The sequence below is a fragment of the Pseudoclavibacter sp. AY1H1 genome (assembly GCF_002931055.1).
Taxonomy (GTDB): Bacteria; Actinomycetota; Actinomycetes; order Actinomycetales; family Microbacteriaceae; genus Pseudoclavibacter.
Genome location: NZ_PSXX01000008.1, coordinates 1 through 191,149 on the forward strand (window position 1 = coordinate 1; position 191,149 = coordinate 191,149).

A 191,149-nucleotide genomic window follows, 5' to 3' on the forward strand; every position below is an offset into this window, starting at 1 on the left:
GGTCACGTCGGCTGCCTGACCGCCGCCCGCAGCCTGCAACCCGCAGCACCGCCGCGCCGCCGGATAGGTCAGCTTCGCCCCATTTCGACGCCGAGAACGGGGTGAAAGCGACCTATTGGCGGCGCGGCGGTGCTGCGGGTTGCAGGCTGCGGGCGGCGGTCAGGCAGCCGACGTGACCGACTTCAGGAAGTCGATCGTCGAGGCGAGCGCGCTCTGCGCATCCGCCCCCTCGAGCTTGAACTGGTACTCGTGCTGCAGCGCCGGCTGGTGGTCGTCCGGATAGAAGACAGTAGTGACCGGTACGCCGAGCCCCTGCAGCTTCGCCGCGAACGGCTGCGACTGGTTCGAGGTGAGCGGGTCGGCGTTGCCGCCGGAGATCCACGTCTGCGGGAAATCGGCGGTCACGGAGTCGAGGGTCGACATCTCGAGGCCACCAGGCGTCTGCGACCAGTCCTTCTCACCCAGGTAGGCCCACAGCGCGACGCGGAAGCCGTAGCCGCCGAGGCCAGGCGCGTCCGGGATGCCGCTCACGTCGTAGATGCCGCAGTTCAGCACCATCCCGGCGATCTGCTCGCCGGCGAGCGCTGGCGTCAGACCGACGAGCTCGGCGTAGTCGGGGTTCGTGGCGAGCGTCGCGAGCTGGCTCGCGAGCTGCGCGCCCGCGGAGTCGCCGGCGAGGACGATACGGTTCGGGTCGATGTTGTACTCGGCTGCGTGCTCGATGAGGTGCGCGAGCGCGTCGTTCAGCTGCGTGAGCGCCGTCGGGTACGTGGCCTCGGGGGCCACCGTGTAGTTCAGGGCGACCGTCGTGAACCCCTCGGCGGCGAGGATCTGCACGTACGGGTCGACGTTCTGCTTGCCGCCGGAGATCCACGCGCCCCCGTGGATCCACACGACCGTCGGCAGTGCCTCGCTCGTGCCAGCGGGGGAGTACAGGTCGAAGCTCGTGTCCGATCCGTCGTCGCCGTAGGGGACGTCGAGCTGCGCCTGCAGGGTGTCGGCGGTCGGCGCGAACGCCTCCATCTCGGTGATGGTGCGCTTCGCGTCGAGCTCGAACAGGGCGCGGATGAGCATGGCAGCTGGCCAGGGGGTCGACACCCAGATGATCGCGCCCACGAGCCCGGCCGAGAGCACGCCGAGGGGCACCGTCCTGCTCTTCCGGCGGTACCAGGGCTTCTTCGGCGTGACACTCGGGTGGATGCTCACCCGGCCATTCTTTCAGTACCGCGGTCCATGTAAACGCACGTCGCCGTGTTGTCGGCGGTACTCGGCATGCAATAGCGTGCAGATCACCCCTCCCTCGATGCAGCGATGCAGCACTGACCGCTCAGATCGGCAGTGGTGCTGCGGGCATCCCGACGCCGATCGGACCATGCATGTACGCCCTCCTCGTGATCCTCCAGACAGTGGTGCTGCCGCTGATCTTCGGCGGCGTCCACCTGGGCGTCGCGGGCGGGAACCCGGCCATCGTGTTCGGGATCTGGTTCGCGTTCTGGGGTGTGGGGATACGCCTCATCGTCGCCGGCATCAGCCAGCTCACGAACCCGCGGCGCACCACGCAGACGATTCTCGGGGCGGCGCACGACGACGCGGAAGACGCTCCTGACGACGACGACGCCGCCGTGCGGGACGAGACGGGAACCGGAACCGGAACCGGAACCGGAACCGGTGCCGCGACCGACACGATGATGAAGACCGGAGCGGCGACCGCGCAGGTCGTCCAAGAGCTCGGCCTCGCCAACCTCAGCCTCGGCGTGGTCGCACTCGTCTCGTCGCTCGTCCCCGGCTGGGGGCTCATCGGCGCGCTCCCTGGGGCGATCTACCTCGGCCTCGCGGGCCTGCGCCACCTCGCGAAGCGCGGCAAGAGCACGAACGAGCTCGTCGCCACCTGGACGGACCTGCTGGTCTTCCTGCTCGTCGTCGGGGGCGTCGTCGCCGCGGGTCTGCGCGGCTGGTGAGCATCCACCCGACCGGCCTGTCGCTCCCTCGCCTGCGATAGCGTCGGGCACACCATGATGCTTCGCCTGGCCCGCGCACTGCTCGTGCGCAGCGCTGTGCGCGACGTGCGGACGGGGCTGCTCTCGATCGCCGTCACGGGCACGCCCCCGGCGGGCGGGGCGGTGCTCGCCGCGAACCACGGCTCCTGGTGGGACGCCTATCTCATCGGCCTCTTCGCCAGGAACGTCGGCTCCGACGTCGCCGTCATGATGGGCGACGAGCAGCTGCAGCGCTTCCCGTTCCTGCGGCTGGTCGGGGCCGTGCCTCCGCGCGCGCTCCGCACCCTCGTCGCCCGCGCCCGTGCGGGCGACTGGGCGCTGATCTTCCCCGAGGGCGAGCTGCGCGCCGGACGCGGCCTGTCCGCCCTGCACCCTGGTGCCGAGTGGGTCGCGGAGCGAGCTGGGGTGCCGCTTGTGCCCGTCGCGATCCGCGTCGTCCTGCGGGGCGCCGCGAAGCCGGAGGCGTTCATCCGCTTCGGCGCACCGGTGCGCCCGGAGCAGCTCCGGGCGGCGCTCGCGTCGATGCTCGACGAGCTCGACCGGGCGCTCGACGCCGCCGATCCCGCCCGCCCGCTCCCCGGGTACCGGGTCGTGTTCGACGCGCAGCGCTTCCGCCGAGACCGGGTCGGGATCGCCGGGCGAATGCTCGCCTACCTGACGAGGCCCGAGGGCTTCGGGATGCGCCGCGGCGGGGCGCGCGGTAGGGGCCGCGGGTGAACCGGGGGCTCGCGAGCCGCGCCGTCGCAGGAATCGCGCTCGCCTACCTCGGTGCACGGTCCGTCGTGCTGCTCGCGAACCTGCTGACGCAGCCGAGCCTGCGGGCCGGCGCACCAGCTCGGGAGCCTGCTCCTCGCGTTTCGCTTTTGATCCCCGCCCGCGACGAGGAGGCGACCCTGCGGGAGACGCTGCCAGGGTTCCTCGGGCAGGGCGCCGATGAGGTCGTCGTGCTCGACGACGAGTCGAGCGACGCGACGAGGGCCCTCAGCGAGTCGGCTGGTGCTCGGGTGCTCGGCGGCGCGCCCCGCCCCGACGGCTGGACGGGCAAGAACTGGTCGTGCGCGCAGCTCGCCGAGGCAGTTGCTCCCGCTCCCGCTCCCGCTCCTTTTCCCGGTCGTGCCGCTCCCGGTCCCGCTGGTCGCGCAAGCCAGTGTCCAACTTCGGTGCAGAATCCGCCCGCAACGCCCGCTGCGGGCCGAGAACACTCGGAATCGCACCGATGTTGGTCAGGAGATCCTGAAGCAGCCGAGGCAGACGCAGACGCAGACGCCGTCGCGAGGCACCCGAGCGACGTGCTGGTGTTCACCGACGCCGACGTGCGCTGGAGACCCGGCGCGCTCGATGCGCTGCTGGCCACCATGCGCGAGTCCCGCGCCGATCTGCTCACGGTGTTCCCGCGCCAGGAGACGCGAACGCTCGGCGAGCGGCTCATCACCCCGTTGAACGACGCCGTCGTGCTCGGCTCGGTGCCCGTGGCCTTGCAGCACCGGCGCGCGCCGGTCGTCGCGAACGGCCAGGTCATGGCGTTCACCCGCGCCGCCTACGACCGCATCGGCGGCCACACCGCCGTGAGCGGGGAGCTCGTCGAGGACATGCGCCTCGCCGAGCGGATGCGCGCCGCTGGGGGGCGGGTTGTCGTCGCGCGCGGCGGAACCGCCATCGCCGTGCGCATGTACGACGGCTACGGCAGCTCCGTGCGCGGCTTCGCGAAGTCGCTCCTCGGCCTCCACCACGGCTCGCGAGCGCTCATGGCGGCGACGAGCCTCCTCACGGTCTGCGTCTACACGCTGCCCTGGGTGCTGCGCGTGTGGCCGGGTGCCCAAGCCAGCGCGGGCAGGGGCGCGACCGACCGCATCCTGCACCTCGTGCGCATCGCCGGGCTGCTCGATCGCACCCTCGTGAGCGTCATCACAGTGCGACGCCGGCCGCTCGACTTGGCGGAGGGCATCCTGGGCCCGATCAGTCCGCTGCTCGTGCTGCCCGTCTACGCGCTGGCCGGGCGACGCCGCGTCGCGTGGAAGGGCCGCGTCTACGAGGCGTAGAAGAGCCGCCTAGACTTGAGGGGTGACCTCGACCGGCCTCCTGACACCCGCCATGGGTGAAGTGGAGCTGCGAGGCACCGATCTCGATCTCGACACAGATCTCGACTTCGGCACCGATCTCGACGTCGAGGCCAGCCTGGCCGCGCCCGTCGATCAGCGCCCGCGCGATGCCGCCCGGGTCCGCCGCGTGCAGCTCGCGTTCGTCGCCGCCTCCGTCTCCACGTTCATCGCGCTTGCCTCGCACATCCTCGCGGGTGGCGGGATGCCGGGCCTCCTCGGCGTCGCCTTCCCGTTCGGCCTTGCCGTGCTCGCGTGCCTGCTGCTCGCGCGCATCCGCACCGACTCGCTGCGGCTGGCCCTGTCGGTCGGGGCCAGCCAGTTCCTCTTCCACACGCTCTTCGTGCTCGGCACGCCGTCCGCGACCGTCGGCGCGGGGTCGGCGGCGGATGCGCACGCCGGCCACGGCCAGCTCGCCGCAGCCTCCGCCATGGCTGACTTCGCGTCGAGCGCGGGCAGCGCGGCTCCTTCTGGCGCGGCGCTGCACCTGGCCCACGACGGCGCGCTCATGTGGGCGATGCACGCCGTGGCCGCGGTGCTGACGGCCCTCGCCCTCTTCTTCGGCGAGACGCTCGTCGCGAGCCTCGCCAAGGCGAAGGACGCGGCAGTCGAACTGCTGCTGCCGTTGCTGCGCACGATCTTCCTCCTCCTCGCCCGAGGCGCGCGCCCCATGGCGACCGTCGACTCGGCGCCACTCGACCTGCCCTGGGTGCCGTCGCTGACGGTTCGCGCCGGGCGCACGCAGCCGCGACGCGGCCCGCCCGCGCCCCAGCGACCCTCAACGTTCGCGACCCCGAGCTAGCACCGCATTCCCTCACCTCCTCTTCCACGGGGGAGGCACTCCGGTGCGGGTCGGCGTCGAACTTTTTCCGTCCGCGGCAGCCGCGCGCCCACTGCGCGCTCGGTTCGCGTGCGGTCGGACAGACCCGAGGAATTCTCGAGATGTCAATCGACTCAACTTCCCTTTCCACGACCCAAGCACTCCTCCCACCGACCACCGAACCGAAGCGCGCCCTCCGCGCGGCCGCCGCAGTGCTCGCGCTGCTCGTGGCCTGCCTCCTGGGCTTCGCCGGCGCGGCCCCCGCGCAGGCGCACGACCAGCTCATCGAGAGCGCACCAGCGCCGGGGGCGGCGCTCGACGCGGCACCCGCCGACGTCACGCTCCGCTACTCCGCCGACATCATGGACATCGGGCCGATGATCGTCCTCGAGGACGCCGACGGCACCGCCTGGGCGACCGGCGAACCGGTCATCGACGGCTCCGCGGTCACGAGCACCATCGACGACGCGCTGCCGGACGGCTCCTACACCATCAACTGGCGCGTCGTCTCGTCAGACGGGCACCCGATCACTGGCACGATCCCGTTCACGGTCGGCGATGTGAGTGCAGCGGATGCGCTCGCCGCAGAGGCCGCCACACCGGCGCCAAGCGAGGCGGCCGTGTCTGACGCCGACTCGGCCCCTGCCTCGGAGTCCGACTCCGGCGCGACGACCGAGCCCACGGCCGAGGTCACCTCCCGGTCGGCGTTCGACGTGCCGCGGCTGCTTCTCATCGGCGGGCTGGGCGCGGTCGTCGCGCTCGGCGTCGCCTGGGTGATCGTCCGCTCCCGCAAGGGCGCTCAGCAGGACGGCGATGCCGATGCGCGCTGACTCCGCCGCCCAACACCTTCACTTCTCCTCCCGAAAAGGAACCGCACTCATGGCCAGCATGACCAGCATGACCGCGACCACCATCCGCCCCCTCGCAGCAGCGGCCTTCCTCGCGGCCGCCGCCCTCGCCCTCACGGGGTGCGCGACGGCAAGCACCGCGACCGGGGCTGATGCCGATTCGGCGACGCCCGCCGCCGAGTCCGTCACCGTCGAGAACACCTGGGTCAAGGCCGAGGACTCCGGCATGTCCGCCGCATTCGGCGAGATCGAGAACACGGGGGCGGGGGACGTGACGATCGTGTCGGTCGCGAGCCCGGCATCCACCGCCCTCGAGCTGCACGAGACCGTCGCGAACGAGACCGGTGAGATGACGATGCGCGAGAAGGGCGGCGGATTCACGATCGCCGCCGGTGAGGCGCTCACCCTCGAGCCCGGTGGCAACCACATCATGCTCATGGACCTGCCGGAGCCCATCGTCGCGGGCGACGAGGTCACCTTCACCCTCACGTTCTCGGACGACTCGACGCTCGACTTCACCGCCCCTGCCAAGGACTACGCGGGCGCCAACGAGACCTACGAAGACGGCGACATGGATGACATGGGCGGCAACATGGAGACGGACAACAGCGACCACGCCGACCACAGCGACCACGCGGACAACAGCGACCACGCGGACAACAGCTGATGCACGGCGACCAGAGCCCTGGTCGCACCCGCCCGACTCGGCGGCAGCTCCTCTTCGGAGGAGCTGTCGCCGGGTTCGGCGCGGCCGCGGCCATCGGCGCAGACCAGGCGCTCCGCCTCGCGGCACCCGTTGCGAGCCAGGACGACAGCGTTCCCGTTCCCCTGCCGGGGGACGACACCGTCCCGTTCTACGGCCAGCATCAGGCCGGCATCGCGACGCCGCCACAGGCGCACGCGACACTCGTGGCCCTCGACCTGCGCGACGGCACCGACCGCGACGCGCTGCGCCGCCTCATGCAGCTCCTCACCGACGACGCGGCGAGGCTCGCACGCGGCGAACCGGCGCTCGCCGACTCGGAACCCGAGCTCGCGCAGGTTCCCGCGAACCTCACGGTCACGTTCGGGTTCGGGCCGGAGTTCGTCCGCCGCGCCTCCACCTCCTCGACGCAGGCCCCCGCCTGGCTGCGGCCACTCCCCGCCTTCGGGATCGACCGCCTCGAGGACGCGTGGAACGACGGCGACCTGCTCCTGCAGGTCGCCGCCGACGACCCGTTCACCGTCGCCCACGCGCTGCGGATGCTGCTGAAGGACACCCGCAGCTTCGCGACCGTGCGGTGGACGCAGCCCGGATTCCGCCGGGCACGCGGCTCCGAGGCATCCGGCACGACGATGCGGAACCTGTTCGGGCAGGTCGACGGCACCGTCAACCCCGCGCCGCCGACCGTCGACTTCGAGCAGCTCGTGTGGATCACGGAGGGCGCGTTCGCGGGAGGGACGGGCATGGTGGTGCGGCGCATCAGCATGGACCTCGACAAGTGGGACAGGCTCGACCGCAGCGGCCGCGAGCAGTCGGTCGGGCGCACCCTCGCGAACGGGGCCCCGCTCACCGGAACCCAGGAGCACGACGAGCCCGACTTCACCGCCAAGAACGCCGCGGGATTCCCCGTCATCGCCGAGTTCTCGCACCTGCGGCGGGCGCGGTCGGAGAACACGGCGGAGCGGTTCTTCCGCCGCGGCTACAACTACGACGACGCCCCGAGCGGCGAGCAGATCTCGAACTCCGGCCTGCTCTTCATCTCCTTCCAGGCGGACGTGGATGCGCAGTTCGTGCCCGTGCAGCGGCGCCTCGACGAGCTTGATCTGCTCAACGAGTGGACGACGCCGATCGGCTCCGCGGTATTCGCCATCCCACCTGGATGCGCGGAAGGCGGCTACATCGGAGAGGGGATCCTCGCGTGAGCTCTGCGCGTCCGACTCCACGGCGAGGCTGGTTCGCTCAGCTGCTGATGCGCCTCCACTTCTTCGCCGGCGTGTTCGTCGGCCCGTTCATCCTCATCGCGGCGCTGAGCGGCGCACTGTACGCGCTGACACCGCAGATCGAGCAGCTCGTGTACGACCGCGAGCTGCACGCGCCGACGGTGGACGAGGTCCTGCCGCTCGCCGAGCAGATCGAGGCGGCCGACGCCTACATCGGGGACGGTGCGGACGGTGCGGACGGTGCAGCCCCGGCGATCGTCGCGGTGCGGCCGGCCCCGGAACCCGGCGACACGACGCGGGTCATGTACGCGGATGCCGGGCTGGGGGAGAGCACGACCAGAGCCGTCTTCGTCGATCCCGCGACCGCCGAGGTGCGCGGGGACCTGCCCGTGTATGGCACCTCGGGCTCCCTGCCGTTCCGAACCTGGGTCTCCGACCTGCACCGCAGCCTCCACCTCGGCGATGCCGGCCGGCTCTATAGCGAGCTCGCGGCGTCTTGGCTCGGGGTCGTCGCACTCGCCGGAGCTGGCCTCTGGGCGACCAGGTATCTGCGGGCTCGCAGTGCGAAGCGGGCGTCGCAGCAGCGCGAGCTGCTGCGGCCGAACCTCGCTGCGACAGGGTTCGTTCGCACGCGCAGCCTGCACGCATCCACCGGCATCTGGGTGCTCGCCGGGGCGCTCTTCCTGTCGGTCACGGGCATCACCTGGTCGCAGTACGGCGGGGCGAACTTCAGTGAGCTGCGCGCCGCCGTGGGCTGGACGACGCCGTCGGTCAGTACGAGCCTCGACGGCGTGGGCGGCCCAGCTGCCGACGAGCACGACGAGCACACCGGGCACGGGCACAGTCACGGTGCGCCGACGCCGAGTGCCGACGTCGCAGCGCTGAGCCCGCGCGCCTACGACTCGGTGCTCTCGGTCGCGCGCGAGGTGAACGTCAACACGGGGCTCGTCGAGATCAGGCCGCCGGCCGAGCCGGGCACCGCGTGGGTCGTGCAGGAGATCCAGCGCAGCTTCCCGACCGAGGTGGATGCGGTGGCCATCGATGGCGCGACGATGCAGGTCGTCGACCGGGTCGACTTCGCCGAGTTCGGGCCGGTCGCGAAGCTCAGTCGGTGGGGCATCGACCTGCACATGGGCTCCATGTTCGGCCTCGCCAACCAGCTCGTGCTGTTCGCCGTCGCCGTCGGCATCGCGGCGATGGTCGTATGGGGCTACGTCATGTGGTGGCAGCGGCGGCCGAAGCACGACCCGTCGCGTCGTGTCGGCGCGTCTCCGCCGCGGGGAGCGTTCCGGCGCGCGCCGTGGTGGGGCGTCCTGCTCGTGCTGGCGGGTGCGGCAGCGGTCGGAGTGTTCCTGCCGCTCATGGGAGCCAGCCTCGCCGCGTTCCTGCTGGTCGACCTCGCCGTTGGCGTGGTCGGGCGTCGGCGTCGGGGTCGGGGAAGGGAGCGCAGCAGAACTCCTCATCTTCAGCGGTGAGTTTCGAGCGTGTCGTCGGACCGGGCCAAGAATGTCGGTGGTCCGGGGGAAGCTGGTCGCATGATCGATGAAGCGCTCGCAACGAGGATCCCGGAAGGGTGGATGCCACCTGCCCAGATGGTCGAGCGCGTGCGCAACCTCGAGCGCTTCCTGCTGGTCTCCCTGATCGCCGAGGCGAACGCCGACGTGGCCCGCGCGCAGGCAGAGCAGGCGCGCGTCTACGCGCTGGCGGCACGAACCGGGGTCGCTGAAGATGAGCGAGCGGGCACCCTCGAGCAGGAGTGGGCGCTGCGGTCGTGGAAGGCGGAGATCGCGGCGGTCACGAACACCTCGAGGCAGGCCGTCGCGAGCATCATGGGCCGCTCGGCGGTTCTCACGGAGGACTTCCCGCTTGTGCACGCGGCGCTCGCGGCCGGTGAGGTGTCGATGGCGCACGCGCGCATCGTGTGCGAGGCGGGCACGATCGTCGTGCACGAAGACCCAGCGGAACAGGCCGCGCGGCGTGAGCTGCTCGTGCAGGTTGCGCTCGAGAAGGCCCGGTCGACGTCGCCGGGCAGATTGAAGGACTTCGCGATCAAGCAGGCTGAGCGACTGACGGCCTCGTCGCTGGAGGAACGCTACGACCAGGCGATGGGGTCGCGGGCTGTGCTCGTCACGCGCGAGGCGGACGGCATGGCGTCACTTGGCGCGCGGCACTCGCTGCCGGTGCTCACGGCGATCGACGGGCGCTTGTCCGAAATGGCGAAGTCCATCATCGCGGCGAGGGGCGGTGAATCCGACGACCCGCGAACCTTCCACCAGGTGCGGGCCGACGTGTTCGCCGAGCTGCTCCTCACCGGCGAGCTGACGTCCTGCCCGGCCGCGGCAGGCATCACCGCGAAGGCATCGGTCACGATGCCGGTGCTGACGATGCTCGACGCCAGGGCAGGCGACGGCAGCTCGCTCGAGACGACTCCCGCGCTCCTGGACGGCGTGACGCCGATCCCGATGAGCGTCGCCAAGGCCCTCGCCGCCAACGCACCGAGCTTCGAGCGCATCCTGACCCACCCGATCACGGGAACGGTCGTCGAGGTCGACCGCTATCGGCCGACCGAGGAGATGCGTGCGTGGCTGCGCGCTCGAGACGTGCACTGCCGGTTCCCGGGGTGCCGCCTCCCCGCCGACAAATGCGACCTCGACCACACGATCCCGGCGTCCGAGGGTGGACCGACGAGCCTCGTCAACCTCGCCGGGCTGTGTCGCTGGAACCACACGGTGAAAGGCAACACGGCCTGGCGGGTCCGCCAGCTGCCGGGCGGGGTCCTCGAGTGGACCTCGCCCAGCGGCATCGTCCTGGTCGACGCTCCTGAACCGCGCGGCGTCACCTTCGGGCCCTCGCCGGGCGGTGCGCCCGGCATCGAGATCCGCGGGAGCACCTACCGGGTGCAACCGCCGGGATCTGCGCCTGGCCCGTTCTCCGGCCTGTTCTCTGGCCCGGCTTCTGGTCCAGTCGCTGGCCCAGACGCTGACTCGGCGACCGGCCCGGCTTCTGACTCGGCGACCGGCCCGGCTCCTGGCCCGTCGGCTGGCCCGGCTTCTGGCCCGTCGGCTGGCCCGGCGCCCGGCCCGTCCGCTGGCCCGGCGACCGGCCCGGCTTCTGGCCCGGCGACCGGCCCGTCGCCTGGCCCAGCCTCTGGCGTCGACCCTCCGCCGTTCTGACCGGGGCCGGTCGCGGACCGGGGCCGGTCGCGCTGCCCTGTCTTCGCTCTACTTAGTTGTCGGCCCGTAGAACCCGTTGACCTCCGACAGCTCGAGCTCGGCCGTCGCCTGGATGAGGGCGAGCAGCTCGGCGTCGAGCCCCGGCGCGAACTCCTCGAGACGCTCGTCGGCCATGAACGACGGGGCGCCTGCCGGCGCCTGCTCGGAGGCGTCCAGCGTCGTCCCGTCCTTCGAGGGCGACGCTCCCTGGAAGATCTTGCCCGCCTCCGACTTGCCGTCGAGGTCGAACGAGTACTGCTTGCTCTGCAACCCCAGGTCGAGGAGCTCCTTCACCTCGGGGAACGCCTCGGCGTTCGTCTTGGGGATGGGCAGCAGCGACTTCCAGCTCACGCCGAGCGTCTCCAGCGCCCGCGCGTAGGCGTTCTCGTGCGCCTGATCGCGCACGATGAGGTAGGCGATCGTGCCGCGCGCCGTCGGGTTGTCGGTCATCTCGTAGATGCGGCACTTCTGCAGGCGCCCCGTCGACTCGAGCATGAGGTTGTACAGCAGGTCGAGGGGCAGGTTGCCGGAGTTGTACACGTAACTGCCGCTCCACGGGTTGCCGGCCGCGTCCACCGGCAGCGCACCCTGCGCACCCACGAGATAGTGGTGGATGTTGCTCGTGTCGAGCGCGATCTTCAGTGGCGTCGCACCGCCGGCGCCCGGCTTGTCGACGGGGTCGGTGAGCTTGCCCGTGTACTCGGGGGAGCCGTCGAGGAGGCGCGAGATCGTCGTCCCGATGAGCTCGACGTGGCTGATCTCCTCCGTGCCGATGCCCTGGATGAGGTCGCGGTAGGGCTTCGCGGTGGGGCCCCGGAAGTTCATCGCCTGGAAGAGGTACTGCATCATGGTGCGCATCTCGCCGAACTGCCCACCGAGCCCCTCCTGGAGCGCGTTCGCCGCTGCGGGGTCTGGCTCGCCGTCGGCGATGTCATTGATCCAGGTCTGTGCGTGGAAGTACATGGGTGTCTCCTCGTCATCGAGCGCGACGCCAAGAAGACGCCGCTGTCGCAACCAGACCAGGCCGCCCTGTGTTTCCCCGTGGGGGTATCGCGAATGGCCGCGGGGGTGTAGAACCTCAGTCCCTCGTCCGTGTTCGCCGCGCGAAGCGCAGCACGACGTACGTGACGAGCCCGACCGCGACGATGATCCCGCCGCGCAGCCACACCTCGCCGCTCTGCTGCGTGAGCAGGACGATGCAGGAGAGGATCGCGAGCACGGGCAGCGCCGTCCAGGCTCGGAAGTGGGCGTGCTCGACCTTGTCGCGACGCAGCACGAGCACGGCGAGGTTGGTGCTGATGAACACGATGAGCAGCAGGATGACGACGGTCTCGGCGAGCACGGCGATGCCGCCGGTTGCGGTGAGCACGATGGCGCAGACGGTGGTGACGATGATGGCGACCCACGGGGTGCGCCTCCGGGGGAGCACGCGCCCGAGCATCCGGGGCAGCAGGCCCTGCCCCGCCATGCCGTAGGTGAGGCGGCTCGCCATGATCATGGTCAGCAGCGCTCCGTTGGCGACCGCGATGAGGGCGATCGCGCTGAACAGCCAAGCCGGAACCGGCACTCCGGTCGCCTCGATGACGTCGAGCAGCGGGCCGGTGGACTCGGCGAGCTCGCCAGCGGGCACGGCGATGGATGCCGCCGTGCCGACGAGCATGTACATGAAGCCGGCCGTGAGCAGCGAGAAGAAGAGGGCCTTCGGGTACACCTTGGACGGCTCGCGCACCTCCTCGATGAGGTTCGCCGACGTCTCGAATCCGACGTAGGAGTAGTAGGCGAGCAGGGCCGCGCCGAGCACGGCCGGGAGCGGGCTGATGCCGTCGCCGAATGACACTGCCCGGCCGATGTCGCCACCGCCGTTGCCGACGAGCACTCCCACGAGGACCACGACCAAGACGAGACCGGTGAGCTCGATGCAGGTCATGACGATGTTCGAGCGCAGCGATTCCTTGATGCCGCGGAGGTTGACGAGGGCGATGAGCACGAGCAGCAGGGATGCGCCGACCACGGGCGGCAGATCGACGAACGTGGCCAGGTAGTCGCCGCTGAACGCGAGTGCGAGGCTCGCCGCGCTCACGACGCCGGCCGCGAGCATGCAGAAGCCCACCATGAAGGACACGAACTCCGAACGGTAGGCGCGCTGCGCGAACACCGCGGAGCCGCCCGCCTTCGGGTACTTCGTGACGAGCTCCGCGTACGACGCCGCTGTGAGCAAGGCCAGGCCGAGGGCGACGAGCAGCGGCAGCCAGGTGACGCCGCCGACCTCGCCTGAGATGGTGCCGACGAGGGCGTAGATCCCGGCCCCGAGCACGTCGCCGAGGATGAACACGAAGAGCAGCAGCCCCGTGACGTCGCGTTTGAGTGCCGGAGTCTGCGGTGGGGGCTGCGTGGGGGACATGCTCAGAGTCTGTGCCGCGTGGGGATGAAGGTCCCCACCCCTTGTCACGTGTGCCGTGGTGTGCATCCGACGGGTGTGGATGGGCAGCCCCTGTGCATCCGCAGCGACCGCGCCTCAGACCTGGCCAATGGTCCTGGCTGTTGCTACCGTTGGATGTTGAAGCCCCGGAATCGGGCTTGCGGACGAGGGAGCAGTACCCGCACCACGACAAGACTGACTCAGAAGGAGCCGTCGTGGCTTGGTTCGTGTTGATTCTGTCTGGAATGCTGGAGGCCGTCTGGGCCTCAGCGCTCTCCGCCTCGAAGGGCTTCAAGAAGCCCATCCCCGTCGTCGTGTTCCTCGTGTCGCTCACGATCAGCATGGCCGGCCTCGCCTGGGCCATGACGCAGCTGCCCACCGGCACCGCCTACGCGGTCTGGGTCGGAATCGGCGCGACCCTCACCGTCGTCTGGGCCATGGTCACGAAGCAGGAACGCGTCTCGGTCGCCCGAGTCCTCCTGCTCCTGCTGCTCGTCGGCTCCGTCATCGGCCTCAAGGTGGTGAGCTGACCATGGCGTGGATCGCGCTTGTCATCAGCGGCATCCTCGAAGCCGTCTGGGCCACCGCCCTCGGCCAGTCGGACGGGTTTACGCAGCCCGGCCCGACGATCGTCTTCTTCGTCGGGGTCGTGCTCAGCATGCTGGGCCTCGGGTGGGCCGCGGCTCGCATCCCGATCGGCACCGCCTACGCCGTGTGGGTCGGCATCGGGGCGGCGCTCACCGTCATCTACGCGATGGCGACGGGCGACGAAGCGTTCTCTCCGTGGAAGGCCGTGTTCATCTCCGGCATCATCCTGGCCGTCATCGGGCTGAAGCTCGTGCCGGAGAAGAAGGCTGGGCTGGCCGAAGAAGCCGAACGCGCCTGAGCGCGTTCGGCGCGCATCCAGTCGGGTGTCCGTGGTCGCACGTACGCTGAGCCTTTCGGCCCCAGCCCGCCGCCGACACCCAGGGTCATGAGCAGACGGGTGCGAGCGGGGGTGCTGGCAGACGAGGCGATGATGCTGGCCCTTCCTGGGGTCGGCGTCGCGTCCGCTTCGCTGCTGACGGGATGCGCCGGGTCCTTCTTCTCACCCGCCTACGGCGAGGACGAGGTCGGCAGCGGGGAGGCTCAGGTGCAGACGGAGCCGGAACTCGACCCCGCGGCCGAGGGCTACCCGGCGGCGCCTGCGCAGGCCCTGCCCGAGTCGGCGGGGTACGGGATCTGGGATGTGCCGCTCGCCGAGCTCGCAGCTCCGGCCTGGGTGCAGGCGACCTCGGAGGCGACGGGCATCCCGACCAGGGCGCTCTCGGCGTACGCGGGAGCCGCGATCCGCGTCTCGGAGACACGTCCGGAGTGCGGCATCGGCTGGAACACCCTCGCGGGCATCGGGGCCGTCGAGTCCCGACACGGCACGTACGGCGGGTCTCAGGTACTGGATTCTGGCCAGGTCGAGCCGCGCATCATCGGCGTGCCGCTCGATGGCAGCGCAGGGTTCCTCGCCATCCCGGACACCGACGGCGGTGCCCTCGACGAGGACACGGAATGGGACCGCGCCGTCGGCCCCATGCAGTTCATCCCGGAGACGTGGGCGAAGTTTGGGCAGGACGCGAACTTCGACGGTGTCGCCGACCCGCACCACATCGACGACGCCGTGCAGACGGCGGCCGCCTACCTCTGCGAGCGGGGTGGCGAGCTCACGAGCGATGACGGCTGGAACACCGCGATCTCCGCCTACAACCTCCCGGCCGAGTACGCACGCGAGGTCGCCGGCTACGCCGTGCTCTACGCCCCGTAGGGGTTTCAGAGCAACCGCGGAGGGACGCGAGAATGCGTCGAACGGGGAGCGGAATGCGGGCTCAGTTGCCGGGGAGTGAGATCTTGACCTGATCGCCTTGTGTCGTGCATTTCAGGGAGAACGCTTCTGCGCCTGAGTAGGAGACCACCCAATTCATTCCGTCCTGGTGCACCTGAGGCGCGAGGTGTCCGAAGATCGCCTCGTAGGAAGACACCTCCGGGTCGCTACCGAAGATCGGCCCGGCGTACTTGTCTTTGATCGCGGTCACGCACTTGCTGATCGCCTCTTCGCGAGTCAGCTCAAGCGCGGGCTCGATCGTGTACTCCGCGACGAGCGTCGCGGTCGGGCTGGGCTCTGCCTCCTGTGCAGTATCGAGCGCCGTGCAACCGCTGAGCGCTAGTGGGGCGATTGCGAGCCCAGCGACGAGGGATGCCAGACGGAAGAAGTCGACGCGCATTGATGCTCCCCGTCTGCCGGCTCTCTGCCAGCTGTCGCTCACCACCGTATGGGGAGCGAGCAGATGCGCGGCGACGTTTGCGATAACGGTTCGGCACGATCAAGCGCGTACCTGTCACAGCCCGGTCACGAGCCCTGGGGCACCTCGACGCAGGGGATCGCCATGGTCGCGACGAAGGCGCCATCCGAGTGCATCACCGGGGGGACGGTCTCGTCGAAGATCGCCGCCTCGCCCTCGGCAAGATCGGTGTCGGCGACGCGGAGGCGTCCGCTGATGAGGTAGATGGCGCGCACGTCCGGGTCGAACTCGACGGGGTCGCTCACGAACACGCGGCCGAGGATGATGGGCTGCATCTCCGACTTGCGGGTCACCCGCAGCAGCCGGGTGCTCTTCGCGCGTCCGATGGAGCTGCGCAGCAGGAGGAGCGGCGTCGTCGACTCGACCACGATCTGGTGGTCGGCACGCACCTTCTCCTGACGTGTCCCATCCACGAGTCGCAGCTGCGGCCCGCTGATGCCGAGCCAGTGGTCGACCGTTCCCTCGGGCCGGTGCAGCGACTTCACGTTTCGCTTCACGTCGACGAGGGAGAGGCTCCACCTGGGGTCGACCTCGTCGTCCGGGTCGCGCCAGATCTCGTGCACGCTTCCCGAGCGGAGGTCGGTGCCGAGTCGTTCCCGGGGCAGCGACTGCGGCGTGACGATCTTCATCGAACGGCGTCCAATCTGCGTGTAGCTCAGTTGGGGTTGGCGCTGCCCTGGTGGGGGAAGGCCAGAAGGTGGCGGCCAGTCTGTGAACTGTGCCGCCACCTTCGAGGTCGGTGAACGGGGCGACGCTAGACGCGCGTGTCCTCGAGCACGTAGCCAGCCTCACCGTGCGAGACGGTGTCGAGGCCGGCAATCTCGTCCTCGTCCTTCACACGGAAGCCGATGGTCTTGTGGATGATGAATCCGATGACCAGGGCTCCGACGAAGGAGTACGCCATGATGGCGAAGGCCGCGATGGCCTGCACGAGGAGCTGCGTGCCGTCTCCACCGAGGAACAGGCCGGTGCCGTTGGCGAAGAAGCCAAGGTAGAGGGTTCCGATGAGGCCGCCGACGAGGTGGATGCCCACGACGTCGAGCGAGTCGTCGAGCCCCAGCTTGAACTTCAGGTCGATCGCGATGGCGCAGACGGCTCCGGCGATGACGCCGAGGACGATCGCCCACACGGGGTCGAGGGATGCGCAGGCGGGGGTGATGGCGACCAGACCCGCGACGGCACCGGATGCTGCGCCGACCGAGGTGGGCTTGCCGTCGCGGATCTTCTCGACGACCAGCCAGGCGAGGAGCGCGGCCGCGGGGGCTGCGATCGTGTTGACGACGGCGAGGGCTGCGACGCCGTCAGCGGCGAGCTCGGACCCGGCGTTGAAGCCGAACCAGCCGAACCAGAGGAGGCCGGCGCCGAGGAGCACGAACGGCGGGTTGTGGGGGACGTGAGCTCCCTTGCCGAAGCCGACGCGGCGGCCGAGGACAAGTGCGAGGGCGAGGGCTGCCGCGCCGGCCGTGATGTGCACTGCCGTGCCGCCGGCGAAGTCGATGACGCCGAGGCCGAACGTCTCCTGCAGGCCGTAGGTCGTCCATCCGCCGTAGGCGAAGGAGCCGTCATCGGCGAGGCCGAAGTTGAAGACCCAGCTCGCGACGGGGAAGTAGACGACGGTCGCCCAGATGCCGGCGAAGATCATCCACGAGCCGAACTTCGCGCGGTCGGCGATGGCTCCGGAGACGAGGGCGACGGTGATGATCGCGAAGGTCGCCTGGAAGGCGGCGAACGCGAGCGGTGGGTAGGCGGCGTCTTCCGGCACCTCGAGGAGGCTGGAGAGCCCCATCGCGGACGGGTCGATCGCGAAGAGCGGGCTCAGGCCCTCAGCCGCCGGGAAGGCGATCGAGTAGCCGAAGAGCACCCAGAGCACGCCGATCAGGCCGATCGCTCCGAAGCTCATCATCATCATGCTGATCACGCTCTTCGCCTTGACCAGGCCTCCGTAGAAGAACGCCAGTCCTGGTGTCATCAGCAGCACGAGCGCCGCCGCGAAGAGGATGAATGCGGTATTTCCTTGATCCATCGTTGTAGACCTCTCTGCAAGGGACGCACGTGGGGCGTCGGGGTGCACTCATGGTGCGCTCGTGCTGTTTCGCCTGCGCGGCGGTGGTGTTACGCGAACGAACGAAGTGTGTTGCAGTCGTGTTTCCGGTGTGTCCCCTGAAACGCACCGCCCGCCTTGCACAATGTGACGCCCTGAGTAGTCCGGCGCAGCCCCCGTCTTACGGTTCCAGGCGGCGTCTGCCTACCATCCCGGCATGAGCATCTCGGCTTCCCCGTCCCTTGTCCGCGACGTCGACCGCGCCCAGTTCAACCGCGACTGGGAGGCGTGGCACGTCGAGCACGAGAAGCGGCGCACCGATGGCCACGGGTTCCTAGCCGTGACCAGCCTGAACTTCCTGTCGGAGGATCCGCAGGCCATCGACGGCATCCCCGGTTCCTGGTCGCTCGAGGACGGGCAGGCGATCGTCGATCTTGCCGACGGCGAGACCCTCGAGGCTGACGGCCTCCTGCTGCAGGGGCCCCGGCTGCACCGGTTCCCGTGCATCGCCGAGCGCGACGGGGTCACCGCCCGCGCCGGCAGGGTGCTCATCGAGATCGCCAAGCGGGGAGGCTTCACGATCGTGCGCCCCCGCGACCCCGACTACGACTACCTGGCCGCCTACTCGGGCACCCCCACCTACCTCCCCAACCCGCGCTGGCGCGCGCAGGGCACATTCGAGGCGTTCGACGAGCCGCGCGATGTCACCGTCGGTGCGGCGGTCGAGGGGCTCGAGCACGTCTACTCCTCGCCGGGCAGGGCCACCTTCGAGCTTCGCGGCGAGCAGTTCTCGCTCACCGCGTTCAATGGGCACGAGGCTGGATCGCTGCTCGTCCTGTTCACGGATGCGACGAGCGGCCTCACGACGTACGCCGCGAACCGTGCCCTGTCGGTCTCGGCGCCGGATGCGGATGGCCGCGTCACGGTCGACTTCAACCGCGCCGTGAACCTGCCATGCGCGTACACGGTCTTCGCGACCTGCCCGCTGCCTCCCGCCGAGAACCGACTCCCCGTCGGCATCGAGGCCGGGGAGAAAACGCCGCTCGCGAAGGCCGGCGAGCACGCAGAGGGCGCCTCAGCGTGAAGTTCCAGGTCCTCGACATCGTCCCGTACGTCGCCAACCCGGTCACGGGCGAGCAGCTGACGCCGTCCGAGCGGCTCCACGAGACCCTCGAGTTCGCGCTGCGCGCTGAGGAGCTCGGCTTCGACGCCTTCTCGGTGGGGGAGCGCCACGCTGGCCGCTTCCTGTCGTCCTCGCCGAGCGTGCTCCTCGGGGCCATCGCGGCGCAGACGTCGACGATCCGCCTCCAGACGGGCGTGACCGTGCTGTCGATCCTCGACCCCGTTCGAGTCGCCGAGGACTTTGCGACGATCGACCAGCTCTCGCGTGGCCGCCTCGAGATCACCATCGGCAAAGGAAACGAGGTCGCCCAGTTCCCGCTGTTCGGTCTCGAGATCGACGACCAGTGGGAGCTGCTCGCAGAGAAGTACGCGCTGCTTCGGCAGCTGTGGCGGGAGACCGAGCTCGACTGGCCAGGCAGCGAGTTCACGCGTCCCCTCACGAAGGTCACGACTCTGCCACGGCCGTACGCCGGACCGCCTCGCGTGTGGCACGGCTCGGCGACGACGCTCGCCTCGGCCGCCCTCGCGGCGAAGTGGGGCGACCCGCTCTTCTCGGCGAACGCCATCCAGCCCCTGCGCAACTACGAGGTGCTCGTGCGCCACTACCGGGACGAGTTCGAGCGCCACGGCCATGACCCCCGCACCGCGTTCGTCGGCGCGGGCGCGGGCTCGCTCTTCATCGCCGAGACCTCCCAGGAGGCGAAGGAGCAGTACGGGCCCGTCTACGAGGCCCTCGTCGCCGCCACCAACGTGCCAGGCAACAACTCCGTGTTCCGAGACATCGACCACGCCATCGCCGAGGGGCCGGCGCTCGTCGGCAGCCCGCAGCAGGTGATCGACAAGATCGGCCGCTTCCACGGCGCCTTCGACCACGACCTGCAGTCGATCAGCCTCCCCACCACGCTCCCGCACGAGCAGCAGCTCGACCAGCTCGAGTACTTCGCCACTGCCGTCATCCCAGCGCTCCGCGAGGAGTTCCCCACGACGCTCTGGAGCGACGAGCTGATCGGGGCATCCGCCGCATGACGCAGACCGCACCCGTGCCGACGCAGGGGGCATCGGCCGGGCCAGAGCCCGCAAGGCGCGCTGGACCCCCTACGGTCCACGTCCGCGAGGCGGTGCCCGCCGACTGGCCCGAGGTCATCCGGGTCAGCGAGGCCGCGTTCGCCGCTGGGCCATACGGGCACCTGCAGGTCGGCGAGGAGCGCCGACGCTTCGTGCGCGACGTCGAGGGACGAGCCGCAGCCGGTGCTGTGCTCGTCGCCGAACGCGACGGTTCCGGCGGCCGCGACGGCGCCGAGGTCGTGGGCACGCTCAGCATCGCGCGCGCCGGCACGGGCCCATCGCGCCTCGCCACGGGGGAGGAAGCGGAGGTGCGCCTCCTCGCCGTCTCACCTACCGCGCAGCGGCTCGGCGTCGCGAAGCGCCTCATGCAGGCGGCGAGCGAGACGGCGCTCGGGTGGGGCGCATCCGCGCTCGTGCTCGACACGGGCGGCAAGAACCTCGCCGCGCAGGCGCTCTACGAGGGCCTGGGGTATCGGCGCACCAACGGGGCCGACGACGCGAGCGACACGGAGGCGGTCGCCGACGCGTCCCGCGTCCCGCACATCGACTACCGGCTGCCGTTGCAGCTCGACCCCGGCGTCGTGGTGCGGCTCGTGCGGCCGAACGAGATCGACGCCGTCTCAGCCCTCTCGCTGCGCGCCTACGAACTCGAGTACACGATCTCGGGCCACTACCGCGACGACATCGTCTCCGTCGCCGAGCGCGCCGAAGCCAACCAGGTGTGGGTCGCCGTGGATGCGGGGGACGGGGAGCTGCTCGGATCCGTCGTGACGCCGAAGCCGGGGGAGCACCTCACGACGCTGCCCGAGAGCGACGAGGAGCTCGACTTCCGGCTGCTCGCCGTCGATCCCGGCGCTCGCGGGCGCGGGGTCGGCGCGATCCTCACCAGGCTCGTCATCGAGCTCGCGCGACAGCGCGGGCTGCGGCGCGTGGTCATGAACAGCGGACCGCAGATGGTGCGAGCGCACCGCCTCTACGAGCGGCTCGGCTTCTCCATCCTCGAGTCGCGCGTGCGCACCGTCGACCCCGGCGACGGGCGGCCGCCGTTCCAGCTCCTCGCCTTCACGATCGACGTCTGAGCGTTGCCTCCGAACCTCCGAGCCACCGATCCGATGCGAAGCCCGGCTCCGAATGATTCCCGATGCGTCGCAAGTCGCGGCGCGGGAAGGCACCGCAATGACTGAGATCACCGCACACCACGGCCTGCTCGCGGAAACGAAGCTCCACGTCGACGACACGGGCGGAACCGGTCGCCCCGTTGTCCTCATCCACGGTTGGCCGCTCTCGGGTGAAGCCTGGAACCACCAGGTGCCGGCCTTCGAGGCCGCCGGCCACCGCGTCGTGACCTACGACCGCCGCGGCTTCGGCCGCAGCGACAAGCCCCTCACGGGGTACAGCTACGACAGCTTCGCCGACGACCTGCAGTCGGTGCTCGAAGCCCTCGACCTGCGCGAGGTCACCCTCGTCGGCTTCTCCATGGGCGGCGGCGAAGTGGCCCGCTACCTCGCGAAGTTCGGCGACGAGCGCGTGCACAGCGTCGTCTTCGCATCCGCTGTCCCGCCGTACCTGCTGAAGACCGCCGGCAACCCGGACGGCCCCCTCGAAGCTGCAGAGGCCGCCAAGATGACGGCCGCGCTCACCGCCAACCAGGAGTCGTTCTACGACGGCTTCATCACCACGTTCTACTCGGTCGACGACAAGCTCGTCGTCTCCGAGCAGGAGCGCCAGGCGGCCATCGAGCTGACCAAGCAGGCGTTCAAGCCCGCCGCCCTGCAGGCCATGGCGGCGTTCGCGAGCACCGACTTCCGTGACGACCTGCAGGCCGTGAAGGTGCCGACGCTCGTCATCCACGGTGACAGCGACGCGACCGTGCCCTTCGAGGGCTCCGGAGCTCGCACGAACGAGGCCGTCGCCGGCTCCGAGCTGTACGTCGTGGCGGATGCGCCCCACGGCGTCAACGTGAGTCACATCGACGAGTGGAACCGGGTCGTGCTGGAGTTCCTCAGCCGCTGATTCCGCGCGAAGGGCGACAACTCCGCCGAACGCCGGGACCCGGCCACCGTCGTTTCGGTGGCCGGGTCTCGGCGTCTCGGTGATCTCACAGCGTGCGCGCGCTCGGCGGCCTTGAAGGCGCTGGGATCGCCGCCGTCGCAGGATCCGCAGAGTTCACTGGGAGTCGCGGAGACGGGCGAGTTCAGGCCATCGACGGCACTGGCCGCTTGACAGCGGGCCGAGGGGATTGATGGGCTGGCGGCAGCTCGACGCGCAGGACCGGAAGCATCCCGAGACAACGAAGGCCAGCGAGGCGCTGGCCGGAGGAGGCGTGATGAAGACGAACACCGTGACGAAGACCAGCGAACTCGACCCGACCACGTCGTCCGGGGCAGGCGACCACCGGCCCGCGTCCTCCGGTGGCGGCGGTATGACCGCGAGCCGCGACGAACACGGGCTGCCGACGGGCGCCGCCCTGCGGGAGTGGCGTCGCGCGCATCCGCGGGCCACGATCGCCGACGCCATCGCAGCGGACTCGCTCTCAGCGCGCTGACCGGCCCCTCGGGCGATTAGGCTTGAGGACCGTGACGACAGACCGCGACGCCCTCATCGAACTCATCCGCGACGAAGCCGTGTTCCACGGCGACTTCACCCTCACGAGCGGGAAGAAGGCGACGTACTACATCGACCTCCGCAAGCTGAGCCTCGACCACCGCGCTTCGCCGCTCATCGGCCGCGTGCTGCTCGAGGTCATCGAAGAGTTCGAGACCCTCACGGGCGCGCCGGTGGATGCAGTCGGCGGCCTCACGATGGGTGCAGACCCGCTCGCGAGCGCCGTCATGCACCAGGGGCTCGCGCAGGGCAAGATCGTCGACGCGTTCGTCGTGCGCAAGGAGCCGAAGGACCACGGCCGCGGCCGCCAGGTGGAAGGGCCGGACCTGGAAGGCAAGCGGGTCGTCGTGCTCGAGGACACGTCCACCACGGGCGGCTCGCCGCTCAAGGCCATCGAAGCCCTCGAGAAGGTCGGCGCGAAGGTCGTCGGCGTCGCCGTCATCGTCGACCGCGCCACGGAAGCGCAGGGCGTCATCGAAGCCGCGGGCTACCCGTACCGCGCCGCGATCGGCCTCGAAGACCTGGGCCTCGCCTAGGCACTCCCCATGGCAGCGACCCCCACGCCTGAGGCGCGCGAGCAGCCTCAAGCACGCGAGCAGCAGGTGGAGCGCGCCGCGAAGCGCCGCAACCGCGGCGTCCTCGCAGCGCTGATCGGGGTCCTCCTCCTCGGTGGGGCCGCGCTCGGAGTCTGGCTCCAGCCGTTCGGCGACGGTCAGGTCCCGCCAGAGGATACGGCCGGGCCCGCGCTCACCGAGGTGCCGCTCGCGGGCGCCGACGCGTCGCTGCTCGAGCCGGGCCAGTGCATCCGCGACTACGTCTCGCCCTGGGAGCCCAGGTTCGATGTCGTCGACTGCGACGCCGAGCACTCGGGGCAGCTGCTCGCCGACGTCGAGGCGACGACGCTGTCCGCAGACGCCGAGTATCCGGGCGAGGAAGCGCTCAGGGACCGCGCCCAGATCACGTGCCAGGCGAGCGACGTCCTCGACACCGCCGCGGCCGCGGCCGTGCCCGGGCTCGTCATCGAGGCCAGCTACCCCCTGAACCAGGCGGACTGGGACGCGGGGCTGCGCGGCTACCGCTGCTTCGCCTCCACGCCGGGGGCGTCCACGACCGGCTCGCTCGCGGCGAACCGGTAGCGTGCGACGGCTACGCTCATCGCATGACCTTCGTGAGTGAATCCATCGACATCGATGTGCCCGTCGACGTGCTCTTCAACCTCTACGCCGAGCCGGAGTCGCTCCCGAGCGTCCTCAGCATCGTGAAGCACGTCGAGGTGCTCGGCCCTGACCTCATCCGGTGGGACGTCGAGCTCGTCGGGCAGCGACGCTCGATCGACGCGAAGGTCGTCGTCAACGAGCCGGGCAAGCGCCTTCGCTGGGAATCGGTCGAGGGCCGTGCGTCCTTCGCCGCCGAGGTGCGCACCGAGGCGATCACCCCAGCCAGCACCCGCGTGACGGTGGATGCGGAGTTCGACGCCGGCGGCATCGCCGAGCGCCTCGGCCTCGCGAAGCCCATCGCAGCAGCCGCGATCTCCAGCGAGCTCCGCAGCGCGAAGAAGACCGCGGAGGCGCAGGCCGCCGCCGGATAGCCGTGTCTCGAGATGGCTTTCGCGCCTCGGGATGTGTTGCAAGCCATCCGCGTGCGCGCAGACCATCCCGAGAGAACGGTGACAAGGGCGACGGCGCTGCTGTCCAGGCATTCCCTGGAGCTGTTCGCTCGTCGCGGAGCGTCACGATGTCGCGCATCACGGGGGCGTGTCGTATTCTGGCGACAGAGTCCACGTGCTCCGGGGTCGGTGTAATTCCGAGCCGGCGGTTATAGTCCGCGACCTGCTCCCGCAAGGGAGTGGCTGATCTGGTGAAATTCCGGAACCGACGGTGAAAGTCCGGAAGGGAGGCGCACGTGACGGCACGCCTCGGCGTACCGTCAGCTCGTGGAATCCGCCGACCAGTTCGGCGACCTCCACGCGCCTCGTCATCCCCGGAGCTTTCCACGAAAGCCGGGTAGATGAACACGACGTCAGCACGCTTCCTCGCACCGATCACGGTGGCGATCGGTGTGCTCGCCGTGTGGTGGCTCGTCACAGCGGCGGGGCTCATCTCGCCGCAGTTCCTCCCTGCTCCCGGCCAGCTCGCCGAGCGCTTCTGGCTCGACGTGACGAAGGGACCGATGCTGGGCCACGCGTGGGTGACGCTCTCGGCGGCCCTGCTCGGCAGTCTCCTTGCGATCCTCGTGGCCGTGCCGCTCGGCTACCTCATCGCGCGCCTCCCGTGGGTCGATGTCGCGATCACCCCGTACGTCGCCGCGTCGCAGGCCGTCCCGGCCATCGCCCTCGCACCCCTGCTCGTGCTGTGGATCGGCTACGGCCTCGCCCCGACGGTCGTGCTCTGCGCGATCATGTCCTTCTTCCCGATGATCGTCACGACCGTGCTCGGCGTGCGGCAGCTCCCGCAGGACGTCATCGAGGCGGGGCGCATCGACGGCGCCAACTGGTACCAGCTGCTGTGGTGGGTCGAGGGGCCGCTCGCCCTGCCGAGCGTGCTCGCCGGCATCCGCGCCGGTGTGACGCTGTCCATCACGGGTGCCGTCGTCGGCGAGTTCACGATGGGCGGGCGGGGGCTCGGCATGCTCCTCACCCTCAACCGCGACGCCAACGACATCCCCGGCATCTTCTCCACGCTGCTCATGCTCGTGCTCCTCGCCGTCGCCCTGTACATCCTCATGCGGCTGTTCCAGAACGCCGTGACCTGGAACGACGACGAACCCAAGTCGAGGCGGCGCGCCCGCGTGCTCGCCGACGAACCGCTCCCCGCCTGACCTCACACCCGCCTGACCTCACACCCGCCTGACCTCGCACCCCGCCTGACCTCGCACCCCGCCTGACCTCGCACCGACCTCTCTCGATCTGGAGACGCCCATGAACACTCGCCCAACCACCGCGGGCTTCCGCTCGCGGGCCGTGCGCTCCGTCATCGCGGCCGGCGCCGTGGCAGCCGTGGCCGTGCTCGCCGGATGCTCCCCCTCGGCAGGTGGCGACGGCGCGGAGGCGCCCGCCGCGGCCGCGGGCGACGTGACCATCGGCCTCACCTACACCCCGAACATCCAGTTCGTGCCGTTCTATGTGGCCGAGGCGAAGGGCTACTTCGACGACAAGGGCGTCAACGTGGAGCTGCGCCACCACGGCGAGGGCGAGGACCTCTTCGGTGCGCTCGCGAACGGCACGGAGGACTTCGTGTACGCGGGCGGCGACGAGATCACGCAGGCGCGGGCGGCCGACATCCCCGTCACCTCGGTGGCGACGCTCTACAACACGTACCCGGCGACGCTCATCGTGCCGGAGGACTCCGACATCACGACGGCCGAGGATGCGCGCGGCAAGACCATCGGCACGCCCGGCCCCTACGGGCAGACGTACTTCGCGCTGCTGTCGCTGCTGCAGAGCAACGGGCTGACGGCGGACGACGTGAAGATCGAGTACATCGGCTACACGCAGCAGGCGGCGCTCACGACGGGCGCGGTCGATGGGGTCATGGGCTACATCAACAACGACGCCGTGCAGTTCGAGAAGGCGGGCTTCCCGGTTCGCACGATCGAGATCGCGCCGGCGGATGCGCCGACCCTCGTCGGCCCGTCCCTGGGGGTCGCCGACTCGATCATCGAGGGCGACGATGCGTCGATCACCCCCGTGCTCGAGGCCCTCGCCCTGGCCACGCAGGACGTGATCGACAACCCGGAGGAGTCGATCGACATCGCCGCCGAGTACATCCCGACCCTCTACACGGACGAGGCGAAGAGCGACGCGCTCGCGACGCTCGAGGCGACCATCCCGTTCCTGTCCGCGCAGGAGGGGCAGCCGCTCTTCACGAACGACGCCGACGTGTGGGCCACGATGGCGACGTTCATGAGCGATCAGGACCTGCTCGAGAAGCCGCTGGACGGCGACGCGTTCACGAACGCGTACGTGCCAAAGGGCTAGACGTCTGAGACCAGGACGTTGTTGACGCGGCGCCGGCAATAACGCCCAGTTCAGTGCTGCGACGAGGACGGCGGCGTTGGAGACGACGAATACCAGTCGTGGCCAGTGGCCAGTGAGTGGGGCGGACGAAGTTGAGGACCAGGCTGACGGGCAGGACTCCCGTGTAGGTGATGACGGCCTGTCGCCAGGTTCCGGGCCGGAATGCTGGCCTCACAGAGTGCTGAAACCTTCGCGCCAGCTTGGGTGCTGCAGAACGAGACCGGTGTCATGGGCGCGCGCGTTCGAGACGGGGCGACCGATATTGCCGGAGTCCGGGGTGTTCGGCTCGGGTGCGCCGACTGCGGCCGCGAAGAGTGGTGCCCACTCGTACCCGGCCGCGGGCTCGTCGTCGACGATGTTCCAGATCCCGCTCGGCCACCCCAGCGCGAGGAGGGCCGCGTGGGCAGCATCGGCGGTGTGGATGAAGGACGCCACTGTCTCGGTGGTCTGCAAGCGACCGGCTCGTGCGTCCTGTCCGTAGCGTCCGTCGCGGGAGTACCAGGTGTCTGGTCCATAGAGCTGACCAAACCGCAACACAACATGCTCCGGGATCTCGCTGACCGCAGACTCGAGCGCCCTCACCGCGGAGATCGTCGTACGCCTGGGTTCGGCGGGGTCGGGATCGAGCGGCTCGGCCTCTCCGGCGAGTTCGGCTCCAGAGGAGTAGACCCAGGAGATGCTCTCTGCGATCATCCGAGACGTACCAGCCTGCCGGGCTGCGTCGACGAGATTGCGGGTGCCCACGATGCGCAAGCGCGCGTTGCTTGCAGAGCTTCCCGTGCCGAGATCCGTCAGGAGATGCACGATCACCTCTGGTCTTGCCTGGCCCACCGCCTGCAACACGGCGTCTCTGTCGAGCGCATCAACGACGATCGGGGCCGCGCCGAGCCGGCTCAAGAGGGCCGCCCTGACCTCGGAGCGGGTTGTGGCTGCCACCTCATGCCCGGCCGCGTTGAGCAGCGGAATGAGTGCACGCCCGAGCACGCCGGAACCACCAGCAATGAAGATGCGCAACAGGAACCCCTCTCGTCAGGAACGCTCACGAGGCTAAACCAGCCCTGGACCATCTGAAAGTTCCAGATGACGAGCAGTATCTTGGTCCAATGGATGATCTCTTCCGTCTGGACAGGTCATTGCCGAAAGCGCGTGCGGTCGAGCACACCATCCGCAATGCGATCGCACGAGGTGCCCTCGCTCAAGGGGCCAGGTTGCCTGCCACGCGCGAACTCGCTGTGGAGTTCGGCATCGCCCGCAACACCGTCGTGGCCGCGATCGACGACCTCGTCGCCGAAGGCGTCCTGGAAGCCCGGCCGCGGGCCGGGATTTTCGTCGCTCGCAACACCTCCCCGGCACACCGCACGGAGAAGACTGCCCCCGGGATGCGGTCTGGGTTTGATCTGCGACCAGGGCAGCCTGAGCGTGGCTCCTTCCCGACCGCACGATGGCTCGCTGCCACCCGGCGCGCCGCGTCATCCGCGGGAGCCTTCGAAACGGATGGAGCGGGCGTCTTGGAGTTGCGCAGCGAGCTCGCGGCCTATCTCAGTCGAGCCCGCGGGGTAGAGACCACTGCCGAGGCGATCGTGATCTGTGCTGGTTTCCGCACCGCCTGCACGCTTCTTGCCGCCGCACTCGCATCTCAGGGCGCGACAACGATCGAGATCGAAGACCCATCGCTGCCCGGGATCGACCGGCCCTGGCGCACGGCCGGGCTCACCGTGAACGATCTTCCCGTAGACAACGACGGTGCCGATGTCAGTCAGCTACGCAATGAGACCGACGCAGTCCTGCTGACCCCGGCGCATCAGTTCCCGCTCGGCGGCGCGCTCGCCCCCACCCGACGTCAACTCGTCGCTGATTGGGCCACAACAAACGACAGCTACATCATCGAGGACGACTACGACGGCGAATTCCGCTTCGATCGTCGCCCGATCGCGGCACTGCAACGATCCGTGCCCGAACACGTCGTCTACGCGGGTAGCGCCAGCAAGACCCTCGATCCCGGGCTTCGGCTCGGCTGGCTCGTCCTTCCGCACGATCTCGTACAGCCCGTCACTGAGGTCTCCGAGGCCCTCACTGGCGGCGCCCCGGTACTCAACCAGCTCGCTCTCGCGTACCTGATCCGCAGCGGGGACTACGAACGCCACATCCGCCGCCAGCGCCGCGAATACGCTCGACGCCGCGCCTATCTTCAACGCGCGCTCCACAGTGCGGGGTACGACGTCCCCGGTATCCCGGCCGGACTCCACGCCCTGATCCCGGTGAGTGAGGATCAGGTGACCTTGGCGAGCGACCATGACGGCCTCTCCTCAGACGCTGTCGCAGTGCACACGCTTTCCCGCTACACCCGAAGCCATCCGCAACCCCGAGCGCTCGTCACCGGATTCGCTACACCCTCGCGCCCTCAATTCGAACCAGCGATCAACGCCCTCATCGCGCTACTGAACACGCCTTGACGTCTACAACCTCACGGCGAGCAACGGCTAGGCGTCCTCCGGCTCCTCGCCGTCGCGCGCGGCCATCCGCTTCTGGATGGCCGACGAGACGGGGCCCGTGAGGAGCAGCAGCAGCCAGGTGTAGCGCGCAGGGTCCGGGCCGAGGAGGAACGCGACCGGGATCGACAGGGCGAACACGGCCGGCACGACGAACGTGAACGCCGACCGGCGGCGCGCCGCCCGCGACGGCTCCGTGAGCCCGCGGTGCACAGCCACGACCCAGATGACGTGCTGCGCGAGCGACGCGCAGATGATGTTGACGGCGTAGAGCACGACCGGCAGGGGCTGCGAGTCGAGGCTCGCCTCGCTCATCGACGCGGTGCTGAACGGCAGCAGCACGATGAAGAACATCGCCACGATGTTGGTGTTGAGCAGCGGGCCGTCGAGCGCCGACACCTCGCCCATGAGGCGGTGGTTGACCTTCCAGAAGTTCGCGATGACGAAGAAGCTGATCGCGAAGGCGAGGAGCTGGTCGAGCACGCCGGAGCCGGCGAGCGCATCCCAGCTCGCCCAATGGTCTGCCGTTGGCGGCACGATGTCGACGACAAGCAGGGTGATGGCGACCGCGTAGACCGCGTCGAAGAACGTCAGCCCACGGTCGAACTCCGTGGTGCCGCGTGCGTAGCTGCGTGAAGCCATGATGGATGCTCCGTCTCCGTGAGGTCTGGTCAGTTGAGGGAGCGGATGACGCGTGCCGGGTTGCCCACGGCGACGACATTCGCGGGCAGGTCCTTCGTGACGACGGCGCCAGCGCCCACGACCGTGTTCTCGCCGATCGTGACGCCGGGGCAGACGATGACGCCGCCGCCAAGCCACACGTTGTCGCCGAGCGTGATGGGCGCGCCCGCCTCGTAGCCGGCGCGACGGGGCTCGGGGTCGAGTGGATGCGTCGGCGTCAGCAGCTGCACGTTCGGCCCGATCTGGCAGCTCGCACCGATCGTGATGGGAGTGACGTCGAGCGCCACGAGACCCACGTTGACGAAGGTGCCGTCGCCGATCGTGATGTTGGAGCCGTAGTCGACGTACAGGGGCGCCTTCACGGTGACGTTCGCGCCCAGACTGCCGAGGAGCTCGGCGAGGATCCCGGATGCGCGCTCCGTGTCGACGGGGAACGCCGCGTTGTACTCGGCCTGCAGCCGAACCGCGCGCTCCGCCCCCGCCAGCAGCTCCGGGTCGTCCGCGTGGTACAGCTCGCCGGCCAGCATCCGCTGCTTCATGGTGCGACCGTCGTCGAAGTTCACCGTCATGGCAGAACCCTAGCCTGCGCCCGGATACGGCCGAGTATGCACATTCCGACGCGCTCGGCGCGTTAATCTCGACGGGTGACCTCGTTGTGGAACGCCGCAGGACCCGACCTCGTCGTGCACGGCGACAACCTCGACGCCATGAGCCGCCTCCCAGACTGTGCCTTCCAGGTGATCTACCTCGACCCGCCCTTCAACACCGGCAAGCAGCAGAAGCGGCAGTCGGTGAAGGTGAAACGGCAGTCGCCAGTGGAGGAGTCCGTCGAAGCCGCGGAGCTCGGGGAGGCGCTCGCGCACGACGCCGCGCCCGCCGAATCGGAGGCCGCGGCCCCAGCATCCACGCCGCTCACCCGCACGGGGTTCCAGGGTCGCAGCTACGAGCACACCCTCGGGGAGCTCTCGGCGTTCAACGACGAGTTCGCCGACTACTGGGGCTTCCTCGAGCCACGCCTCGTGGAGGCCTGGCGGCTGCTCGACGAGACGGGCACCCTGTACCTGCACCTCGACTACCGGGAATCGCACTACGCGAAGGTGGTCCTCGACGCGCTCGTGGGGCGCGACAAGTTCCTCAACGAGATCATCTGGGCGTACGACTACGGGGCGCGCACGTCGAAGCGGTGGCCGGCGAAGCACGACACGATCCTCGTTTACGTGAAGGACCCGAAGAAGTACCACTTCGATGCCGCCGAGGTCGACCGTGAGCCGTACATGGCACCCGGCCTGGTCACCGAGGCGAAGCGGGAGCGGGGCAAGCTGCCGACGGACGTCTGGTGGCATACGATCGTCTCCCCGACCGGCAAGGAGCGCACCGGCTACGCGACGCAGAAGCCGGCGGGGCTGCTGCGGCGCATGATCCGCGCATCCAGCCGGGAGGGCGACTGGGTCGCCGACTTCTTCGGCGGCTCCGGCACGACGGCGGCGGTGGCGCGCGAGTGCGGGCGCAGGGTCGTGACGGTCGACGCGTCGGTGGATGCGCTGCGCACCATGCGGAGGCGTCTCGGCCCTGAGGGGGTCGAGTACCGGAAGCTCACGAAGGACGGCTCGAGGCTCCTCTCGGGCGCCCCGAAGCGCAGGCGCTAGCCCCTCGAGACCCGCGCGACCGACTCGAGGAGGGCGTCCGCGACCCCACCGAGCTCCTCTGCGGTCGTGGACGCTCCCCACGTGAACCGCAGGGCGGTCCGCGCGTCGTCCTCCGCGATGCCGAGGGCGAGCAGCACGTGCGACGGCTCGTCGTGGCCTGCGGCGCAGGCCGCGCCAGCCGAGGCGAGCACGCCGTGCTGCTCGAGCTCGAGCAGCACCGTCTCGCCGTTGATGCCGGGGATGACGAGCGACGCGTGCCGGGGGAGGCGAGCGGATGCGTGGCCCGTGAGCCGCGCGCCCGGGACCGACCCCAGCACCGCGGCGACGAAGGCGTCCCTGGCGCCGACGGCGTCGAGCTGGCCCGCGCGCCGCTCCTCGTCGGCGAGCCGCAGCGCGACCGCGAACGCCACCGCGAAGGCCACGTTCTCCGTGCCCGAGCGACGCCCTCGTTCCTGGCCGCCACCGTGCATGAGCGGCTCCAGCGGCAGCCTCGACCGCACCGCGAGCACCCCGACCCCCTTCGGTGCCCCGAGCTTGTGGCCGGACACGCTGAGTGCATCCACGCCGGTCGACGACATCGAGATGTCGAGGGAGCCCGCCGCCTGGATGGCGTCCGTGTGGAACGGCACACCGCGCGCATGGGCAACGTCGGTGAGAGCGGCGATGTCCTGCACCGTGCCGACCTCGTTGTTCGCCGTCGAGAGCGAGACGAGCGTCGTGTCGTCGCGGAGGGCAGCGGCGAGCGACTCCGCGCTGACCGTGCCGCGGGCATCCACGTCGACGAACGACACCTCGAAGCCGTGGAGCCGCACCAGTGCGTCGACGGAGGCGAGCACCGATTCGTGCTCGAGGCGACTCGTCACGACGTGCCGTCCGCGCGGGTCGCCGAGCGCGAGGCCCTTGACCGCCAGATTGTTCGCCTCGGTGCCGCCCGAGGTGAAGACGACCTCGGTGGCGCGGCAGCCGAGCACGGCCGCGATGCTCTTCCTGGCGTCGGCCAGCGCTGCAGCCGCCTCCTCGCCGAGCCCATGCGTGCTCGACGGGTTGCCGAACGACGCCGTCAGGAACGGCCAGGCGGCGGCGAGCGCCTCCTCGCGAACCGGCGAGGTCGCCGCGGCGTCGAGGTGCAGCACGTCAGCCATCGGCGTCTGACACGGGCCCGACCTCGAGCGACATATCGAGACCCAGGTCGATGGCCCGCGCGCTGTGGGTGAGCGCGCCGACGGAGATGACGTCGACACCGGTCTCCGCGATCGCCGCGACCGTCTCGAGGCTCACCCCGCCGCTCGCCTCCACGACCGCCCGACCGGCGATGAGGGCGACACCCTCGCGCAGCTCGGCAAGCGAGAAGTTGTCGAGCATGATCGTGTCCACGCCCGCGTCGAGCACCGCCGGGATCTGGTCGAGCCGATCGACCTCCACCTCGACGTGCGTCGTGTGGCCCAGCTTCGCGCGCGCCGCGAGGAGCGCATCCGTGACCCCGAGACCGGACTGCTGGAGCAGCACCGCCAGGTGGTTGTCCTTCGCCATGACCGCATCGGACAGCGAGAAGCGGTGGTTCCGGCCGCCCCCGCTCGCGACGGCGTGCCGCTCGAAGGCCCTGAGCCCTGGCGTCGTCTTGCGGGTGTCCGTGATGCGAGCCGAGGTGTGGGCGACGGCCTCGACGTAGCTCCGAGTGAGGCTCGCGATGCCGCTCATCCGCTGCGTGAAGTTCAACGCGACCCGCTCGGCCGTCAGCACCGACCCGGCGGGGCCCGTCACGGTCGCCAGCACATCCCCGGCCGCGAACGCCTCGCCATCCTCGGCGTGCATATCGACGAGGACCTCGGCATCCGTCAGCCGGAACGCCGCCGCGAACACGTCGATGCCCGAGAGCACCCCCGCCTCGCGGGCGACGAGCGTCGCGCTCGCGGTCGCCTCGACGGGAATGAGCGCATGAACCGTGATGTCACCCCACGGGGCGTCTTCGGCGAGCCCCGCGCTCACGGCGGTCGCGATGTGGGCAGGAGTCAGCATCAGTGCGCCATCGCCTTCTGTCGGAGGGGGAGCGAGCGGGGGAGTGCGCGCGGCGACGCGGGCGGGGACGCCGCCTCTGCCGCCCCCGCCGCCGGATGCTCGTCGGATCGGAAGTGCGCGCCCACCGACTCGGTGCGGGCAAGAGCTGCGGCCACCGTGAGGCGGGCGAGGAGGAGCAGGTTCGTGTCCTCGCGGTCGGAGACGGAGGAGGAAGCCCCCTCTGTTGGCCGTGCTTCGGCCCACGCGTCGAGCGTGAGCTTGGCGTCTTCGAGCGCCGGACCGCTGCGGTGCAGCCCCGCCTGCGCCCACATGAGCCCCTGCAGCGCCCCGCGCGAGAAGGCTGGCGTCGCCTGCGCCCCCGCCACCCCCGCGGTTGCCGCCGCCGCCGTCTGACCAACTTGCGGGATGAGACCGGCATCCGCGCAGCCATCCGCTTGCCTGGCCCCATCTGGTCCCGGAAGTTGGTCAGCGGCGGCGAGGGATCGCGCTGCGGCGTCGTGGTGGATCGCCTCCGCGACGCGACGCCCGAACACGGCACCCTCGAGGAGCGAGTTCGACGCGAGCCGGTTGGCGCCGTGCACGCCGGTGCGGGCGGTCTCCCCGGCGGCGAACAATCCGCGGATGCTCGTGCGCCCGGAGAGGTCGGTCACGACCCCGCCCATGAGGTAGTGGGCGGCCGGCGTCACGGGCACGGTCTCGCGCGACCAGTCGAGCCCGCTCTCGTCGATGTGCGCGGTGATGCTGGGGAACCGGCGCTCGAGGAACTCCCGCCCGAGGTGCCTCGCATCGAGGCGGACAGGGCGGCCGACCTGCCTCGCCATCTCGTCGGCGATGCCCCGCGCCACGACGTCGCGTGGGGCGAGCTCCGCGTCGGGATGCACGCCGAGGAGGAACCGCTCGCCCGCTTCGTTCAGCAGCACGGCTCCCTCCCCGCGCACGGCTTCCGAGATGAGCGCGCCGCCGGAGCCGGCGAGCACTGTCGGGTGGAACTGCACGAACTCCAGGTCGGCGAGCTGCGCGCCGGCCCTGGCTGCGGCGGCGATGCCGTCGCCGGTCGCGACGGCGGGGTTGCTCGTGTGGGCGAAGAGCTGGCCGGTGCCGCCCGTCGCGAGGACGACGGCGTCGGCGGAGTGGAAGCGGGGCGTCGGCGCCTCGGGGCTGAGCAGCCACGCGCCGACGGCACGCTCGCAGCGCACCGCGACGTCGGCGAGGAACGTGTGCTCGAGCAGCCGGAGCTCGCCCTTCGCGGCCGCCGATCGGACTGCTGCGCTGAGCGCGCGCTGGATCTCGCGCCCCGTGGCATCCCCGAACGCGTGCAGGATGCGGGCGTGCGAATGCGCGGCCTCCAGGCCCCGGCTGAGCGCGCCGGCGGGTTCCCGGTCGAAGCGGGTGCCGAGCGCGATCAGCTCGAGGATGCGCGCCTCCGCGGAACGGCAGAGCTCCTCGATGGCGCGCCGGTCGCCGAGGCCGGCACCGGCCGCGACGGTGTCGCGGACGTGCGACTCGACGCTGTCGTCGGCGTCGCCGATGCCGATGCCGATGCCGGTGCGAGTGCCGAGCACCGCCGCGATGCCGCCCTGGGCGTGGGACGTGGCGGTGTCGTCAATTGTCGTTTTCGTGACGACGCTCACGTCGTGGCCTTCTGCGCAGGCGGAGAGGGCGGCGGTCAGGCCGGCGATGCCGCTCCCGATGACGAGGACCCGCAGGGGCCCGGCCTCCCGGGCCATGTCAGGAGGCCATCGTGGTGTCCGGCCTTGCCGCGAGCATCCGCTCGACGGCGACCCTGGCGGGCTCGGCGATGTGGGCGGGCACGCTGATCTGGTTGCGCACCTCGCCCGCGACGAGCCCTTCGAGCACCCAGGCGATGTAGCTGGGGTGGATGCGGTACATCGTCGAGCAGGGGCACACGACGGGGTCGAGGCAGAAGATGGTGTGCTGGGGGTACTCGGCGGCGAGGCGCTGCACGAGGTTGATCTCGGTGCCGATCGCGAACACCGACCCGGCTGGGGCGGCCGCGATGGCCTTCGTGATGTAGTCGGTGGAGCCGTACTCGTCGGCGGCGTCGACGATCGCCATGGGGCACTCGGGGTGCACGATGACGCGCACGTCGGGGTACTCGGCGCGGGCCTTCTCGATCTGCGCGACGGTGAAGCGCTTGTGGACGGAGCAGAAGCCGTTCCAGAGGATCACCTTGGCGGCGTCGAGCGACTCCGGGGTCTGCCCGCCGAGGGGGCGGCGCGAGTTCCACAGCGGCATCTCCGTGGTGGGCACGCCCATGGCCTTCGCGGTGTTCCGGCCGAGGTGCTGGTCGGGGAAGAAGAGCACCCGCCGGCCGCGCTCGAAAGCCCACGTCAGCACCGTCTCGGCGTTGGAGGAGGTGCAGACGATGCCGCCGTTGCGGCCGCAGAACGCCTTGAGCTCGGCGGACGAGTTCATGTAGGTGACGGGGATGACGGGCACGCGGCCGCTGGCGTCCGGCTCCGTGCCGTAGAGCTCGGTGAGCTGCTCCCAGCACTCTTCGACCGAGTCGCTGTCGGCCATGTCTGCCATGGAGCATCCGGCCGCGAGGTTCGGGAGGATGACGGCCTGCTCCGGTGCCGACACGATGTCGGCGGTCTCCGCCATGAAGTGCACGCCGCAGAACACGATGGCTTCTGCCTCCGGCTTGGCCTTGGCGGCGTTCGCGAGCTGGAAGGAGTCGCCGATGAAGTCGGCGTACTGCACGACCTCGTCTCGCTGGTAGAAGTGGCCGAGGGTCACGACTCGGTCGCCGAGCGTGGCCTTGGCGGCGAGGATGCGGTCGTGGATCTCCTCGTCACTCGCGGTCCGGTACTCCTCCGGCAGGAGCTCCTGCCTGGGCGCCGCGGGCGGAAGCCGGTCGGCCATTGACGCCCCAGGCCCGTAGGACGGCACTTGCAGGTCGAACACCCACGGGGACTTCACGAGCTCCGGCGAGCAGCTCTCGCCCGCCTGCTTGCCGTTCTGGATGCGCGTGATCGTGGTGTGCACTGAGGCGGTCGTGGTCATGGCTTGCGTCTTTCTGGGGGAGGTACCGGTAGAGCTTCGGGGGTCGGTGCCGGGTGCCGGCGAGGGTCTCTCCGGTCTCGGTGAGGGACTTCGAGGCGAGCATGTCGCGGCGGAAGTTGGCGGCGTCGAGCGGCCTGCCGAGCACTGCCTCGTAGACCTCCCGCAGCTGGGCGAGGGTGAAGGAGTCGCCGAGGAAGCTGTGCGCGATCGAGCTGTACTCGACCTTGTTCCTGAGCCGCCAGAGGGCGTAGTCGATGATGCGCCGGTGGTCGAAGGCGAGGGGTGGCAGGTCGTCGACGGGGTGCCAGCGCACGTTGTCTCCGAGGCGAGCGGAGCTGGCCTCCTCGCCGCCCACGAGCGCCCAGTAGACGACCGAGACGACGCGGGGGTCGTTGCCGAAGACGCGGTCGGCGTCGCCGAAGGCGTAGAGCTGCTCGAGGTACTTGGGCGCGAGGCGCATCGTCTCGAAGAGGGTGCGCGAGGCGGCGGCGCCGAGGTCTTCGTCGCCGAGCGGTCCGCCTGGGAGGGCGAGGAGGTCGATGAACGGCTGGCGCTGACGGCGCACGAGCGGCACCCAGATCGTGGGCGCTGGCGCCCGGTGCGACGAGGGCGGGGATGGGCGCAGCGCGAAGATCACCGTGGAGACGGCGAGGGTCGCGTTGGTGGCGGTCATCCGCTGCTCTCTTCTCTGCTGGTGGTGTCGCCGTGGCGGCGGATACTTAAGGTCAGTTCGACTCTAAGTGGAGTGTACGCCACGCTCGCGGCCCGGCGCGCCTAGGCTGTGGCGGTGAGTGAACAGCAGCAGTTCGGCAGCGAAGACGACGCCCCGCACGGGGTCGGCCCCTGGCCCGGTGGTCGCGAGGACTGGCCAGAGGGGCCCTGGTTCGATGCGGAGCTGCTCGAGCACGGCGACCGCAGGAACGTGATCGACCGCTATCGGTACTGGTCGATGGATGCGATCGTCGCCGACCTCGACACGAAGCGTCACGCGTTCCACGTCGCGATCGAGAACTGGCAGCACGACATGAACATCGGCTCGATCGTGCGCAGCGCGAACGCGTTCGCCGCCGACACGGTGCATATCGTCGGCAAGCGCCGCTGGAACAAGCGGGGTGCCATGGTCACCGATCGGTACCAGCACGTCGTGCACCACGAGACGGTCGAGGCGTTCATCGCCTGGGCGAGAAGCGAGGGCATGCCCGTGCTCGCCATCGACAACGTGCCCGGCTGCGTGCCCATCGAGACCTACGAGCTGCCGGAGCGGTGCGTGCTGCTGTTCGGGCAGGAGGGCCCAGGGGTGTCGGCGGAGGCCGTCGAGGTGTCGGATGCTGTGCTGGAGATCTCGCAGTTCGGCTCGACTCGCTCGATCAACGCGTCAGCGGCGGCGGCCGTCGCGATGCACACGTGGGTGCTGCAGCACGTCGACTTCGCCTAGGGGGCGGTGCTCGTCTCGTCCTTCGCGAGCGTCGCGGCTCCCGCGAGGATCAGGTCGAGGCCAGCCGTGAAGCGCTCGGTGGGGTCCTGCGGCTCGAGTGGGTCCTGGGCGTGGGCCTGGAGGGCGCCGACCTCCGCGGCGTGAGTCTGCTGCTGTTCGTGGAAGGCCTGCCCGATCGTGTAGTGCACGACCGCCTCGGCGCACGTGCGACCGCCCCAGCCATCGAGGGCGAAGTCGCTGCGGGCCGCGCCTGAGGTCATCCGCACCAGATCGACGGTCAGCAGGCCGAGGGCGAACGAGCTCGAGACGAGCTCGGCGCCGTCCCTGCGGGAGCGGAGCGCGGTGTGAAGCTGCAGCGCGAGGGTGCGGGTCTGCTGTGTTCCGGGCTCGGTCCCTGCACCCGGGAGGAGCCAGGTCTCGGCGGTGAGGGGGCGCAGGATGCGGTCGCTCACGGCCGCCAGCAGCGACTGCTTGTTGGGGAAGTGCCAGTAGAGCGCGCTCGGCTGCACCTCGAGGTAGTCGCTGATGCGCCGCATCGAGAGGTTCGGCAGGCCGTGCTCGTCCAGCACCTCGAGCGCTGTGGTGACGATCTCGGTGCGGCTGAGCTTCTCGTGGCTGCTCGCAGGTGTGCGTGCGGCGTCACGCGAGGCGCCTTCGGCTGGACCACGGGGTGTCATGGCGCTAATCTACTGAACACCGTTCACTGAACACCGTTCAGGAGATTCGAGAGAAAGGTCCAACTCCCTATGAGCACCGAATCGATCGACGCCGCCAGGCGTCCCGCCAATGGCGCCGTGCCCCGCGTTCTCGCCGATCTCGTGGCCGGGGCCGGTTCACGCACCGGAGTTCAGCTCCTCAACGTCGCGCTCGTGCTCGGCGGCACGCTGTTCCTCATCGCGGCCGGCTTCATCGTCATCCCGCTGCCGTTCACGCCCGTGCCCGTCTCGCTCGCGACCTTCGCCGTGCTGCTGACCGGCGCATCCCTCGGGCCCGCTCGGGCCGCGGCGAGCGCCGGCCTGTACCTCGCGCTCGGAGCTCTCGGCGCGCCGATCTTCGCCGACGGGGCCTCCGGTGTGCTGTTCCCGTCGTTCGGCTACATCATCGGCTACGTGCTGGCCGCGGTCGCCGTCGGTGCGCTCGCCCGTCGCCGCGCCGACCGCCACGTCGCGTCCACAGTGGGCGCCACGGTGCTCGGCACGCTCCTCGTCTACGCGGCCGGCGTGCCGTGGCTCGCGGTCTCGCTCGGCGTCGACCTCGGCACTGCCCTCGCGCTCGGGGTCGTGCCCTTCCTCATCGGCGACGCCATCAAGATCGCGGCTGTCAGCGCGCTCCTGCCGTCGACGTGGAAGCTGCTCAGGCGGTAGCGGCAGCCGCGGCCCAGGACGGGTCGCCGGGGAGCCGCCCCATCGGGTCTCGCTGCGACGCGGGGACGGTGGGGTCGGGCTGCGCGACGGAGCGACGAAGCGCCTCGTCGATGGACAGCGGGCGCTCGGCGTCCTCCGGGAGGAGCTCGGCGATCCACGTGTCGTCGTCGGCGACCATGTCCTCGCGCAGGCTCTCCATGAGCGACGTCACGGTCGAGGACGGCACGTCGGTGATCAGGGTGGCGAGCCTCGCGACCAGGGGCTCCGGCAGTCCAGGCAGGATGACCTGCGGTCGGCGCTTCTCGACGGTGTCGGCGTAGCGGTCGATGAGTCTCGGGTAGGGGAGTCGCTCGCCGCCGCCGACGGAGAAGGCGCGCGTCGAGACGTCGGCGGTCAGCGCGCCGCTCACGGCCCTGGCGAGGTCGACCACCGCGATGGGCTCGACGTCGCTCTGCATCCACGCAGGCACCACGGTCACGGGCAGCCGCGCGGCGAGCTGCGACATGAGCTCGAAGCTCGTGGAGCTCGCGCCGAGGACCATGGCGGCTCGCAGGGTGACGACCACCGCGTCCGCCTCGTGGAGCTCGCGCTCGACCTCGAGGCGCGAAGTGAGGTGCTCCGAGAGCTCCTCCTCCGCAACGGGCGGGATGATGCCGGAGACGTACACGATGCGTCGCACCCCAGAGCGGTCAGCGGCCGCGCGCACGAGCCGCGCCGCCTCGAGATCCGCCTCGCGGAAGTCGTCGCTCGCCATGCCGTGCACGAGGTAGAGGATGGCGTCGACGTCGGCCGTCACCGCTGCCGCGACGGAAGCTTCATCGAGCACGTCGAGCTCGACCCGGCGCACCCGCTCGGCCCACCAGAACGCGTCGAGGTCGCCCGGCTTGCGGGCGCCGGCCGTGACCTCCATGCCCGCGTCGAGCAGGACCGGTATCACTCGGCTGCCGATGTATCCCGTCGCGCCCATCACCAGTACGTTCATCGGTCGAAGCCCTGCCTCCTCGGCACCGCGTCGGGTGCCGACCCTCATCATGGCGGTGCAAGCTGCGAGGCGGCATCGGCGTTCTGTAAGGAAGGGCATCCACCTCGTATGGGTTCCGTTAGGACGACCCTCCTGGCGCTCTGAGAGGAGTTGTATCGAGCACTGCGCCTCACGGCGTGCAGCCCAGCCGCCTCGGCTCGGCCGCTGACCTCCGAACGGAGCCCAAGTGCTTGACGTCGTCTTCGTCGCGGGCGTGCTCGCCCTCTTCGCCACCATCGGCCTGCTCGGCAAGGCGATGGAGAAGCTGTGATCGTCTTCGACATCGTCGCGGTCGCTCTCGGCATCGCCGCCATCGTCTACCTCGTCGTGGCACTCCTGAAACCGGAGCGCTTCTGATGGATGGATCTCCTGTGCTCATGGCATCCCTCGCGTTCCTGACGCTCGCGCTCATCCTCGCGGCACTCCACCGCCCCCTCGGCGACTACCTCGCCTGGGTCTACACCTCAGAGAAGGACTGGCGTCTCGAGCGGGCCGCGTACCGGCTCGTGGGCGTCGACCCCGCCTCCCCGCAGACCTGGCAGTCGTACCTCCGCGGAGTGCTCATCTTCTCCGCGGTCGGCGTGCTCCTCGTCTACCTGCTGCAGCGCACCCAGCAGTGGCTGCCGTACTCGCTTGGGCTGCCGGCGCCGTCCGAGCCCCTCTCCTTCAACACGGCAGTCTCGTTCGTCACGAACACGAACTGGCAGTCGTACTCGCCGGAGCTCACGCTCGGCTACACCGTCCAGCTGTCGGCGCTCACCGTGCAGAACTTCGTCTCCGCCGCGGTCGGCCTGGCCGTCGCGATCGCCCTCGTGCGCGGTCTCGCCGCCACGCGCAGCGGAACGCTCGGCAACTTCTGGGTCGACCTCGTGCGGGGCACCGTCCGAGTCCTGCTGCCCATGTCGACGATCGCCGCGCTCGCGCTGCTCGCGGGCGGCGTCATCCAGAACTTCAACGGGTTCACCGACGTCGCGACGCTCGCCGGGGCAACGCAGTCCATCCCGGGCGGCCCCGTCGCGTCCCAGGAGGCGATCAAGCTCGTCGGCACCAACGGCGGCGGCTTCTTCAACGCGAACTCGGCGCATCCGTTCGAGAACCCGAGCGCTGTGACGAACCTGCTGCAGATCGTCCTCATGCTCGCGATCCCGTTCTCGCTGCCTCGGACGTTCGGCCGGATGGTCGGCGACCGCCGCCAGGGGCTCGCCGTGCTCGCCGTCATGGCCACGCTCTTCACCGTGTCGTTCGCCGTGCTCACCGCCGTCGAGAGTGCGGGCTTCGGTGCCGCGCCCGGGGCCGCAGGGGGAGCGATGGAGGGCAAGGAGCAGCGCTTCGGCGTCATCGGCTCGACGCTCTTCGCCACCACGAGCACTGGCACGTCGACCGGTGCCGTCAACTCCATGCACGACTCCTACACGGCCTTCGGCGGCCTCCTCCCGATGCTGAACATGATGCTCGGCGAGATCGCGCCAGGCGGCGTCGGCTCCGGCCTGTACGCCATGCTCGTGCTGGCGATCATCGCGGTGTTCATCGCCGGCCTCCTCATCGGGCGCACCCCGGAGTACCTCGGCAAGCGGATCGGGCCGCGAGAGATCAAGCTCGCGAGCCTCTACATCCTGGTCACGCCCGTCCTCGTGCTCACGGGAGTCGCCCTGAGCCTCGCCATCCCGGGCATCCGCGAAGACGTGCAGTCGACGTCCATCTGGAACCCGGGCGTGCACGGCCTCTCCGAGGTGCTCTACGCCTTCACCTCCGCCGCCAACAACAACGGATCGGCGTTCGCCGGCCTGACCGCGAACACGCCATGGCTCAACACGGCCCTCGGCACCGTCATGCTGCTCGGCCGCTTCGTCCCAATCGTGTTCGTGCTGGCGCTCGCCGGCTCGCTCGCCGCGCAGGACAAGGTGCCGGCCACCGTCGGCACCCTGCCGACGCACCGCCCGCAGTTCATCGGGCTGCTCACCGGCGTGAGCGTCCTCATCACGGCCCTCACCTACTTCCCAGTGCTCGCGCTGGGCCCCCTCGCAGAAGGACTCTCCTGACCATGCAGAGCATCCCAATCATGGCGTCGCTGCCCGGCGCGTTCCGCAAGCTCGACCCTCGAGCGCAGTGGCGCAACCCGGTCATGTTCATCGTGTGGGTCGGAGCGGCGTTCACGACGGCGCTCGCCATCGCCGAGCCCTTCCTGGGCGGTCCGGCCGACTCCGGCGGCACGCAGATCCCCGCCTCGTTCACCATTGCCATCGCCGTCTGGCTGTGGCTGACGGTGCTCTTCGCGAACCTCGCCGAGTCGGTGGCCGAGGGGCGGGGCAAGGCGCAGGCCGAGACCCTCCGGCAGACCAGGACCAGCACCGCGGCTCACCGGGTGGGCGGCTACGACCCCGCAAGCGACCCGGGGGCGGAGCGCGGGAGCACCGTCGAGGTCTCCTCGGCCGACCTCACCCTCGGCGACGTCGTCGTCGTCTCCGCGGGCGAGCTGATCCCGGGCGACGGCGACGTCATCTGGGGGATCGCCTCCGTGGACGAGTCGGCCATCACGGGCGAGTCGGCCCCCGTCATCCGCGAGTCCGGCGGCGACCGCAGCGCCGTGACCGGGGGCACCCGCGTGCTCTCCGACCGCATCGTGGTTCGCATCACCTCGAAGCCGGGCGAGACGTTCGTCGACCGGATGATCGCCCTCGTCGAGGGAGCCTCCCGGCAGAAGACGCCCAACGAGATCGCGCTCTCCATCCTCCTCGCGTCCCTCTCGATCGTGTTCGTGGTCGTCGCGCTGACGCTCAACCCGATCGCCTCGTACGCGGCGAAGCCCGTCAGCATCACGGTCCTCATCGCCCTGCTCGTGTGCCTCATCCCGACGACCATCGGAGCGCTGCTCTCGGCGATCGGCATCGCGGGGATGGACCGGCTCGTGCAGCGCAACGTGCTCGCGATGTCCGGGCGGGCCGTCGAGGCCGCCGGCGACGTGACGACGCTGCTGCTCGACAAGACCGGCACCATCACCTACGGCAACCGGCGCGCGTCCGAGTTCGTGCGGATGCCCGCCGCGGGCGAGCAGGAACTGGTCCGCGCCGCTGCCCTGTCTTCGCTCGCCGACCCGACCCCCGAGGGGGTCTCCATCGTCGAGCTCGCCCGCCAGGAGGGCGTCGATCTCGCCGCCCAACCGGGTGCGGCGCAGGGCGAGGTCGTCGCGTTCACGGCGCAGACCCGCATGTCGGGACTCGACCTGCCCGACGGCGCGCGCATCCGCAAGGGCGCCGGGTCCGCGGTGACCGCCTGGCTCGCCGACGAGGGCGCGCCACTCGAGGCCTCACGGCTCGAGGAGCTCCAGGACGCCACGAACCGCATCTCGCAGAGCGGAGGCACCCCGCTCGTCGTCGCCGTGATGGATGCGCCCGGCCCCGGTTCGGTTACAGGCACCGGCGCGGCCGCCGGGCGCGTGCTCGGCGTCGTCCACCTCAAGGACATCGTCAAGGAGGGCCTCAGCGAGCGCTTCGCGGAGCTGCGGTCGATGGGCATCCGCACCGTCATGGTGACGGGCGACAACCCGCTCACGGCGGCCGCCATCGCCAAGGAGGCCGGAGTCGACGACTTCCTGGCCGAGGCGACACCGGAGCAGAAGCTCGCCTACATCCGCCGCGAGCAGGACGGCGGCAACCTCGTCGCGATGACGGGGGACGGCACGAACGATGCGCCGGCGCTCGCGCAGGCCGATGTGGGCGTCGCGATGAACACGGGCACGTCGGCGGCGAAGGAGGCTGGCAACATGGTCGACCTCGACTCCGACCCGACGAAGCTCATCGACGTGGTGCGCATCGGCAAGCAGCTGCTCATCACGCGCGGCGCGCTCACCACGTTCTCCATCTCGAACGACATCGCCAAGTACTTCGCGATCATCCCGGCCATGTTCATGGGCGTGTACCCCGGTCTCGGGGTCCTCAACATCATGGGTCTCCACTCGCCTGCTTCGGCCGTGCTCTCCGCCATCGTCTTCAACGCCATCGTGATCGTGGCGCTCGTGCCGCTCGCGCTCCGGGGCGTGAAGTACCGGCCAGCGAACGCCGCGAGCACGCTCGGCCGGAACCTGCTCGTGTACGGGGCTGGCGGCATCGTCGCACCGTTCGTCGGGATCTGGCTCATCGACCTCGTCGTGCGCCTCATCCCCGGCTTCTGACCCCGCCACCACCGCCCCGACTGATCTGACAGGACTCCACCTTGAACTCCTCAACTCGCGCCACGGCGCGCACCACCTGGGTCGCCGTGCGGGCGATGCTCCTCTTCACGCTCGTGCTCGGCGTCGGCTACACCCTGGTCATCACGGGCGTCGGGCAGCTCGCGTTCGGAGCCCAGGCGAACGGCTCCCAGCTGCACGACGACGGCACGAGCATCGGGTCCAGCCTCATCGGGCAGTCCTTCACGGACGCCGAAGGCAATCCGCTTCCCGAGTTCTTCCAGTCGCGCCCATCGGCCGCGGGCGACGGCTACGACTCGGGCGCCTCCTCCGGCTCGAACCGGGGGCCCGAGAACCCGGAGCTCGTCGCAGCCATCGACGAGCGGCGCCGCGAAGTCGCGGAGCTCAACGGCGTCTCGCTCGCGGAGGTGCCCGCGGATGCCGTCACGGCGTCCGCATCCGGCCTCGATCCGCACATCAGCCCCGAGTACGCCGCCCTGCAGGTGGCACGCGTCGCCGAGGCTCGCGGGCTCGCGGAGGCGGACGTCCGTACTCTGGTCGCAGCGCACACGACCAGCCCCTTCCTCGGCTTCCTCGGGGAGGCGAGCGTCAACGTGCTCGAACTCAACCAGGCCCTGGTCGAGCAGCAGGCCCCGACCACGGATACGAAGGAGCGCTGAGTCATGGCGAAGCGCGGACGGCTGCGGGTGCTGCTCGGCGCCGCCCCTGGCGTGGGCAAGACGTTCGCGATGCTCAACGAGGGCAGGCGGATGCGCGAAGCGGGACAGGATGTCGTCGTCGCGGTCGTCGAGACCCACGGCCGGGCCGCGACGGCTGCCGCAGCAGACGGGCTCGAGGTGCTGCAGCGTGCGGAGTCCCTCCACCGCGGCGTGACGCTCTCGGAGATGGACGTGGACGCCGTGCTCGAGCGCAGCCCCGAGATCGCCCTCGTCGACGAGCTCGCCCACACGAACGCCCCCGGCTCGCGCAACGCCAAGCGCTGGGAGGACGTCGAGGAGCTCCTCGAGGCCGGCATCGACGTGCTCTCGACGGTGAACATCCAGCACGTCGAGTCGCTGGGCGACGTGGTCGAGCAGATCACGGGCGCACCGCAGCGGGAGACGATCCCCGACCAGGTGCTGCGTCGCGCCGACCAGGTGCAGGTGGTGGACCTCTCGCCCCAGGCGCTGCGCGATCGGCTGGCGGGTGGCCTCGTCTACCCGGCGGAGCGTGTCGACGCCGCGCTCTCCAACTACTTCCGCCTCGGCAACCTGACAGCGCTGCGGGAGCTGGCGCTGCTGTGGCTCGCCGATGAGGTCGACCAGTCCCTGCAGAGCTACCGCGCCGAGCAGGGCATCGACACCACGTGGGAGGCGCGCGAGCGAGTCGTCGTGACGATCACCGGTGGCGCGGAGGGCGAGACGCTGCTGCGCCGCGGCGCCCGCATCGCCGCGAGGTCGGGCAGCGGGGAGCTGCTTGCGCTGCATGTCACGAGCCAGGACGGTCTTCGCGCCGGTGACCCAGCGCACCTCGCGCGCCAGCGGGCGCTCGTCGAAGAGCTCGGCGGAACGTACCACCAGGTCGTCGGCGAGGATGTCCCGGCGGCGCTCATCGAGTTCGCGCGCTCGGTCAACGCGACCCAGCTGGTCATCGGCGTGAGTCGGCGGAATCGCCTGGCTGCGCTGCTCACGGGGCCGAGCGTCGGGAGCGCGGTGACCCGCGAGGCGGGCAGCATCGACGTGCACATCGTGAACCACGCGCGAGCCGGCGGCGGCGTGAGGCTGCCCCGGCTCGGCGGTGCGCTCACGATGCGTCGCCGCATCGCGGGGCTGGCGCTCGCCCTGGTCGCTGGACCACTGCTCACCTGGCTCCTGGCATCGCTCGGCAGCGTCGACTCGTTCACGACGCACGCGCTCAGCTACCAGCTCCTCGTCGTCACGGTCGCCCTCATCGGCGGGCTGTGGCCCGCGCTCTTCGCCGCCGTGCTCTCGGGGGTCACGCTCGACTTCTTCTTCGTCGCCCCGTTCGGCACGGTCCTCATCACCGAGCCGAGCCACCTCGTCGCGATCGTCCTCTACGTGGTCATCGCGACGCTCGTGAGCCTCGTCGTCGACCGGGCGGCCAGGAGGGCGCGCGAGGCGAGGAGGGCCGCCGCGGAGTCGCAGCTGCTGCAGACGGTTGCCGGCAGCGTGCTGCGCGGGCAGAGCGCCCTGCAGGCGCTGGTCGAGCGGACACGGGAGGCGTTCGGGCTCGCGGGTGTGCGACTCGTGGATGCGCGAGGCGACGCCAGTGGGGCTGACCCGCTTGTGCTCGCGAGCTGCGGAGAGCCGGTGCGCGGGAACCGCCACGCGGTCATCCCGGTGAGCGCGGGGACGTCAGACGGGGCTGGCGCGCGACTCGAGCTGCACGGGCGCGAGCTCGATGCCTCTGAGCGTCGCCTCCTGACGGTCATCGTCGCCCAGCTCGGCGCGGCCCTGGAGCACAGCGACCTGCGGGTCGCGGCAGACGAGGTGGCCCCGCTCGCCGCCTCCGACAAGGTCAGACGGGCGCTCCTGTCCGCCCTCAGCCACGACCTGAGGCGGCCCCTCGCCTCGGCGACGGCGGCCGTCAGCGGCCTGCGTTCGGCGGGCGAGGAACTCGCGGCAGCCGACCGCGACGAGCTCCTCGAGACCGCGGACGAGAGCCTCGGAACGCTCGCCGCTCTCGTCACCGACCTCCTCGACGTGAGTCGACTGCAGTCCGGGGGACTCGCCGTTTCGATCATGCCGACCGACCCCGCCGACGTGATCGTGCCCGCGCTCGACGAGCTGCAGCTCGGCCCGGACGACGTGGAGCTGGCGCTCGACTCGAGCGCCGCATCCGTCGCCGCCGACCCGGCCCTCCTGCAGCGGGTGCTCGTGAACCTCCTCGCCAACGCGGTCCGGCACTCGCCACCGAACCGCCGCGTGCGGCTCGCGACGAGCGAGTTCGGCGGGAGCGTGCAGATCAGGATCATCGACCGGGGGCCCGGAATCCCCGCCGAACGCCGGGACGACGTGTTCGTGCCCTTCCAGCGCCTCGGCGACACCGACAACTCGACGGGCCTCGGGCTGGGCCTCGCCATCTCGAAGGGATTCGTGGAGGGGATGCACGGCACACTGGTGCCGGAGGACACCCCGGGCGGAGGGCTCACGATGGTCGTGACGCTGCCGGTCGCCGGCAACCCGCCCGAGCAGATCCAGGGAGATCGCGCATGAAGATCCTGATCGCCGACGACGACCCGCAGCTGCTGCGTGCGCTGCGCATCACCCTCACCGCCAAGGGGTACGAGGTGCTCGTCGCCCGCAACGGAACGGAGGCCGTCTCGATCGCGGCCGAGCGCCGCCCGGACCTGTACCTCCTCGACCTCGGGATGCCCGAGCTCGACGGGATCGAAGTGATCCAAGCCATCCGCGGCTGGTCGGACGCGCCGATCCTCGTCGTCTCCGGGCGCAGCGGGGCCGGCGACAAGGTGGATGCGCTCGATGCCGGCGCCGACGACTACGTCACGAAGCCGTTCTCCGTCGACGAGCTGCTCGCGCGCATCCGTGCCCTGTCTCGTCGGGTGCCGCAGGGCGACGCGGAACCCGTCGTCGCGTTCGGCGACGTGTCCGTCGACCTCGCCGCGAAGAGCGTCGTGCGCACGGGAGGGGGAGAGGCGGCGCACGTGCGCCTCACCCCGACGGAGTGGCAGGTGCTCGAGCTGCTCGTGCGCAACGCGGGGAGGCTCGTGACGAGGCAGATGCTGCTCACGAGCATCTGGGGCTCCGAGCATGTCACCGACACCGGATACCTCCGGCTGTACATGTCGCAGCTGCGCAAGAAGCTCGAGCCGGTGCCGTCCGAGCCTCGCCACCTCCTCACGGAGGCCGGCATGGGCTACCGGCTGGTGTTGAGGTCGGACGGCCCCGCCTCGGCCTCGCTGGCCGAGAAGGGCTAGCTGTCCGAGGGGGCCGCTCGGCTCGCCTCCTCCGCGCTGGGGAATTCAATGCCTTCCGCGTCGATATCGCCGACGTCGTCTGGCCCGCCCGTGCCAGGCCGCACGTTCACCTTGTCGGTGTCGATGTCGCCGTCGAGGCGCCCGTCGACCTCGTCGACCCGTGCGGTGCCGGTCTCCTGCTTCGCCTGCGTCTCGGTCTCGCTTCCGGGGGAGTAGGCGGTGTCCTTCTCGAGCTGCTCGTCCGTGGAGAGGCTGTCTTCGTGATCGTGCATCTGGTGGCTCATCCCGCGAGCCTGTGGGCTCGTCCTGGGAAGCCGCGGGGGTCCGGATGCGTGGAGCCCGTGAGTCTCGACGCAGATGGCCCGCGTCGCCGGAGCGTCGCGGGCCACAGCATCAACCGGCTGGGTGGCCGGTGTCAGTCCTCTTCGGGCTCGAAGGTGGAGGCGTCAGGGTCGTAGCCGACCGCGACTCCATCGTCGGAGTCGGGAATCGTCCCGTCTTCGCCGAGGCCGTTCGGCTTCTCTTCGCCGTCGGCGTCGTGGGAAATCTTCTGGTCGCTCATCGTTGGCCTTCCGGTCGGGATCTTCCTTGACTGGGCCGACGATAGCGCTCGCGGCTGGGGAGTTTGCGGGACGTGACGCGGTGGGGTGACGTCGGGGAGCGGTGGCTGCTACTCGGAGTCCCAGATCGCCGTCAGCGCGTTCATGATCTCCGTCTGCGACGTGCCTGAGCGCCGTGCTTCCTCGACGGCGGCCCGCAGCTTCGCGGTGACGGCACCGGGCAGTGTCGAGGGCTGGTCCGCGACCCGGGTGCCCGCGGCTCCGCGTGTGACGATCGTGCCCTCCGCCTCGAGCAGCCGGTAGGCCCGCGCCGCGGTGCCGAGGGCAACGCCGAAGTCCCTGGCGGTCTGGCGAACGGTCGGCAGTCGTTCACCCGCGCCGATCCGTCCCGCCAGGATCAGCCCCCGGAAGTGGGCCGCGACCTGCTCCGACGTGCCCTCGCTCATCGTCGTCCCCGACCGGTCCGATGCGTGAAGCCGACGAGCAGGAGCAGCGTGAGGCCGATGCCGCGGAGCAGGCGGCCGCCCCATGTGAGCACCGGCTCGAAGGCGGCCATGCTCGTGCCCCAGGAGTAGTCGGGCGCGGTCAGCTGCGCACCGGCCGCGCCTCCCATCCGGAGCGCGCAGCTGCCGAGCACGAAGACGAGGATCCCGATCGAGAACCAGAGGACGCGTGTTGCGAGCGCCCGACGTGCTTGGCTCTCCCACTCGACGCTCTTCGGCTCGAGGAAGGTGCGCGTCGCATTGGCGTGCAGTGCGAACGCGGTTGCCGCGACGAGGGCGACCGCCGCGATCGCTGCCGGAACGCCATACGCCCACCCGTAGAAGCGCCCCGATGCAGCCGAGAACTGCCCACCGGTCTCGATGACGAACAGGGTGTGGCGGCCGTCCTCATCCGCGCTCGAGATCGAGCCAGCAAACACGGTCAGGAGGAGAAGCGCAGCGAGAGCCGCGGCGAGGGTCGCGAGCCCGCGACCCGGGGCGTAGGTCCGCAAACCTCGCGGCCCGGAAGGTGGAACCGCGGCGCGAGGCGTGCTGCGGAACAGGGCGAGGATCAGAGCGACCACGATGAGGGCGAGGCTGCCGACGATGAGCTCTCGAGAGAAGTCGTGCCAGCGGAAGTCGAACGGGTCCGAGTTGAGCGTGAGCCAGCCGGGCAGCATGCCCTCGACGAAGGGTGCAAACGCGACGAGGGCGGCCAGCAGGGCGGCGACGCCGAGGGTCAGGCTGGCCAGTGCATCCGGGCGTGAGCGCAGCAGACCCGGGCTCGCTGCCGGGACGCGCACTCGAGAGCGCACCCACGGGGCGAAGCTCAGTCCGAGGGCGAGCACTGCCGCCGGCACGAATGTGACCAGGTCGAACATCAGGATCAAGAACAGCGGGCTCATCTGCGCCTCCTTTGGCAGTCGTCAACCTCTTGTTACTCTTCGAGGGTACAAGATTTTGTACCTGCTCGGCGGTACAAGTGCTGAGGTTGGAGGCGTCGGCGGTTTGCTTGGGTCAGAGTCCGAGCAGCAAGGAGGTGGCGATGCCAGCCATCACGACAGCGATGATGGCGTCGAGGATGCGCCACGCGGCGGGGCGCGCGAAGATCGGCTGCAGGAGCCTGGCCCCGTATCCCAGGGCTGTGAACCAGACGATGCTGCCGAGTGCCGCCCCCGCGCCGAAGAGCCAGCGCGCATCGCCGTGGGTGTTCGCGACGGACCCGAGCAGGACCACCGTGTCCAGGTAGACGTGCGGGTTCAGCCAGGTGAGTGCGAGCGCCGTGAGCAGCGTCGGGACCAGGCCGGCCGAGGCGCGTGGTTCGTCCGCGTCCAGTGCCTTCGGCCTGAGGGCGCGGCGGGCCGCGAGCACGGCGTAGCCGAGGAGGAACGCGGCGCCCCCGATGCGGACCACGGTCGTCAGCCAGGGGAGCGCCGTGAAGACGATGCCGGCACCCCCGATGCCGAGCAGGATGAGGATCGCGTCGGAGAGGGCGCACACGGCGACCACGGCGAGGACATGTGTGCGGAGCAGTCCCTGGCGCAGCACGAACGCGTTCTGCGCGCCGATCGCGACGATGAGCGACAGGCCGAAGCCGAAGCCAGCGAGCAGGGGGAGCAGATCCGGGGTCATGGTGTGACCGTATTCGTGCCCGTGGTGATGGTCCAGCTCATGTTTCTTGTGAATCATTAGCATTGCTTCATGCCTGATTCCCCGAACGCGTTCGACCCTCAGCGCCTCGCAGCGCTTCGATCCGCCGTCGAGACGGGCACGTTCGAGGCGGCCGCCCGGGAGCTGCGCGTCACGCCCTCGGCGATCAGCCAGCGCATCAAGTCCCTGGAGAGCGAGACCGGGCGCGTGCTGCTTCAACGCAGCAAGCCGGTCGTGCCGACCGAATCGGGCGAGGTCCTCCTCCGCCTCGCACGGCAGGTGGATGCGCTCGGCAGGGAGGCGTCGAACGTCCTCGGGCGAGTGGGCGGAGCCTCCGGCGCCACTCCTGGAGCAGCCCAGGCGCCGCCCTCGCTCGAGCGGCTGCCGATCGCCGTCAACGCGGACTCACTGGCGACTTGGCTGCTCCCCGCCCTCGCGCCGTTGGCCGGAGAGATCGCCTTCGACCTACACCGAGCCGACGAGGCGCACACCACGGACCTCCTCAGGCGGGGCGCCGTGACCGCCGCGATCACCGCCGACCCGGTCCCCGTGCAGGGCTGCACCTCCGCGCTGCTCGGAGAGATGCGCTACACGCCGATGGCATCGCCGGACTTCGTGGAACGCTGGTTCACGGGGGGCGCTCGGAACTCGGGAGGGGTGCTCGCGCACGCGCCCGTTGTGGTCTTCGACCGAGCAGACAGGCTCCAGGAGCGCTACCTGCGCGGGGTCGGCGTCGACCCGGCGGGCCCGCCCTGCCATTTCGTGCCGTCCTCCGCGGACTTCGTGCGGGCCATTCGCCTCGGCTTCGGCTGGGGCCTGGTGCCGGACCTCCAGGGAGGCGACGATGCCTCGCTCGTCGAGATCGACCCCGGCGCGTCGATCTCGGTGCCCCTGTTCTGGCAGCAATGGCAGCTGCATACGGAGGCCCTCGGCAGGACCGCGTCGGCGGTCTTCGCCGCCGCCGCTCGCAGCCTCTGAGCTGGAATGGCTACCAACAGTGCGCTTTTGCCGAGCAGAGTGCAACCCCCAATAAGTTTCCCGGAGTTCATCTAGTCTCAGCCGGGCTCGCATTCTCGCGCGCGCCCGCATCCGCGGCACCAGGAAGGTCCCCATGGGAAGCACATCCGTTCGCACCACTCCTCCCCTCAGATTTCGACGCAAGCAGCTCCTCCTCCTTGCGGGTTCGACGGTCGCCGTCGCGGGCCTCTTCCCAGTCCTGCTCGGCTCCCAGTCGGCCCAGGCCATCGGCACGGCGCCCGACCTCGGCACCGCCGCCAGCTACTCGGTGCTCGGCGGGCAGTCGGTGACGAACACGGGCCCAAGCGTGCTCGATGGCGACCTCGGAGTGAACCCCGGGACGGCGATCAGCGGGTTCCCGCCCGGCATCGTGCTCGGCGACGTGCACGCCACGGACGCCAACTCCCTGCAGGCCCAGGCGGATGTGACCACCGCGTACAACGCGCTCGAAGGTCAGGCCGCCGATGCGCCCATCAGCGCCGACCTCGGCGGGCAGACGCTCACGGCCGGCGTGTACGAGGCTTCGAGCACCGCGGGCATCACCGGGACGCTCTCCCTCGACGCGGAAGGCGATCCCGACGCGGTCTTCATCTTCCAGATCGGCTCCGCGCTGACCACCGCACCCGACAGCACCGTGGCGCTCCTCAACGGCGCACAGGCGTGCAACGTGTTCTGGCAGATCGGCAGCTCCGCCACGCTGGACACCGACACGACCTTCGTCGGCTCGATCCTCGCCCTCACCTCGATCACCGTGAACGAGGGATCGACCGTCGACGGACGTGCGCTCGCCAGGAACGGCTCGGTCACCCTCGACACGAACACCTTCACGACCAGTGAATGCGTCACTGTCACGCCGACGGAGACGACGACGCCGACGGAGACGACGACGCCGACCGTGACGGTCACGCCGACGGAGACGACGACGCCGACGGAGACGACGACGCCGACGGAGACGACGACGCCGACGGAGACGACGACGCCGACCGTGACGGTCACGCCGACGGAGACGACGACGCCGACCGTGACGGTCACGCCGACGGAGACGACGACGCCGACCGAGACGACGACGCCGACGGAGACGACCACGCCGACCACGACCGTGACGCCGACGCCGACGGCGACGGCGACGGCGACGCCGACCGTGACCGTGACGCCGACAGCGTCAGTCACCCCGACGACGACAGCGTCAGTCACCCCGACGACGACAGCGTCGGTCACGCCGACGACGACGGCGTCGGTCACGCCGACGACGACGGCCCCCGCAGTCGTTCCCGTGAAGCCCGGAGCCACCGGCTCGCCTGACCTGGCGACCACCGGTGCTCAGGATGCGGGTCCCTGGCTCATCGGAGGGCTCGCCGTGCTCATCGCCGGCGGCGCGCTGCTGATCGCCAGCCTGCGTCGACGCAACTCGCACGAGGTCTGAGCCCGCGCGGCTGCGACTGAACTGAACTGAGCAGGCCTCGGCAGGTGCCAAACGCACCGGCCGGGGCCTTCTCGGCGTCCGCCTCCCGTCACCGTGCATTCACCGCACGTTCTTCTGAGGCCGCAGCAAGGTACCGCCTAGGCAAAGCACAGGTTCTCCCATCCCGAACCCCGCCGGCATCCCGCTCTCACTCCAAAACGAACTGCTCCAGGACGATCTTGATCGCCTCCGCGTCCACGCCGACGCTGAGGTGCAGAGAAGGCCGGTCGAGGATCCTTTTGAACGCGACCCGGACTCTGCCGGCCTCTTTACTGGTGACGTTCTCCCCGACCTGGTCACCTCGGGTGACGAGGGAGGCGAGGATCGACAGGTCGTTGAGGTGGCGTTCTTCCTTAGTGCCCTCGCCGATCAGCATTGCGGACGCCTTCGCGATGATGGCCCCCTGAAGCGTGGGTCGGCGGACGGTGCCAGTGACGCCCGCGACGGCGACCTCAATCACCTCGGAGTGATCCAAAGCGCCTTGGCCACCAGGTGCGGCGATGGTGCGGCCGCCCGTGACGCCGGTTCGATTGTCGGCGTGCTCCCCCAAGAATCGCGGAATGAGGACATCGATCTGCGCCTCACCCTTCACCCAGCGATGCTGCACACCTTTCATGCCTTCGAGGATCGACGGCGACTCGCCTGCGGACTTGTAGCCAAGGTCGGTGAGAGTCTTGGTGAAGTCGAAGAGCATGGTCGGATGGGCCCGGATGTCGAGGATGGCGTCCGCGTCTTGCGTGGGCCGAGGCGGGTCCGCCTCGCGCTCCCAGCAGAGCGAGTGGACCATCTGCCCGCCGACGAGCGCCCAGCCCTTTGGGTGCGCCTTGTAGACCTCGAAGAGCGCGTGCCACGCCTCGGCCTGGGCGGGAGTCATGGCTGGGGCGGTGAAGGTCAATCGTCGACCTTTCGGAGGAGTTCGGCGACGCGGGATCGCTCGCGGACGCCGTCATGGTGTGCGAGGTCTACGAGGAGCAGCCCGAGAGGCAGGGGTGACGGCGGTTTCTCGTCGGTGAGGTGCAAGAGAACATTGGGCCTCTCGGATGGCCGGAGCAGGTACTCGCGGCGGATCGCGGCGGCATCATCCTTGGCGACCCGGGCTTCGAGCTGGCCCGCGGCGGCGATCTCGGCGCGCGGATCGCTGAACCCGGACTTGACGATGCGCTCGTCGGCGGCGAGGTCGGCGAGGTCACTGGCAGCCACCTGGAGCTTCAGGGGTGCCTCTTCGCGGATCCAAGCGCCGAGGATGCGGTCCGGATCGGGGCTGTGCATGAGTTCGTTGCGGTAGCGGCGGAGTCGTGCGCGTTCGGATGTCGAGAGCCCCTCAGGGGCATCTCCGGAGAGGATCGCGAGGAGGTTCGCGCGCATCCGGTTGGCCAGCGGGCGAGAGGCTGCGGGGCGGTGTGCGGAGGACTGATCGATGAGCCACTGCCTACCCACCTGGCGGGCCGGGATGGTGCCTTGCTCGATGAGTGCGCGCACGCGGCGAGGGGACACCCCCTCACGTTTGGCAAACTCGGCAACGCTCTCTTCTGGCATGTACACAAGCGTACCGGCAGCGGTAGGGATGTGTATATGGGTGCGGCTGCTGGGCGTGCCTAAGCCGCCGCGGCGACCGCGGCGAGCACGACGGGGTCTTCGCATCCGCGTGCGAATCCGCGGATGCGGCGGTCGATGTCGCGCTGCAGCACGAACTTCCCGATGCGCTCCGCGACCGGGGCGAGCCACTTCGGCTTGCAGGCGAAGTTGTAGCGCCATACCGCGAGTGTGCGGGCCTCACCGTCGCCCTCGGCGTCCGGGGCGGGTGTGAACCGCCAGCCCCCGCCGAGGCGCTCGAAGAACCAGGAGCCCTTCGTCATCTTCATGCCAACATTCGTCGGCGGGGCGTAGGAGACGTACTCGCTGATCATCCGGAAGCCGAGCCGCTGCACGGTGGCGGTGCGCACCCCCTTCGCGGGGAGCGTCGCCCCGTCGAGGAAGTGCTGGCGCCGGATGAACGGGTCCCAGCGCATCCGCACCTCGCCGGTGGTCTGGGATACGGCGAACGCCGTCGCAGGATCGACGTGGACGATGCAGCGGGACTCGACGACGGGCATGCCCCATCGTGACACGCGCGTTCCCGAGAGGCGTCCGCGAGGTTCGACATGATGGGGTGATGGACAGCGCATTCGAGGAACTCATCGCCGAGGCCGAGGCCGAGGCCGCCAGCGTCGACGCCTATCGGACCCGCCTGCGAGAGCTGCACGAGCTCATCCAGCGTGAGGGGGCGTTCGTCGCGCACTCCACTCGACACCTCATCGAAGCCAAGCGGCCCGACTGAAGATCCCGGCTGCGCCCCTGAACCCCGCTCCCCAGGTTCGCGGAGGATCGCGTGCTTGCCTGAGACGCGAGAACTCCGCAAGCGAATTGGCGGGAGCCCCCATGGAAGACAAGCGACACCGCGACGCGCGCCCCGGAAGCTCAGGCGCCGGTGACCCCGTTGGGGACCCGGGCGAGCGGAGCGGGCGTGAAGAGAAATCCGGTGCCGAGACGGCTGGCGAGAAGGGCGACCTGCTCGGCGCGGTCGGCAAGCTCGCCAACGTGTTCGCGTTCGGGAAGCTCCCGGACGCGTCAGCCGCCGCCTCGACCGCCGACGGGACGCCGTCGGCGGACACCGACGATGACGGGACCGGCGGCACGGGTGGAGCGCGGCGCGCCCCGTAGCCGCCCCTCGGGCCGACGATCAGTCGATGACGAAGAGCTTGGCGCCGGTCGCCGTGCTGGAGCGGTGCGCTTCCATGCCGGTGCCGACCTGGTAGCTCTGGCCCGCCTCCAGCGTGACGCGGCGGCCGTCGTCCAGCTCGGTCTCGAGGCTCCCCTCGAGCACGAGGAGCACGTGCCCGCGGGAGCACCAGTGATCGGCGAGATAGCCCGGCGAGTACTCGACCTGACGGATGCGCGTGTCACCGATCTGCTGCGTCCGCCAGGTGGCGCCGCCGGTCTCGCCGGAGTGCTGCGTCGGCGCTACTGCCGCCCAGTCGGTGGTCGTGAAGGCGTGCCCGATGAGGTCCATCCCCCGACGATAGCTCCCCGGCGAATGCCGGCGAGACCGCCGCGGCTCACACGGAACCGCTGAGCTCCCGGGTGCGCATCGCCTCTGCCGTGATCTCCAGCGAACTGACCCGATCGGCGCTCTCCAGCGAGCCGTGCCCGATGATGAGCTCGTCGGCGCCGGTCGCCTCCGCGAACTCGGTGAGGTAGTCGCGCACCTCCTGGCCGGTTCCCACCGCCGTGTACCGCATCATGTTCGCGATCTGCTGCCCCTGCGGGCTCGCGATGATCTGGTCCATCTGCTCATCGCTGAAGTCGGAGTTCGGCCCGCGGAGCAGGATGCTGCGGAGCCTGGAGCGCCGGGAGCGGGTGAACTGCTCCTGCGCATCCGCCGATTCGAGGGCCGCGACGACGTTGACGCCCACGATGAGGTGGGGCGCGGCGAGCTGCTCGGAGGGCTGGAACTGCTCGCGGTACAGGGCGACGGCCTGGAACAGCTGGTCCGGGGCGAAGTGCGACGCGAACGCGTATGGCAGGCCGAGCTGTGCGGCGAGCTGCGCGCCGAAGAGGCTCGAGCCGAGGATGTAGAGGGGCACCTCGGTGCCACCGCCCGGCACCGCCTGCACGCCGGGGATGGTCGACTGGCCGCGCAGGAACGCCTGCAGCTCCAGAACATCCTGCGGGAACTCATTGGCGGAGGCCGGGGAACGCCGCAGCGCTCGGAACGTCGCCTGGTCGCTCCCTGGCGCGCGCCCGAGGCCCAGGTCGATGCGGTCCGGGTAGAGCGTCGCGAGGGTGCCGAACTGCTCCGCGATGACCAGCGGGGAGTGGTTCGGGAGCATGACGCCACCCGCGCCCAGCCGGATCGTGGAGGTCTGCGAGGCGATGTGCCCGATGAGCACGCTCGTTGCGCTCGACGCGATCGTCGGCATGTTGTGGTGCTCGGCGTACCAGACACGGCGGTAGCCGGAGCGCTCGGCAGCCTGGGCGAGCTCGACGCTCGCCTGGAAGCTCTCCCTGACGGTCTGGCCAGGGGCGATGGGAGCGAGGTCGAGGATTGAGAGAGGAACAGTCACCCTGGATGCAACCGCCGAGAGGCGTCAGGTGTTCCCGGCGGGTCGGAGTCGTCTCGTCGGCCGTGCCTGAACTCTCGCACCGCTCTACGTCTATTCGTCGCCCGTGTAGAAGGCCGCGGTGCGCGTCGCCGACTCGTGGGCGTCGTCGGGGTCGGCGCCCGCGCTCAGATGCGCGATGCACCAGCGGTCAGCCGCGGAGGCGACGAACCGCCTGCCGCCGTCGGAGTCGTTGAAGGCGGACATGGTCGCGTGGACGTCCGCGTCCTCGTCGGCGAGGGCGATCGCCAGGGCGAGGAGAGCTCCGTCCCAGCCGATGCCGGTGGCAGCTGGCCCGTACTGGGCCCAGTGCTCGTTGTCTGCCACGACGTGTCGGAGCGTGAGGCGCGTCCCGTGCCCCGCTGGCTCGAGGGCGAGGCTGACGCGGCTCACGTCGCCGTCGTACTCCCACGTCAGATGCATGAGGGCGTTCGCCTCGCAGCGCTCGATGGTTCCGGAGGTGCCGCTGTCGGTCAGCCGGTACCTGCCGCCCTGCCGGAGCTCGCCTTCGGCGGGCTCGAACCAGCGGGCCAGACCCTCCGGGGTCGTGCACAGGCCCCAGATGTTCTCTGGTGGATTCGCGAAGTCGCGCTCGAGCGTCACCACGTGGCTCGTGCCATCCCGCGCGACGCTGCGCGTGACGTTCTCGAGGCTGTCGGTCGACGCTCCGGCGGGGGACACCGGTTTCGTTTCCATGCGACCAGCGTGCCCGCGGATGTTGTGGAATCGCGCAGACCCGGGGCGACCCGGGTATCGGCGTCCTGGATTGTCGGTGCCCTGCCCCACAATGAACGGATGCACATCCTCGTCACGTCGCTCGCGCGCGGCTTCGCGCTCGAAGACCGGCGAGGTCCCGCCGATGGCGACGAGGCGTCGGCGCCCGTCACCGTTCCCGACGCGATCGCCCTCGCGCAGCTCGTGTCCGAACGTGAGCGGTCTGCGCCGCCGTCCGATCCCATCCGGTGGGTGTGGAACAGCCAGGACATCGTGCCGCGACTTCTCGCCCACGGCGTGCGGGTGGGGCGCTGCCACGATCTGCGCCTTGCCGGGCGCATCCTCATCACGGCCGGCTACCTCGACGCTCGATTCGACGTCGCGGATGCTCGTGGGGGCTCGCACCCCGGCGAGGGCCTCTTCGATCTCGACGCCGAGAACCCGGGAACGCCCGAGGCGACGCGGCGGCTCTTCGACGCCCAGCTCGCCGGGCTGGAGGCGTCGGATCAGGAAGCGGATCGGAAGGGCGCCCTCGCGTTCCTCGTCGGCGTCGAGAGCGCTGGAGCCCTCGTCGCGGCCGAGCTTCGGGCGGCGGGCATGCCGTTCAGCGTCGAACGCCACGAGGGAGTGCTCGTCGAGGCGCTCGGCGCGAGGGGCACGGGTGGCCGACCGGCGAAGCTCGAGGCGGCGGCCTCAGCTGTTCGAGCTGCGCTCGGGGAGGCGACGCTCAACGTCGACTCGCCAAAAGACCTCCTCGCTGCACTGCGCCGGGCGGGGCTCGATGTGGCCAGCACCAGCAAGTGGGAACTCGTCGGCAAATCGCATCCGGTCGTCGACGCGCTGCTGCACTACAAGCGTCTGCATCGGCTCTTCACGGCGAACGGCTGGACGTGGCGCGAGGAGTGGATCCACGGTGGGCGGTTCCGCCCCGACTATGTGCCGGGCGGCGTAGTGACCGGGCGCTGGGCGACGAGCGGCGGCGGAGCGATGCAGCTCCCGAAGGAGATCCGCAGCGCCGTGGTCGCCGACACCGGCTGGAAGCTCGTCGTCGCGGACGCGGCCCAGCTCGAACCGAGGATCCTCGCGGCCATGTCGGGGGATGAGGCCATGGCACGGGCGGGCGCGCAGCGCGACATGTACGCGGCATTCGTCGACCGCGGCGTCGTGCCGGACCGAGACAGCGCCAAGGTCGCGATGCTCGGGGCCATGTACGGCGCGACGACGGGCCAGAGCGCCGTCCTCCTGCCGGGTCTCGAGCGGGCGTTCCCGCACGCCATGGGGCTTGTCGCCTCGGCTGCGCGTTCCGGTGAGCGGGGGCAGCAGGTGCAGACCTGGCTCGGTCGCACGTCTCCGTGGCCGCCCGCTGAGTTCTCGCCTCGCGACTTCGGCCGCTTCACACGGAACTTCATCGTGCAGGGCACGGCAGCCGAATGGGCGCTCACGTGGATGGCGGGTATCCGGCAGCGCCTCGCCGCCCTCGGCTCGGGAACGGGAGACCCGCGGGGCACCGGCTCGGTCGCGGATGCGCCGCTCGAGCGCACGGCGCACCTCGCCTACTTCCTGCACGACGAGGTGGTCGTGCACGCGCCAGCCGAGCACGCGGAGCGCGCCGCCGCGGAGGTCATCGCGGCCGCCGCAGAGGCAGGGCGCTTCCTGTTCGCCGGCAGCCAGGTCACGTTCCCCGTCGTCGCGCACGTCGTGGACAGCTACGGAGAAGCGAAGTAGGCGCGGCTTCGGCGACTCAGCGCTTCGGCCAGACCCAGAGCGGTCCGTCGAACTGCAGTTTGCCGCGGATGCTCGTCGCCCCCGCCTCCTTCTCGAGCTCGACGACGTTCGCGTCGTCGCGCAAGCCATCGACGAGGGACTGCGAGTGGGTGACGACGATCACCTGCGTCTGCTCCGAGGCTCGCCGGATGAGGCCCGCAAGCGTTGGCAGGAGGCTGGGGTGGAGGCTCGCCTCCGGCTCGTTCAGGACCAGCAGCTCTGGCATGCGCGGCGAGAGGAGCGCCGTCGCGAGGAGGATCATCCGCAGCGTGCCGTCGGACAGCTCCCGCGCATCCAGTGGCCTCGCGAGGCCCGGCTGCGACATGACGATCTTCGCCATGCCAGACTCGTCTTCCTCGACGCTGACCCGTGACCCCGGGAAAGCAGCATCGATGGCGTCGTGGAAGGCCCCCGCCTGGCCGATTCGCTGCACCGTCGCGAGCGCGGCTGGGAGCCGCGAGCCGTCGTCGGGGAGCACCGGGGTGAACGTGGCGGGGCTCGGCAGCCGAGCGGGAGCCGCCGCGTCGGTGCGGAGGTAGTCGAGGAAGCGCCAACCGCGCGCCGACTCGCGCAGCGCGTACAGCTCGGGTGCTGTTGAGGGATCGGCGAGTGTCGCGAGCATCGACTCGGCCTCGCGCACGCTCCACTCGGCCTGCACGAGCTTGAAGTCGGCGTCTCTCACGCGCACCGAGTTCGCGCGGCGTTCGACGAGCGTCGTCGAGGGGCGCAGCAGCTCGCTCGCCCAGACGAGCTCGCTCTTGACCACCGGGTCGAAGGGGAAATCGGAGATGATCGGGATGCCGAGGTCGATCGCGAAGTTCTGGACCTGCTCCGGCGAGGGCATACCGAGGTCGGTCGCGAAGGACACCCCGGAGGTGCGCAGGCCGAGCTTGAGGGTGACGGGCTCACCGCGGGACCGCTTGCCGGCGTGGATGACCGCCCGGAGACCGCCCTCCATCGCGAGCGACGAGAGGGCCCCCTCGCGGATGATGTCGTGCAGCAGGCGCAGCGCTCGGTAGAGGTTGGACTTGCCGCTGCCGTTCGCCCCCGTGATGACGTTCAAGCGCTCGAGCCCGAGCGTGACGCTCTTGATGGACCGGTAGTTCTCGATGGCGAGGAGTTCAAGCATGCTCACACGCTAGGGGGTACCTCCGACATCGCCGCTGGAGGGTGCGGTCGCGCCCTGCACATGCAGCAAGCGCGGCACCGCCTCCGGAGAGGCGGTGCCGCGCTTGTCCTCTGCGCGCTGGCCGTCTACTTGACCTGGCGGATGAGCTTCTTGTTCACGAACTCCTCGATGCCGAGCGAACCGAGCTCGCGGCCGAAGCCGGAGCGCTTCACTCCGCCGAAGGGCAGCTCGGGGCTGTCGAGCCCGACGCCGTTGATGTAGACCATGCCGGCTTCGATGGCGTCGGCGACGCGCTGCGCCTGCTCCTGGTCGGTCGTGAAGAGGTACGAGCCAAGGCCGAAGGGCGTCGCGTTCGCGAGCTCGATGGCCTCCTCTTCGCTGCTGACCTTGTAGAGGGCGGCGACGGGGCCGAAGAACTCCTCCGTGTAGGCGTCGTTGTCGGGGGTGACTCCGGCGAGCACGGTCGACTCGAAGAAGTTGCCGTCGTGGCCACCACCTGCGAGGAGCTGCGCGCCCTGAGCGACAGCCCGCTCGACCTGCTCGGCGAGGTTCTTCGTGGCCGGGGCAGAGGAGAGCGGGCCGAGCTCCGAGTCGTCCTCCGTCGGGTCGACGGGAGCGACCGAGGTCATCGCGGCCGTGAACTTCTCCGCGAACTCGTCGTAGAGCGAGTCGATGACGATCATGCGCTTCGCGCCGTTGCAGGCCTGCCCGGAGTTATCGAGGCGCGCGGCGACCGCGGCTTCGACGGCCTCGTCGACGCTGTCGGTGCTGAGCAGGATGAACGGGTCGGAGCCGCCGAGCTCGAGGACCACCTTCTTGAGGTTGCGGCCCGCGATCTCGGCGACCGCGGCGCCCGCGCGCTCCGAGCCGGTCAGTGAGACGCCGTGGATGCGGTCGTCGGCGATGATGTCGGCGATCTGCTCGTTGGTGGCGAAGATGTTGACGTAGGCACCCTCGGGGAACCCGGCGTCGGCGAAGATCTGCTGGAGCGCTGTCGCCGACTCGGGGCACTGGCCGGCGTGCTTCAGCAGGATCGGGTTGCCGAGCACGAGGTTCGGGCCGGCGAAGCGAGCGACCTGGTAGAACGGGAAGTTCCAGGGCATGATGCCGAGGAGGGGACCGAGGGCGGAGCGGCGGATGAGGGCGGTGCCTTCGCCTCCGAGCAGCTCGATCGGGGCGTCCTTCAGGAAGTTCTCCGCGTTGTCGGCGTAGTACTGCAGGATGTCGGCGCTGAAGTCGACCTCCCCGTAGGACTGCTCGATGGGCTTGCCCATCTCCTTCGTGATGATCTCGGCGAGGGCCTCGCGGCGCTCGCGGTGCAGCTCGGCTGCCCGGCTCATGAGGGCGGCGCGCTCTGCGACGGTGCTCGGCTTCGACCAGGTCCGGTAGGCGCCGTCGAGGCTCTGCAGGGCGGTCTCGATGCCCTCGGATGCGACGAGCGGGAATTCCTGTCCCTGCTCGCCGGTGGCTGGGTTCACGACTACGTAGGTGCTCAAACTCACTCCAGACATTGGATGCGTGCGCGCAGCATCGCGCGATTGGGTGAAGCCTAGGAGATGGGGCCTTGGAAACCCAGGGTTCGGGCCGATTTAACTGAATATCGTTTATTTACAGGGTGCCTCTCCGGCGATGCGGCTCTAGGCTCTGGAGCGGCGGGATTCGCCCGCAGGCAGGGGATGGCATGAGCGAGCAGTCACACGACGATGTCCAGTTCTTCCGTGCGTTCAAGCGGTTCCTCGAACGCGTCAACGAGACGCCGGCCGAGGTCCAAGTCGTGCGCACGCCCTTCGGCGGCGAGCTGAGCGATTTCCTCGGCGCCGACGCCGAGGCGCTCCCGGTTGTCGTCGAGGAGTTTGCGAGCTACCGGATCGTCGACGCGGATATCGCACTTGAGGAGATCGCCGCCCGCGGCGAAGCGAGGCTCGTCGGTGTCGCCGGTGGCTCCGCCCACGCGCACGCCGGCCTCGCGGAGCTCATCTCGAGCCCGCACATGCCGTTCAGGTCGGGGCCCGCCGAGTTCGCCGAGAAGGCGACAGGGCCCAGGTCGACACGACAGGTCGTGAGCTTCGGTGCACGACTCTTCACCTACCGTGGTGCCCGAGTTGTGGTCATGCAGCGCGCATCCCGCCCCGACATGGGCCGACCGCAGGGGCAGCTCGAGGTGCTCACCGCCGCAGACCCCTCGCTCGTCTCCGATCTCCTCGGCGAGGTTCGAGCCCTCATGATCGAGCGCAGCGTGCTGCGCGGCAAGGTGCTCGCGTTCGAGAACAGCGACTACCGGATGGACGCTGGCGCGTCCTTCCTGGAGCGCCCGAACGTCGCCGAGACCGACGTGATCCTGCCGTACGGCGTCCTCGAATCAGTGGTGGCGCACGTGATCGAGATCGGGCGGCAGCGTGAGGTCCTGCTCGCCGCGGGCCAGCACCTGAAGAGAGGCGTGCTGCTGTACGGCCCGCCTGGGACCGGGAAGACGCTCACGGTCAGGCATCTCCTGAGCCGCACGGAGGGGGTGACGGCCGTGCTGCTGACCGGGTCGAGCATCCAGCACATCGGCGCGGCCGCCGAACTGGCCCGCACCCTGCAGCCGTCGATCGTGGTGCTCGAGGACATCGACCTCGTTGCCATGGAACGCCACGCGTCCCCGCAGCCGTTGCTCTTCGAGGTGCTCGACGCGCTTGATGGCCTCGACGGCGATGCCGACGTCGCCTTCATCATGACCACCAACCGGGTGCAGGTGCTCGAGCGGGCGCTCGTCTCGCGTCCCGGTCGCGTCGACCTGGCCGTGGAGATCGCGCTGCCAGGCGGGCCGGAGCGCTACCGTCTGCTCGAGAAGTACGCCGCGGGCCTGCCGTTCAGCGACGAAGCGCTCCTGGAGGCGTCGGGTCGTGCCGAGCAGACCACCGGGTCGTTCGCCAAGGAGCTCATCCGCCGTGCGGTGCTCGCGGCGGCACGGCATGGCGTCGAGCCGGACGACGAGATCCTGCTGTTCGAGCTCGACGAGCTGATGTCGGCGCAGTCCGCGCTCACGAGGCGCCTCCTCGGCGACGGCACGGAGCCGAGCGGCGACGAAGCCACTGAGGGCGGGGTGGAGATCATCTCCACAGCGGAAGGCGACCGCACGGGGTCCGTCACCTACGGGGCTCTGGGTGCAGAGGCTGACCCCGGCTGGACGGCGTACGTTCCGGCCTCGGACGCGGTCTACCCGCCTGGTGTGCCTGGCGCCCCGCCTGAGCCAGGTGTCGGTTCCGCGGGGGAGGCGAACGGCTCTGGCCCCGTGCATCAGGCGGACCAGCGATGAAAACGCGCGCACTTCGCGCGGGTCTGATCTCCGGCCTCTGCGCAGCCGCGTTGCTCTCGACGAGCGGATGCTCAATCTTCATCCCACAATACGGACTCACGATCAGGGAAGCGGTGGTCGACGCGGAGTACACGGGCCCCGACTACGCCAGCGACCCCGTGGAGATCACGGAGTCGGCCTGCGGCGAAGAGATCGACTGTCTTGAGGCCTGGTCGACGGATCAGGCTGACTACTACCGTTTCGCGACGCGCGACGAGGCCGCCGAGTTCGCTGATGGGCTTGCAGACGGGGCGCAGTCGAACTTTATCGTCATGGACTTCGCCGGAAAGGCGGGCGTAGACCGCAGTGATCAAGAAGCGGCCTCATGCCAGCTCCGTGGCACCCACTTCGATCATGAGGGCCCCTGCATCGACTGATATTGGCGCCGCGCTCCGTGTCCCGCGACTTTCTCAGCTGACCACTGACAGCCAGCGCTCCGACGAGAAGGTGCGAGTCGAAGCGCCGCCCGGGTCGCTCGGCGGGCGTGAGCCGCGGCTCACGTCGCGCACCCTGATGCGCCAGCCGTCTGCAGTGCGGACGAAGGTGTCGATGTAGTCGCCGCTCGCCGTCGTGCCGTCCGTTCGCACGAGGAGGAACTTCGACCAGGACGTGATGGTGTCGGCGTCGACCCGATGGAGGACGGTGTCGGTGGTGTAATGCGGGTGGTACGGCTGCACGGTGTTGATGACCCGGGCGAGCGCCTCGTCACCGCGCACCGCGTTCGGGCCCGTGCCGAAGGAGAAGTCCTCCGTGAATACCTTGCGCAGGTGATCCCAGTCGCGGTTGTCGATGACCTGCCCGTAGCGGGCGAGCACGTCGAGGACCTCGGCGGCGTCGGCGGCAGGCACTTGCGCTGCCACGGCGCTCGGGCTCTGCGCTGTCATCGCGACGACTCGAAGCTCGCGAAGGACTCCGCGCCCTCGGCCGAGTACTGTCCGCTCGGGCGCTCGCGGTTTCGCTCCGTGATGCGGCGGCTCGTGATGACCCACGTGCCGTCGCGTTCCTCGAGGGTGTCGAGGTAGTCGCCGCCTGCGGCGGATGCCTCGTAGGTGACGAGCACGTAGCGACTCCAGGCGACGGCCGACCCGGCGGCCTCGCCAGCCCGGATGACCGTGTTGATGGTGTGGTGGGAGGGCAGGTGCCCGCCGAGCGAGGCCGCGAGCTGCTGCTCGAAGGCTCTCGCTCCTGATGCGCCAGTGAACTCGCCAGCAGGGCTCTCGATGCGCGCATCCGGAGCGAGGACCGAGTCGAGCAGGGTCCATTCGCCGTTGTCGACGAAGTGCCCGTAGAGCGCGAGGGTCTGCTGGATGCCCCAGCGGTCGTCGGCGGTGAGTGTGGTCACGTTCAGCCCCATTTCGTTTCCGTTCAGGAACAGTCTCACCAGCCACCGACATCCGCGTGCTCTCCGCGGTCGCGGAACTTCCGCGGGCGTCACGAGCGGAAATCTCGGGCAAAACCTGCCAGCGGGGGCTCTGTCTGTCGTTTCCGCACCGGGGCGCACCCATTTTTGCTAGTTTGTTGAACTAGTTTCATGGCGTCGACGGCGCCACCACGAGGAGGACCATGGCGCACACGCCCGCTGAGCGCTCGTCCGGGTACTGGTACCCGACCGGCGGAGAGCATGCGACCTCGGTCGACGTGCTCAACCTGCTGCGCGACTACCGCGAAGCGGAGGCGAAGATGCGAGCGCGGACGCGCTCGTCGATGCGGATGAACGAGAACGACCTCCTCGCGCTTCGCTTCCTGCTCCAGCAGCAGCGCCAGGGCAAGGTCGTCGTGCAGAAGGACCTGGGGGAGCGGCTCAAGATCTCCTCCGCATCTGTCACCGGCCTCGTCGATCGCCTCGTGAAGAGCGGTCACGTCGAGCGGCGGCCGCACCCCACCGATCGGCGGGCCTCGATCATCGCGTCGACCGCGGAGTCCGACCGTGAGGTGCGGGAGACGCTCGGCCTCATGCACCAGCGCATGATCGCGGTCGTCGACTCGCTCACGACCGAGGAGCTCGACGGGGTGGCGAAGTTCCTCTCCGGCATGGTCGGCTCGGTCGAGGCGGCCGAGCCGCAGGGCGCTCCGCAGCACTAGTGGGTGCCTCCTCGAGAGTCAACCCCCGTCTTCGGCTTTGTTTAGTTAAATAAGCTACCTATGTGCTCAAACAACGACGCAGGCTCAACCGCAGTGCCGTAGCCGCCGCTCGACGACGGGCAGAAGAGCGCTACTGGGACGTCTACCAGCGCACCATCATGCCCGGGGAGCTTCTTGCGCTCTGCTTCGTGGGTGCCACTATCTCGATCGGAATCGCGGTCTCGTTCTTCGCCTTCCTCCCCTGGTAGCGCGAGCGGCCACTTGGATGGTCGCCACAAGGCTCTCGAAGTGCCAGCCGATGGGTGCGAGGCTCTTCGGTGCGCATCCATCTCCGGATGCCATGGCGCAAAGGAGCGACATGACCGACCCGACTTCGATGACCGGCCTCGAGCAGCTGAGGGCTCACCTCGCGAACGGTGCAGAGATCGCTCCGATCGCGCAGCACTTCGGCATGACCATCGTGAGCTTCGCCGAGGGCGAGGTGATCTTCGAGGGTGTTCCCGACCGGTCGCACTACAACCCCATCGGAACCGTGCACGGCGGATTCGCGGCGACGCTCCTCGACTCGGCGTGCGGCACGGCAGTCCACACGACGCTCCGCCCGGGGCAGGCCTACACATCCCTCGAGATCAAGGTCAGCTTCCTGCGCCCCATGACCGTGGAGACGGGCCCCGTCCGGGTGCGCGGTCGCGTCGTGAAGTCAGGGGCGAGGGCGGCGTTCGTCGAAGCCGAGCTCAGGGACTCCGCCGACGTGCTCCTCGCTACGGCGACCAGCACGTGCGCGATCTTCCCAGCGCGCTGACCCGGTCTTCTGAGTCGCGCTTCTCCACAGCTTCACTTCTCGAGCGCGCCCCGAAACGAGCACAGGATAGAATCGGCTCCCGTGACCGGAACGAATCTCCTCGGCATCCCCGAGACGCGCCTTGCGGCTGAGCCAGAGGTCGTCGACGACCTGTCCAACCTGCCCCACGACCAGGCCGCGCTTGCAGCCATCGTCGAGAAGCACCCGGCCTCATCGCTGGCGTGGGCGACCCTCGCAGACGCCGCGCACGCCGACGGCAACACGATCGGCGCGTACGCCTACGCACGCGTCGGCTACCACCGGGGGCTCGACGCCCTTCGCAAGGCCGGGTGGCGAGGCCAGGGCCCCGTGCCGTGGTCGCACGACCCCAACAAGGGAGTCCTGCGCGCGTTCTACGCGCTCCGACGAAGCGCAGCAGAGATCGGCGAGGAGGGCGAGCCCGAGCGCCTCGCCAGCCTGCTCCACGACGCCGACCCGCAGGCGATCACCGAGATCGAGCGGATGCACGCGGCGAGCTAGCGGCGCATCCGCACCAGCAGACAAGCAGGGAACAAGGCAGGGCCGCCGAGTCGGTCCGCCGACCGCGCGGCTCACGCCACGCACACGACAGGCGCGAGCTGCGCCGATCCGACAGAACAGGGGCGACACATGCCAGGCGTAGCAATCATCGGCGGCCAGTGGGGCGACGAAGGCAAGGGCAAGGCAACCGACCTCCTCGGCGACCGCATCGACTACGTCGTGAAGTTCAACGGCGGCAACAACGCCGGCCACACGGTCGTGATCGGTAACGAGAAGTACGCGCTGCACCTGCTGCCCTCCGGAATCCTCACCCCAGGCGTGACCCCCGTCATCGGCAACGGTGTCGTCATCGACCTCGACGTGCTCTTCCACGAGATCGACCACCTCGAGGCGCGCGGCGTCGACACCTCGAAGCTGCGCGTCTCCGCGAACGCGCACCTCATCACCGGGTACCACACCACGCTCGACAAGGTCACCGAGCGGTTCCTCGGGAAGCGCCAGATCGGCACCACCGGACGCGGCATCGGCCCCGCCTACGCCGACAAGATCAACCGCATCGGCATCCGCGTGCAGGACCTCTTCGACGAGAACATCCTCCGCCAGAAGGTCGAAGCAGCGCTCTTCGGCAAGAACCACCTCCTCGTGAAGGTCTACAACCGTCGCGCGATCACGGTCAACGAGATCGTCGACGCGCTCCTCCTCCACGCCGAGCGCCTGCGTCCCATGGTCGGCGACACCTCGCTCGAGCTCTACGACGCCCTCAACGCGGGCCGCAACGTCGTCTTCGAGGGCGGCCAGGCGACCATGCTCGACGTCGACCACGGCACCTACCCGTACGTGACGTCCTCGTCCTCGACCGCGGGAGGCGCATCCACGGGCGCCGGTGTCGGCCCGACCCAGATCAACCGCATCATCGGCATCGTCAAGGCCTACATCACGCGCGTCGGAGCCGGCCCCTTCCCGACCGAGCTGTTCGACGAGTGGGGTGAGCTGTTGCGCACTCGCGGCGGCGAGTTCGGCACCACCACCGGACGCCCGCGCCGCACCGGCTGGTACGACGTTCCCGTCGCCCGCTACACGGCCCGCATCAACGGGGTCACCGACTTGGTCATGACGAAGCTCGACGTGCTCAGCGGCATCGAGCGCATCCCCGTCTGCGTCGCCTACGACGTCGACGGCGTCCGCTTCGACGAGATGCCCGTCTCGCAGTCGGACATCCACCACGCGAAGCCCATCTACGAGTACTTCGACGGCTGGACCGAGGACCTCTCCGGCTGCCGCACCTTCGAGGAGCTGCCCGAGAACGCGCAGCTTTACGTGCAGGCACTCGAGCGCCTCTCCGGTGCCCGCATCTCCGCGATCGGCGTCGGCCCGAAGCGCGACGAGATCATCCAGATCCACGACCTGATCGACTGACCGCGGGCAGCGCGGGCAGCGCCGTCAGCGCCCGTGTGCGGGCAAGCGCTCAACGCCTGAGACAATCGACGACGTGAATAGCGCCCCCGCAGCCCTGACCGTCCTCCCAGACCCCCAGTTCGTGATGGTCGGCGACGGTCACCGCATCGCCACGTACACGTGGGGAGATGTGGACGCGCCGACGGTGATCGTCGTGCACGGCTTCGCGTCGAGCACGAAGGACAACTGGGTGGCGACGGGCTGGGTGCGCGACCTGCTGCGCGCCGGCTACCGCGTGCTCGGCCTCGACCAGCGCGGGCACGGGCAGAGCGACAAGCCCTACGAGGGGCGCGACTACGACATCCGCACGCTGGCCTCCGACGTCGAGGCCGTGCTCGACGCGTACCTCGTCGACACCGCGCTGTACGTCGGCTACTCGCTCGGCGCGCGCGTCGGCTGGGAGGTCGCACAGGACTTCGCCGACCGCATCCCGCGGGTCGTGCTCGGGGGAGTCCCGGATGGCGTGCCGCTCGGGCGCCTCGATATCGATCAGGTGCGCGAGCTCATCGACCACGGCACCCCGGTGCAGGACCCGGTGACGCAGAACTACCTCGCCCTCACGGAGCGCGTCGGAGGCAACGACCTGCGGGCGCTGCTCGCGATCGCCGAAGGGATGCGCGCGTCCGGCAAGGCCGACCCCGACCTCGGCCGTGTGCCGCAGCAGCCGGTGCTCTTCGCGACCGGGTCCCGCGACGGCATCATCGAGGGGTCCAAGGCACTCTCCGCGGCGACGCCCAAGGCCCGCTTCTTCGAGATCCCGGACCGCCACCATTTCAACGCTCCAGGCTCGCGTGACTTCCGTGCCGCAGCCCTCGCCTTCCTCGCCGAGGAAGTCCAAGAGGGCTAGCGGACCCCGGAGGGTGGCGACTGGGTGACGTTCGGGAGCGCCGGGCAAGATGCTTCCATGTCGTCCAGAACACTCGAACGCCGCTCCCGCGGACACGGCGGGGCCATCCCGTGGATCGTCGTCCTTCCCTTCGCCGTCTCCGGCGTCATCCACCTCGTGAAGCCCGCCGTCTTCGAACCGATCATCCCCAAACCGCTGCGGGGGCACAGCCGCGAGCTGGTGGTCGCTTCCGGCGTCGCCGAGCTGGCGTGCGCGGCGGGGCTCGTGCGCCCGTCGACACGGTCGATCGCGGGGCTCGCGAGCGCGGCCGTGCTGCTCGCGGTCTGGCCCGCCAACGCCCAGATGAGCGTCGACCTGGGCCGCCGGGCGTGGCGGAAGCGCACCGCCTCGTCGGTCGTCGCGTTTGTCGTCTCCGTTGCTCGCCTGCCGATGCAGCTCCCGCTCATGAGGGCCGCGCTGGGCTCCGGGAGCTAGCCTTTCCGAATGAGCATCGAGTCGAAGAACGATCAGGTTCGGACGACCTCCGAGCAGCGCGAGATCGAGCGGAAGTACGACATTCCCGAGGGGGCGGGGGAGCCCGAGCTCTCGAAGCTCGGCGCGGGGCTCCGAGCAGGGGAGCCGGTCACGGAGACCCTCGTCGCCGAGTATGTCGACACTCCCGAGCTAGCGATCCTCGACGCCCGCTGCGTGCTGCGTCGCCGCACGGGTGGCGACGACGAGGGGTGGCACCTGAAGCGTCCGCGCAGCGGCGACGAGCGCATCGAGGTCCACGCGCCCGTGGGCGCCCCGCGGCGGATCCCGCCGGAGCTGCGCGCCGAGTTCGCGGACATCATCGGCGAGCGCCCCGTGCTTCCGCTCGTGGAGCTCACGACGACGCGCACGACCACTGAGGTGCGTGGCGGCGGCGCGTGGTCGGCCGGCGGGGCGCGGGATGACGACGACGCGCTCGCCGCGCTCATCTGCGACGACGTCGTGCACGCCAGGGTCGTCCGCATCGGCGAGGAGCGCACGCTCGAGTGGCGGGAGTTCGAGGTCGAGCTGGCGGACGGCGCATCGATCCGGGTCTTCGACGAGATCGAGGCGGTGCTCTTCGACGCCGGCCTCACCCCGTCCATCCACCGTTCCAAGCTCGTTCGCAGCCTCGACGGGGTCCAGCCCGCGCAGGCGCCGACGGGGCAGGGGACGGCCGGCGACGCGGTCGTCTTCGCCATCGCGTCGCGGTTCGGCGAGTTCCAGGAGCAGGAGGCCGCGGCCCGCATCGATGCGCCGGACGCGGTGCACCAGGCGAGGGTCGCCCTGCGCAGGCTGCGGAGCCTCCTCAAGGTCTTCGGCGCCCTGTTCGAGGCGGATGCGGTCGCGTCGCTCGCCGGGGAGCTCAAGTGGGCTGGGGGCGTGCTGGGGGCTCCCCGTGATGCGGAGGTCCTCCGCGAGCTCGTGCTCGCCGAACTCGACTCGGCGGGACACCTCGAGGCGGGCGCGGGGGCCGTCGACGTCGCCAGAGCGCGGATCGAGGCGCTCATCGGCGACCGGCACGCAGCCACCCTCGCGTCCTTCCGGACGGAACTCGATGGGGAGCGCTGGGACGCGCTGCACGACAGCCTCGTCTCCTTCGTCACCGCGCCCCCGTTCGCAGGGCTCGCCGATCGGCGCGCCCTCGGCACCATGCGGAGCCTGACCCGCACCGCCATCGCCACGGTCGAGAAGCGGACGGAACGCGCCCGCAAGAAGCCGAAGAAGCTCGAACGCTGGCACGACGTGCGCAAGGCCGCGAAGTCGGTTCGCTACGGCTACGAGGCCATCGACGAGCTGCCGGACGCGACGGCGAAGAAGCAGCGCAAGGAGTGGAAGCGCCTCGCGCAGGCCTTCGGCGAGTTGCAGGACTCGTCGATGCTCGACGAGGAGCTCGGCGTGCTGAGCGAGCAGCTCGGTCAGTCCGCGCAGGAGGAAGAGCGCGGAGAGACGGGTGCAGAGGACCGCGACGCCGTCGCCGTGCTCGGGGAGCTCCGGACGCGCATCCGCGCCCGCCAGAACGACGCGCTGCGAGTCGCCCGCGACGCCCTCGACGACCTGGCCTGACCGGCCGGCGAGATCTGCACGGACCGGTCAGGCGGTGGTGCCAGGATCGGCGCATGCACATCGATCTCTCGGGCCGTACGGCCCTCGTCACGGGTTCCACGCAGGGTATCGGCCTTGCGATCGCCGCGGATCTCGCCGCCGCTGGCGCGCACGTCATCGTGAACGGGCGCGGAGCCGCCAGCGTGGAGTCGGCCGTCGCCGAGCTGCGCGGGCGCGTGCCAGACGCGACGATCGAGGGGGTGCCCGCCGACCTCGCGACGGCGGAGGGCGCGGCCGTCGTCCGCTCTGCGTTCCCTGACCTCGACATCCTCGTCAACAACCTCGGCATCTACGGCAGCACGCCCGCTCTCGAGATCAGCGACGAGGAGTGGCTGCGCTACTTCGAGGTGAACGTGCTGTCGGCCGCCCGTCTCATGCGCGAGTACCTCCCGGGCATGACGTCGCGCGGCTGGGGGCGGGTGATCTCCATCGCGAGCGACTCAGCCGTCGTGATTCCCGAGGAGATGATCCACTACGGCATGACCAAGACGGCGCTGCTCGCGGTCTCGCGCGGCTACGCGAAGGCGGTCAAGGGCACCGGGGTGACCGTCAACGCCGTCATCGCGGGGCCGACGCACACCGGCGGCGTCGAGGCGTTCGTGGCGGAGCTCGTGGGCGACGACCTCGCCTGGGACGACGCGCAGCGGGAGTTCATGCGACGGCACCGGCCGCAGTCGCTCATCGAGCGTCTCATCGAGCCGGAGGAGATCGCGCACCTGGTCACCTACCTGGCATCGCCGCTGGCCTCGGCGACGACCGGAGGCGCCCTGCGCGTCGACGGCGGCTACGTCGATTCGATCCTGCCGTGAGCGTCGAGCGCAGCCTCGATGTTGGCGACATGGGTGAGGTGTGGGCGTCGCTCGTCGCAGCCACGACGGGGCGCACGCCGTTCACGCTCGGCTACCTCGGCACCGTGGCGTCGGGCGGCGAGCCCCGCGTCCGTGCCGTGATCCTGAGAGCCGTGGATGAGCGGCGCGGCGTCGTGGCGTTCGCGACGGACAGTCGGACGGCGAAGGTCGGGGAGCTGGCCGAGAACCAGCGAGCGGCCCTCACGTTCTACGATCCGGAGCGCGACGTGCAGCTGCGCCTGGGCGGCCGCGCGGAGGTCGTCGCCGACACTGCCGTCCGGCGCGAGATCTGGGACGGGCTCGGGGCGGGGTCGAAGCGGCTCTACGACAAGCCTGAGGTGCCCGGGACTCGGCTGGCAGAGGGGGACTCCGATGCTCGGGGGACGGGCGATGAGGCTGCGTTCGAGCGCTTCGCGTGGGTCCGGGTCACGGTCGACGCGATCGACGCGGTCGACCTCTCCGGCGCTGAGCACATCCGCTGCCGCCACACACGAGGAGTCGACTCCTGGGCAAGCGATCGGCTGGTTCCCTAGGCGCGCTACTGCATGGGCGCGTTCAGGTTCGACGCCCAGGTTCGAATCGCTGAACGCTCGTTCTCGTCGCACACGTAGCCGTAGCCGATGGTCGTGTCGCCGTTCGTGAGCGACCACTCACCGTAGTAGGTCAAGGCGTAGCAGTCGGCCATGGCTTCGGCACTGCCCTGGAACAGGCCCTGCGCGAGCAGGTCGTTGTACTCGCCGCGATAGTCGAAGACGCTGGCGTTGTCGGCACGCTGGTAGACGTGGGCCAGCTCGTGCACGACGGTGAACTTGCTCGACCACTCGCCGAGCTCGCTCTCCGGGAGCAGGTGCACGGTGAGCGAGTCCTCCTTCGTGATGCACCCTGTCGTGCGCCAGTCCTCCCGATCGTCGGCCGTGCACGCGGTTGCCGCATCCCACTGCACGTCGATAAACCCTTTGCCTGCCGTGTCCACGATGCTCTCCGTGACCAAGCCGCTGGTGTTCACGCGCCGGGCTTGAGCCTCAGCGACGCTGACCTCGAGTCCCTCTCGGAAGGTCTTCGCCTGCGCTGCGATCGTCTGCGCGGTGTACTCGAGCAGGTTCGGATCAGCCATCTTCTCGTCCTGCCGGAACAACCACTCGAATTCAGCGACGAGCCAGGCGACGGGAGACTCTTCGAACTCGAGGGACAGCTCGTCGATCTTGGCGCGTTCGTCCGCGTAGAGCGCGCGCTGGGTGTCGATCTCGGAGTCTGCCGTGGGGGCAGCATCGGGTGTCGCCACGCTGGAGGAGCCGCCCGTCTCATCACCCCCGGAAAAGAGCAGCGCGCCGAAACCGGCGAAGACGACGACGGCCACGATGGCCACGACGGCCAGGCATCCGCACCCGGCGAGCCAGCCGCCGACTCCGCGGCTTCGGCGAGACACGTGCGGTGCTGTCGCCGGTGCGAGTGCTGGACCTGCTGCTGACGCCGCTGGTTGGTGACCGGGCGTTCGTCCGGTCGACAGCGTCGGGTTGACGCCTCGGATCCAGCGGATGAGCTCGGGGGAAGCGGCTGGGTTCGCGGCGATGAGCGCATGGAGGTCCCAGCGCTGGGCGGCGAGATCGACGAGGACCTGCAACGGTGTGCTCGGATCGCAGGCGATTGCGTGCGCTGCCCTTGGCTGCCGGTCGTTCATGCACTCCCCTTGCTGTTCTGGCTCACCGCTCGGGAGAGATGCGGTGCTGTCTGCTCCAGGAAAGGACTCTCCCGCGGCGATTCTGGCACCGGTCCAGCGTAGTCCGCGGTGCGCTGCTGGCCGCTGCACCGCGTCCGTCTGTCCGAGAGTCGACGATCTGTGTCGCTCGATGGCGTCGCCGGGGCACGCCGGTGGGAGCGGCTAGGCGAGGGCGGCGTCGATGGCGTCGGCCGAGAGCACGTGGTCGATGGCGAGGGCGCTGGCGCCGAGGATCGCGGCGTCGCCTCGGGCTCGCGACGCCACGACCCGAAGGTGCTGCGTCGCGAGCGGCAGTGAGCGCGAGTAGACGACTTCGCGGATGCCGGCCATGAGCTGCTCGCCCGCCTCCGCGATGCTCCCGCCGATGACGATCATCGACGGGTTGAGCATGCTGACACAGGCGGCGAGCACGGTGCCGACATCGCGGCCGGCCTGACGGAGGGCCCGGGCTGCGCTCAGGTCTCCCGAGCGCACGAGCGCCACGATCTGCCCGCTGCCCGACACCTCGATGCCCTCCTCGCGGAGCCTTCGGGCTATTGCGTCGCTCCCGGCGACGGCTTCGAGGCAGCCGAGGTTGCCGCACCTGCAGGGGATGCTCTCGGCGCCGGGCACGGCGATGTGCCCGATGTCGCCAGCGGCACCTCTGGCGCCGCGTCGCAGCGAGCCGTCCGCGATGATGCCGGAGCCGATTCCGGTCGCGACCTTGACGAAGAGCAGGTCGGAGACCTCGGGCCACTCGCTCCGGTGCTCGCCGAGGGCCATGATGTTGACGTCGTTGTCGACCAGCACAGGAGCGTCGAAGTGGGCGCCGAGCCTGCCGGCGACGTCGGCGTCGTCCCAGCCGGGCATGATGGGCGGGTTGATGGGTCGGCCGGAGCTGAACTCGACGGGCCCGGGGAGGCCGACGCCGACGCTCACGAGCTCGCGGCGCCCGCGGTTCGACGCGGCGAGCATCTCGTCGCCCTTCGTGCACACCCAGGCCAGCACCGCGTCCGGCCCGAGGTCGATGGGCAGCTTGTCCTCCGAGTCGGCGATGATGTTCGAGGCGAGGTCGGTGAGGGCCATTCTCGCGTGGGTCGCACCGAGGTCGACGGCGAGGACAACTCTGCTCTCGGGGGAGAAGGCGAAGACGGCGGGGGGCCTGCCGCCCGTCGAGTGGGCCTCGCCGACGGTCACGATGAGGCCCGCCGTCATGAGCATGTCGATGCGGGTCGCGACCGTGGAGCGGGCCTGGCCGGTGACGGATGCGAGTTCAGCGCGCGTGCGGGGGGCGCCGTCGCGGAGCATCTGGAAGAGCTCTCCGGGGCCAGGCTGGCGCGACGCCGGCTTCGGCAGCTGCTCGATGACCATGCGCGTCTTCTCTCTCGGGTCGGGGGTCGGCGGGAGCCGACTTCGCCACGTTACCGCTCTGCCCGTCTTCGGTGACTGCGACGCTTCTGTGTGGCGGCGTATCTCAATTGTGCAACAGGCAAGACACTTTTGCTTGACCGTCGACAAAAGTGACGGTAGCTTTCGACACATGGTCAACGAAGACCCCACATCGGGTCCCTCCCCCCTCCTGCAGATGCGTGGCATCGTCAAGCAGTTCCCAGGTGCTCGGGCGCTCGACGGCGTCGACCTCGACGTCCTCCCCGGCGAAGTCCACTGCCTCCTCGGCCAGAACGGCGCAGGCAAGTCGACGCTCATCAAGGTGCTCGCAGGCGCACACCAGCCCACCGAGGGCCAGCTGCTCCTGGACGGCGAGCCCATCACCATCCCCAACCCAGTCGCTGCACTCGGGCTCGGCATCGCCACGATGTACCAGGAGCTCGACGTCGTCGACGGCCTGACCGTCGCGGAGAACGTGTACCTCGGGCACGAACTCGACACCGCGGGCGTCTCCAGGCGTGCCGAGGCGAAGCAGCGGACGAAGGAGATCCTGGCGCGGCTCGGGCACTCCGAGATCTCACCCACGACCGAGGTCGGCGAGCTCTCCGCCGCTGGCAAGCAGATCGTCTCCATGGCTCGGGCGCTTTCGCACGAGGCCCGCATCATCGTCATGGACGAGCCCTCCGCGGTGCTCGACTCCGAGGAGGTCGCGAACCTCTTCCGCGTGGTCGAGGAGCTCACGAAGGCGGGCGTCGCGATCATCTACATCTCGCACCGGCTCGAGGAGATCCGCACGATCGGCGATCGCATCACGGTGCTCAAGGACGGCCGCACGGTCGCCCAGAACCTGCCGGTCAGCGAGACTCCGACCTCGGAGCTCATCACCCTCATGACCGGCCGCAAGGTCGAGTACCTGTTCCCCGATTCCCCTGAGCTCCCATCGGATGCGCCCGTGCTGCTCGACGTGCAGGACCTCGCGCTCGCTGACACGTTCTCGGACGTCTCGTTCACCGTCTCCGCTGGCGAGATCGTCGGATTCGCGGGGCTCGTCGGTGCCGGCCGGAGCGAGATCATGGAGACCATCTACGGCGCACGCAAGGCGACGGGCGGCACGGTCACGGTCGAGGGCAAGACGCTCGCGCGCGGTTCGGTCACGGCTGCCGTGAACGCGGGCATCGGCCTCGCGCCGGAAGAGCGCAAGAGCCAGGGGCTCCTGCTCGACGAGCCCGTCTACCGGAACATCACGCTCTCCACGTTCCAGCGCTTCGCCTCGTTCTCGTGGCTGAAGGAAGGCGACGAGCGCCGCGCTGCGAAGGAGCAGGCGGAGTACCTCGACCTGCGGCCGGCTGGCGTCGATCGCGACATCCGCACGCTCTCGGGTGGCAACCAGCAGAAGGCGATGCTCGCCCGCTGGCTCGTGCACGGCTGCCGCGTGCTGCTGCTCGACGAGCCGACCCGAGGCGTCGATGTCGGCGCGCGGGCGGAGATCTACGCCCTCATACGCAAGCTCGCCGACGAAGGCGCGGCGGTTGTCGTCGTCTCCAGCGAGATCCCGGAGGTCCTCGGCCTCGCCGACCGGGTGCTCGTCGTCTCCGAAGGGCGAGTCGTCCACCAAGGCCCAGCATCCGCTCTCGATGAGCACGCCGTACTCGACATGGTTATGGAAAGCAGCGCAGCATGAGCACTCAGACTCCCCAGTCCTCCGCCCCGAGCGGCGGCTCGCCATCCCAGGACGGCACGATCATCGCCCCCGCCGCCGACGAGAGCTCCCGCGTGGAGCACGAGGTCGCCAGCGACAACGCCAAGCGCGGCGGTTTCTTCCGTGGCAGCTCTGCCCGCAACTTCGGCCTCATCCTGGCGCTCGTCGTGCTCTGCATCGCGGGCACGGTCTCGGCGGGTGAGCGCTTCGCGAGCGTCGACAACCTCATGGTGGTGCTGAGCCAGGCGTCCATCATCGGCGTCCTCTCGATCGGCATGACGTTCGTCATCACGGCGGGCGGCATCGACCTGTCCGTCGGCTCCGTGCTCGGGCTCGCCTCGGTCTGGGCGACGACGCTCTCCACGCAGGCCTACGCGGAAGCGTGGGGATGGTGGGTCATCGTGCTCACCTCGCTGCTCGTCGGGCTCGGCGCCGGTGTCGTCAACGGTGTCCTCATCGCCTACGGCAAGGTGGTGGCGTTCATCGCGACGCTCGCCATGATGGTCGCCGCCCGTGGGTTCGCGGAGCTCATCGCCGGTCGTCGCACGCAGATCGTCAACGTCGACTCGTTCCTCGAGACCTTCCGCGGCGACCTCCTCGGCATCCCGGTCATCGTGTGGATCTTCGTGCTCGTCGCGATCGGCGGCTGGTTCCTCCTGAACCGCACCACCTTCGGGCGCCGTACGGTCGCCGTCGGCGGCAACCCGGAGGCCGCGCGCCTCGCCGGCATCAAGGTGAAGCGCCACACGATGTACCTCTACGCGCTGGTCGGTCTGACCGCCGGCATCGCGTCCATCATGATGCTCGCCCGCACGACGGCGGGCTCGTCCACCAACGGCATGCTCTACGAGCTGGATGCGATCGCGGCGGTCGTCGTCGGCGGCACCCTGCTCGTCGGCGGTCGCGGCACGATCGTCGGCACCGTCCTCGGCGTCCTCATCTTCGCCACCCTCACGAACATCTTCATCCAGGCGAACCTCGACAGCTCCGTGCAGGCCATTGCGAAGGGCGCGATCATCGTGATCGCCGTCCTCCTCCAGCAGCGCTTCTCGTCGCGGGCCAAGACGTCCTAGCCGCGGGACGGGGCGCGAGGCAGGCCCTCCAGCCCGATCCTCTCCAGACCCATCCTCTCCAGACCCACCGAACCCCACCAGACCCAAACCCCATCACCATGGCAGCATCAAAGGAGATCCCCATGTCCACGAGTTCCTTCAGGAAGACAGCTTCCCGAAAGCGCCGGATCCTCGCAGCAGGCGCAACGGCCGCTTCGGCGCTGCTGCTGCTCACCGGCTGCCTCTCGAACACCCCGCCGGCGGCGGAGGGCGAGGCGCCAGCAGGCGGCAACGCCACGGCGTCCGACAACGACGCGGCCGGCGAGCCGCTGGTCATCGGCTTCTCGGCCCCGGCGGCCGACCACGGCTGGATGGGCGCAATCACGTCTGCCGCCGAGGCTGAGGCCGCGAAGTACGAGGACGTCGAGCTTCGGGTCGCAGAGGGCACGAATGACGTGAACCTCCAGATCAGCCAGATCGAGGGCTTCATCAACGACGGTGTCGACGCCATCGTGCTGCTGCCCTTCGACGGCGCCGCCCTCACCGAGGTCGCGACCAAGGCGATGGAGGCGGGCATCCCGGTCATCAACGTCGACCGCGAGTTCACGAGCCCCTTCGCAGCCCGCACGACGGTGCTCGGCGACAACTACGGCATGGGCGTCAGCGCCGGCACGTACATGTGCGAGCAGCTCGCGGACAAGCCAGACGCCGTGGTCGCCGAGATCGCCGGCATCGACTCCCTGCCGCTCACCCAGGAGCGCAGCCAGGGCTTCGCGGATGCGCTCGGCGACTGCGGTCTCGAGGTCTCGAACCGTGTCGCTGCCGACTTCACGGTGCAGGGCGGTGAGCAGGCGGCCACGAACCTCCTGCAGGCCGCTCCGCAGATCGACGCGATGTGGAACCACGACGACGACCAGGGTGTCGGTGTCCTCTCTGCCATCGAGAACGCCAACCGCGACGAGTTCTTCCTCGTCGGCGGCGCGGGCTCGGCGAACGTGATGCGCGAGATCCAGGAGGGTGACAGCGTCGTCAAGGCGACCGTCGTCTACCCGTCGACGCAGGCGGCCGACGGCATCAAGCTGGCCCGCCTCATCGCGCACGACCGCTCGCTCGGCGACCTCACGTCGCAGAGCGTCCCGCGTCTTGTGCAGCTCTACGCTCCCGTCGTGACGAGCGAGAACGTCGGCGACTACATCGACGCGGCGTTCGAGTCGTAACCAGCTGCTCACACTGTCCGCGCGGGGCGGGGCTCTCCTCCTCTCTGACTCCGCCCCGCGTTGGCCTCCTGAACGAAAGAGTGAACAATGAGTCAAGACGCACAGCCGGACCTGGGCATCGGCATGGTCGGCTACGCCTTCATGGGGGCCGCGCACTCGCAGGCGTGGCGGAACGCTCCCCGCTTCTTCGACCTGCCGCTCGCGCCCAAGATGCGCGTCGTGGCTGGCCGGAACGCCGCGAAGGCGGCGCAGGCCGCTGACAAGCTCGGCTGGGCATCGAGCACCTCGGATTGGCGGGAGCTGCTGACTCGCGACGACGTGCAGCTCATCGACATCTGCTCGCCGGGCGACACGCACGCCGAGATCGCCATCGCGGCGCTCGAGGCGGGCAAGCACGTGCTCTGCGAGAAGCCGCTCGCCAACACGGTCGAGGAGGCCGAGCGGATGAACGCGGCGGCGATCGCCGCCGAGGCCCACGGCGTGCGCGCCATGGTCGGCTTCACGTATCGGCGAGTGCCGGCGATCCGACTCGCGCAGCAGCTCGTCGCGGAGGGTCGCATCGGCGACATCCGTCAGGTGCGAGCCCAATACCTGCAGGACTGGCTCGCTGACGAGAACGCGCCGCTCTCCTGGCGTCTCGACAAGGAGAAGGCCGGCTCGGGTGCGCTCGGCGACATCGGGGCGCACATCGTCGACCTCACCCACTTCATCACCGGCCAGCAGCTGAGCGGAGTCTCGGGTCTCGTGGAGACGTTCGTGAAGGAGCGACCCGTCGCCGAGGACTTCGCGGGGCTCTCCGGAACCGGCGGCACCGAGCGCGGCCCCGTCACGGTCGACGATGCCGCAGTCTTCTTCGGTCGCCTGCAGGGCGGCGCCATCGCCGTGTTCGAGGCCACGCGCTTCGCGTACGGTCGGAAGAACGCGATCAGGCTCGAGATCAACGGAACGACAGGATCGATCGCCTTCGACTTCGAGGACATGAACGTGCTCGAGTACTTCGACGCGAGCGGCGATCCCACCACGGCCGGGTACACGCGCATCATCGTCACCGAGCCAGAGCACCATCCATTCATCAAGGCGTGGTGGCCGGCCGGCCACGGGCTCGGCTACGAGCACGCCTTCACGCACCAGGCGGTCGAGCTGGTCGAGGACATCGCGGCTCGCCGCGCTCCGGCGCCCTCGTTCGCCGACGGCCTCGCCGTCCAGCGGGTGCTCGCCGCCGTCGAGGAGAGCTCGGCAAACGGCAGCTCGTGGGTCTCGATCCCCGTGCCGAGCGATGCCCCGCACACCTCAGTCGAACCAGAACTCCAGAGGAGCTAGTCCATGTCTCGTCCTGTCACGTTGTTCACCGGTCAGTGGGCCGATCTGCCGTTCGAGGAGGTCGCTCGCCTCGCGGGGGAGTGGGGGTATGACGGCTTGGAGATCGCCTGCTGGGGTGATCATCTGGATCCGTGGCGGTGGGATGACGCCGAGTACGTCCAGGGCAAGCTCGACGTTCTCGAGCGCAACGGTCTCAAAGTGTGGACGATCTCGAACCATCTCAAGGGGCAGGTGGTGTGTGATGACCCGATCGATCAGCGCCATCGGGACATCGTGTCCGACCGGGTGTGGGGCGACGGTGAGCCGGAAGGGGTGCGGCAGCGTGCTGCGGAGGAGCTGAAGAACACGGCCCGCCTGGCCGCGGCGCTGGGTGTGAAGACCGTCACGGGCTTCACGGGGTCGAGCATCTGGAAGTACGTGGCGATGTTCCCTCCCGCGACGGAGGCGATGGTGGATGCCGGCTACCAGGACTTCGCGGATCGGTGGAACCCGATCCTGGATGTGTTCGAGGAGGTCGGGGTCCGGTTCGCGCACGAGGTGCACCCGTCCGAGATCGCGTATGACTACTGGACCACGAAGCGTGCGTTGGAGGCGATCGGGCATCGGGAGTCGTTCGGGTTGAACTGGGATCCCTCGCACATGGTGTGGCAGGACATCGACCCGGTGGGGTTCTTGTGGGACTTCCAGGACCGCATCTATCACGTGCATTGCAAGGACACGAAGAAGCGCCTCAGCAATGGTCGGAATGGGCGGTTGTCGTCGCATCTGCCGTGGGCGGATCCGCGGCGGGGGTGGGACTTCATCTCGACCGGGCACGGGGACGTGCCGTGGGAGGACTGCTTCCGCATGTTGAACGCGATCGGGTACGAGGGGCCGTTGTCGGTGGAGTGGGAGGACGCGGGTATGGACCGTCTCGTGGGTGCTCCGGAGGCGTTGGGGTTCGTGCGCACGCTGTCCACGTACCGCCCGTCGGAAGCGGCGTTCGACTCGGCGTTCTCCACGAAGCAGGACTAGCCCCGAAGCAGGACGAGCCCACGAAGCAGGACGAGCCGGCGCGGATCAGCCCTCTGCGAGGTCGTCGAGGATGAGCGCCAGCCGGTACGGCACGACCTCGGAGAGCGAGACGGTGGTGCTCGTCCGTGTGACGCCGGGCAGCTCGAGCATGGCGCGCGTCACTCGATGCAGGTCGCTCGTGTCCTTGGCGACGACACGCGCCAGCAGGTCGGCATCACCGGTCGTCGAGTGCACCTCCACGACCTGGGCCATCTCGCCGAGTCGCTCGTAGGCCTCGTCGGCGGCATTCTGGCTGAGGGAGAGCGCGACGAAGGCGGTCAGCGGATAGCCGAGGGCGGCGGCACTGAGGCGGGTGCTCTCCGGCGAGAGCATCCCCTCGTCGGCGAGCCGCGACAGGCGAGCGTGCACAGTGTTCCGGGCGACGCCGAGCTCTCTCGAGAGGGCGAGCACGGACGCGCCGGGGAGTCGGTCGAGCGTCCGGATGATGCGGGCGTCAAGGGCGTCGAAGCCGCGATGATTGGGCAAATCTCCTCCTCAGGTGCGGAGAGCGTGCAAACTGCTCAGTCCGCGCAGCTTGTCTTGCGCAGACTACCCCCGGGCGACATGCTCGGCGCATGCCTGAACTCGTCGCGCCTCCACGCCACCGCGCTCTCGACGACATCGCCGGCCTCGCCGTCGGAGTTCTGGTCATCTCGTTCGGGCTCTTCCTCCTCAAGTCGGGCGGCCTCGTCACCGGAGGGACCGCCGGCCTGGCGCTGCTGCTCGGGTACGTGCTGCCCGTTCCATTCGGAGTCATCTTCGTCGTCGTGAACCTGCCGTTCTTCGCGCTCGCCGCTCGAGGCAAGGGCTGGCGGTTCGTCGTGAGGAGCCTCGTCTCGATCGCGCTCGTCTCCGTGCTGACCTCGCTGCATGCATCCGTCGCGGGGGTTGGGCCTCTCGAGCTGCCTCCCGTCTACGCGGCGGTGCTCGGCAACGTCCTGTGCGGCGTCGGGCTGCTCATCCTGTTCCGACACAACTCGAGTCTCGGCGGATTCACCGTCGTCGCACTCGTGGCGCAGGAGAAGTTCGGCGTGCGGGCCGGCTACGTGCTGCTCGCGCTCGACCTGCTGGTGGTGCTTGCCTCCTTCACCGTCCTCGACCCGTCGCAGGTGCTCATCTCGGCGCTCGGTGCCGGCGTGCTGAGTCTCATCATCATGCTCAATCATCGGCCGGGCAGGTACCGAGCCTCCTGACCTCAGGCGCCCGTCACCGCCCGCGCATGCAGTGATGGGCACCAACCTCCCCCGAGGTTGGTGCCCATCGTCCCCTGCCGCGGTCGCCAGGTGAGGAGTGCAGTCGGGCGTCGTCCCCCGATGACGCCCACCCCGTGTTGATGCGGGCTGCAGTTTCTCGAACCCGGCGTTACGCGCCGGCGAGGGGAGTATTTGGTTGCTCTCTGTTCCGTTCGCCGCCTCGAGCCGCAGCTCGAGATCTCACGGATGTGGTGGCTGTGCCGCCGAAGGCTGCTTCACTTTCGTGGGGTTGCCCGGGCGGTGCCGTTTCGCTCACCACATGGAGGAAGCTAACACGGTGGTGGCGGGCCGACGCGCGCGTCTGGTGTCGCTAATGAACCGTTTAGTCCATTCGGATCGTCCACATGTCTTTTGGTCGGTGTGCTCGTGAATCCATGCCTGATCTGGCGATTCGCGGGGTCTGCGACGGGCCGATCCAGGCTGCGAAAGCGGAATCGGCATTCCGTGCCGCTGTGCCCGAACCCGCAGCGCGCCTCCCGGCGCTGGACGCGTCGCTGTCGATCGGCGCGCTCGGATCGTGTTTCATGAGGGTATGCATCTCGAACCCTCGCAGGTACTCGAAGGCCGGCACGTCTCGCTGCATCCGGCGAGCGCGGCAGGCTGGGCGGAGCTGGGCGATGTCCTCTGCGTGCCAGAGGTGTTCGCCTCCGGATGGGGTGGGGGTCCCGCTGGGATGCCCGACCGTCGAGACTGGGGCGACTGGGTGGAGAACTACACGCCTGGGCCCCGAAATGGATGCACCTACGTCGTCAGAGTCAACGGCGGGCCGCAGCACGGGCGGGCTGTCGGCACGACCTCGATCGGTCGCGTCGACCTGGCCAGGGAGTCGGCGGAGATCGGGTGGACCGCCTACACGCCAGCGGTGTGGGGGACCGTCGTGAACCCGGCCACGAAGCTGGTGCTCCTCGACCACCTCTTCCGGGTGGGCTTCGGGAGAGTCGAGTTCAGCGTCGACAACCGCAACGAACGCTCGCAGGCGGCGCTCGCCAAGCTCGGCGCTGCCCGGGAGGGGGTGCTGCGGCGTCATCAGCTCCGTGCGGACGGCACCTGGCGAGACACGGTCCGCTTCTCCGTCATCGAGCCAGAGTGGTCGACCGTCCGCGAACGGCTGCGTGCACGTGTCGAGGCCGGGCAGGCGCTGGTGGGCGAGGCGGGTCCCGTCGACGGAAGATCAGCCCGCTGAAGGAGAACGCGGAGCTCGGCTCAGCGTGTCCGTCAGCAGACGTGGTTCCATGGACCCATGACGACTCCTGTGTACACCGCAATTGCCCACGCTTCCGGTGGTGGCCGCGACGGCCACGTGCGTTCGGAAGACGACCGCATCGATCTCGACACGCGTCCCCCGAAGGAGATGGGTGGCAGCGGAGAGGGCACCAACCCTGAAGAGCTCTTCGCCGCCGGATACTCGGCCTGCTTCCTCGGCGCATTCCACGCGGCAGGAAAGCAGCTCGGCAAGGACACGAAGGACGCCGCCGTCTCCACCTCGGTGGGAATCGGCAAGCGCGAGCCCACTGGCTTCGAGCTCTCGGTGGTCCACGACGTCTACGCGCCGAACCTGTCGAGCGAGGAGACCCAAGAGGTCGCTCGCATCGCGCACGAAGACATCTGCCCCTACTCGCACGCCACCCGCGGCAACGTCGACGTGCAGATCAACATCGTCAGCTGATGGCGGAGGTGAACGAACAGTCGCATCCGGATGACCGGGTCACGCGAGCCGAGCTCGCGGGCATCGTCGACCACACGCTGCTGAAGACCGACGCGACCCCTGGGCAGGTGGCTGCCCTCCTCGAGGAGGCCAAGGCCCTGAAGGCGTTCTCCATCTGCGTCTCGCCCAACATGCTCCCCGTGCAGGGAGACCCGGGCGAGGTGAAGATCGCGACCGTGGTCGGCTTCCCCTCCGGGAAGCACCACTCCGCGATCAAGGCCGCAGAGGCGGCGCGGGCCGTCGCCGACGGCGCCGACGAGCTCGACATGGTCATCGACATCGGCATGCTGAAGGCTGGCCGGGCCGACCTCGTGCAGGCGGACGTCGCCGCGGTCCGCGAGGCCGCCCCGTCCGCACTCCTCAAGGTCATCATCGAGTCTGCCGCGCTGACGGACGACGAGATCGTCGCCGCCTGCCAGGCTTCCGAAGCCGCGGGGGCCGACTACGTGAAGACGTCGACGGGCTTCTCGGCCGCTGGCGGAGCATCCACCCATGCCGTGGCGCTCATGCGTGCCACGGTCGGCGAACGGCTCGGCGTGAAGGCGTCCGGCGGTATCCGCTCGACGGCGGATGCGCTTGCCATGGTCGAAGCCGGCGCCTCACGCCTCGGCCTCTCCGGAACGGCAGCTGTGCTGGACGGCCTCAGCGGCTAGAAGTCCCGCATTCCGGGTTCCCATTCGGCGGCCCGGAACGCTGAACGTGCGAAGAGCGCATGCCCTCAGGGGCATGCGCTCTTCGTCGTTGTGCCTCGAGCTCGCGCGCCGGTCGCGGTGCCCGTTCAGGCGGTGCGCGGTGTGAGGTGCCGGTGCACGGCCTCGTGGATGCCCTCGATGTCGCCCTGCTCGGTGAGGCGGACGAGTTCCTCGTGATGGGTGCTGAAGTCGCCGAGCGCGGGGTGCGCGCCGATTGCGTGCGAGGTGCAGATGAGCGACTCGGTCGCGATGGTCGAGTACGCCCGGGAGAGGCGCGAGTTGCCTGCACTCTCGACGAATCTCCGGTGGAAGGCGTGGTCGATGCGGAGTGCCCGGATCTCGTCGCCGGCATGGGCGGCTTCGTGCAGCTCCGCCACGACGGCGGACAGGGCCGAGGCGATGCTCGCCCGCTCGGCGGGGGACTTGGCCGCGATGACGGCGGCGGCCGCGCACTCGAGCACTTCCCTGGCCGCGAAGATCTCCGCGGCGTCCTCGTCGGTGAGTTCTCGGACGAAGACGCCACGATTGCGGCGGCTCTCGAGCAGGCCCTCCTGGACGAGCCGCTGCAGCGCCTCACGAACCGGCCCGCGCGAGACCTCGTAGTCAGCGGCGATGCGCGCTTCGTTCAGCTGCGCGCCTGGTGCGAACGAGCCGTCGATGACCTGCTCGCGGAGATGGTCGGCGATGATCGCCGAGGTCTGCTGGCTCTGGAGGCCAAGCGTGGCTGCTGCGCTCATGGGATGCGTCCTCAGCTGTGGAGCTGACCCGAGTGGGCCGCGTGGTCGACATGGGTGGCGGGCTCGACCTGGAAGGTGCTGTGGCTCGTCTCGAAATGCTCCTTGAGGCACGCGTCGAGCTCGCAGAGCACGGCGTCGAGGCCCCGCTCGTCGAGCGTCTCCGGGGCGACGACGACGTGGGCGGAGAACATGGGCACGCCGGACGTGATGGTCCACGCATGCACGTCGTGCACATCCACGACCCCGGGCACGGACCGCAGGTGCCTGCGAGTGGCGTCGAGGTCGACGTTCTTCGGGGTGGCTTCCATGAGCACGTCCACCACCTCGCGGAGCAGGCTGATGGCCCTTGGGAAGATGAGGACGGCGATGAGGATCGACGCGATCTGGTCGGCGACCATCCACCCCGTCACCCAGATGACGATGGCCGCGATGATGACGGCCACCGAGCCGAGCAGGTCGCCGAGGACCTCAAGGTACGCGCCGCGCACGTTCAGGCTCTCCTTCTGGCCCGATCGCAGCACGAGGAGCGAGACGAGGTTCGCGACGGCTCCGATGACCGCCGCGGCGAGCATGATGCCGGACTCGACCTCCACCTCCTGCCCGAATCGGCGGATCGCCTCGATGAAGATCGTGACGGCGATGACGCCGAGGATGAGTCCGTTGATGAGTGCCGCCAGCACCTCCGCTCGCTGGAAGCCGAAGGTGCGGCGGGAGGATGCGGGGAGCGTCGCCACGTAGCTGGCGAGGAGCGCGACGGTGACGCCGGCCGCATCCGTGAGCATGTGGCCGGCGTCGGCGAGCAGGGAGAGCGAGTTCGAGGCGAAGGCTCCGACGATCTGCACGAGGAAGACGCTCGCCGTGATGGCGAGGACGATGATGAGCTTCTTGCGGTGCTTGCCCGTGGCCGTCGTGTGGTCGCCGAGCCCGTGGCTGTGCCCGTGGTCCTCGTGGAGCTCGGAGGAGCGTTCGACGCACGGATGCGTCGGGCTGAAGGCCTCGCCGCCGTCGTGGTCGTGCGCCGGCTGATCGCCGTCGTGGCGGTGGCCGTCGGCAGGCTCGGTGGGGTTCGACATGCGTCCAGGCTAGCCCTGCTGTCTATTGTTGACAATCTCCAATCCTGGGACGGTTGCGGGGAGTATCGGTCCCGTGCCGCGCCTGGCGCGTATTTCTCGCGACACGGAGCCAGCGCTAGGCTCCTGGCATGTCCTCATCGAGCGAAGCCCCCGCAGTCAGGAACGAGCACGTCGATGGCGTCGAGGCCCCCGCATCCGCTCGCGACGCGCAGGTCCAGCACACGTCGGACGATGCAGCGCTGCGCCGGCTGACCTCGATCCGCGGCAGCATCGACAACATCGATGCCGCGCTGGTGCACATGCTCGCCGAGCGCTTCAAGTTCACGACCCTCGTCGGTGAGCTGAAGGCGGAGCACGGCCTGCCGCCCGCAGACCCCGACCGTGAGCGACGCCAGATCCTCCGCCTCCGCCAGCTCGCGGAGGAGGCGCACCTCGACCCCGAGTTCGCGGAGACGTTCATCAACTTCGTCATCGCCGAGGTGATCCGCCACCACGAGCGCATCGCCGAGCAGAACTAGGCGATCGGTCTCGGCGAGCGGGCCTAGGCCCGCCCGCCTGCCGCTCCGTTGGGAGGGTGCGGTGCCCTAGCGGGCCGCGAGAGCGTCGGCCATGCGCCGGATGATCTCCTCGATCACCGGCTTCGGGGTGGCGAACACGATGCGCACGTACTGCTCGAAATCGGCCCCGCAGGACGCGCCTGCGGTCAGGGTGACGCCGGCGTTGTCGAGGAAGAACTTCGCGGGTGGGCCATCGATGCCGAGGGCTGACACGTCGAGCCAGGCCACGTAGGTCGATTCGGGCACGATGGCGCGCACGCCGGGCAGGAGCTCGGCAACCAGCCGGAAGAGCAGGTCGCGGTTCTCGACGAGCGCCGCGTTCACCTCGTCGAGCCAGCCGTCGCTGTCGCTGTACGCGGCCTCGGCAGCGAACGCACCCAGGATCGACGAGCCCCACACGACTCCGAAGCCGAACGTGCGGTAGTGCTCGAGGTCGGCGTCGTTCGTGAAGATGATCTGCGCGGACTTCAGGCCCGCGACGTTCCACGCCTTCGAGGCCGCCGTCGATGTCACCGAGTGGCGGGCCGCTTCGGCCGAGACGGACGCGTACGGGATGTGCTGCGGCCCGTCGAGGGTGAGTGGCGCCCAGATCTCGTCCGCGAAGACGCGGCCGCCGCCGCGCTCGACGATGTCGGCGAGGCGGAGCAGCTCCTCTCTCGTGTAGACGGCGCCCGTCGGGTTGTGCGGGTTGACGAGCACCACGTTGGCCGGCCCGTTCGCGAAGGCACGCTCGATGCCCTCGAAGTCGAGCGTCCAGCGCTCGTCTTCGATCACTCCCGCCACCTCGATCGTCTCGCGCCCCTGCAGCGCGTCGGTCACGAGGAACGGCATGTACGCGGGCGTCGGCACGATGATCGGGGAGTCCGGAGCCGTGAAGTGGCGCACGAACACGTCGAAGGCGCCCATGACATCGGCGATGTGGTGGATGCGCTCGGGCTCCACCGCCCAGCCATAGCGTCGCTCGAAGAACGCGGATGCGGCCGTCGCCGTGCGCGCCCAGGTGGGTGGGGCGAGATAGCCGAGCTCGTCCTCCTCGACGGCTCCGAGGATCGCCTGCCGCACGTTCGACGCCGTCCCGAAATCCATCTCCGCGACCCACGCGCCGATGGTGCCCTCGTTGAGGCTCCACTTTCGGCTGTCGGGGCGGGCCAGCTCCGCGCGGGTGACGGCGTCGAAGCGCCTCGTGGTCTCGGTGCTGCTTGTCGGCGAGGGCATGTGGGAAACGTAACCACGCAAACGCTCGAGGCCCCTCGCGTATTTCCAAAGGTTTCGCCGCGGCTCCACAAGCTGACGCGAGTTCCGTACGTTGACCCTGTGGCCATTGAAGAGCGAAACGAACAGACCTTTGCGACCAGGCAGATCCACGCCGGCGCGGTCGTCGACAGCGACGTCGGCGCACGCGTGACCCCGATCTACCAGAGCGCCGGGTACGTCTTCCCGTCCTACGACGAGGCCGAGGCCCGATTCTCCGGCGAGAGCGTCGGGCGCGCCTATTCGCGCGGCGACAACCCGACGAACGTCGTCGCGGGGAAGCGCATCGCGAACCTGGAAGGTGGGCGGAACGGGCTCGTCGTGTCGAGCGGGCAGGCGGCCATCGCCATGACCCTGTTCTCGCTGGCCGCCTCCGGTGACCACATCCTCTCGACGGCGAGCCTCTACGGGGGCACCCGGCAGCTGTTCGACGGCAGCCTCACCCGGCAGGGCCTGAACTTCGAATTCCTCCGCGCGGATGCGAGCGAGGAGGAGTGGCTCGCGCGCATCCGCCCCGAGACTCGGGCCGTGTACACGGAGTCGATCCCCAACCCGAAGAACGACGTCGTCGACCTCGAGCTGCTCGGGCGCGTAGCCGCCAAGGCCGGGGTGCCGCTCATCGTCGACAACACGGTCGCGACCCCTTACCTCTGTCGTCCCATCGAGTGGGGCGCCGACATCGTCATCCATTCCACCTCGAAGTGGCTCTCGGGTCATGGCTCAGTCATCGGCGGTGTCATCGTCGACGCTGGGAAGTTCGACTGGGCCGCCAACTCCGAGCGGTTCCCGCACTTCACGAAGGGGTCGTTCGAGGGGGCCCCTTCCTTCATCGAGCGGTACGGCGCCGACACGTTCATGAGCTACGTGAAGTCGGTCACGGTCCTCGACTACGGACCCACGGTGCCGCCGACCAGCACGTTCCTGTTGCTGCACGGCATCGAGACGCTGTCGCTGCGCATGGAGCGCCATGTCGCGAACGCGCAGCGCGTCGCCGAATGGCTCGAGGCCCGACCCGAGGTCGCCTCGGTCGATTACTCGGGACTGCCGTCGAACGAGTACCACGCCCTCGCCCAGAAGTACCTGCCGGACGGTGCTGGTTCCGTCGTCTCGTTCGACCTTCCCGGCGGCCCGGATGCGGCGCGCAAGTTCGTGGAGGCCCTCGACCTGGTCAGCCACATGACGCACATCGGCGACGTGCGATCGCTCGCGCTGCACATGGAATCGACGATCTTCAAGCGCTCCTCGCAGGAGCAGCGCGACGAGGCCGGTGTGACTCCAGGACTCATCCGCCTGTCGATCGGCATCGAGGGGATCGAGGACATCCTCGCCGACCTCGAGCGCGGCCTCGAGGCGACGCGGTCCTAGCAGGCGCGGCCCCTGCCTGGCGCGGCCCTGCCTGGCAAAGCTCCGGGATGTCGGCGTCGCGCGCGTGCGACTCGCGCCGGGTGAGCTTGCAGGGTTTCTGCATCCCTGATGGGTTTCGGCGTTGGGCGTGATGGGTTTCGGTGACTGGTCATGGGTTTCTTCCCATCACGGTCGCGGAAACCCATCACGCGCATCCGGGGCACCTCGCAGGTGCCCTCGGCGAGGAGCGTGCTGGGTGCGGATGCGCTCACCTCGTCGCGCGAGCCCGGTGTCGGCGAACGGCGGCCCGGTTCGCGCAACGCACCGAGCAGTAGCGCTGGCGCCCGTTCCGGGTGACGTCGACGACCACGTTGCGGCACTCGTCGCCCTCGTCGAGGCCGGCCGCGCACCGGCCGAGGCGGTGCATGCCTCGCGTCGTGAGGTGCAGGGCGGTGCCGACGGTGATGACGGCGAGCAGGATGTCCGGCAGGGACATGTTCCAGTCGCGGTAGTGGAGGTGCCAGCCTTCGTTGTCGTGGTTGGTGAGGCGCGGATATGCCGTCGCCGAGGCCATGAGGGTGTTGAGGACCTCGGCGCGCTGTTCGTCACTCGGGGCATCCACGACGCGGAGCCACTCGTCGATCACGGCTCGGGTGCGCGCGTGGTCCTCGGCCTCCGGCGGAAATGGCATGGTCATCCCGTGCTCGCGGGTGCGAGCGAGGAGCGCGGGGCGGTCCGCTGGCCAGTCGTTGGCCAGCGAAGCGGCCAGGATGACGGCGTACTCACCGTAAGGGTTGAGATGCATAAGGCTATTACACCAGGCTCGATGGCATGAAGAGACTCACGCCAGCAGATGACTTCGCCACGCGCCCTATCGCCCTGCCTGCCGCCGCGCAGGCGCCCGTTCCAGCAGTCGCCGACGCCGGGCCGACGTGCGTCGAGCACGGATGGGTCACCGCATCCCGACACGCGACGTCGCTCGGCACGATCATCTACAGCGCCTGTGCGAGCTGTGGCACGCACCGGGCGGAGCTCCTCGAGTCGCGCGCCTTCTTTCCCACACCCATCTCTCACGCGGTCGGCGTGCGCTCCGCAGATCGCTCCTAGGTTCGGGGGAGGTGCCGCGGGGGCTGGTTCCGCCCGCAGGCCCGCAGGCGCGGAAGGCTGGAAGTCCGCATGCACGGCCACGGATGCGTCACATCCATCTCTCGGATGACGAAGTTCACCACTTCGGATGACGCGATAGACCCGGTCCAACAAGTAGGGTCACTCCTGTGCACCCCCGTCGAGCAGTGACCTTCGTCGCCCTCAGCGTGCTCTCCGTGACCTCGCTGTCGGCCTGCGCGACCCCCGATCCGGTGCGCCTGGTCGATCACCTCAAGGTCAACGAGCTCTCGGCGACGATGGAGATCGATGAGCTGCTCCCCGAGGACGCGAGCGCGTTTGTGCTCGGCTGCCCGTACAGCGATGTCGATGCGCTCGCTGCGAGCTCCGGCATCGATCGCGAGCTGTTCCGCGTCGGCGACCGCGACCTGCCGGGCCTGACGACCGACGGCCCGGTTGCGCTGCTGCCCGTCATCGACGGCAAGGTGCGCCCCGGCGTTTCCTACGACACGCAGCACGTGTCGATGTGCGGAACCCACAACGAGGCGACCATCGACCGCGGATCGACGCTCACCTTCGCGCAGGACGGCTACGGGCAGTGGTTCGCCGTATCGGTGCTGCCGAGCGAGCAGGCGTAGCGCGCACAAGGCGCCGCCGAACCCCGCGGGCACGCAGAAGGCGCTGACCGTCGTTCTCGGTGCGGTGAGGTCCCCGATCCCGCCCTCGGCGTCCGGCCAGCACATGGTGATGAGGTGTCCTACGTGCGCGGTTCCCGGTGAGGGATGCTGGGCTGAGGTGTGACGGCCGAAGCCGAGACGCTGCCCACCGCGTCGACAGGTGGACTGGAAACCGCCAGCCCTCGGTGTGTGCTCGCGCCGTTCGCCTACCGACTCACCGCGACAGTCTTCCCCGTGTTCGCCCCGTCGACGGCTACGCCTCGAGGAGCTCCACCTCCCAGTTCGTGCGCTGGATGACGACGTCCAATTCGCGGAGCGCCTGCGCGACCCCGTCGGCCTTGGCACGCACGTCGCGCACCGGCAGTGCGGACATCTGCCGCAGCTCGCTGCGCATCTGCCGCTGCCCCCACGACCCGGCCGCCGCATCCGCTGCCCGCACCAGGATGCTGTGCTGCGTGCGCAGCGTCTCCCGCGCCGCGAGCAGCGCCGTGATGGTGCGCCCATCTTCCGTGGGTGCGGTCGCGTTGGTGATGTTGATCGACGTCACGAGACGCTCCAGCTGCAGGAGGCGAGTCGCGCACTCCTCGAGCAGCTCACTCGCGTCTTCGGTCGGCTGCTCACCCTCCTGATAGGAGGCGTTCGCGACGATGCGAGCCTGCAACGACTCGACGCGCTTCTGCAGATCAGCGCGCTCCAGGAGCGCTTCGGCGAGTTTCATGTGCTCACGATCTCACGTCGTAGCTGGCTCGATGATGATGGGGCCGAGCGGGGAACTCTCGTGCGTGATCGAGACGGAGACATTCCCGGCGACGCCCGCAGGGATGGCGAACACGTCGGCGCGGTCGATCGATTCGACGCTGCAGCTGGCACCGTCACCGTCTTTCGCGAGGTACCGGTAATTGATCGAGATCTCGGATGCGCTCAATGTGATGAGTTCGCTCGGCACGTGGCTGCACGGCTCAGCGCCGTCTGGGCGGATGACGGTGAAGGTCCCGTCGTCATTGGCGACGACCACGGGCCGACGCTGCGTGATGTCCGTTCCGGGGATGAGGGCCGACTGCTCGGCTGTCGCGACGGGTGCCACAGCGCCGTCCAGCGTGGTGAAAGCTGGGGCGACCGCCTCCGTCGTCGCCCCGGACGGGGTCTCCACGGTCGGGTCGTCGGTCTGCACGTACTCACTCGTCATGCGCACCTCGACACCCTCCGGGTCGATCCCGGGCGGGACCTGGAACTCGTCGACCCTCGTCATCCCGGTCAGTGTGCAGGCCTGTTCAGGATCGCCCAGGTAGGCGTACGTGATGAGGATCGTCGTGCTGTCGAGCACCATGAGCCGCGACGGCGCCTCACTGCAGGTGTCCACCCCGTTGTCGCTGCGAACGACGCGGAACGTCTCCCGGTCCTCGCTCAGCACGGCGGCTTCGACCCGGAAGTTGTCCTCCTGGCGGAGCAGCTCTTCTTCCTCCTGGGTCGCAGCTCTGGCCACCGCGAGATCGAACTCCTCGACGTAGACGCCTCCGTCAGCCCCGGGCGTCTCGCTCGGGTTCCCGACTCGCGGGTCCGTGGGCGCGCATCCGACGAGCGTCGCGAGAGCCAGCGCGGCAAGAGCCGCGGCGAGGGGCGTCTTCGAACGGCGCAGCGCTGTCGTCTCGGTCATGCTCGAAGGCTACAGAGTGGGGCGGTCCCGGGGAAGGCTCCGGCTGTGCGACACGGCGCTGCCGGGTGGGCTGCGGGAGGGCGAGTTCAACTCGCGATGAGGAGTCGAGGCGCCTGTCCTGGAATCACGCAGCTGCCTTCTCCCGTCTCACGTCGGGAGCTGCTCGATGACGATGGGGCGGTACTTCGGGTACTCGAAGGCGATCGAGACGGCGACCGCACCGGTGACGCCCGCCGGGGCAGAGAAGGTGTCGGTGCGATCGATCTGCTCGAGGCCGCAGTCCTGACCGGGTTCGCCGAGGAAGCGGTAGTGCACGGCGACCTCGGAGGCGCTCAGTGCGACGAGCTCTGCTGGCATCCGGCCGCACGGATCGGCGGAGTCCGTGCGGACAACGGAGAACGAGCCGTCCGGGTGCGAGATGACGGCAGGCACTGGGCCGTAGGGGTCGGTGCTGACGACCGTGGCCGATTCCTCGGGCGTAGAAATCGCCGAGCTCAGCAGCTCGAACGCGTTCAGGCTCGGGAACTCGACGTTCGCACCCCCACCGCCGTCCGTGGCCGGTGCCGCATCGAACGCGAGTGGCGCGGGTAGCGTCGCCTCGTTCGCGGTGCGCACCTCGACGCCGCGCGGTTCGATTCCCGGCGGGACCTCGAACTCGTCGACGCGGGTCGTCCCCACGGCGCTGCACAATTGGCCAGGTTCGCCGAGGAAGCGGTAGGTCACGAGGATGGTCGTCGGGTCGACGACCATCAGGCGGATGGGGGCTTCGCTGCAGGAGTCATCCGGACTGTCCGTGCGGATCACCGTGAAGCGGGTGCCGTCCTCGCTGAGGACCGCCGCCCCGTTGACACGATCCGGCGAGCTCAACAGCTCGCCCTCCGTGGGCGTGGCAGACCGGGCGGGTTCTGGTTCGAACTCGACGAGGTACGGCTCGTCACCCGGGGACCGGTCTCCGGTCTGCGGATCGGCGGGCGCGCATCCCACGAGCCCTGCGACGGCGAGGGCGAGGACCGCCGCGCAGAGGGGCATCTTCGAACGGCGCAGCGCTGTCGTCTCGGTCATGCTCGAAGGGTACCGAGCGGTGCGGCCGTCGGGAAGACGTGATCGCGCGACCGCGGAACGGCAGACTCAGGCTGGGGAACTGGTCGGTCACGACACGATGTGGCGCTGTCGCACCTCGTCGATGAGCTCCACGGTGATGGGTCCCGCGGTCACCTCGAGCGGAAGACCGAACTCGTCGACGACGGAGACGCCCACCGCCATTCAGTCCGACATGGCCTCGCGCTCGGAGATGATCGCCCCACCACCGGTCGCTAGCCTGGCCTCATGTCCTGGATCCACGCAGCCTCCTTCACGGCGGAGCCCCTCTACTTGAACACCGCGTCGATGGGCCTGCCGCCGAAGGCGACAACGGATGCGCTCACGCGGGAGATCGCAGGCTGGAGCGCGGGGCGCCGACAGGCGAACGACTACGACGCCACGGTCACTCGATCGCGGCAGCTCTACGCGGAGCTCGTACACGTGCCCGCCGCCTGGGTGGCGATCGGCAACCAGGTCTCGCCCCTCGTCGGACTCATCGCAGCCTCGGTCCCGGACGGCGCCGAGGTGCTCTTCGCGGAGAACGACTTCACGAGCGTCAGCTTCCCGTTCGCGGCCCACGCCGACCGTGGCCTGAGGCTGCGCGAGGTGCCCATGCACACCCTCGCCGAGGAGATCGGCTCGGACACGGCCTGGGTCGTCGTCTCGGCGGTGCAGTCCTCGACGGGCACCCTCGCCGACCTCGACGCCATCGAAGCGGCGGCGAAGAAGCACGGGGCGCGCACCCTCATCGACCTCACGCAGTCCGCCGGGTGGAACGACGTCGACGCGAGCCGCTTCGACGCGACCGTCTGCGCCGCCTACAAGTGGCTGCTGTGCCCGCGAGGTACCGCCTTCCTGACGCTCGATCCGGAACTGCACGACAGCATCCGCCCGCTCGCCGCGAACTGGTACGCAGGTGAGGACCCGTGGTCGAGCATCTACGGGCTGCCGCTCCGGCTTGCAGCGGATGCGCGACGCTTCGACGTCTCGCCCGCCTGGCAGGCATGGGTCGGCACGGAGGCCTCGCTCGAGTTCCTCCTCGGGGTGGGAGCGCCACAACTGGAAGCGCACGCGCTCGAGGTGAGCGCCGCATTCGCGTCGGCGGCGGGACTCCCGGATGCTCGCTCCGCGATCCTCGCGCTCGCCCCCGTCGAGGGCGCAACCCAGCAGATCAAGGACACGCTCGAGCACCTCGACGTGATGGCCGCCAACCGCGCCGGTAACTTGCGGCTGTCCTTCCACGCGCACAACACCGCCGACGAAGTCGAGCCGCTCGGAGAGGCACTGAGAGGCCTCGTGCACATCGTCTCCGGACGCTGACGCGGCCTCTCCCGCGCAATTAGACTCCGGCCGTGCGCGGTAAGAACTTCTTCGACAACCTGGCCAGGAAGGTCGGCGGAAAAACCCCGTCGACGACCATCGGGCGCCGCGCGCAGCGTGCCCTGCTCGCCGAACGCAGCATCCGCGAGGTGCTCGAGCTGGCCGTGCGGGTCGGCGAGACGATGCTCGCGCTCGGTGCCTCCGCGACGGACGTGACGGATGCGATCCGCCGCACCACGAAGGCGTTCGGCGTCGACTGCCAGATCGACCTCACCTTCACGTCGATCCTCGTCGTGCACGATGGCGCGAACGACGGCGCGGGCATCAGCCTGCTGCGCGTCGTCAACAGCCGCCTCCCCGACTACGACCGCCTCACCCGGGTCATGGAGCTGTCGCGCGAGATCGCGGCCGACCCCAACGATATCGACGTCGCCGAGACGATCGACGACCCGGCGAAGCTGGAAGAGGCCCTGAAGCAGCTCGAGTCGTTCCACCAGCGCCTCGACGAGATCCTCGTCGCCCCGCAGCGCTTCCGCCGCTCGATGGTCACCGTGTGGCTCGCGCTCATGGCCGGCGGCGTCGGCTTCCTGCTCGGTGGCGGACCGCTCGTCTGCCTGCTCTCGGCGGCGACGACCGTGATCGTCGACCTCGTCCTCCAAGCTCTGGGCCGCTGGGGGCTCCCCGCCTTCTTCCTGCAGATCGCTGGTGCCGCTATCGCGACGGGGGTGGCCGTTGGCCTGCTCGCGTTGCTCCCGGTGCTGCCAGTGGAGTTCGCCGCGCTCCCGCCGGCGCTTGTCGTCGCATCCGGGCTTGTCGTCCTGCTCGCCGGGATGTCATTCGTGGGTGCAGCGGACGACGCCATCAACGGCTTCCCCATCACGGCGATGGGGCGGCTGCTCGAAGTGGTGCTGCTCACGCTCGGCCTCATCGTCGGCATCGCCGTCGTTCTCGATGTCGCGCGGGGCCTCGGCATCGACCTTCGCCTCGTCGAACGATCCGTGCAGCCGTGGCCCTCGGCCGTGCAGGTGGTCGGCGCCGCCATCGCAGCCGCGGCGTGGGCGCTCGCGTCCTACGCGACCGTGCGCACCGCCCTGGTCGCCATGGTGTTCGGCGGAATCGCGTACCTCGGCTACGACATCCTCGTGACAGCCGGAACAGAGCCGCTCGTCGCGACCGCTGTGCCCGCCCTCATCATCGGCGTCCTCGGCGAAGGCCTCTCACGCAAGCTGCACATCCCCGCCACCATCACCACCGTCTGCGGCACCGTGCCCCTGCTTCCAGGATTGGCCATCTACCAGGGGATGCTCGACATCACGTCGAGCTCCTCCTCGGACGACGGCGTGCTGCGACTCGTGCAGGCGGGCTCCATCGGCATCGGCATCGCCGGCGGCGTCACCCTGGGGCGGTTCCTCGCCCGGCAGTTCCGGCGTCGTCGTCGTGGCGCGCCGCGCGAGGCGAGGGTCATGTCGAAGCGACAGTTCCGAGGAACCGCGACCGCCGGCCCTGAGACACGCGCCATGTACGTCATCCCCGACGAGGTCGCCGTCGGCCTCGAGACAGGAATGCTGCGCATCGTCTCGGTCGACGAGGTCGTGGATGCGGTGACCGGCGCCGCCGCGAAGGGTCCAGATGCGCCAGCTCAGCCGGAGGCGACGGCGCGGCCGACGCATCCCAACGTCGCGCTCAAGCGTGGCGACCTGAACGCTCGCGGAGAGTGACGGTCGGGGCGAGGCATAGAGTCTCCTCGGTCCCGCCGTGCTCTGAGAACCGGAGCAGGCGAGCGAACGACCTCCACGCACATCCCGAAGGAGCACGAATGACGACCGCGAAGGCCTACGCCGCCCCCTCAGCAACCGAACCGCTCGAGTCCATCACCATCGAGCGCCGCGACGTCGGAGCGAACGACGTGCTCATCGACATCGCATACTCGGGCATCTGCCACTCCGACATCCACACGGTGCGCGGCGAGTGGGGCCAGGTTCCCTACCCGCTCGCCCCCGGCCACGAGATCGTGGGCACGGTCGCCGAGGCCGGCTCCGACGTCACCAAGCACAAGGTCGGCGACCGCGTCGGCGTTGGCTGCATGGTCAACTCGTGCCGCGAGTGCGACAACTGCAAGGCCGGCTCCGAGCAGTACTGCACCAACGGCAACGTCATGACGTACGGCGGCAAGGACCGCGACGGCAGCATCACGCAGGGCGGATACGCGACGAACGTCGTCGTCGACGCCGACTTCGTGCTCAGCGTGCCTGAGAGCATCCCGTACGAGAAGGCCGCCCCGCTGCTCTGCGCCGGTGTCACGACGTACTCGCCGCTTGCCCACTGGAATGCAGGACCCGGCAAGAAGGTCGCCGTCGTCGGCATGGGCGGCCTCGGCCACATGGCCGTGAAGATCGCGGTCGCCATGGGCGCCGAAGTCACCGTGCTCTCGCAGACCCTCAGCAAGCAGGAAGACGGACTGCGCTTCGGAGCGAAGCACTACTACGCGACGAGCGACAAGGCCACGTTCTCGGAGCTGCGGAACACGTTCGACCTCATCATCAACACGGTGAGCGCGAACCTCGAGATCGACCAGTACCTCAACCTGCTGACACTCGACGGCACCATGGTCTACGTCGGTGCGCCGGCCGAGCCGATCCCCGTGCGCGCGTTCACGCTCTTCAACAACCGCCGCTCCTTCGCAGGATCGACGATCGGGAGCATCCGCGAGACGCAGGAGATGCTCGACTTCTGCGCCGAGCACGACATCGCGCCGGAGATCGAGCTCATCGACGCCGCGCAGATCAACGAGGCCTACGAGCGCGTTCTCAAGTCGGACGTGCGCTACCGCTTCGTGATCGACGCCGCCACGTTCTAGAGCGGCGCCGCCACGTTCTAGCGGCGCCGCGGCAGCTCTCCCGCCGGCGCCTGGCGCGCATCTTCAGTTTCGGGATGGCTTTCACGCCTCCGGATGGGTCGCAACCCATCCCGAGGCGTGGAACCCATCCCGAAACTCGTTGCGCGGTGGGCGTCGTGCCAGCGTTCGTCCTCGATGGACGCCTCCGCGGCCTCGGCGCTGAGTTTCGGGATGGCTTTCGCGCATGCGGGTGGGTTGTAAGTCATCCGGAGGCGTGGAACCCATCCCGAAACTCGTCGTGCGGCGGGCGTTCCGCAGGGCGTCCGGCCGTGATGCGACGCTGAGTTTCGGGATGGCTTTCGCGCATGCGGATGGGTTGCAACCCATCCCGAGGCGTGGAACCCATCCCGAATCTCGTTGCGCGGTGGGCGTTGGGGCGCAAGCCGTGCCGGCGGCTACGCGCGGGCGGGCACGTCGTGCCAGCGGCCGTCCTCGATGGACGCCTCCGCGGCCTCGACGATCTGCGCGGCGACGAGCCCGTCGGCGACCGACGGAGCGACCTGCCTGCCCGTGACGACGCTCTCCAGGAACCGCGCCGCCTCGATGGTCTTGAGGTCGTCGAAGCCCATGCCGGTTCCGCCGCCCGGCTGGAAGCGGTGGAACTCGCCGTGGCCGGGGGACATGTAGACGGTCGTGTAGCCGTACGGGTTCGACGAGTCGAGGCAGACCTCGAGCTCGTTGAGGCGCTGGAAGTCCCACCGCAGCGAGCCCTTCGTGCCGTACACCTCGAGGGCGTACTCGGCGCGGGGGCCGCGCATGATGCGGCTGGAGTCCATGATGCCGATCGCGCCGTTGTCGAAGCGCATGAGCAGGGCGGCGTAGTCCTCGTTCTCCACGGGCTTCAGCTCGCCGGTTCCGGGGGCGGAGCGGTCGACGATGCCCGTGCCCGGGGCTGGGCGCTCGGTGATGAAGGTCTCGGCGGTCGCGGAGACGCTGCCGATGCGGCCGACGACGTGCTGGGCGAGGTCGAGGCCGTGCGAGAGCAGGTCGCCGAGCACGCCGGATCCGGCGCGCTCGCGCTCGAATCGCCACGTGAGCGGTGCGAGGGCGTCGGACGAGTAGTCGGCGAGGAGCGCGCCGCGCACGTTCGTGACGCGGCCGATGGCGCCCTCCTCGATGAGCTGCTTCATGTGGTCGATCGCGGGTGCGTTGCGGTAGTTGAACCCGACAGCCGTGACGATGCCGGCGGCATCCACTGCGGATGCGATGCGCCGCGAGTCGGACGCATAGCGTCCCATGGGCTTCTCGATCCAGAACGGCTTCCCGGCTTCGGCTGCCGCGATGGCCATCTCGGCGTGCAGGAAGTTGGGGGAGCAGATCGAGACGACGTCGACCTCTGGGTCCGCGAGCACTTCGTGGTAGTCGGCGACGGTGCGCTCGAAGCCGAGTCGTTCCTCTGCCTGTGAGCGGGCTTCCGGCACGGGGTCGGCGGCGACGACGAGCCGCGTCTTGATGCCGAGCTCGGGGAAGTGGTCGGGGACGGCTCGGTAGGCGCGCGAGTGGAGGCGACCCATCCAGCCGACGCTGATGAGGCCGACGCCGATGGTGCGGGGCGTGGTGGTGGTCTGGTCGGTCATGGGAACTCCTTTGTCCAGCTTGGAGCTGTCATATGTTCGGACAACGAGACATTTCTACCCGGTGTGGTCGTGTCGTAGCTCTGCGTAACCTTGCGTTACCTGAAGCGTTCAGTTTCGGGTCGAGAGCGCGAGTCATGCTGTTCCGATGGGTTTCGCCGAAGGACACACATCAGTTGCAGCGCCGGACCGGGTGGTGGTCCGAGGCGCCCGAGAGCACAATCTGCGGGACGTCGATGTCGATATCCCGCGGGATGCCCTCGTCGCGTTCACGGGGGTCTCGGGCTCGGGGAAGAGCTCGCTCGCGTTCGGGACGCTGTACGCCGAGGCGCAGCGGCGGTACTTCGAGTCGGTCGCACCCTACGCACGCCGCCTCATGAACCAGGTCTCGCCGCCCGACGTGGATTCGGTCGAGGGCCTGCCGCCTGCGGTCGCGCTCCCGCAGCAACGCGGAGGCGGGAGCGCTCGTTCGACGGTCGGGAGCACGTCGACGATCGCGAATGTCGTGCGCATGCTGTTCTCGAGGGTCGGCGTGTATCCGGAGGGCGCGCCGATGCTGCTCGCGGAGGACTTCTCGGCGAACACCGTGCAGGGTGCCTGCCCGAACTGCCATGGGCTCGGCCGCGTCTACGAGGTGCCCGAGTCGCTCATGATCCCGGATGCGTCGCTGAGCATCCGCGACGGGGCGATCGCCGCGTGGCCGACGGCCTGGCACGGCAAGCAGCTCCGGGACAGCCTGGTCTCGCTCGGCTACGACATCGACATCCCGTGGCGCGAGGTTCCCAGCGAGCGCCGGTCGTGGCTGCTGAACACGACGGAGAAGCCGCAGGTGCCGGTGTTCACGGGCAGGTCGCCCGCGCAGGTTCGCGCTGCGGTGGCGGCGGGCGACGAGCCCTCGTACATGAGCACGTTCGTCGGCGTGAAGCGGTACGTGCTCGATACCTTTGCCAATTCGAAGAGCGAGCGGATGCGCGAGAAGGCGGCCGCGTTCATGGAGAGCGTGCAGTGCCCCTCGTGTCGGGGCACGCGGTTGAAGCCGGATGCTCTCGCCGTGACGTTCGAGGGGCTCGACATCACGCAGCTCGCGGCGATGCCGCTGCGCGAGCTGGCCGTGCTGATGGAGCGTGTGCTCGAGCCCGGCTGGGTGCGGGAGGGGGAGGCGCTTGCCCCGGAGCAGGACCTCGCCGCGCGACGGCTGGCTGGTGAGCTGTGCGCGCGACTCGCGCCGCTCTCGGACCTCGGTCTGGGCTACCTCTCGCTCGACCGGCAGACGGGGACGCTCTCCGGCGGTGAGCTGCAGCGGCTTCGGCTCGCCAACCAGCTGCTCGCGGGGCTCTTCGGTGTCGTGTTCGTGCTCGATGAGCCGTCGGCGGGTCTGCATCCTGCCGACACGGAGGCGCTCCTCCGGATCCTGCGCGGGCTCCGCGATCGGGGCAACACGGTCTTCTACGTCGAGCATTCGCTCGACGTGATCCGCGAGGCGGACTGGATCGTCGACATCGGCCCGGGGGCAGGAGCTTCCGGCGGCCGCATCGTCTACTCGGGCGCTCTCGAGGGGGTGCGGTCCGCCGAGGAATCGGTGACGCGCCGCTACCTGTTCGACTGCGAGGACTCGCCCAAGCCGAAGCTGCGTGAGGCTCGGCCCAGGGAGCAGCAGGTGGCGCTCGAGGGTGTGGTGCGCAACAACATCCGCGGACTGTCCGTGGCGTTCCCGCTCGGCTGCCTGACCGCGGTCACGGGGGTCTCGGGCTCGGGGAAGACGACGCTGGTGAACCAGGCGCTGCCCGACCTGCTCCGCGCGAGTCTCGCGAGTGAGCTGGGCGAGGCCGTCGCCGATGAGGAGCCGGACGGGGCAGACCCCATGGTCGCCGTCGCGGCGGAGACCACGCGCGGTCGAGCCATCGGCCCGGCCGAGCGGCTCACGCGAATCGTGCAGGTCAGCCAGGCGCCGATCGGGCGCACGTCACGCTCGAACGTCGCGACCTACACGGGGCTGTTCGACCGCATCCGCTCGCTGTTCGCGGCGACGGATGAGGCGAAGCGCAGGCGGTACTCGGCGAGCCGATTCTCGTTCAACCTCCCCAGCGGCCGCTGCCCGACGTGCAAGGGCGAGGGGACGATGGAGGTCGAGCTGCTCTTCCTGCCAACGGTGCAGGCGCCGTGCTCGACCTGCGGCGGGAAGCGCTACAACGCGGAGACGCTGGAGATCGAGTACGAGGGATCGTCGATCGCGGACGTGCTCGCGATGAGCGTCACCGAGGCGCGGGAGAAGTTCGCCGGTCGGGCGGAGGTGCTCCAGCATCTGGATGCGCTCACCGATGTCGGGCTCGGCTACGTGTCGCTCGGCCAGCCCGCGCCGGAGCTCTCGGGCGGCGAGGCGCAGCGCGTGAAGCTCGCTGCCGAGCTGCGTCGGGCTCAGCAGGGCGACACCCTCTATCTGCTCGACGAGCCGACATCAGGGCTGCACCCCGCTGATTCCGATCGCCTCCTCGGGCATCTCCACGACCTCGTCGATCTGGGGAACACCGTCATCCTCGTCGAGCACGACATGCGCGTCGTCGCCGGCGCGGACTGGGTGATCGACATGGGGCCGGGTGCGGGGGACGAGGGCGGCGAGGTCGTCGCGCAGGGCACGCCGCAGGAGGTGGCGGCTGCCGACGGCAGCGCGACCGCCCCCTACTTGAAGCTCGCCGTGGAGCGGCTGGCGGCATCCGGGAAGCGCTGATCCGGGTCCGCTCCTCGCGGCTGGCTCGGCGTTCCTCCCTTGAGGTGGCCGTCGGTGCTGACCTCCGGAGCGGTCACCGGGGGTGCCTCGGTCGCCTCGGTGTCCAGGTCTCGCACCTCAGTCTTGAGGATGCGCATCGACTGTCCGACGCTCTTCGCGAGGGCGGGCAGCTTGGACGCGCCGAAGATGAGCACGATGATGGCGAGCACGGCGAGGCCGTGCCAGCCGGTGAGATTCGCGAGCATGTCGGGATCCTTCGGTTGTCGGTGGTCGATCAGTTCCCGGGTCCGCCGGAGCCGCCTGGCCCTCCGGCACCGCCACCGCTGGAGGGGGCCGCGCCTGCGGTCGGGGCGGTCGTGGTGTCGACGCGCACGGTGAGGGCGACGTTGTAGCCGCTCGTCGCATCGCCCGTGACGGTTGCGAGCTGCAGGGCTCCGCCGTCGTCACCGAACACGTTGTCGGAGTCGAGGCTGACCTGGGCAAGGTTCGAGGCGGAGCCCTCATAGCCCGCGAGCGCGTAGACGGCGTTCGAGGCGTACTCGGGCAGCGCGACCTGCGAGGTCGAGATCGCGTTGGTGGACTCGGTGATGTCGTCGACCGTCGGGTACACCTCGAAGTGGATGTGCGGCCAGCGGCCCGTGTAGCAGGCAGGGAAGATCGACGTGAAGGTGACGCTGCCGGAGCTGTCGGCGACCTGGACCCCGCGGAGGAAGGTCTCGTTCTCGATGCCCTCGGAGTACATGGAGTAGCCACCTGTGGCGTCGCAGTGCCAGACGTAGACGGCGACGTTCTCGAACGGCCGGTCGCCGTTCGCCATGTCGAGGATCGTGAGCGTGAGCGTCATGGGCACGCCGGCAGCTGCGGTGCTGCTGCCGATGCTCGTGCGGATGTCGCTGCGCACGACCCCGGACTGCTCGAGCACATCCGCGCCGTTCGAGCCGTCGCCCGGATAGGGGCCGGCTGTCTCGTCGGGGATCTCGCTCGCTGGGAGGGCGCCGGCCGCTGCCGAAGCGCTCGAGGACGGGCTAGCCGTGGCAGCTGCCGTCGCCGCGGCGGTGCCCGCAGCACCCGACCCGGCAGGGGTGCACGCGGCGAGGGCGACCGTTCCGACGCCCACTCCGAAGATGCTGAGCAGTCCGCGCCGCGACAGGAGCGTGCCGATGTCGAAGGCGACGCCCTGGTCGACGACCTCCTCGTCCGCTCGGTCGAGGAGCCTGCCCTCGTAGGCGGGTCCGTCAGGCGTGAGGTCGGGTTCGGGGATCTTGATCATGGCGGTGCTCCTGCTCTTCATCGTGGGATGAACGTCAGCATGAGTCGCCTGCCCAGGAGGGGGCTATGCCCTGCCTATGCCCGGGCTATGGCGTTGATCCCAGGCTGAATGTCCGTGGCTCGTGCTTAGCTATGCGCACACTTCGGCGGTGGCGAGAGGCGGGGGAGCGACGTGACGCAGCAGATCGGTGTTCGGGAGTCGGGGACAGGCAGAGCGGCGAGCCCAGGGCCAGCCGGCTTGCAGCGTGCATCCAAGCTGCGGCAGACGCTGCTGCGCCTGGGTTCCGGTGCGCTCACGAAGACCTACGACCTCTACCACCTGCACCCCGCCGTCTGGCGGTGGACCGCCCGCCACTACGTGCCGGCCATGGGCGACTTCGCGAAGTTCAACGCCTGGATGATCTGCCAGCGCGCCAACCTCGACGTGCCCGCGTACCAGCGGTGGCTGCACGAGAACGACTTCACGTTCCGGTGGTGGCAGCTCTCGAGCTACCCCGAGACGAGCAAGGACGACTACGTCAAGCGCTACACGGAAGATGAGCGCTGCTGGGGCGGGGAGATCGACACGGTCGGCACCGTGGTCGATGAGTCGAGCGGGTCGAGCGGTTCTCCCTTCAACTGGATCCGCGGGCGGCACGAGCTGAAGACGATCCACAACAACGTCGCCGGCTACATCACTCTGCTGTTCGGCACGAAGAAGCTCTTCGGCATCAACGCCTTCTCGATGGGGGCCTGGGCGACCGGCACCAACACGGGCCACGCGCTGTCGAAGATCTCGATGGTCAAGAACACCGGCCCGGACATCGACAAGATCGTCGACACCATCCGTCACTTCGGCCCGAAGTACCAGTACCTGGTGAGCGCCTACCCGCCGTTCCTGAAGCACCTGCGCGACCGGCTCGACGGCGAGGAGTGGTTCGACTGGTCGAAGCATCGACTCAACGGGTTCGTCGGCGGCGAGGCGATGACCGAGGGGCTGCGTGACTACCTGGAGGAGCGCTTCGGCCGCGTGTACTCGGGGTACGGGGCATCCGACCTCACGATCGGCATGGCGGGCGAGTCCGACGCGTGCGTGTGGCTGCGCCGGGCGATGTTCGCCGATGAGCGACTGAGGCGGGCGCTCCTCGGTGACGACGAGTCTCGCATTCCGATGGTCTTCCAGTACAACCCGCTCGAGACCTACCTCGAGACGAACGCGAGCAACGAGCTCGTCGTGACCCTCAACTCGTCTGCCGTGCTCAGCCCGAAGCTGCGCTACAACATCGGCGACGAGGCGAAGATCCTCTCATTCCCCGAGGTGCGGGAGAAGATCGCCGAGCTCGACCCGGCGTTGTCCAGGGCGTTCCACCGCGCATTCGCGGTCCAGCGGATGAAGCTGCCGTTCCTCCTGCTCTTCGGCAGGAAGGACTCGACCATCTCGTACATGGGCGCGAACCTCTACCCGATCGACATCGAGAACGGGCTCTACCGCGACAACCCGCACGCTGGCGACATCGAGTCGTTCAAGCTCGGGCTGCTCGAGCTCGATGGCCACGAGCAGCGGCCCGTCGTGCATCTCCAGCTGCGCGAGGGCGCGGCGCTCTCGAGCGAGGAGCTCGCGACGCTCAGCGAGACGACGAGGGCGGGCATCGTCGACCACCTCGCCTCCGTCTCACGCGACTTCGCCCAGTCGCTCGACGAGGACCCGACGACGGGTGACCTCCGCATCGAGGTGCACTCCTTCGGCACGGGGCCGTTCACCGGGGGCAACGCGAAGATCAAGAACGTCTACGTCGTGAAGAACGCCGAGTAGGCCGTGTACACCACCGACTTCTCGAAGGCGCCCATCCAGGGAAGGGCGGAGGCCCTTGTCATCGTCGAGGGGCGCAGCGCCGAGCGGGAGGGCGTGATCTGGCGGCGGCGCCTCCGCGACCGCCGTGTCTCGGCGGAGCTGCTGCTCTTCGCGAGCGTCGAGCGCGCCCGCCAGGTCGCCGCTCGACACGACGGGCGCACGAAGCTCCTGCTCGCCGAGACCCGCGGCTACTCGAACGGCATCTGGCGGGCAGACCCCGAGCCGCCACCCGGCGAGATGGCGCACAACCCCCACTTCGCCCCCGTCGCCAAGGAACGGGCCGAAGGGCGCACGCCACCGCTCGTCGCCGAGCCCACGCGCAAGCCGAAGCGGCTCGCGACGCCCATCCCGCCGCCGTCGCACACGATCTTCGACACCGCATCGATGTTCGTGGGTGCGACCCGCTACACGACCCCGCTCGCCTGGGCAGTGACGAGTCGAATCTGGGGGCGGATGACCGGCAAGATGAGGCGTATGCCCGACTACTGCTGGCACGGCATCTACTGGGAGGCGCCGTGGACGCTCGGCACGCTGGCGAACTTCTCGACGCGCGATGCCCTCATCCGCTTCGCGAGGATGCCCGAGCACCGGCACCTCATGCAGTGGATCGTGAAGGACACCAAGAACGCCGACGCCGGGTTCATCCGACTCTTCGCGAGCGAGGAGGAGCTGGCGGGTCTTGAGGAAGGCGCGACGCGTCGAGAGGCGGAAGCGGGTGACGTGGCGCGGCCTGTCATCGAGGTGAGGCGCGTCGAGTCCGAGCTGGAGTTCCTGGAGTTCGTGGAGCTTCCCGGGCGAGTGTCCGACCCCAGCCGTGAGGTGCCGGTGCTCGAGTCGACACTCCGCTCGTGGTGGAAGGACAAGCACGCGCACGAATCCGCGGTCGAGCTGCTGCTCGCCTATCGCGGGGGCGTGCCGGTTGCCCGCGCCGTCACGCACACGAGCAGCGCCCTCGACGCGAAGCTCGGATCGAGCCTGCAGCTGTTCGGCGCCGTCGCCGCGGCCGACGCGGAGGCGCTTGGAGCGATCGTCGGAGCCGTCGAGGAACGTGCCGCGATGGCAGGTCGGCACGAGCTCCTCGGACCTGTCACCCTGCTCCCCAACCAAGTGGGCGGCGTCATCACCTCGGGCTTCGGCGAGCGGGGATTCGTCGAGGGCGCCTGGAACCCGGATTGGGTGCCAGGCGCCTACGAGGGGCTGGGCTTCACGACGTGGAACGAGTCGGCGACGTGGATCGCCCGGCTCGAGCAGGGCCGCCTCGGGCAGATCGAGAGCGACGCCTTCACGGCGCCGACCGAGGCCGAACTCGAGGCCGCCGGCATCGTCATCGAGCGGGCGTCGCGGTTGCGGTTCGCGCGCGATATCGCCCGCCAGCGGGAGCTCGTCAACGCCGCCTTCGCCGAGCTGCCCTACTACACGAAGATCTCGCCGGCGCAGATGCGCGAGGCGACCAGCGGGCTCGTCGCCATCATCGACCCCGCCATCTGGGTGTTCGCGCTCGACGCGAAGACGCGTGCACCACTTGGCTTCCTGCTCTGCGTGCCCGACGTGACTCGCATCGTGCAGCGTTCCTCCGGTCGCATCGGGGCGAGACAGCTGCTCGAGATCTGGCGCCAACGGCGGGAGCCGCGGGAGGCGGTGCTCACCATCCAGGGCACGGCGCCCGAGGCTCGCGGTCGCGGGATCAGCACGCTGCTGGGGCGCACCGTCGGTGAGGCGCTCATCGAGGGCGGCTACACGGCACTGCGCTCAACCTACATCGGCCTCGACAACCCCGCCTCGGCGAGGCAGCTCAGCCGGATGGGCGGATCGGAGCTGCACAGCACGGTGTTCTACCGGCGGCCCGTGGGCGCTCCGGGCGGTCAGGCCGCAGACACGGCGATCGCGGGGCAGCAGCAGGCGACGAACCAGGGGGAGCAGCCATGACCGGCATCCACACGCTGAATCAGATCATCGCCGACGCAGCGTCGGCACCGTCAGCGCACAACACCCAACCGTGGTCGCCGCGCATGATCGGTGACGGGGTGGCCGTGGAGCTGAGGGTCTCGCGAAAGCGAACGCTTCCCGCCGCAGACCCGACCGGACGCGACACGCTGCTCGGCCTCGGCGCGTGGCTCGAGGCCTTCAGCGTCAGCGCGGCAGCGCACGGCGTGGCCTTCGATGTCGAGCTCCTCCCCGCGCTTGCCGACCCGGAAGCGATCGTGCAGGCCAGAAGCGACGAACCGGTGCTCCGCATCCAGCTGCACCACGACACCGTTTCTTCGGCCGGCGGCGACACGACACAGCCCGCCGAGTCCGCGTTCGACCCCGACTCCGAGCGACGGATGCTCGCCGCGCGCAAGACCGTGCGCAGCGGGCTCGAGCCAGCGCGTGGTCTTGTGCTCGAGCTCTCCGGCTCGCTCCCAGAGTGGCTGCGGCTCGTTCCCGTCGACGCCGACGACCTGCGGCACTTCTCGTCCCTCGGCACGGCCGACACCCTACGAGAGCCGGCTGTGGCGCGCGAGCTCGCGCACTGGCTCCGGCTCCACCCCTCGCATCCGCGCTACACGGTCGATGGGCTGAACGACAAGGCGCTCGGCATCCCCGCGTTCGCCACCCGGGTCGCTTCGGCGTTCACCAGGAGGCGGCGCCTCCGAGACGTGGCAGTCGGCGTCACCGCACCGCTCGGCGAGCTGTGGCGTCGCGTGCTGCTCGAGGTGCCCGTGTCGGCCGCCGACGAAGACGCCCCCGCCGAGGCGACGGCGTTCGTGCTCGTCGCCGACACCAAGCTGCTCGACCTAGGTTCCGGGGCGGAGATCACGCGGGTGCTCAACTCCCCGCTCGGGCTGCCACCCGCGCGAGTGCTCGAGGCCGGCCAGGCGCTCATGCGCCTTTGGGTGCGTGCGACCGCGCGCGGGGCGGCCCTCGCGCCAGCCTCGGAGGTCATCGACTCGTCGCTCGCGCAGGGCGAGCTGCGCTACCGGCTCGGCCTCTCCCGCCGCGACGTGCCGCTGTTCGTCACGCGCGTCGGAGTTCCGAGAGACCCACACCCGCCCCGGGCACCGCGACGCTGAACAGCGCCCCGCTGCGCGGAACGCGTCGTCCGCGCGGGTCCGCTCGGGTCCGCTCAGTCGAGGCGCCGCATCCACTCGCTGATCAGGTCGATGCCGCGAGTGAAGGCGGGGTCGCGCGGCCGGTTGAGGAAGGCGTGCGCACTTCCGGGAATCACGCGGTACTCGGTGTCGACGCCGGCTGCGGCGAGCTCGCGCGCGAACGACGAACCGGATGCGCGCATCGCATCGCGGTCCGCGTCCACCACCAGCGACGGCGGGAGGCCCGTCAGGTCGTGCCCGCCGGGGAACGCGTCCGGACGTGAGAGCACGTCCTCGCTCCCCGCGTAGTTGAGGTTCATGGCTCCGATGAGCCAGGGAGTGTGGACGTAGCGGCGGCTTCCGCGCAGTCGGCTCAGCAGCTCGGAGGACCGGGTCGGCAGCTGCGCGTGGAACGTCCCGTAGGTCAGGAACAGGCCCCGCACGGGAGAGCGCTCAGCTCGGGCGAGCCGGTACGCCGCCGCCGCAGCGAGGCAGGCACCGGCACTCGCCCCGCCGAGCACCACATCACGACCCGACCGGGAGGCGACCGCCTCGACGACCGCGAGCACGTCGTCGAGCGGCACCGGGAACCGCACGTCGGGGCGACGGTCGCGTTCCCACCGAGCTGAGCGTCCCGACTGTGGTGCGCGTCCAGACCGCTCCGGCCGCTGCGCGGACCCGGACGCCTCGCGTTGGGCCCGGTCGCGCCCGCCGAGCGTCACGAGCCGGTAGTCGACGGTCGTCACCTCGAACCCCGCGCGCGCGAGCGCGAGCGCGACCTCGTGCGTCTCCGGCTGGTCGAGGCCGCCGGAATAGAAGCCGCCGCCGTGCAGCCAGATCACTGGCGAACTCGAGAGCCGGGCAGCGCTCGCGGCGGGCGCGTAGGACCGGACCGCCACCGGGCCGTTCGGGCCAGCGACGGCGGAACCCGTCGCATCCACCCCGTGCGGTGCAGTCGGCGAGCGTCTCGGCATCCGCCCACCATACGGGCACACGCTCTAGGCTCTTCGAATGCACGAGCTACGCCTCTCCCCGGAAACCCAGCGCCGTGCCGTCGCGCTGAACATGCGGCAGTCCTGGATCAGCCTCGGGATGCTCGCCCCGCTCTTGCTGATCCTCACCGTCATCTTCTCGCTGCAGGATTTCTGGCTCGGCTTCGGCTACGGCGCACTGATCGTCGTCCTCCTCGGGGGCTCCGTGCCGCTCTCCATCTGGCTCGCGCGCAAGTCGATGCGCGAGACCTACATCCGCTTCGGCGACGGCTGGATCGAGCACAAGTGGATGTTCCGCACCCGCCGGTTCGCGGCGGCCGAGGCCACCAGCGTCGTCACCGTCGACCGGATGTCATTCGGCGGTTTCTCCGGACCCCCCACCCATCACCTCATCGTGACGGGCCACGACCGCCGCCTGCTGATCCTCGTCGGACAGATGTGGAGCACGCAGCAGCTCACGGCGATCATGCAGGACCTCGCGAGCCGGGGCGTGCCGTGGATGTCCGTCCCCGAGCTCGTCACGCCGCCGCAGCTGCGCCAGCGGGACCCTCGCCTCGTGCCGTGGTGGCAGGCGCACCCGGTCGCCCTCGCCCTGCTGATCGCCGGCGGCGTCTTCGTCTTCGTCATCCTGCTGCTCGTCGTCCTGGCCCTCGTCATCTTCACGGCGACCACGTCCTGACCGAGGCTCCTGGCTCTCGCTGAGCATCGTCCCCGGCCCGCGGCCTACGCTGAGTCAGTGCGCTCCCTCTCCCGTCTCACCGGCCTCGACCGGATTCAGGCGAGCAAGCGCGTGCCCGCGCTGCAGGTCGCGAAGACCGCCATCGCGGCCGTGGGTGCCTGGTTGCTCGCAGGGTGGCTCATCCCTGGCCCGCTGCCGGTGTTCGCCGCCGTCGCCGCGCTGCTCGTCGTGCAGCCGAGCGTCAACCAATCGTTCGCGAAGGCGCTCGAGCGAAGCGCCGGCGTTGTCATCGGCGTCGCCGTCGCGAGCGCCATCTCGCTCGTGCTCGGCCCCCAGTCGTGGGTGATCCTCCTCGCGATCGTCGTCGCCATGATCGTCGCCTGGCTGCTGCGCATGACCGCAACGACCAGCAACCAGGTCGCCATCAGCGCCATGCTCGTGCTCGCGCTCGGCGCATCCACGCCCGAGTACGCGCTCGATCGCATCCTCGAGACCCTCATCGGCGCGGCCTTCGGGCTGCTCGTCAACGCCATCATCCTGCCGCCAGTGCTCGTCGGGCCTGCGCAGCGCGACACCGCGATGCTCGGCAACGAGATCGCCGCGTCGCTGGAGCGACTCGCCGACGCCATCGAGCAGCCGCAGACCGCCGCGAGCCTCACCGAGATGCTCCTCAAGGCGCGCCTGCTGCGCCCCATGGCGGGCGCCGCAGAGAACTCCATCGCCGACGGCCTGGAGTCCCTCGCCTTCAACCCGCGCAAGTCGAGCCACCACGAGGAGCTCGTCGAGTGCCGGCAGCTCCTCGACCGCTTCCGCCCGATCGTCACACAGCTCACCGGCATGACCCGCGCCGTCGCAGAGCACTGGGAGCCGACCCTCGCGGACGAGCCGCAGGCCATCGCGATCGCCGAGCAGCTCCGACGGGCAGCCCACGACACGCGCATCCTCATCCCGAGCGAGCCCGGAGAGCCCCGTGGGTTCATCCTCGAACCGCCCGCCCTCACCGCCCCGCTGGTCGTCTCGGCACCAAAGGGCGGCAGCTGGGTGCTCATCGGCTCCCTCATCGAAGACCTCCGCCGCATCCACGAGGGGCTCACCGCCGACGCGTAGCGGCAGGGCACGCCCGCCCCCTCCGCCTTCGCGTAGCGGCGGTGCACCCCCTCTTCCTTCGCGCAGTCGGTCGCCCTGTCTCGCTGGGCGGAGGCTCTCGCCCTGCGCGCCTGCATCGGCCGTTCGCCTGTGTTGGCGCGCGCCCTTGCCGCCCGTGCCCCACCTGGCCAACTTTCGTGATGAGGCGGCCGGGGATGCGCTCTCAGGGGCCCGGCAGCGGTTCTCGTCACGCAAGTTGGTCGCCGCCGAGAGGGGCTGCCCTGCTGTCCAGCCCCAGGAATCCCCTATCCCGTCCAGGGGCCCCTGTCCCGTCCTCGAGTCCCCTGCCCCGCCGTCGGAATCCCCTGTCCAACTCGCGGGATGGATGGGCCCGGAATGTGCCCTTCGGGCCCCGGTGCGCCGTTCTCGTCACGCAAGTTGGCCGCGCTGCACGCCGCAGGCCCGCCGCGCGCCGTGGCAGGGCATGCCAGTACCTGGCACACCTGCCCCTCCCGGGCGCAGGCTGGTAGCGATCCAATGGAGGAACGGCGGCGGCCGGTGCTCTCGACGAGGGCGGCTGGCGCGCTGCCGTACCCGGAAGCGCAACGAGAGGCACCCATGAAGGCCACATTCATGTACGCGGCAGGCGACGTCCGAGTCGAGACCGTCGCCGACCCGACCATCCAGCAGCCCACGGACGCGATCGTGCGCGTCACGCAGGCGTGCATCTGCGGCTCGGACCTGCATCCGTATCACTCGATGCAGGCGAGCGAAGAGGGGTCCCCGATGGGACACGAGCTCATCGGCATCGTCGAGGAGCTCGGCGCCGCCGTCACGACCCTGAAGGTCGGCGACTTCGTCATCGCGCCGTTCGCGTTCCAGGACAACACGTGCGTGTTCTGCCGCGAGGGTGTGCAGACGTCGTGCCCCCACGGCGGCTTCTACGGCAGCCGCGAGGTCGGCGGCCTGCAGGCGGAGTTCGCCCGCATCCCACAGGCCGACGGCAGCCTGGTCGTCGTGCCCGGCGTCGACGCCGCAGCGCTCGGCCGTGGGGAGAGCGCTGAGCTCACCGCCAGCCTGCTGACGCTGTCCGACGTGTATCTGACCGGCTACCACGCAGCCCACATGGGCCGCGTGGAGGCGGGCAAGACCGTCACGGTGATCGGTGACGGCGCCGTCGGGCTCTCGGCTGTGCTCGCCGCCAGGCAGCTCGGCGCCGAGCGCATCATCCTCATGGGTCGGCACACCTCGCGCACCGACCTCGGCATCGAGTTCGGCGCAACCGACGTCGTCGCCGAGCGCGGTGACGACGGCATCGCGCAGGTCATGGACCTCACGAACGGCGAAGGCAGCCACGTCGTCCTCGAAGCAGTCGGCCACATGCCCGCCTACGAGCAGGCCTACGGCATCGTGCGCCCCGGCGGCGTCATCTCCCGGGTCGGCGTGCCCCAGTACGAGGATGCGCCCATCGGCTTCGGCTCGCTCTTCGGCAAGAACGTCACCCTCACCGGTGGGCCCGCCCCTGTCCGTGCCTACATGGAACCGGCCATCCAGCAGGTCCTGAACGGCGACATCAACCCCGGCCGCGTCTTCGACCGCACGATCGGCATCGACGAGGTGCCGGCCGGCTACGCCGCCATGGATGCGCGCGAAGCCCTCAAGGTGCTCGTCCAGATGTAGGCGCGAGCGGCCGTGCACGCTCACCGCGTGCGCGGCCGCGCACGAACCTGAAATGCGTGATCGATTGTCGGGAGGAACACCCTCATGAGCACAGAACTCCAGCCGAAGAGCGCGACCAGCAAGGGTCCAGCCGAGTGGTTCACCGGTGACGTCTACTTCAACGCCTACTACGCGGGTACTGAGCCGTCGCGCACCCGCCTCAACCTGGTGCGCTTCACGCCGGGCGCGCACACCGCCTGGCACCGCCACGCGGTCGGTCAGACCCTGCATGTCACCGAGGGGTACGGCTACGTGCAGTCGCGTGGTGAGGAGCTCATCGAGCTGCGCCCGGGCGACACCGTCCACACCCCGGCCGGCGAGTGGCACTGGCACGGCGCATCCGCCGACGACTTCATGTGCCACCTCGCGCTCTGGGAAGCTCCAGGCGCTGACTCCGACGAGCCCGAGACGGTCTGGGGTGAGCTGCTCACGCCGGAGGAATACCCGCAGCGCGGGTGGTGAGCGGGCGCACGCGAGACGGTCGGCAGGGCCTCACGCGCCGCTCGGCCACCAGCTGACCCTGCACGCCTCGCGCCTTTGAAGTGTGAGCCAGACGCATCCAGAACCCTTGTGGGCGGATGCGTCTGGCTCAATTTCGCGTGCGTACGAGGGGCGTGCAGCAGGGCGGCAACAGGCAACAGGCAGCGAGCTCGCGCCTACTGCTGCTGGAAGGCTGCCTGCGCTTCGACGGGGAACTCCGTCGCCGCCCAGGATGCGAGCATCCGCAAGCCGTCGGCGCTGGGGCTTCCCTCGGCGGCCGTGTAGACGTTCATCGTGAGGCCGGGCTCGCTCGGCAGCGGCAGGGACTCGAAGTTCAGCTCGAGCAAGCCGACGACCGGGTGGTTCAGGCGCTTCACGCCGCTGCGGTGGAACTTCACGTCCTTCGCCGCCCACATCTCGCGGAACAGCTCGCTCTGCGTCGACAGCTCTCCGATGAGCTGGTGCAGCTGGGGGTCGTGGGGGTTCCGACCCGCTTCCATCCGCAGCATGGATGCCGCGTCGGCGGCGATGCGGTCGAAGTCCGGCCAGAAGTCGCGGGCCGCCGGATTCAGGTAGATGTACCTCGTCGTGTTGACGGGCCGGCGAGGATCGTCGAAGACGGGGGAGTAGAGCGCCCGGCCGAGGCGGTTGGCCGCGAGGACGTCGTGTCGGTCGTTGCGCACCCACGCGGGAGCCTCGGAGAACGCGTCGAGCATCTGCCGGACCGAGGCGCGCAGCTCGCCGCCGCCCCGCTTCCTCGACACTCGCCTGGGTGGAGCGCTCGCCCGTGCGAGGTTGAACAGGTGCTCGCGCTCGGCCTCGTCGAGCTGCAGCGTCGACGCGATGGCATCGAGCACGCTCTCCGATGCGCCCGACAGGTTGCCGCGCTCGAGCCGCACGTAGTAGTCAACGGAGACGCCGGCGAGCATCGCGACCTCTTCGCGCCGCAGTCCCGCGACGCGGCGGTTCCCTCCGTAGGCCGGCAGCCCAGCCTGCTCGGGGGTGATCTTCGCCCGGCGGGAGCTGAGGAACTCCTTCACCTGCTCGCGCACATCGTTCATGTGTCCAAGCTACGCCCGCGGGCTCGAGCGAGGGAGGCCCCGCGAGTACCTGGTGGCGGATGCAGACGCGCCGCTGTCCAACTTCAGTGCAGATTCCGACGGGAACGCGAGCGAAGCGCCCGGTGGAGCTGATTCTGCACTGAAGTTGGACAGGGGCGGAGGCAAGCCAGGCGGGCCCCGACTCGGTTGACGACGGGGTGGCTGGCCAACTTCCCGGAGTAGATCGGCTCAGGCGCGCGGTTCGGGCCTGCGCGGGCGTTCTCGTCCCGGAAGTTGGACACCCGCGAGGGGGAGAACCGCCGCGAGGTGGGGTCAGCGCTGAGAGGCGCGCGGCCGCGCGGATCAGGCCGCACCGGTCAGGCCGCGGGCGGCCGCGCGGATCAGGCCGCACCGGTCAGGCCGCGGGCGGCCGCGCGGATCAGGCCTCGGGGATGGGCATGCCGTAGGCCTCCAGCGTCAGCGACTCGGGCTCGGGCCCGCGGCGCACGCCCTTGTCGAGGGCGTCGATCTGGGCGACCTCGTCGGGCGTGAGCTCGAAGCCGAAGATGTCGAAGTTCTCGGCGATGCGGTGCGGCTTGACCGACTTGGGGATCACCGAGCGGCCCTCCTGCACGTGCCAGCGCAGCATGACCTGCGCAGGGCTCTTGCCGTGGGCGTCCGCGATGGCTCGGATCGTCGCGTCTTCCAGCGTGCTTCCGCCGTCACCTTCCCGGTAGAACGTGATTCCGCCGATGGGTGACCAGGCCTGGTCGAGGATGCCGTGGCGCGCATCCGCTTCCTGCACGTCCTTCTGCTGGAAGTAGGGGTGCAGCTCGACCTGGTTGAGGGCCGGAACGATGTCGGTCGCGTCGAGCAGCCGGTCGAGGTGGTCTGGCATGAAGTTGCTCACGCCGATGGCGCGCACCTTGCCGTCGGCGGAGAGCCGTTCGAGGGCACGGTAGGCGCCGATCGTCTTCTCCCAGTCTGTGGGGAGCGGCTGGTGGAGGATGAGCAGGTCCAGCTGCTCGAGGCCGAGCTTGCGGGCCGACTTGTCGAAGGCGTGGAGGGTCTCGTCGAAGCCGTAGTCGCTGATCCAGACCTTGGTCTCGACGAAGATCTCGTCGCGGGGCACTCCGGATGCGGCGATCGCCTGGCCGACTTCCCGCTCGTTGCCGTAGGCGGCGGCGGTGTCGATGTGGCGGTAGCCGACGCGCAGGGCTTCGGCGACGGCGGCTGCGGTCTCCTCGGGGGCGGACTGGTAGACGCCGAAGCCGATGCTGGGCAGTTCGACGCCGTTGTTCAGGGTGAGGTTCGCGGTGCTCATGCTGAAAACGCTACGTCTGGCGGCTGAGCGGTGACAGGTTCTGACAGAACCTGTCAGTCGAACCGAAGCCGTTTCGGATGGGTGAAAACCCGCACTTGCGCACGGGGTCCCGCATGCCTACACTTTCGGCAGGTGCACAAACGATCATATCTATTTGCAACTTCGTGCACACCCCGACAAAGGAGTCAGAACATGCGGTTTACGTCGCCGCTCGCCGCCCCCGCGGCCAGCACAGTCGAGCACAGCTCGACGACCACGTCGGGAGGGCAGCCGGCATGGAAGTAATCACCTGGATCGCCGAGAACTTCATCGGCCTCTTCAACGCCTCCGCCGAGAGCCTCATGGGCCTCATCACGGGCATCCTCCCCCTGCTTCTCGTGCTGCTCACGGCAATGTACGCCGTCACCACGTGGATCGGCGAGGAGCGCGTCACGCGCGCCGTCCGCTGGGCGGGCAAGTACGCGATCACGCGCTACACGGTCATGCCGATCATCGCGGTCATCATGCTGACGAACCCCATGGCCTACACATTCGGCCGCTTCCTCCCAGAGCGCTACAAGCCGGCCTTCTACGACTCCGCAGTGTCGTTCGTGCACCCGGTCACGGCGTTCCTGCCTCACGCCAACGCGGGTGAGCTCTTCGTCTGGACGGGCATCTCCGCCGGTGTCCTCTCCATCGCGCCGGACAAGTACGCGACCCTCGCGGCCCTGTACTTCATGGTCGGCATCGTCGTCATCTTCATCCGCGGCATAACGACGCAGTGGATCACGAAGATCCTCATCAAGCGCGGCGGACACGAGGCGACGTTCGCTCGTTTCGACGAGATGTATGCAGAGGGCCACCTCCAGGGCTCCAAGAGCGAAGGTGGTGTCCTGTGAGCACAGACGCTGAGAACACGAACGCCAACTCGGCCGACGGCGGCGCGAGCACCGCGGACTACAAGGGCGTCAAGGTCAACCGCGGTCGCGGCGGCTGGGGCGACGGGCTGACGCTCGTCCCCAACGCCGAGAAGAACATCGTCCTGTCGGTCACGGGTGGTGGCATCCACCCGGTCGCCCAGAAGATCGCAGAGCTCACGGGCGCTGAGGCCGTCGACGGCTTCAAGAACAACGTGCCGGACGCGAACGTGCTCTGCGCGGTCATCAACTGCGGTGGCACGGCGCGCATCGGCGTGTACCCGAAGAAGCGCATCCCGACGGTGGATGTGTACCCCGGCGAACCGGGCGGCCCGCTCGCCCAGTTCATCACCGAGGACATCTTCGTCTCCGACGTCGCCCCTCGTGACGTGGTCGCGCTCGACGCGGCGGCAACGGCAGCAGCTGGTGCCCCGGCCGCAGCCGAGGCGCCCAGCCTGAGCCCGGAAGAGGTCGCCGCGAAGGCCAAGGCGGATGCACGCGCCAGGGTCGCAGCGCAGGGAAGCGGATTCACGGGCTTCGTCGTGAAGTTCGGAAACGCCATCGGCTACTTCATCAACACGCTGCTCTCCTCGGGCCGCCAGGCGATCAAGCTGACCCTCAACACGATCCTGCCGTTCATGGCGTACGTCTCGCTCCTCATCGGAGTCGTCACGTACACGGGCGCTTCGGACTTCATCGCCAACGCGGTGTCGCCGCTGGCCTCGAACCCGATCGGCCTGATCCTGCTCGGCGTCATCACGGGTCTCCCCTTCCTGTCGCCGATCCTCGGCCCAGGTGCCGCGATCGCCCAGGTCGTCGGCGTGCTCATGGGAACGCAGATCGCGGCAGGCGCGCTGCCGGTGCAGTACGCACTGCCGACGCTCTTCGCGGTGAACGGCCAGGTCGGCTGTGACTTCATCCCCGTCGGTCTCTCCCTCGGTGAGGCTGAGCCGGAGACGGTCGCGGTCGGTGTCCCAGCCGTGCTGTTCTCCAGGCAGATCACGTCGCCCCTCGCGGTTGTGCTCGCCTACTTCGCCTCCTTCCTCCTCATCTAGTGGACGCCGGGCGGGCCGCACCGGCCCGCCCGCGCATCCACCCCTGAACTTCGCTTCAACCTCTCGCCTCAAGAAAGGACCACCACGTGTCCACGACCATCTGGCAGTCAGAAATCGCACGCATCGGACCCGACGCGAACGACATGTTCGAGGGCGGCGTCTACATCCTCTTCGGCGAACCCGTTCCGGATGCGCTCGCCGAGGTCAGCCTCGTGCACAAGGGCCACTCGGGTGAGTTCGTCCCCGTGCAGGCCGGCGACGAGTTCGTGATCGGCGACGAGGCCGTCACGGTCACCGCGGTCGGGGATCTCGCCAACCCGAACCTGCAGGAACTGGGTCACGTGGTGCTCTACCTGAACGCGGAGGACACCGCGCTCCTCCCGGGCGCCATCCAGGCATCCGGCACCCTCACGACTCCCGCCGAGGGCGCACTCATCAGCGTGCGCCGGAACGAGGTGTAGATCATGGACTGGAGATTCCCCGCCGTTCTGGTCCTCGCGCTCGTCCTGAGCATGTTCATGACGGTCGTGCAGATGCGCGCCTACATGAGCCAGGTCAACGAGATCGCGAAGGCGAACGCCGGCAAGAACCTCAACCTCGTCAGCGGTCGAGGCAAGGGCGCCTTCCGCGGCGCGATCGCCGTGCTGCTCGTCGACCCGACCACGCTCGAGGTCGTCGAGGCGCGCGCGCTCCTCGGGTTCAGCGTCTTCGGACGCCTGAAGCCCGCACCCGACCTCGAGGGCCCGCTCACGACCGTCTACGACCGCGCGGAGGCCCGCCACAAGCACCTCGGAACCGCCGTCCGCCAGGCGATCAGCATGCTGCCGCACACGGTGCGCGCCCAGGTCACGCTGCCGCCGGTCAAGGGCAAGACGAAGCGCGCGCAGCCCAACGCTGTCAAGGGCGCGGCCCCGAAGCAGTTCGCCGGCCTCTCCCGCGTCAGCAACTAGCCCCTGATCAGCACCCCACCCCACGAACTCAGCAAGGAACGCACATGAACTACACCCAGCGCCTCATCCAGCGTGAAGCAGAACTCGGCCGACCCATCCGCGTCGGCGTCGTGGGGGCAGGTCAGATGGGCTCAGGCCTCATCGCCCAGATCGAGCGAGCCAAGGGCATGGAGGTCGCCGTCGTCGCCGACATCGCCGTCGAGCGCGGCGTGGATGCGTACACTCGCGCCGGCCGCAGCGACGTCCAGGTCGAGACCGACCTCGCCGTGGTCGCCGAGCACATCGAGGCTCGCCGCCCGGTGGTCATCAACGACGGCCTCCTCATCCCGAAGCTGCCCGTCGACGTCGTGCTGGAGGTCTCGGGTGTCACCGAGATCGCAGCGCAGGTCGCCTACGCGTCGCTCCTCGGAAAGAAGGACGTCGCTCTCATGACCGTCGAGGCCGACGTGACGGTGGGGCTCTTCCTGGCCAGCATCGCCAACGCAGGACAGCAGATCTACACGATCTGCCGCGGTGACGAGCCCGTCGAGGCGCTCAAGCTCGTCGAGCACGCCACCGACCTCGGCCTCACCGTCGTCGCGGCCGGCAAGGGCAAGAACAACCCGAACCGCCCGACGGACGTGCCGGAGGACGTCATGGAGGAGGCGAAGGCCAAGAACATGAACCCGCGCATCCTGTGCGAGTTCACCGACGGAACGAAGACGCAGATCGAGATGGCCTCCCTCTCGAACGCGACCGGCTTCCCCGTCAACAAGCCGGGCATGCACGGCCCGGCCGCCGACATCGCGACGCTCGCGACCACGCTCATCCCCGTCGAGGACGGCGGAGTCCTCACCTCGACCCCGGCCGTCGAGTACACGGTCGAGGGCGATGTCGCGCCAGGCGTGTTCGTCGTCGTGAAGTCGGAAGACGATGTCGTCACGCACGAGCTCGACTACCTGAAGCTCGGCAAGGGGCCGTACTACGCCCTCTACCGCCCGTACCACCTCGCCTCGGTCGAGGCGATCCTCTCGATCAGCGAGGCCGTGCTCGAGCGTCGCGCCGACTTCCAGACCACCACGTGGCGCACCGAGGTCGCCTCGAAGGCGAAGTTCGACCTCGCCGCCGGCACGAAGCTCGAGGGCATGGGCGGGCACCACGTGCACGGCTGGGCCGTGGACGCCGACGAGGCACGCGCCGACAACTCGATCCCGATCGGGCTCATCTCCGGCGGCATCCTGAAGCGCGACATCAAGGCGGGCGAGATCGTCTCCTACGACGACGTCGAGCTCGACGAGACGCGTCCGCTCATCGCGATGCGCCGCCTGCAGGACTCGCTGGTCGCGGCTGGCGTCATCGGCGCCTGACCCCCGTCCGACACCCGTCGGGCGCCCGGCTGGACCGGGCGCCTGATCGTCGGTCGATAGGATCATGTGAACCGGATCACCGATGCCGCGCCCAGCGTGCGGCGTCGGGGCGGCTCCCGAACGGCGCGTGAGCGCGGTGAGGGAGCCGTCGCCATCTGGGAAAGACGTCCCGCACCGCAGGGCCACGCAGGAGTGAGCAGCGCTGCGCCTCCTGCCCAGCACAGCCTGCGCGTCGCTCTGCACCACCCACAGGAAGGAAGGCTCGGGATGCCAGCACCCCGCAACGCCGAGACCCTCGTCCGAGCAGCGCGCCTCTACTACCTCGACGGCCTCTCCCAGAGCGACGTCGCGACAGCACTCGGCGTCTCGCGGGCGAGCGTCTCACGCATCCTGTCGGCGGCACGCGAGCAGGGGATCGTCGAGATCCGCATCCACGACCCTCACGTCGTCGGTCGTGTCGACGAGCTCGAACGGCAGATCACGGATGCGTTCGGTGTCGGTGCCGCCGTCGTCGTCTCGGCGCTGCCGGGCAGGAACCCCCTCGACATCGTGGCCGGAGCGGCCGCCGACTACTTCGCGGAGCGTGTGCCCTCGGTCGGTTCGGTCGGCCTGAGCTGGGGCAAGTCGATCGACGCGTTCGTCGAGCAGATCCACGTCGAGTCCACGGGGCGCGCGCTGACGCTGTGCCCGCTCGTCGGCGGCATGCCGTTCGACTCGGGGCCGGCCGGGAACACGGCCCTGGAGCGTCTCTCGCAGAAGTCGGGGGCGATGGCGTTCCGGTTCGAGTCGCCCGCCGTCGTCGAGTCGCCCCAGACCTGGGCTGCGCTTACCGGGGAATCGTCGATCTCCATGGCCATCAAGCGGGCGACGGATGTGCAGCTCGCGTTCGTGGGCATCGGTTCGTATGGGCTCCACGCGTCGAGGCACATCGTCTCCGCGATGCGGCTCAGCGATGCCGAACGCGCCGAGCTGGACGCGCAGCAGCCCGTCGGCGATATCTGCGGTCGCTTCTTCGACGCCCAGGGGCGCGCCCTTGGCGCACCGGTCTCCGAGCGGGTCATCGGCATCACCCTCGGCCAGCTGGCGAAGATCCCGGAAGTGGTGGGCTTCGCCGCTGGCGCCGAGAAGGCCCCTGGGGTCGCCGGTGCGCTCCGCACGGGGGCGCTCGACGGCGTGATCCTCGACGAGGACCTCGCGCGCGCTCTCGTGGAGCTCGTGTAGGGCGCTGCCCGGGCCCGAAGAGTCAGGTTCCGCGGCGGATCTCCATGCCTCTGGCTGACTCTTGCCGCGCTCAAGGGTTCGCCGGGAGGCGCGGGCTGTGCGGAGCGCAGCTGCCAGGGCAGGGGACTCTTGGATCGACACGCGACGATGCCTCCGCATCCGCAGCCACGTCCCAAACCGCGGCCACGTCCAAACCGTCGCCACGGCTCAGAGACGCAGAACGCCGCCGGTCGATCGTGCCGCTGACGGGGAGTCAGGGTGCGATCGAACGGCGGCGTCGGTGCGCCGACGTCGTTGGCGGCGTCAGCGGAGGCGGATGCTCGGAGGGGGAGCGCGCGCCTACTCGCCCATGACGACGACCTGGCACTTGCGCGAACGGGCGCGCGTGCGGTCGAAGTCGACGAAGTAGATGTACCCGGTGACGCCGACGCCGAGCTTGCCGTCGATGACCGCGAACACCTCGCTCGAGCCGATGATCGTCGACTTGATGTGCGCCTCCGCGTTCAGCAGCGCCGTCTTGTCGCCGCCGGGCAGGTACACCTCGGCGTCCGGCCACGACTCGACGTCGGCGTAGTGCTCCGGGCCCGGGTAGCGGTACTCGCCCTCGGGCGGCACGGCCGTCTGGTTCGGGGCGACGCGGTTCAGCACGTCGTCGAGGTCGGCCTGCAGGAACTCGGTGCCGTCCTCGAGGCGGTCGTGCACGAACTCCTCGAAGAACACGGCGCAGGTCGTGTGAGGAGAGATGACGGTGACCGTGCCCGCCGTGATGCCGCTCGTCGCGATCGCCTCCTTCACCTCCGCCGTGACGTCGATGTAGCTGGGCGTGCCGCCGTGTGACTGCAGCTGGAGGGTGGTCTGGTAGACGGTCATCGGTGTTCCTTCGTGGTCGTGGATGCGCGTGCTTCGGCGCGCGCGCAGATGTCGGTTGGTGTGGCTGGCTCGGCTCAGGCGCCCGGGCGCAGGGCCTGAATGAAGTCGGCCACGTCGGCCTCGACCTGCGCGGAGACCGCCTTCGCGACCTTCGGGAACAGGATGGTGTTGGGCTGCTCCGCGGCCCGGAGCGCCGCATCCAGTGCCGCCTTCGCCGCGTACGTGTAGTAGTTGATCTTGCGGACGCCGCGCGTGATGGAACGGTGGTACTCGTCGAGGCTGAGCCCGGAGCCGCCGTGCATGACGATGGGCACGCCCGTCGCATCCCGCAGCTGCTCGATGAGCTCGTAGTTGAGCTTCGGCTCCTGGTGGTACATGCCGTGCACCGTGCCGAAGGAGGCAGCGAGCGCGGTCACGCCGGTGCGCTCGACGAACTCCTTCGCCTGCGCTGGCTCCGTGTACAGGGTTTCGTCGGCGATGCCCTGGCTCGGGTCGCCGTTCTCGTTGCCCGTCATGACGCCGAGCTCGCCTTCGACCCCCACGCCGCGTTCCTTCGCGAGCTTCACGACCTCGGTCGTGCGGGCGACGTTCTCCTCGTACGGCAGCGTCGAGCCGTCGATCATGACGGAGTTGAAGCCGATGTCGAGGCCGCGAGCGATGTACTCGATGTCCTCGCCGTGGTCGACGTGCAGCACGAACGGCGCTTCGCTGCGCGTCGCGAGGGCGAGCATCGCCGGCCCGATGTCGTCGATCGACAGGGTGCTCTCGTGCACCTGCGCGTGCTGCAGGATGACGGGAACGCCGGCCTTCTCGGCAGCGGAGATCGTGCCGAGCAGCCCCTCGAAGTAGGGGGTGTTGACCGCCGCGATGGCGATGTTGTTCTTCTGTGCGTAGCGGAGCGCTTCGTCGAGTCCGATGAGCATGTGTTGGTCTTCTCTCTGGTGGCCCTGTGGGGGAGCGGGTCAGTTGGCGGGGGCGGCGCTCGCCTGCGCGTCGCGGTGGTCGGCGAGCGCCTGGAACATCTCGGTGAGGATCTCGCGCCAGTCGGGGTGCTTGATGATGCCGCTCGTGCCGCCTGAGCAGTCGGCGCCCTGCTGCAGGACGCGCGTGATGTCGGCGCCGCGGCTCACGCCGGCTGCCTGCACGACGAGGATCGCCGGGTCGACGTTCTTCACGATCTGGGTCGTGCGCTCGATGTAGTCGCCCGCGTCCATCTGCCCCGTGCCGATGTTGGCGGTCGGCTCGCAGATCATGCCGGAGGGGTCGAGGTCGGCAACCGCGCGGCACTGCAGGTCCGAGTCGGCGCAGACGATGGTTGCAAGACCGACCTCTTCGCAACGGCGCATCGTCGCGTCGAGGTCGGCCAAGGTGAGGGGGTGCTCGGCGTGGTTGAGCACGACGGCCTTGACCCCGGCTTCGGCGAGGCCCTCGGCGAGGATGTGCCCCATGCCGCGGCCAGGCACGATCGGGTCGACGTGCTGGGCGGTGACGCAGAGGTTCGTCGTCTCGGCGACGACCGACCGGAGGTCGATGTGCTGCGCGGTGAACACGACGTCGATGTCGAACGCTCCAGCGAGCTCGTCGGTGAGGTGTGCCAGCTTCATGAGCTCGCTGCCCGTCAGGTACGCCTTCGGGTTGACGATCAGAAACGGGCTCCGTACAGGGATGGGGACAGCCATTGTCAGTTGCTCCTAGCGGATAAATGCACAAAGTTGCACTAAAGAATGTACGAACGTGCAGTGTGGCAAGTATCGCATCTGTGGAGAGCACCTGGCAAGAGCACGGATGCGCGTGCCCCGCCGACGTCCGCGTGCGCCCCGGAGTCGTCCCAGGTGCCCCGAATAAGGTGGCACCTCACACTTGGACCAGGGAGCCACATGACTCGCGAACCCGTCTACTCATTTGCGATCGGGGTCGGCCGCACTGTCTTCGGCGCGCTCCGCGTTCGCCAGACGGTCCGCGGCGCGCAGCACCTTCCCGACACCGGCGGCGCCGTCATCGCGATGACCCACTTCGGCTACCTCGAGTTCGCCCTCGTCGAGTGCGCGACCTGGATGCACAACCGGCGGCGCATCCGCTTCATGGCCAAGCAGAGCGTGTTCGAGAAGCCCGTCGTCGGCCGACTCATGCGCAGCATGCGGCACATCCCGGTGAACATGAAGGCCGGTGCGGACGCGTTCGCCGCCGCCGCGACCGCCCTGCGTGACGGCGAGCTCGTCGGCGTCTTCCCCGAGGCCGGCGTCAGCGCGTCGTTCACGATTCGCGACTTCAAGACCGGAGCCGCACGCCTCGCCGCGCAGGCCGGCGTGCCCATCATCCCCGTCGCCGTCTGGGGCGGGCACCGCCTCCTCACCAAGAACCGCAAGATCACGCTGCGAGAGCGCCTCAACATCCCCGTGCACTTCTCTTTCGGCGCCCCCATCCATGTCGCACCGGACGACGACCCCGCCGACACCACGGCCAAGCTCAAGACGGTCATGGAGGCGCTCCTCAGCGAGCTGCAGTCGAACTACCCGGAAGACGGCGCGGGCAAGTGGTGGCAGCCCCGCGTGCTCGGTGGCACCGCCCCCACGCCCGAGGCTGCGGCTGCGGCAGATGCCGAGCGTGACCGCAGGCGCGAGGCCGCGCGAGCGCAGCAGGCAGCCAGGAAGTAGCGGGTCGGTTGCCACTGGCGCTGCGTCTGCCGCTGGGGCCGCAGCTGCAGCTGCCGTCGCAGCTGCCGTCGCCGCGGGCCGTGTCCAACATCAGTGCAGAATCCCTGCATCCGGTGCCGGAAGCGGGTCGAAGGCCGGAAATCGCACTGGTGTTGGTCAGTGATCGCCGGCACACGCGACCCGGTGCCAGACTTGGCGCATGAACGGTGAGCATCCCGGAAGCCTGATGAGCATCGGCGAGTTCTCGCGATACTCGGGTCTGAGCGTGCGCATGCTGCGGCATTACGCCGAACGGGGCGTGCTCGCGCCCGCCGAGGTCGACGAGTTCAGCGGGTACCGACGCTACGCCGCAGCCCAGCTCCGGGATGCGGGGCGCGTGCGGATGCTGCGCGACGCCGGGTGCGGAATCCCCGCCATCGCAGAGCTCCTGCCGCTCTTCGCGGCCCCTGACGTGCTCCGACCGCGCCTGCAGCTGCACCTCGACGAGCTCAAGGCCGAGGCGCAGCGGGTCGCCGATCAGCAGGCGCTCGCCGCGACGCTCCTCGATGGGCTCGCGGCGCGCTCGACCCGTCTGGACGTCACCGAGCGCACCTTCCCGGCGCTGCGCGTGCTGTACCTGCGCCGCACGGTCGCCGACTATCCCTCAGAGGGCCCGCTCTGGGTCGACTTCCGTGGGCCGGTGGCCGAGCTGACCTCGCGAGACCCCGCTGCCTTCGGCGAGGTCGGTGGTGCCACCTACTTCGACGACGAGTATCGAGACGCTGACGTCGAGATGGCGATCTGGCGCGAGTACCGCGGTACATCCGTGCCGGAGGGGTACGAGGTCGTGGAACTCCCCGAGCAGCGCGTCGCGACGGTCACCCACCGCGGCGGCTTCGAGACCATCAACGAGGCCACGGCGACGGCGGGGAGCTGGGTCGCCCAGCAGGGTCGCACCCGCGTCGGCCCGATCTTCAACGTCTACGTGCACGGCCCAGGCCGCGAGCCGAACCCGGACAACTGGGTCACCGAGGTCAACGTCCCCATCGCGGCTTGACTCTCACACTGTGTGAGACCTCACGATCGGATCCAACGGCTGAACAGGCCGGCGGCGCAGCCAGAATCGCTGCGGCGCATCCGAATGAGAGGACAGCGACCATGTGGGACAACGTGAACTACTTCGAGATTGGCACCACCGACCCGGAGGCCGCGAAGGCCTTCTACGGGGACACCTTCGGGTGGACGTTCGGCTCGCTCGAGCCCGGCGGCTACGGGATGGTCGACGGCGCAGGCAACGGAGGCGGGCTCTGGGATTCCAACACGGTCGGCGGCGGCAGCTGGGCGGTGTTCTACGTGGAGGTCGACGACATCGAGGCGAAGCTCGAGCAGGCGGCCGCGAACGGGGCGGAGACCGTCATCCCGCTCGTCGACAACGGCAGGATCAAGTTCGCGCATCTGCGCGACCCGCTCGGCAACCGCTTCGGTGTCTGGCAGCGCAAGCCGCAGGGCTGACGCCGGCCGCTCGCCGGTGGCGCTCTCCTGACCAACATGAGCGTGCTGTCGGCGCTCTCGGCACTGCGGCGTCTCCCTGCCGCTGTCCAACTTCCGTGACGGATGCCCGCATCCGCAACCTGAACGGAGCTTGCGGCCTCGTTCGTCACGGAAGCTGGTCAGCGCTGCAGGAGGTGCAGGCGGCTGACCATGCGGAACGCGTCGGCGCGGCCGGCGGCAGCGGCGACGAACTCGTCGAACGACGCGTCGGCGTGGAAGTGCGCCTCGATGTCGTAGTCGACGAGCACGTCGACGGCGTTCACGAAGCGCTGCTGCGGGTCGCGGCCGACGGAGGCGAGGAGGGGAACGTCGAGGATGTGCCACGTGTCGAAGTCGCGCGCCCACTGCAGGAACTCGAGCGACGAGGTCTGCACGATGAAGAGCTCCGCGAACGTCGCCCACAGCTCGCGGCCGCGCACCGCCGTCACCTCGAACGTTCGGCCGCCGAGCTCGAGGCTCGTCGCCTCGGCGGGAGCCGGGCGCGTGGCGTCGGGTGCACGGCCCGCAGCAGCACTGGACTGCTCGTCTGCGCCGTCTGCGCCGTCGACCTGCGTCGACGGGAAGCTCGGCACGTGCACCCACGAACCGGTCGCGAAGCCCCGGCGCTCGACGGCGTCTGCGCGAGAACGGCGGTAGTCGACTTCGCCGGGGAGCTCCACGACGTCGAGCTCGCGCTCGATGAGCTCGATGCCAGGCTCGAAGATGTGGTGGTAGACGGGGCTCGGGAGGAGGCCCTGCGGCCGGTAGTTCGAGGTCGCGACGACCGTGATGCCGTGGTCGAGGGCATACCGCAGCAAGGCTGTGAGCAGCGTCGCGTGGCCCGGGTCGTGCACGTGGAACTCGTCGAAGAGCAGCAGCTTCGCGTCGCCGATGAGTTCGCGGACGGCGTTTGCGAAGACGGTCTCGGAGCCGCGGTTCGCGAAGATGCGCGAGTGCAGCTCGTTGAAGAACGAGTGGAAGTGGACGCGCAGCTTCCGGTCCACGGGAACCGCGCCGTAGAAGGCGTCGAGCAGCCAGGACTTGCCGCGGCCGGCAGGCCCCCACAGGTAGAGGCCGCGCGGGACCGTCGAATCTGCGGCGGCGGACGCGGCGGATGCGTCGGGGCGATCAGCGTCGGCGACCTCGGAGTCGCTCTCCCCGGCGATGTCGGGGGCGCGCACCTCGACGATGTCGGGGGCGGCGTCGGCGGCTGGGCTCGGAGCGGCGTTCTCAACGGCGAGAGCTTCGTGCTCGACGATCTGCGCGCCGAGCCCTGCGAGACGCCGGGCGACCATCCGCTGGCCATCATCGAGAGTGAAGCCGGCCGCGGTCGCTGACGCCGCGATCGCAGCGAAGACCTCGCCGGCGCTCGCACCAGCAGTTTCGGGATGGGTTCCCCGCTTCGAGATGGGAAGCAACCCATCCCGAAGCGTGGAACCCATCCCGAGACTCAAGAGGTGCGGCGCTTAGTTCGCCGACGAGGCTGGCGCCGACGAGACGGCCGCCGACGAGGCCGCCGCCGTGATGGCTGCGGAGATCGGCGCGGAGTTCGGTCCGACGACGTCGCCGAAGCGCTTCGGCAGCGTCGCGCCGCGCGCCTCGGAGAGCTCGGCGAGCGTGAACTCGAAGAGGCCCTGGACTTCGAGCTTCGCGTCGGCACCCGTGCCGTCGCTCACGCCGACGCGGGTGACGGGGAAGTCACGCGCCTCGCACATGGCCTGGAAGCGCACGTCGTCGTCGTGCGGGACGGAGACGAGGATGCGCCCGGCCGACTCGCTGAAGAGCGCGGTAGCGGCATCCACGCCTTCCTTGCGCATGAGGCCGTCGAGCACGATGCGCGCGCCGACGCCGAAGCGTGTCGACGCCTCGACGATCGCTGCCGCGAGGCCACCCTCGGAGAGGTCGTGCGCCGAGGTGAGGAGGCCCTGCTGGCCCGCGCCGATGACGAGGTCGGCGAGCGCCTTCTCACGCTCGAGGTCGACCTGCGGGGGGAGGCCACCGAGGTGTCCGTGCACGACGTCGGCCCAGCTGGAGCCGGAGAGCTCCTCGAGGGTCGTGCCGAGGAGGTAGAGGTTGTCGCCCTCCTCCTGCCAGCCCGACGGAACGCGGCGTGCGACGTCATCGATGAGGCCGAGCACTGCGACGACGGGGGTCGGGTGGATGGGCACGTCGCCCGTCTGGTTGTAGAACGACACGTTGCCGCCCGTGACCGGGATGCCGAGTTCGAGGCAGCCATCCGCGAGTCCCTCGACGGCCTGCGCGAACTGCCACATGACCTCTGGGTTCTCAGGGCTGCCGAAGTTGAGGCAGTCGGAGACGGCGGCGGGGCGTGCGCCCGTGGCGGCGACGTTGCGGTACGCCTCGGCGAGCGCCAGCTTGGCCCCGGCAGAGGGGTCGAGCTGCGCGTAGCGGCCGTTGGCGTCGAGGCTGATGGCGAAGCCGAGCCCCGACTCCTCGTCGATGCGCACCATGCCGGCGTCCTCCGGGGTGCCGAAGGCGGTGTTGCCGAGCACGTAGCTGTCGTACTGCTGCGTGATCCACTCGGGGTTGGCGAGGTTCGCCGACGAGATGAGGGCGAGCACCTGCTCGCGGAGCTCCTCACCCGACTGGGGGCGGGGGAGCGCGGATGCGGAGTCGGCCTGGAGCGCGTCGATCCAGCTCGGGTAGGCGACGGGGCGATCGTAGACGGGGCCGTCGATCGCGACGGTGCGCGGGTCGACGTTCACGATCTCCACGCCGCGCCAGTTGATGACGAGGCGGCCCGTGTCGGTGACCTCGCCGAGCACGCTCGTCTCGACGTCCCACTTGTCGACGATGGCCATGAACGCGTCGAGCTTGTCGGGAGCGACGACCGCCATCATGCGCTCCTGGCTCTCCGACATGAGGATCTCCTCGGCCGTCAGGTTCGGGTCGCGCAGCAGCACCTTGTCGAGCTCGATGTACATGCCGCCGTCGCCGGCCGCCGCGAGCTCGCTCGTCGCGCAGGAGATGCCTGCGGCTCCGAGGTCCTGGATGCCCTCGACGACCTTCTCGCGGAACAGCTCGAGGCAGCACTCGATGAGCACCTTCTCGGCGAAGGGGTCGCCGACCTGGACGGCCGGGCGCTTCGTGGGGCCCTTCTCGTCGAACGAGTCGGACGCGAGGATGGATGCGCCGCCGATGCCGTCGCCGCCCGTGCGCGCGCCGAAGAGCACGACCTTGTTGCCGGCGCCGCGGGCGTTCGCGAGGTGGAGGTCCTCGTGGCGGAGCACTCCGACCGCGAGCGCGTTGACGAGCGGGTTCGCCTGGTACACGCTGTCGAACCAGGTCTCGCCGCCGATGTTCGGCAGGCCGAGGCAGTTGCCGTAGAAGGAGATGCCGCTCGTGACGCCGTGCACGACCCGTGCCGTGTCGGCCTCGTCGATCGCGCCGAAGCGGAGCGCATCCATGACCGCGACGGGGCGGGCACCCATGGAGATGATGTCGCGGACGATGCCGCCGACGCCGGTCGCGGCGCCCTGGAACGGCTCGATGTAGGAGGGGTGGTTGTGCGACTCGACCTTGAAGGTCACCGCCCAGCCCTCGCCAGCGTCGATGACGCCGGCGTTCTCGCCCATGCCGACCATGAGGTTCTTCTTCATCTCGTCGGAGACCTTCTGGCCGAACTGGCGCAGGTAGTTCTTCGAGGACTTGTAGGAGCAGTGCTCCGACCACATGACCGAGTACATGGCCAGCTCGCCCGAGGTGGGGCGGCGGCCGAGGATCTCGCGGATCTTGTCGTACTCGTCCGGCTTCAGCCCGAGGGCGCCGTACGGCTGCTCCTTCTCGGGAGTCGCCTTCGCGTTGTCGACGGTGTCCGGGCCAACTGCTTCGGAAGACGGGGTTGTGGTCTGGCTGCTCACTGGCGAGGCTCCTTCTGGCGGCGCGATGCGGAGAAGTCGGGGCGTGTCCGCACCGGACGAGTCTACGGCGTTCGCGGGCGGACGCGCGATGGGCGGCGGATGCGCGCGAATGGGCTGTTCAGATGCGCGTCCGTCGGCGTTCATCCGGTGACCGCTGGTGTTCACGCTGGCGTGGTGGCCTGTGTCCGCCCAGCCAGTCGGCAGGGTTGCGCCGGCGGGCCTCTCGGCTTCCGGCCCCACCAGGATTCCGAGAAGGACATCGACTTCGCATGAACAAGCGACTTTCAATTGTGGCGACCCTCGCCCTCGCGGGACTTGCCCTGACCGCGTGCTCGCAGAGCCCCGCGACGGGTGAGACCGGCGACACCGCCGCTGCGGCGACCGCGACGAGCCTCGACGACTTCGGCAGCATGGATGCGCTCGTCGAAGCCGCGAAGGCCGAAGGCACCATCAACGTCATCGCGCTGCCCGACGACTGGGCGAACTACGGCGAGATCAAGGCCGGCTTCACCGAGAAGTACGGCATCACCGTCAACTCGATCCTGCCCGACGCCTCCTCGCAGGAGGAGATCGCGGCGGCCGACGCCAACAAGGGAACCGACCAGGCGCCGGACGTCTTCGACCTCGGAGCGAACGTCGCCCTCGCATCCACCGACTACTTCGCGCCGTACCAGGTCGAGAACTGGGAGCACATCCCCGACGCCAACAAGGAGGCCACCGGCCTCTGGGTGAACGACTACACGGGCATCATGTCGGTCGGCTACAACGCCACCAAGTACGGCGAGATCACCTCGATCGACCAGCTCACCGACGCGAAGTTCGCGAACTCCGTCGCCCTCAACGGCAAGCCCGCAGAGGCCGGCGCGGCGTTCAACGGCTTCCTCTCGGCGAACAACGCGGTCGGCGGAGACTTCGCCGACCTGCAGCCGGGCCTCGACTACTTCGCGAAGCTCAAGGAGGCTGGCACCCTCAACCTGAAGGACGTCACAGCCGGCACCGTCGACGCCGGCGAGCACGGTGTCGTCTTCGACTGGAGCTACAACCAGCTCTCGACCGTCGAGCGCCTCGAGGCGAAGGGCGTCGAGTGGGCGACCTTCGTGCCGAAGGGCGGCGAGATCGCCGCGTACTACAACCAGGCCATCAACGTCGACGCCCCGAACCCCGCCGCCGCTCGCCTCTGGATGGAGTACCTGTACTCGCCGGAGGTGCAGAACATCTGGCTCGCCGGCGGTGCCATGCCGGTCCTCTTCGACTGGATGGAAGCCGAGGGCACGGTCGACCAGACCGCGCTCGAGAGCCTCCCCGAGGTCGAGGGCACGCCCGTGACGCCCACCTCGGAAGAGGCCGAGACCGCGAACGCGTTCCTCGCCGAGAACTGGGACTCGACGATCTCCTGATGACCGCAACCGCACCCCTCGCGGCGGCGACCGAGCCGTCAGGCGCTGCACTCGCAGCCACGCCTGACGCGCTCGGGCGCCGCCCGTCGGGCGCATCCAAGGCGGCGTCGCGGACGTCGCTCTTCGGTGTCGCCCCCTTCCTCCTCTACACGGGCGTCTTCCTGCTGCTGCCGACGGTGCTCGTCGCCATCGGCGCGTTCTTCACCAGACAGGGCGTCTTCACGACGAGCGGATTCGAGCGGCTCCTCTCTCCCGCCTCCATCACGATCTTCTGGACATCGACGTGGCTGTCGGTCGTCACCGCAGTGCTGGGCGCCGTCATCGGCGCCGTCGTCGCGTACGCCCTCTCCACGAGCCCGCCGAACAGCCTCGGTCGCCGCGTCTTCACGGCGTTCAACTCGGTCCTCGCGCAGTTCGGCGGCGTCATGCTCGCGTTCGCGTTCGTCGCGACGATCGGCACGAACGGGATGCTCACGCGCTTCCTGCAGGGAGCGGCCGGCTTCCAGGTCGACTCCGGCTTCCTGTCGAGCGTCCCAGGCCTCGTCGCCGTCTACCTCTACTTCCAGGTGCCGCTCATGGTCATCGTGTTCCTGCCGGCAGCGGACGGCATCCGCCGGGAATGGCGCGACGCGACCGTCATGCTCGGCGGCAGCTCGCTCGTCTACTGGTTCCGCGTCGCCGGTCCGCTGCTCGCGCCGAGCTTCCTCGGCTCCGTGCTCCTGCTGTTCGCGAACTCCTTCTCCGCCTTCGCGACGGCGGCCGCCCTCATCTCGCAGCAGACGATCATCGTGCCCATGGAGATCGAGGCGGCGCTGCGCAACGAGAACACCGCGGGGCTCGAGTCCTACGCGCAGGCCCTCGCGCTCGGGATGATCGTGGTCGTCGCCATCGTCATGTCGCTCTACGCGCTCCTGCAGAAGCGCAGCGCAAGGTGGTTGTCCCGATGACGCAGCTCGCACCATCCGCCCCTGCGCGTCCGCGTCGCCGCGGCCTCGTCGAGCGGGCCCGCCGCCGCCAGCAGGCCTTCCGCATCGCGGTGCTCACCCTCACGACCGTCGCGCTGCTCGTGCCGCTCGTGAGCCTCTTCGAGTTCTCCATCCGCTTCCCGCTCACGGGGGAGGTCAGCTTCGACGCCTGGAAGCGCGTCTTCGCGGGCAACACGGGCGAGTACTCGACCCTCGACGTGCTCTGGTCCGGGCTCACGAACTCGCTCATCATGTGCGTCCTCACCGTCGCCATCATGCTCGTGCTGCTCGTGCCCACCATGGTGTGGGTGCGGCTCAAGGTGCCCGCCATGGACCGGGCGGTCGAGTTCATCTGCCTGCTGCCGCTCACCATCCCCGCCGTCGTGCTCGTCGTCGGACTCGCACCGATCTACCGCTTCCTCGCCTCCACGCCCCTCGGGTCGAACACCGTGTGGCTCGCGTTCGCCTACGTCGTGCTGGTGCTGCCGTTCGCCTACCGCTCGATCGACGCCGGCCTCCGGTCGATCGACCTGAAGACCCTCACCGAGGCCGCCCGCTCGTTCGGGGCGTCCTGGCCCGTCATCATCGTGCGCGTGATCCTGCCGAACATCCGCACCGCGCTCATCTCGGCGAGCTTCGTCACCATCGCGGTCGTGCTCGGCGAGTTCACCGTCGCCCGCTTCCTCGCCCGCGACAACCTGCAGACCGCCCTCTTCCAGATCAACCTCTCCGACGGGCAGATCGCCGCCGTCATGTCGCTCCTCGCGCTCGGCGTCACCACGATCCTGCTCATCGCCCTCGACCTGCTCGCGGGGCGCAGGGAGCGCACGACCCGAAAGGCACGCCCATGACCAGCACCCTCCCTGAAGTCGCCTCCCGTGGCGGCACCGACGCATCCACCTCCACCACGCACTCCCAGGCGGCCGTCGGCGTCGAGCTGCGCGGCGTCACGCGACGCTTCGGTCAGACCGTGGCACTGCGCGGACTCGAGCTGAGCATCAAGCCCGGCGAGATGGTCGCCCTCCTCGGGCCCAGCGGATGCGGGAAGACCACCGCTCTGCGCGCGCTCGCGGGACTCGAGGACATCGACGAGGGCGAGATCCTCGTCGGCGGCCGCGACGTCGCGAACGTGCCGGCCTCGAAGCGCGACATGGCCATGGTGTTCCAGTCGTACTCGCTGTTCCCGCACCTGACCGTGGCGCAGAACGTCGCGTTCCCCCTCAGCCTCCGCCGCGGAATCTCCGCGAAGGAGCGCAACACGCGTGTGCCCGAGTACCTCGAGCTCGTCGGGCTCGGCGGCTTCGGCGAGCGGTACCCCAACGAGCTCTCCGGGGGTCAGCAGCAGCGAGTCGCGCTCGCACGCGCGCTCGCCGTGCAGCCGAAGGTGCTGCTCCTCGACGAGCCCCTCTCCGCGCTGGATGCGAAGGTGCGCGTGCAGCTCCGCGACGAGATCCGCCGCATCCAGCTCGAGGTGGGCATCACGACCGTCTTCGTCACGCACGACCAGGAGGAGGCGCTCGCCGTCGCCGACCGGGTCGCCGTCATGCGCGGCGGCATCATCGAGCAGCTCGGCGAGCCGGAGGCCATCTACTCGACGCCCGAGAACGCGTTCGTCGCCGACTTCATCGGCCACCACTCGCGCGTGCGGGCCAGCGCGGAGGGCGGAGTCGCGACGGTGCTCGGGCAGCGGGTGCCGCTGCTCGCGGGCAGCGCCGAGGGTGCCGTCGACGTGCTGCTCCGGCCGGAGCATGTGTCCTTCGCGGTGGCCGATTCCCGGCTCGCGGCGGACGAGTCGGGGGCCTCGGGTGCCGCGACCGCCGAGGCATCCGCGGGCGGTCCGAGCGCATCCACGAGCGTCGATGCTGACGGCGCTCTGCCAGCCGGTGAGGCGCTCGCGCGGGTCGTCTCGACCGGATTCCTCGGGGCCCACGTCGTCGTCCAGGCGCGGCTCGCGGACGGCACGCTCCTGCGGGCGCACATGCGGAGCCGCGACACGGGTGCGCTCGAGCCGGGCAGCGTCGTCGCCGTCGACGTGCATCCGGCCCCTGCGCTCGCGGTGCCCGCCGGGCAGTAGCTCTGCTGACCAACATGAGTGCGATTTCGCTGCGTTCTGGCGTTTGAGCGTCGGACACCGCCGAAATCGCACTGATGTTGGACACTCGCGGAGGTGCCGAGGCGCGCCCGGCCGGCTGAGCGCGGCTGCTAGACCTGCTGCACGTCGCTGCCGGCCGCTCGAAGCGCCGCGACGTCGGCGGCGGCGGCCTCGGTGCCGGTGATGATGCTCGCGAACTCGGCGAGCCCGCCGATGACGCCGACGTGGGCGCGGCCGAGCTTGCTGGCGTCGGCGACGACGACCGAGCGGTCCGCGGCGTGGAGCATGGCCCGTTTGAGCTCCGACTCCGGCAGGTTCACGTTGGTGACGCCGGCCGCGACCTGCACGCCAGTGCAGCCGATGATCGCGAGGTCGGTGTGGATGCGCTCCAACATGGCGGATGCGTACGGCGCGACGAGCGAGTGCTGCAGTGGGCGGAGGGTGCCTCCGGTCACGACGACCGTGAAGCGGGGGATGGCCGACTCGAGGGCGAGCGCGATGGAGAGGCCGTTCGTGATGATGACGACGTCGTCGAGGTCTTCCCGGGCGAGGAGCGCCTCCGCCACGGCCGTCGTGGTGGTGCCGACGTCGAGGAGCACGCTCGAGCCGCTGGTCACGAGTGCGGCCGCGGCGATGCCGATGCGGCGCTTCTCGTCGGCGGCGCTCTGCTGCGCCGTCTCGAACGAGGTCTCGAGGCCGGTCGGCCCGTGCCCGTAGATCGCGCCGCCGTGCACGCGGCCCAGCACTCCGTCGCGCTCGAGAGCGGTGAGGTCCGAGCGCACGGTCACCTCGGAGACGCCGAGTTCTCGGCTCAGGTCGGCGACCCTTGCGAAGCCGGTACGCTTCACGAGTTCGACGAGGTCGGCTCTGCGCGCGTGCGCGGGGCCCTCTGGGGTCGTCTCGATGTTCACCACGGGATCCAGCTTACGCCTTCGCAAGCGAAAGGCACTTGACTTTCGAAAACGAAAGTGGCGTAATCGGAGCGTGCATTCCCTCACCAACAACATCGTCAAGCGTCCGACGCTGCTCTCCGACGGTCGCGAGCTCATCTACTTCGACGACGCCGACACGACGCTCGACCCCGAGCGCGCCCTCGACAGCCGGGTGCCCGCCGATCGCCCACCGGTCGCCGAGATGCGTCAGGACCCGCTCACCGGCGAGTGGATCTCGATCGCCGCGGCCAGGCAGAACCGCGTCATGCTGCCCCCCAAGCACCTCGACCCCCTCGCGCCATCCACGCCCGCCAACCTCACCGAGGTGCCGAGCAACTACGACGTCGCCGTGTTCGAGAACAAGTCGCCCTCGTTCGGCCCCACGCTGGGCGGAGACGATACCGACGCCGACGTGCAGCTCGAGGAGCTCGCCTCCGTGGGCCTCGGCCGCACGAAGCCATCCATCGGTCGCTGCGAGGTCGTCTGCTTCAGCCCGGAGTCGGAGGGATCCTTCGCATCACTCTCCCTCTCCCGCGCCCGCACGGTCGTCGAGGCGTGGGCTGACCGCACGACGGCGCTCTCGCAGCTGCCCGGCGTGCAGCAGGTGTTCCCCTTCGAGAACCGCGGCAAGGACATCGGGGTGACGCTGCACCACCCGCACGGCCAGATCTACTCGTACCCGTACATCACGCCGCGCACGAGCGCCCTCATCCGCTCGATCGAGACGTACGGGCCGACGCTGTTCCAGGACATCCTCGACTTCGAGCAGGCCTCCGAGCGGGTCCTGCTGCGCGGTGAGCACGTCACGTTCTTCGTGCCGTTCGCGGCGCGCTGGCCGCTGGAGGTGCACATGCTTCCGCATCGTCACGTCGCCGACCTCGCCGAGACGACGGCGGAGGAGCGCGATGAGATCGCCCGCGAGTACCGCCGTGTACTCCGCGCCATCGACGCGATCTACGACACCCCGACCCCCTACATCGCCGCCTGGCATCAGGCGCCCGTCAACTCGCACCGGGACGACATTCGGCTCATGCTGCAGATCACCTCACCGCGGCGCGCGGAGGACAAGCTCAAGTTCCTCGCCGGCTCGGAGTCGGCGATGGGCGCTTTCATCGGCGACGTCCCACCCGAAGCCACGGCAGGCCTCCTGCGCGCGGCGCTCGCGAAGGTGGACGCAGCGTGACCCGGCCGGAGCTCGCGACGACAGCCGCCGAGGCGTTCGCGCGCATCCACGGTGGGGCGCCCGACGGCCTCTGGTCGTCACCCGGTCGCGTTAACCTCATCGGGGAGCACACCGACTACAACGAGGGTTTCGTCTTCCCGTTCGCGATCGACCGGCACACGGTGGTCGCAGCGAGGCTGCGCGACGACCGACTCGTCCGCGTCTCGAGCGGCCTGCGCGAGGGCGTCGAGGAGATCGGCATCGACGAGCTGGCACCGGATGCGCTCGGCGGCTGGTCCGCGTACGCGCTCGGGGTCATCTGGGCTGCTGGCGAGCTGGGCGCCGACCTCAGCGAGGTGCGCGGCCTCGACCTGCACATCGAGTCGGATGTGCCCCTTGGGGCTGGCCTGTCCTCATCCGCTGCCCTCGAGGGGGCTGTGGCGGTCGCGATCGATGAGCTGTGGGGCCTCGGGCTCGACCGGCGGACGCTCGCTCGAGTGGGACGCCTCGCGGAGAACGAGGCCGTCGGTGCGCCGACGGGCATCATGGACCAGTCGGCGGTGCTCCTCGGCCAGCGCGACTCCGGCGTGCTGCTCGACTGCCGTTCGCTCGAGTCGAGGATCGTGCCGCTGGCGTTCGAGGCGCAGGGCCTCGCGCTGCTGGTCATCGACACCCGTGTCGAGCACTCCCACGCGAGCGGCGGCTACACGGAGCGGCGCGCGTCGTGCGAGAAGGGTGCGGCGGGGCTCGGCGTCGCCTCGCTGCGCGACGTGACGGTCGGCGACCTCGAGCGCGCAGAGCGGGTGCTGGACGACGAGACCTTCCGTCGGGTGCGGCACATCGTCACCGAGAACGCGAGGGTGCTCGCTGTCGTCGCTGCGCTCGGCGACAGCGGCCCGCGCAGCCTCGGCCCGCTGCTCGCCGAGTCGCACGCATCGATGCGCGACGATTTCGAGATCTCCGTGCCCGAGCTCGACCTCGCTGTATCGACGGCCGTCGCTGCGGGAGCCATCGGCTCGCGCATGACGGGCGGCGGCTTCGGGGGAGCGGCGATCGCGCTTGTGGAACGCGGCGATCTCGCCGAGGTCTCGCGCAGCATCCACGAGGCCTTCGCCGCGGCCGGGTTCGCGGAGCCCGCGACCTTCGAGGTGCTCCCGTCGCAGGGCGCAGGTCGCGTCTAAGGCGCAGACATCGGGCTTGCGCATCCGCTTGCCGTCGGGCGGGTGCGCGGGTCCCAGGTCTGTGAGGTCTATGGGCGTGCTTTGCCCTGTCGGCGTGCTTCGTCTTCTCAGCGCAGACGTTGGGGTTGCGCACCTGCTTGCCGCCGGGTGGGTGCGGGAGGCTCAGGTCTGTGGGATCTGCGGGCGGGCCTCGCCCTTGTCGGCGCAGACGTCGGGGTTGCGCACCTGCTTACCGCCGGGTGGATGCGGGAGGCCCAGGTCTGTGGGTGTGCTTCGTCTTGTTGGCGCAGATGTTGGGGTTGCGCATCTGCTTGACGCGGGGTGGGTGCGGGAGGCGCAGGTCTGGGCGCGTGCTTCGGCTTCTCGGCGCAGATGTTGGGGTTACGCACCTAGTTGCAGTCGGATGGGTGCGGGAGGCCCAGGTCTGTGAGGTCTGTGGGATCTGCGGGCGGGCTTCGCCTTGTCGGCGCAGATGTTGGGGTTGCGCACCTGCTTACCGCCGGGTGGGTGCGGGAGGCCTAGGTCTGTGGGGTTTGTGGGCGTGCTTCGTCTTGTTGGCGCAGATGTTGGGGTTGCGCATCCGCTTGCCGCGGGGTGGGTGCGGGAGGCCCAGGTCTGTGGGATCTGCGGGCGGGCCTCGCCCTTGTCGGCGCAGATGTTGGGGTTGCGCACCTGCTTACCGCCGGGCGGGTGCGGGAGGCTCAGGTCTGGGCGCGTGCTTCGTCTTGTTGGCGCAGACATTGGGGTTGCGCATCTGCTTGCGGCCGGGTGGATGCGGGAGGCTCAGGTCTGGGCGCGTGCTTCGGCTTCTCGGCGCAGACGTTGGGCTTGCGCACCTGCTAACCGCCGGGTGGGTGCACGGGGCACAGGTCTGTGGGCGTGCTTCGTCGTCTCGGCGCAGAGGTTGGGGTTGCGCATCTGCTTACCGCCGAGTGGGTGCGGGAGGCCCAGGTGTGGGGGTCTGTGGTGTGCTTCGTCTTGCTGGCGCAGACATTGGGCTTGCGCACCTGCTTGCCGCCGGGTGGGTGCGGGAGGCCCAGGTGTGTGGGCGTGCTTTGCCCTGTCGGCGCAGACGTTGGGGTTGCGCACCTGCTTGCCGCCGGGTGGGTGCGGGAGGCCCAGGTCTGTGGGTTCTGTGGGGTCTGTGCGCGCGCGGCCCGGCCGCGTGCCTACCCGCGCGGGGCGAGCGACACGATGAGGTCGGTGCGCAGGTCGTCCGGGTTCATGTCGGGGCTCGGCTCGGTGACGTAGATCTCCACCATGGAGCCGGGCTCATCGCCAGAGTCGCGGAGGTCCTGGATGAGTCGACCCCACGATTCGCCGAGGCCGTCGAATGATCCGAGGTGCGACGCACCGGCCGCGGCTCCCGCCGGGAGGGTGGAGTTCTGGATCGTCACGTCGCCGACGAGCGTCTTCTCGCGGATCGGCTCGACGACCGGGAAGCCGATCTCGACGTCGAACGTCTGCGATGGGTCGCCGTGGTAGACCGCGAGGGCGGGTCCGGAGGGATGCACCTTGTCGGCGCCGATCGCTGCAGCCATCGCCTGGAAGGTCGTGTCGAAGAGCGTCCGTAGCTCGCGCATGCTGACGTTGTCGTAGCGCGCGACGGCAAGTGGAACGGCGCTCAGCTCGAAGCGCTCCACGCCCTGGCGGGGCGAATCGGGCAGCGGAAGTGTCTCTGGCATGGTGTCCTCCTCGACGCCCCACTCGAGCGGGGCAGATGCTTGACGCCAACCTAGGGCAACGGGCCGTGCGCAGGACGTCATTCACGGGTGACCTCCCCGGATTCTCGGCGGGTTCCTGGCATCGCTCCAGCGTGGGTCCAGCGCGGACGACGGCGCGCCGAAGGGCTACTATTCCGCAGGTGGCGCGCCGGCGCAGAAGACGGTCGGGTGGATGCGCCACCGAGCGACGAGAGACACGAGCTGCGCATGAACACGGTCGAGAACGACGGCATCGACTCAGGGGCGACCCCGAAGCGGCCGCTCGCGCGGGCGCTCACGGCGCGGCACATCCGCTTCATGGCGCTCGGCTCGGCCATCGGAACCGGCCTCTTCTACGGGTCCTCCGCCGCGATCCAGGCCGCGGGTCCGGCGGTCCTGCTCGCCTACATGATCGCGGGCGCCGCCGTCTTCATGGTGATGCGCGCGCTCGGCGAGATGACGGTGCGCCACCCCGTGACGGGCTCGTTCGGGCAGTTCGCGAACCGCTACCTCGGCGCACGCTGGGGGTTCATCACGGGCTGGACGTATGCGTTCGAGATGATCGTCGTCGCGATCGCCGACGTCACCGCGTTCGGCGTGTACATGGGTTTCTGGTACCCGGACGTCGCCCGCTGGGTGTGGATCGTCGCCGTCATCCTCTTCATCGCCGCCATCAACCTGCTCGGGGTGCGCGCGTTCGGCGAGCTCGAGTTCTGGCTCGCGCTCGTGAAGGTCACGGCCATCATCGCCATGATCGCCGGCGGCATCGCGATCATCATCTTCGGCTTCGGCAACCAGTCACCGGATGCGTCTGGCATCGGGGCGCTCTTCAACCCGGCGACGGGCGGTTTCTTCCCCATGGGCATCGAGGGCGTCATCGCGTCGTTCGCGATCGTGGTCTTCGCGTTCGGCGGCATCGAGATCATCGGCATCACGGCCGGCGAGGCGCAGGACCCGAAGCGCGTCATCCCGAAGGCCATCAACAGCGTGCCGCTGCGCATCCTCCTCTTCTACGTGGGCGCGCTCGCCGTCATCATGATGCTCGCGCCGTGGAACACGATCACGGGTGACGCGAGCCCGTTCGTGTCGATCTTCGATGGCCTCGGGATCCCCGCGGCCCCGCACATCCTGAACTTCGTCGTCATCACGGCGGCCCTCTCGGCCATCAACTCGGACGTGTTCGGCGCTGGCCGCATGATCTTCGGTCTCGCCGAGCAGGGCCAGGCGCCGCGCGTGTTCCTCCGCGTCTCCGGGAACGGCGTGCCATGGGCGACGGTGGCGCTCATGGTCGCGGCGCTCGCGGTCGGCGCGTGGATGAACGCCATCATCCCCGAGGACGTCTTCCTCGTGATCGCCTCCATCGCGACCTTCGCGACGGTGTGGGTGTGGATCATGATCGTCTGCTCGCACATCGCCATGAAGCGCGACATCGCGCGCGGCGGACGCAGCGCATCCGAGTTCCCTGTGCCGCTGTGGCCGTTCGCGTCGTGGGCGACCCTCGGCTTCCTCGTGTTCGTGCTCGGCGTGCTCGGCTGGTTCGAGAGCACCCGCGTCGCGCTCATCGTCGGCGCGGTGTGGCTGGCCCTGCTGCTGCTCGCGTACCGGTTCGCGGTGGGCTCCGCCGGCAAGCGCCGCGCTGAGCTGGTCGACGAGACCACGGCGCTCGAGGTTCAGGCTGGTCGGCAGACGCCGGAAGTCAAGGGCACCTCCCGCGACTGAGCCGCCCCGATACGATGGGGGCGCACATTCCCGGTGAAACACGACGACTGAGGCGAGTGAACTTGCAATACATCTCTACCCGTGGCGGCACGCTCGGTTCCTACTCCGACGTTCTTCTCGAGGGCCTCGCCCCGAACGGCGGACTCGCCGTGCCGGAGCTGCTGCCGCACTTCACGAACGAGGACCTCGAGGGCTGGCGCTCGCTCGACTACGCCGGGCTGGCGACGGCGGTGCTCGGCCTCTTCGCGACCGACATCCCGCGCGAGGACCTCGAGCAGCTCACCGCGCACGCCTACGGGGAGGGCCGCTTCGCGTCAGAGGACGTCGTTCCGCTGCAGAAGCTGGATGCGCAGCTCACGCTCGTCGGCCTGTCCGAGGGGCCGACCCTCGCGTTCAAGGACATGGCGATGCAGTACCTCGGGCAGACGCTCGACTACGTGCTCGGCAAGCGCGACCGGGTGCTCAACGTGCTCGGTGCCACCTCGGGTGACACCGGGTCCGCCGCGGAGCACGCGCTGCGCGGCCGCGAGCGCGTCTCGGTCTTCATGCTCTCGCCGCAGGGCCGCATGAGCGCGTTCCAGCGCGCGCAGATGTACTCGCTGCAGGACGAGAACGTGCACAACATCGCCGTGAAGGGCGTCTTCGACGACTGCCAGAACCTGGTGAAGCGCCTCGCCGAGGACATCGACTTCAAGCGCGGCAACAACATCGGCGCCGTCAACTCCATCAACTTCGGCCGCATCTCCGCCCAGATCGCGTACTACGTGTGGGCGTGGCTGCGTGCAACCGACGAGCTGTCGGCGGATGAGCGCGACGGCTTCGAGGTCTCGTTCGCGGTGCCGTCCGGCAACTTCGGCAACATCCTCTCGGGTCTGTACGCGAAGCTCATGGGCCTGCCGGTCCGCAAGCTCGTGCTCGCCGTCAACGAGAACAACGTGCTCGACGAGTTCTTCCGCACGGGCTTCTACCGCCCGCGCAACGCCGAGAACACCCTCGCCACGTCGAGCCCGTCGATGGATGTGTCGCGCGCGTCGAACCTCGAGCGGTTCGTGTTCGAGCTGCTCGGTCGCGACGGCGGCCGCACGGCTGCCGCCTGGAGCGAGCTCGCTGAGACCGGCGAGATCGACCTCTCGGTCGCGCAGCACACGTTCGAGCCGCTCTTCGGCATCGTCAGCGGAACGAGCACGCATGCCGACCGTCTCGCGACGATCCGCAGCGTGCACGACGCATCCGGTGTCACCATCGACCCGCACACGGCCGATGGCGTGAAGGTCGCGCGCGAGCACCTCGAGGACGGCGTCCCCATGTTGGTGCTCGAGACCGCGAAGCCGCAGAAGTTCGCCGACACCATCTCGGAGGCCCTCGGCTCGGCCGTCGACGTGGATGCGGAGACGCAGGCCCTCCTCGACGCCCCGCAGCGGGTCGTCGAGCTCGACGACGACGAGCAGGCGCTGCGCGCGTTCATCTCGGAGCGCGTGCTCCGCTAGGCCAAGTGGATGCGCTCGCTCGCCGGGCGCATCCACCCGCCTCTTGCCTGCCCTGTGCGCGCGGCAAACATGTGAAAAATGCATGCTCTCGACGTCGGGAGCATGCATTTATTGCATGTCTGCGTCGGGGAGACGGACATGCAGGCGGGAGACGCGCCGGCGGGGCGCCTACTTGTAGTGGTGCTCGCCGCGCGCCGCCTTCTCGACGACATCCTGGATGCGTGCGGCGCGGATCGCGGGTGTCTTGATGCCCGTGATGCGGAAGATCACCTGGAAGCGGGCCTGCTTCTTCATCGCTTCGAAGAAGGCCAGTGCCTCTGGGTTCGCGTCGAGCGCCGCCTGCAGGTCGGCGGGAACAACCGCGTCCTTGACCCGGTAGGCGGCGTCCCAGCGGCCGTCGGCCTTCGCGCGCTCGACCTCCGCGTGGCCGGCAGGCTGCATCCGCCCCTCGTCGATGAGGCGGGCCACGTGCCCGACGTTGATCTGCGACCACGGGCTGTTCTTCCGCCGCGGCGTGAACGCCTGCAGCATGTAGTCGTCGTCGAATCGCGCCGACTGGCCGTCGATCCACCCGTAGCAGAGGGCCACGTCGAGGGCTTCCTGCCAGGTGATGCCCGGCGCATTCGAGAGCTTCTTGCGCAGCTTCAATCGGACGCCGCCGTCGTCGGGGCCGGCCGCGAGGAACGCCTCCCACTGCTCGATCGTGAAGTCGTGGATGGGTTTGTCGGCGAAGCTCACCATGCCGTCATCCTAGGAGGGCACGGGAGCGGGCCAGGGTCCTCGCGCAGCATGCTGCATCGCGAGGACCCTGGCCAACGGCCACCGGAAGAGCTACCCGGCGAGGAAGCTCAGGAGGAGCCGAACGGAGAGGGCGAGCACGGCGGCGAGGCCGATGATGCCGAACGCGTTCTGCCACCACCTGTTGCGCATCTCGCCCATGAGCGAGCGGCGGTTCGCCATGATGATGATGAGCGCGGCCAGGATGGGAGCGACCAGGATCGTGAGGGCCTGGGCGAGCACGATGAGCTCGACCGGCGAGGTCTGGAAGATGAGCGTGACGCCGAGCCCGAAGGCGAGGATGAAGCCGCTCGTGAGTCGTGCCGTGAGGGTGTTGGCGGATGCGCCGCGGCCGAACGCGTCGGAGAGCATCGTGCCGCCGGCGATCGCGTTCGGGATCATGGAGGAGAACGCCGCCCCCGCGAATCCGAGCGCGAAGATGAAGCCGCCGATGGGGCCGGCAAGCGGTTCGAAGATGGCGGCAAGGCTCGTGATGGAGGTCGCCGTCTCGGACGTCTTCCCCAGGGCGCCGGCCGCGACGATGATGACGAGCCCCGTCATGATGCCAGGGGCGATGATGCCCGGAATGGTGTCGACGATCGTCACGTCGCGGTAGTCCTCTTCCTTCCGGCCGCGTTCCTTCGTGCCGTAGGAGGTGTAGAAGGCGGCGTTGATGGAGAAGTTCGTGCCGACGAGCGCCACGATGAGCAGCCATGAGCCTTCTGGCGCCGTGGGGATGAGCCCGCGGCCAGCCGCCGACCAGTCGGGGTTCACGACGAACGCGCTCACGACGAAGCAGATCGCCATGAGCGCGACGATGGCGATGAGCACCTTCTCGATGACGTTGTAGATGCTGCGGATGAACAGCACCGCCGCGACGCCGAGGGTGCAGATGAGGGTCCACATGACGGGCGACGAGCCGTCGACGAGCATGGAGAGGCCGAGCCCGGAGCCGACGGCGTTGCCGACCGAGAAGCACAGCGTGATGAGGAACACACCGACGCCCGCGACGACGCCCAGGGGCTTCCCGAGGTGGTCCTTGATGGAGGCGATGAGGGAGACCGGCGACTTGATGCCGAGTCGCACGCTCATGTCGGTGAGGAAGATCATGAGCACCGTCGAGACGGCGATGACCCAGATGAGCGTGTACTGGTAGGAGCTTCCGGCCTGCACTGCCGTGGTGAGGTTGCCTGGGCCGAACTGCCAGGCGCCCGCGACGAAGGCGGGGCCGATGAGGGCCAGCTGCTGCCAGAAGCGGCGCCGAGTTCGGCGGGATTCGACGATGGTGCGGACTGCTTCGGTCGAGACTCGCGCGTGGCCGGTGCCCGGCGTCGAGTGGAGGCGGGTGTCGCCCATGGGGGTCTCCTTCGTGGAGTGCGGCCGATGGATGGGGTGCATCCGGCCGCGAAGTCGTCATTGACTTGGGGGTCGCACGGGTTCGCGAACCCGTGCTTCCGGTGCCGCGTCTGGGCGGCGTGTGTCGTCGAGCTTGCAGCAGTCGACGCCAAGCGTAGGGGCAGCGACCCTGTTGTCGCTGCCCCTCCCTGCTAGGAGGCGACCGTCACGCGGTCGAGTCCGGCGATGGCGAATGCCTCGGCGATCTCGCGGTCCGCGCCGTCGGCGAGGGGCAGCAGCGGGGTGCGGACCGTGGCGTGGTCGAGGATGCCGCGGTGCACGAGGCCCCACTTCAGCGCGACGGTTCCCTCCATGTGGGAGCCGCGGTGGTAGACGTTCTTCGTGACGGGCAGGAGGCGCTCGTGGATCTCGTGCGCCCGGTCGTAGTCGTGCGCCTTGCCTGCCTCGATGAGCTCGACGAGCGCCTCAGGGGCGATGTTGCCGTAGCCGACGAGCAGGCCGTCGACGTCGAACATGGTCGGGAGCAGGTACTCGTCGTGGCAGGAGAGGATCTGCAGCTCCGGGTATGCGGCGCGCAGCGCGGGGATCTCCGTGTACCACCGGCGCATGTTGCGCACGCCGTTCTTCGTCGCGAACACGCCCTCCTGGCCGGCGATCTCGAGCTGGGTGTCGAGGTTGTAGCTGGCCTTGGTGTTGTCGGGGTACTGGAAGAGGATCAGCGGCAGTCCGCTCTCCTCGTAGATGTCGCGGTAGCGCGTCTGCGGTGCGCCGTCCTGGTAGCCGAAGCGCAGCCACCCGTGGGAGGGGTAGACGAGGCCGGCGGATGCACCCGCATCCACGGCGCGCTTCGCTTCCTCGGCGGCGACGGCGTTGCCCTCCTGGGTGATGCCGGCGACGATCGGGATGCGCGAGTCGACCGATTCGCGGAAGGCGGTGATGACCTTCGCCTGCTCGGTCTGGGTGAGGAAGGTGCCTTCGCCGGCGTGGCCGAGGACGACGAGGCTCTTGACGCCGTCGACGGAGCCGAGCCAGGAGCCGAGGCGCTGGATGGCGTCGTAGTCGACGGCTCCGTCCTCGGTGAAGGGGGTGACGGGGGCGGGGGAGAGGCCGCGGAGGTCGATCGACATCTTGTCTTCCTTTGCTCATCGTTGAGGTGGTGGGTCCTGCTCGTCGCTGCTCTTTCGAGCTGATGCAAACGTTTGCAGGAACGATTGCAAGTCTTCATGCAAACGTTCCCGATGTCAAGGGTCGAGTCTGGAGATTCCTGCCGGGCAGGCGTCGAGGGCCGGGATACACTCCTCCGCATGAGGCGAAACGACAGTGCCGTTGCCCCCGGAGCGGGTGAGCGACGAGTCGTGACCCTCAGGGAAGTCGCGGCCGAGGCCGGCGTCAGCATCTCCACCGTGAGCCGCATCCTGGACGAGCGCACCGCGCAGTCGCAGTCGGCGACCGCCGTGCGGGTCCGCGAGATCGCGAACGAGCTCGGCTACCGGCGCAACGTCTTCGCATCCCAGCTCCGCCGCGGCTCGACGAGCACGATCGGCGTGCTCGTGCCGCGCCTCAGCGACACCGTCATGGCGCTCATGTACGAGGCCATCGAGCGTGCCGCTGCCGCGAGGGGCTACGTCGCCGTCGTGGCCACCACGGGGGACGACGCCGAGGGTGAGCAGCGCGCGGCCCAGGTGCTGCTCGACCGCAACGTGGACGCGCTCATCATCGCCTCGTCTCGCCGCGTCGACAGCTTTCCCCAGTCTTTGCAGGAGTCCGGCATCCCGCTCGCCCTCGTGCTGCGCACCGACGGCGTCAGCCCCTCGTCGCTGGGGGACGACGAGGTCGGCGGGTATCTCGCCGTGCGCCACCTCGTCGACCTCGGCCACCGCGACATCGCGCTCGTGACGGGTCCCGACTTCACCTCGAGTGCGCGTGACCGCCTGGCCGGCGCCCTGCGTGCGGCGCGCGAGGCCGGCATCGAGATCCCGCCGCATCGCATCGCGGGCGACGGGTTCCGCATCGAGCACGGCGCGGCCGCGGCCGAGCGCATCCTCGCCGCGACCGAGACGCCCCCGACCGCGATCTTCGCCGCCAACGACAACCTCGCGCTCGGGGTCATGGCGGCCTCGCACCGACACGGTCTGCAGATCGGCACCGACCTCGCGCTCGTCGGCTACAACGACGTCCCCCTCGCCGAGGCCCTGCCCGTGCCGCTGACCTCCGTGCGCACATCGTTCGACCAGATCGCCACGACGGCGCTCGAGCTGCTGTTGACGCCCGGAGTCGGGTCGGTCATCCGGCGCGCGATGCCGACGCTCATCCCACGCGCCTCCAGTTGCCCGCCCCCGCGCTGAGCCGCGGCGGCTGGCAGGACGCCGGGCGCTCGCGGCAGCCCTGACCAACATGAGTGCGATATGCGGCAGATCTGAGGCGTGATGCCCGCGTCGGCCCGATAGTGCACGGATGCTGGTCACGTCTTGCGCTCAGGGCGCCCGCTGCCCGCTCGTGACCTGCGTGACCGGTGACCAGCTCCCGTGATGGATGCGGGTGCGCGGCGCTGGCCGTGCCGTGTTGGCGGGCGTGATCCCGCAAGTTGGCTAGTCGGATGGCGGCTAGTCGTCGAGCAGGTCGAGGAGGGTGCGGATGATCTCCTCGCGTTCCTCGTCGCTCGGCAGGAGCTTCGCGGCCTCCGGCAGGCTCTCGCGCGACTCGGTGACGAACGAGCTCGAGTGGTAGAGGCCGTCGCCGAGGAGCTTGGTCATGTGGGCGACGAGGGGGCTGCCGGTCGACTCGAGGATCGCGTCGTGCCAGGAACGCTCGAGTTCGAGGATGGCGCGCGTCGCGCTCTGGTTGCCGTTGCGGGAGAGGTTCATCGCGGCGAGCCAGGCCGTGTCGAGCTCGTCGCCGACGGAGCTGCTCATCTCGATGAAGTGCCGGACGGTCGACGCCGCGTCGCCCTGGAGCTGTTCTGCGCTGGCGCGCGCCATGCCCGTGAAGCGCTCGATGAGGGCGTCCGCCAGTGCCTCCTTGGAGGGGAAGTGGTAGATGAGTCCGCCCTTGGAGACTCCAGCGATGCGGGCGACCACGTCGAGGGTGGTCGCGGCGACACCCACGGTGGTCAGCGACTCCTCGTAGGCGTCCAGGATCCGGTCTCTAGCTGAACTCATGGCCGCCATCCTACAGTTGCCAACTGTACCGTCTGGTCGGTATAGTCCTCTTTCATGACCACAATGATCGAACAGCGCGCGGGCCGGAAGGAATGGCTCGGCCTCGCGGTGCTGATGCTCCCCGTCCTCCTCGTGTCGATCGACAACACGGTCCTGAGCTTCGCCCTCCCGTACATCGCCCTCGACCTCCAGCCGAGCGCCGCGATGCAGCTCTGGATCATCGACATCTACCCGCTTGTCCTCGCGGGTCTGCTCGTCACGATGGGCTCCTTCGGCGACCGCATCGGACGCCGGAAGCTGCTCCTCATCGGCTCGACGGGCTTCGCGCTCGTCTCCGTGTTCGCAGCCTTCTCCGTCTCCGCCGAGATGCTGCTCATCTCGCGGCTCCTCCTCGGCTTCTTCGGCGCGATGATCATGCCCTGCACGCTCTCGCTGCTGCGCGGCATGTTCCACGACCGCGCCCAGCGCCGCCTCGCCATCGCCGTCTGGGCGACCGGCTTCTCGGCGGGCACGGCCATCGGCCCGATCGTCGGCGGCGTGCTCCTCGAGCACTTCCACTGGGGCTCCGTCTTCCTCATCGCCGTCCCGTTCCTCCTGCCGCTCCTGATCTTCGCGCCGCTGCTCGTCACCGAGTCGCGCGACCCGAACCCGGGCCCCATCGACGTTCCCGCGATCCTCCTCTCCATGGCGGCCCTCGCGCCCATCGTCTTCGCGATCAAGCACACGGCGACCGACGGCATCGACCTCATCTCGGTCGGCGCGCTCCTCATCGGCGTCCTCTCCGGCTGGCTGTTCGTGCGTCGCCTGCTGAAGCAGGAGAACCCGATCCTCGACATGCGCCTCTTCGCGGTGCCCGCCTTCACGGGCTCCGTGCTCGTGAACCTCGTGAGTGTCGTCGCGCTGGTCGGGCTTCTCTTCTTCCTGTCGCAGCACCTGCAGCTCATCCTCGGCCTCACGCCCCTGCAGGCTGGCCTCATGCTGCTCCCCGGAACCGTCACGATGATCGTCGCCGGGCTCCTCATCGTGCGTGTCGTGCGCCGCGTGAAGGTGCACATCGCCATGGCGTTCGGCCTGGGGCTCGCGTTCCTCGCCTACCTCTCGCTGGCGATCACGGGCGGCTCCGCCCCGCTGTGGATGCTCGTCGCAGCATTCACGCTCCTCGCGGCCGGCATCGCGATCGCCGAGACCCTCTCCAACGACGTCATCATCGCGAGTGTCCCGCCCGCCAAGGCCGGGGCGGCATCCGCCGTCTCCGAGACGGCCTACGAGGTGGGCGCGGTGCTCGGCACGAGCGTCCTCGGCGGCGTGCTCACTGCGAGCTACCGCTCCGGGATGGTCGTCCCGGAGGGGGCGACGGCCGAGCAGGCGCATGCCGCTCGCGAGACGCTCGCCGGTGCCGTGAACGTCTCGAACGAGCTCGAGGCCGGCGGCATGACCGCTCAGGCGCAGACGCTCCTCGACTCGGCGTTCCACGCGTTCGACGCCGGCAGCACCGTCACGTCGGCCGTCGGAGCCGTGCTCATGGTGGGCGCGATCATCCTCGCGCTGCGCATGGTCGGCAAGGCCACGGCCTAGCCGACGGCGCGCGCTGCGCCGCCTTCAACCGGTCTCCGAAATCGCGCAAGCCACCCGGACCCGGTACTGTCGCTGTCGAGCCGTCTTCCAACGCAGGAATCCGCTTCTGCACTGAACTCGTTTCCGTGGGGTGGGCTACTCGACCGTGATGGCTGTTTGCGAGATTTGCCACACCCAGAGGAGAGCGAACGCATGAAGATCGGACTGCTGACCAGCGGCGGCGACTGCCCCGGACTCAACGCTGTCATTCGCGGCAGCGTGCTCCACGGCATCAAGACCTACGACAACGAGTTCGTGGGCTTCCGCGACGGCTGGCGCGGTGTCACCGAGGGCGACATCATGGACCTCCCTCGCACCAAGGTCCGCGGCCTCGCGAAGCAGGGTGGCACGATCCTCGGCACGTCCCGCACCAACCCCTTCGACGGGCCGAACGGCGGCCCCGAGAACATCGCCGTGATGCTCGAGCGCCACTCGGTGGATGCGCTCATCGCGATCGGCGGAGAGGGCACCCTCGCGGGAGCCAAGCGCCTCGCTGACGCCGGCATCCCCGTCGTCGGCGTGCCGAAGACGATCGACAACGACCTCCAGGCCACCGACTACACGTTCGGCTTCGACACGGCCGTGCAGATCGCAACCGACGCCATGGACCGCCTCCGCACGACCGGCGAGTCGCACCACCGCGTCATGGTCGCCGAGGTCATGGGTCGCAACGTCGGGTGGATCGCCCTGCACTCGGGTATGGCCGCTGGCGCTCACGCCGTGCTCATCCCGGAGCAGAAGGTGCCCATGACGCAGGTCGCCGAGTGGGTCTCCGAGGTCCACCAGCGTGGGCGTTCGCCGCTGGTCGTCGTCGCCGAGGGCTTCATTCCCGAGGGTATGGACGAGGTGCTGTCGCAGGGCACCGAGGTCTCCGGGCGTCCGCTGCTCGGCGGCGTCGGCGACTACGTGACCGCTGAGCTCGAGAAGCTCACGGGCATCGAGACCCGCAACACGACGCTCGGCCACATCCAGCGCGGCGGCGCCCCGACCGGGTTCGACCGCGTGCTCGCGACCCGCTTCGGCCAGTACGCCGTCGATATGGTCAACGAGAAGCAGTGGGGCAACATGGTCGCCCTCCGCGGTACCGAGATGCAGACGGTCGCCTTCGAGGAGGCGCTCGACGGCCTCAAGACCGTTCCGCAGGACCGCTGGGACCAGGCGAAGATCTTCTTCGGACGCTAGGCCAGAGGCCCCCGGGCCGAGACGAGCGAAGAGGGCGGATGCGCGTCCATCCGCCCTCTTCGTGTCGCTTGGCGTTGACGGTCGGCTGCTCCCGACGGGCGAGTGGTCCTAGTGGGCGCCGGTGGGGCCGACGAGGGCACCGCTGAGGGAGCCCGTGAGGATGACCACGGCCAGGACGATGACGGCCGCGCTCATGGTGATGGGGCGGTCGACGAACCAGCGCACGATGCGCTGCAGCGAGAAGCCCTTCGACGGGGCCTCGCGCCAGCCGCCCTCGAGCGCACCGCGACGTTCTGCCCACCAGTCGTAGACGAGCGTCGCGAACGGCGGGATGGCGGCGAACCAGCCGAGCCCGAACATCCACCACGGCCAGCGCTGGTTGACACCGACGAACGCCGTGACGACGAGGTAGACCATGAACATGGCGCCGTGCAGCGAGCCGCCGACCGACACGAGGACGTCGGTGGTCTGCGTCACGTACTTCAGGAACATGCCCGTGAGCAGCAGGGCCCACGTGATGGCCTCGCCGATCGACACGGCGCGCAGGAGGACCCGCGGGGTGAGGCGCCGGCCGTCGGCCGTGGCCTCGGGCGAGGTCGCCTGGGTCTGCGTCATTGGCTGCGCTGCGCTCTCCGTCTGCGACAAGGTCTAGACGCGCGCGAGCAGCGCCTCGACGGCGCTGCGGAAGATCGGGAGCCCATCGAGGCCCGAGGCCATGTGGGTTGCCGTGTCCGGACCGAAGCCGAGCTCGACCGCGTGCTCGGGGTGCGGCATGAGGCCGACCACGTTTCCGCGCTCGTTCGTGAGACCTGCGATGTCGTTGCGGGAGCCGTTCGGGTTGACGTCGACGTAGCGGAACGCGACCTGGCCCTCGCCCTCGATGCGCGCGAGGGTCTCGTCGTCGGCGATGAAGCCGCCCTCGCCGTTCTTCAGCGGGATCGTGATCTCCGCGCTCTTCTCGTAGGCGTTGGTCCAGACGGTGTCGTTGTTCTCGACGCGCAGCACCTGGTCACGGCAGACGAACTTGCCGTGGTCGTTGCGGATGAGCCCGCCGGGCAGGAGATGCGCCTCGGTGAGCATCTGGAAGCCGTTGCAGATGCCGAGCACGGGCAGGCCCGCGTTGGCGGCCGTGATGACCTCGGCCATGATCGGCGAGTGGCTCGCGATCGCGCCGGCGCGGAGGTAGTCGCCGTAGCTGAACCCGCCGGGGAGGATGATGGCGTCGACGCCGTGCAGGTCGTGCTCGCCGTGCCAGAGCGCGACGGCCTCGCCGCCCGCAAGGCGAACGGCGCGCTGGGCGTCCCGGTCGTCGAGCGAGCCGGGGAAGGTGATGACGCCGATGCGGGGGCTCATGAAGCGGAGCCCTTCGACTGCACCTCGGCGGCGATGACCGACGCGAGGGAGTCCTCGGTCTCGACCGCGGCGTCGTCGAGCTCGTCGGCGTCGTCCGGGGTCTCGGTGCCGTCGGGCAGCACGTCGATGGAGATGACGTCCTCGATGACCCCGTTGGCGAGGAGCTCATCGGCGACCTGCGAGATCTCCTCCATGAGCTCGGCCGTGACCTCGCGGTCGGTGGTGATCTCGAAGCGCTTGCCGACGCGCACGTCGTGCAGGTGGTCTTTGCCGAGGCGCGAGAGTGCGCCCGCGACGGCCTTGCCCTGCGGGTCGAGAAGTTCCTGCTTCGGCATGACGATGACGACGATCTTGGGCATCGGGAGCGGCTCCGATTCGATGGAGGAAAGAGACGCCCCCAGCTTACCGTCAGGCGCGGATGCGCGAGGCTCGTCCACAATGTCGGTGCACACGCATAGCCTTGTCACATCTTCGCGCCGGCGGGCACCTCCGCCGGCCGCCTCACCGACCTTCTGGGAGCATCCATGAGCGACAAGCTCAAGCGCCTCTTCGGCCGCGACAAGCCAGCGGCTCGCCCTGCGCTGCCGGCCCCCTCCGCATCTTCCGTGGCCGCCCAGCTGGCGGCGCAGTCCGCAGGGCCGGTGGAGCACCTCGAGGCCCCGGCCCGAGACGAGGTCATGGTCGGCGGCAGCGCCGTGCAGGCGTACGCGCCCGACGACGGCGAGGGCCGCGGGCGTCGCCCGACGAGCGTCGGCGTCATGTGGACCGACCAGCTCGGACGAGTCGCCACCCGCGCGCTGCAGGGGCTGGTCATCGTCGCGGCCGCGACACTGCTCATCTTCGCGGGGCTGCAGGTCACGATCGTCGTCATCCCGGTGCTCCTCGCGCTCATCGTGTCTGCCGCCGCGTGGCCCATCATCAAGTTCCTCACGTCCAAGAAGTGGCCGCCGGCCCTGGCGACCGTCACGGTGCTGCTCGCGATCATCGTCTTCCTCGGCGGCGCGCTCACGATGGTCGTCCTCCTTGTGCGGAACCAGTGGTCCGACCTCTCCGAGCAGGCCGTCCAGGGGTTCAACCAGGCCATCGAGTGGGTGAACGCGACCTTCCCCATCACGATCAATCAGGACCAGATCAACGAGTGGCTCGGGCAGGCTCAAGACTTCATCTTCACGAGCCAGTTCGGCAACGCCGCCGCGAGCGGCCTCACCGCCGGCATCTCCGGCGTGACCACGTTCATCACGAGCGGCGTGCTCTTCGTCGTCATCCTCTTCTTCTTCATGAAAGATGGCCCGCTCATCTGGGGCTTCCTCACGAAGCCACTCAAGGGCGCCAACCAGCGCCGCGCGCGCCTCATGGGGTCCCGTGCGGTTGAGGTCATGGGCGGGTACGTGCGCGGCACGGTCATCGTCGCGCTCGTGGATGCGGTGTTCATCGGCATCGGGCTCGCCATCGTCGGGGTGCCCCTGGCCTTCCCGCTCGCGGTCCTCGTGTTCATCCTCGCGTTCATCCCGATCGTGGGAGCGACACTCGCGGGTGTCCTGGCCGCGCTGGTGGCGCTCGTCACGAACGGGCTCGTCCCGGCCGTCGTCGTCGTCGGAATCGTCGTGCTCGTCAACCAGCTCGAGGGCAACTTCCTGCAGCCGGTCGTGCTCGGCAAGTCGCTCAAGCTGCACGAGCTCGTCGTCCTCATCGCGCTGACCGTCGGCACGATCCTCGGTGGCATCGTCGGCACGCTGCTCGCGGTGCCCGTTGCGGCAGTCAGCTGGGCGCTCATCCGCGCCTGGTACGAGCCGCTCGAGAAGCTGCAGGAAGACGAGGCGGTTCCCGACGACATGCGCACGCGGCTGCCCTGGCGCAAGGACCTCGGCGAGGAAGATGCCGCTGTCGGCGCTGCCTCCGACGCCAAGGGCTCGAACACCGACGCCTGATGTGGAGCCAGCTCACCCGGGGGATCCGGAGCAAGGGGATGCTCGCCGAGCTCAGCTCGGCAGGCATCGCGGTGGCGGTTCTCGTCGGCGTCTGGACGCTGTACACGATCGCCGACGTCACGCAGTTCCCCTACGACGCCTCCACATGGTCCTACGCGGGCATGGGCGCTCCCGCGCTCCTCGGCATCTGGCTGATCGTTGAGCTCCTCAGTCTTCCTGACACCCCGGATCGCCCGCTGCTCGGGCGCTTCATGGTTCGCACGATGGTGGTCGGGCCGGTGCTGTTCACGGCCGCCTGGCTGATCGGTTCGCTGCTCCTGCTCGTGCTGACGCTGACTGGCGGCATCGTGCCGGAGCTCAACGAGACGGAATCGCCGGTCGCCGAGCTCCTGCTCAACGCCTTCCTCACCTGGCTGGTTGGGTTCGCCGCCGTGCTCTGCGGGGCGCTTGTCGGCCTCGTCTTCGTGGTACTTCCGGTCCTGTCCTGGCGTGATCCCGCGCGGGCGGCGTCGATCAACGCCGAGCCAGCGCCGAAGGGGAGCCTCGCCAGGGCCCGGCTCGAGCGGATGACCTTCGCGGGCATGCTTATGCTCATCTTCCTCGCCCCGTCGCTGTGGGTATCCGGCGAGAGCAACGCTCGCGGGCGGAACGCCGTCGAGGCGTTCCAGAACACCTGGCTCGCGATCGTCGACTTCGAACCGTCCTGGTGGGACCGCTACCTGTGGGACGTGCTCTGGGTGCTCGGGATGCTCAGCGCCCTCCTGCTCGTTGCGTCCGTCGTCGCGGTCGTGGTCATGCGGAAGCCGCAGAAGGGCGAGTCGCCGAGGGGGCGCGCCGCCGACCGCGGTGGCGAGTAGCGGTCCCCGGACGCCTGTACATAGGCGGACTCGCAGCACGCAGCACGCAGCACGCAGCTCGCTCGCCCCTCACCCCTTACCGGTCGTGACGCGCGCACTTCTGGCGCATCCAAAACCTGTTGTGATAATGTCAGGACATATGCGGCAGGCGGGTATCGGCCGACACGGACTCGAAGGCGAGCATCCACGTCGGTGATGGCCCGCGAGGCCTGACGCCTCGGACCTCGGGGTGTGTGGCCGCCGCGGCACCGGCGACCCCGGGCATCCGCCACCGATGAGGAGAACAGCATGACCCTGCTCGACACAGCGCCGTCCAGTGACAACGGCACTTCAGCCACGAAGCTCGCACCCCTCGCCTGGGCGGCGCAGAACACGAAGACCGCCCTCTGGAACGACTCCGCAGACCCCGAGGAGCTCACGAGGTCCATCGAGTTCGGCGCGGTCGGCGCCACCTGCAACCCCGTCATCGCCTTCGCCGCCATCAAGAAGCGCCCTGACGTCTGGGGCCCGCGCATCAAGGAGATCGCGGCGCAGAACCCCACGTGGGGCGAGTCGGAGATCGGCTGGCAGGCCGTGCGCGACCTCTCGATCAACGCGGCCCTCCTCCTGGAACCGGAGTTCGAGCGCAGCGGAGGCCGCAACGGCCGCCTCTCCATCCAGACCGACCCGCGCCTGCACCGCGACGCAGCTGCCCTCGCCGACCAGGCCGAGGAGTTCTCGAAGCTGGCGAAGAACATCATCGTGAAGATCCCCGCCACGAAGACGGGTATCGAGGCCATGGAGGAAGCCGCCTACCGCGGCGTCAGCATCAACGCGACCCTCAGCTTCACCGTGCCGCAGGCTGTCGCGGTCGGTGCAGCCCTCGAGCGCGCCCTCGAGCGCCGAGCCGCCGACGGTCTCCCCGAGCAGGAGTTCGGGCATGTCGTCACCATCATGGGTGGGCGCCTCGACGACTGGCTCAAGAAGTGGACGACCGCCAACCGCATCCTCGTCACTCCCGGCATCCTCGAGTGGGCAGGTGTCGCGGCGCTCAAGCGCGCGCACGCCGTGTTCCAGGAGCGTCGCTACCGCAGCCGCGTGCTCTCGGCGGCATTCCGCAACCAGCTCCAGTGGTCGGAGCTCGTGGGCGGAGACCTCGTCGTCTCGCCGCCGTTCGACTGGCAGGCGCGCATCAATGAGAACGACATCCCTGTCGCGGATCGCATCGGCGTTCCCGTGGAGGCCGGGATCCTCGAGGAGCTGAACACCCTCAGCGAGTTCCGCCGGGCCTACGAGGTCGATGGCATGACCGCTGAGGAGTTCCAGGACTTCGGCGCGGCACGCAACACGCTCCGCCAGTTCCTCGACGCGGATGCGCAGCTCGACGCGCTCGTGCGCGACATCCTGGTGCCCGCCGCGTAGCGTGCGCAGGCCTGCCGTATCCGCTTCCTGAACTGAGTTCGGCCGCGCCGCGTCGCGACACCCGGAGCGTGCCGAGCTCATCCCGCCTGCTGCTCAATCAGTGGGGCGGCGCAGGGGAGGGGCCGTCGTTTTCTCGCGAGGAAAGCCCAGGCGCCTCCCCTTCTGCGCGCCTCGCGCATGAGGGCCACTGCTTTTGGAGTGCCCCGGCCCCGTCCGCCCTCTCGGGCCCTCTCCCGCCCCTTCTCCTCCCCAGAACCGCCACAAGAGTGAGGGAGGTGCAGGCTTCTCGCCTCGGGCGGGTGCTTCTGCCTGACGCTTGCTTCTGGCGGATGCTCAGCTCGTGGGCGCGCCGCGCTTGGCTGCAGGCAGCACGACGTTGTCGATGATGCCGATCAGGAAGTCGCGGTCGGGGGAGCGGCGCAGGATGAGTGTGCGAAAGGCGGCCATGGCCGGTGCGATCGTGCTCAGGGTGTCGAGGTCGACGTCGGCGGAGATCTCCCCGCGCTCGATCGCCCGCTCGAAGATGGCGCGGTTGGCGGCTGCCCTCGGTGCGACGATCGCCTCCTGGGCCGCCGCGGCCATCTCGGGGTCGCGGGCGATCATCGAGACGACCCCCGTCATGACGTTGAGCTTGCGCTCGGCGTCGCGGATGCTCGGCGGGCGCACCAGCGCGACCAGGTCGCCCCGCAGGGAGCCCGTGTCCGGGAGGGCGGCGAGGTCCAGGTCCTTCGACTTCATGCAGGCGACGGCGTCGAGTACGAGGTCCGACTTCGAGGCCCAGCGTCGGTAGAGCGTGGCCTTGCCGGCCTTCGCGCGGGTCGCGACCATGTCGATCGTCATGCCGTCGTAGCCCGTCTCGGCGAGCACATCCAGTGCCGCTTCGAGGATGTCGGTGTCTCGCGTGTGGTCGCGCTTGCGGCCGAGCCTTGGCTTCTTCTCGGCGCCTGCCGGGGACTGCGAGGTCGGTGCCGCGGGTGCGCTCGCCGCTCCAGTCGCCTCGGTCGCCGGTGCTGCGGGGGAGCTGTCGGCGAGGTCAGTCTGCGTCATCGAAACCACCTCTCGTTGTGGTCACAGCCTAGCTCGCGACATTACGAAACTCAAGGTATCCGAAACGACTCAGTCTCGTATATGGTGAGCCGCATGTCCGAAACCTCAACCCCTGCGACCGACGGTCGCCGCTGGCTCACGCTGATCGTCGTCGGCCTCGCCCAGCTGATGGTGGTCCTCGACGCGACGGTCGTCAACATCGCCCTGCCGTCTGCGCAGGCCGACCTCGACTTCTCCGACGGCCAGCGCCAGTGGATCGTCACCGCGTACTCGCTCGCCTTCGGAAGCCTGCTGCTGCTCGGAGGTCGCCTCTCCGACCTCATGGGCCGCAAGCGCACGTTTGTCATCGGCCTCATCGGCTTCGCGATCGCCTCAGCACTGGGCGGTGCCGCGCCCTCGTTCGAGCTGCTCGTCGCTGCACGAGCACTGCAGGGAGTCTTCGGCGCGCTGCTCGCCCCCACCGCCCTCGCTGTGCTCACCACGACCTTCACGATCCCGAAGGAACGCGCCCGCGCCTTCGGTGTGTTCGGCGCAATCGCCGGCGCAGGCGGAGCTGTCGGCCTGCTCCTCGGCGGCGTGCTCACCGAGGCGTTCGACTGGCGCTGGAATCTCTATATCAACGTCGCCATCGCGGCCGTCGCCCTGGTCGGCGCCGTCATCTACGTTCCCTCCATCTCGCGCTCCGGCCCGCGCCCGAAGCTCGACATCCCGGGCACCCTCCTCGTCTCCGGCGGCCTCTTCGGCCTCGTGTACGGCTTCTCGAACGCGGAGACCGACGGCTGGGACTCCCCGCTCACGTGGGGCATGCTCGCGGGTGCCGCGGTGCTCCTCGTGGCGTTCGTGCTCTGGCAGACGCGTGCCGGGCATCCGCTGCTGCCGCTCTTCATCGTCCGCGACCGCAACCGCGGTGCCGCCTACCTGTCGGTCATGATCGCCGGTGCCGGCATGTTCGGGATCTTCCTCTTCGTCACGTACTACCTGCAGCTCACGCTCGGGTACTCGCCGATCCAGACCGGTCTCGCGTTCCTGCCCATGATCGGGATGCTCGTGCTCGCGGCTCAGCTCGGCACGAACCTGCTGGTGCCGCGCTTCGGTCCGAAGGTGCTCGTCCCGATCGGCATGACGCTCGGCGCGAGCGGCATGGTGTGGCTCACGTTCCTGGATGCGTCGAGCACGTACGCGGGGCACGTCATGCCGCCGCTCATGCTCATCGGGTTCGCGATGGGCACGATCATGCCGGCGTCGATGCAGACGGCGACGCTCGGTGTCGACCGCCAGTTCGCAGGCGTCGCGTCGGCCATGGTCAACACGAGCCAGCAGGTGGGCGGGTCGATCGGCACGGCCCTGCTGAACACGCTCGCCGCGACCGCCGCCGCCGACTACCTCGTCGAGCACGGGCCCGCAGCGGTCGGCGACTCGATGATCGCCAGCTACGCGGCCGCCTACTGGTGGGGTGCAGGCTTCTTCGCGGTCGGGGCAGTGGTCTCCGCGCTGCTGTTCCGCCGCCGCGGTCACGGCGCATCCCTCAGCCAGGAACCGGCGGAGGCAGCGGCGGCTCCCGTACTCGCGCACTGAGAGTGTGGCTGGATGCGCCCCCTACCGCTGCGGGTCCTCCACGTCGACGAGCCGCACCTTGCCGACGACGGGCGCATCCAGTTCGAGTCCCTCGGCCTCCCGCACGGCCTTCTTGATGGGCAGGATGTAGGTGGCGTCGCTCGGGAAGATCGAGGTGCGCCACGTCGATCCGCCGACGGTCGCCTCGACCCGCACCGAGCCGAAGCCGTGCGTGAAGCGCTCCGTGGCCGCGGCGATCCTGTCGGAGGCGTCCTCGCTGAGGCTCACGAACGTCCACAGCTCGCGCCGCTTCTCCCAGCGCCACAGCGGATTCGAGAACGAGAACTCCATGCGTCCATGATCGCGCACGGGGGCGGCGCGCGGCGAGCCCTGAGCGGCTCTAGTGTCCGCCGCCCGGCAGCACGTCGCGCATCCGCTGCAGGCGGGTCTCGCTCTCGTCGTTGAGGCCGACGACCTCCACGGAGGCGCCGTGCTTCTTGTACTTCTCGATCACCGCGTCGAGGGCGGCGACCGTCGACGCGTCCCAGACGTGCGCCGCGCTCAGGTCGATGACCACGCGTGCCGGGTCGGCGGCGTAGTCGAACTGCGCGTAGAGGTCGTTCGAGGAGGCGAAGAACAGCTGCCCCGTCACCGCGTACGAAGCCACGGCGCCGTCTTCCGAGAGCGTGCGGCGCACCTGCACGACGTGCGCGACGCGGCGCGCGAAGAGCAGCACCGCGCACAGCACGCCGGCGCCGACGCCGATCGCGAGGTTGTGGGTCGTGACGGTCGCGACGACCGTCACGAGCATGACGGCGGTCTCGCTCAGGGGCATGCCGCGCAGCGTCGACGGGCGGATCGAGTGCCAGTCGAACGTCGCCCAGCAGACGAAGATCATCACGGCGACGAGCGCGGCCATCGGGATGAGCGCCACCAGGTCGCCGAGCAGCACGACCAGCAGGAGGAGGAAGACGCCGGCGAGGAACGTCGAGATGCGCGTGCGAGCGCCGGACGCCTTCACGTTGATCATCGTCTGCCCGATCATCGCGCAGCCGCCCATCCCGCCGAAGAAGGCGGTGATGATGTTCGCGGCGCCCTGCCCCCACGCCTCCCGCGTCTTGCTGGAGCGGGTGTCGGTGATGTCGTCGACGAGCTTCGCCGTCATGAGCGACTCGAGAAGCCCGACGAACGCCATCGCGAGCGCGAAGGGGAACAGCAGCTGGAGCGTCTCGAAGGTGAGGGGCACATCCGGGATGAAGAACCCGGGCAGCGTGCTCGGCAGCTCGCCCTTATCGCCAACGGTCGGCACGGCGACCGACGCGAGCACCGTGATGAGCGTGAGCACGACGATCGCGACAAGCGGGGCCGGTACGGCGGTCGTCAGCCGCGGCAGACCGAACACGATGACGAGCGCGAGCGCGGTGAGCGGATACACGAGCCACGGCACCCCGAGCAGCTCCGGCACCTGCGCAAGGAACACGAGGATCGCGAGCGCGTTGACGAAGCCGACCATCACCTGGCGCGGGATGTAGCGCATGAGCTTCGCCACACCGAGCACTGCGAGGAGCACCTGCAGGACCCCCGCGAGGAGGACGGCGGCGATGAGGTAGTCGAGGCCGTGCGAGGCCATGAGGGGCGCGATCACGAGGGCGACGGCGCCCGTCGCCGCGGAGATCATGGCGGGCCTGCCGCCGAGGATCGCGATGGAGACCGCCATCGTGAAGGAGGCGAAGAGGCCGACCCGAGGGTCGACCCCCGCGATGACCGAGAAGGCGATCGCCTCGGGGATGAGCGCGAGCGCCACGACCAGTCCACCGAGCACCTCGACCTTGAGGAGGCGCGGCGACCGCAGGGTGCGGAGCACCGACTGGCGCTGCTCGGGGGAGAGCGCGGCTGGGGCCGCCGAAGCTGCAGCGGGCGCGGAGGCGTGGGAGGAGGTCACGGCGAAGTTCCAGTCTCGAAGGGAGGAGCGCGAAGGGAACGGCCGGTGAGGGCACACGCGGATGCGCGTGCGGGATTCCAGGAGGGAGTCCGGGTCGTCAAGCCCAGCGGAGGGCGACAGTGTGTGCGCCGCCGACGGCGATTCTACGACGAGATGAGCAGGCACCCAAGGCGGAGCTGCGCTCCAGGGGCGTCGGACGGACCTAGGCGGACCTAGGCGCGGACGCCCAGACGGTCGAAGAGCTCCGCGTAGCGGGCCTGCGTGCGCTCGATGACCTCGGCGGGAAGCTCGGGCGGCTGGCCTTGCTTGTCCCAATTCGCGGAGAGCCAGTCGCGAACGATCTGCTTGTCGAACGACGACAGGCGCTGCTTCAGCGGCAGGCTCTCGTCGGCGTAGAGCGTCGCATCCCAATACCGGGACGAGTCGCTTGTGAGCACCTCATCGCCGATCGTGATCTCGCCGTTGGCTGGGTTGCGCCCGAACTCGAACTTCGTGTCGGCCAGAATCACTCCGCGCTCCTCGGCGATGGCCGATGCCTCGCGGAAGATGCGCAGCGAGAGGTCGCGCAGCGCGACGGCGTCGTCGAGGCCGACGAGCTCGATCATCTTCTCGAAGCTGATGTTCTCGTCGTGCTCGCCCTGGGGCGCCTTGTACGCGGGAGTGAAGATCGGCGTCGGCAGCCGGTCGCCGTCCTCGAGGCCAAGCGGCAGCTGGATGCCGCACACGGTGCCGTGCTCGCGATACTCGAGGAGCCCGGAGCCGGTCAGGTAGCCGCGCACGACGCACTCGACGGGGAACATCTCGAGGCGAACGACACGCATGGAGCGTGCCGCGGTGTCGGCCGGCAACGCGGCGCCCCACCCGGACGGCTCGCGGAGGTGGTTCGGCACGTCGATGCGATCGAACCACCAGCGGCTCAGCGCCGTCAGGCGTGCGCCCTTGCCGGGGATGCCGGGGGAGAGGATGTGGTCGAACGCGCTCACGCGGTCGCTCGCGACGACCAGCAGCACGCGGTTGTCGTCGGCGGTCTCGTACACCTCACGGACCTTGCCGGAGGACACATGCGACCAGCCCTCGAGGGCCGGAGCGCTGGCGGCGTCGGTCACGACTGCTGCTCGCGGGCGGCGAGCTCCGCGATATCCGCGCGGTACTGGGCGCCGTCGATGTGGATGCGAGACAGGCCCTGGTAGGCGAACGCGCGAGCCTCGGCGATCGTCGCTCCGGTTCCGACGACGTTGAGGATGCGGCCACCGCTCGTCACGAGGGTGTCGTCGTCGCGCTGCGTGGTCGCGGCCTGCAGCACCTTCACGTTCGGCTCGGACAGCGCATCCGGAACCCCGGCGATGGTGCGGCCCGACTGCACGTCCTCCGGGTAGCCCTCGCTCGCGAGCACGATCGTGACCGCCGCGTTGTCGGCGATCGCGAGCTCCTCGGGCAGGTGCCCGAGGGTGCCGGTCGCGGAGGCGTAGAGGAGCTCGGAGAGCGGCTGGTCGAGACGCTCGAGCACGGCCTGCGTCTCGGGGTCGCCGAAGCGGGCGTTGAACTCGATGACGCGGATGCCCGCGCTCGTGACGATGAGCCCGCAGTAGAGGAGCCCGGCGAAGGGGGTGCCGGCGGCACGCATCTCGTCGACGACCGGCTTCGCGACCTGATCGACGACGAGCTTCGAGAAGGCGCGCTCCCCGCCGAAGCGCTCGTTGAGGAAGGGGACGGGCGTGTACGCGCCCATGCCGCCCGTGTTCGGCCCCGCGTCACCGGCGAGGAGACGCTTGAAGTCCTGGGCGGGCGGGAGCGCCCGCACGTTGACGCCGTCGGAGAAGACGAACTGCGAGACCTCCTGGCCGTCGAGGAACTCCTCGACCAGCACGGGCCCGGCAGCGAGCCAGTGCTCGGCGTGGACAAGCGCGTCCTCGCGGCTCTCGGTCACCATGACGCCCTTGCCCGAGGCGAGGCCGTCGGCCTTCACGACGTACGGTGCACCGAACTCATCGATGGCGGCGGCGACCTCGTCGAGCGTCTCCGCGAGGCGCGCGCCACCGGTGGGGACACCGGCGCGGGACATGACGTCCTTCGCGAACGTCTTCGACCCCTCGATCGTGGCCGCGGCCTTCGATGGGCCGAAGACGGGGATGCCGGCCTCGCGCAGCGCGTCGGCGACACCCGCGACGAGCGGGGCCTCAGGGCCGATGACGACGAGGTCGAAGCTCTCGTCCTTGGCGAAGTCGGTGACAAGCGACGGGTTGTTCACGTCGAGCCGGATCACCTCAGACTCAGCGGCGATGCCGGGGTTGCCCGGGGCCGTGACGATCGAGTGTGCGCGCTCGCTGTGGAGGGCGGCAACAATTGCGTGCTCGCGGGCACCGGATCCGAGGACGAGAATTCTCACCGCACCAGCCTAACCGGGGACGACGGCTCGTGCCGCCGCGTGAACGCAGATGACCGCACGGCGACACCCGGCCGCCACACACGGCTCCACGTTCGCACCGCGCCCGCCGGGCCTGTCGCACAATGGGGGCGTGCCGAAACCCCGAATCGCCGACGCCGCAGGGCTCGGAGCCATCACCGCCTGGAGCGAAGCCCGCGCCGCGGGCCGCCCGACGCCCCGCGCCGACGCCGCGACGGCCGTCCGCTACACCCTGCAGGCTCTCGAAGACCGCGCCCCGGGCGCGAGCGTCGAGGTGCGGGTACCGCCGTTCGGTGCCGTGCAGTGCGTGGAGGGCCCAGGCCACACCCGCGGCACGCCGCCGAACGTCATCGAGCTCGACGTCGACACCTGGCTCGAGCTCGCCACTGGCCGCGTGACCTGGCAGGAGGCGTTCGAGGCGAACCGGGTGCGCGCATCCGGAACCCGCGCCGACGTCTCGCCCTGGCTGCCGCTCGTGCGCCGCTGAGGGGCGCGCCACGCCCTGCACGGTCTGCTCGCCCTGCTCGTTGAAGCGCCGCGGCGCTCCCCGCGGAGTCTGCGAACGCTCCCCGCGAACTGCGCGACAATGGATGCATGCTCCGCGAGAACGAACCCACTCAGTCGCGCCCCGAAGACGGCGGCGACACCATGGCAGGCCGCGAGGTCGACGCCGGACGCGAGTTCGAGGGCTACGACGCTGAACTCGCCGAGTTCGAGGAGCAGGACGAAGACGAGGACGACGGCGTTCGGGAGATGGCGGCGAGGGTCCACCACGTCCCTCGCATGAGCAGCTTCCTCGTGCTCGGTGCGATCGTCGGCGTCGTCCTCGTGACGATCCTCACGTTCGCGTTCCCGCCCAACGAGGTGTTCTCCCGCATCCAGGTGTTCGCGTTCCTCCTCGCGTTCACGGTGCCCGTCACGCTCGCGCTCGGCGGCATTGCCGGGTACATCGCGGGTCGCGTATCGGCGAAGCGCTCGGTCGACGCGCGCTTGATCCGCGCAGACGAGCTCGAAAACCGCTCCTAGCGCACCGGCAGCAGGCGGGCCATCGTCAGTCGTCGAGGCCCCGCGCGTGCAAGGCGTCGGACATGGCGTCGGCGCGGCGCAGCGCACGAACGACGAGCGGCACGGCGAATGCCCGCGGGCTGCCGCGACGGCCCCGAGCGTACTGTGCCTGCCTCGCGGTCTCGGCGAGCTCGGCGACGAGCGGCACCGCGCGCACGCCGAGGGCGAGCTGCAGGGCGACGCGGTCGGGGTTCACGCCCACTCGACGCAGCGGCCCCAGCAGCCAGACGATGGCGTCGATCATGTCCGTGGTGCGGGTCGTGAGGCTCACGAGCGTCGCCGCGAGTACGAGAGCGACGATCGAGCCGACGACGCCGACGGCCCGAGACAGGTCGGCGGACCACCACTGGAAGGCGAAGATGCCGAGCAGGAAGATCCAGGTCGGGCGCACGCCGCGCCACGCGTATCGAGCGCCAAGGCGCGCCGCAGCGAAGCCGAGCGCCGCGACCGCGACGGCGATGCCGGCGGAGAGCGGTGAGCCGAGCGCGAGCACGGCCGCCCCTGCAGCCACGAGCGCGAGCAGCTTCAGCCCGGCAGGCAGGCGATGGATGATGGAGCTGCCAGGCACGTAGACGGCAAGTGCCGTTCCGCGGTCAGCCACGAGCCCCCGCCGAAGCCCACGCCTCCGCCTCCACCCTCGCGGTCACGGGAAGGGGAGTCACAGCCCGCCCTCGAGTGAGACAGCAGCGCGATAGGCGGCGACCGCATCCCGCGGGGGCCCGTCGAAGTGGAGGCGCCCCTCGTGCACCACGAGCACGCGGTCGAAGCCCGCCAGGATCTCGAGGTCGTGCGTTACGAGGACCACCTGCTGGGGGAGCGTGGCGATACGCGCCGCGATCGCGCGCGAGTTGCGCAGATCGAGGAGCGTCGTCGGCTCGTCGAGCACGAGGATGCTCGGCTCGGTGACGAGCACGGCCGCGAGGGCGAGCAGCTGCTTCTGCCCTCCGGAGAGCAGGTGCGCTGGATGGTCGGCGCGGTCGGCGAGGCCGACCTGCTCGAGCGCCGCAGCCGTGCGTGCGGAGATCTCCGCCCTGCTCAGGCCGCGCCGACCGAGCCCGAAGGCGACATCCTCGCCCACGGTCGGCATGATGATCTGCGAGTCGGGGTCGGTGAAGCAGAACCCCACCCGACGTCGCACCTCCCTGCCGGCGCGCCTCGTGTCGAAGCCCTCGACCGAGACGGTCCCGCCCGAGGGCAGCAGCAGCCCGTTGAGGAGTCTCGCGAGGCTCGACTTCCCGGAGCCGTTCGCGCCGATGACGCCGATCCGCTGCTCGCCGAGCGTCACCGAGATGCCGTCGAGCACGGAGCGACGCTGCGCGCCATCGCCGAAGCTCACGCTCACGTCGCGCAGCTCGATCATGCGCGGCCCCGGCTCAGGAGGCGCCCGCGAGGTGCGACGGCGGCCCCGGCCTCACGCATCCACTGCCGGTGCCGTTGCCTGGTCTGGCGAGGTCGGCCGGTCGCGCCGCCGCCGATCGGGGAGGAGCCCCGGGTAGGCCTTGTGCACACCTCGCGCGATGAGCGCCGCGACGACGGCCTTCGCGAGGTCGCCCGGCAGGAAGGCAAGCGCCGACAGGGCGGCGGCCCCGAAGCCGATCTTCGCCACGAGTGCGACGCCGATGATCCCGGGCAGGTAGAGCACGAACACGCCCCCGACGGCCGTCGAGACGATGCCGGGGAGAATGCGGAACGGGTTGCCGAAGCGCTCGACGAGCCAGCCGACCGCGAACGCCGCGATGGGGAAGCCGATGAAGTAGCCGACCGTGGGGCTCGCGAGCACCGCGAGCCCGCCGCGGCCGCCCGCGAGAAGCGGGAGCCCGGCGAGCACCAGGACGTCGAAGAGCAGCAGCGCCGAGAAGCCGCGCTTCGAGCCGAGCACGGCGCCCGCGAGCATGACGCCGAGCGTCTGCAGGGTGATCGGCACTCCGGGGCCGGGGATCGTGATGGCCGGCACCACTCCGAGCGCGGCCACGATGCCGGCGAACACGGCGACCTGCGTGAGGTCGCGCGTGCGATTGCGGGGTGCGGGGTGCGCGTCGGTCATGCACGGGACTCTACCGGCGCGCAGAGCTGCGCACCGACCCCGCTCGGCGGCCGAAACGCACCGAGCGTCCCCGCGGGAACCTATGGAAAACGCATGCTCGTCGTGTGACGAACATGCGTTTCCCGGAGGTCTGTCCCGCTCGGCTAGCTCTTCGTGTTGAGCTCGAGCCAGGCCAAGTACTCGGGAGTCACGGTGCCCGTCACGTACTTGCCGTCGAAGCAGCTCATGTCGAGCTCCTTCACGTCGGAGCCCTCGGTGATGGCCGTGAACAGGTCCCCGACCTCCTGGTACACGAGGCGGTCGGCGCTGATGACCGACGCGATCTCCTCGATCGACCTGCCTGAGGCCACGAGCTCGCCGCGCGACGGCATGTTGATGCCATAGACGTGCGGGTAGCGGACCGGCGGTGCAGCGGACGCGAACGTCACCGAGTTCGCGCCAGCCTGACGCGCCATCTCGACGATCTCCTTCGACGTCGTGCCGCGCACGATCGAATCGTCGACGAGCAGCACGTTCTTGCCGCGGAACTCCGTCGGGAGCGCGTTGAGCTTCTGGCGCACCGACTTCTTGCGCACCTTTTGCCCCGGCATGATGAATGTCCGGCCCACGTAGCGGTTCTTGTAGAAGCCCTCGCGGTAGTCGATGCCGAGGGTCTTCGCCATCTCCATCGCGGTCGGCCTGCCCGAGTCGGGGATGGGCATGACCACGTCGATGTCGCCGGCGGTGATGCTGCGCTCCACCTTCGAGGCGAGGGTCTTCCCCATGCGCAGGCGCGACTCGTAGATGGAGATGCCGTTCATGACGGAGTCGGGGCGGGCCAGGTACACGTACTCGAACGAGCACGGCACGAGGCGCGGGTTCACGGCGCACTGGCGCGAGTACAGCTCGCCGCCCATCGTGATGAAGATGGCCTCGCCCGGCTCCACGTCGCGGACCAGGTCGTAGCCGCCGGACTCCAGCACCAGCGACTCGGACGCCACGACCCACTCGTCGCGGCCGTGCTCGTCGTCGCGTCGACCGAGCACGAGGGGGCGGATGCCGAACGGGTCGCGGAACGCGAGCAGCCCGTGTCCGGAGAGCAGGGCCACGGATGCGTAGGAGCCCTCGACGCGGTCGTGCAGGCGGGAGATCGCATCGAACAGGTCATCCGGCGTGAGCTCGTCCCCGTTGATGCCGTGCTGCAGCTCGTTCGCGAGGACGTTGAGCAGCAGCTCCGTGTCGCTCGACGAGTTCAGGTGCCTGCGGTCGACGTTGAAGAGCTCCTTGCGCAGCTCTCGCGTGTTCGTCAGGTTGCCGTTGTGCACGAGGACGATGCCGTAGGGCGCGTTCACGTAGAACGGCTGCACCTCGTCGTCGCTCTTCGCGCTGCCGGCCGTCGCGTAGCGGACGTGGCCGAGGCCGACGTTGCCGAGCAGGTTCCGCATGTCGCGGGTGCGGTAGCCCTCGCGCACCTGGCCCTTGACCTTCGCGATGTGGAAGGTGTCACCGTCCGCCGTCGCGATGCCGGACGAGTCCTGACCGCGATGCTGCAGGAGCAGGAGGGAATCGTAGATCTGTTGGTTGACGGGACTGGTCGAGACGTGACCAACAATGCCGCACACGCTGGGGGAGCTCCAAGCACAGGTAAGCGGGCCCGCGAGGGCCACTGATTTGACCGGACCCGCGAGGGCCACTGATGTGATGAGGCCCGCGAGGGCCACAGTTTTGACGAGGCCCGCGAGGGCCACGAGTGTGATGAGGCACCGAGGCGCCCTGAACGATTTTCCGATTTTGTCACAGCTCGCGGATCCGCGCGCACCCGCGTGGAGAGGGTTCGCTTCCGGCGTCACGTTCGCGGCGCACTAGGCTGTTGGGCGCATCCCCCCGAGGAAAGGGCATTCTGTGTCAGGCAACGACCTCTACGCCGCCGCTGGCGTCGACACCCGTGCGGGTGACACCGCCGTCGAGCTCATGAAGCGCGCCGTCCAGGCGACCCACGGACCGGAAGTGCTCGGGGGCGTCGGCGGTTTCGCCGGGCTCTTCGACGCCTCGCGTCTGACCTCGTTCACGAAGCCGATCCTCGCCACGTCGACCGACGGCGTCGGCACGAAGGTCGCGATCGCGCAGGCGATCGACAAGCACGACACGATCGGCCAGGACCTCGTGGCCATGGTCGTCGACGACATCGTCGTCGTGGGCGCCGAGCCCCTCTTCATGACCGACTACATCGCCTGCGGCCGGGTCGTGCCGGAGCGCATCGCCTCGATCGTCGAGGGCATCGCGAAGGCGTGCGCCGAGACCGGCACCGCGCTCACGGGCGGCGAGACCGCAGAGCACCCTGGCCTCCTCGGGCCCGACGACTACGACGTGGCGGGCGCCGCGGTCGGCGTCGTCGAGGCTGACCGGATGCTCGGACCGGAGCGCGTGCAGCACGGCGACGTCGTCATCTCGATCGCCTCGAGCGGCCTCCACTCGAACGGCTACTCGCTCGTGCGCCGCATCGTCGCCGACCAGGGCCTCGCTTTCACCGACACCTCCGCGGAGCTCGGCGGCGTCGTCGGCGAAGTGCTCCTCGAGCCGACCCGCCTCTACACCGGCCCCCTCGTCAAGCTCCTCGCCGAGCCTGCCCTCGATGGCGCCGTGCACGCCTTCAGCCACGTCACCGGCGGCGGCATCGCCGCCAACCTCGCGCGAGTCCTTCCGCAGGGCGCCTGGATCGAGCTCGACCGCGGCGCGTGGTCGCCGAACGACATCTTCCGCGTCCTCGCGGGCTTCGCGGGCACCGACCTCGAGTCGACGGAAGGCACCTGGAACCTCGGGATCGGGATGTTCGCGGTCGTCGACGCCCAGCGTGCATCCGCGGTCGTCGAGTGGCTCGAAGCCGCTGGCCTGCCGTCGTGGGTTGCCGGCACGATCTCGACCGAGTCGCGCGACTTCGACGGCTTCGAGCAGGGCGCCAAGGGCGTCGATGGCGGCGCGGTGCGCCTCGTCGGCAGCTACGCCAGCTAGGGCAGAACACGAGCCGTCGCGTCTCGCCGAGAGGCGAGGGCGCGGCGGACACGCGGTGCCGTTCGCCCGCGACGTGACCAACTTGCGTGAGCTACGCGTGCGTTGAGGCGGTTTCGGGGCTGCGGGCGTCGATATTGCACTGATGTTGGCCACGCGCCGGCGGGACTTGGGCGTCACGCGCGGGCGGCGGAACGGCGGCTGGGGCGGCTGGGGCGAGTCTCGGCGCAGCGCCTGCGTGGGGCGGCGCCGCGGGGCCGTGACCAACTTGCGTGAGCTACGCGTGAGTTGAGCCGGTTTCGGGGCTGCGGGTGTCTGCATCTCACGGATGTTGGTCGCGCGGCCGCGGGGCGAGCCTCAGCTCGGCGGCCGAACAGGGCAGGGCGGCGCCGCGGGGCCGTGACCAACTTGCGTGAGCTACGCGTGAGTTGAGCCGGTTTCGGGGCTGCGGGTGTCTGCATCTCACGGATGTTGGTCGCGCCGGTGGTGCCTCGGCGGGCGCAGCGGCGCCGCGGCGCTACTCGGCGGCGAAGGCCGCCGCGATCTCCTCGGGCGTCGCCTCGTTGGCGATGAGGGCGGCGAGCAGGATGCGCGCCTGGCCGGCCCGCAGGACGGCCGCGTGGATGGCGCCGACAACCGCGAGGTCGTGTCCGCCTCCGCCTCCGCCGTAGCTGGCCTTGAGCACGCCGAACGGCACGCGGCTCGACACGACGAGCGGGATGTCCGATGCTTGGCATTCCCAGGCCGCGGAGACGACGCTCTGGCTCGCGTTGCCCGAGCCGAGGCCGACGAGGACGATGCCCTGCACGCCGGCCTCGAGGCTCGCATGCAGGTGGGTCGCGTCAGCGCCGGGGCTGACCGCGACGGTGTCGACGCGCATGCCGGCGACGGGCGCGGGAAGGTGCAGGCGGCGGGCGGGCTTGTCGGTGACGCTGCGGAACGCGTCCGCGCGGTCTGCTGAGGCCTTCGTCAGCCCCCACGCCTTGAGGAGCCTGCCGCCGAACGCGACGAGCACGCCTCGGCCGCGGTTCTCCGGGTCGAGCGCGGCGGCGAGGGCTGCCGCGACGTTCGCAGGCCCGTCCGGCGACTCCGACTCGGCCGTGAACTGCGAGCCGGTGAAGACGACGGTCTTGTCGCTCTCGAGCTGCAGGTCCGTGAGCAGCGAGGTCTCCTCCATCGAGTCGGTGCCGTGCAGCACGATGACGGCGCTGACCTCGTCGTCTTCGACCTGGCGTCGCACCTCGTCGCTGATCGACTGCATGTCGGCGAGCGTGAGGCTCGACGAGTCGACGGCCATGAGGTTCACGGCGCGCAGCTGGGCGCCGTGCGCTGCGGTTCCCTCGAGCAGGGCATCCGCCCCGAGGCTCGGCGTCGTCGCGCCCGATGCCGTCGTCGTGCTGGCGATGGTGCCGCCCGTCGCGATGACGGCGATGAGCGGGATCGAGGATGAGGTCGTCACGTGGTCATTTCTACCCGGTTTGGCTTCCGCGCGCGCTGAGGGTTGACTTCGCCCAATTCGTGCGAATGTACTGAGGATGCGCCGCATCTGGTTCGGGAACACCGGGCCGGTCCGCGACGTTGCGCACGTAACACAGAGTTAATTCGCGCTATCCGGGAAGCGCGCTCCGAATTCATGGGGCACATTCCTAAGATGGCCGAACTCACTGATGTTCTGGCTACCGCCGAAGATAGGGGACCCCCAATGCAGAAGAAGCGTCTGATTACCGGAGGCATCGCTGCACTCGCAGCGATCGGCCTCCTCTCGGCCTGCTCCAACCCGACCGCTCCCGATGCTGGCGGCACCGACGGTGGTGCCGCATCCGGCGACACGATCGTCGTCTCCTCGGCGAACTTCCCAGAGTCCGAGATCATCGGAAACCTCTACGCGGAAGCGCTGAAGGACGCCGGCTTCACCGTCGAGACGCAGTTCAACATCGGCTCGCGCGAGGCCTACATCCCCGCGCTGTCGGACGGATCGATCGACCTCATCCCCGACTACACGGGCAACCTCCTCATCTTCCTCGACCCCGAGGCAGAGACGACGGACGCGGAGACCATCAACACGAACCTCACCGCAGCGCTCGAGACGGAGGGGCTCACGGGCCTCACCCCGGCCGACGCCGAGGACAAGGACGCGGTTGTCGTCACGAAGGAGACCGCTGAGAAGTGGAACCTGACGACCATCGCCGACCTCGCCGCCCATAACGCCGAGATCACCTACGGTGCCCCGGCCGAGTTCCAGGAGCGCCCGCAGGGTCTGCCTGGCCTGAAGGCGAACTACGGCGTCGAGCCCGCAGCGTTCACCCCCATCGCCGATGGTGGCGGACCGGCAACGGTCGACGCGCTGGTCAGCGGACAGGTGCAGGTCGCGAACATCTTCACGACGTCGCCCGCGATCGTCGAGAACGACCTGGTCGTGCTCGAGGACCCGAAGAACAACTTCCCGGCCCAGCAGGTCATCCCTGTCGGCAACACCGAGAAGCTCACCCCCGAGGTCGCTGAGGTCATCGACGCCATCTCGGCGCAGCTGACGACCGACGAGCTCATCGCCCTCAACACGCGTGTCTCCGGTGACGAGAAGGTCGAGCCCACCAAGGCCGCGACCGACTGGCTCACCGAGAAGGGCCTGCTCGGCGCCTAGGCTCCGCTTCCCCATCATGCGGTGACGCTGCGAGGGTGGATGCGGGCGAGTCCGGCCGCATCCACCCTCTCAGCAGCAACACCCTGAACCACCGACTTCCCGACCGACTCTCCCCGCTTTCCTCACCTCCAGCTCCAAGATCTACGAGAAGCGAGTTCCGGATGCAGCAGCACGCAGACGCCGAACGGCCGCACGTGCGACCCACGATGCGCCCCAGCAAGCGGGCAGCGCAGGGCAAGCGGTCGGTCACGGACGCCTCCTCGGCCGGAGTCAACGCGCTCGCTGGCACCAGCGCAGAGGGGGCGTTGCCGCTGACGAGCTTCGTCATCGGCCGCGACCGGATGACGCCGCGGATCCTGGAGCGGCTCGCCGTCACGGTCGGCCACCTCGACATCGACCCGCACGTCAGAGTCCGGCTCGCGGAGGCGCGGGGCGTCATCGAGAGCGTCATGGCCCGCGGGGAGCCCGCGTACGGCGTCAACCGCGGCCTCGGGCCGCTGCGCGACCAGGAGATCCCGGAGGAGCTGCAGCACGCGTTCCAGCTGTTCGTGCTCGCCTCCCACGACGCGGCGGTCGGCAAGAACCTCACCCCCATCGAAGCGCGAGCCGTGATGCTCGCGCGCCTCGCCGTCATGGCGCAGGGCAACTCCGGCGCCACGACGGCGCTGTTCGAGGGCCTGCGCTGCCTGCTCGAATGCGGCGTCACCCCGGCCATCCCCTCCGAGGGGTCCGTCGGCGCCGCCGACCTGTCGATGCTCGCCGCCGTCGGCAACGTGCTCGTCGGCCGCGGGCGCGTGCTCGACGAGACCGGCACGCAGACCGTCCCCGCCCGCGAGGCGCTGGCGACGGCCGGCCTCGTGCCGCTCGAGCTCGCCGCGAAGGACGGGCTCGCGCTCGTCGGGGCGAACGCCGCCTCCGTCGGCATCGCGGCCCTCACCTCCGTGCGGCTCGACCGGTTCACCGCATCCGCTGACCTCGTCGTCGCCCACACCTTCGACGCCCTGAACGGCAGCGTCAAGGGCTTCCAGGAGAAGGTCGTCGCGGCCAGGCCCCACCCCGGCCAGATCAGGGCGGCCGCGCGCTTCCGCTCCCTGCTCGGCTCGAGCCGCGCCTACGGGCCGGCCACGGCGGGCTCCCTGCAGGACCCGCTCTCCATGCGCACCGTGCCGCAGGTGCACGGCACCCTCATCGAGCAGGCGGATGTGCTGCGCGAGTCGGTCACGGTCGAGCTGAACGCGCGCAGCGAGAACCCGTACATCGACATCGACAACGACGTCATCATCTCGAACGGCAACTTCTCGACCATCCAGATGGCCATCACGGCCGACTCCGTGCGCCTGCTGCTCGCGCACTTCGGCATCATGAGCGAGCGGCGCTGCTCGCTCATGATCAGGCGCCTCCGGTCCGAGCGGTCGCTCGTCGAGCAGGTGCTGTCGATCGACGACGCCGACCATCCGTTCGTGCCCGTCATCCTCGCCAACACGGCGTCGTCGCTCATGGCGCGCCTGCAGCAGCTCGCGGCGCCGGTTTCGCACCTCGGCGGGGTCGTCGGCGACGGCGTGGAAGACCACAACGCGCAGGGCTACCTGGCCGTGCGGCTCCTCGAGGACAGCCTCGAGGCGGCCGAGCGGCTCCTCGCCATCGAGGGGCTCCTCGCCGTCGGCGTGGGCGTCGCCGCGCCAGCCCCGAGCATGAAGGACCGCGCTCCGCTTGTGGTGCAGCTCTCGAAGCGCATCCGCGAGACCCTCGCCCTCAACGACCCGGCGATCATGACCTCTCAGCGAATCGACCGCGTGCGCGCCGACATCGCCGAGCTGAGCGAGCACGTGCAGGACGCGTGAGCTCCACGCTCGCCCAACGACCACCCGTCACCAGCCAAGGAGCAGCATGATCACCTTCGAGAACGTCACCAAGACGTATCCGGATGGCACCACGGCGGTGAACGACCTCAGCCTCAACATCGAGGAGGGCTCGTTCACGGCCTTCGTCGGTCCGAGCGGATGCGGCAAGACCACGTCGATGCGCATGATCAACAAGATGATCGACGCGTCCAGCGGCCGCATCACGGTCGCGGGCAAGGACGTCGCGGACGTCCCCTCCACCCAACTGCGCCTCGGCATCGGGTACGTGATCCAGAACGCCGGCCTCTTCCCGCACCGCACCGTGCTCGACAACGTCGCGACGGTGCTGCGCCTGAAGGGGGTCCCCGCGAAGGAGGCCAGAGCGAAGGCCATGGATGCCATCGAGCGCGTCCGCCTCCGCCCCGAGCTGGTCCACCGCTACCCGGCCGACCTCTCCGGCGGCCAGCAGCAGCGCGTCGGCGTGGCCCGTGCCCTCGCGGCGGATCCGCCCATCCTGCTCATGGACGAGCCGTTCAGCGCCGTCGACCCGGTCGTGCGCGACGAGCTGCAGCAGGAGATGATCCGGCTGCAGCGCGAGCTGAAGAAGACGATCGTGTTCGTCACGCACGACATCGACGAGGCCCTCATCCTCGGCGACAAGATCGCCGTCTTCGGGCCGGGTGGCGTGCTCCACCAGTACGCGGCAGCCGAGGAGGTCATGACGAGGCCCGCCAACACGTTCGTGTCGAGCATGATCTCGAAGGACCGCGGCTACCGCGCCCTCACTTTCCGGGACGCCTCGCTCACCGCGGAGCCCCTCGCCGACGCCGTGGCCGGCATCATCGGCCTCGATGGGCACACGGCCGAGTGGTCGCTCGCGGTCGACGAGGACGGCCGCCCAGACGCGTGGCTGCACCGTGCGAGCTCGCTGCGCGTCCCGGTCGGCGCGGTCGTGACGCTCGACGACAACCTGCGGCGCTCCCTGGATGCGGTGCTCGCCTCCCCGGCCGGCCTCGCGATCGTCGTCGACCAGGCCGGCGTGGCCACCGGAGTGGTGCGCGGCGAGGCCGTCTTCGCCCGCGTCGCGGACGCGAGCGGCGAGCGATCATGAACTGGCTCATCGCGAACTGGGAGACGGTCTGGCCGATCATCATCCAGCACACCGTGCTGTCGGTGGTGCCGACGGTGCTCGGCCTCGTCATCGCCCTCCCGCTCGGGATGCTCCTCGTCGGGCGACCGCGCGGACGAGGCGTCGCGATCATCGTCGCGAGCATCGTCTTCACGATCCCCTCGCTCGCGCTCTTCGTCGTGATCCCGTCGATCGTGGGCACGCCCATCATCAGCCCGCTCAACGTGATCATCGCGCTGACGCTCTACTCGACGGCGCTGCTCATCCGCACCGTGCTGGAGTCGCTCGACGCGGTTCCGGACGATGTGAAGGACGCGTCGAGCGCCATCGGCTACTCGCCCATCAAGCGCGTCATCGCAGTCGAGCTGCCCCTCGCCATCCCCGTGCTCGTCGCCGGGCTCAGGGTCGTCGCGGTCACCAACGTCTCGCTGGTCTCCGTGGGCGCCGTCATCGGCGTCGGCGGCCTCGGCCAGCTCTTCACCGCCGGGTTCCAACGCGACTACCCTGACCAGATCTTCGCCGGCATCATCACGATCCTCGTGCTCGCGTTCATCTTCGACCGCGTCATCGCGATCATCGGCGTCGCGACCACCCCGTGGCTGCGCAGCGACCGCGTGAAGGCGAAGCGGGCGTCGAGGCGCACACCGAACGAGCGCACCGAGACCGCCATGCTCGACACCGTCATCGCGAAGGGGGACATCTGATGTTCAACGAGATGCTGTCCTACTTCCTCGACCCGGCCAACTGGGCGGGCTCCGCGAGCATCCCAGCCAGGGTCGGCGAGCACCTCTGGTACTCGCTGCTGGCGGTCGCGCTGGCCGCCGTCATCGCGTTCCCGCTCGGTCTCGTCATCGGCCACACGGGCAAGGGCACGACGTTCATCGTCGCCACCGCCAACGTGCTGCGAGCGCTCCCCAGTCTCGGTCTCATGACGCTGCTCGTGCTGCTCATGGGCCTCGGACTGTTCCCGCCGGTGATCGCGCTGGTCGTGCTCGCCGTGCCCCCGCTCCTCGCCGGCGTCTACTCGGGTGTCGCGAACGTGAGCCGCGCGACGGTGGATGCGGCGCGCGCCATGGGCATGACCGAGTGGCAGATCGTGTGGCAGGTCGAGCTGCCGAACGCGATGCCGCTCATCGTCGCGGGGCTCCGCAGCGCGGTGCTGCAGGTCATCGCCACGGCGACCATCGCCGCCTACGTGAACCTCGGCGGCCTCGGACGCTACATCTTCGACGGCCTCGCCGTCACCGACTACGGGCGCGTGCTGGTCGGCGCTGTCCTCGTCACGGGGCTCGCGCTGGTCGTCGACGGCCTGCTCGCGCTGCTCGGGCGACTCGTCGTCCCTGGCCGCACCAAGCGTGGGTCGAAGGGTGCCGGGGCTGAGGCCGGTGCCGGTTCTCGTGCCGGCGCCTCCTCGGGCGCGACCGCCGCATCCACGAGCGCGGCCACGGCGAGCGCGTAGCCCCCGGGCGGGCGGGCGCGGCGCCAGGGACCGAGCTACTCGGCGGCGAGGACCTCGTCGACCGGGCGGTAGGCGAGGCCGAGCGCCGTGGCGACACCTCGGTTGGTGACGTGCCCGCCGTGCACGTTGAGGCCGAGCGCGAGGGCATGGTCCTCCTGCATGGCCCGCTTCCAGCCCTTGTCGGCGATGGCGGTCACGTACGGGAGCGTCGCGTTCGTGAGGGCGCGCGTCGAGGTCTCCGGCACGGCACCCGGCATGTTGGCGACGCAGTAGTAGATCGAGTTGTGCACGGCGAACGTCGGGTCGTCATGCGTCGTGGGGTGGGAGCCCTCGAAGCATCCGCCCTGGTCGATCGCGATGTCGACGAGCACGGAGCCCTTCTTCATGCCCGCCACCATCTCGTCGGTGACGAGCTTCGGGGCAGCGGCGCCCGGGATGAGGACGGAGCCGACGACCAGGTCGGCCTCGGCGAGCTGCGCCGCGATCTCGTACGCCGACGATGCCCGCGTCTGGATCTTGCCCTGGAACTGCACCTCGAGCTCACGGAGGCGCGGGATGTTCAGGTCGATGATGGTGACGTCCGCGCCCATGCCGACGGCGTTCGCGGCGGCGTGCTCCCCGGCGACACCGCCGCCGATGACGACGACCTTCGCCTTCGGGGTGCCGGGCACGCCGCCGAGCAGCAGGCCGCGTCCGCCAGCGGCCTTCATGAGGTGGTAGGCGCCGACCTGGGTGGCGAGGCGGCCGGCGACTTCGCTCATGGGCGTGAGCAGCGGCAGGGAGCGGTTCGGGAGCTGCACCGTCTCGTACGCGATGGCGGTCGTGCCGGCGTTCGCGAGCGCCTCCGCCTGCGCGCGGTCGGCGGCGAGGTGCAGGTAGGTGAAGAGCACCAGCTCGGGGCGCATGTGGCGGTATTCGGCGGCGATGGGCTCCTTCACCTTGAGCAGCAGCTCGGCCGTCGACCAGACCTCGTCTGCGGTCGCGAGGATGCGCGCACCCGCCGCCTCGTAGGCGGTGTCGGCGATTGCCGAGCCGAGGCCGGCCCCTGCCTCGATGAAGACCTGGTGGCCGTGGCGCTCCAGCTCGTGGACCCCGGCGGGCGTGATGGCCACGCGGTTCTCGTTGTTCTTAATCTCCGTCGGGACCCCGATGCGCATGATTACCCCTTCGTGTTCGTGCTCGTTCGGTGCTTCTCTCCGGCAATCATGCGCAGAACGTGGTTCGAATACGATGAATGCCGAAGAAACATCGGCATGTGCGGGAGAATCGGGGCAGAACTTCGCTGAGGAGGCACGCGCGTGGGTGAAATGCCGAAGGAACTACGGGCCGTCGACGCCGGAGTGCTCGACGATGTCGACCGCCGTCTCGTCGAGCTGCTGCAGGCCAACTCGCGGCAGTCGAACACGCAGCTCGCGGCCGCGGTCGGTATCGCCCAGTCGACGTGCATCGCGCGCGTGCGCTCGCTCGTCGATCGCGGCATCATCACGAGGTTCACGGCGGATGTGGGCCTGCCGCAGCTGGGCCTCGCGCTGCAGGCCCTCATCAGCGTCAACATCCGCTCGGGGCAGCGCCAGGAGCTCGCGCACTTCGCGGAGGAGATGCGTGCGCTGCCCGAGGTCGTGCAGATCTTCTTCCTCGGCGGCTCGGAGGACTTCATCGTGCACGTCGCCGTCCGCGATTCGAACGACGCGCGGGAGTTCGTGGTGGCGAACCTGTCGACGCACCCTGCCGTCGCCTCCACTCGAACGAGCATCGTCTTCGACCACCACCGCATCCGCTGAGCTGCCGCGTCGTGCGTGCCGCGTCCTGCGCGCCACACGGCAAGACGTCGGTCCTTGGCGGATTCACGGAGGTGGCGACCTGCAGATACCCCAGGTCTGCGAGCGTCGGGGCCGTATCCCGCGCAGACTTCGGGCATGTGCAGGCGCGGCGGTGCGCACGCCTGCGCAAGGCCGAGGTCTGCGTAGCTGGAGTGCGCCCGACCCGCAGGTCACCTTCGTCTCAACGCCGGCCCAACGCCGACCCTGACCAGCGCTGAGCAGCCCGCTCCGAACCGGCTCCGGCACCCGCAACTCATCCCGTGATCTGAGAACGCAGTAGCCGGAACCGCCGTGACGTTCTTATTCTGTGTGCATGGATCCAGTAGCGCAGGCGCAGGACGACCTCGTCGCGACCCTCATCGTGCGTGGGAAGATCCGAGACCCGCGCGGCGTCTGGGGGCCAGGCGAGGTGTGGGCGGCGGGGCCGCGCATCGTCGCGGTGCACACGGGCCGCTCCCGCACCCCGGCACCCGCTGGCGCCCGCATCGTCGACGTCGGCGACGCCTACGTGCTGCCCGGGGTGGTGGATGCGCACGTGCATTCCCTCTCGCACGGCGGCGAGGGCATCGCGGCCGCGACGAGGGCCGCCACGGCCGGCGGCGTGACGACGATCGTCGAGATGCCCTATGACGGCACCGGCCCCATCAACAGTCTCGACAGGCTCCGGGCGAAGCAGGACCTCGCGAACGATGAGGCGCACATCGACGTGGCGCTGCTCGGCACGCTCGCGCCCGGTGGCGGCTGGCGCGCGGCCGGCGAACTCGCCGACGCTGGGGCTGCCGGCTTCAAGGTGTCGCTGTTCCACACGCACGAGACGCGCTTTCCTCGCATCGACGACCGGGAGCTGCTGAGCGTGATGGCCGCGGTTCGGGACGCGGGACGCACGCTGTGCACGCACGCCGAGAACAACGAGATCATCCAGGCGCTCCTCGGCGAGGAGCGAGCGGCGGGTAGCACCGACCCGCAGTCGCACTCACGCTCTCGCCCGCCCGTCTCGGAGACGCTGGGTGTGCTGACGGCACTCGAGGTCGCCGCCGACACTGGGGCCAGGCTGCACGTCTGCCACCTGTCGCTTCCCCGCAGCGTCGACCTGGTCGACTGGTACCGGACGCAGGGCGCCGACGTCACGCTCGAGACCTGCCCGCACTACCTGACCTTCACCCAGGACGACCTCGAGACGCAGCGGGGACGCCTGAAGATCAACCCGCCGTTGCGGGACGCGGAGGCGCGCGACGGGCTGTGGGATCGCCTCGGCAAGGGGCTGGTGAGCGTGGTCAGCTCGGACCACGCCCCGTGGTCGAGGGAGCTGAAGGACCACGACGTCATGCTCGACAACAGCTCGGGCGCGCCGGGCGTGCAGACGCTCGTCGCCGCGACGCTGGGCGGCGCGCTGCGTCGTGATCCGTCCGGCACGCTGCTGGCGCAGGCGGTGGATGCGCTCACGATCAGCCCAGCGCGCCGCTACGGTCTCGACGCTCGCAAGGGGTCGCTCGAGGTCGGCAAGGACGCCGACATCGTCGTATTCACGCCGGGGGACGCATCCATCGAACTCGACCGGATGCTCTCGAACGCGGGCTGGACGCCATACGAGGGCATGTCGCCCGGCGGCAGCGTGACGCACACCTTCTCCCGCGGCGAGCTCGTCTACTCCGACACCGCTGGGCTCCTGGCGCGTGCGGGCCGGGGAGAGGTGCTGGTCTGACCATGAGCGATCTGCGACCGAAGGCGGACCCGAACGGACGGCCCATATCCGGGGGAGCGGCTGCCTCCGGTGGGGCTGGGGGGACCGGGGGAGCCGCGTACAAGTCGCTGCACCGTGGCCTCGAGATCCTGCAGCTCATCCAGGGCCGAGGGCGGCTCAAGATCTCGGAGATCAGCAGCGAACTCGGGATGCCGCTGTCGACCGTGTACCGCTACGTGACCGTGCTTCGAGACGCGGGCTTCGCGATCGAGATCGACGGCTACCTCATGCCGTCGAGCCGCCTCGCGGAGAACGACGACGCCTCCCCGCACCTCGTGCGCTACGCGGCACCCGTGCTGCGTCGCCTCAGGGAGCTCACCGGCATGACGGCGATCCTCGCCGTGCGCGTGCACATCACGGCCGTGTGCCTGGAGGTGTCGTACGCGCATCCGCAGCACCGCATCCCCTTCGGCCGCGGGAAGGTGCGCAGCCTCTACGCGGGGGCGACGGCCCTGCCCCTGCTCGCGTACGCACCGAAGAAGGTCGTGCGCGAGCTGCTCTCCGGCGGCCTCCGCGCGTACACGACCGCGACGATGAGCCCGGAGATGATCGAGCCGTACCTGCGGCAGGTGCGCGCCGAGGGGCACGCCGTCTCCTACGGGCAGATCACCCCTGGCATGGTCGGCATCGGGGTGCCCGTCTTCGCGGGCGGCCGAGTGCTGTGCTCCCTGTCTCTTGTCGGTGACGAGCGGCAGACTGGTGTACTGGACGAGCGCGTCGCGCTCCTCAAGCAGGGAGCTGCAGAGCTCGCCGCGAAACTGCCGTCGAACGTCGACCTCGAAGTCTGGAGCGACCAGAGTGCCTGAAATCGCCGCGAACCCCGCAGCCCCGTCCCCCGCCTTCGAGGAGTCCGCGCCGCCCGTGTCCGGGCCGCTCGCGAGCCCCATCCTCGCGCGTGGAACGCAGCCGATCACCGCGCAGCGCGGCACGAAGCTGCGCGCGAGGAACTGGCGGGCCGAGGGCCTGCTTCGCATGTTCGAGAACGTGCTCGAGGTTGGAGAGAACGCGGCGGAGCTCATCGTCTACGCGTCGCTCGGCAAGGCCGCCCGCAACTGGGACGAGGCCTGCCGCATCGTGAACTCGCTGCTCGAGGTCGACGAGGCCGAGACGCTGATCCTGCAGACGGGCGCCGCGGTCGGCATCATGTCGACGAAGCGCGACTCGCCCATGGTGCTCTCCGCCGTCAACAACACCGTCGGCAACTGGGCGACCAGCGACCGCTTCTACGAGCGGTATCGGGCCGGGCAGACCATCTGGGGCGGGCTGACGGCAGCCGCCTGGCAGTACATCGGCAGGCAGGGCGTGCTGCAGGGCACGTACGAGCTCCTCCGCGAGGTGCTGGTCCAGCACTACGACGCGCGGGCGGAGGGCCGGTGGATGCTCACGGCCGGGCTCGGCGGCATGGGCTCAGCCCAGCCCATCTCGGCGCGCATCCTCGGCCTGTCGTCCCTGACCGTGGAGATCGACCAGGTGAAGATCGACCGGGCGCTCGCGGTGGGCGGCGTCGACGTCCTCGCACCCTCGCTCGACGACGCGCTGGCGCTGCTCGAGGCGGCACGCGCCGAGGGCATCCCCGCCGCCGTCGCGCTCCGCGCCAACGCGGCGGCCGTCTTCGCGGAGCTCGCCGCGCGCGGCGTCGTCCCGGACATCGTCACCGACCAGACCGCCGCGCACGACGCGCGCTACGGCTACGTGCCCCTCGAGTACACGCTCGACGAGTGGATCGCCGCCCGTGAGTCCGAGCCGGAACGCGTCGAGGCCCTCGCACGCGCCTCCATGGCCAAGCAGGTCAAGGCCATGCTCACGCTGCAGGAACGCGGATCCATCGCCTTCGAGAACGGCAACAACCTGCGCGTGAAGGCGTTGGAGCACCTCGGCGAGAGCGAGACCGAGCGGGTCAACCGCATCCCCGGCTTCATGGAGGCCTACCTCCGGCCGCTCTTCGCGCGCGGCATCGGTCCCTTCCGCTGGGTGTGCCTGTCCGGCGACGTCGAAGACCAGCTGACGATGGACGCGCTCGCTTCCTCGCTCTTCCCGGACCGGCCCGAGGTCGCCGAGTGGCTCGCGCTCGCGGGCGTCCACGTGCCGCAGCAGGGCCTCCCCGCGCGGTCCTGCTGGCTCGGGCACGGCGAACGCTCGCGCCTCGCACAGGCCGCGAACGAGCTCGTCGCCGACGGCCGGCTCACGGCTCCCGTGCTCTTCAGCCGCGACCACCTCGACTCCGCCGGCATGACCCATCCGCGCATCGGCACCGAGGGCATGCGAGACGGCTCCGACGGCGTCACCGACTGGCCGCTCCTCGACGCCATGCTGCTCTCCACGGCCGGGGCCGACCTCGTCGCGATCCACTCGGGTGGCGGCGGCTACACCGGGTGGATGCAGTCCGCCGGCGTCTCCATCGTCGCCGACGGCAAGCCGGAGACCCTCGAACGACTCCGCCTGGCTCTCGACCTCGACACGGGGCTCGGCGTCATCCGCCACGCCGCCGCCGGCTACGAGGAGGCCGCGTCCGCCATCGAGCGGAACGGCGAGACGGGCGACGCCCCCATCGCCGCCCTCGGGCTCGCCGCGCGCGGTGCCCCCGCGTCCGCCGTGCCGGCCGCAGAAGAGGCCGCAGCGCCGGCGGCATCCACCCCCACCGACCCCGAAGGGAACGCCCGTGCGTGAACTGACCCAGGAAGACGCCGTCCACGGAGTGCTCGGAGGCGGTGTGCTCGCGTGCGGCGGCGGCGGGTGGAAGCACCACGGCGAGCTCATGGGCCGCATGGCGACCGAGCTCAACAGGCCGGTGCTCGCGGGCATCGACGAGCTCCCGGAGGACAGCTGGGTGGCGACGGTCACCGCGATCGGCGCGCCAGCCGCGAAGAACTGGGAGATCCGCCCCGTCGACTACGTGCACGCCCTGCAGGAGCTCATCAGGGCGACTGAGGTGCCCATCTCGGCCGTCATGACCGCGCAGAACGGCTACTCGACGACCCTGAACGGCTGGATCCAGTCGTCCGTGCTCGGCGTCAAGGTGCTGGACGCGGCCGGAGACGTGCGCGCGCACCCGACGGGCAAGCTCGGCTCGCTCGGCCTCGCCGAGCGAGAAGGCTACGTGGCGACGCAGGTCGTGTCGGGCGGCAACCGCGCCCTCCACGGCCACTTCCTCTCCGTGAACCGGGGCACGATCAACACATGCGACGACGTGCTGCGCGACATCTCGGTGCGCACGGGCGGCTTCATCGCCGCCGCCCGCAACCCGGTCGAGCTGAGCTACGTGCGCGAGCACGCCGCGCACGGGTCGATCTCGCTCGCCCTCGACCTCGGCAGGGACATGGCGGCGGCGCTCCGGAAGCGCGGCGCCGGCAAGCAGGAGGCGTTCGTGCAGGCAGTCGTCGAACGCCTCGGCGGCACGGTCGTCTCGCGCGGGCCGCTCGGCCTCGAGGTGCCGACCGACACGCACGGAGGCTGGGACCACGGCACCTTCCGCATCGGCGACTTCACGGTGCCGTACCTCAACGAGTACATGGCCATCGAGTCGGGCGGGGAGCGCATCGCAACCTACCCGGACACGATCATCCTCCTCGACCCGAAGCTCGGAGAGGCGGTCGCGGTGAAGGATGCCGCCGAGGGGCAGGAGGTTGTGCTCGTGTCAGTGCCGGCCTCCGGGCTGCCGGTGTCGTCGTCGGCGATCGACGAGTCCGGGCTCGCCGAGATCGAGCAGATCATGGGCATCGACTTCCTGAAGTACCGCGACTCCGGCCTCGTCGGCGGAACGGCCGGCTATGCCGGCTGACACCGCGGATGCGCTGCTCGGCGCCGTCGACCCGTCGCGTCTGCGTCCAGACCAGCAGCGGGTGCTCGCCGACCTGACCGACCTCGCCGGCCTCATCGAGAGCGCAGAGCCAGGGTTCTCCCGTCGAGTGTTCTCCGACGCGTACCGTGCGGGGCGCGAATGGGTGCGAGACCGGATGCGCGCATCCGGTCTCGACGCGCACATCGACCCGGCGGGCAACGTCGTAGGGGTGCTGCGCGGCGCGAACTCGTCGCTGAAGCCCCTCATGACCGGTTCGCACACCGACACCGTGCACGCGGGCGGACGCTACGACGGCATCGTGGGCGTGCTCGGCGGCATCGAGGTCGCGCGGCGCCTGCGCGAGGAGGGCATCACGCTCGCACGTGACCTGTACGTCGTCGACTTCCTCGGCGAGGAGGCGAACTCGTTCGGCGTCTCCTGCATCGGCTCGCGCTCCATCGCGGGGCTGCTCCTCCCCGAGCACCTCGAGCGCACGAACGGCGACACGGCGCTTCGGCTCGGCGACGCCATGACGGGGTTCGGCCTCGACACGAGCGGCGCCCTCGGCCAGGCCTGGGCGCCCGGGTCCCTGCACGCCTACCTCGAGCTGCACATCGAGCAGGGGCCGCAGCTCGAACGCAGCGGCAAGCAGATCGGCGTCGTGACGGCGATCGCGGGCATCGAACGCCTCATGGCCGCGTTCTCGGGCCGAGCAGACCACGCGGGCACCATGCCCATGCAGGGCAGGCACGACGCGCTCATCGCGGCCGCCGAGGCGATCCTCACGATCGAGCGAGAAGCGTGCGGGGCCCCCATCCACGGCGTGTCGACGACGGGCCGTATCGAGTCGTCGCCTGGCTCCTTCAACATCGTTCCAGACGAGGCGCGCATCTGGGCCGAGATGCGCAGCGTGGATGCGTCGTGGCTGCACGGCGCGAAGCGTCGCGTCGCCGAGGATATCGCTGCGGCTGCCGCGCTCCGCGGTGTCGAGACCGCCATCGAGTGGCTCAACGACCAGGACCCGGTCGCGGCCGACCCCGACGTGCAGCGCCTCCTCGGCGACGCCGCGGACGCGCTCGGCTACACGTGGGAGGCCGTGCCGTCCGGCGCGGGCCACGACGCGGCGCACCTCGCGCACCTCGGACCTATGGGCATGATCTTCGTGCCGTCGGTCGGCGGGCGCAGCCACGTGCCCGAGGAGTTCACCGAGGCCGACGACATCGCGGTCGGCATCCACGTGCTCGCGACGGCGCTCGTCGCCGCCGACCGCAGCGAGCGCCCCCTCGCCGTGAGCTGACCGCGCCGGCCCGCCCTCGCGCCCTCGAGCCCTCGCGCCCTCGAGCCCGCCCTCGCCGCTTTCGGGATGGCTTTCGCGCTTCGGGATGACTTGCAACCCATCCGCGTGCGTGTATGCCATCCCGAAACTTCACTGGCCGCTTCGTGACGTCGCCCGCCCGCCCGCGCGCCGCGCCCGCCGCCCCCGCGCCGTCCGGTTTCGGGATGGGTTTCACGCTTCGGGATGACTTGCAACCCATCCGCGTGCGTGTATCCCATCCCGAAACTTCACTGGCCGCTTCGTGACGCCGCCCGCGCCCGCGCCGCACGGTTTCGGGATGGGTTTCGCGCTTCGGGATGAGTTGCAACCCATCTGCGTGCGTGTATGCCATCCCGAAACTCGCGCCGGTCGCGCCGGGCCTGCGCTGGGCGCTTCGCGCCGGCGCAGGCCCGAGTAGAGCGAAAGCCCAGGCACGGCCCCCAAGGTGGGAGGGTGTGTCGGTCAGGTGGCCGGCGGTCGGGAACGAGGGGAACGCCCATGGCTACGTTTGTGCTCATCCACGGTGGAGGATCGTCGAGCTGGGACTGGCACCTTGTGGCCCCGAAGCTGGAGGAGGCGGGCCATCGCGCGGTCGCCGTCGACCTGCCGATCGAGGAGCCGGGTCTGTCGCTCGTCGACTACGCGGACTCGGTCTCGGCGCAGCTCGACGAGGCGAGGGGCGACAGCTCCGACGGAGACGGGCAGGGGGAGCAGCTGGTGATCGTCGGCCACTCGCTCGGCGGCTTCTCCGCCGCTCTCGTGGCTGAGCGTCTCGACGCCGACGGGCTCGTCTACGTCGCGGGCATGATCCCCAAGCCGGGCGAGACGATGCAGGAGTGGTGGACGGCGACGGGCCACAGCGCGCTCGGCGTCGATGCCGAGGACGAGCTCGTCTACTACAACCTCGTGCCGGACGATCTTGTGGTCGACGCGAAGGCGCACGTGCGCGAAGAGTCCGGCTCGTGGATGGATGCGCCGTGGCCGGGCGTCGGCCGCGAGGTCCACACGGGGTTCATCGCGCCTGAGGACGACCTGTTCTTCCCGCTCGAGTTCGCGAAGCAGCTCGCCCGCGACCGTGCGGGGGTCGAGGCGGTCGTGGTCCCCGGAGGCCACTACGTCGCCATCGGCGCGCCTGACCCGCTCGCGAGGGCCCTCGCGGAGTTTGCTGACGGCCTCTGACCGGGAGGCTGGGTACGCTCGTCAGATGCAGCAGCTCACCGAGGCCCAGATCCGGGATGCGTTTGTCAACGCCTCGCGCAAGGAGGTCAGCGACCTGACGTTGCTACCTGGGTTCCACGACGTGGACTGGGAGCGGCGCGACTACCTCGGCTGGACGGACCCGAAGCTGGGGCGTCGCGCCTACGCGGTGATCCCGGTGGACGGGGACCTCGTGGCGATCATGTTCGAGCGTGCGCGGAAGCTGCCGACTCGGCGCGCCATGTGCTCGTGGTGCGAGGACGTGACGCTGCCCAACGACGTCGTCTTCTACAGCGCGAAGCGCACCGGCGACGCAGGCCGTCGCGGGGATACCGTCGGCACGCTCGTCTGCGCCGAGTTCGAGTGCTCGACGAACGTGCGACGCCTTCCCACGTCGGCGTACATCGGCTACGACCGTGAGGCGGCCCGCGAGCAGCGCAAGGAGAACCTGCGGATGCGCGCTGCGAGCTTCGCGAGGAACCTGCGCGACGGGGTCTGAGCGCCATCCACCGGATGTCGCTCGGGGTCTACTTGCCGGCGACGGCCTTGGCTGCGCGGTGGGCGATGACGAGGCTCAGGATGACTCCCGTGAGCGTCGAGATCACGGCGAGGGAGAGCGCGACGAGGTACGGCGCGACGGAGTTGGCGGAGAGCACCGAGACGATCGCGAAGACGATGCCGGCGCCTGCACCGGTATTCGCCGGGCGCAGTGCCGCCTCGTGGCCGGCGCGCCAGGCTTCGTCGGATGCGCGAGTCGCTGCGGTGCGCAGACCTGCGTACCCCCAGCGGTCGAGACGCCCGTCAGCTCCCCAGCGGACCGTGAGCATGCTCATGAGGTTGCCGACGACGAGGATCACTGCCACTGCGATGGCGGCAGGGAAGCTCGGGGGCTGGAGTTCGATCACCAGGTGATGAGGTCGGCTCGGAGTCAGACGAGGGCAGCGGCGGCAGGACTCCGGGGAGTCGTGCTCGCACGCTTACGCGCGCTTCTGCTCGTAGCCGCTCGCGTCGTCGTCTTCGTCGGCGTCATCATCGTCGAGGTACTCGGACCACTTCGAGAGGATGTCGTCGTTGGGTTCTTCAGTGGCTGGCGGACTCGCCGGGTAGCTCGAGGAGCCACCGGAGAGTTCACGTGCCAGCGCGTCATAGTTCGTCTCATGTACGGAGTACTTGAGCTCACGGGCGACCTTGGTGTGCTTCGCCTTTTGACGGCCACGCCCCATGCGTAACCCCCTTATAATTCGGGCCGGGCAGGAATGGCCACCCGGTCGCAAGTCGTTAACGAAAATCTGACGCTCACATTACCACGGCGGCCGAGCGAATCTTCGGTGCGCCGACCCGGCCGCGTCACTCTGCGTCTCTAGACTGTGGCCTACCGGACCCGAGCTCGTCGACAGTCCGATGTACCCGCAGAGCTGCGCCCGCAGCGCCTCGACAGGAAGCCGGACGTGCTCACCGTGAAGACCGACATCGACCTCGTCGTCATCGGCGCGGGTGTGCCAGGTGTGACGGTCGCTGCGACGCTCGCCGAGATGGGCCTCCGGCCGCTGCGGGATTTCGTGGTCTTCGATGCCGAGCCGCAGCCCGGCGGATCCTGGGGACGCGGGTGGGACTTCCAGACGGTGGGGCACACGCCCCTGCTCTCCGGCCCGCCTGGGCTCTCTGAGCTGGGCATCCGTCTCAGCGATCAGGATCCTGAGGCCATCGTCCGCGACATCATGCCCCCGCTCATGCGGCGCTACGAGGATGCGTACGACCTGTTCGTGGCCCGCCCGGTGCGGGTGCTGCGCGTCGAGGCGATGCGGCGCTCGCCGTTGCTGACGCTGCACATCCAGGTGGGGGACCGCCCGCCGCGCACGATCACGACGAGGTACGTCATCAACGCGACTGGCGACTGGTCGTCGCCGTTCGTGCCCTGGTATCCGGGTGCCCTCGACTTCGCTGGCCAGCAGCTGCCGTCCGCGCACATCGAGTCGCTGGCGGGATTCTCGGGCAAGCGGGTGCTTGTCGTCGGCGGTGGGCGCTCGGCGGTGACGATTCTGCGTGAGCTGGAGCCGATCGCGGCGAAGACGGCGTGGTCGACGCGTCGTGAGCCCGACTTCCACGAGCTGCCGCGCCTCACGCTGCCGTCGCGGACCGATTCCCGGCAGCGGGAGATGGATGCACGCCACGAGGCCGAGTTCGTCCGATTCGTCGAGCGAGGGGAGCGTCTGCCGAGCGAGGTGAGCGTGCGCGGCATCCCACTCTCGAGGGGGACTCTCGCTGCGGTTCGGCGGGGGCTGCTCGTCTCGCAGGGTCCTCTCGCGAGCGTTCAGCCGGATGGGGTGACGTTGGCGAGCGGTGAGCGCTTCGAGGCGGATGCGATCATCTGGGCGACGGGGAGTCGTCCCACGATGCGCCATCTCGCGCCCCTGCAGCTGCGCGAGCAGGGCGGCATGGCTCGTCTGCGCGACGGGTGGAGTCGCCGAGACAATCGCGTCGCGCTGCTCGGCTACGGAACGAACCGTCGGAACCCGGTGGCGGCCCGCCTCGATGCCGAGCATCTCGCGGAGGGCGTCTTCGATCGCCTCGGCGAGACCCCGGCCACGGTGAAGTAGCCCCTCCTCCCTGACCGCCCCTCCTCCCCGCCCCTTCTCGCGCTGAAAGTCAGCCAGATGCACGCTCCCGATCGGCGGACGCTGCATCTGGCTGACTCTTCCACCGGGGATCAGCGAATCAGGGGTCAGCGAGTCAGGGGTTCCGGGGGCAGAGGGAACGGGGGCAGAG

The 191,149-nt window shown here is 69.6% G+C and carries 187 protein-coding genes, 1 pseudogene and 2 riboswitches; of the genes and pseudogenes, 114 read left to right on the top strand and 74 right to left on the bottom strand.

Features of this window, described 5'->3' with window-relative positions; translation table 11 throughout:
* Positions 1-159: 159 nt before the first annotated feature.
* Positions 160-1,206 (bottom strand): alpha/beta hydrolase, encoded by a 1,047-nt coding sequence (locus C5E05_RS12630; protein ID WP_258064861.1) that lies wholly within the window; start codon positions 1,204-1,206, stop codon positions 160-162.
* 170 nt (positions 1,207-1,376) lie between these two features.
* Between C5E05_RS12630 and C5E05_RS12635 the strand changes: the two genes are divergently transcribed.
* The 9 genes from C5E05_RS12635 to C5E05_RS12675 all read left to right on the top strand — a co-directional run bounded on the left by C5E05_RS12635 (position 1,377) and on the right by C5E05_RS12675 (position 10,857).
* On the top strand, positions 1,377-1,958 hold the full coding sequence (locus C5E05_RS12635) for a hypothetical protein (protein ID WP_104342119.1): 582 nt from the start codon (positions 1,377-1,379) through the stop codon (positions 1,956-1,958).
* Between the two features lie 54 nt (positions 1,959-2,012).
* Positions 2,013-2,714, top strand: a complete 702-nt coding sequence (locus tag C5E05_RS12640; protein WP_104240012.1) for a lysophospholipid acyltransferase family protein — start codon at positions 2,013-2,015, stop codon at positions 2,712-2,714.
* Positions 2,711-4,036 (top strand): glycosyltransferase family 2 protein, encoded by a 1,326-nt coding sequence (locus tag C5E05_RS12645; RefSeq protein WP_104342120.1) that lies wholly within the window; start codon positions 2,711-2,713, stop codon positions 4,034-4,036. The genes C5E05_RS12640 and C5E05_RS12645 overlap by 4 nt, the downstream gene beginning before the upstream one ends.
* Before the next feature lie 22 nt (positions 4,037-4,058).
* A complete protein-coding gene (locus C5E05_RS12650) occupies positions 4,059-4,895 on the top strand; it encodes a hypothetical protein (RefSeq protein ID WP_104342121.1) in 837 nt (278 codons plus the stop codon).
* 140 nt (positions 4,896-5,035) lie between these two features.
* Positions 5,036-5,743, top strand: a complete 708-nt coding sequence (locus C5E05_RS12655; protein WP_104342122.1) for a copper resistance CopC family protein — start codon at positions 5,036-5,038, stop codon at positions 5,741-5,743.
* A 67-nt stretch (positions 5,744-5,810) separates the two neighbouring features.
* Positions 5,811-6,428, top strand: a complete 618-nt coding sequence (locus tag C5E05_RS12660) for a copper chaperone PCu(A)C (RefSeq protein WP_104342194.1) — start codon at positions 5,811-5,813, stop codon at positions 6,426-6,428.
* Entirely contained in the window at positions 6,428-7,666 is a 1,239-nt protein-coding gene (locus tag C5E05_RS12665; protein ID WP_104342123.1) for a Dyp-type peroxidase, read from the top strand. The genes C5E05_RS12660 and C5E05_RS12665 overlap by 1 nt, the downstream gene beginning before the upstream one ends.
* The gene (locus C5E05_RS12670; RefSeq protein WP_104342124.1) at positions 7,624-9,159 is read left to right on the top strand and encodes a PepSY domain-containing protein; all 1,536 of its coding nucleotides are present in this window, start codon (positions 7,624-7,626) and stop codon (positions 9,157-9,159) included. The genes C5E05_RS12665 and C5E05_RS12670 overlap by 43 nt, the downstream gene beginning before the upstream one ends.
* Before the next feature lie 60 nt (positions 9,160-9,219).
* Complete coding sequence (locus tag C5E05_RS12675; RefSeq protein ID WP_104342125.1) at positions 9,220-10,857, top strand: HNH endonuclease signature motif containing protein; 1,638 nt, start codon at positions 9,220-9,222, stop codon at positions 10,855-10,857.
* 48 nt (positions 10,858-10,905) lie between these two features.
* Here the strand turns inward: C5E05_RS12675 and C5E05_RS12680 are convergent, their stop codons facing one another.
* A complete protein-coding gene (locus C5E05_RS12680; protein WP_104342126.1) occupies positions 10,906-11,859 on the bottom strand; it encodes a manganese catalase family protein in 954 nt (317 codons plus the stop codon).
* Between the two features lie 115 nt (positions 11,860-11,974).
* Entirely contained in the window at positions 11,975-13,297 is a 1,323-nt protein-coding gene (locus tag C5E05_RS12685) for an APC family permease (protein WP_104342127.1), read from the bottom strand.
* A 156-nt stretch (positions 13,298-13,453) separates the two neighbouring features.
* Positions 13,454-13,520: riboswitch (guanidine-III (ykkC-III) riboswitch) on the top strand.
* A gap of 10 nt (positions 13,521-13,530) precedes the next feature.
* Between C5E05_RS12685 and C5E05_RS12690 the strand changes: the two genes are divergently transcribed.
* From C5E05_RS12690 to C5E05_RS12700, 3 genes are all read left to right on the top strand, one after another.
* Positions 13,531-13,845 (top strand): multidrug efflux SMR transporter, encoded by a 315-nt coding sequence (locus C5E05_RS12690; RefSeq protein ID WP_104342128.1) that lies wholly within the window; start codon positions 13,531-13,533, stop codon positions 13,843-13,845.
* Between the two features lie 2 nt (positions 13,846-13,847).
* Entirely contained in the window at positions 13,848-14,201 is a 354-nt protein-coding gene (locus C5E05_RS12695) for a multidrug efflux SMR transporter (protein ID WP_104240022.1), read from the top strand.
* Between the two features lie 87 nt (positions 14,202-14,288).
* Positions 14,289-15,110: a lytic transglycosylase domain-containing protein gene (locus C5E05_RS12700; RefSeq protein WP_258064862.1), complete on the top strand. Its 822-nt coding sequence runs from the start codon at positions 14,289-14,291 to the stop codon at positions 15,108-15,110.
* A gap of 61 nt (positions 15,111-15,171) precedes the next feature.
* On the opposite strand, the gene C5E05_RS12705 is transcribed toward C5E05_RS12700, so the two are convergent.
* From C5E05_RS12705 to C5E05_RS12715, 3 genes are all read right to left on the bottom strand, one after another.
* Positions 15,172-15,567: a hypothetical protein gene (locus tag C5E05_RS12705; protein WP_104240023.1), complete on the bottom strand. Its 396-nt coding sequence runs from the start codon at positions 15,565-15,567 to the stop codon at positions 15,172-15,174.
* Positions 15,568-15,692: 125 nt separating this feature from the next.
* Positions 15,693-16,274: a hypothetical protein gene (locus C5E05_RS12710; protein ID WP_104240024.1), complete on the bottom strand. Its 582-nt coding sequence runs from the start codon at positions 16,272-16,274 to the stop codon at positions 15,693-15,695.
* A 125-nt stretch (positions 16,275-16,399) separates the two neighbouring features.
* On the bottom strand, positions 16,400-17,668 hold the full coding sequence (locus C5E05_RS12715) for an ammonium transporter (RefSeq protein WP_104342129.1): 1,269 nt from the start codon (positions 17,666-17,668) through the stop codon (positions 16,400-16,402).
* A 235-nt stretch (positions 17,669-17,903) separates the two neighbouring features.
* Here C5E05_RS12715 and C5E05_RS12720 point away from each other — a divergent pair, with 235 nt between their 5' ends.
* From C5E05_RS12720 to C5E05_RS12765, 10 genes are all read left to right on the top strand, one after another.
* A complete protein-coding gene (locus tag C5E05_RS12720; protein ID WP_104342130.1) occupies positions 17,904-18,770 on the top strand; it encodes a DUF1684 domain-containing protein in 867 nt (288 codons plus the stop codon).
* The gene (locus tag C5E05_RS12725) at positions 18,767-19,834 is read left to right on the top strand and encodes an LLM class flavin-dependent oxidoreductase (protein ID WP_104342131.1); all 1,068 of its coding nucleotides are present in this window, start codon (positions 18,767-18,769) and stop codon (positions 19,832-19,834) included. Before C5E05_RS12720 ends, C5E05_RS12725 begins: the two co-directional genes overlap by 4 nt.
* On the top strand, positions 19,831-20,952 hold the full coding sequence (locus C5E05_RS12730; RefSeq protein WP_104342132.1) for a GNAT family N-acetyltransferase: 1,122 nt from the start codon (positions 19,831-19,833) through the stop codon (positions 20,950-20,952). Before C5E05_RS12725 ends, C5E05_RS12730 begins: the two co-directional genes overlap by 4 nt.
* Before the next feature lie 97 nt (positions 20,953-21,049).
* Positions 21,050-21,886, top strand: a complete 837-nt coding sequence (locus tag C5E05_RS12735) for an alpha/beta fold hydrolase (RefSeq protein WP_104342133.1) — start codon at positions 21,050-21,052, stop codon at positions 21,884-21,886.
* 313 nt (positions 21,887-22,199) lie between these two features.
* On the top strand, positions 22,200-22,418 hold the full coding sequence (locus tag C5E05_RS12740) for a hypothetical protein (RefSeq protein WP_104305730.1): 219 nt from the start codon (positions 22,200-22,202) through the stop codon (positions 22,416-22,418).
* A gap of 31 nt (positions 22,419-22,449) precedes the next feature.
* Entirely contained in the window at positions 22,450-23,013 is a 564-nt protein-coding gene (pyrE, locus tag C5E05_RS12745; RefSeq protein ID WP_104240031.1) for an orotate phosphoribosyltransferase, read from the top strand.
* Between the two features lie 9 nt (positions 23,014-23,022).
* A complete protein-coding gene (locus tag C5E05_RS12750) occupies positions 23,023-23,613 on the top strand; it encodes a septum formation family protein (RefSeq protein ID WP_104342134.1) in 591 nt (196 codons plus the stop codon).
* 23 nt (positions 23,614-23,636) lie between these two features.
* Positions 23,637-24,065 carry an SRPBCC family protein gene (locus tag C5E05_RS12755; RefSeq protein WP_104305733.1) on the top strand — a complete coding sequence of 143 codons (429 nt, stop codon included), beginning with the start codon at positions 23,637-23,639 and terminating at the stop codon, positions 24,063-24,065.
* 190 nt (positions 24,066-24,255) lie between these two features.
* Positions 24,256-24,382: riboswitch (FMN riboswitch) on the top strand.
* A gap of 102 nt (positions 24,383-24,484) precedes the next feature.
* Positions 24,485-25,294, top strand: coding sequence for an ABC transporter permease (locus C5E05_RS12760; RefSeq protein ID WP_104240034.1), 810 nt, complete (start codon positions 24,485-24,487; stop codon positions 25,292-25,294).
* Positions 25,295-25,394: 100 nt separating this feature from the next.
* Positions 25,395-26,453 carry an ABC transporter substrate-binding protein gene (locus C5E05_RS12765; protein WP_104240035.1) on the top strand — a complete coding sequence of 353 codons (1,059 nt, stop codon included), beginning with the start codon at positions 25,395-25,397 and terminating at the stop codon, positions 26,451-26,453.
* A gap of 210 nt (positions 26,454-26,663) precedes the next feature.
* Here the strand turns inward: C5E05_RS12765 and C5E05_RS12770 are convergent, their stop codons facing one another.
* Positions 26,664-27,506: an NAD(P)-dependent oxidoreductase gene (locus tag C5E05_RS12770; protein ID WP_104240036.1), complete on the bottom strand. Its 843-nt coding sequence runs from the start codon at positions 27,504-27,506 to the stop codon at positions 26,664-26,666.
* A gap of 89 nt (positions 27,507-27,595) precedes the next feature.
* On the opposite strand from C5E05_RS12770, the gene C5E05_RS12775 reads away from it, so the two are divergent.
* Entirely contained in the window at positions 27,596-28,945 is a 1,350-nt protein-coding gene (locus C5E05_RS12775) for a PLP-dependent aminotransferase family protein (protein WP_104342135.1), read from the top strand.
* Between the two features lie 27 nt (positions 28,946-28,972).
* Here the strand turns inward: C5E05_RS12775 and C5E05_RS12780 are convergent, their stop codons facing one another.
* Together C5E05_RS12780 and C5E05_RS12785 are read right to left on the bottom strand one after the other, a co-directional pair.
* The gene (locus tag C5E05_RS12780; RefSeq protein WP_104342136.1) at positions 28,973-29,623 is read right to left on the bottom strand and encodes a TMEM175 family protein; all 651 of its coding nucleotides are present in this window, start codon (positions 29,621-29,623) and stop codon (positions 28,973-28,975) included.
* 29 nt (positions 29,624-29,652) lie between these two features.
* Positions 29,653-30,231, bottom strand: a complete 579-nt coding sequence (locus C5E05_RS12785) for a sugar O-acetyltransferase (RefSeq protein WP_104342137.1) — start codon at positions 30,229-30,231, stop codon at positions 29,653-29,655.
* A gap of 138 nt (positions 30,232-30,369) precedes the next feature.
* On the opposite strand from C5E05_RS12785, the gene C5E05_RS12790 reads away from it, so the two are divergent.
* A complete protein-coding gene (locus tag C5E05_RS12790) occupies positions 30,370-31,308 on the top strand; it encodes a site-specific DNA-methyltransferase (protein WP_104342196.1) in 939 nt (312 codons plus the stop codon).
* Here C5E05_RS12790 and C5E05_RS12795 read toward each other — a convergent pair.
* The 5 genes and pseudogenes from C5E05_RS12795 to C5E05_RS12815 all read right to left on the bottom strand — a co-directional run.
* Complete coding sequence (locus tag C5E05_RS12795; RefSeq protein WP_104342195.1) at positions 31,305-32,441, bottom strand: cysteine desulfurase family protein; 1,137 nt, start codon at positions 32,439-32,441, stop codon at positions 31,305-31,307. The genes C5E05_RS12790 and C5E05_RS12795 overlap by 4 nt on opposite strands.
* A gap of 1 nt (position 32,442) precedes the next feature.
* Positions 32,443-33,324 carry a carboxylating nicotinate-nucleotide diphosphorylase gene (gene nadC / locus C5E05_RS12800; RefSeq protein WP_104342138.1) on the bottom strand — a complete coding sequence of 294 codons (882 nt, stop codon included), beginning with the start codon at positions 33,322-33,324 and terminating at the stop codon, positions 32,443-32,445.
* Positions 33,324-35,051 (bottom strand): L-aspartate oxidase, encoded by a 1,728-nt coding sequence (locus C5E05_RS12805; RefSeq protein WP_104342139.1) that lies wholly within the window; start codon positions 35,049-35,051, stop codon positions 33,324-33,326. The genes nadC and C5E05_RS12805 overlap by 1 nt, the downstream gene beginning before the upstream one ends.
* A gap of 1 nt (position 35,052) precedes the next feature.
* Positions 35,053-36,351, bottom strand: coding sequence for a quinolinate synthase NadA (nadA, locus tag C5E05_RS12810; protein WP_104342140.1), 1,299 nt, complete (start codon positions 36,349-36,351; stop codon positions 35,053-35,055).
* A 22-nt stretch (positions 36,352-36,373) separates the two neighbouring features.
* Positions 36,374-37,024 (bottom strand): annotated as a pseudogene (locus C5E05_RS12815) (NUDIX domain-containing protein); the annotation flags it as partial.
* A gap of 114 nt (positions 37,025-37,138) precedes the next feature.
* On the opposite strand from C5E05_RS12815, the gene C5E05_RS12820 reads away from it, so the two are divergent.
* Positions 37,139-37,786, top strand: coding sequence for a TrmH family RNA methyltransferase (locus tag C5E05_RS12820; protein ID WP_104342141.1), 648 nt, complete (start codon positions 37,139-37,141; stop codon positions 37,784-37,786).
* On the opposite strand, the gene C5E05_RS12825 is transcribed toward C5E05_RS12820, so the two are convergent.
* On the bottom strand, positions 37,783-38,463 hold the full coding sequence (locus C5E05_RS12825) for a TetR family transcriptional regulator (RefSeq protein WP_104240043.1): 681 nt from the start codon (positions 38,461-38,463) through the stop codon (positions 37,783-37,785). The two genes, C5E05_RS12820 and C5E05_RS12825, sit on opposite strands and share 4 nt — an antisense overlap.
* Positions 38,464-38,532: 69 nt before the next feature.
* On the opposite strand from C5E05_RS12825, the gene C5E05_RS12830 reads away from it, so the two are divergent.
* Positions 38,533-39,150 carry a biotin transporter BioY gene (locus tag C5E05_RS12830; protein ID WP_104240044.1) on the top strand — a complete coding sequence of 206 codons (618 nt, stop codon included), beginning with the start codon at positions 38,533-38,535 and terminating at the stop codon, positions 39,148-39,150.
* Here C5E05_RS12830 and C5E05_RS12835 read toward each other — a convergent pair.
* A complete protein-coding gene (locus tag C5E05_RS12835; RefSeq protein WP_104342142.1) occupies positions 39,140-40,132 on the bottom strand; it encodes an NAD(P)H-binding protein in 993 nt (330 codons plus the stop codon). The two genes, C5E05_RS12830 and C5E05_RS12835, sit on opposite strands and share 11 nt — an antisense overlap.
* Before the next feature lie 306 nt (positions 40,133-40,438).
* Here C5E05_RS12835 and kdpF point away from each other — a divergent pair, with 306 nt between their 5' ends.
* The 6 genes from kdpF to C5E05_RS12865 are packed head-to-tail and all read left to right on the top strand — an operon-like array spanning position 40,439 to position 48,294.
* Positions 40,439-40,528, top strand: a complete 90-nt coding sequence (gene kdpF, locus C5E05_RS12840) for a K(+)-transporting ATPase subunit F (RefSeq protein ID WP_104240046.1) — start codon at positions 40,439-40,441, stop codon at positions 40,526-40,528.
* Between the two features lie 20 nt (positions 40,529-40,548).
* On the top strand, positions 40,549-42,210 hold the full coding sequence (gene kdpA, locus C5E05_RS12845) for a potassium-transporting ATPase subunit KdpA (RefSeq protein WP_258064868.1): 1,662 nt from the start codon (positions 40,549-40,551) through the stop codon (positions 42,208-42,210).
* 2 nt (positions 42,211-42,212) lie between these two features.
* Positions 42,213-44,339: a potassium-transporting ATPase subunit KdpB gene (gene kdpB, locus C5E05_RS12850; protein ID WP_104342144.1), complete on the top strand. Its 2,127-nt coding sequence runs from the start codon at positions 42,213-42,215 to the stop codon at positions 44,337-44,339.
* A gap of 41 nt (positions 44,340-44,380) precedes the next feature.
* On the top strand, positions 44,381-45,016 hold the full coding sequence (gene kdpC, locus C5E05_RS12855) for a potassium-transporting ATPase subunit KdpC (protein WP_104342145.1): 636 nt from the start codon (positions 44,381-44,383) through the stop codon (positions 45,014-45,016).
* A 3-nt stretch (positions 45,017-45,019) separates the two neighbouring features.
* A complete protein-coding gene (locus C5E05_RS12860; protein WP_104342146.1) occupies positions 45,020-47,572 on the top strand; it encodes an ATP-binding protein in 2,553 nt (850 codons plus the stop codon).
* Positions 47,569-48,294, top strand: coding sequence for a response regulator (locus tag C5E05_RS12865; protein WP_104342147.1), 726 nt, complete (start codon positions 47,569-47,571; stop codon positions 48,292-48,294). The genes C5E05_RS12860 and C5E05_RS12865 overlap by 4 nt, the downstream gene beginning before the upstream one ends.
* Here the strand turns inward: C5E05_RS12865 and C5E05_RS12870 are convergent.
* The 5 genes from C5E05_RS12870 to C5E05_RS12885 all read right to left on the bottom strand — a co-directional run bounded on the left by C5E05_RS12870 (position 48,291) and on the right by C5E05_RS12885 (position 50,968).
* Positions 48,291-48,578: a hypothetical protein gene (locus C5E05_RS12870; protein WP_104240052.1), complete on the bottom strand. Its 288-nt coding sequence runs from the start codon at positions 48,576-48,578 to the stop codon at positions 48,291-48,293. The genes C5E05_RS12865 and C5E05_RS12870 overlap by 4 nt on opposite strands.
* 131 nt (positions 48,579-48,709) lie before the next feature.
* Positions 48,710-48,856 (bottom strand): hypothetical protein, encoded by a 147-nt coding sequence (locus C5E05_RS20195; RefSeq protein WP_181057671.1) that lies wholly within the window; start codon positions 48,854-48,856, stop codon positions 48,710-48,712.
* 108 nt (positions 48,857-48,964) lie between these two features.
* On the bottom strand, positions 48,965-49,300 hold the full coding sequence (locus C5E05_RS12875) for a GntR family transcriptional regulator (protein ID WP_104240053.1): 336 nt from the start codon (positions 49,298-49,300) through the stop codon (positions 48,965-48,967).
* Positions 49,297-50,241 (bottom strand): hypothetical protein, encoded by a 945-nt coding sequence (locus C5E05_RS12880; protein WP_104342148.1) that lies wholly within the window; start codon positions 50,239-50,241, stop codon positions 49,297-49,299. The genes C5E05_RS12875 and C5E05_RS12880 overlap by 4 nt, the downstream gene beginning before the upstream one ends.
* A 112-nt stretch (positions 50,242-50,353) precedes the next feature.
* A complete protein-coding gene (locus tag C5E05_RS12885; protein ID WP_104342149.1) occupies positions 50,354-50,968 on the bottom strand; it encodes a LysE/ArgO family amino acid transporter in 615 nt (204 codons plus the stop codon).
* 69 nt (positions 50,969-51,037) lie between these two features.
* Between C5E05_RS12885 and C5E05_RS12890 the strand changes: the two genes are divergently transcribed.
* Both C5E05_RS12890 and C5E05_RS12895 read left to right on the top strand, forming a co-directional pair.
* On the top strand, positions 51,038-51,964 hold the full coding sequence (locus C5E05_RS12890) for a LysR family transcriptional regulator ArgP (RefSeq protein WP_104342150.1): 927 nt from the start codon (positions 51,038-51,040) through the stop codon (positions 51,962-51,964).
* Between the two features lie 133 nt (positions 51,965-52,097).
* Positions 52,098-53,426 (top strand): ice-binding family protein, encoded by a 1,329-nt coding sequence (locus C5E05_RS12895; RefSeq protein WP_104342151.1) that lies wholly within the window; start codon positions 52,098-52,100, stop codon positions 53,424-53,426.
* 187 nt (positions 53,427-53,613) lie between these two features.
* Here C5E05_RS12895 and C5E05_RS12900 read toward each other — a convergent pair whose 3' ends face one another.
* The 3 genes from C5E05_RS12900 to C5E05_RS12910 are packed head-to-tail and all read right to left on the bottom strand — an operon-like array spanning position 53,614 to position 55,558.
* Positions 53,614-54,360 carry a hypothetical protein gene (locus C5E05_RS12900; protein ID WP_104342152.1) on the bottom strand — a complete coding sequence of 249 codons (747 nt, stop codon included), beginning with the start codon at positions 54,358-54,360 and terminating at the stop codon, positions 53,614-53,616.
* Positions 54,357-55,001, bottom strand: coding sequence for a helix-turn-helix domain-containing protein (locus tag C5E05_RS12905; protein WP_181057673.1), 645 nt, complete (start codon positions 54,999-55,001; stop codon positions 54,357-54,359). The genes C5E05_RS12900 and C5E05_RS12905 overlap by 4 nt, the downstream gene beginning before the upstream one ends.
* 59 nt (positions 55,002-55,060) lie before the next feature.
* Entirely contained in the window at positions 55,061-55,558 is a 498-nt protein-coding gene (locus C5E05_RS12910; RefSeq protein ID WP_104240060.1) for an SRPBCC family protein, read from the bottom strand.
* Positions 55,559-55,617: 59 nt separating this feature from the next.
* Here C5E05_RS12910 and C5E05_RS12915 point away from each other — a divergent pair, with 59 nt between their 5' ends.
* Together C5E05_RS12915 and C5E05_RS12920 are read left to right on the top strand one after the other, a co-directional pair.
* The gene (locus C5E05_RS12915; RefSeq protein ID WP_258063000.1) at positions 55,618-55,782 is read left to right on the top strand and encodes a hypothetical protein; all 165 of its coding nucleotides are present in this window, start codon (positions 55,618-55,620) and stop codon (positions 55,780-55,782) included.
* 101 nt (positions 55,783-55,883) lie between these two features.
* Complete coding sequence (locus C5E05_RS12920) at positions 55,884-56,165, top strand: hypothetical protein (protein WP_104240061.1); 282 nt, start codon at positions 55,884-55,886, stop codon at positions 56,163-56,165.
* A 19-nt stretch (positions 56,166-56,184) separates the two neighbouring features.
* Here C5E05_RS12920 and C5E05_RS12925 read toward each other — a convergent pair whose 3' ends face one another.
* The 3 genes from C5E05_RS12925 to C5E05_RS12935 all read right to left on the bottom strand — a co-directional run bounded on the left by C5E05_RS12925 (position 56,185) and on the right by C5E05_RS12935 (position 58,300).
* On the bottom strand, positions 56,185-56,514 hold the full coding sequence (locus C5E05_RS12925; protein WP_104240062.1) for a DHCW motif cupin fold protein: 330 nt from the start codon (positions 56,512-56,514) through the stop codon (positions 56,185-56,187).
* Positions 56,515-56,560: 46 nt separating this feature from the next.
* Positions 56,561-57,568: an LLM class flavin-dependent oxidoreductase gene (locus C5E05_RS12930; protein WP_104240063.1), complete on the bottom strand. Its 1,008-nt coding sequence runs from the start codon at positions 57,566-57,568 to the stop codon at positions 56,561-56,563.
* 90 nt (positions 57,569-57,658) lie between these two features.
* Positions 57,659-58,300, bottom strand: coding sequence for an SRPBCC domain-containing protein (locus C5E05_RS12935; RefSeq protein ID WP_104240064.1), 642 nt, complete (start codon positions 58,298-58,300; stop codon positions 57,659-57,661).
* Between the two features lie 99 nt (positions 58,301-58,399).
* Here C5E05_RS12935 and C5E05_RS12940 point away from each other — a divergent pair, with 99 nt between their 5' ends.
* Positions 58,400-60,043, top strand: coding sequence for a bifunctional 3'-5' exonuclease/DNA polymerase (locus tag C5E05_RS12940; RefSeq protein ID WP_104240065.1), 1,644 nt, complete (start codon positions 58,400-58,402; stop codon positions 60,041-60,043).
* A gap of 16 nt (positions 60,044-60,059) precedes the next feature.
* Here the strand turns inward: C5E05_RS12940 and C5E05_RS12945 are convergent, their stop codons facing one another.
* Both C5E05_RS12945 and C5E05_RS12950 read right to left on the bottom strand, forming a co-directional pair.
* Positions 60,060-61,211, bottom strand: coding sequence for an AAA family ATPase (locus C5E05_RS12945; RefSeq protein WP_104240066.1), 1,152 nt, complete (start codon positions 61,209-61,211; stop codon positions 60,060-60,062).
* A 125-nt stretch (positions 61,212-61,336) separates the two neighbouring features.
* Entirely contained in the window at positions 61,337-62,707 is a 1,371-nt protein-coding gene (locus C5E05_RS12950; RefSeq protein ID WP_181059567.1) for an NAD-dependent succinate-semialdehyde dehydrogenase, read from the bottom strand.
* A 185-nt stretch (positions 62,708-62,892) separates the two neighbouring features.
* On the opposite strand from C5E05_RS12950, the gene C5E05_RS12955 reads away from it, so the two are divergent.
* Both C5E05_RS12955 and C5E05_RS12960 read left to right on the top strand, forming a co-directional pair.
* Positions 62,893-64,509 (top strand): ATP-binding protein, encoded by a 1,617-nt coding sequence (locus C5E05_RS12955; protein WP_104240068.1) that lies wholly within the window; start codon positions 62,893-62,895, stop codon positions 64,507-64,509.
* Positions 64,506-64,925, top strand: coding sequence for a hypothetical protein (locus tag C5E05_RS12960; RefSeq protein WP_104240069.1), 420 nt, complete (start codon positions 64,506-64,508; stop codon positions 64,923-64,925). Before C5E05_RS12955 ends, C5E05_RS12960 begins: the two co-directional genes overlap by 4 nt.
* A gap of 33 nt (positions 64,926-64,958) precedes the next feature.
* Here C5E05_RS12960 and C5E05_RS12965 read toward each other — a convergent pair whose 3' ends face one another.
* Both C5E05_RS12965 and C5E05_RS12970 read right to left on the bottom strand, forming a co-directional pair.
* On the bottom strand, positions 64,959-65,432 hold the full coding sequence (locus C5E05_RS12965; RefSeq protein ID WP_104240070.1) for a nuclear transport factor 2 family protein: 474 nt from the start codon (positions 65,430-65,432) through the stop codon (positions 64,959-64,961).
* Positions 65,429-65,890: a nuclear transport factor 2 family protein gene (locus tag C5E05_RS12970; protein ID WP_181059569.1), complete on the bottom strand. Its 462-nt coding sequence runs from the start codon at positions 65,888-65,890 to the stop codon at positions 65,429-65,431. Before C5E05_RS12970 ends, C5E05_RS12965 begins: the two co-directional genes overlap by 4 nt.
* Before the next feature lie 221 nt (positions 65,891-66,111).
* On the opposite strand from C5E05_RS12970, the gene C5E05_RS12975 reads away from it, so the two are divergent.
* The 10 genes from C5E05_RS12975 (at position 66,112) to C5E05_RS13015 (ending at position 73,749) form a co-directional block, all read left to right on the top strand.
* Positions 66,112-66,630, top strand: a complete 519-nt coding sequence (locus tag C5E05_RS12975) for a MarR family winged helix-turn-helix transcriptional regulator (RefSeq protein ID WP_104240072.1) — start codon at positions 66,112-66,114, stop codon at positions 66,628-66,630.
* Positions 66,631-66,692: 62 nt separating this feature from the next.
* Positions 66,693-66,878: a hypothetical protein gene (locus tag C5E05_RS19835; RefSeq protein ID WP_146080459.1), complete on the top strand. Its 186-nt coding sequence runs from the start codon at positions 66,693-66,695 to the stop codon at positions 66,876-66,878.
* Positions 66,879-66,988: 110 nt separating this feature from the next.
* Positions 66,989-67,432: a PaaI family thioesterase gene (locus C5E05_RS12980; protein ID WP_104342154.1), complete on the top strand. Its 444-nt coding sequence runs from the start codon at positions 66,989-66,991 to the stop codon at positions 67,430-67,432.
* Positions 67,433-67,513: 81 nt separating this feature from the next.
* A complete protein-coding gene (locus C5E05_RS12985; RefSeq protein WP_104240074.1) occupies positions 67,514-67,951 on the top strand; it encodes a DUF3151 domain-containing protein in 438 nt (145 codons plus the stop codon).
* A gap of 129 nt (positions 67,952-68,080) precedes the next feature.
* Positions 68,081-69,367: an adenylosuccinate synthase gene (locus C5E05_RS12990; protein WP_104240075.1), complete on the top strand. Its 1,287-nt coding sequence runs from the start codon at positions 68,081-68,083 to the stop codon at positions 69,365-69,367.
* A 124-nt stretch (positions 69,368-69,491) separates the two neighbouring features.
* A complete protein-coding gene (locus C5E05_RS12995; RefSeq protein ID WP_104240232.1) occupies positions 69,492-70,253 on the top strand; it encodes an alpha/beta fold hydrolase in 762 nt (253 codons plus the stop codon).
* A gap of 57 nt (positions 70,254-70,310) precedes the next feature.
* Entirely contained in the window at positions 70,311-70,727 is a 417-nt protein-coding gene (locus tag C5E05_RS13000) for a DoxX family protein (RefSeq protein ID WP_104240076.1), read from the top strand.
* Positions 70,728-70,736: 9 nt separating this feature from the next.
* The gene (locus C5E05_RS13005; RefSeq protein WP_104240077.1) at positions 70,737-72,329 is read left to right on the top strand and encodes a CYTH and CHAD domain-containing protein; all 1,593 of its coding nucleotides are present in this window, start codon (positions 70,737-70,739) and stop codon (positions 72,327-72,329) included.
* Positions 72,330-72,382: 53 nt separating this feature from the next.
* Complete coding sequence (locus tag C5E05_RS13010) at positions 72,383-73,177, top strand: SDR family NAD(P)-dependent oxidoreductase (RefSeq protein WP_104240078.1); 795 nt, start codon at positions 72,383-72,385, stop codon at positions 73,175-73,177.
* On the top strand, positions 73,174-73,749 hold the full coding sequence (locus C5E05_RS13015) for a pyridoxamine 5'-phosphate oxidase family protein (protein ID WP_104240079.1): 576 nt from the start codon (positions 73,174-73,176) through the stop codon (positions 73,747-73,749). Before C5E05_RS13010 ends, C5E05_RS13015 begins: the two co-directional genes overlap by 4 nt.
* 5 nt (positions 73,750-73,754) lie before the next feature.
* Here C5E05_RS13015 and C5E05_RS13020 read toward each other — a convergent pair whose 3' ends face one another.
* Together C5E05_RS13020 and C5E05_RS13025 are read right to left on the bottom strand one after the other, a co-directional pair.
* Positions 73,755-74,894: a hypothetical protein gene (locus tag C5E05_RS13020; protein WP_146081116.1), complete on the bottom strand. Its 1,140-nt coding sequence runs from the start codon at positions 74,892-74,894 to the stop codon at positions 73,755-73,757.
* A gap of 201 nt (positions 74,895-75,095) precedes the next feature.
* Entirely contained in the window at positions 75,096-76,283 is a 1,188-nt protein-coding gene (locus tag C5E05_RS13025; RefSeq protein WP_104240081.1) for an ROK family protein, read from the bottom strand.
* Between the two features lie 169 nt (positions 76,284-76,452).
* Here C5E05_RS13025 and C5E05_RS13030 point away from each other — a divergent pair, with 169 nt between their 5' ends.
* The 5 genes from C5E05_RS13030 to C5E05_RS13050 all read left to right on the top strand — a co-directional run bounded on the left by C5E05_RS13030 (position 76,453) and on the right by C5E05_RS13050 (position 82,603).
* Entirely contained in the window at positions 76,453-77,982 is a 1,530-nt protein-coding gene (locus C5E05_RS13030; protein WP_104240082.1) for a sugar ABC transporter ATP-binding protein, read from the top strand.
* Positions 77,979-79,073, top strand: coding sequence for an ABC transporter permease (locus C5E05_RS13035; RefSeq protein WP_104240083.1), 1,095 nt, complete (start codon positions 77,979-77,981; stop codon positions 79,071-79,073). Before C5E05_RS13030 ends, C5E05_RS13035 begins: the two co-directional genes overlap by 4 nt.
* Positions 79,074-79,195: 122 nt before the next feature.
* Positions 79,196-80,269: a substrate-binding domain-containing protein gene (locus C5E05_RS13040; protein ID WP_104240084.1), complete on the top strand. Its 1,074-nt coding sequence runs from the start codon at positions 79,196-79,198 to the stop codon at positions 80,267-80,269.
* An 87-nt stretch (positions 80,270-80,356) separates the two neighbouring features.
* On the top strand, positions 80,357-81,589 hold the full coding sequence (locus tag C5E05_RS13045) for a Gfo/Idh/MocA family protein (protein WP_104240085.1): 1,233 nt from the start codon (positions 80,357-80,359) through the stop codon (positions 81,587-81,589).
* 3 nt (positions 81,590-81,592) lie between these two features.
* Complete coding sequence (locus tag C5E05_RS13050; RefSeq protein ID WP_104240086.1) at positions 81,593-82,603, top strand: sugar phosphate isomerase/epimerase; 1,011 nt, start codon at positions 81,593-81,595, stop codon at positions 82,601-82,603.
* Between the two features lie 45 nt (positions 82,604-82,648).
* Here the strand turns inward: C5E05_RS13050 and C5E05_RS13055 are convergent, their stop codons facing one another.
* A complete protein-coding gene (locus tag C5E05_RS13055) occupies positions 82,649-83,128 on the bottom strand; it encodes an Lrp/AsnC family transcriptional regulator (RefSeq protein ID WP_104240087.1) in 480 nt (159 codons plus the stop codon).
* Positions 83,129-83,217: 89 nt separating this feature from the next.
* Here C5E05_RS13055 and C5E05_RS13060 point away from each other — a divergent pair, with 89 nt between their 5' ends.
* The 4 genes from C5E05_RS13060 to deoC all read left to right on the top strand — a co-directional run bounded on the left by C5E05_RS13060 (position 83,218) and on the right by deoC (position 86,253).
* A complete protein-coding gene (locus tag C5E05_RS13060; protein WP_104240088.1) occupies positions 83,218-83,835 on the top strand; it encodes a YitT family protein in 618 nt (205 codons plus the stop codon).
* A 592-nt stretch (positions 83,836-84,427) separates the two neighbouring features.
* Entirely contained in the window at positions 84,428-85,078 is a 651-nt protein-coding gene (locus C5E05_RS13065) for a GNAT family N-acetyltransferase (protein WP_104240089.1), read from the top strand.
* Positions 85,079-85,135: 57 nt separating this feature from the next.
* The gene (locus C5E05_RS13070; RefSeq protein WP_104240090.1) at positions 85,136-85,561 is read left to right on the top strand and encodes an organic hydroperoxide resistance protein; all 426 of its coding nucleotides are present in this window, start codon (positions 85,136-85,138) and stop codon (positions 85,559-85,561) included.
* Positions 85,561-86,253: a deoxyribose-phosphate aldolase gene (gene deoC / locus C5E05_RS13075; protein WP_104240091.1), complete on the top strand. Its 693-nt coding sequence runs from the start codon at positions 85,561-85,563 to the stop codon at positions 86,251-86,253. The genes C5E05_RS13070 and deoC overlap by 1 nt, the downstream gene beginning before the upstream one ends.
* Positions 86,254-86,378: 125 nt before the next feature.
* Here the strand turns inward: deoC and C5E05_RS13080 are convergent, their stop codons facing one another.
* Both C5E05_RS13080 and C5E05_RS13085 read right to left on the bottom strand, forming a co-directional pair.
* Entirely contained in the window at positions 86,379-87,029 is a 651-nt protein-coding gene (locus C5E05_RS13080; RefSeq protein ID WP_104240092.1) for a GntR family transcriptional regulator, read from the bottom strand.
* An 11-nt stretch (positions 87,030-87,040) separates the two neighbouring features.
* Complete coding sequence (locus C5E05_RS13085; RefSeq protein ID WP_104240093.1) at positions 87,041-88,102, bottom strand: cation diffusion facilitator family transporter; 1,062 nt, start codon at positions 88,100-88,102, stop codon at positions 87,041-87,043.
* A gap of 128 nt (positions 88,103-88,230) precedes the next feature.
* Here C5E05_RS13085 and C5E05_RS13090 point away from each other — a divergent pair, with 128 nt between their 5' ends.
* A complete protein-coding gene (locus C5E05_RS13090; RefSeq protein ID WP_104240094.1) occupies positions 88,231-88,620 on the top strand; it encodes a chorismate mutase in 390 nt (129 codons plus the stop codon).
* A gap of 66 nt (positions 88,621-88,686) precedes the next feature.
* Here the strand turns inward: C5E05_RS13090 and C5E05_RS13095 are convergent, their stop codons facing one another.
* A complete protein-coding gene (locus tag C5E05_RS13095) occupies positions 88,687-89,874 on the bottom strand; it encodes a MalY/PatB family protein (RefSeq protein WP_104342155.1) in 1,188 nt (395 codons plus the stop codon).
* A 99-nt stretch (positions 89,875-89,973) separates the two neighbouring features.
* Between C5E05_RS13095 and C5E05_RS13100 the strand changes: the two genes are divergently transcribed.
* On the top strand, positions 89,974-91,275 hold the full coding sequence (locus tag C5E05_RS13100; protein ID WP_258064863.1) for an O-acetylhomoserine aminocarboxypropyltransferase/cysteine synthase family protein: 1,302 nt from the start codon (positions 89,974-89,976) through the stop codon (positions 91,273-91,275).
* Between the two features lie 247 nt (positions 91,276-91,522).
* On the opposite strand, the gene C5E05_RS13105 is transcribed toward C5E05_RS13100, so the two are convergent.
* A complete protein-coding gene (locus tag C5E05_RS13105; protein ID WP_104240096.1) occupies positions 91,523-92,059 on the bottom strand; it encodes a CGNR zinc finger domain-containing protein in 537 nt (178 codons plus the stop codon).
* A 26-nt stretch (positions 92,060-92,085) separates the two neighbouring features.
* Between C5E05_RS13105 and C5E05_RS13110 the strand changes: the two genes are divergently transcribed.
* Together C5E05_RS13110 and C5E05_RS13115 are read left to right on the top strand one after the other, a co-directional pair.
* Complete coding sequence (locus C5E05_RS13110; RefSeq protein ID WP_104240097.1) at positions 92,086-92,361, top strand: hypothetical protein; 276 nt, start codon at positions 92,086-92,088, stop codon at positions 92,359-92,361.
* Positions 92,362-92,528: 167 nt separating this feature from the next.
* The gene (locus C5E05_RS13115) at positions 92,529-92,996 is read left to right on the top strand and encodes a hypothetical protein (protein ID WP_146080460.1); all 468 of its coding nucleotides are present in this window, start codon (positions 92,529-92,531) and stop codon (positions 92,994-92,996) included.
* Positions 92,997-93,288: 292 nt separating this feature from the next.
* Here C5E05_RS13115 and C5E05_RS13120 read toward each other — a convergent pair whose 3' ends face one another.
* The 3 genes from C5E05_RS13120 to C5E05_RS13130 all read right to left on the bottom strand — a co-directional run bounded on the left by C5E05_RS13120 (position 93,289) and on the right by C5E05_RS13130 (position 95,751).
* Positions 93,289-93,753 carry a DIP1984 family protein gene (locus C5E05_RS13120; protein WP_104240099.1) on the bottom strand — a complete coding sequence of 155 codons (465 nt, stop codon included), beginning with the start codon at positions 93,751-93,753 and terminating at the stop codon, positions 93,289-93,291.
* A 12-nt stretch (positions 93,754-93,765) separates the two neighbouring features.
* Positions 93,766-94,689 (bottom strand): hypothetical protein, encoded by a 924-nt coding sequence (locus tag C5E05_RS13125; protein ID WP_104240100.1) that lies wholly within the window; start codon positions 94,687-94,689, stop codon positions 93,766-93,768.
* A gap of 147 nt (positions 94,690-94,836) precedes the next feature.
* Positions 94,837-95,751: a hypothetical protein gene (locus C5E05_RS13130; protein WP_104240101.1), complete on the bottom strand. Its 915-nt coding sequence runs from the start codon at positions 95,749-95,751 to the stop codon at positions 94,837-94,839.
* 264 nt (positions 95,752-96,015) lie between these two features.
* On the opposite strand from C5E05_RS13130, the gene C5E05_RS13135 reads away from it, so the two are divergent.
* The 3 genes from C5E05_RS13135 to C5E05_RS13145 all read left to right on the top strand — a co-directional run bounded on the left by C5E05_RS13135 (position 96,016) and on the right by C5E05_RS13145 (position 99,946).
* Positions 96,016-97,089 (top strand): aminotransferase class V-fold PLP-dependent enzyme, encoded by a 1,074-nt coding sequence (locus C5E05_RS13135; protein WP_104240102.1) that lies wholly within the window; start codon positions 96,016-96,018, stop codon positions 97,087-97,089.
* Between the two features lie 32 nt (positions 97,090-97,121).
* Entirely contained in the window at positions 97,122-98,807 is a 1,686-nt protein-coding gene (locus tag C5E05_RS13140; RefSeq protein ID WP_104240103.1) for a threonine/serine exporter ThrE family protein, read from the top strand.
* Between the two features lie 98 nt (positions 98,808-98,905).
* Positions 98,906-99,946, top strand: a complete 1,041-nt coding sequence (locus C5E05_RS13145) for an NAD(P)-dependent alcohol dehydrogenase (protein WP_104240104.1) — start codon at positions 98,906-98,908, stop codon at positions 99,944-99,946.
* A gap of 434 nt (positions 99,947-100,380) precedes the next feature.
* Here C5E05_RS13145 and C5E05_RS13150 read toward each other — a convergent pair whose 3' ends face one another.
* The gene (locus tag C5E05_RS13150) at positions 100,381-101,562 is read right to left on the bottom strand and encodes a Gfo/Idh/MocA family protein (protein WP_104342156.1); all 1,182 of its coding nucleotides are present in this window, start codon (positions 101,560-101,562) and stop codon (positions 100,381-100,383) included.
* Between the two features lie 145 nt (positions 101,563-101,707).
* On the opposite strand from C5E05_RS13150, the gene C5E05_RS13155 reads away from it, so the two are divergent.
* Positions 101,708-104,284, top strand: coding sequence for an excinuclease ABC subunit UvrA (locus C5E05_RS13155; RefSeq protein WP_181059571.1), 2,577 nt, complete (start codon positions 101,708-101,710; stop codon positions 104,282-104,284).
* On the opposite strand, the gene C5E05_RS13160 is transcribed toward C5E05_RS13155, so the two are convergent.
* Both C5E05_RS13160 and C5E05_RS13165 read right to left on the bottom strand, forming a co-directional pair.
* A complete protein-coding gene (locus C5E05_RS13160; RefSeq protein WP_104342158.1) occupies positions 104,236-104,529 on the bottom strand; it encodes a twin-arginine translocase TatA/TatE family subunit in 294 nt (97 codons plus the stop codon). The two genes, C5E05_RS13155 and C5E05_RS13160, sit on opposite strands and share 49 nt — an antisense overlap.
* A 29-nt stretch (positions 104,530-104,558) precedes the next feature.
* Positions 104,559-105,554, bottom strand: a complete 996-nt coding sequence (locus C5E05_RS13165; RefSeq protein ID WP_104342159.1) for an intradiol ring-cleavage dioxygenase — start codon at positions 105,552-105,554, stop codon at positions 104,559-104,561.
* A gap of 171 nt (positions 105,555-105,725) precedes the next feature.
* Between C5E05_RS13165 and C5E05_RS13170 the strand changes: the two genes are divergently transcribed.
* Genes C5E05_RS13170 through C5E05_RS13180 form a run of 3 tightly spaced genes read left to right on the top strand, consistent with a single transcriptional unit; the run spans position 105,726 to position 110,437 of the window.
* Positions 105,726-107,345 (top strand): phenylacetate--CoA ligase family protein, encoded by a 1,620-nt coding sequence (locus C5E05_RS13170; protein WP_258063002.1) that lies wholly within the window; start codon positions 105,726-105,728, stop codon positions 107,343-107,345.
* Positions 107,346-107,348: 3 nt separating this feature from the next.
* A complete protein-coding gene (locus tag C5E05_RS13175) occupies positions 107,349-109,310 on the top strand; it encodes a hypothetical protein (protein WP_104342160.1) in 1,962 nt (653 codons plus the stop codon).
* Positions 109,307-110,437, top strand: coding sequence for a hypothetical protein (locus tag C5E05_RS13180; RefSeq protein ID WP_104342161.1), 1,131 nt, complete (start codon positions 109,307-109,309; stop codon positions 110,435-110,437). The genes C5E05_RS13175 and C5E05_RS13180 overlap by 4 nt, the downstream gene beginning before the upstream one ends.
* A gap of 53 nt (positions 110,438-110,490) precedes the next feature.
* Here the strand turns inward: C5E05_RS13180 and C5E05_RS13185 are convergent, their stop codons facing one another.
* Positions 110,491-111,429 carry an alpha/beta hydrolase fold domain-containing protein gene (locus C5E05_RS13185; RefSeq protein WP_104342162.1) on the bottom strand — a complete coding sequence of 313 codons (939 nt, stop codon included), beginning with the start codon at positions 111,427-111,429 and terminating at the stop codon, positions 110,491-110,493.
* A 37-nt stretch (positions 111,430-111,466) separates the two neighbouring features.
* Here C5E05_RS13185 and C5E05_RS13190 point away from each other — a divergent pair, with 37 nt between their 5' ends.
* From C5E05_RS13190 to C5E05_RS13205, 4 genes are all read left to right on the top strand, one after another.
* On the top strand, positions 111,467-112,126 hold the full coding sequence (locus tag C5E05_RS13190; protein WP_104342163.1) for a hypothetical protein: 660 nt from the start codon (positions 111,467-111,469) through the stop codon (positions 112,124-112,126).
* 57 nt (positions 112,127-112,183) lie between these two features.
* Entirely contained in the window at positions 112,184-113,233 is a 1,050-nt protein-coding gene (locus tag C5E05_RS13195; protein WP_181057683.1) for an aromatic acid exporter family protein, read from the top strand.
* 597 nt (positions 113,234-113,830) lie between these two features.
* Complete coding sequence (locus tag C5E05_RS13200) at positions 113,831-114,892, top strand: zinc-binding dehydrogenase (RefSeq protein WP_181059573.1); 1,062 nt, start codon at positions 113,831-113,833, stop codon at positions 114,890-114,892.
* Between the two features lie 84 nt (positions 114,893-114,976).
* Positions 114,977-115,393 carry a cupin domain-containing protein gene (locus C5E05_RS13205; protein WP_104342164.1) on the top strand — a complete coding sequence of 139 codons (417 nt, stop codon included), beginning with the start codon at positions 114,977-114,979 and terminating at the stop codon, positions 115,391-115,393.
* A 194-nt stretch (positions 115,394-115,587) separates the two neighbouring features.
* Here the strand turns inward: C5E05_RS13205 and C5E05_RS13210 are convergent, their stop codons facing one another.
* Positions 115,588-116,472 carry a helix-turn-helix transcriptional regulator gene (locus tag C5E05_RS13210; protein WP_104240116.1) on the bottom strand — a complete coding sequence of 295 codons (885 nt, stop codon included), beginning with the start codon at positions 116,470-116,472 and terminating at the stop codon, positions 115,588-115,590.
* 418 nt (positions 116,473-116,890) lie between these two features.
* On the bottom strand, positions 116,891-117,775 hold the full coding sequence (locus tag C5E05_RS13215; protein ID WP_104342165.1) for an aldo/keto reductase: 885 nt from the start codon (positions 117,773-117,775) through the stop codon (positions 116,891-116,893).
* 275 nt (positions 117,776-118,050) lie between these two features.
* Between C5E05_RS13215 and C5E05_RS13220 the strand changes: the two genes are divergently transcribed.
* The 6 genes from C5E05_RS13220 to C5E05_RS13245 all read left to right on the top strand — a co-directional run bounded on the left by C5E05_RS13220 (position 118,051) and on the right by C5E05_RS13245 (position 123,243).
* Positions 118,051-118,653 (top strand): PTS glucitol/sorbitol transporter subunit IIC, encoded by a 603-nt coding sequence (locus C5E05_RS13220; protein ID WP_104240118.1) that lies wholly within the window; start codon positions 118,051-118,053, stop codon positions 118,651-118,653.
* On the top strand, positions 118,650-119,726 hold the full coding sequence (locus C5E05_RS13225) for a PTS glucitol/sorbitol transporter subunit IIB (RefSeq protein WP_104240119.1): 1,077 nt from the start codon (positions 118,650-118,652) through the stop codon (positions 119,724-119,726). Before C5E05_RS13220 ends, C5E05_RS13225 begins: the two co-directional genes overlap by 4 nt.
* An 86-nt stretch (positions 119,727-119,812) precedes the next feature.
* Positions 119,813-120,187 carry a PTS glucitol/sorbitol transporter subunit IIA gene (locus C5E05_RS13230; protein ID WP_104240120.1) on the top strand — a complete coding sequence of 125 codons (375 nt, stop codon included), beginning with the start codon at positions 119,813-119,815 and terminating at the stop codon, positions 120,185-120,187.
* A gap of 3 nt (positions 120,188-120,190) precedes the next feature.
* Positions 120,191-120,676, top strand: a complete 486-nt coding sequence (locus C5E05_RS13235) for a transcriptional regulator GutM (protein ID WP_104240121.1) — start codon at positions 120,191-120,193, stop codon at positions 120,674-120,676.
* A gap of 44 nt (positions 120,677-120,720) precedes the next feature.
* The gene (locus C5E05_RS13240) at positions 120,721-122,022 is read left to right on the top strand and encodes an NAD(P)H-dependent oxidoreductase (RefSeq protein WP_104240122.1); all 1,302 of its coding nucleotides are present in this window, start codon (positions 120,721-120,723) and stop codon (positions 122,020-122,022) included.
* Between the two features lie 267 nt (positions 122,023-122,289).
* Positions 122,290-123,243, top strand: a complete 954-nt coding sequence (locus C5E05_RS13245; protein ID WP_104240123.1) for a sugar-binding transcriptional regulator — start codon at positions 122,290-122,292, stop codon at positions 123,241-123,243.
* 339 nt (positions 123,244-123,582) lie between these two features.
* Here C5E05_RS13245 and C5E05_RS13250 read toward each other — a convergent pair whose 3' ends face one another.
* The 3 genes from C5E05_RS13250 to C5E05_RS13260 all read right to left on the bottom strand — a co-directional run bounded on the left by C5E05_RS13250 (position 123,583) and on the right by C5E05_RS13260 (position 125,792).
* On the bottom strand, positions 123,583-124,113 hold the full coding sequence (locus tag C5E05_RS13250; protein ID WP_104342166.1) for a YjbQ family protein: 531 nt from the start codon (positions 124,111-124,113) through the stop codon (positions 123,583-123,585).
* A 74-nt stretch (positions 124,114-124,187) separates the two neighbouring features.
* On the bottom strand, positions 124,188-125,036 hold the full coding sequence (locus tag C5E05_RS13255) for a class II fructose-bisphosphate aldolase (protein WP_104342167.1): 849 nt from the start codon (positions 125,034-125,036) through the stop codon (positions 124,188-124,190).
* Between the two features lie 39 nt (positions 125,037-125,075).
* On the bottom strand, positions 125,076-125,792 hold the full coding sequence (locus tag C5E05_RS13260; protein WP_104240126.1) for a triose-phosphate isomerase: 717 nt from the start codon (positions 125,790-125,792) through the stop codon (positions 125,076-125,078).
* A gap of 198 nt (positions 125,793-125,990) precedes the next feature.
* Between C5E05_RS13260 and C5E05_RS13265 the strand changes: the two genes are divergently transcribed.
* The 3 genes from C5E05_RS13265 (at position 125,991) to C5E05_RS13275 (ending at position 128,258) form a co-directional block, all read left to right on the top strand.
* Positions 125,991-126,767 (top strand): 1-acyl-sn-glycerol-3-phosphate acyltransferase, encoded by a 777-nt coding sequence (locus C5E05_RS13265; protein ID WP_104342168.1) that lies wholly within the window; start codon positions 125,991-125,993, stop codon positions 126,765-126,767.
* A 199-nt stretch (positions 126,768-126,966) separates the two neighbouring features.
* Positions 126,967-127,803, top strand: a complete 837-nt coding sequence (locus C5E05_RS13270; protein WP_104342169.1) for a GyrI-like domain-containing protein — start codon at positions 126,967-126,969, stop codon at positions 127,801-127,803.
* Between the two features lie 101 nt (positions 127,804-127,904).
* Positions 127,905-128,258, top strand: a complete 354-nt coding sequence (locus C5E05_RS13275; protein WP_104342170.1) for a VOC family protein — start codon at positions 127,905-127,907, stop codon at positions 128,256-128,258.
* Between the two features lie 158 nt (positions 128,259-128,416).
* Here C5E05_RS13275 and zapE read toward each other — a convergent pair whose 3' ends face one another.
* Both zapE and purL read right to left on the bottom strand, forming a co-directional pair.
* Positions 128,417-129,718: a cell division protein ZapE gene (gene zapE / locus C5E05_RS13280; protein ID WP_104342171.1), complete on the bottom strand. Its 1,302-nt coding sequence runs from the start codon at positions 129,716-129,718 to the stop codon at positions 128,417-128,419.
* Positions 129,719-129,742: 24 nt separating this feature from the next.
* On the bottom strand, positions 129,743-132,157 hold the full coding sequence (gene purL / locus C5E05_RS13285) for a phosphoribosylformylglycinamidine synthase subunit PurL (RefSeq protein WP_258063003.1): 2,415 nt from the start codon (positions 132,155-132,157) through the stop codon (positions 129,743-129,745).
* 269 nt (positions 132,158-132,426) lie between these two features.
* Here purL and C5E05_RS13290 point away from each other — a divergent pair, with 269 nt between their 5' ends.
* From C5E05_RS13290 to C5E05_RS13305, 4 genes are read left to right on the top strand one after another with little or no spacing between them, the layout of a single operon-like run.
* Positions 132,427-133,554, top strand: coding sequence for an ABC transporter substrate-binding protein (locus C5E05_RS13290; RefSeq protein ID WP_104342173.1), 1,128 nt, complete (start codon positions 132,427-132,429; stop codon positions 133,552-133,554).
* The gene (locus C5E05_RS13295) at positions 133,554-134,501 is read left to right on the top strand and encodes an ABC transporter permease subunit (RefSeq protein ID WP_104342174.1); all 948 of its coding nucleotides are present in this window, start codon (positions 133,554-133,556) and stop codon (positions 134,499-134,501) included. Before C5E05_RS13290 ends, C5E05_RS13295 begins: the two co-directional genes overlap by 1 nt.
* The gene (locus C5E05_RS13300) at positions 134,498-135,370 is read left to right on the top strand and encodes an ABC transporter permease (protein WP_104342175.1); all 873 of its coding nucleotides are present in this window, start codon (positions 134,498-134,500) and stop codon (positions 135,368-135,370) included. The genes C5E05_RS13295 and C5E05_RS13300 overlap by 4 nt, the downstream gene beginning before the upstream one ends.
* A complete protein-coding gene (locus tag C5E05_RS13305) occupies positions 135,367-136,593 on the top strand; it encodes an ABC transporter ATP-binding protein (RefSeq protein WP_104342176.1) in 1,227 nt (408 codons plus the stop codon). The genes C5E05_RS13300 and C5E05_RS13305 overlap by 4 nt, the downstream gene beginning before the upstream one ends.
* A 128-nt stretch (positions 136,594-136,721) precedes the next feature.
* Here C5E05_RS13305 and C5E05_RS13310 read toward each other — a convergent pair whose 3' ends face one another.
* Complete coding sequence (locus C5E05_RS13310) at positions 136,722-137,525, bottom strand: DeoR/GlpR family DNA-binding transcription regulator (RefSeq protein WP_258064864.1); 804 nt, start codon at positions 137,523-137,525, stop codon at positions 136,722-136,724.
* A gap of 70 nt (positions 137,526-137,595) precedes the next feature.
* Between C5E05_RS13310 and galT the strand changes: the two genes are divergently transcribed.
* Together galT and galK are read left to right on the top strand one after the other, a co-directional pair.
* Positions 137,596-138,726, top strand: a complete 1,131-nt coding sequence (galT, locus tag C5E05_RS13315) for a galactose-1-phosphate uridylyltransferase (RefSeq protein ID WP_258064865.1) — start codon at positions 137,596-137,598, stop codon at positions 138,724-138,726.
* On the top strand, positions 138,723-139,886 hold the full coding sequence (gene galK / locus C5E05_RS13320) for a galactokinase (protein ID WP_104342177.1): 1,164 nt from the start codon (positions 138,723-138,725) through the stop codon (positions 139,884-139,886). The genes galT and galK overlap by 4 nt, the downstream gene beginning before the upstream one ends.
* Before the next feature lie 1,169 nt (positions 139,887-141,055).
* On the opposite strand, the gene C5E05_RS13325 is transcribed toward galK, so the two are convergent.
* Positions 141,056-141,571, bottom strand: a complete 516-nt coding sequence (locus tag C5E05_RS13325; protein ID WP_181059575.1) for a GyrI-like domain-containing protein — start codon at positions 141,569-141,571, stop codon at positions 141,056-141,058.
* 246 nt (positions 141,572-141,817) lie between these two features.
* Between C5E05_RS13325 and C5E05_RS13330 the strand changes: the two genes are divergently transcribed.
* Entirely contained in the window at positions 141,818-143,308 is a 1,491-nt protein-coding gene (locus C5E05_RS13330) for an amino acid permease (RefSeq protein ID WP_104342178.1), read from the top strand.
* Between the two features lie 62 nt (positions 143,309-143,370).
* Positions 143,371-144,795, top strand: a complete 1,425-nt coding sequence (gene thrC, locus C5E05_RS13335; protein ID WP_104240239.1) for a threonine synthase — start codon at positions 143,371-143,373, stop codon at positions 144,793-144,795.
* A 168-nt stretch (positions 144,796-144,963) separates the two neighbouring features.
* Here thrC and C5E05_RS13340 read toward each other — a convergent pair whose 3' ends face one another.
* The 3 genes from C5E05_RS13340 to C5E05_RS13350 all read right to left on the bottom strand — a co-directional run bounded on the left by C5E05_RS13340 (position 144,964) and on the right by C5E05_RS13350 (position 148,055).
* Entirely contained in the window at positions 144,964-145,536 is a 573-nt protein-coding gene (locus tag C5E05_RS13340; RefSeq protein WP_104342179.1) for a YdeI family protein, read from the bottom strand.
* A gap of 90 nt (positions 145,537-145,626) precedes the next feature.
* The gene (locus C5E05_RS13345) at positions 145,627-146,928 is read right to left on the bottom strand and encodes an Nramp family divalent metal transporter (RefSeq protein ID WP_104305806.1); all 1,302 of its coding nucleotides are present in this window, start codon (positions 146,926-146,928) and stop codon (positions 145,627-145,629) included.
* A 191-nt stretch (positions 146,929-147,119) separates the two neighbouring features.
* Positions 147,120-148,055 (bottom strand): dihydrodipicolinate synthase family protein, encoded by a 936-nt coding sequence (locus C5E05_RS13350; RefSeq protein ID WP_104240141.1) that lies wholly within the window; start codon positions 148,053-148,055, stop codon positions 147,120-147,122.
* Positions 148,056-148,232: 177 nt separating this feature from the next.
* On the opposite strand from C5E05_RS13350, the gene C5E05_RS13355 reads away from it, so the two are divergent.
* The gene (locus C5E05_RS13355) at positions 148,233-149,273 is read left to right on the top strand and encodes a LacI family DNA-binding transcriptional regulator (protein WP_104342180.1); all 1,041 of its coding nucleotides are present in this window, start codon (positions 148,233-148,235) and stop codon (positions 149,271-149,273) included.
* Between the two features lie 258 nt (positions 149,274-149,531).
* On the opposite strand, the gene C5E05_RS20200 is transcribed toward C5E05_RS13355, so the two are convergent.
* Positions 149,532-150,086: a TetR/AcrR family transcriptional regulator gene (locus C5E05_RS20200; RefSeq protein ID WP_104305809.1), complete on the bottom strand. Its 555-nt coding sequence runs from the start codon at positions 150,084-150,086 to the stop codon at positions 149,532-149,534.
* 54 nt (positions 150,087-150,140) lie between these two features.
* Here C5E05_RS20200 and C5E05_RS13365 point away from each other — a divergent pair, with 54 nt between their 5' ends.
* Positions 150,141-151,661: an MFS transporter gene (locus C5E05_RS13365; RefSeq protein WP_181059577.1), complete on the top strand. Its 1,521-nt coding sequence runs from the start codon at positions 150,141-150,143 to the stop codon at positions 151,659-151,661.
* Between the two features lie 192 nt (positions 151,662-151,853).
* A complete protein-coding gene (locus C5E05_RS13370) occupies positions 151,854-152,882 on the top strand; it encodes an ATP-dependent 6-phosphofructokinase (RefSeq protein WP_104240143.1) in 1,029 nt (342 codons plus the stop codon).
* Between the two features lie 108 nt (positions 152,883-152,990).
* Here the strand turns inward: C5E05_RS13370 and C5E05_RS13375 are convergent, their stop codons facing one another.
* The 3 genes from C5E05_RS13375 to purS are packed head-to-tail and all read right to left on the bottom strand — an operon-like array spanning position 152,991 to position 154,594.
* Positions 152,991-153,497, bottom strand: a complete 507-nt coding sequence (locus tag C5E05_RS13375) for a DUF3817 domain-containing protein (protein WP_104342181.1) — start codon at positions 153,495-153,497, stop codon at positions 152,991-152,993.
* A 33-nt stretch (positions 153,498-153,530) separates the two neighbouring features.
* On the bottom strand, positions 153,531-154,235 hold the full coding sequence (gene purQ, locus C5E05_RS13380) for a phosphoribosylformylglycinamidine synthase subunit PurQ (RefSeq protein WP_104240145.1): 705 nt from the start codon (positions 154,233-154,235) through the stop codon (positions 153,531-153,533).
* On the bottom strand, positions 154,232-154,594 hold the full coding sequence (gene purS, locus C5E05_RS13385) for a phosphoribosylformylglycinamidine synthase subunit PurS (RefSeq protein WP_104240146.1): 363 nt from the start codon (positions 154,592-154,594) through the stop codon (positions 154,232-154,234). Before purS ends, purQ begins: the two co-directional genes overlap by 4 nt.
* Positions 154,595-154,759: 165 nt before the next feature.
* Between purS and C5E05_RS13390 the strand changes: the two genes are divergently transcribed.
* From C5E05_RS13390 to C5E05_RS13400, 3 genes are all read left to right on the top strand, one after another.
* The gene (locus C5E05_RS13390; protein WP_104240147.1) at positions 154,760-156,163 is read left to right on the top strand and encodes an AI-2E family transporter; all 1,404 of its coding nucleotides are present in this window, start codon (positions 154,760-154,762) and stop codon (positions 156,161-156,163) included.
* Complete coding sequence (locus C5E05_RS13395; RefSeq protein ID WP_104240148.1) at positions 156,163-157,020, top strand: hypothetical protein; 858 nt, start codon at positions 156,163-156,165, stop codon at positions 157,018-157,020. The genes C5E05_RS13390 and C5E05_RS13395 overlap by 1 nt, the downstream gene beginning before the upstream one ends.
* Positions 157,021-157,308: 288 nt before the next feature.
* A complete protein-coding gene (locus tag C5E05_RS13400; protein ID WP_104342182.1) occupies positions 157,309-158,421 on the top strand; it encodes a transaldolase family protein in 1,113 nt (370 codons plus the stop codon).
* 333 nt (positions 158,422-158,754) lie between these two features.
* Here the strand turns inward: C5E05_RS13400 and C5E05_RS13405 are convergent, their stop codons facing one another.
* Positions 158,755-159,468, bottom strand: a complete 714-nt coding sequence (locus C5E05_RS13405) for a TetR/AcrR family transcriptional regulator (RefSeq protein WP_104298101.1) — start codon at positions 159,466-159,468, stop codon at positions 158,755-158,757.
* 93 nt (positions 159,469-159,561) lie between these two features.
* Here C5E05_RS13405 and C5E05_RS13410 point away from each other — a divergent pair, with 93 nt between their 5' ends.
* Positions 159,562-161,043, top strand: coding sequence for an MFS transporter (locus C5E05_RS13410; RefSeq protein WP_181059579.1), 1,482 nt, complete (start codon positions 159,562-159,564; stop codon positions 161,041-161,043).
* A gap of 21 nt (positions 161,044-161,064) precedes the next feature.
* Here the strand turns inward: C5E05_RS13410 and C5E05_RS13415 are convergent, their stop codons facing one another.
* The 4 genes from C5E05_RS13415 to purD all read right to left on the bottom strand — a co-directional run bounded on the left by C5E05_RS13415 (position 161,065) and on the right by purD (position 165,350).
* On the bottom strand, positions 161,065-161,373 hold the full coding sequence (locus C5E05_RS13415) for a DUF1905 domain-containing protein (protein WP_104240152.1): 309 nt from the start codon (positions 161,371-161,373) through the stop codon (positions 161,065-161,067).
* A 49-nt stretch (positions 161,374-161,422) separates the two neighbouring features.
* Positions 161,423-162,964, bottom strand: coding sequence for a SulP family inorganic anion transporter (locus tag C5E05_RS13420; protein ID WP_181059581.1), 1,542 nt, complete (start codon positions 162,962-162,964; stop codon positions 161,423-161,425).
* A 212-nt stretch (positions 162,965-163,176) separates the two neighbouring features.
* On the bottom strand, positions 163,177-164,070 hold the full coding sequence (locus C5E05_RS13425; protein ID WP_104298105.1) for a phosphoribosylaminoimidazolesuccinocarboxamide synthase: 894 nt from the start codon (positions 164,068-164,070) through the stop codon (positions 163,177-163,179).
* Positions 164,067-165,350, bottom strand: coding sequence for a phosphoribosylamine--glycine ligase (gene purD, locus C5E05_RS13430; RefSeq protein ID WP_104342184.1), 1,284 nt, complete (start codon positions 165,348-165,350; stop codon positions 164,067-164,069). The genes C5E05_RS13425 and purD overlap by 4 nt, the downstream gene beginning before the upstream one ends.
* A 130-nt stretch (positions 165,351-165,480) precedes the next feature.
* Here purD and C5E05_RS13435 point away from each other — a divergent pair, with 130 nt between their 5' ends.
* Positions 165,481-165,855: a sterol carrier family protein gene (locus C5E05_RS13435; protein WP_104342202.1), complete on the top strand. Its 375-nt coding sequence runs from the start codon at positions 165,481-165,483 to the stop codon at positions 165,853-165,855.
* Positions 165,856-165,962: 107 nt separating this feature from the next.
* A complete protein-coding gene (locus C5E05_RS13440) occupies positions 165,963-166,394 on the top strand; it encodes a hypothetical protein (RefSeq protein WP_104298107.1) in 432 nt (143 codons plus the stop codon).
* Positions 166,395-166,419: 25 nt separating this feature from the next.
* On the opposite strand, the gene C5E05_RS13445 is transcribed toward C5E05_RS13440, so the two are convergent.
* The 4 genes from C5E05_RS13445 to purF all read right to left on the bottom strand — a co-directional run bounded on the left by C5E05_RS13445 (position 166,420) and on the right by purF (position 170,078).
* On the bottom strand, positions 166,420-167,034 hold the full coding sequence (locus tag C5E05_RS13445) for an energy-coupling factor transporter transmembrane protein EcfT (protein ID WP_104342185.1): 615 nt from the start codon (positions 167,032-167,034) through the stop codon (positions 166,420-166,422).
* Positions 167,035-167,091: 57 nt separating this feature from the next.
* Positions 167,092-167,793: an energy-coupling factor ABC transporter ATP-binding protein gene (locus tag C5E05_RS13450; protein WP_104342186.1), complete on the bottom strand. Its 702-nt coding sequence runs from the start codon at positions 167,791-167,793 to the stop codon at positions 167,092-167,094.
* A gap of 51 nt (positions 167,794-167,844) precedes the next feature.
* The gene (locus C5E05_RS13455; protein ID WP_104240159.1) at positions 167,845-168,477 is read right to left on the bottom strand and encodes a biotin transporter BioY; all 633 of its coding nucleotides are present in this window, start codon (positions 168,475-168,477) and stop codon (positions 167,845-167,847) included.
* 143 nt (positions 168,478-168,620) lie between these two features.
* Positions 168,621-170,078, bottom strand: a complete 1,458-nt coding sequence (purF, locus tag C5E05_RS13460; RefSeq protein ID WP_104240160.1) for an amidophosphoribosyltransferase — start codon at positions 170,076-170,078, stop codon at positions 168,621-168,623.
* Between the two features lie 280 nt (positions 170,079-170,358).
* Between purF and purM the strand changes: the two genes are divergently transcribed.
* Positions 170,359-171,465, top strand: coding sequence for a phosphoribosylformylglycinamidine cyclo-ligase (gene purM / locus C5E05_RS13465; RefSeq protein WP_104240161.1), 1,107 nt, complete (start codon positions 170,359-170,361; stop codon positions 171,463-171,465).
* Positions 171,466-171,979: 514 nt separating this feature from the next.
* On the opposite strand, the gene C5E05_RS13470 is transcribed toward purM, so the two are convergent.
* A complete protein-coding gene (locus C5E05_RS13470) occupies positions 171,980-172,921 on the bottom strand; it encodes an asparaginase (protein ID WP_258064866.1) in 942 nt (313 codons plus the stop codon).
* 243 nt (positions 172,922-173,164) lie between these two features.
* On the opposite strand from C5E05_RS13470, the gene C5E05_RS13475 reads away from it, so the two are divergent.
* The 5 genes from C5E05_RS13475 (at position 173,165) to C5E05_RS13495 (ending at position 178,532) form a co-directional block, all read left to right on the top strand.
* Positions 173,165-174,103 carry an ABC transporter substrate-binding protein gene (locus tag C5E05_RS13475; RefSeq protein WP_104240162.1) on the top strand — a complete coding sequence of 313 codons (939 nt, stop codon included), beginning with the start codon at positions 173,165-173,167 and terminating at the stop codon, positions 174,101-174,103.
* 161 nt (positions 174,104-174,264) lie between these two features.
* A complete protein-coding gene (locus tag C5E05_RS13480; RefSeq protein ID WP_104240163.1) occupies positions 174,265-175,944 on the top strand; it encodes an aromatic amino acid ammonia-lyase in 1,680 nt (559 codons plus the stop codon).
* A gap of 46 nt (positions 175,945-175,990) precedes the next feature.
* Positions 175,991-177,055 (top strand): ABC transporter ATP-binding protein, encoded by a 1,065-nt coding sequence (locus C5E05_RS13485; protein WP_104305819.1) that lies wholly within the window; start codon positions 175,991-175,993, stop codon positions 177,053-177,055.
* Entirely contained in the window at positions 177,052-177,777 is a 726-nt protein-coding gene (locus C5E05_RS13490; protein ID WP_104240165.1) for an ABC transporter permease, read from the top strand. The genes C5E05_RS13485 and C5E05_RS13490 overlap by 4 nt, the downstream gene beginning before the upstream one ends.
* Entirely contained in the window at positions 177,777-178,532 is a 756-nt protein-coding gene (locus C5E05_RS13495; RefSeq protein ID WP_104342187.1) for an ABC transporter permease, read from the top strand. The genes C5E05_RS13490 and C5E05_RS13495 overlap by 1 nt, the downstream gene beginning before the upstream one ends.
* Positions 178,533-178,567: 35 nt before the next feature.
* Here the strand turns inward: C5E05_RS13495 and ald are convergent, their stop codons facing one another.
* On the bottom strand, positions 178,568-179,689 hold the full coding sequence (ald, locus tag C5E05_RS13500) for an alanine dehydrogenase (protein WP_104342188.1): 1,122 nt from the start codon (positions 179,687-179,689) through the stop codon (positions 178,568-178,570).
* Positions 179,690-179,839: 150 nt separating this feature from the next.
* Between ald and C5E05_RS13505 the strand changes: the two genes are divergently transcribed.
* The 8 genes from C5E05_RS13505 to C5E05_RS13540 all read left to right on the top strand — a co-directional run bounded on the left by C5E05_RS13505 (position 179,840) and on the right by C5E05_RS13540 (position 188,882).
* Complete coding sequence (locus C5E05_RS13505; RefSeq protein WP_104298117.1) at positions 179,840-180,313, top strand: Lrp/AsnC family transcriptional regulator; 474 nt, start codon at positions 179,840-179,842, stop codon at positions 180,311-180,313.
* 352 nt (positions 180,314-180,665) lie between these two features.
* The gene (locus C5E05_RS13510) at positions 180,666-182,054 is read left to right on the top strand and encodes a dihydroorotase family protein (protein WP_104342189.1); all 1,389 of its coding nucleotides are present in this window, start codon (positions 180,666-180,668) and stop codon (positions 182,052-182,054) included.
* A 2-nt stretch (positions 182,055-182,056) separates the two neighbouring features.
* Positions 182,057-182,899 (top strand): IclR family transcriptional regulator, encoded by an 843-nt coding sequence (locus tag C5E05_RS13515; RefSeq protein WP_104240169.1) that lies wholly within the window; start codon positions 182,057-182,059, stop codon positions 182,897-182,899.
* Positions 182,892-184,760 (top strand): urocanate hydratase, encoded by a 1,869-nt coding sequence (locus tag C5E05_RS13520; RefSeq protein WP_219819534.1) that lies wholly within the window; start codon positions 182,892-182,894, stop codon positions 184,758-184,760. Before C5E05_RS13515 ends, C5E05_RS13520 begins: the two co-directional genes overlap by 8 nt.
* Complete coding sequence (locus C5E05_RS13525; RefSeq protein WP_104342190.1) at positions 184,753-185,871, top strand: DUF917 family protein; 1,119 nt, start codon at positions 184,753-184,755, stop codon at positions 185,869-185,871. The genes C5E05_RS13520 and C5E05_RS13525 overlap by 8 nt, the downstream gene beginning before the upstream one ends.
* Positions 185,861-187,168 carry a M20 family metallo-hydrolase gene (locus C5E05_RS13530; protein WP_104342191.1) on the top strand — a complete coding sequence of 436 codons (1,308 nt, stop codon included), beginning with the start codon at positions 185,861-185,863 and terminating at the stop codon, positions 187,166-187,168. The genes C5E05_RS13525 and C5E05_RS13530 overlap by 11 nt, the downstream gene beginning before the upstream one ends.
* Positions 187,169-187,684: 516 nt before the next feature.
* A complete protein-coding gene (locus tag C5E05_RS13535; protein ID WP_104342192.1) occupies positions 187,685-188,365 on the top strand; it encodes an alpha/beta fold hydrolase in 681 nt (226 codons plus the stop codon).
* Between the two features lie 25 nt (positions 188,366-188,390).
* Complete coding sequence (locus C5E05_RS13540) at positions 188,391-188,882, top strand: FBP domain-containing protein (protein ID WP_104240174.1); 492 nt, start codon at positions 188,391-188,393, stop codon at positions 188,880-188,882.
* Between the two features lie 28 nt (positions 188,883-188,910).
* Here the strand turns inward: C5E05_RS13540 and C5E05_RS13545 are convergent, their stop codons facing one another.
* Positions 188,911-189,288: an SdpI family protein gene (locus C5E05_RS13545; RefSeq protein WP_181059585.1), complete on the bottom strand. Its 378-nt coding sequence runs from the start codon at positions 189,286-189,288 to the stop codon at positions 188,911-188,913.
* A gap of 72 nt (positions 189,289-189,360) precedes the next feature.
* Positions 189,361-189,606 carry a DUF3073 domain-containing protein gene (locus tag C5E05_RS13550; RefSeq protein ID WP_104240175.1) on the bottom strand — a complete coding sequence of 82 codons (246 nt, stop codon included), beginning with the start codon at positions 189,604-189,606 and terminating at the stop codon, positions 189,361-189,363.
* 225 nt (positions 189,607-189,831) lie between these two features.
* On the opposite strand from C5E05_RS13550, the gene C5E05_RS13555 reads away from it, so the two are divergent.
* Positions 189,832-190,980, top strand: a complete 1,149-nt coding sequence (locus tag C5E05_RS13555) for an NAD(P)/FAD-dependent oxidoreductase (protein WP_181057695.1) — start codon at positions 189,832-189,834, stop codon at positions 190,978-190,980.
* Positions 190,981-191,149: the final 169 nt, after the last annotated feature.

Coding starts and splice junctions, on each gene's coding strand:
- C5E05_RS12635 (WP_104342119.1), top strand. CDS start 1,377: ATGTACGCCCTCCTCGTGATCCTCCAGACAGTGGTGCTGCCGCTGATC.
- C5E05_RS12640 (WP_104240012.1), top strand. CDS start 2,013: ATGATGCTTCGCCTGGCCCGCGCACTGCTCGTGCGCAGCGCTGTGCGC.
- C5E05_RS12655 (WP_104342122.1), top strand. CDS start 5,036: ATGTCAATCGACTCAACTTCCCTTTCCACGACCCAAGCACTCCTCCCA.
- C5E05_RS12660 (WP_104342194.1), top strand. CDS start 5,811: ATGACCGCGACCACCATCCGCCCCCTCGCAGCAGCGGCCTTCCTCGCG.
- C5E05_RS12665 (WP_104342123.1), top strand. CDS start 6,428: ATGCACGGCGACCAGAGCCCTGGTCGCACCCGCCCGACTCGGCGGCAG.
- C5E05_RS12670 (WP_104342124.1), top strand. CDS start 7,624: ATGCGCGGAAGGCGGCTACATCGGAGAGGGGATCCTCGCGTGAGCTCT.
- C5E05_RS12675 (WP_104342125.1), top strand. CDS start 9,220: ATGATCGATGAAGCGCTCGCAACGAGGATCCCGGAAGGGTGGATGCCA.
- C5E05_RS12680 (WP_104342126.1), bottom strand. CDS start 11,859: ATGTACTTCCACGCACAGACCTGGATCAATGACATCGCCGACGGCGAG.
- C5E05_RS12685 (WP_104342127.1), bottom strand. CDS start 13,297: ATGTCCCCCACGCAGCCCCCACCGCAGACTCCGGCACTCAAACGCGAC.
- C5E05_RS12695 (WP_104240022.1), top strand. CDS start 13,848: ATGGCGTGGATCGCGCTTGTCATCAGCGGCATCCTCGAAGCCGTCTGG.
- C5E05_RS12700 (WP_258064862.1), top strand. CDS start 14,289: ATGAGCAGACGGGTGCGAGCGGGGGTGCTGGCAGACGAGGCGATGATG.
- C5E05_RS12705 (WP_104240023.1), bottom strand. CDS start 15,567: ATGCGCGTCGACTTCTTCCGTCTGGCATCCCTCGTCGCTGGGCTCGCA.
- C5E05_RS12710 (WP_104240024.1), bottom strand. CDS start 16,274: ATGAAGATCGTCACGCCGCAGTCGCTGCCCCGGGAACGACTCGGCACC.
- C5E05_RS12715 (WP_104342129.1), bottom strand. CDS start 17,668: ATGGATCAAGGAAATACCGCATTCATCCTCTTCGCGGCGGCGCTCGTG.
- C5E05_RS12720 (WP_104342130.1), top strand. CDS start 17,904: ATGAGCATCTCGGCTTCCCCGTCCCTTGTCCGCGACGTCGACCGCGCC.
- C5E05_RS12730 (WP_104342132.1), top strand. CDS start 19,831: ATGACGCAGACCGCACCCGTGCCGACGCAGGGGGCATCGGCCGGGCCA.
- C5E05_RS12735 (WP_104342133.1), top strand. CDS start 21,050: ATGACTGAGATCACCGCACACCACGGCCTGCTCGCGGAAACGAAGCTC.
- C5E05_RS12740 (WP_104305730.1), top strand. CDS start 22,200: ATGAAGACGAACACCGTGACGAAGACCAGCGAACTCGACCCGACCACG.
- C5E05_RS12750 (WP_104342134.1), top strand. CDS start 23,023: ATGGCAGCGACCCCCACGCCTGAGGCGCGCGAGCAGCCTCAAGCACGC.
- C5E05_RS12755 (WP_104305733.1), top strand. CDS start 23,637: ATGACCTTCGTGAGTGAATCCATCGACATCGATGTGCCCGTCGACGTG.
- C5E05_RS12760 (WP_104240034.1), top strand. CDS start 24,485: ATGAACACGACGTCAGCACGCTTCCTCGCACCGATCACGGTGGCGATC.
- C5E05_RS12765 (WP_104240035.1), top strand. CDS start 25,395: ATGAACACTCGCCCAACCACCGCGGGCTTCCGCTCGCGGGCCGTGCGC.
- C5E05_RS12775 (WP_104342135.1), top strand. CDS start 27,596: ATGGATGATCTCTTCCGTCTGGACAGGTCATTGCCGAAAGCGCGTGCG.
- C5E05_RS12780 (WP_104342136.1), bottom strand. CDS start 29,623: ATGGCTTCACGCAGCTACGCACGCGGCACCACGGAGTTCGACCGTGGG.
- C5E05_RS12785 (WP_104342137.1), bottom strand. CDS start 30,231: ATGACGGTGAACTTCGACGACGGTCGCACCATGAAGCAGCGGATGCTG.
- C5E05_RS12790 (WP_104342196.1), top strand. CDS start 30,370: ATGAGCCGCCTCCCAGACTGTGCCTTCCAGGTGATCTACCTCGACCCG.
- nadC (WP_104342138.1), bottom strand. CDS start 33,324: ATGCTGACTCCTGCCCACATCGCGACCGCCGTGAGCGCGGGGCTCGCC.
- C5E05_RS12805 (WP_104342139.1), bottom strand. CDS start 35,051: ATGGCCCGGGAGGCCGGGCCCCTGCGGGTCCTCGTCATCGGGAGCGGC.
- nadA (WP_104342140.1), bottom strand. CDS start 36,351: ATGACCACGACCGCCTCAGTGCACACCACGATCACGCGCATCCAGAAC.
- C5E05_RS12825 (WP_104240043.1), bottom strand. CDS start 38,463: ATGACACCCCGTGGTCCAGCCGAAGGCGCCTCGCGTGACGCCGCACGC.
- C5E05_RS12830 (WP_104240044.1), top strand. CDS start 38,533: ATGAGCACCGAATCGATCGACGCCGCCAGGCGTCCCGCCAATGGCGCC.
- C5E05_RS12835 (WP_104342142.1), bottom strand. CDS start 40,132: ATGAACGTACTGGTGATGGGCGCGACGGGATACATCGGCAGCCGAGTG.
- kdpA (WP_258064868.1), top strand. CDS start 40,549: ATGGCATCCCTCGCGTTCCTGACGCTCGCGCTCATCCTCGCGGCACTC.
- kdpB (WP_104342144.1), top strand. CDS start 42,213: ATGCAGAGCATCCCAATCATGGCGTCGCTGCCCGGCGCGTTCCGCAAG.
- C5E05_RS12860 (WP_104342146.1), top strand. CDS start 45,020: ATGGCGAAGCGCGGACGGCTGCGGGTGCTGCTCGGCGCCGCCCCTGGC.
- C5E05_RS12865 (WP_104342147.1), top strand. CDS start 47,569: ATGAAGATCCTGATCGCCGACGACGACCCGCAGCTGCTGCGTGCGCTG.
- C5E05_RS12870 (WP_104240052.1), bottom strand. CDS start 48,578: ATGAGCCACCAGATGCACGATCACGAAGACAGCCTCTCCACGGACGAG.
- C5E05_RS20195 (WP_181057671.1), bottom strand. CDS start 48,856: ATGAGCGACCAGAAGATTTCCCACGACGCCGACGGCGAAGAGAAGCCG.
- C5E05_RS12875 (WP_104240053.1), bottom strand. CDS start 49,300: ATGAGCGAGGGCACGTCGGAGCAGGTCGCGGCCCACTTCCGGGGGCTG.
- C5E05_RS12880 (WP_104342148.1), bottom strand. CDS start 50,241: ATGAGCCCGCTGTTCTTGATCCTGATGTTCGACCTGGTCACATTCGTG.
- C5E05_RS12885 (WP_104342149.1), bottom strand. CDS start 50,968: ATGACCCCGGATCTGCTCCCCCTGCTCGCTGGCTTCGGCTTCGGCCTG.
- C5E05_RS12890 (WP_104342150.1), top strand. CDS start 51,038: ATGCCTGATTCCCCGAACGCGTTCGACCCTCAGCGCCTCGCAGCGCTT.
- C5E05_RS12895 (WP_104342151.1), top strand. CDS start 52,098: ATGGGAAGCACATCCGTTCGCACCACTCCTCCCCTCAGATTTCGACGC.
- C5E05_RS12905 (WP_181057673.1), bottom strand. CDS start 55,001: ATGCCAGAAGAGAGCGTTGCCGAGTTTGCCAAACGTGAGGGGGTGTCC.
- C5E05_RS12910 (WP_104240060.1), bottom strand. CDS start 55,558: ATGCCCGTCGTCGAGTCCCGCTGCATCGTCCACGTCGATCCTGCGACG.
- C5E05_RS12915 (WP_258063000.1), top strand. CDS start 55,618: ATGGACAGCGCATTCGAGGAACTCATCGCCGAGGCCGAGGCCGAGGCC.
- C5E05_RS12920 (WP_104240061.1), top strand. CDS start 55,884: ATGGAAGACAAGCGACACCGCGACGCGCGCCCCGGAAGCTCAGGCGCC.
- C5E05_RS12925 (WP_104240062.1), bottom strand. CDS start 56,514: ATGGACCTCATCGGGCACGCCTTCACGACCACCGACTGGGCGGCAGTA.
- C5E05_RS12935 (WP_104240064.1), bottom strand. CDS start 58,300: ATGGAAACGAAACCGGTGTCCCCCGCCGGAGCGTCGACCGACAGCCTC.
- C5E05_RS12940 (WP_104240065.1), top strand. CDS start 58,400: ATGCACATCCTCGTCACGTCGCTCGCGCGCGGCTTCGCGCTCGAAGAC.
- C5E05_RS12945 (WP_104240066.1), bottom strand. CDS start 61,211: ATGCTTGAACTCCTCGCCATCGAGAACTACCGGTCCATCAAGAGCGTC.
- C5E05_RS12955 (WP_104240068.1), top strand. CDS start 62,893: ATGAGCGAGCAGTCACACGACGATGTCCAGTTCTTCCGTGCGTTCAAG.
- C5E05_RS12960 (WP_104240069.1), top strand. CDS start 64,506: ATGAAAACGCGCGCACTTCGCGCGGGTCTGATCTCCGGCCTCTGCGCA.
- C5E05_RS12965 (WP_104240070.1), bottom strand. CDS start 65,432: ATGACAGCGCAGAGCCCGAGCGCCGTGGCAGCGCAAGTGCCTGCCGCC.
- C5E05_RS12975 (WP_104240072.1), top strand. CDS start 66,112: ATGGCGCACACGCCCGCTGAGCGCTCGTCCGGGTACTGGTACCCGACC.
- C5E05_RS12980 (WP_104342154.1), top strand. CDS start 66,989: ATGACCGACCCGACTTCGATGACCGGCCTCGAGCAGCTGAGGGCTCAC.
- C5E05_RS12990 (WP_104240075.1), top strand. CDS start 68,081: ATGCCAGGCGTAGCAATCATCGGCGGCCAGTGGGGCGACGAAGGCAAG.
- C5E05_RS12995 (WP_104240232.1), top strand. CDS start 69,492: ATGGTCGGCGACGGTCACCGCATCGCCACGTACACGTGGGGAGATGTG.
- C5E05_RS13000 (WP_104240076.1), top strand. CDS start 70,311: ATGTCGTCCAGAACACTCGAACGCCGCTCCCGCGGACACGGCGGGGCC.
- C5E05_RS13005 (WP_104240077.1), top strand. CDS start 70,737: ATGAGCATCGAGTCGAAGAACGATCAGGTTCGGACGACCTCCGAGCAG.
- C5E05_RS13010 (WP_104240078.1), top strand. CDS start 72,383: ATGCACATCGATCTCTCGGGCCGTACGGCCCTCGTCACGGGTTCCACG.
- C5E05_RS13020 (WP_146081116.1), bottom strand. CDS start 74,894: ATGAACGACCGGCAGCCAAGGGCAGCGCACGCAATCGCCTGCGATCCG.
- C5E05_RS13025 (WP_104240081.1), bottom strand. CDS start 76,283: ATGGTCATCGAGCAGCTGCCGAAGCCGGCGTCGCGCCAGCCTGGCCCC.
- C5E05_RS13030 (WP_104240082.1), top strand. CDS start 76,453: ATGGTCAACGAAGACCCCACATCGGGTCCCTCCCCCCTCCTGCAGATG.
- C5E05_RS13035 (WP_104240083.1), top strand. CDS start 77,979: ATGAGCACTCAGACTCCCCAGTCCTCCGCCCCGAGCGGCGGCTCGCCA.
- C5E05_RS13040 (WP_104240084.1), top strand. CDS start 79,196: ATGTCCACGAGTTCCTTCAGGAAGACAGCTTCCCGAAAGCGCCGGATC.
- C5E05_RS13045 (WP_104240085.1), top strand. CDS start 80,357: ATGAGTCAAGACGCACAGCCGGACCTGGGCATCGGCATGGTCGGCTAC.
- C5E05_RS13050 (WP_104240086.1), top strand. CDS start 81,593: ATGTCTCGTCCTGTCACGTTGTTCACCGGTCAGTGGGCCGATCTGCCG.
- C5E05_RS13060 (WP_104240088.1), top strand. CDS start 83,218: ATGCCTGAACTCGTCGCGCCTCCACGCCACCGCGCTCTCGACGACATC.
- C5E05_RS13065 (WP_104240089.1), top strand. CDS start 84,428: ATGCATCTCGAACCCTCGCAGGTACTCGAAGGCCGGCACGTCTCGCTG.
- C5E05_RS13070 (WP_104240090.1), top strand. CDS start 85,136: ATGACGACTCCTGTGTACACCGCAATTGCCCACGCTTCCGGTGGTGGC.
- deoC (WP_104240091.1), top strand. CDS start 85,561: ATGGCGGAGGTGAACGAACAGTCGCATCCGGATGACCGGGTCACGCGA.
- C5E05_RS13080 (WP_104240092.1), bottom strand. CDS start 87,029: ATGAGCGCAGCAGCCACGCTTGGCCTCCAGAGCCAGCAGACCTCGGCG.
- C5E05_RS13085 (WP_104240093.1), bottom strand. CDS start 88,102: ATGTCGAACCCCACCGAGCCTGCCGACGGCCACCGCCACGACGGCGAT.
- C5E05_RS13090 (WP_104240094.1), top strand. CDS start 88,231: ATGTCCTCATCGAGCGAAGCCCCCGCAGTCAGGAACGAGCACGTCGAT.
- C5E05_RS13095 (WP_104342155.1), bottom strand. CDS start 89,874: ATGCCCTCGCCGACAAGCAGCACCGAGACCACGAGGCGCTTCGACGCC.
- C5E05_RS13105 (WP_104240096.1), bottom strand. CDS start 92,059: ATGCATCTCAACCCTTACGGTGAGTACGCCGTCATCCTGGCCGCTTCG.
- C5E05_RS13110 (WP_104240097.1), top strand. CDS start 92,086: ATGAAGAGACTCACGCCAGCAGATGACTTCGCCACGCGCCCTATCGCC.
- C5E05_RS13120 (WP_104240099.1), bottom strand. CDS start 93,753: ATGAAACTCGCCGAAGCGCTCCTGGAGCGCGCTGATCTGCAGAAGCGC.
- C5E05_RS13125 (WP_104240100.1), bottom strand. CDS start 94,689: ATGACCGAGACGACAGCGCTGCGCCGTTCGAAGACGCCCCTCGCCGCG.
- C5E05_RS13130 (WP_104240101.1), bottom strand. CDS start 95,751: ATGACCGAGACGACAGCGCTGCGCCGTTCGAAGATGCCCCTCTGCGCG.
- C5E05_RS13135 (WP_104240102.1), top strand. CDS start 96,016: ATGTCCTGGATCCACGCAGCCTCCTTCACGGCGGAGCCCCTCTACTTG.
- C5E05_RS13145 (WP_104240104.1), top strand. CDS start 98,906: ATGACGACCGCGAAGGCCTACGCCGCCCCCTCAGCAACCGAACCGCTC.
- C5E05_RS13150 (WP_104342156.1), bottom strand. CDS start 101,562: ATGACCGACCAGACCACCACCACGCCCCGCACCATCGGCGTCGGCCTC.
- C5E05_RS13155 (WP_181059571.1), top strand. CDS start 101,708: ATGGGTTTCGCCGAAGGACACACATCAGTTGCAGCGCCGGACCGGGTG.
- C5E05_RS13160 (WP_104342158.1), bottom strand. CDS start 104,529: ATGCTCGCGAATCTCACCGGCTGGCACGGCCTCGCCGTGCTCGCCATC.
- C5E05_RS13165 (WP_104342159.1), bottom strand. CDS start 105,554: ATGATCAAGATCCCCGAACCCGACCTCACGCCTGACGGACCCGCCTAC.
- C5E05_RS13180 (WP_104342161.1), top strand. CDS start 109,307: ATGACCGGCATCCACACGCTGAATCAGATCATCGCCGACGCAGCGTCG.
- C5E05_RS13185 (WP_104342162.1), bottom strand. CDS start 111,429: ATGCCGAGACGCTCGCCGACTGCACCGCACGGGGTGGATGCGACGGGT.
- C5E05_RS13190 (WP_104342163.1), top strand. CDS start 111,467: ATGCACGAGCTACGCCTCTCCCCGGAAACCCAGCGCCGTGCCGTCGCG.
- C5E05_RS13200 (WP_181059573.1), top strand. CDS start 113,831: ATGAAGGCCACATTCATGTACGCGGCAGGCGACGTCCGAGTCGAGACC.
- C5E05_RS13205 (WP_104342164.1), top strand. CDS start 114,977: ATGAGCACAGAACTCCAGCCGAAGAGCGCGACCAGCAAGGGTCCAGCC.
- C5E05_RS13210 (WP_104240116.1), bottom strand. CDS start 116,472: ATGAACGATGTGCGCGAGCAGGTGAAGGAGTTCCTCAGCTCCCGCCGG.
- C5E05_RS13215 (WP_104342165.1), bottom strand. CDS start 117,775: ATGAGCACCGCGAACCTCACCCTGAACAACGGCGTCGAACTGCCCAGC.
- C5E05_RS13220 (WP_104240118.1), top strand. CDS start 118,051: ATGGAAGTAATCACCTGGATCGCCGAGAACTTCATCGGCCTCTTCAAC.
- C5E05_RS13235 (WP_104240121.1), top strand. CDS start 120,191: ATGGACTGGAGATTCCCCGCCGTTCTGGTCCTCGCGCTCGTCCTGAGC.
- C5E05_RS13240 (WP_104240122.1), top strand. CDS start 120,721: ATGAACTACACCCAGCGCCTCATCCAGCGTGAAGCAGAACTCGGCCGA.
- C5E05_RS13245 (WP_104240123.1), top strand. CDS start 122,290: ATGCCAGCACCCCGCAACGCCGAGACCCTCGTCCGAGCAGCGCGCCTC.
- C5E05_RS13250 (WP_104342166.1), bottom strand. CDS start 124,113: ATGACCGTCTACCAGACCACCCTCCAGCTGCAGTCACACGGCGGCACG.
- C5E05_RS13255 (WP_104342167.1), bottom strand. CDS start 125,036: ATGCTCATCGGACTCGACGAAGCGCTCCGCTACGCACAGAAGAACAAC.
- C5E05_RS13260 (WP_104240126.1), bottom strand. CDS start 125,792: ATGGCTGTCCCCATCCCTGTACGGAGCCCGTTTCTGATCGTCAACCCG.
- C5E05_RS13265 (WP_104342168.1), top strand. CDS start 125,991: ATGACTCGCGAACCCGTCTACTCATTTGCGATCGGGGTCGGCCGCACT.
- C5E05_RS13270 (WP_104342169.1), top strand. CDS start 126,967: ATGAACGGTGAGCATCCCGGAAGCCTGATGAGCATCGGCGAGTTCTCG.
- C5E05_RS13275 (WP_104342170.1), top strand. CDS start 127,905: ATGTGGGACAACGTGAACTACTTCGAGATTGGCACCACCGACCCGGAG.
- zapE (WP_104342171.1), bottom strand. CDS start 129,718: ATGGGTTCCACGCTTCGGGATGGGTTGCTTCCCATCTCGAAGCGGGGA.
- C5E05_RS13290 (WP_104342173.1), top strand. CDS start 132,427: ATGAACAAGCGACTTTCAATTGTGGCGACCCTCGCCCTCGCGGGACTT.
- C5E05_RS13295 (WP_104342174.1), top strand. CDS start 133,554: ATGACCGCAACCGCACCCCTCGCGGCGGCGACCGAGCCGTCAGGCGCT.
- C5E05_RS13300 (WP_104342175.1), top strand. CDS start 134,498: ATGACGCAGCTCGCACCATCCGCCCCTGCGCGTCCGCGTCGCCGCGGC.
- C5E05_RS13305 (WP_104342176.1), top strand. CDS start 135,367: ATGACCAGCACCCTCCCTGAAGTCGCCTCCCGTGGCGGCACCGACGCA.
- C5E05_RS13325 (WP_181059575.1), bottom strand. CDS start 141,571: ATGCCAGAGACACTTCCGCTGCCCGATTCGCCCCGCCAGGGCGTGGAG.
- C5E05_RS13330 (WP_104342178.1), top strand. CDS start 141,818: ATGAACACGGTCGAGAACGACGGCATCGACTCAGGGGCGACCCCGAAG.
- C5E05_RS13340 (WP_104342179.1), bottom strand. CDS start 145,536: ATGGTGAGCTTCGCCGACAAACCCATCCACGACTTCACGATCGAGCAG.
- C5E05_RS13345 (WP_104305806.1), bottom strand. CDS start 146,928: ATGGGCGACACCCGCCTCCACTCGACGCCGGGCACCGGCCACGCGCGA.
- C5E05_RS13350 (WP_104240141.1), bottom strand. CDS start 148,055: ATGTCGATCGACCTCCGCGGCCTCTCCCCCGCCCCCGTCACCCCCTTC.
- C5E05_RS13355 (WP_104342180.1), top strand. CDS start 148,233: ATGAGGCGAAACGACAGTGCCGTTGCCCCCGGAGCGGGTGAGCGACGA.
- C5E05_RS20200 (WP_104305809.1), bottom strand. CDS start 150,086: ATGAGTTCAGCTAGAGACCGGATCCTGGACGCCTACGAGGAGTCGCTG.
- C5E05_RS13365 (WP_181059577.1), top strand. CDS start 150,141: ATGACCACAATGATCGAACAGCGCGCGGGCCGGAAGGAATGGCTCGGC.
- C5E05_RS13370 (WP_104240143.1), top strand. CDS start 151,854: ATGAAGATCGGACTGCTGACCAGCGGCGGCGACTGCCCCGGACTCAAC.
- C5E05_RS13375 (WP_104342181.1), bottom strand. CDS start 153,497: ATGACGCAGACCCAGGCGACCTCGCCCGAGGCCACGGCCGACGGCCGG.
- purQ (WP_104240145.1), bottom strand. CDS start 154,235: ATGAGCCCCCGCATCGGCGTCATCACCTTCCCCGGCTCGCTCGACGAC.
- purS (WP_104240146.1), bottom strand. CDS start 154,594: ATGCCCAAGATCGTCGTCATCGTCATGCCGAAGCAGGAACTTCTCGAC.
- C5E05_RS13390 (WP_104240147.1), top strand. CDS start 154,760: ATGAGCGACAAGCTCAAGCGCCTCTTCGGCCGCGACAAGCCAGCGGCT.
- C5E05_RS13395 (WP_104240148.1), top strand. CDS start 156,163: ATGTGGAGCCAGCTCACCCGGGGGATCCGGAGCAAGGGGATGCTCGCC.
- C5E05_RS13400 (WP_104342182.1), top strand. CDS start 157,309: ATGACCCTGCTCGACACAGCGCCGTCCAGTGACAACGGCACTTCAGCC.
- C5E05_RS13405 (WP_104298101.1), bottom strand. CDS start 159,468: ATGACGCAGACTGACCTCGCCGACAGCTCCCCCGCAGCACCGGCGACC.
- C5E05_RS13410 (WP_181059579.1), top strand. CDS start 159,562: ATGTCCGAAACCTCAACCCCTGCGACCGACGGTCGCCGCTGGCTCACG.
- C5E05_RS13415 (WP_104240152.1), bottom strand. CDS start 161,373: ATGGAGTTCTCGTTCTCGAATCCGCTGTGGCGCTGGGAGAAGCGGCGC.
- C5E05_RS13440 (WP_104298107.1), top strand. CDS start 165,963: ATGCTCCGCGAGAACGAACCCACTCAGTCGCGCCCCGAAGACGGCGGC.
- C5E05_RS13450 (WP_104342186.1), bottom strand. CDS start 167,793: ATGATCGAGCTGCGCGACGTGAGCGTGAGCTTCGGCGATGGCGCGCAG.
- C5E05_RS13455 (WP_104240159.1), bottom strand. CDS start 168,477: ATGACCGACGCGCACCCCGCACCCCGCAATCGCACGCGCGACCTCACG.
- C5E05_RS13475 (WP_104240162.1), top strand. CDS start 173,165: ATGCAGAAGAAGCGTCTGATTACCGGAGGCATCGCTGCACTCGCAGCG.
- C5E05_RS13480 (WP_104240163.1), top strand. CDS start 174,265: ATGCAGCAGCACGCAGACGCCGAACGGCCGCACGTGCGACCCACGATG.
- C5E05_RS13485 (WP_104305819.1), top strand. CDS start 175,991: ATGATCACCTTCGAGAACGTCACCAAGACGTATCCGGATGGCACCACG.
- C5E05_RS13490 (WP_104240165.1), top strand. CDS start 177,052: ATGAACTGGCTCATCGCGAACTGGGAGACGGTCTGGCCGATCATCATC.
- C5E05_RS13495 (WP_104342187.1), top strand. CDS start 177,777: ATGTTCAACGAGATGCTGTCCTACTTCCTCGACCCGGCCAACTGGGCG.
- ald (WP_104342188.1), bottom strand. CDS start 179,689: ATGCGCATCGGGGTCCCGACGGAGATTAAGAACAACGAGAACCGCGTG.
- C5E05_RS13505 (WP_104298117.1), top strand. CDS start 179,840: ATGCCGAAGGAACTACGGGCCGTCGACGCCGGAGTGCTCGACGATGTC.
- C5E05_RS13510 (WP_104342189.1), top strand. CDS start 180,666: ATGGATCCAGTAGCGCAGGCGCAGGACGACCTCGTCGCGACCCTCATC.
- C5E05_RS13515 (WP_104240169.1), top strand. CDS start 182,057: ATGAGCGATCTGCGACCGAAGGCGGACCCGAACGGACGGCCCATATCC.
- C5E05_RS13530 (WP_104342191.1), top strand. CDS start 185,861: ATGCCGGCTGACACCGCGGATGCGCTGCTCGGCGCCGTCGACCCGTCG.
- C5E05_RS13535 (WP_104342192.1), top strand. CDS start 187,685: ATGGCTACGTTTGTGCTCATCCACGGTGGAGGATCGTCGAGCTGGGAC.
- C5E05_RS13540 (WP_104240174.1), top strand. CDS start 188,391: ATGCAGCAGCTCACCGAGGCCCAGATCCGGGATGCGTTTGTCAACGCC.
- C5E05_RS13550 (WP_104240175.1), bottom strand. CDS start 189,606: ATGGGGCGTGGCCGTCAAAAGGCGAAGCACACCAAGGTCGCCCGTGAG.